Below are 227,259 nucleotides of genomic sequence, written 5' to 3'. Positions count from 1 at the left end.
TGTGTTTTCCCACAAGGATTTAAGAAATGTCCGAGCCAGTCAAACTGCGCGCTCACAGCCAGGCTCACTGCAAGGATTGCAGCCTGGCTCCCCTCTGCCTGCCACTTTCGTTGAATCTGGAAGACATGGAAGCGCTGGACGAAATCGTTAAACGCGGCCGCCCGCTGAAAAAGGGCGAGTTTCTGTTTCGCCAGGGCGACAAATTCGATTCCGTTTATGCAGTGCGTTCAGGCGCGTTGAAGACGTTCAGCCTCAGCGACAGCGGCGAAGAGCAGATCACCGGGTTCCACCTGCCCAGCGAACTGGTCGGGTTGTCCGGCATGGACACCGAGATTCACCCGGTGTCGGCCCAGGCGCTGGAGACGACATCGGTGTGCGAAATCCCCTTCGAACGCCTGGATGAACTGGCCCTGCAGTTGCCGCAGCTGCGTCGCCAATTGATGCGTGTGATGAGCCGCGAGATTCGCGACGACCAGCAGATGATGCTGTTGTTGTCGAAGAAAACCGCCGACGAGCGAATCGCCACGTTTCTGGTCAACCTGTCGGCGCGTTTCCGTGCCCGTGGGTTCTCGGCCAATCAGTTCCGCCTGAGCATGTCGCGCAATGAAATCGGCAACTACCTGGGCCTGGCGGTGGAAACCGTGTCCCGCGTGTTCACGCGCTTCCAGCAAAACGAGCTGATTGCCGCTGAAGGCAAGGAAGTGCATATCCTCGATCCGATCCAGCTGTGCGCGCTGGCCGGCGGCTCCCTGGAAGGTTGATCCAGCCGCTTGCGGCCGCGCCAATCGGCGAGGCCGCAGGTATACTTCGAGTCCGTTTTCCGCTCCCAGGACTCTTCGACGATGACCTTCGATTCGTTCGACATCAAATCCCTGATCCGCCCTGTCATCGACTTCCCCAAGCCTGGGGTTATCTTTCGTGACATCACCCCGCTGTTCCAATCGCCCCGCGCCCTGCGCCTGGTCGCCGACAGCTTTGCCCAGCGTTATGTCGAGGCCGATTTCACCCACATCGGCGCAATGGATGCACGCGGCTTTCTGATCGGCTCGATCATCGCCTACCAACTGAACAAACCGCTGATTCTGTTCCGCAAACAGGGCAAGCTGCCGGCTGACGTGCTGGCCGAGGGTTATCAGACCGAGTACGGCGAAGCGTTTCTTGAAGTGCACGCAGACAGCCTGTGCGAAGGCGACTCGGTGCTGATGTTCGATGACCTGATCGCCACCGGCGGCACCCTGATCGCGGCAGCCAATCTGGTGCGGCGCATGGGCGCGAGGATTTTCGAGGCGGCGGCGATTATCGACCTGCCGGAACTGGGCGGCTCGCAACGCCTGCAAGACATGGGCATTCCGACGTTTTGCCTGACGCAGTTTGCGTTGACCGAGCGTTAAGAGGCGTCTGTCAGGGCCTCATCGCGGGCAAGCCCGGCTCCCACATTTGAATGTGTTCACAAATCAAAATGTGGGAGCGGGCTTGCTCGCGAAGAGGCCCTCAAAAACACTGCAGATCAAAGCCCCATCTGCTTGCTGATGATTTCATTCATCACCTCGCGCGTGCCCCCGCCAATCGACAGAATGCGATTGTCGCGGTACAGCCGCTCCACCAAATTGCCGCGCATGTAACCCTGGCCGCCAAGGATCTGCACCGCGTCATAAGTCACGCGGTCGGCGGTGTCGGTGGCCAGGTTCTTGGCCATGGAAATCTCCTTGATCACACTTTTGCCGGCCGCCATCTTCGCCGCCTGGCGGTAGGTGAATTCCCGCGAAACCTCCACCGCCGTGGCCATTTCCGCCAGCCGGTGCTTGAGCACCTGGAATTTGCCGATGGGTTTGCCGAACGCTTCGCGCTGGGCGGCCCATTTGAGACTCTCCTCCAATGCAAGCTGCGCGGTCATATTGGCCATCAGCGCCAGGGCCAGGCGCTCACTCTGGAAGTTGCCCATGATGCAGGCAAAGCCCATGTTCTCGACGCCGATCAGGTTGCCCACCGGCACACGGCAATCGTCGAAAAACAACTCAGCCGTGTCCGATGCCCACCAGCCCATTTTCTTCAGCGGCTGGCCGACCGTGAAACCGGGCGTGTCTTTCTCGATGAGCAATAAGCTGATGCCGCCAAAGCCCGGCCCGCCGGTGCGCACCGCGACCGTGTAGAAGTCGGCACGCACGCCACTGGTGATAAAGGTTTTGCTGCCGCTCACGCGGTAATGCTCGCCATCGCGGATGGCGCGGGTTTGCAGGTTGGCGACATCGGAGCCGCCACCCGGCTCGGTAACCGCCAGCGCGCTGATCTTCTCGCCGGCCAATACCGGAGGCGCAACGCGCTCGCGCACCTCGGGTCGCGCCCATTTGACGATCGGTGGCAGGCCGATATCCAGCGAACCCAGGCCAGCCACCACACCACCGGAGCCGCAGCGCATCAGCTCTTCGCTGGCGGCGACTTTGGCGAACAGGTCACCTTCGTGACTGCCGCCCAGGCTTTCGGGGTAACCGATGCCAAGGATTCCCGCCGCGCCGGCCTTGAGGTACAGCTCACGGGGAAAGCTTTGCGCTTCCTCCCACTGCTCAATGCCCGGCAACATCTCGCGCTCGACAAAACGGCGCACGCTGTCGCGAACCAATTGGTGGCTGGGGTCGAAGTAGTCCTGATAGGCAAACATCGGCAAGCTCCACGGTGGGGTGGAGCGAAATTACCAAGCGCTTGCTTGGTTTTCAAGGTCCCCCTTACACCACAAAACCACTGTGGGAGCTGGCTTGCCTGCGATGGTGGAGTGTCAGGCGACATCGACGTCTCTGATCCAACGCCATCGCAGGCAAGCCAGCTCCCACATTTGAACAGCGGTGTGGCTTAGAGGGCGATCGGCTTGCGGCCTGCAAACGAATGCGCCAGCGTCCCGCCGTCCACCAATTCCAGCTCGCCGCCCAACGGCACGCCATGGGCGATGCGCGAAGTGATCAAGCCTTTGTTGGTCAGCAGCTGGGCGATGTAATGCGCGGTGGCTTCGCCTTCCACCGTCGGGTTGGTCGCCAGGATCACCTCGGTGAACGTGCCCTGCTCTTCTATGCGCGCCACCAGTTGCGGAATGCCGATGGCTTCCGGCCCCAGGCCATCGAGCGGCGACAAATGGCCCTTGAGCACGAAGTAGCGACCGCGATAACCGGTCTGCTCCACCGCGTACACATCCATCGGCCCTTCCACTACGCACAGCAGCGTGTCGTCGCGACGCAGGTCGGCGCATTGCGGGCAAAGGTCTTCTTCGGTGAGAGTGCGGCATTGACGACAGTGGCCCACACCGGTCATGGCCTGGCTCAAGGCCTGGGCCAACCGGGTGCCACCGCTGCGATCACGCTCCAGCAGTTGCAGCGCCATACGCTGGGCGGTTTTCTGACCGACACCCGGCAAGGTGCGCAAGGCGTCGATCAGTTGGCGAATCAGGGGGCTGAAGCTCATGAGCGAATGGTCCGACAAAACAACGAGACGCGGTTTATACCCGCGCCCCGGATTAGCGTCAAATGGTCAATCCTGCGCGACGCGTACCACCAACTTGCCGAAGTTGCGTCCCTCGAGCAAACCGATAAAGGCTTCGGGCGCCTGCTCCAGGCCCTCCACCACGTCTTCGCGGAACTTGATCTTGCCGTCCCGCACCCACGGCGCCATGGCGCTGAGGAATTCGGGCTGGCGATCGCCATAGTCGTCAAACACGATAAAACCCTGGATGCGCACGCGTTTGGTCAGCAAGGTGCGTTGCAACGCGGGCAACCGGTCCGGCCCGCTTGGGGCTTCATGGGCGTTGTAGCCGGCAATCAGGCCGCACAAGGGAATGCGTGCCTTGGGATTGAGCAGCGGCAATACCGCGTCGAAGACCTTGCCACCGACGTTTTCATAATAGATGTCCACGCCGTCGGAGCACGCCAGGGCCAGCTCTTGGGCAAAGTTGGCGCTCTTGTGATCGATGCAGGCGTCAAAACCCAGCTCGTCCACTACGTAGCGGCACTTGTCAGCGCCACCGGCGATGCCCACCACGCGCAAGCCCTTGAGCTTGGCCACCTGGCCCACCACCGAGCCGACTGCGCCGGACGCCGCCGCCACTACCAGGGTCTCGCCGGCCTGAGGCTGACCAATATCCATCAACCCCATGTACGCCGTCATGCCCGGCATACCCAGCACACCCAGCGCCATCGACGGGCTGGCCAGGCCACCGGGCACCGGCATCAGGTTACGGCCGTCGCTGATGCTGTGGCTCTGCCAGCCCGTGGAACCGACGACCAGGTCGCCAACTTCAAATTTCGGATTACGCGACTGCTCGATACGGCTGACAGCGCCACCGGTCATTACCTCGTCGATTTCCACCGGTGCGGCGTAGGACGGTGCGTCGCTCATGCGGCCGCGCATGTACGGGTCGAGCGACAGGTACAGCGTTTTCAAGAGCACCTGGCCGTCCGCCAGCTCCGGCAGATTCACGCGCTCCAGGCGAAAGTTTTCCGGGGTTGGCGCACCTTGCGGGCGCGAGACCAGCACGATGCGCTGGTTGAGAATGGGTTCTTGAGGCATGAGGGGGCTCCTTTATCGAATGCGTCGGTATAGGGTGCAGACCATGCTTGCCACGCCAGGGTTCGATTGGATCGGCACAAACAAAAATGCCAGGCACTGGGCCTGGCATTTGATTCTAGCCAAGGCTAGACCATCAGAACGGCATCTTCATGCCCGGTGGCAGTTGCATGCCAGCGGTCACGCCGGACATTTTGTCCTGGCTGTTGGCTTCGATCTTGCGCACGGCGTCGTTGACGGCCGCGGCGAACAGCGCTTCAAGCATTTCCAGGTCATCTTCGCTGGTGCCTGGCAATACGCTTGGGTCGATGCTCACGCGCTTGATGTCGTGACGACCGGTCATCACCACGCTAACCATATCGCCACCGGCTTTACCGGTGACTTCGGCGTTGGCCAGTTCTTCCTGCATCTTGGCCATCTTTTCCTGCATCTGCTGTGCCTGCTTCATCAGGCCGGCCATGCCACCTTTCATCATGGGAATCACCTCAAAAGTACGTGGATCAATTAATAGCCCGGTGTCATGACGCTTGGGGCACCGGGGCTTCGACAGGTTCAATAGTATCGTGACGCACGACCGCACCGAACTGTTGCATCATTTGCTGGATGAGCGGATCAGCCTGGATCGAGTTCTCGGCATCGCGCTGACGGTTGATGCGTCGGCGTGTCGCGGCCTGGGCTGGGGTTTCCTGCTCGGGCTTGATCAACTCGATGGTGATGGTCAGCGTGCGCTCATGGTACTGGTTCAATGCATCGTTGAGCCGGCGTTGCTGGGTCGCGTTGAACAGCGCGCTGTGCGCCGGGTCCAGGTGCAACAGCCAGTGGTCGCCATCGATGGCAATCAAGGTGCAGTTGGCGGCGATGCTGCCGGTCATGCCGGAGATCGGCAACTTCGGAAACAATTCCAGCCATTGCAGCGCCAGGCCGGTGGCCGGGGCCGCAGCCGGTTCCGCCTCGGGCTCGGGCTCGGGTGCAGGCTCAGCGGTGTGTTCGCTGGCCAGGTCATCGAGGTAGCTGTAGGCCGAATCCATGTCCGGCTCGATGTAATCTTCGTCCAGCGGAGGTTCGTCATCGAGGTCGATGCCGGGTGTTGCGGCTTCAACCTGGGCGACGGTCGGCTCTGGAACCGGGGCAGACACCCACTCGGGTGCGTCCGGCACCACGCTGTCGGGCGTCGGCGTCGGCATCGGCGTGAGTTCGGGCTGCTCACCGCTGGTTTCCAGCACGGGCTCCACGGCAGGCTGCAGTTCCACGTCGGGCTCGGCGTCTACCGGGTCATTCCACGGCAGGTCGACCACGGCTTCGGGCTCAGGCTCAGGCTCGGTCACCGGCGTCGGCGCGATGGCTGGCGCAGCCGTCACCGGCTCTGGCGCAGCCACTACCGGCTCAGGCGCGGGCGCCACGGGCGCAGGCGCAGCAACTACTGGCGCGACTACGGCCGCGCCAGCCACTGGTTTGGCGGAATCAACTGTGGCCTGGCTGATCCCCACTGGCTTTAGCGGCTGTCTCGGCGCGTCGGCCGCATCCGCCGGTCGGAACGCCAGCATCCGCAGCAAGACCATTTCAAAGCCACCGCGCGGGTCCGGTGCCAGCGGCAGGTCGCGGCGCCCGATCAGGCCCATCTGGTAGTAGAACTGCACATCTTCGGCCGGCAATGCCTGGGCCAGCGCCAATACGCGGTCGCGGTCGCCATGGCCGTTGTCGACACCTTCAGGCAACGCCTGGGCGATCGCAACGCGGTGCAAGACGTTGAGGATTTCCGACAGCACGCCGTTCCAGTCCGGGCCTTGTTCCGACAAGTGGCGCACCGCTTCAAGCAACGCCTTGGCGTCGCCCTCGATCAGCGCGTGCAGCACGTCGAACACCTGGCCATGGTCGAGGGTACCGAGCATGGCGCGCACGTCGGCGGCCATCACCTTGCCTTCGCCAAAGGCGATGGCCTGGTCGGTGAGGCTCATGGCATCGCGCATCGAACCATCGGCCGCGCGGCCAAGCAGCCACAGCGCGTCGTCTTCGAACGGCACGTTCTCGACACCCAGCACGTGAGTCAAATGCTCGACCACGCGCTCAGGGGTCATGTTTTTCAGGGAAAACTGCAGGCACCGCGACAGAATCGTTGCAGGAAGTTTCTGCGGGTCGGTGGTGGCCAGGATGAATTTGACGTACGGCGGCGGCTCTTCCAGGGTTTTCAACAACGCGTTGAAGGAATGGCTGGAAAGCATGTGCACTTCGTCGATCAGGTAGACCTTGAAGCGGCCACGGCTCGGTGCGTACTGCACGTTATCGAGCAACTCGCGGGTGTCTTCGACCTTGGTGCGGCTCGCGGCGTCGATTTCGATCAGGTCGACGAAACGCCCTTCATCGATCTCGCGGCACACCGAACACGTGCCGCAAGGCGTCGAAGTGATACCGGTTTCACAGTTCAGGCATTTGGCGATGATGCGCGCGATGGTGGTCTTGCCCACCCCTCGTGTGCCGGTGAACAGGTAGGCGTGGTGCAGCCGTTGGCTGTCCAAGGCATTGATCAGAGCCTTGAGCACATGGGTCTGGCCGACCATTTCGCGGAACGAGCGCGGACGCCATTTACGTGCAAGAACCTGATAACTCATCGAAAACCGTCGCAACTGGGAAGCGGAAGCCGGTAATGCTAGCGGAGCAAGGGGGAAATTGCATCCGGCACGCTCGTCTAATCTGACTAAGCTCTGCTCAATGGGCCCGCAAAGGCCTGAACCCGGAGAGTGTATGCGCGTAGTCCTGGGCGCCTTATGGATGATTTCCCTTACCAGCCTCGCGGCGCCTGCGCCGTTGCGTTTCTCGGTTTCCGACAGCTGGGCGATGCCGATGGCCCAGGTGGAGGACAGCCAGCCCACCCAAGGCATTTTGTATGACTTGATGTTAAGCCTGGCCACCCAGGTCGGGCGCCCGGCCGAGTTTCACGTGCTGGCGCGGGCACGCATCGCCAATGCCATGGCGCATGGCGACATCGATGTGCGCTGTTATGTCGCCCAGGACTGGGTCGACAGCCTGTCCGGCGACTACACCTGGAGCGTGCCGCTGATGGTGCAGCGCAATGTGCTGGTAGGCCGCCACACGACCCCGCAGCCTGCAGAAGTCGGCACGCTGACGCCTCAGCCGATCGGCACGGTGCTCAACTACCGCTACGCCGTCCTCGACCCGCTGCTTGCCACTGGCCAGCTCACCCGCGACGATTCGCGCAGCGAAGCCTTGGTGCTGCAAAAGCTGGTCGCCGGGCGTTTTGAATACGCCGTGATTAACGAATGGATACTCGAACGCTTCAATTTGAACCTGCCGCCGAACCAGCGGCTGCAAAAGGTCGCGATCATCGACGAGCAAAGCCTGGGTTGCATCGTGCGCAACGACCCGAACGTGCCGGTACAGCGGATCTTGCGTACGCTGCTGCGGATGAAGATGTCGGGGGAAATCGACGACATCATCAACCTGTACACCGGCGAAAGTGAGCGATCACCGCTCACTCCTGACAAGAACTGACAGGGCATCCCTCTAGACTGGGCGCACTTGAACGCCCATTCCCAAGGAGTCTGCAATGCACACCGTCGCCCATTACTTCCTGCTCTATGTCGACAGCCCGGCCACCAGTGCCAACTTTTATAGCCGCCTGCTGGATAAGCCGCCGGTTGAACTGAACCCCACCTTTGCCCTGTTCATCCTCGACAACGGCGTAAAGTTGGGGCTGTGGTCGCGCCACACGGTGGAGCCTGCGGCCAAGATGACCGGCGGCGGCGGTGAGGTGGGCTTTTCCCTGCCAGACCAGGCCGCCGTAGACGCCCTGCACGCTCAGTGGGTGGCGCGCGGCGCAACCATCATCCAGTCACCGACCCGTTTGGATTTCGGCTACACCTTTGTCGCCCAGGACCTCGATGGCCACCGGCTGCGCGCGTTCTGCATGAGCGACTGACCGCCAGCGGCCCTCCAGGCTGATGGCCGCCACGCTGGCCAGCACCATCACGCCGCCCAGCATCACCTGCACGGCAATGTGCTCGCCCAGCAGCGTCGCGGCCATCACCATGGCGACCGGCGGGATCAGGTACATCGACACCGACGCTCGGCTGACCTCGACGTGCTTCAACACATAGGCCCAGGCGAGGTACGCCAGGGCGCTGGGGAAAATGCCGAGGATCAGCACCGCGAGGTTTTCAGCCAGCGGTGCCTGCTCCACGGCATTGGCCAGGCCTGGCAGGTTCACGCACAGCATCAGGGTGCCCGCCCACACCATGTAACACGCCATGGTCAGCGGGCTGTAGCGATGGGCATAGTGTTTCTGGATGGCGAAATACACGCTCCATGACACTGCCGCCAGCACAATCAGCAAACCGCGCGGGTCAATATCGCCCACGCCATGATCGCCCCAGATCACCACCAGCACGCCAAGCAAGCCCAGCAACACACAACCCCAGCGCCAGGCACTGACGCGCTCTTTCAAACACAAACACGCGATCAGCACACTGAACAGTGGCGCCGACTGCGCCAGAACGCTCGACGCCGCCGCCGTCACCCATTGCTGCCCATAATTGAGGCTGGTGTGGTGCAAAAACACGCCGAAGAACCCCAGCACCAGTAACCACGGCAGGTCGCGCAAACGCGGCCGGCCAATGCCTACCGCCAATGCCACACCGGCCATGAACACCGACGCAATCAGAAATCGCAGCAACGCCAATTGGCCGGGGCTGTAGCTGTGCAACCCCATGTGCACGCCAATCGGCGAATAGGCCCAACAGAGGATGACGCCGGAGATGACTAGCGTAAGCTTTGCGGGTGATGGGGTATTCATCGACGATGTCCGGCAACTGAGTAGGATGCCGTCAGTCTTGGCCCCGGCAAGGCGCAGGACAATTAAGCGTTTCTGACTTCTGAAATCACTGGAACTGAGCAATGGAACTGGCCCAACTGAAAATGGTGCGAGCCGTGGCGCAAACCGGCAGCGTGGCCCAGGCCGCCCTGCAATTGCATTGCGTGCCGTCCAACATCACCACGCGGATCAAGCAGTTGGAAAGCGAGTTGGGCACGCCCTTGTTTATCCGTGCCGGGCGCGGGCTGGCAATCAGTGCCGCCGGGGAAATCTTCCTGGACTACTGCGAGCGCATTCTGGCGCTGGTAGACGAATCCAAACGCGCAGTGGATGCCGACGCCATCCCCCGCGGCACCTTGCGCATCGGCGCGGTGGAATCCAGCGCCAGCGGCCGCCTGCCGCCCTTGCTGGCGGAATACCATCGGCGCTACCCGGACGTCTCGCTCGAGCTGGTCACTGGCGCCTGGGCGCAGTTGCTGGACGACCTGCAACACCATCGCCTCGATGTGGCGCTGGTGGCCTGTGGTGGCAAACGCGCCAAGCTTGAACACAGCGTGGTCTACAGCGAACGCCTGGTGCTGATCGCCAGCGCGTCCAGCGCCCCGATCAACAGTGCCCAAGACCTGGCCGGTCGTACGCTGCTGGTATGGCCTGCGGGCTGTCCGTATCGCGCGGCGCTGGAGAACTGGGTCAAACCGCATGCTTTCAAACCGAGCATCGCCAGCTATGCCAGCTGGGGCACGATCATCGGTTGTGTCAGTGCGGGGATTGGCGTGGCATTGGCGCCGGAAGGCATCCTGGCCCGCTATGAGCAGGCCAATCAGTTGGCCTCCTACCGGTTTGAAGAGCTGCAGGCCGTGGACAACCTGCTGTTCTGGCACAAGGACACCCAGCGGCATTTGGCACGGGACGCGTTTGCCGGGCTGCTGCGGGAGACTTTTGGCTGACCCGGGCAGCAAATTTCAGTATTCTTCCGCGAAATTAATTCAAAATGTAAGGGACTACCATGAATTACTTCCGCGTGTTGATAGCGGCGGCTGCATTGAGCCTGTCTGCCCTACCCGTCTTTGCTGCACCTGCGCCCGCGCCCGCCGACGCCAGCGCGCCGGCTGAAACGGCTGAACACTTCCTCGCCTCACTCAAGCAGAAGACCGGCACGGTCACGCTGCCCAGTGGCATTGCCACGCTCAAGCTCAACGATGAGTTCTACTACCTCGACCCCGCCGACACCGAGCGCCTGTTGACCGATGGCTGGGGCAACCCACCCGGCTTCAAAACCCTGGGCATGATCGTGCCAAAAGCAGTCAGCCCCTTGTCGGAACGCGGCTGGGGCGTGATCGTCAGCTACAAGGCTGACGGGCACGTTTCCGACGAGGACGCGGCAAAAATCGACTACGCCGAACTGCTCAAGCAAATGCAGGAAGAAGACGAGGAAGACAACCAGCAACGCCAGAAACAAGGCTACGCGGGCCTGCACCTGCTGGGCTGGGCCGAACCGCCGCACTACGACGACGCCACCCACAAAATGTACTGGGCGCGCGAGCTGAAAGCCGACGACGCCCAGCAAACCACCCTCAACTACAGCATCCGCGTGCTGGGCCGTGAAGGCGTGCTGGAACTCAACGCCGTCGCCGCCATGGCCGACCTGTCCACCATCAAGCAGGAAATGCCCAAGGTTTTGGCCTTTACCAACTTCACCGACGGCAACCTGTACACCGACTTCAACCCCAAGACCGACAAGCTGGCCACTTATGGCCTGGCGGCCCTGGTGGCCGGCGGGATAGCGGCCAAGGCCGGGTTGTTTGCCAAGATCGGCATCTTCCTGCTGGCGGCGAAGAAGTTCCTGGTGGTCGGCGTTGTGGCGCTGTTCGCCGTGATCCGCAAGCTGTTCAACCGCAACAAGGCCTGAACCCCGGGCATAAAAATGCCGCAACGTGCATGACACGTTGCGGCGCAGGGGTTGGCTCAGTGCTACGCAGCAGGCTCTGGCGGCTGCGCGCCCGGGCATGGGTTGACGATCGCAAACTCATCCACAGCCGCCATCCCTGGCTTGTAGCCCGGCACCGTTACATAGCGCAGCACCCGATTACCGGTGAGCTTCACAAATGAGCCCTCGATACCGGTGAACACCTTCTGCTGATGGCTCAACAGGTAATCGAAGATCTTGTCCTTCATAGGGACATTGATTGCGCCACGCGGCGTGATCGGGGCAAGCATGAAGGCATCATCGTGGGTAAACACGTAGAAGGTTTCGGGTTTGCCGCGCCCATCCGTCACTTTTGCGCACATCACCTCATCGACACGCAGCGTCCCGACCGGCAGGTAAGACTTGTCCTGGTAGAGGGGCGCGGTTCAGCTTTTGGGCGCAGTCAGGCGGCTGTATTGATCCTGGCGGATCCAGCCGGTGAACGAGCGGTCCTTGGCATTGGTGAATTCAACCTGAGCCCAGCCGTCCTTGAAAGCCAGTACGCCGACCACATCGTCCTTGACGATATACGGACGCTTGCCCGCGCTTTCGCCAGGGGTTTTGAGCAGGTAAGCCTTGTCGGCAGTGACCGTCACCAGGCCGATCCACTGTTTGCTGGCGGTTTGGGTCAGGTCCAGCCCGGTGGCGATTTCCGGCATCAGCACGCTGAGGCAACCGGGGTGCTGGCGGCCTTGTTCCACGGTCAGCGTCACGCCGTCGGACGAGGCCGTCACGCTGCCAGGGTAGGCGTCGTCGACCCAGGTCGTCAGCGCTTCGGGCGCGCCTTGCAGGTAAAACGTACAGGTGCGGGTTACGCCCTCACCCAACGCTTCCGAATAGAAACCTTCGACTTGATGCTCAGGGGTGACCGCCAGCATCAGCCCTTCGTACTTGCCTGAGTGCAAGGCTGTTTCGTCTGCACATGCAGGCGCGATAGCGCACAACGACAAAACACCCACTGCCAGAAAACGCATCATCTTATTTCTTCCCTTCCAGTGCTTCGTAGGCCTTCTTGATACGGCGGTCATAGTCGCCGTAATCCTCGCCGTTATAGTTTCGCGCCATGGCCACGTAGTCTTTGTCTTTCATGGCTTTGATCAACGCCGGGCTTTTGCTGCAAAAACCGAGGAACGCCTTTAATTGGTTGCCAGCATTGATCTTCAATGCCGCGGCAAATTCGAACACGGTCTTGTAACCACAGGAGGCGTAGTTGAACCCCATGATCTGGAACATACCCCAGGACGCCGACATCAAGGCCGCTTCCTGATCCAGCGCAAAAGCGGTGGCCATGGTTTCCCAGGCCTTGGCCTGGTCCTTGTTGTTGACTTGCCACTGCGGCCCGGCCTTCCTCACGTAGACATACGACAGCAGTGGATGTGCCTGGTCGTAGATGTGCTTGGTGTACTTGCGAAACAGGTGCCCTTCAAAAGCGATCACCGGCAGCTGGGCCGGCCCGAAACCGGAACGCCCGCCGGACTCCACGGTGGCGAAGGCCTTGATGATATTCACCGAAATACCGCTGCCCAACTGTGTGGCGGCGTTCTGGAAGTCGGTTTCGGTGAGCGTCATGCCGCCGTCGCACGTGGGCTGGAGCATCAATTGCCGGTTGCGTCGCTCGGCCTCGATCATCGCACGCATGCGGTCCAGGTACACATTGACCGTGGCCTGCACCGCATCGCCGTTGTTATTGCCGAACGCGTTGAGAAAGCTTGGAATGCGCATCGTCGGAAACGCCTTCACCGGCACTTTCACCGCTTCTTCGATCAGGCTGTTGAACGTACGACCGGTGGGGTCGATCACCCCATCGGGGTGCGCGTATTTAAGTTGGCGAAACTGATACTGGCTGATGCACTGCACCAACTGGCCGTCGCACTTGCCGTTTTCGGCCAGCGGAAAACCCATCTTGGGAATGATCAAATTGAATAAATACTGGATGCACTGAACATCGGCAGGCAAGTTGCGCGCTTTACCGGGCGCGCCCACCGAAGCACTGATAAGACGGGGCAACCCTTGCAGGCTTTTCATCACTGACATCCTTGTAAGTTAAAGAAGTGCTGGCACTTCAATATCAATGCAGCGCTCTTGTTACACCTCGAAACAAGTGGCTGGCGGAAACTAACAAGATGGTTTTGGGTTGTCCAGTGGGCGCTTTGCACGTTGTGAAACAACCGTCACGCACGGCTACTTTTTCCTCTCCAGCGCCTCAAAGGCTTTCTGGATTCGCTTGTCGTAATCGCCATAATCCGCCCCGTTGTATTGGGCAGCCATGCCCGCGAAGTCCTTGTTCTTCATGGCCTTGAACAAGGCCGGGTTCTTGCGGCAAAAGCCGACGAACGCCATCAGTTGCTGGCCGGCGTTGAGTTTCATCGCGCTGACGAAATCGAAGACGCTCTTGTAACCGCAGGCGGCGAAGTTGAAGCCCATGATCTGAAACATGCCGTACGACGCCGACATCAACGCCGCTTCCTGATTTAACTTGAACGCATCGGCCAGGGTCTGCCACGCCACCGCCTGGGTTTTGTTGTTGGCTTTCCATTGCGGGCCGGCTTTTTCCCGGTAGGGGTATGACAGGAGGGGATAGGCCTTGTCGTACTTCTGCTGGGTGTATTTGCGAAAGATGTGACCTTCATACGCGATCACCGGCATCTGGGCGGGGCCGAAGCCGGATCGCCCACCAGATTCCACAGTGGCGAACGCCTTGATGATGTTCACCGAGATACCGCTGCCCAGCGCTGTCGCGGCGCTTTGAAAGTCAGCATCGGTCAGCGTCACACGTCCATCACAGGTGGCTTTTGTAACCCAATGCAGTGTGTCTGGTTGGGCCGGGGCAGGCGCCGGAGGGCGTGGCGGGGTTGGGGCGATAGCGGCCGAGTCGTTGGCCGGGGTCACGGGAGTTGCCTTGCGTGCATCTTCGAGCAGGGCGCTGAACGTTCGGCCTGCCGGGTCAATCACGCCGTCGGGTGTGGCGACCTTGAGACGATTGGATTGATAGTCCTTGATGCGCTGGACCAGCAGCGGGCCGCACTTGCCATCCACCAGCAAAGGCGAAGCGGGTTTGGCGGTGATCAGGTTGAATAGATTCTGAATGGATCGAACATCATCAGAGTCATTGCGGGCCTTGCCGGGGGTGCCGACGGAACCACTGATACGACTGGGTAAACCTTGGAGGCTGTGCATGGCAATCATCCTTTCTGATTGAAGGAGTGCCATCACTTCTTTACTACTCCAGCACCACGGTCATTTTTTGAAAAAAACCCATGATTGACGCTAGCAGACGGTCGAAGGTTGTCCAGCAAAAAGCCGTCATGGCTGCGCACTACAAATGGGCAGATGACTGAAGAAACGTTTTTTGATTTGAAACAGAGGGGGGTTGCGGGAGAGCGTTATGGAGGCAACCCCACCAGCCACACCCCGGCACACAATGTTCCCGCTGTGGCTGCTGCCTTCCGGCTCTGACCAGATGGCATGCAAGCGTGCTCGGGTATCGTTGAAAGCCATATGGGATAAGGGTAACAGGCTTTTGAGGTTGTCTCTAATCTTCCGTGCCAATACCCGGTACGGACAGTCAGAAATCGGGGTGTAGCCAGCACTGTCACACACAGCTGTCACACATCGGTGTCACACATATGGCCTACATAATCCGTCGCGGGGCTTACTACTATCTGAACCTGCGACTGCCCATGCATCTCTTCCCGAGCTGTCACACATTGCGCTTGAGTTTGAATATCAGCACCCGGCAACCGGCAATCTTCCTTGCGTCCTCGCTGGCTCAACGAGTCCATCACTACCTGACAGAACATCCCACAGCCGAGCTTGAGACGCTTCGCTTGCTCTGTTCTCAGTGGCGTGACACTAGCCCTACACCTTCAGTTCCTGAGCGCCCAAGCGTCTCCACAGAGCCTCAAAAGCTTCGCAGAAAAGGTGGGCCGACTCTCGCTGAACTCGCGAAGAAGTACATCAAGGAAGGTAAGGCTGGGGGGACATGGCGAGAGGTCAGCACTCACGAAGTTGAGCGCTCATTACGGGACCTGTTCGAGCTGATGGGAGACATGTCCGTTTCCGCGTTCGACGCGCAGCAAGCTCGCCTACTGAAAGATCGTCTAAGCCTTTGCCCTCAGTATTTCGCCCTCCTCCCTCAGTTCAAGGGCAAGACGTTAGCTGAAGTCATTGAAGCAGGCGGCACGTACAAAACCATCACCGCCGTGACCGTGAATAACCGTCTACGCAAGCTCTCGGCATTCATGAATTGGTGCAAGTCGAATGGTTACGTTACCGAGAACCCTTTGATGGGACTCAAGGTGATGACGGGCTCAGCCAAGGAAGCACGTCTGTCTTTTGAACAACATGACCTGAGCACCCTGCTCAATCTGGAAGCACTCAAGGCGGAAGCCCTCAAACATCCTTGGCGGTACTGGTTGCCGCTCCTCGGAAGGTTCACAGGTGCCAGATTGGAAGAACTCTGTCAGTTGCACGCTGCTGACTTCATCACGCTACAAGGAGTCGATTGCATACGGATCGACGATGGTCATGAATCTCAAAAGCTGAAGAACAGTAGCAGTCGCCGTATCCTACCAATCCATCCCGCACTGATTCAGCTCGGACTACTCGATTACGTGAATAATCAGCGTACTCAAAACTCAGATCGTTTATTCACGGAACTGGAACCTGTGCGTGGAAAACTAGGTCATGCACCGTCGAAATGGTTTTCACGCTACAAAGCCAAGAGAGGCATAACCGACCCGAAGAAAACCTTTCATAGCTTCCGTCACACAATGATCGATGACCTTAGAGACGCCGGGGTGCAAGACTCCCTTATCAAGCGCATCGCTGGGCATGAAGACTCTGCTGTAACCTTCGGTGTATACGGCAGTCGTATTCCTATCAAAGCGATGGCCCAAGCACTGGGACATCTTTCGTTGCCGAGCAACATCACGTCAACTTTGGCTTTGAAAGATAGTCGAAGAAAACGTTGACAAATAAGCCCAACGCATTGACAAATGAGAATCATTCGTGTTATATTGAGTTATAATAGCGGAACGACTACTACCTCTCCATGAATCGCCCCTAGTTTCGTAGACACCTCCAAGCCTTAAAATGAGGCCCATTAGGAGGTGCCATGAGCAACCAGCGTTATCCCGAAGAATTCAAAATCCAGGCGGTCAAGCAAGTGACCGAAAAGCAGCTTCCTGTCTCGGAGGTGGCTGCACGATTGGGTGTGTCTGTGCACAGCCTCTATGCCTGGGTTAAGCGCTACACCAAGCCTCAGGAACAGCGCGTTGAGGAGGATGATCAGAGCGCTGAGGTTCGTCGTCTACGTGCCGAGCTGAAACGGGTGACGGAGGAGCGAGACATCTTAAAAAAGGCCGCCGCGTACTTTGCCAAGGAGTGCGGCTGAAGTACGCCTTTATTAAGCAGCAAGCGGGTCATTACGCGATTCGACGGCTTTGCCTGACGCTCAAGGTTCATCCCAGCGGCTACTACGCGTGGCTATCAGAACCAAAATCTGCGCGAGCCAAGGACGATCAGCGACTGCTTGGATTGATCAAACACTCCTGGCTGGAAAGCGGTGGCGTTTATGGCTATCGAAAGATCCATGATGACCTGCGAGAGGTTGGTGAGAGCTGTGGCCGTCACCGGGTGGCTAGGTTGATGCGCCTTGAAGGTTTACGTTCTCAGACTGGGTATCGACGGAGGCCTGGAAAATACGGCGGTAAGCCAGCCGTTGCCTCACCGAACTTACTGAAGCGCCAATTCGATGTCAGAGAACCCAACAAAGTTTGGGTCACAGACATTACCTACATCCGAACATATGAAGGCTGGCTGTATTTGGCCGTGGTGCTCGATCTGTTTTCACGCCAGATCATTGGTTGGTCAATGAAGTCGCAGATGACCAGCGACGTAGCCATTGATGCACTGCTGATGGCGGTTTGGAGACGTAAGCCGAAGCAAGAGGTGATGATCCACTCGGATCAAGGCAGTCAGTACAGCAGCTCAGACTGGCGAAGCTTCTTGAAAGCTAACAACCTGGTAGCCAGCATGAGTCGTCGAGGTAATTGCCACGACAACGCTGTGGCGGAGAGCTTTTTCCAGTTGCTGAAGCGGGAACGGATCAAGCGTAAAATCTACACTACACGCCAGGATGCTCGAGATGATGTGTTCGATTACATCGAGATGTTTTACAACCCAAAACGACGCCACAGTTTCAACAATCAGCTGTCACCGGTAGAGTTTGAAAAGCGTTACGCAGCGAGCCTTGAGAGTGTCTAGAAAACCCGGGGCGATTCAAATCTCAGCATGACAAATGGAGAAAATTTTAGATTTGTTGAGAAACTACTCATGACGATCATCCCTTCCTCTGGGTGAATGCTCTGTAGCGCGTAGCCTTTAGAGAGCAAATCAAATCAATTCAGCCATCATAAAGCTACTACGACGTCTGGGTAAAGAAGCAGACAATGCCCTCTCATCGTTATCTGGAGAGCGCCCTCTGCACCAAAGCGTAGACGACACATGCTTCTAGCTTAATTCAGGAAAAGCACGACAGGGGATAACGGGATGATGAGCGCAAACTATGGATGGAAGCACTTGGAGCACGAGGGCGTGGCAAGCTATGATCATCGGCGATGTGCACCACGTAGGTGTACATATACGCTGTCACACTTCGAGATTTTTTACTGAGAAAGCCTTGAGAATTCAAGGGCTTGCGTTATGGAGGCAACCCCACCAGCCACACCCCGGCACACAATGTTCCCGCTGTGGCTGCTGCCTTCCGGCTCTGACCAGGTTCACGGGTAATCGTTGCGAGGGGACCGATGGGGTCACCATAACGACGCTCGCCTCTCGGCAAGCCGCGCCATTGTACCGATCTCATCGGAAGTTACAACCGTTGGTTCAGGATTAAAAATTCAAGGGGCTCAAGCACTTGTACCGCTACAGAATCACCGCTTCATCTGCCCTGCCGCCCTCTTCCTGGATGACCAGGTGAATAAAGTGCAGCTTGGCGATCACCGCCGGCGGCAGCACAAAGGGATAAAAATCCGGCTGGCCCATGCTGCGCGACAGTTCGTTGAGCATGCCGGCCAGTTCGATCCAGGCGTTGACGAACGCCAGGAACGCCGTACCGCCTGGATGTTCGGGGTCGTAAAGGGTGCTGAGGGGAAACGGCTGGTAATCCAGGTCCATCTCACGGGCACTCATGCCAAAGCCCAGGGCGGTGTCGACGGCGTCCATCATGTGCAGGTAGTGGGCCCAGGTTTCGGCCCAGTCTTCCCAAGGGTGCATGGTGGCGTAGGCGCTGACGCAAGTCTGCTGCCAGTCGGGGCGCGGGCCGTTCTGGTAATGATGGTCGAGTGCATCGGCGTAGCTGGCGCGTTCGTCGCCGAACAAGGCGCGAAAAGGTTCGAGCCAGTGGGTATCGGCGATCAGGCGGTCCCAGTAGTAATGGCCGACCTCATGGCGAAAGTGGCCAAGCAGCGTGCGGTAAGGCTCGCGCATTTGTACGCGAACTTTCTCACGGTGGGCGTCGTCGGCTTCCTTGATGTCGAGGGTAATCAAACCGTTGGCGTGGCCCGTCATCGGAGCATTGCCTTCCAGGTCGACGCCGACAAAGTCGAAGGCCAGGCCGTTGTCTTCATCGACGCTTTTGGGCACCACTTGCAGGCCGAGGCTGATCAGTTGCGCCACCAAACGGTGCTTGGCAGTTTCGACCTTGCGCCAGCGTTCGGCGTTTTCCGCGATCGACAGGTCGGGAATGGTGCGGTTCAGACTGCACGCCACGCACAGCGGCGCCGTACTGTGCGCCGGGATCAGCCAGTTGCAGGCGGCGGGAGTGTCGAGGTTGGCACAGCGCCGGAAGGCGCCGGCGTCAAGGTTGTCGTCCTGCAGCCAGGTCCCGACAACCGGGCCCGGCTGTAACGACGATACGCGGCTTTGCTGCGGCTGATAACCGAGCAGCGCCTGGCAAGCCAGGCACTGGCTGTTGCGAAAGAACAGCGATTGGCCACAGCGGCACTGCCACACCTTGCTGTTACGAGATGCGCCCGCCGTGAACGGTGCTGCGATGCGTGAACTGAGTTGCTCGAAGTAGCGGAACATGGCGATCTCTCTCTGGGTGACCAAGACTAGATCATTTCCCGTGAGAGATCGTTCCACTGGTGAGGGGGCTGCTGCGCAGGCCGACGCGGGGCAAGCCCGCTCGCCACAATAAGCAGCAGCTCATTCCCCGCTCGCGCCGTCAGACCGTGATGTTGTGCTTGGCCAGGAATGCCACGAACGCTTCTTCGTCCAACACCTTCAAGCCCAGTTCGCTGGCCTTGGCCAATTTCGAGCCGGCGCCCGGTCCGGCCACCACGCAGTGGGTTTTCGCCGAGACGGAGCCGGCGACCTTGGCGCCGAGGCTTTCAAGCTTGTCCTTGGCCACATCGCGGCTCATAAGCTCCAGTGAACCGGTGAGCACCCAGGTGTGCCCTGCTTCGGGCAAGCCTTCGACGACCTTCTTCTCGCTCTGCCAGTGCATGCCGAAGTCCTTGAGCTGCTGCTCGATGGCCAGGGCGTGGTTGGCATTGTCTTGGTTGTCAAAAAACTCGCGCACGGCCTTGGCCTGCTTTTCAGGCAGTGCCTGACGCATGTCCAGCCAATCAGCCTGGATCACGCCTTCAAGAGAACCGAATTTATCCGCCAGTTTCTGCGCAGCTCCCGGCCCAACGCTGGGCACGTGCAATTTGTCGAGCAAGCCGCCCAAGGTGGTGCTGGCGGCGAACTCGGCACTCAGGTCGCCCTGATCCTGCAGTTGCAGGCCGCATTGCTCCGGCGACAACAGCGCGCCAATTACCTCCTGGTTATGGCTGTCTTCAAAAAAGCTGTGAATCTCGTGCGCCACTTCCAGGCCCACGTCGGGCAGGTACGTCAGTACTTCCGGCAAGGCCTTCTGCACACGCTCCAGAGACGCCAGGGAGCGCGCCAGCACCTTGGCGGTCTCCTCGCCCACATCCGGGATGCCCAAGGCGTAGATAAAGCGCGCCAGGGTCGGGGTCTTGCTGTTTTCGATGGCGGTGATCAGCTTCTTGCTGGAAATATCGGCAAAGCCTTCCAGGTCGATGATTTGCTCGTACTTGAGCTTGTAGAGGTCGGCCGGCGAACCGATGAGTTTTTCGTCCACCAACTGCTCGATGGTCTTGTCGCCCAGGCCGTCGATGTCCATGGCACGGCGCGAGACAAAATGGATAATCGCCTGCTTGAGCTGCGCGCCACAGGCCAGGCGCCCGACGCAGCGGTACACCGCGCCTTCGCTGACGGTTTCCTTGCCCTTGCTGCGCTTGACCAGTTGCGTGCGCTCCACGTGGGAGCCACACACCGGGCAGCTTTCGGGGACCTGCACCGCGCGGGCGTTTTCCGGGCGGCGTTCGGTGACCACCGAGACGACTTGCGGGATCACGTCTCCGGCGCGGCGGATGATCACCGTATCGCCGATCATCAGGCCCAGGCGCGCGACTTCATCCATGTTGTGCAAGGTGGCGTTGGACACGGTCACACCCGCGACCTTGACCGGCTTGAGGCGTGCCACGGGCGTGACGGCGCCGGTACGACCGACCTGAAATTCGACGTCGAGCAATTCAGTCAGCTCTTCCATGGCCGGGAATTTATGCGCGATGGCCCAGCGCGGTTCACGCGCGCGAAAACCCAGTTCACGTTGGGCAGCAATGCTGTTGACCTTGAATACCACGCCGTCGATTTCATAACCCAGGCTGTTACGCCGCTCGCCGATATCGCGGTAGTAGTCCAAGCATTCCTGAATCCCCTTGGCCAGCTTCAGTTCGTGACTGATCGGCATGCCCCACTTCTGCAACTGCTTCAAGTTGCCGATGTGGGTGTCGCTGATGTCTGCGGTGACCTGGCCAATGCCATAGCAGCAGAACTCCAGCGGGCGGCTGGCGGTAATCTTCGAGTCCAACTGGCGCAGGCTGCCAGCCGCCGCGTTGCGCGGGTTGGCGAAGGTCTTGCCGCCGACTTCCAGCTGCGAGGCGTTCAGGCGCTCGAAACCGGCCTTGGACATGAACACTTCGCCGCGCACTTCCAGGGTCGCCGGCCAGCCGCTGCCGTGCAGCTTCAGCGGGATATTGCGCACAGTGCGCACGTTGACGCTGATGTCTTCGCCCGTGGTGCCGTCGCCACGGGTGGCGCCGCGTACCAGTTCACCGTCTTGATACAGCAGGCTGACCGCCAGGCCATCCAGTTTGGGCTCACAGCTGTATTCCACCGCCGCGCCGCCACCAAACAGATCGCCCACCGGCAGGTCGAGCCCTTCGGTGACCCGGCGATCAAATTCGAGCATGGTGCTTTCATCAAAGGCGTTACCGAGGCTGAGCATCGGTATTTCGTGCTTCACCTGAGTGAACGCTGACAACGCCGTACTGCCGACCCGCTGCGTCGGTGAATCACGCGTGACCAAATCCGGATGCTCGGCTTCCAGGGCTTTGAGCTCGTGGAACAGCCGGTCGTACTCGGCGTCCGGAATGCTCGGCTCGTCGAGCACGTGGTAACGGTAATTGTGCTGATCCAGCTCAGCGCGCAATTGGAGGATGCGGGTATGGGCGGCGGTCATGGGTGTTCTCTCAGAAAGCAAAAGAGCAGCCGAAGCTGCTCAATATGTTAGTGCGCTTATTCTACTGACAACGCTGAAGACCAATCCTCAGCGTTTCTGTGTCAGGGCGCGACGCTCGAACTCGACGATGCGCTGACGGTAGTGTTCGATGGTCTGGGCGGTCAGGACGCTGCGTTGGTCGTCCTTGAGCTCACCGTTGAGTTCCTGAGACAGCTTGCGGGCCGCGGCCACCATCACGTCGAACGCTTGTTTGGGGTGACGCGGGCCTGGCAGGCCAAGGAAGAAGCTCACCGCCGGGGTGCTGAACAGGTCGATGTCGTCCAGATCGAAGGTGCCCGGCTTGACCGCGTTGGCCATGGAGAACAGCACTTCGCCGTTACCGGCCATGCTTTCGTGACGGTGGAAAATATCCATCTCGCCAAACCGCAAGCCGCTTTCCAGGATGTTCTGCAACAGTGCCGGGCCTTTGAAACCGGCGGCATCGCGGCAGATCACGCTGATTACCAAGACTTCTTCAGCGGCCGGCTGGTCATTGACCGACTGACGTGGCGCGCTTTTGGTCGGGGTCTCGTCGGGGAAATCGTCATCGCGGCTGCTGAAGCTCGGGCCATCATCGACGTCAAGGTTCAGGTCGCCCTGATGCGGCTCGGCAACCGCGGCGCTGCCGCGTTTACCGCGTTTGGAAGACGGTTCGCGGGCTTCACGCACCGGCGCGCTCATCGACGGCAAGTCGTGTTCGTCCAGTTGCGGCTCTTTATGGGTATCCAGCACGCGAGGCGGCCCCAGCAGTTCGGCGCTGCCATCATCGTCAGGCAAGTTGGACAGGTTGCGGTCCAGACGGAACTTCAGCTTGCCCTTGCCACCGCGCATGCGGCGCCAGCCATCAAAAAGAATACCGGCAATGACAATAATGCCGATGACGATCAGCCACTCGCGCAGACCGATTTCCATGTAATCCCGTGCCTCTAATAAAAAATGCTGAAAAATAAGGGGTTTAGCAACATCCAAACCGCTTTAAAACGTGGCGCCAACTCTATGTTCTGACTGACGTTTTGCCCACGCATACGAGGAATTGACAATAAACTAGCACGACCTTCGATAACTTTACACAGTTGGCGCGAAATGTGTCGATTTGCCATGTTTGGGCCACATGAAAGATCGCTTGCGCCAGCCGCCAACTGTGAGCTTCAAGCTGCAAGCTCTAAGCCTCAAACACGTGTAACCAGCAACTCGCCGCTAGGCATCCACCAGCGCCATCGCTTCTTCCACATCCACCGCCACCAAACGCGAACAGCCGGGTTCGTGCATCGTTACACCCATCAATTGATCGGCCATTTCCATGGCGATCTTGTTGTGGGTGATATAGATGAACTGCACGGTCTGGGACATCTCTTTAACCAACCGAGCGTAGCGTCCAACGTTAGCGTCATCCAGCGGGGCGTCAACTTCGTCGAGCATGCAAAACGGCGCCGGGTTCAACTTGAAGATCGCAAATACCAGCGCCAATGCCGTCAGTGCCTTTTCGCCACCGGACAACAAATGGATGGTGCTGTTCTTCTTGCCCGGAGGCCGCGCCATGATCGTCACCCCTGTATCGAGTAGATCTTCGCCCGTCAGTTCCAAGTAAGCGCTGCCACCACCGAAAACTTTCGGGAATAACGCCTGTAAACCGCCATTAATCTGATCAAAGGTATCTTTGAAGCGATTACGGGTTTCCTTGTCGATTTTGCGGATCACATTTTCCAAAGTGTCCAGGGCTTCCACCAGATCGGCGTCCTGGGCATCCAGATAACGTTTGCGCTCGGACTGCTGCTGATACTCGTCGATGGCCGCAAGGTTGATCGCGCCGAGTCGCTGAATACGCGCAGCAATCCGTTCAAGTTCTTCTTCGGCATCTTTCTCGTTGGCCTGGGCGGTCAACGTATTAAGCACGCCGTGCAGGTCGTAGCCGTCTTCCAGCAACTGGTCCTGCAGGGTCTTGCGGCGAACCGTCAGGGCCTGCCATTCCATGCGCTGCTGTTCGAGCTGGCCGCGAATCAACTGCGATTGCTGCTCGGCCTGGGTGCGGCGTTTTTCCGCATCGCGCAGTTCGCGGTCGGCGTCTTCCAGGGCGATTTGCGCAGTCTTGAGTTCTTCGTCGACGGTCATGCGCTTGTCGAGCAATTCTTCGAGCTTGAGCCGCAACTCTTCCAGCGGCGCTTCGCCCTCCTCCAGGTTGAGGCTCAGTTGCTCGCGCTTTTCGGTGAGGCGTTCGGATTGCATCTCCAGGCGCTCAAGGGCCTGACGCGTGGACGCGTGCTGAGCCTGCAACGAACCGAGGCGCACCGCCAATTGGTGAGCGTGATCCTTGTGCTGGCGCGCTTCCTGACGCACGCGGTCAAGGCGTTCGCGCAGGCTGTCGCGCTGGGCCAGCAGCAGTTCGCGCTGCTCCGTGTCCAGCGCCATGCTGTCGAGGGCTTCCTGCAGTTGCAGGCGCGCCTCACCGATTTGTTCGTGCTCGAGGGCGCGTTGCTCGCCCATCTCCGCCACTTCTTCGTCAAGACGGGTGCGGCGCAGGGTCAGTTGCTCGACCTTGGCCTTGCTCGCCGACAGTTGGGCCTTGAGTTCACCTTGCTGGCGCGCTTCGTCCTGCAACAGGCGGCGCAGGTGTTCGCGGCCGGTCTCTTGCTGGCGCTGGGTGGCGCGCAGGGTTTGCAGTTCGGTTTCCAGGCGTTCAAGGGTGGCTTCGCGTTCTTCGCGCTCGGCGCTCAGGTTGACGATTTCCTGGCCACGGGCCAATACGCCGCTTTCCGCTTCGCTGGCACGGCGCACACGCAGGAAGTGGCGGCCCACCCAATAACCATCGCGGCTGATCAGGCTTTCGCCCGCGCCCAGTTGGCCGCGCTGCGCCAGGGCTTGCTCCAGGGAATCCACCGGCTTGACCTGCCCCAGCCAGGGCGACAGGTCAATCGCCGCCTCGACCTTGTCCAGCAGACTGCCCGGCACGCGCGTGCCATCGGCCGCCGGGCTGAGCAAACGCAAATCGCCCTGAGTAAAGCCGGCCAGGTCGAAGCCACCAAAATCGTCGACCAGCACCGCCTGCAGGTCGGCGCCGAGCACGGTCTCTACCGCCAGCTCCCAACCCGCTTCAACTGTTAACCCTTCAGCCAGGCGCGGGCGCTCGCCCAAATGCTGGTCGCGCAGCCACTCGGCAGTGCCGGTGCCGGGGTCCAGCGCGGCTTGCTGCAAGGCCTCCAGCGACGCCAATCGGCCGTTCAGCCGCTGCAAATCGCCCTGGGCCTGCTGCTGCGACTGGGTCGCCTGTTGCAGTTGCTGACGCAATTGCTCCAGGCGCTCCACTTGTTGTTCTTCGCTGGCTTCCAGCTCTTCCAGCGTGATCTCGCTTTCGGCCAGTTGCTCGCTCAGCTCCATGATCGCCGCGTCTTCCGGGTCGGCGGCGAGCAACACGCGCTCTTCCTGAAGACGCCGTTGGCGCTCGGCCAGACGCTCCATGCTGGTTTCCAGCTGCTGGATGCGCGACTGCTGCACCTCAGCCTGGCGGCGCGGCTCGGCGGATTGCAGGTTGAAAGCGTCCCACTGCTCCTGCCAGCCGTGCATGGTGGTTTCGGCTTCTTCCAGGGCGGCGGCGGCTTCTTCGGCGGCGGCGCTGGTGATTTCCTGCTCGGGGGTGAGCATGTCCAGCTCTTCGCCGAGGGTCAGCAGCAAGGTGCGGTCATGGCCCAGGTGCGATTCGGTCTCCAGGCGCGCGCGCTCGGCTTCCTTCAAATCATCTTGCAGTTGGCGCAGACGCTGCTGGCCATGCTGAATGCTCTGCTCGACCCGGGCGATGTCGCCACCCACCGAATAGAAGCGGCCCTGCACCAGATTGAAGCGCTCGGACAGGTCATGGTGACCGTCACGCAGGCGCTCGATGCTGGCGTCGGCATTGCGCTGTTCGGCCACCAGCGCTTCAAAGCTGATTTCCTGGGTGCCGATGATCGCTTCGCGCTGGCCGACCTGATCGTTCAGCGCCTGCCAGCGCAGGGCCGAGAGTTGCGCCTTGAGCTGGCGTTCTTCGCCCTTGTATTCCTGATACTTCTCGGCGGCCTGGGCCTGGCGGTGCAGGCGCTCCAACTGGCGCTCCAGTTCTTCGCGCAGGTCGGTCAGGCGGGCGAGGTTTTCGTGGGTGCGGCGGATACGGTTTTCGGTCTCGCGGCGGCGCTCCTTGTACTTGGAGATGCCGGCTGCTTCTTCAATGAAATTACGCAGGTCTTCGGGCTTGGCTTCGATCAGCTTGGAGATCATGCCCTGCTCGATGATCGAGTAGCTGCGCGGGCCCAAGCCGGTGCCGAGGAAGATGTCGGTGATGTCCCGGCGCCGGCACTTGGTGCCGTTGAGAAAGTAGCTGTTCTGACTGTCGCGCGTCACTTTGCGGCGAATGGAAATTTCCGCGTACGCCGCGTATTCGCCGATCAGGGTGCCGTCGGAGTTGTCGAACACCAGCTCGATGCTGGCCTGGCTCACCGGTTTACGACTGGTGGAGCCATTGAAGATGACGTCGGTCATCGACTCGCCGCGCAGATTTTTTGCCGAACTCTCGCCCATCACCCAGCGAACGGCGTCGATGATGTTCGACTTGCCGCAGCCATTGGGCCCCACCACCGCCGCCATGTTACTGGGGAAGTTCACCGTGGTCGGGTCGACGAAGGATTTGAACCCCGCCAGTTTGATGCACTTGAGCCGCACGTTTAGGCGTCCGCCAACGCAGCGATGACCAATGAACAACTGCGCTGGCCGTAGGCGGACAGCACCAGGCGAATCTGCGCCAGGTCACGCGCCAGCACGGCGGCGAGCAGTTGCTCGAACAGCGCCAGGTACTCGCTCATGGACGCCTTGCGTTGATCCAGCGCCAGGTAATAGGCGCGGTTCATCGCCGGCTGCAGGTTCTCGACGGTTTCCTGCAAATACGGGTTGTTGGCAAAAGGGTACGCGGCGCGCATCACGTTGAAGCTTTCTTCGACGAAGGCGCGGATGTCCTGACGCTCAAAACTGTTCACCAGACGCTGCTGGATCTGCAGGAACGGCGTCATGTCGGCCTGCACCTTCCAGCCCTCGGCCACCGCATTGCCGAGCAGGATGTACAACTCGCCCATCAGCGTGCACAGGCTCTGCACCTTGTGCGCGGTGAGCTCGGTGACGTGGGCGCCACGGCGCGGCAGGATGGCGATCAGGTGGCGGCGCTCGAGGATCAATAAGGCTTCACGCACGGAACCACGGCTGACATTGAGCGCCAGCGTAACTTTCTGTTCCTGGATCCGCTCCCCAGGCTTGAGATCGCCGCGAATGATACGTTCGGCGAGGTGGTGAGCAATTTGCTCGGCGAGACTGTCCGGCGCCTTGAACGTCATGTTTTCCCTTCAGAATCTTCTATCAGTACAAGCGCGGCAGTGTAGCGCATTGGCCCGCTGATGGCGCTACGCCCACGGTGGCGAATTTGGCATGAAATAAGCAGCGATGAAAACCCACAAGCCGCCAAAAACAACGGTTCCAGAAGACTGGACCATAATTGAAAGTGTTGTGACCGTAATTTCTTGACCTCCTGGTCAGAAAATCATTGACCGAAAAGTCAGACATGACTAGATTCGGCGCAAAGCGGTTAACAACAATAATGAGTCTGCGAGGCCTTCCGTGATCCAGTTTTTACTCAACCAGGAACTCCGTAGTGAGCACGCCCTGGACCCCAACCTGACCGTGCTCAACTATTTGCGTGAGCACGTGGGCAAACCCGGTACCAAGGAAGGCTGCGCCAGCGGCGATTGCGGGGCGTGCACCGTCGTGGTCGGCGAGTTGCACCGCGACGAACAAGGCGCCGAGCAGATTCGTTATCGCAGCCTCAACTCATGCCTGACCTTTGTGTCGTCGCTGCACGGCAAACAGCTGATCAGCGTTGAAGACCTCAAGCACCAGGGCCAACTGCACAGCGTGCAAAAAGCCATGGTCGAGTGCCACGGCTCGCAATGTGGCTTTTGCACGCCGGGCTTTGTGATGTCGTTGTTTGCCCTGCAAAAGAACAGCGACGCCCCCGACAGCCAAAAAGCCCACGAAGCGCTGGCCGGCAACCTGTGCCGTTGCACCGGCTACCGCCCGATCCTGGCCGCCGCCGAACAGGCCTGCTGCAACAAACCCGTCGACCAGTTTGACAGCCGCCAGGCCGAGACCATCGCGCGCCTCAAAGCCATTGCGCCAACGCAGACCGGCGAACTCAACAGTGGCGACAAACGTTGCCTGGTGCCGCTGACCGTCGCCGACCTGGCCGATCTCTACGACGCCTACCCGCAAGCCCGGCTGCTGGCCGGCGGCACCGACCTGGCGCTGGAAGTCACGCAGTTTCATCGCACGCTGCCGGTGATGATCTACGTCGGCAATATCGAAGAAATGAAGCGCATCGAGCGCTTCGACGACCGCCTGGAAATCGGCGCCGCCACCGCCCTCTCCGACTGCTACACCGCGCTGCACCACGAATACCCGGACTTCGGCGACCTGCTGCACCGCTTCGCCTCCCTGCAAATCCGCAACCAGGGCACCTTGGGCGGCAACATCGGCAACGCTTCGCCGATTGGTGATTCGCCGCCGCTGCTGATCGCCCTGGGTGCACAGATCGTGCTGTGCAAAGGCAACGTGCGCCGCACCCTGGCGCTGGAAGACTACTTCATCGACTACCGCGTCACCGCGCGTCAGGACAGCGAGTTCATCGAGAAAATCATCGTGCCCAAGGGCCACACACTGTTCCGTGCCTACAAGGTGTCCAAGCGCCTGGACGATGATATTTCCGCGGTGTGCGCCGCTTTCAACCTGAAGATCGAGAACGGCGTGATCAACCAGGCACGCGTCGCCTTCGGAGGCATGGCCGCTACGCCCAAACGCGCGAAAAGCTGCGAAGCCGTGCTGGTGGGCGCCACCTGGAACGCCGCCACGGTGGAAAAAGCCTGCGCCGCCCTGGCCGAGGATTTCACCCCGTTGTCGGACTTTCGCGCCAGCAAGGAATACCGCCTGCTCAGCGCGCAAAACCTGCTGCGCAAATACTTCATCGAACTGCAAACGCCGCACATCGAGACTCGGGTGACCGCTTATGTCTAACCATCACGCCGTCGTTAAAACCCAGGCCGAACTCGCCGAGCTGTTCGCCCAGGACCTGACCTCCGGGGTCGGCCGCAGCGTCAAGCACGACAGCGCCGCCAAGCATGTGTCCGGCGAGGCGCAGTACATCGATGACCGCCTGGAATTTCCCAACCAACTGCACCTGTATGCGCGCATGTCCGACCGCGCCCACGCCCGCATCCTCAGCATCGACACCGCGCCCTGCTACGCCTTTGACGGCGTGCGTATCGCGATCACCCACGAAGACGTGCCGGGCCTGAAAGACATCGGCCCGCTGATGCCCGGCGACCCGTTGCTGGCCATCGACACGGTGCAGTTTGTCGGCCAGGTGGTGCTGGCCGTGGCCGCCCGCGACCTGGAAACCGCACGCAAAGCGGCCATGGCGGCGGTGATCGAATACGAAGACCTGGAGCCGGTGCTGGACGTGGTCGAGGCCTTTCGCAACAAGCATTTCGTGCTCGACAGCCACACTCACCAGCGCGGCGACTCGGCAGGTGCACTGGCCACGGCGAAAAACCGTATCCAGGGCACGCTGCACATCGGCGGCCAGGAACACTTCTACCTGGAAACCCAGATCTCGTCGGTGATGCCCACCGAAGACGGCGGCATGATCGTCTATTGCTCCACGCAAAACCCCACCGAAGTGCAGAAGCTAGTGGCCGAAGTGCTCGACGTGTCGATGAACAAAATCGTCGTCGACATGCGCCGCATGGGCGGCGGTTTCGGCGGCAAGGAAACCCAGGCCGCCAGCCCCGCCTGCCTGTGCGCGGTGGTGGCGCGCCTCACCGGCCAGCCGACCAAAATGCGCCTGCCGCGCGTCGAAGACATGCTGATGACCGGCAAGCGTCACCCGTTTTATATCGAATACGACGTGGGCTTTGACGACACGGGTCGCCTGCACGGGATCAACCTCGAACTGGCGGGTAACTGCGGCTGCTCGCCGGACTTGTCAAACTCGATTGTCGACCGCGCGATGTTCCACGCCGACAATTCGTATTACCTGGGCGACGCCACCGTTAATGGCCATCGTTGCAAGACCAACACGGCCTCCAACACCGCGTATCGCGGCTTCGGCGGGCCACAAGGCATGGTCGCCATCGAGGAAGTGATGGACGCCATCGCTCGGCACCTGGGTTTGGACCCATTGGCGGTGCGCAAGGCCAATTACTACGGCAAGACCGAGCGCAACGTCACCCACTACTACCAGACCGTCGAGCACAACATGCTCGAAGAGATGACCGCCGAGCTTGAAGCCAGCAGCCAATACGCCGAGCGCCGCGAAGCGATCCGCTTGTACAACGCCCACAGCCCGATCCTGAAAAAAGGCCTGGCGCTGACGCCGGTGAAGTTCGGTATTTCGTTTACCGCCAGCTTCCTGAACCAGGCCGGTGCGCTGATCCACATCTACACCGACGGCAGCATCCATTTGAACCACGGCGGCACCGAGATGGGCCAGGGCTTGAACACCAAGGTCGCGCAAGTGGTGGCCGAAGTGTTCCAGGTCGACATCGACCGCGTGCAGATCACCGCCACCAACACCGACAAGGTGCCCAACACCTCGCCCACCGCGGCGTCCAGCGGTGCCGACCTGAACGGCAAGGCTGCGCAGAACGCCGCCGAAACCATCAAGCAGCGCCTGGTGGAGTTTGCCGCACGCAAGTACGACGTGAGTGAAGCGGATGTGGAATTTCACAATGGTCACGTGCGGGTACGCGACCAGATCCTGACCTTTGAGAGCCTGATCCAGCAGGCGTATTTCGCCCAGGTCTCGCTGTCGAGCACCGGTTTCTACAAGACCCCGAAAATCTTCTACGACCGCAGCCAGGCGCGTGGGCGGCCGTTCTATTACTTCGCGTTCGGCGCGGCCTGCTGCGAAGTGATCGTCGACACACTCACCGGCGAATACAAGATGTTGCGCACCGACATCCTGCACGACGTGGGCGCCTCGCTGAACCCGGCCATCGACATCGGCCAGGTGGAAGGCGGCTTTATTCAGGGCATGGGCTGGCTGACCATGGAAGAGCTGGTGTGGAACAACAAAGGCAAGCTGATGACCAACGGCCCGGCCAGCTACAAGATCCCGGCCGTGGCTGACATGCCCCTGGATTTACGCGTGAAGCTGGTGGAAAACCGCAAGAACCCGGAGGACACGGTGTTCCATTCCAAGGCTGTGGGTGAGCCGCCGTTCATGCTCGGGATCGCCTCGTGGTGCGCGATCAAGGATGCCGTGGCGAGTGTGGGTGAGTATCGCCATCAGCCCAAGATCGATGCACCGGCGACGCCGGAGCGGGTGTTGTGGGGGTGTGAGCAGATGCGGCAGTTGCAGGCGGCAAAGGCTGTCGAGGCTGAAACCGAGATGGCTTCGCTCTAAGACCGAGGCGCTGCCATCGCAGGCAAGCCAGCTCCCACATTTGATGGTGTTCACACATCAAAATGTGGGAGGGGGCTTGCCCCCGATAGCGGCCTGACAGACGCCACAAGAGGTGACTATGAACAACTGGATCAGCGCCCTCGCCGACCTGCAGAACCGCGGCGAACCCTGCGTGCTGGTGACCATCATCGAAGAGCTCGGCTCCACGCCGCGCAATGCCGGCTCGAAGATGGTGATCAGCGCCGCGCAGACCTTCGACACCATCGGTGGCGGGCACCTGGAATACAAGGCGATGCAGATCGCCCGCGACATGCTCGTGCGCGGCCAGCAAAACACGCATCTGGAGCGCTTCAGCCTTGGTGCAAGCCTGGGCCAGTGCTGCGGCGGTGCGACTGTGCTGCTGTTCGAACCCATGGGCCAGGTGCAGGCGCACATTGCAGTGTTTGGCGCCGGCCACGTCGGCCGCGCGTTGGTGCCGCTATTGGCGAGCCTGCCGTGCCGGGTGCGCTGGATCGATTCCCGCGACCAGGAGTTTCCGGAAGACATTCCCCAGGGCGTGCGTAAAATCGTCAGCGAGGAGCCGGTCGACGAAATTACCGACCTGCCAGTGGGCAGTTACTGCATCGTCATGACCCACAATCACGCGCTGGACCTGGAACTGACCGCCGCGCTGCTCAAGCGCAATGACTTTGCCTACTTCGGCCTGATCGGCTCGAAAACCAAACGGGTCAAGTTCGAACACCGCCTGCGTGATCGCGGCTTCGACACCGCGCAACTGCAACGCATGCGCTGCCCGATGGGCCTCACCGAGGTGAAGGGCAAACTGCCGGTGGAGATCGCCATCTCCATCGCCGGCGAAATCATCGCCACCTATAACGCCAATTTCGGCCAGCACACCGCGAGCGCCGAACCCATTGCCAAACTGCTGCCGGCCTCGCGCCGCAGCCAAGCACTCTAAATTGAGAACACCATGCCTTTGACTCGCAAAGCCTACCGTGCCGCCATCCTGCACAGCATCGCCGACCCTGCTGAAGTGGGGATCGAAGCGTCCTATGAGTATTTCGAAGACGGCCTGCTGGTGATCGATAACGGCCAGATCAGCGCCCTGGGCCACGCCAGCGATTTGCTGCCGACGCTGCCCGCCGACATCGACGTTACTCATTATCAGGATGCGCTGATCACCCCGGGCCTGATCGACACCCATATTCACCTGCCGCAAACCGGCATGGTCGGCGCCTATGGCGAGCAGTTGCTGGATTGGCTCAACACCTACACCTTCCCGTGCGAAAGCCAGTTCGCCGACAAGGCCCATGCCAAAGAAGTCGCGGATATCTTCATCAAGGAACTGCTGCGCAACGGCACCACCACGGCGCTGGTGTTCGGCAGCGTGCACCCGCAATCAGTCAATTCGTTTTTTGAAGCGGCCGAGAAGCTCGACCTGCGCATGATCGCCGGCAAGGTAATGATGGACCGCAACGCGCCGGACTATCTGACCGACACCGCCGAATCCGGCTACCAGGAAAGCAAGGCGCTGATCGAACGCTGGCATGGCAAGGGCCGTTTGCACTATGCGGTCACGCCACGTTTTGCCCCGACCAGCACCCCGGCGCAACTGACGCTGGCCGGGCAATTGCTGGGCGAATACCCGGACCTGTACATGCAGACGCACATCAGTGAAAACCTGCAGGAAGTGGAATGGGTGAAAGAGCTGTTCCCGGAGCGCAAGGGCTACCTGGACGTGTATGACCACTACAAATTGCTGGGTGAGCGCTCGGTGTTTGCCCACGGCGTGCACCTGTGCGATGACGAGTGCGCGCGCCTCGCCGAAACGGGTTCGGCGGTAGCGTTCTGCCCGACCTCGAACTTCTTCCTCGGCAGTGGCTTGTTCAACTTGCCGATGGCCGAGAAGCACAAGCTGAATGTCGGCCTGGGCACCGACGTGGGCGGCGGTACCAGCTTCTCGCTGCTGCAAACCTTGAACGAAGCCTACAAGGTCATGCAGTTGCAGGGCGCGCGGTTGAGCCCGTTCAAGTCGCTGTACCTGGCCACTTTGGGCGGCGCGCGAGCGCTGCGTTTGGAAGACAAGATCGGCACCTTGCAGCCAGGCACTGACGCGGACTTTTTGGTGCTGGATTACAACGCCACGCCGCTGCTCAGCTATCGCTTGAAGCAGGCGAACAACATTTCCGAGACGTTGTTTGTGTTGATGACGCTGGGGGATGACCGGGCGGTGTTGCAGACGTATGCGGCCGGCAATCTCGTGCATCAACGCTGATCTAAAGCACGCCGAGAAGCAAATGTGGGAGCGGGCTTGCTCGCGAATACGGAGTGTCAGTCACCAGATGCATTGACTGATCTACCGCATTCGCGAGCAAGCCCGCTCCCACATTTCTGGCCCTGTTGAGTCAGGGAAATTACAGCTTTACGGACGAGCGTCCCGGCTTTTTCGTCTGCAGCAAATGCGAAAACACCGCGTGCAAATCATCCGACGCGCTTTCCTCATCGAGGTTGAGCTTGCTGTCGATGTGATCCATGTGGTGCATCATCAGGTTCACCGCCAACGTTGCATCGCGTGCTTCGATCGCATCGATCAGCTGCGTGTGCTCATCGTAAGAACAGTGCGAGCGGTTGCCGCTTTCGTACTGGGCGATGATCAACGAGGTCTGCGACACCAGGCTGCGCTGGAAGCTGATCAGCGGCGCGTTCTTCGCCGCCTCGGCCAGCTTGAGGTGGAATTCGCCGGAGAGGCGGATACCGGCACCGCGGTCGCCGCGGGAGAAGCTGTCGCGCTCGTCGTTGACCATCTGGCGCAGCTCGGCCAGCTGTTCGGCCGTGGCGTGCTGCACTGCCAATTCCGTGATCGCCCGTTCGACCAGACGCCGGGCCAAAAATACCTGGCGCGCTTCTTCTACACTCGGGCTCGCCACCACCGCACCACGATTGGGCCGCAGCAGTACCACGCCTTCATGGGCCAGACGCGAGAGCGCGCGGCGAATGATGGTGCGGCTGACGCCGAAGATTTCGCCCAGTGCCTCTTCACTCAACTTGGTTCCGGGCGCCAGGCGTTGTTCAAGGATGGCCTCGAAGATATGCGCGTAAACGATATCGTCCTGGGTTCCGCTGCGACCGGCCTTGCCGGCTCGCGGTTGTTTCTTGAGAGGTTGCAACTGTTCGTTCATGGGCACTCGGGTTTGGAGAACGGCGGCGAATTAACGGTAATACGGCAAGCGCGGGTTGCTGGCAAGTATCACCTAAAAACAGGGCACATTGTACACAACCCAATGCGCCAACACACTGTACGGCTGTTTGCAGCGTCGGCTGTATCGCAACGAGTAGTTACGTTTGAGTTTAGGCTTGAATCTGCGCCTTCACTGACAAATACCCAGGTAAAAGGAACACCTCTCCATGAACGACGCCACCCAAGCGCCTTTGCGCCCGTTGGCCGACACTTCTGCGTCGGCCATCGTCGCCGGCTTCATTGCCATGATGACCGGCTACACCAGCTCGCTGGTCCTGATGTTTCAGGCCGGCCAGGCCGCCGGGTTGACCACGGCGCAGATTTCTTCGTGGATCTGGGCCATCTCCATCGGCATGGCGGTGTGCAGCATCGGCTTGTCCCTGCGCTATCGCACGCCCATCACCATTGCCTGGTCCACACCCGGCGCGGCGCTGTTGATCACCAGCCTGGGCGGCGTGAGTTACGGCGAGGCCATTGGTGCCTACATCACCTGCGCCGTGCTGGTGACGCTGTGCGGGCTGACCGGCAGTTTCGAAAAACTGGTCAAGCGCATCCCATCGTCGCTGGCGGCGGCCTTGCTGGCGGGAATCCTGTTCAAGATCGGCAGCGAGATTTTCGTCGCCGCGCAGCATCGCACCGGCCTGGTGCTGGGGATGTTTTTCACGTACCTGATCATCAAGCGCCTGTCGCCACGCTATGCGGTGCTCGCCGCGCTGGTGCTTGGCACTGTGCTGTCGGGGCTGATGGGGTTGCTGGATTTCAGTGTTTTTCACCTCGAAGTGGCGATACCGGTGTGGACCACGCCGCATTTCTCGCTGGCGGCGACCATCAGTATCGGCATTCCGCTGTTCGTGGTGGCAATGACCTCGCAGAACATGCCCGGCGTCGCCGTGCTGCGCGCCGATGGCTACACCGTGCCCGCCTCGCCTTTGATCACCGCCACCGGCCTGGCCTCGCTGGTGCTCGCGCCCTTCGGCTCCCACGGCATCAACCTGGCGGCAATCAGCGCGGCCATCTGCACCGGGCCGCATGCCCATGAAGACCGCAACAAGCGCTACACCGCCGCGGTGTGGTGCGGCGTGTTCTACGGGATTGCCGGAGTATTTGGCGCGACCTTGGCGGCATTGTTCGCCGCATTGCCAAAGGAACTGGTGCTGTCGATTGCAGCGCTGGCGTTGTTTGGCTCGATCATCAATGGCTTGAGCATCGCCATGAATGAGCCGAAGGAACGCGAAGCGGCGCTGATCACCTTTATGGTCACCGCGTCAGGCTTGACGTTGTTTTCCATCGGTTCGGCGTTCTGGGGGATTGTGGCGGGGGTGTTGACGCTGCTGATTCTGAACGGGCGCAAGGCATAAAAAAACGGCGACCCGAAGGTCGCCGTTTTTTTCAGTATCACTTAGCCGCGTTGATCGGCTTTTCTGGATACCACACGTCCAGCAACGGGCTGACTTCAGCCTTGGTCAGCTCGGAACGGGTTTTCAGCCAGGCTTCAACAGCAGCACGCTGCTCTTCGGAGACCGAGCCACGCTTCTGCAGGCAAACCAGACCGAAGTCATCGCCGCCGACATAGCCCAGACCGTTGGCTTCCATGGCTTCTTTGATGAATGCTTCGAGGAAAGCGTCGATAGCTTCTTCACTCAGGCCTTCGTTGAAGTCCAGGTTCAGTTCGAAACCCAGCTCTTGAAATTCATCAACGCACAGTTTTTTGCGCAGACGCTGGGAACGGTTAGTCGCCATTGGAACAATCCTCATAAGTAATAACGGGCGGCACTTTAGCAGTTTAAGGCAAGGATTGCCCGACTCTCTGGGACAGGCGGCTATCTGTCTGCAAAAAAACGCGCAATACCAGCTATCGTTCAGCTACAACTGGATCCACCTTGGGGCATAATGCCGACACTTTCGTGACCAATGAGGGATTTTCTTCCATACCCCTCGCCTTTTTCACCCTTCTCAGCAGTAGGGTTTTATTCCTTATGATCAAATCTTTTCGTTCCGTGTTATTAGCCAGCGTTCTTCTTCCACTGGCCTTTTCCGCCGCTGCCGCCCCAGTCAACAACACCCTGCCACCCAACGTTGCGCAGGCCTTGCAGAAAGCCAAGCTGCAAAATACCGCGCTGTCGCTGGTGATGCTGCCCCTCACCGGCCCCGGTACCCCCACCGTGTTCAACGCCGACGTGTCGGTGAACCCGGCCTCCACCATGAAGCTGGTCACCACTTACGCTGCCCTGGAAATGCTCGGCCCCAACCATCAGTGGAAGACCGAGTTCTACACCGACGGCACGCTCAGCGGTGGCGTCTTGCACGGCAACCTCTACCTCAAGGGCGGCGGCGACCCGAAGCTGAACATGGAAAAACTCTGGCTGCTGATGCGCGACCTGCGTGCCAATGGCGTGCAGCAAGTCACCGGTGACCTGGTGCTCGACCGCAGCTTCTTCAACCAGCCGCAATTGCCCGAATTCAATGACGACGGCAATGACGAGAACAAGCCGTTCCTGGTCAAGCCCGACGCCCTGCTGGTCAACCTCAAGGCCCTGCGCTTCGTGACCCGCAATGATTCGGGCCGCGTGATCGTATCGGTCGAGCCGCCGATTGCCAGCATTCGCATCGACAACCAGGTGAAAGTCTCCAACGCCAAGCAATGCACCGGTGACGTGCGCTACAGCCCGGTCACCGCCGCCGACGGCAGTGTCACCGTGACAGTCAGCGGCCAACTGGGCGATGGCTGCAGTTCGCAGACTTACCTGTCGCTGCTCGACCACGCCACCTACACCGCCGGCGCGGTGCGTGCGATCTGGCAGGAATTGGGCGGCACCATCCAGGGCCGCGACATCCAGGCGCCCGTGCCCAAGGACGCCAAAGTACTCGCCCGTGCCTTCTCGCCGGACCTGGCGGAAATCATCCGCGACATCAACAAATACAGTAACAACACCATGGCCCAGCAGCTGTTCCTGAGCCTGGGCGCGCAATTTCGCAACGATGCCGACGGCGACGACGCCAAGGCTGCGCAACGTGTGGTCCGTCAGTGGCTGGCGAAGAAAGGCATCACCGCGCCGCACCTTGTAATGGAGAACGGCTCCGGCCTGTCGCGCGCCGAACGTGTCAGCGCCCGCGAGATGGCGGCCATGCTGCAAGCCGCCTGGAAAAGCCCATACGCGGCGGAATACATCAGCTCGCTGCCGATTGCCGGCACCGACGGCACCATGCGTAAACGCCTGAAGACCACCGCCATGCGCGGCGAAGCCCACGTCAAGACTGGCACCCTGAACACCGTGCGTGCCATCGCCGGGTTCAGCCGTGACAACAATGGCAACACCTGGGTGGTGGTGGCGATCCTCAACGATTCGAAACCGTGGGGCGCCTCATCAGTACTGGACCAGGTGCTGCTGGACCTGTATCGCCAGCCGAAGCTGGCGGCGGCTGCGCCGGTGCTCTAAAGGCAACACAGATCAAATGTGCGAGCGGGCTTGCCTGCGATAGCGGTGTATCAGTGTCAGATTCGCTGACTGACACGCTGCAATCGCAGGCAAGCCAGCCCCCAACATGAATGCGCGCCGTCTGAAAAAATCTGTCAATCAAGCCCTGATTCGCTCAGCCTCCACCCGGTCCCTGCCCGCCTGCTTGGCCCTATACACCGCCGAGTCCGCCCGCAGCAGCAGCCCGTCAATGCCGTCATCGATCCGCCAACTGGCCACACCGAAGCTGGCGGTCACGATGCCCACCGTTTCCATCGGCGCACTGCGCAACGACTGCCACAACTCCATCGCCAGGCTGTACGCCTGCTCGCAATCAGTGTGCGGGCACAGCACCACGAACTCTTCGCCGCCCAGTCGGCAAAACACATCCGTGCGCCGCAGGCGCTGACTGATGCGCTTGCACACCTCCTGCAACACCCCATCGCCTACCGCGTGACCGTACTGGTCGTTGATGCGCTTGAAGTGGTCGATATCCAGCATGATCAACGACAGCGCCCCACAGGTGCGGTTGAGCCTGAGCATCTCGACCTTGAGGCGATCCTGGAAATAACGCCGGTTATGAATGCCCGTCAGCGAATCGGTAATGGACAGTGCGCGCAGCTCTTCTTCCACCCGCTTGAGATCGGAAATATCCGACACGTAGCCATGCCACAGCGTACCGCCGCCCGGCAGTTCTTCAGGCGTGGCTTCGCCGCGAATCCAGCGCAGACCGCGTTGTGGCAACAGCACGCGGTACTCTTCGCGCCAGTGGCTCAGCTGCAACGCCGACAAGCGTATCGACAGGCGGACCCGCTCAACGTCTTGGGGATGAATGCGCTCGAAGACCTTGGCCGCGTCCTGTTGCAACACGCCGGTTTCGATTTCATAGATATCGCGCATGCCATCGCTGGCATAGATAAAACGCCCGTTGCCCTGAGGCTCGAGGGTGAACTGGAAGATCCCGCCGGGCACATGGGCACTGAGTTTTTTCAACAAACGATCGCGCACCGCCAACGCCTCGTAGGCGCGTTTCTGCTCGGTGACATCCAGGTAAATCGCCAGATGCCCGATCCACAAGCCATGGTCATCCAGCAATACGGTGCCGAGCATGTTCACCGTCAAGGGGCTGCCATTTTCGCGTAACAGGGTCCACTCGCGCGCCTGGTGCAGGTGGTCCGGGCTCTCCACCAGCATCGCCTGGCTTGGCGGGATGCGCTTGCCCATGGCCGCGCTCAAACGGGTGGCGCGCGCTTCGAGCTCAGCGGCCAGGTGCAGGCTTTCCAGGGTCATGCGCCCCAGTACCTGGTCGGACGTGTACCCCAGCATTTGCTCGGCCCCGGCATTGAACGTGTTGATCACCCCGCGCAAGTCAGTGGCGATGATCGCGACCTGGGTGGCCGCATTCAGCACGCTGCGCAATTGCCCGTGCGCACCGCGCAATTCCTGTTCACGCAGGCGCAACTGCTCGGTGCGCTGCTCGACCAGTTTCAGCGCGCGCTGGCGTTGGCTGACCACCACATACAACAAGGCACTGAGCAGCAGGCTGAGCAACCCGCCCATGGTCAGGATGGTGCTCATCGAGGAGTGGTTGGCCTGATCGAAGACCTGGCTGCCACGCAACGTGAGGGCATACACATGGTCGCCGAGGGTCAAACGGCGCGCGGCGCTGAGGTCGCTAGCGCCCACCGCATTGCTCGAGGCATACAGCACGCGCTGCTGGGCGTCGGAGGTATCGACGATCTGCATCACCAGGTTGTCGCGGTTCGGCTTGGGCAAACCGTCGGCCACCAGCTGTCGCATGCTGATCACCGCCATCACGAAGCCGCTTGGCTCGGCCTCAGCCGGCTTGCGCACGGGCGCCACCAGCAAAACCCCGGCCGCATAGGCCGGCTCCACGCCCACCAATTGCATCGGCTGGGATACCGCGGGCGTACCGCTTTCTTGCGCACGTTCAAGGACCGAGCGCCGAAGCGGCTGTGCCAACAGGTCGAAGCCGAGCGGCGAGCCCAGCAGGCTTTGGGTTTGGCTATACAACACCGGCACGTATTCATCGCGCTCGGCGGCAGGCGCCAACTCCCCTGACGAATTCAGTTCACGGATGGCAAAGGGCGCGCCGCGCTGGCGCGAGATCTCCTGTTCAAACGGCTTGCGCTGATCGCGAAAAATCCGCGGTGCCCAGGCATACGCGCGGGCGCGCAACAGCAAGGGTTGGGCAAATCCATCGAACTCGGCGCGGGACACATCACTGGAATTGACGAAGAAGCGCTGCAGGCTGGCCAGGCGTTGCTCCTGGTCTTCGAGGCGCTCCTGCAGGCGGGTGTAGCGTTCATTGACCAGCAACTGGAAACGCTGGCGAACCTGTTGCTGATACAGATCGGCGGCGGCCCAGGCAATAATTACCGTCAGCGCGCAACCTGCCAATAACACCACCAATGCCACCAGCCAAGCCGACGCCTGCTCACTGATAAAGCCTAGGATTTTGGGGCGTACGGCATGCATCGGCATAGGCAACACTCACAACGCCAGCGTGCGGGGCTGTCACTTTGGCTAGGGCTTCAGTTATAGCCATGAGGCCACTGTTTGACCAGCGCAAAAAAGCCGCAAACCCGGAATACGCCAGGCTTGCGGCTTTTTGTTCCAACTTGGTGCAGCAATCAGCGCGCAGTGATTTTCCACGCCCGGTGGATCTTCGCGTTACGCGCGAAATCCGGGTCGAGGGTCTTGTCGCTGATTTCCTCGACCGCATAGCGTTCGCTGAGGTTGTCCTCGAGCACGAACTTGCGGAAGTTGTTCGAGAAGTACAACACGCCGCCCGGTGCCAGGCGCGCCATGGCCAGGTCGAGCAACTGCACGTGGTCACGCTGCACGTCGAAGATGCCTTCCATGCGCTTGGAGTTGGAGAAGGTCGGCGGATCAATGAAGATCAAGTCGAACTCATCGCGGCTGGCTTCCAGCCACGCCATCACGTCGCCCTGCTCCAGACGGTTCTTGTCGGAGAAACCGTTGAGCGAGAAGTTGCGACGTGCCCAGTCCAGGTAGGTCTTGGACAAGTCGACGCTGGTAGTGCTGCGCGCGCCGCCCTTGGCCGCGTGCACACTGGCGGTAGCGGTGTAGCAATAAAGGTTGAGGAAGCGCTTGCCGGCCGCTTCCTTCTGGATGCGCATGCGCATCGGGCGGTGGTCGAGAAACAGGCCGGTGTCCAGGTAATCGGTGAGGTTGACCAGCAGCTTCACGCCGCCTTCGCTGACCTCGGTGAACTTGCCCTGGGCGCTCTGGCGCTCGTACTGCTTGGTGCCGCTCTGACGCTCGCGACGCTTGACCACCACGCGGCTCTTGTCGACGTTCAGCGCCTGGGGAATCGCGGCCAGCGCATCGAACATGCGTGCGGAAGCTTTTTCCGGGTCGATGGATTTCGGCGCGGCGTATTCCTGCACGTGCACCCAGTCGTGGTAGAGGTCGATGGCCATGGAGTATTCCGGCATGTCGGCGTCGTACACACGGTAGCAATCCACGCCTTCGCGCTTGGCCCACTTGCCCAGCTGCTTGAGGTTCTTCTGCAGGCGGTTGGCGAACATCTGCCCGCCTTCGCTCAGGCGCGCCTGTTCAACCACCGGGGCCGGGGCTGGCTTGATCGGGTTACCGTTCTTGTTGTACTGGCGCTCTTGCGGCTCGGTCGGGGCCTGATCGTAAGCGGCCTGCTCACGTTCGGCCTGACGCTGCTCCGGGGTGCGGCGCTCGCCGGTGACGAACTGGTCCGGGTTGACTTTGATCAGCAGCAGTTTGCACGGCAAGGCGCCGTTCCAGAACGAATACTGTTTGTGGCTGCGGATGCCCATGCGCTTGCCCAGGTCCGGCGCGCCGGTGAACACCGCCGCTTCCCAACCCATGCAGGCCTGACGCAGACGCTCGCCGAGGTTCTGGTAGAGGTACAAAAGGCTGGCTTCGTCACCCAGACGCTCGCCGTACGGCGGGTTGCAGATGACCAAACCTTTTTGATTCTGGTCCGGACGCGGCTCGAAGGTGCCGACTTCGCCCTGGTACACCTTGATCCAGTGGCTCAGGCCAGCGCGCTCGATGTTATTGCGCGCGGGCTGAATCAAGCGTGGGTCGGCTTCGTAGCCTCGCACCCACAACGGCGGCTTGTTCATGCCGATGGCCGCCCGCTCGGTCGCTTCGGTGTGCAGCTTTTTCCACAGCGCCGGAACGTGGCCGAGCCAGGTGGTGAAGCCCCACAGTTCGCGATTGAGGTTGGGGGCCATGTCGGCGGCGATCATTGCGCCTTCGACCAGGAAAGTACCCACGCCACACATCGGGTCGGTCAGCGCGCCGCCTTCGGCCGCAATGCGCGGCCAGCCGGCGCGAATCAAAATCGCCGCCGCCAGGTTTTCCTTCAACGGTGCCGCGCCCTGCTGCAGGCGGTAACCGCGCTGGTGCAGGCTGTGGCCGGACAAGTCGAGCGACAGGATTGCTTCGCCGCGGTCCAGGCGCAGATGAATACGCAGGTCCGGGTTGATCTTGTCGATGGAGGGGCGTTCGCCGGTCGGGGTGCGCAGCTTGTCGACGATCGCATCCTTGACCTTCAGCGCGCCGAAGTGGGTGTTGTCGATGCCCGAACCGTGGCCGCTGAATTCCACCGCCAGGGTGCCATCCGGAACCATGTGGTCAGCCCATTCGATGTCCAGCACGCCATGGTATAGGTCTTCAGCGTCCTTCATCGGGAAGCGCTTGAGCACCAGCAATACGCGGTTGGCCAGGCGCGACCAGAGGCACAGGCGGTAGGCGGTTTCCATGTCGGCCATGCCGCGCACGGCCGAGGTGTGCTCGCGTGCGTCCTCAAGGCCAAGCCCGACGGCTTCCTCGATCAGCAGGCCTTCGAGGCCCTTGGGGCAAGTGAGGAAGAGTTCAAAACGGTCCGACATGGGGCATTCCAGGCTTTTCAGCAATAAATGAACAGGCGACGCATCGCCGGCTCGGTTTTTAATCAAGCACTTTTCTTGAAGAGTGCTCGCGTGGCACGAATGTGCCGTCCCACCCCGGCTGCCGGGCCTTTGGGCCAGAATTTCCGGGGCAGAGAAATAATTGATCGCAACAAAAAGAAATATTCCGACCCTTCGTCGAATAATAACCGACTGCGGCGGACGGACATTCTCACTAAAGGATTAAACCCATCCTCTATGCAGGGCACATCATAGCTGGCTTTGCCCAACAAAAGGGGCGAAAAGCCATCCCAGCTTATGGCTATAGCATCGTTATCGTTACGTGCTTATGACAAAACGATCATTGAATCCATGTGACCTATTGGTTAGAACTCAACACAGGTTGGCGCCGTAACGACGCCGACACATCGGCTCGCCACGCCGGCAGCGAGCCCACCAACGGCAGAAAAACTCTGCCCGGCCTCAGACGAGGCCGAAGGATATCAAGACAGTCAACAAGTGAGGGAAACACCCTATGAGAAGACTTAAGCGTGATCCGTTGGAAAGAGCATTTTTACGCGGATATCAATATGGCGTTCATGGCAAATCCCGTGAGCTTTGCCCATTTACTCTACCGTCGGTACGCCAAGCCTGGATCAACGGCTGGCGAGAAGGACGCGGCGACAACTGGGACGGTATGACTGGCACTGCGGGAATCCACAGACTCAACGAACTTCACGCCGTCGGCTAACACAGGGCACTTAATCCGACACACCACCTTGAATATGTAACGACTTAACCACGCACGCCCCATCAGGGCGGCGGGCTTCGGCCCAGGGGCTCCTTTAGGGAGCCCTTTTTATTGGGTCGGTGGCGATGCGGACTACACACTCACAGGTGTATTTTTTAGCCTGCCATCGCCAACAAGCCGCGCGCCTACCTTTTTGGCAAGGCCGCTATCGCATCCACCGACTCGCGAATCAGCGACGGTCCTTTATAGATAAAACCTGAGTACAGCTGCACCAGGCTTGCACCGGCGGCGATCTTCTCGGCCGCGTGCTTGCCTTCGGTGATGCCGCCCACGGCGATGATCGGCAAGCGCCCGGCCAACTCAGCCGCCAGCACCTTGACGATGTGAGTGCTCTTGTCGCGCACCGGCGCGCCCGACAGCCCACCCGCTTCATCACCATGCGCCAGCCCTTCGACACCCACACGGCTGAGGGTGGTGTTGGTGGCGATCACCGCATCCATGCCCGAATCCACCAGCGCCTGAGCGACCAGCACGGTTTCTTCATCGCTCATGTCTGGCGCAATCTTGATGGCCAACGGCACACGTTTGCCATGACGTATGGCCAGGTCTTCCTGGCGCTGACGCAAGGCTTCGAGCAGTTGCTTGAGCGAATCACCGAACTGCAGGCTACGCAGACCCGGCGTATTCGGCGAGCTGACGTTGACGGTGACGTAGCTGGCGTGGGCGTAGACCTTGTCCAGGCAAATCAGGTAATCATCGACGGCGCGCTCTACGGGCGTGTCGAAGTTCTTGCCGATATTGATGCCGAGGATGCCCTTGTATTTCGCGGCTTGAACCCGTGAAAGCAGATGATCAACGCCCAGGTTGTTAAAGCCCATGCGATTGATGATCGCCTCGGCTTCCGGCAGGCGAAAGATCCGTGGTTTTGGGTTGCCCGGTTGCGGGCGTGGCGTCACGGTGCCGATTTCGACAAAACCGAAACCCAATTGCGCAAACCCGTCGATGGCCGCGCCGTTCTTGTCGAGGCCGGCAGCCAGCCCGACCGGGTTGGGGAAGTCGAGTCCCATCACCGATACCGGCATTTTTGCCGGTGCCTTGCATACCAGGCCATTGAGCCCCAGACGACCACCGGCACCGATCAGGTCCAGGGACAGATCGTGGGAGGTTTCCGGAGAGAGTTTGAACAACAGCTGGCGGGCCAGGGTATACATGGGCGGGCTAGACTCGGATGGCGGCGAAAGGTGGCGCCGATTATAGCCGGGGTGGCGCGCCAGGTGCGAGGTGCGCCGTCCAATCCTCAATGACGTTGTGCTACCAACGCCTCATACCGCGCCCATATTTTTTCTGCGTAGCGCAAACGCAACGCTTCACGCTCAGGTGCCGCGCCGGCGTTGTAGGAGCCCACGGCTGTCCAGTTGTAACCGAAACGCTGGATAAACCCGGCAAGAATCGAAGCGCCCACCTCGACCGACAAGCAGGGCTCACTCAATAACCGCTCCTCGGTAATGCCCTGCTTGGCCAGGCGAGGCAAGTGCATGCTGTTGATCTGCATCAGGCCAATATCCCGGGAGCCATCGCTGTTGAGCGCGTTCACGGCGTGCGCGCGGTAACCCGATTCCACAGCGGCGATGGCCTGTAAAAGCTCAGGTTCGAGGTCATAGCGGCTAGCCACCTCTTCCCAGCAATTGGCCCAGGCCTGATGGCTGCCCATCAACAGGCTCAACACCAACGCTTTGCCCAATCGATTAATCATGAGTCACCTGCCCACAAGCCGAGCAGATGCGTTGCACACGCCCTGGCCCCGTCTGGAGAATGGCGCGCTGCTCGGCTTTCACGGCACAGGTAAAGCGATACCCCCTGCCGTAAATTGTCTTGATAAAGCCCTTGTCCTTCTTCAGCTGCTTACGCAATGCGTAGATACAGCGCGTCAGCGATTCCTCTGCAACCTCCCCTCGGGGCCAGACCAACTCAAGCAGACGATCCTTGGTCATCAATGCTCCGTCAGAAGCCAACAGCAGCCGCAGTACATGCCACTCCTTGGGCGGCAACTGAATATCCGCGCCTTCGCCGATCAATCGGCCATCGCCCTGCAAGGTCCACCCGGCAAACACCCAGGCAGCCGTCAGCCCATCATTCACGAGGGTCATGCACACCTCTGCACCCGACTACTGACATTGAATTCCTTGTTTCCAGAAACGGCCGATACGCCAACATCACGACTATAAAAACCCGAGCCGCGAACAACGTTAGGAAAAAACCCATGTCATCGAGGCTTTCGGCGGGCGCCACGTAGGACTTTTCGCAGTCACCGACCGCAAAGCGTTTCAGGGCTCTGACCAACGGGTTGTGTCACTCAAGGACATCACGGCGTTCGCGCACAAACGCACGCTGCACACGCTCATATTGGCTCGGGGTCAGCGGCGGCGGGCCGACAGCACCGGCCAACATCCGCGGCTCACTACCGACCGCCCGCGCCTGGATCACAAAGAGCCGTACCTGCGCGCGTCGACCACGGCGGGTCGCCTCGCCCTCACGGTGAAAACCACCCAGCCACAAGCGTCTGCCTTGAGGTACGCGCACCACAGAGCTGACGGCCATTCGCCCCACCGCTCCTGCCGAGCCGGGCTTGAATGTGCTGTCCATCTGACGGCCATCCTCGAGGTTCACCAGCATCTCGATCTGATGCGCTCCGGCGAAGCGCGGGAGCACACTGGCTTCAATGCCATACCGCACGGGCTGCCAATCACCCTTATCGTCGCCGGGCCGTGGCAGGTAAAACGTATGGTTATCCTGGAAAACCGCAGGCACGTTTTCCTGGGTAAGGATTACGGGAAACGCGACGACTTTGGCCTTGCGCCGGCGCTCCAGCACACCGAGCTGTGCCATCAAGCGGTTGTCTTCCAAAGGTTCCAGTACGCGCGTCACGAAAGCCCCGGTCTCGGTTTCCTGAGCCCAGGCTGCGCCCATCCTGACGAATTCACTGCGCTCCACCTCCACTTGCCACAGCGACACCTCAATCGGCCGCTTGGGCTTGTCGAGTTCCGCCACCAGCTCCTCGAGCACCTTCACCTGAGCAGGTTTGCCCTTGATCAACAGGCTGTTTGAATCCGGATAAGCCATCACCACCAGGCTCTTGTCGGCCAGCAAACCGGGGGGGCGTTGCGTGTCCTTCTTTTGCTCGCTGGCCAGCACGGTTTCGATCATCGAGGCCATGCCCGGAACGTTGACCTGGTCGTCGCCCATCGAATACTTGCGATCCGCTACGTGCGTGTTGAACACCTGCACCACGCCGAAGGTTTGCGTGCCGACGCGGACCTCAGTGCGCTGCTTGTCCATCAGTTGAGCCAGGTGCAATACCTGGTCGACATAGTTAGGTGGCCCGGACACATAGAACGTCCGCCCGCCGCTCTCCCTCAGGGGAAAGCGCGACTCATCAAGCCCGGAACGGCGCATGAACCCGCGCAGCCTGTCGACCGAGATATGCCGCAGCGCTACCGCCGAGCTTTTTGCCTCCCCGGCGTCATACAGGTAAAGCACCTGCCCGTCGCTGTACCAGATCACGCCTTGCTGCTCGGCGACGGTTTCCAGCGTGTGCTGCGCCGCCCCAAGGTCGAATTGCCCGGTGATGGTTTTACGCGCCACCTCGCGGCTGACAACGACAGGCAAGCCCAAGGGCACCGACAGCGCGGTAAAAAAGGTATGCAGGCTTTCATCCCGCGCCTGATAGCTATCCCCCAAAGCGCACGCATTTGCCAACAGCAGTGCACCGCACAGCAGCCAGCGGCATAACCTGCGGTAACTGCGCATGGTTGCGGAATGGATAGACACGTGGATGTTCCTCGCCGTCTGGCGCAAAGAGGCGGCCATACTGGAAGGCAGCTGAGTTTCAATCTTGATGGAAAGCTGACGGCGGACTGCGCTTGAAGCCCCGTGGCATGTGCCTTGCTAAGGGCTATGTATCAAAGCCTGCACCAACGTCGGAGCAGGCTTACGGACAATGGCGTCGTTTCCCTGCAATGGCTTGCGCTGCCACCCGCGCAACCCTCAAGGGTTACGACGCTTTTTTTTGAGCAAAGGTGAGTGTTGATGAACGATTCGGTCGGCAACAGCCCGGTGAACCATCCGCTGGCCTGGGTAAACGGCAGTGACGCCCCGGAAAAGAGCAGCCTCGACCTGGGCTTCATGGCGCTGACCGATTGCGCCTCGCTGGTGGTCGCCGCCACCCAGGGTTTCGCCCAACCCTACGGCCTGACGCTGAACCTCAAGCGCCAATCATCCTGGGCCAACCTGCGCGACAAACTGGTCAGCGGCGAACTGGACGCCGCCCATAGCCTCTATGGGTTGATCTATGCCGTGCACCTGGGCATCGGCGGCGTGGCGCCGACCGACATGGCCGTCCTGATGGGGCTCAACCAGAACGGCCAGAGCATCAACCTGTCCCGCGGCCTGCAACAGCAAGGGGTGATCACTCCTGAAGCACTGGACCGCCACGTGCACCAAAGCCGCACAAAACTGACCTTTGCACAGACATTTCCCACAGGCACTCACGCCATGTGGCTGTATTACTGGCTGGCGAGCCAAGGCATTCATCCGTTGCACGACGTCGACAGCGTGGTGGTACCGCCGCCGCAGATGGTCGCGCACCTGCAAGCCGGGCGCATCGATGGGTTTTGCGTGGGCGAGCCCTGGTGTGCCAGCGCGGTGAAGCAAAACCAGGGGTTCACCCTGGCGACCACCCAGGCGATCTGGCCGAATCATCCGGAAAAGGTTCTAGGTTGCACCCAGGCGTTTGTCGATCAATACCCGAACACCGCTCGCGTCCTGGTGATGGCGATTCTCGAGGCCAGCCGCTTTATCGAGCAAAGCCAGGAAAACCGCCGCTCCACCGCACAATTACTCAGTGCTCGCGACTACCTCGATGCGCCGCTCGACTGCATCGAACCACGCCTGCTGGGTGCTTATGACGATGGCCTCGGCAACCAGTGGCAAGACCCGCATGCCCTGCGGTTTTTCGGCGATGGCGAGGTAAACCTGCCCTACCTCTGCGACGGCATGTGGTTCATGACCCAGTTTCGACGCTGGGGCTTGCTGCGCGAAGATCCGGACTACCTGGGCGTGGCCCGCCGCGTGCAGCAATTGGCTTTATACCGTCAGGCCGCTGCCGCCGTTGGCGTCAACGCAAACGCAGCGGACATGCGCAGCAGCCAACTTATCGACGGCAAAATCTGGGACGGCTCCGACCCCGCCGCCTACGCGCGCAGCTTCCGACTGCACGCCATGGCAGACCACCCCAGCCACCAAGCGCAGCGCTGACAGGACGACCTTTATGTTACGCATCCTGTTAATCAACGATACGCCGCGCAAGGTCGGCCGCCTCAAGGCCGCATTGATCGAAGCCGGGTTCGAGGTGATCGATGAGTCCGGCCTGACTATCGACCTGCCCGCGCGCGTCGAAACGGTGCGCCCGGACGTGATCCTGATCGATACCGAGTCACCTGGCCGAGATGTAATGGAGCAGGTGGTACTGGTCAGCCGCGATCAGCCACGGCCGATCGTGATGTTTACCGACGAACACGACCCGAACGTGATGCGCCAGGCGATCAAATCCGGGGTCAGCGCTTATATCGTCGAAGGCATTCAGGCCCAGCGCCTGCAGCCGATCCTGGACGTGGCCATGGCCCGTTTTGAAAGTGACCAGGCCTTGCGCGCCCAGCTCCAGGCGCGCGACCAGCAACTGGCCGAGCGTAAACGCATCGAGCTGGCCAAAGGCATGCTGATGAAAATGAAGCACTGCAACGAAGAAGAGGCCTACACCTTGATGCGCCGCCAAGCCATGAGCCGCCAACAGAAACTGATCCAGGTGGCGGAGCAGATTATCGCCATGAGCGAGTTGCTTGGCTGATCTGGCGCAGCTCTTGCTAAGCATTCACCACAGGTAACCAACGGCGGTTGCCCCTTCTACGACAAAGACGTCGCCCATCCGGTTTGCCCTCGCGAACCCGATGGCGGCGTTTTTTCGTTTTGGCCCCAGCGCCTGGGGCCGATGGGGCGGCTTTTAGCCAGCGGCCCCATCACTCGGCCTTCTTACAAGACCCCAACCGTTGAGGTGCGTGATGAAATCAAGCTTCTGGAAATCCGGGCACACCCCGACCCTGTTTGCCGCGTTCCTGTATTTCGACCTGAGTTTCATGGTCTGGTACCTGCTGGGCCCGCTGGCGGTGCAGATTGCCGCCGACCTGCACTTGACCACCCAACAGCGCGGACTGGTAGTGGCCACGCCGATCCTGGCCGGCGCGGTGCTGCGTTTTCTGATGGGCATGCTGGCCGACAAACTGTCGCCTAAAACCGCCGGGCTGATCGGCCAGGTCATTGTGATTGCCGCACTGTTCGGCGCTTGGCAACTGGGCATCCACAGTTACGGGCAGGCCCTGCTGCTGGGCGTGTTCCTGGGCATGGCGGGCGCGTCGTTTGCGGTCGCCCTGCCGCTGGCCTCTCAGTGGTATCCCGCGGAACACCAGGGCAAGGCCATGGGCATCGCCGGTGCCGGCAACTCCGGCACCGTGTTTGCTGCATTGCTGGCACCGGTACTCGCCGCCGCGTTTGGCTGGAGCAATGTGTTCGGCTTCGCGCTGATTCCATTGGTCATCACGCTGGTCGTCTTCGCCTGGCTTGCGCGCAATGCCCCGGAACGCCCGAAGGCCAAATCCATGGCCGACTACTTTAAAGCCCTGGGCGACCGCGACAGCTGGTGGTTCATGTTCTTTTACAGCGTGACGTTCGCGGCTTTATCGGCCTGGCCAGCGCCCTGCCCGGCTACTTTAACGACCAATACGGCTTGAGCCCGGTGACCGCCGGCTACTACACCGCCGCCTGCGTGTTTGGCGGCAGCCTGATGCGCCCGTTGGGTGGTGCCCTGGCGGACCGATTCGGCGGGATTCGCACCTTGCTTGGCATGTACAGCGTGGCGGCAATCTGCATCGCGGCGGTGGGTTTCAACCTGCCAAGTTCTTACGCTGCGTTGGCACTTTTCGTCTGCACCATGCTCGGCCTCGGCGCAGGTAATGGCGCGGTGTTTCAACTGGTGCCCCAGCGTTTTCGCCGCGAGATCGGCGTGATGACCGGCCTGATCGGCATGGCCGGCGGGATCGGCGGCTTCGCCCTCGCGGCAGGCATGGGCGCGATCAAGCAAAGCACCGGCAGTTATCAAATGGCCCTGTGGCTGTTCGCCAGCCTCGGCGTGCTGGCCTGGTTCGGGCTGCACGGGGTCAAACGTCGCTGGAGAACCACCTGGGGTTCGGCCGCCGTGACCGCCGCGCGCGTCTGATGGGCTTGCAACTGAGTGTCGCGCAAGCCAGCGCCATTGGCCCTCGGGCCGAAAACCAGGACGCCCTGCGCGTCGTCACACCCGTGGCGGAACTGGCGGCGAGTAAAGGTTACCTGTGCGCCATCGCCGATGGCGTCAGCCAATGCGCCGATGGCGGCCTGGCGGCGCGCTCGACCTTGCAGTCGCTGGCGCTGGACTACTACGCCACGCCGCAAACCTGGGGCGTGGCCCAGGCGCTCGAGCGTCTGTTGCTGGCGCAGAATCGCTGGTTGCAGGCCAACGGCGGCGGCCAGCCGCTGCTGACCACCTTGAGTGCGCTGGTGTTTCGCGGCCAACGCTTCACCCTCGCGCATGTCGGCGATTGCCGGGTGTATCGCTGGCTGGACGGCGAGTTGCAGCGCATCAGCGAAGACCATGTGTGGGAACAACCGGGCATGCAGCACGTGCTCAAGCGCGCGCTCGGCCTGGACCAACACCTGGTGCTGGATTTTCTCGACGGTGAACTGCGCGCAGGCGAATGTTTTTTATTGCTCAGCGATGGCGTGTGGGCCGCCTTGGGTGAGCACAGCATCAGTGCGATCCTGCGCGAGCAAACTGACCTCGATGTGGCGGTCAACACGCTGGTCAACGCCGCGCACCTGGCCGCCAGCCAGGACAATGCCAGCGCCTTGCTGGTGCGCATCGACCAGCTCGGTGCCGCCACCCTGGGCGATGCGCTGGTGCAGTTGCAGCAATGGCCGCTGCCCCCTTCGCTCAAACCTGGGCAACGCTTTGAAGGCTGGCAGGTTGAAAGCCTGCTGGCGCAGAGCCGACAGTCGTTGCTGTACCGGGTACGTGATGCCCAGCAGCAAACCTGGCTGCTGAAAACCTTGCCGCTCAACCGCGACGATGACAGCGATGCCGGCCAAGCGTTGCTATCTGAAGAATGGTTTTTGCGCCGGGTTGCCGGGCGCGCGTTTCCTGAAGTTCACGCGGCCAGTGGGCGACAGCATCTGTACTACGTGATGCGCGAATACCCGGGGCAAACCCTTGCTGAACTGTTCCGGCACCAGGGCCCATTGCCACTGGCGCAGTGGCAGTCCATCGCCGAGCGGTTGCTGCGGGCGGTGGGCCTGCTGCACCGGCGACAAATCCTGCACCGCGATATCAAGCCGGAAAACCTGCTGCTGGGTGACGATGGCGAACTGCGCGTGCTGGATTTTGGCCTGGCCTATTGCCCGGGGCTCTCCGAAGACCGCGCTCATTTACTGCCCGGCACGCCAAGTTTTATCGCACCCGAGGCGTTCAGCGGCGAGCCGCCTACGCCGCAACAGGATTTATACAGTGTCGGCGTTACCTTGTATTACCTGCTGACCGGGCATTATCCCTACGGCGAAATCGAAGCTTTCCAACGGCCGCGTTTCGCCCAGCCCGTCAGCGCCAGCCGCTATCGTCCCGACCTGCCTGACTGGTTGCCACTGAGCCTGGAACGCGCCGTGGCGGCTTCACCCGCGCAACGTTATGAAACCGCCGAAGAATGGCTGCTGGTGCTGGAGCAGGCCGACCGCCGTGAACTGAGCGTGCGACCACGGCCCTTGCTGGAGCGCGAACCGCTCAAGGTCTGGCAAAGCCTGGCCGCCATGTCGCTGCTGGTCAATCTGGTGCTGCTGTACTGGCTGTTGCACCACTAGAGGGCAAATTCCCAGGCAGCGCTGACTCAAAGCTCCAATAAACCCGCAAGCTGGCCAACTTGGCACAGCCACTGCATTAGCTTCCCCAACAACACACATACAGCCGTCCCTTCAACGTCGAAGGGGCGAGCTTCCCGAGAGAACGGGACCAGGACAAAGGCGTCCTCGCTAGATCACTAGCGGGGACGCCTTTTTTTGTTTGCGCGTAATTGGTCGAGCCATTGCGGAGAACGACATGAAAAAACTCAAATTGGTGATGATCGGCAACGGCATGGCCGGGGTTCGCACCCTTGAAGAATTGCTCAAGCTGAGCAGCGACCTGTACGACATCACCGTGTTCGGCGCCGAGCCCCACACCAACTACAACCGCATTCTGCTGTCGCCGGTGCTGGCCGGCGAGCAAACGTTCGAAGAGATCGTGCTCAACGATCTCGACTGGTACCTGGATAACCACATCAAGCTGTTGCTCAACCGCAAAGTGGTGCAAATCGACCGTGCCAAACGCCTGGTCATCGCCGAAGACGGCACCGCAGCCGAGTACGATCGCCTGCTGATCGCCACCGGCTCGACGCCATTTATCCTGCCGATCCCAGGCAATACCTTGCAAGGCGTGATCGGCTACCGCGACATCGCCGACACTCAGGCCATGATCGACACCGCCAAAACCCACAAGCACGCTGTGGTGATCGGCGGTGGCTTGCTCGGCCTGGAGGCCGCCAACGGCCTGATGTTGCGCGGCATGCACGTGACCGTGGTGCATATCGGCGAATGGCTGTTGGAGCGGCAGCTGGACAAGACCAGCGGCCAACTGCTGCAAACCGAACTGGAAAGCCGTGGCCTGGTGTTCCGTCTACAAGAACAGACCCAGGCGCTGCACGATGCCGGTAACGGCCGTGTCGGCTCGGTGCAATTCAAGAACGGCGACGTCATCCCCGCTGACCTGGTGGTGATGGCCGCCGGCATCCGCCCCAACACCGAACTCGCAGAAAAATCCGGCATCCCGTGCAACCGCGGGATTCTGGTCAACGACACCTTGCAGACCTACGATCCACGCATTTATGCCATCGGCGAATGCGCCAGCCATCGTGGCATCGCCTATGGCCTGGTTGCGCCACTGTTCGAGCAAGCCAAAGTCTGCGCCAATCACCTGGCGCAGCTGGGCTTTGCCACCTACAAGGGCTCGGTCACCTCAACCAAATTGAAGGTCACCGGTATCGACCTGTTCTCCGCCGGCGACTTTATGGGCGGCGAAGGCACCGAAACCATCACCCTCAGCGACCCGATTGGCGGCGTGTACAAAAAATTGGTGATCAAGGACGACATCCTGGTCGGCGCCTGCCTGTACGGCGATACCGCGGACGGCGGTTGGTATTTCCGTCAGATCCGTGAGAACCATGCGATTGGTGAGATCCGCGATCACTTGATGTTCGGCGAAAACGCTTTAGGCGATGTCGGCCATCAAGGCCAGGACAAGGCCATGAGCATGGCCGACAACGCCGAAGTCTGCGGCTGCAACGGCGTGTGCAAGGGCACCATCGTCAAGGCGATCCAGGCGCACGGGCTGTTCAGCGTTGACGAGGTCAAGAAGCACACCAAGGCCGCCAGCTCCTGTGGCTCCTGCGCCGGGCTGGTGGAACAGATCCTGATCAACACCGTGGGCGGTGCCGCGGACGTCAAACCGAAGAGCGAAAAGGCGATCTGCGGTTGCAGCGACCTCAACCACGGGCAAATTCGCCAGGCCATCCGCGATCAGCACTTGCTGACCATCGCCGGCACCATGAGCTACCTGAACTGGCGCACACCCAACGGCTGCGCCACCTGCCGCCCGGCGCTCAACTATTACCTGATCTCCACTTGGCCAGGCGAAGCCAAGGATGACCCGCAATCGCGCCTGATCAACGAACGCGCCCACGCCAACATTCAGAAAGACGGCACCTACTCCGTAGTCCCGCGGATGTGGGGCGGTGTGACCAATCCGTCAGAGCTGCGGCGTATTGCCGACGTGGCCGACAAGTACAACGTGCCGATGGTCAAGGTCACCGGCGGTCAACGCATCGACCTGCTGGGTATCAAGAAACAGGACCTGCCAGGGGTTTGGAAGGACCTCGACATGCCTTCCGGTCACGCCTATGGCAAATCCATCCGCACCGTGAAGACTTGCGTCGGCAGTGAGTTCTGCCGTTTTGGCACACAGAACTCGACGCAGTTGGGCATAGAGCTGGAGCATGACCTGTTCAATATGTGGTCGCCGCACAAGGTCAAGCTGGCGGTGTCCGGTTGCCCACGCAATTGCTCGGAAGCCGGCATCAAGGACGTGGGCATCATCGGCGTGGATTCCGGCTGGGAGATGTACATCGGCGGCAACGGTGGGATCAAAACCGAAGTCGCGGAGTTCTTCGTCAAGCTGAAAACCGCCGACGAAGTCCGTGAATACAACGGCGCTTTCCTGCAGCTTTACCGCGAAGAAGCCTTCTACCTCGAGCGCACCGTGCACTACCTGCAACGCGTGGGCATGGAGCACATCAAGAAGGCCGTACTGGAAGACCCGGCTCGCCGCCAAGCCCTCAACGAGCGTCTGCAGTTTTCGCTGTCGTTCGAACAAGACCCTTGGAAAGAACGCCTGGAGCAGCCGCTGCTGAAAAAGGAATTCGAGGTCATCCCCGTCAAACAGCTGGAGGTGCCGGTATGAACTGGCTGGATATCTGCGCACTCGATGAAATCAACGCCCTGGGCTCGCGCATCATCAATGGGCCCAAAGGTGATATCGCGATTTTTCGTACCAGTGATGACGAAGTGTTCGCCCTCGATGACCGCTGCCCGCACAAGGGCGGTCCGTTGTCCCAAGGCCTGATCTACGGCAAGCGCGTAGCCTGCCCGCTGCACAACTGGCAAATTGATCTGGCATCCGGCGAAGCCCAGGCACCGGACATCGGCTGCGCACACCATCACCACGCCCGCGTGGAAAATGGCCGGGTCATGCTGGCCCTGCGGGACGCGGGTTGATGAACCGCCAGGTCACCGCGTCCACCTGCTGTTACTGCGGGGTGGGTTGCGGCGTGCTGATCGAGCACGATGGCGCGCAGATCCTCGGTGTGCAAGGCGACCCGAACCACCCGGCGAACTTCGGCAAGTTGTGCAGCAAAGGCTCAAGTCTGCACCTGACCGGCGACCTGGCGGCCCGCGCCTTGTACCCGGAGCTGCGTCTGGGCAAGGGCCTGGCGCGAACACGCGCCGACTGGGAAACCGCACTGGAGCACGCGGCCAACGTGTTCGCCGAGACCATCAGCGAACACGGGCCGGACAGCGTGGCGTTCTACATTTCCGGGCAATTGCTGACCGAGGACTACTACAGCTTCAACAAGCTGGCTCGCGCGCTGGTCGGCACCAACAACATCGACAGCAACTCGCGGCTGTGCATGTCCTCGGCAGTGGTGGGCTACAAGCGCAGCCTGGGCGCCGATGCGCCGCCGTGCAGTTATGAAGACCTGGAGTGCAGCGACTGCGTAATGATCGTCGGCAGCAACATGGCCTACGCCCACCCGGTATTGTTCCGACGCCTTGAGGAAGCCAAAGCGCGGCGCCCGCAGATGAAAGTGCTGGTGATCGACCCACGTCGCACGGACACCTGCGATTTGGCTGACCTGCACCTGGCCATCCTGCCTGGGACGGATGTGGCGTTGTTCCATGGGATTTTGCATCTGTTGCTGTGGGAAGACTGGATCGACCGAGACTTTATCCAGGCGCATACCGATGGACTGGCCGAGCTGAAACGGCTGGTGCATGACTACACGCCGCAAATGGTCACGCAGCTGTGCGGGATCAGCGTCGAGCAGCTGCGCCTGTGCGCCGAATGGGTCGGTACCTCCAGCAGTTTTCTGTCGCTGTGGTGCATGGGGCTCAACCAATCCACCGCCGGCAGCGCCAAAAACAGCGCGCTGATCAACTTGCACTTGGCCACCGGCACGATTGGCCGAGCGGGCTGTGGGCCGTTTTCCCTGACTGGCCAGCCGAATGCGATGGGTGGACGCGAGACCGGCAGTTTGTCGAATTTGCTGCCCGGCCATCGCGAGGCGGCCAACCCGGAACATCGGGCCGAAGTGGCCGCGTATTGGGGTGTTGAACAACTGCCCGCCAGCACCGGGCTGACCGCCATCGAACTGTTTGAACAGGTACAGGCCGGCAAGATCAAGGCCTTGTGGGTCGCCTGCACCAACCCTGCCCAATCCTTGCCCGACCAGAACACCGTGCGCATGGCCTTGGAGACGTGCCCTTTCGTGGTGCTACAGGAGGCTTTTTGTACAACCGAGACGGCCCGTTTCGCTGACTTGCTGCTGCCGGCGGCCAGTTGGGGCGAGAAAGAAGGCACGGTAACCAACTCTGAACGGCGCATTTCCCACGTGCGACGGGCCATCGCCCCACCTGGGGAGGCGCGCCCGGATTGGGCAATCACTGTGGATTTTGCCCAGCGCCTGGAGCGACGTCTTTGTCCCGGAAAACCGAGGCTTTTCGCCTTTGAACACCCCTCGCAGCTCTTTGATGAGTACAAACTGCTGACCCGCAACCGCGACCTTGACCTGTCGGGTATCAGCCATGCCCTGCTCGATCGGATGGGTCCGCAGCAATGGCCGTTTCCCGCGGGCGCGCAATCTGGAACTGCGCGCCTGTACACCGACGGCGTATTCCCGACCGAGAGCGGCCGCGCGCACTTTGTTGCCGACCCCTACCGCGCCGCCAAAGAGCAGCGCGACGCACGCTTCCCGCTGACGCTGATCACCGGCCGCCTGCGTGATCAATGGCACGGCATGAGTCGCACAGGCACTGCAGCCCAGTTGTTTGGTCATGTGAACGAAGCACTGCTGAGCGTGCACCCGGATGAGTTGCGCCGCCATCGCTTCAAGGACGGAGACCTGGTCAACCTCAAAAGCCGTCGCGGCAGCGTGATTATTGCCCTCAACAGTGATGACAGCGTGCGCCCCGGCCAAGCGTTCCTGCCGATGCATTGGGGTGACCGTTTTCTCAAGGGTGGCGTGAATACGCTGACCCAGCCAGCCTTCGACCCTTTGTCGAAACAGCCGGAACTCAAACACAGCGGTGTGCGCCTGGAGGCTGTGCAACTGCCGTGGCAGCTGTTTGCGTTGATCGAAGGCGATGTGCAGCAACACGTCGAGGCACTGCGCCCCCTGTGCGAGGGCTTTGCCTACGTGAGCCTGAGCCTGGCCGGGCGCGAACGGCCGGCACTGGTGGTGCGCGCGGCACATACCGAGGCGCCCGACCTGCAACTGCTGACCCGTATCGACGCACTGCTGGGGCTCAACGACGGCCCAGTGATGGCGTACGACGACCCGCGTCGCTCGATCGGTAAACGCGTAAAAATCGAAAAAGGCCGGATTACCGCGTTGCGCCTGGCCGGTGAAACCCTGGCTCGGCATTGGTTGCAAAGCCTCTGGCTGGAAGGCCGCACTGACGATCAACTGCGCCGCTGGCTGCTGGCACCGCTCAGTGCGCCGCCGGGCAGTGCGGCAGCCAGCGGCAAGATTGTGTGCAACTGCAAGAACGTCAGCGAAAACGCCGTGTGCGCAGGCATCACTCGCGGCCTGGACCTTAACGGGCTCAAACAGGCGCTGGGCTGCGGCACGCAATGCGGCTCGTGCGTACCGGAAATCAAACGTCTTTTGGCCAGCAACCCGAAGCCAATCGCAATCAGTGTGTGAGGGAAAAACATGAGCGCAAAAATCTGGCTGGTGGGTGCGGGGCCCGGTGATCCTGAACTGCTGACCCTGAAGGCGGTGCGGGCCCTCCATGAGGCCGACGTGGTATTGATTGATGACCTGGTCAACCCGGCTGTGCTGGAGCACTGCCTTGAGGCGCGGATTATCAGCGTAGGCAAACGCGGTGGCTGCCGTTCGACGCCACAGGATTTTATCCATCGCCTGATGCTGCGTTATGCCCGGCAAGGCAAATGCGTGGTGCGATTAAAGGGTGGTGACCCGTGCATTTTCGGGCGTGGCGGCGAAGAAGCGATGTGGCTGCGCGAACGTGGTGTGGACGTGGAGTTGGTCAACGGGATCACGGCGGGCCTGGCCGGTGCAACAAACTGCGATATCCCGCTGACATTGCGCGGGGTCAGTCGCGGTGTAACGCTCGTTACGGCACATACCCAGGACAACAGCAGCCTGAACTGGCGTGCACTGGCCGAAAGCGGGACGACGTTGGTGGTGTATATGGGCGTGGCGAAGCTGGAGGAGATCCGTCAGCAGCTGCTGGAGAGCGCCATGGCAGAGGATATGCCGGTGGCGATGATCGAAAACGCATCGCTGCCTCAACAGCGAGAATGCCGTAGCACGTTGGGGCAGATGCACAAGGATGCGCAGGCGTTCGCCTTGAAGAGCCCGGCAATTCTGGTGATCGGCAGTGTCGCTGCGGCTGCACAGGCGGCATGCGTGGCCGTATCCGCCAGCGCCTGAGGCAAATGCCAGGCGAAAAAAAGCCCGGCCTAAGCCGGGCTTTTTTTTACCACTCAGTAATTACTGAGCAGCTTGAGCTTCTACCGAGGCTTCTACGCGACGGTTGATAGCACGGCCAGCTTCAGTTGCGTTGTCAGCAACTGGGCGGGATTTGCCATAACCAACCGAGCTTACACGGTTAGGAGCAATACCGTCTTTGACCAGAACTTGCTTGACCGCGTCAGCACGACGCTGGGACAGCTTCTGGTTGTAAGCGTCAGGACCGACGGAGTCAGTGTGACCTTCAACAACGGTGGTGGTTTGTGGGTACTGTTTCATGAAGTCAGCGAGGTTTTTCACGTCGCCGTAGCTGTTAGGCTTAACAACCGACTTGTCGAAGTCGAACTTCACGTCCAGCTCAACACGAACAACCTGAGCAACTGGAGCTTCTGGCTCTGGAGTTGGCTCTGGAGCTGGTGCTGGGGTAGGAGCTGGAGCTACTGCGCCGGCGTTGCCGCCGAAGTTCACACCCAGGCCAACCAGTGCGGAGTAATCCCACTTGCCGTTGTCCAGGTTGTAGTCAGACTCAACACCGGCACGTGCGAACAGGTTGTTGGTGAAGTAGTACTTCACGCCAGCGCCAGCGATAGCCAGGGTGGACTGATCGCGACCTTTGTGGCCGTCAACTTCAACGTTGGTACGGCTCTGGTGACCGAAACCACCTTCAACGTATGGACGCAGGGAGTCAACACCGGCCTGACCGAAGTGGTACTGAGCAGTCACGCTGCCAGTGTCACCTTTGATCTTCTGGCTACCAGTACCGTCGTTCGAACGGGTGTGGTTGGTAGTGTCGTAGTTCAGGTTGATCGACACGTCGTCGGTCAAGAAGTAACCGATGCTTGCGCCAGGGTTGAAGCCGTCTTCGATGTGCTTAACGCTATCGTTGTACTGCTTCTTGTAGAACAGCTGGCCTTCAACTGCGCCTTGGCCTTGTGCCAGAGCGCCGAAAGAAGTGGCAGCAATAAGAGAACCAATGGCAAAGCCCAAGGTGTTTTTCAGTTTCATCCGTTAAATCCCCATCTGGTGATTGTAAAGCAGTCCCACAAACCGGGGGACAACTCGGCGACAAGTCTAACAGAACTTGCCTACACGTAAGAGATATTTGCCACGCACTAAGTTTCAGTCTCGCCCGCAAATTTCTCACGTAATTTATCAAGAGCACGCTTGTAACGCATTTTTGTAGCACTCAAACCCATGTGCATGATGTCAGCAATTTCCTGAAACTCCAGCTCTGCGACAAATCGTAGCACCAAAATTTCGCGGTCAATTGGGTTCACATGCACCAACCAGCGATCGAGTCCGCCCTTTTCCTCGGGTGCCGGCGCCTTTTCTTCAGACGCTTCCTCAAGGGGGTCGAGACTCAAAGCGTCCATCAACCGACGCTTTCGCCGCTCCTTACGATACTGCGTGATGCACTCGTTATACGTGATGCTGTAGAGCCATGTCTTGAACTTCGATTTGCCCTCGAAGTTCTTCAGGCCATACAGCACCTTGAGCATCACTTCCTGACAGACATCGTCCGCATCTCTATCGTTCCCTAAATACCTTGAACAAACGTTGAACAGAGTGCGTTGATATCTGCGCATCAATTCTTCGTACGCGCGTGTTACGTGAAACAGCTCCGTGTGCGAGCGCGCGACCAACTCCTCATCAGAGAGCTCACGGGGGTCATAGCGCGTAGATAGCGTTTGGGCTTTATTCAAAACAAGTCGTGCCGACAGTCAGGTCAATGTCCGCTACAGCCCGGTCACCCGGGTTTGCGGCGGCGTACATTAGCAGGGTTTGCCGGATTAGCGGCTACTGACCTGCTGCTCCAGGAGAATCCGATTGGACAGCGATACCAGCTCACCGTCATCGGTCAGCACCGTCGTCTTGACTGTGCCGATCTCCTCGATTTGCCCTTCGACCTCGCCCACACGCACCTGTTGCCCAACCTGATACAGCTCACGCACATAGATTCCTGCAAGAATCTGACCGGCAATTTCCCGGCTTCCCAACCCCATGGCCAGCGCAACGGCCAGACCAACGGTAATCAAAACAATCACAATCACATGGTTAAGCAGGTCAGTTTTGACCTCGAGCTGGCTGATCGCGACGGAAATACTGATGATGATCACCAGCCCCTGAGCGATCCGCCCCAGGCCCGCAGCATAGTCCAGCCCCACGCCTTCAGCGGCTCCGCGCACCAGCCCATTGGCCAGTTGCGCCAGTAAAACGCCTACGAGCAGCACCAGCGCGCCACCGAAAACCTTCGGCAAATACAGCGCCAGCATGTCGAGCGTAGCTGAAACTCGCTCAAGTCCAAGGGATTGAGCTGCAGAAACCAGAAAAATAAGTAAAACGAACCAGTAAACGATCTTCCCGATGAGGGTCGAGATCGGCACTTGCAGCCCGGCACGACCCAACAGCTTGGTCAGGCCCGTGCCTGCCATCAAGCGGTCCAGGCCCAGTTTTGCGAGCAATTTGGACAGCAGGGTGTCGAGCAGCTTGGCCACGACAAAGCCCAGCAAGACCAAAACCAGAGCACCAAACAGGTTGGGAATGAAATTCGCTACCTTGGTCCACAATGCAGTCATCGCAGTGACCAGGCTCTGGGTCCAGAGATCAAGTTCCATATTCAATCAGCCTTATCAGCAGTGCGAGCAAGAGGTTTACGACGGGAAACCGGCGACACATGGGCCGAACCATTGTTCAGAGCCATCATCAGCGCTGGCAGCCAACGACCGAGCAGCCCGAACAGATCTCCCGCACCTACCTGACGGTTGGCGGTTTTCAACACGCGACCCAGGCAGGCGTCGTCGTCACGGTTGGACGGCGAAGCATTAAGCATGTCACGCAATGACTGTTCGAACGGATCGTGCATAAAGACCTCTCGCAAGTGATTTAAAAGACGAGGGTTAAATTCCTGGGGTCACATGTACCCCCTACTACGTTCAGGTCATATTCAGGTCAAACCCAGCGCAATCGTCGAAATAGCCACCATTGTCCCAAGGCGACGACCACCATCATCAGGCACGCAATCATGAATCCGTAGGGGCTGGCGGAGAACGGAATCCCGCCCACATTTATACCCAGCAAACCGGTGAGAAAACTCATCGGCAAAAAAATCCCGGTGATGATACCGAAGCGGTACATGGTGCGATTCATCCGCAGGCTCAATCGCCGGTCTTCGGTCTCAAGCACAAGCCCCACGCGCTCTCGAGCCAATTCGAGCTCTTCCAGGTAACGCGTCAGGCTGTTGTGTAATTCGTTCCAGTAGTCAGCATCGTCATCACAAAACCACGGCAATTTGGTTCGCGTCAGCTGGGCAAAAATATCTCGCTGAGGGGCGAGGAAACGTTTGAGCCCCGCCGCGCGCCGACGGATCTGCAGGACGCTGCCATGTTCCGGAGTATACCGTTCGTCGGCATCCAATTTTTCTTCTTCGATATCGACGACTTCAGACAGATCGGTAACCAGATCCTGCACTTTGTTGGTCAGGTACTGCGCCATATAAAGGATGAGTTCCGAAGCGGTTTTCGGCCCTTTGCCCTCCGCCAGTTGCACCAGCAACTCATCGGTCGCGCGCAGCGGACGCAGGCGCAAGGAAATCACGCGATCGGCCGCTGCGAAGATCCGCACCGACACCATGTCTTCCGGCTCGGCGCCCGGGTTCAGGTTGACCCCGCGCAGAAACAGCAGCAATTGGGCTTCGGGCAGCGGCAACAGGCGCGGACGGGTGTTTTCCTCCAGCAGCAAATCGCAGGCAAACTCGCTCAAGCCACTGGATTTACGCAGCCAGGTCTGGGTCTGCGGATGGCTGCGATCCCAATGCAGCCACAAGCTTTCCTGAGGCTGCAGTTGCAAGTCGTCGAGCTCAGTCCGGGCAATCGAACGCGCACCGCCTTTACCGTCCAGCACCAGGGCATGCACCAGCCCCCATTGCGCGTTTTCTTCCTCGAACATCCTCACCCCTATCGGCAACAGCAGTTTATTCAGGCATTTTCAGCGGGCTGGGCGAGACGATCACGCCGTTATTGTCCGCATAAATGTATTCACCGGGGCGGAACGTCACGCCGGCGAAGGTCACCACCACGTTCAGGTCGCCAATGCCGCGCTTGTCGGTCTTCATCGGGTGAGTGGCCAGCGCCTGTACGCCCAAATCGGTTTGGGCAATGACATCGACATCACGGATGCACCCGTAGATCACCAGCCCTTCCCAGCCGTTTTTTGCGGCTTTCTCGGCAATCATATCGCCGAGCAACGCGCGACGCAGGGAGCCACCACCGTCGACCACCAGCACCTTGCCGGCGCCCGGCTGATCGGCCTGTCCCTTGACCAGGGAGTTGTCCTCGAAGCATTTGATGGTGACGATCTCGCCGCCAAAGGAATCCCGGCCACCGAAATTACTGAACATCGGCTCAACCACCTGCACCAGCTCCGGGTAGGCGTCGCACAGATCGGGCGTCACGTAATGGTTCATCGAGAAACTCCTGTCATCAAAGAAGAGGTCGAACATCCCACGGTGTACATCAGAAAAACGTGTCGCAACAGGCAATCTTTAACGGTTCACCGGTTGGCGGCGGCCATGATCGGACTCGCTTCGTCGCAACGCAATAGCGACTGCGCGACTGAATATGACCAGAAGCGTTTAACGCGTCATATCTTAGCCGCAACCACACACGAGTGAAACGCCCTTGGCAGAGCGCTTGATCAAACAGCTGCCAGTACCTGCGGGTACGCCCCGGCCAAGGGTGTCAGTGGATCGTTCAACCACCGCACCACCATTGGCCATACCTCGGCTTGAGCAGCTTTGCTGACCAGCATCTCGACATGCCCGAAATCCCCGCTGAAGCCCTGCTGGCGACCCAGACACAGGTATTGGCGGTGCTCGGAGCCGACTTGCTCGAACAACTTGCGGCACGCCCAATCCGGGTCCTGCTGGTCACCGGCGGCACTCACCGCCAACAACGGCACATCGACTTCGGCGAGGCCTTTCCACCAATCCTGTTTGCCATCGCCAAAGCGACCGAACAGGCCGTTCCAGCGCATGGCTTCGATCATCACGCCCGCAGGCTCATCCTCCGGACCACGCTTGAACCGCGCGCCGGACACCTCGCCAAAGCGTTTCAGGAGCAAACGAGCGGTCCACTCCACCGGTGGAATTTTCAACGGCCAGTGGGTACGGCTGACCTGGCAACCAAACAACGCCACCGAGGCCACCGCTTGCGCCGCCAGGTGCTGCCCGCCGAGGGCCGCAGCCAGTGCGGTACCGCCCAGGGAATGCCCGATCCAGTGCGGGATTTGTGCACTTTGCTCATGCACAAACGCGCCGATGGCCGGCAAATCGTAACGCGCGTAGTCGGCAACGCGATTCTTCGCGTAGTCATGGTTGCGCTTGGACAAGCCATGCCCGCGCATTTCTGCGATCCACACATCAAAGCCCTGGCGCGCCAGATAAGCGCCCAAACCGATGCCTTTGGGCGAGTACCAGAAACGTCGGTTGGAAAAACTACCGTGTAACAAAATGACCGGCGTGCCCCGGTTTTCCGGGACATCGGCCAGGCCCAAACGCGTCACGGCCAGCTCGACGGTGCCGTCAGGGCTGTTGCCGGGTTTGAGGCGATACACATCTTCACTCAGGTCGCCGCGACGTTCAGCACTGATCAGGGCGACGGGAAACAGGTTGCTGCTGCTTTGCATAATGCTCTTGCACAAAAAAGGGCGGCGTCCGGAAGGAGTTCCGCCCTGCACAGATAAGAGTGCCGGTCACCCTTGAGGCGTGACCGGCACTTTTTAAGTCACGACTTAGGCGGACGCTTGCCCTTCCGCCAGGAAGAACCAGGTTTCCAGCACGGAATCGGGGTTCAGCGAGACGCTTTCGATACCCTGTTCCATCAGCCATTTGGCCAGGTCCGGGTGGTCGGAAGGGCCCTGGCCGCAGATGCCGATGTACTTGCCGGCCTTATTACAGGCCTGGATGGCGTTGGCCAGCAGCTTTTTGACCGCAGGGTTACGCTCATCGAACAGGTGGGCAATGATCCCCGAGTCACGGTCCAGGCCCAGGGTCAGCTGAGTCAGGTCGTTGGAACCAATGGAGAAACCGTCGAAGAACTCCAGGAACTCTTCGGCCAAAATGGCGTTGGACGGCAGCTCGCACATCATGATGACGCGCAGGCCGTTTTCACCACGGCTCAGGCCGTTTTCTGCGAGCAGGTCGACCACTTGGCTCGCCTCGCCCAAGGTACGCACGAACGGCACCATGATCTCGACGTTGGTCAGGCCCATCTCATTGCGCACGCGCTTGAGAGCACGGCACTCAAGCTCGAAGCAGTCGCGGAAGGCCTCGCTGATGTAACGCGAGGCGCCACGGAAGCCCAGCATCGGGTTTTCTTCTTCGGGCTCGTAGAGCTTGCCGCCGATCAGGTTGGCGTATTCGTTGGACTTGAAGTCCGACAGGCGCACGATGACCTTTTTCGGGTAGAACGCCGCCGCCAGGGTGCTGATGCCTTCCACCAGTTTCTCGACATAGAAGCCCACCGGGTCGTTGTAGCCGGCGATGCGCTTGTCGACGCTTTCCTTGATGTCCAGCGGCAGGCCGTCGTAGTTCAGCAGGGCCTTGGGGTGCACGCCGATCATGCGGTTGATGATGAATTCCAGGCGGGCCAGGCCCACACCGGCGTTCGGCAACTGCGCGAAATCAAAGGCGCGGTCCGGGTTGCCGACGTTCATCATGATCTTGAACGGCAGGTCCGGCATGGCATCGATGGAGTTTTGCTTGATGTCGAAGCCCAGCTCACCTTCAAAGATGAAACCGGTGTCGCCTTCAGCGCAGGATACGGTCACGCCCTGGCCGTCTTTCAACAGTTGGGTCGCGTTGCCGCAACCCACCACCGCAGGAATGCCCAGCTCACGCGCAATGATCGCCGCGTGGCAAGTACGCCCGCCCCGGTTGGTGACGATGGCGCTGGCGCGTTTCATCACCGGCTCCCAGTCCGGGTCGGTCATGTCGGACACCAGCACGTCGCCCGGCTGGACTTTGTCCATCTCGGACACGTCCTTGATGATCCGCACCTTGCCGGCGCCGATGCGCTGGCCGATGGCACGGCCTTCCACCAGCACGGTGCCGGTTTCTTTCAGCAGGTAGCGTTCCATGACGTTGGCGGAAGTGCGGCTTTTCACGGTTTCAGGACGCGCCTGCACGATGTACAGCTTGCCGTCATCACCGTCCTTGGCCCACTCGATGTCCATCGGGCACTTGTAGTGCTTTTCGATGATCATCGCTTGCTTGGCCAACTCGCTGACCTCAGCGTCGGTCAGGCAGAAACGCGCGCGCTCGGCCTTGTCGACTTCAACGGTTTTTACCGAGCGACCGGCCTTGGCCTCGTCGCCGTAGATCATCTTGATGGCCTTGCTGCCCAGGTTGCGGCGCAGGATCGCCGGGCGACCGGCCTCAAGCGTGTGTTTGTGGACGTAAAATTCGTCCGGGTTGACCGCGCCCTGCACGACGGTTTCGCCCAGGCCGTAGGCGCCGGTAATGAACACCACGTCACGGAAACCGGATTCGGTGTCCAGGGTGAACATCACGCCGGCGGTGCCGGTTTCCGAACGCACCATGCGCTGCACGCCGGCAGACAAAGCCACCAGCTTGTGGTCGAAACCTTGGTGTACGCGGTAGGAAATGGCGCGATCGTTGAACAGCGAGGCGAACACTTCCTTGGCGGCGCGGATGACGTTTTCGACGCCGCGGATATTCAGGAAGGTTTCCTGCTGACCGGCAAAGGAGGCATCCGGCAAGTCTTCGGCGGTGGCCGAAGAGCGCACGGCAACGGCCATGTCCGGGTTGCCGGCCGACAATGTAGCGAAGGCGGTGCGGATTTCTTCGTTGAGCTTCTCGGGGAACTCGGCGTCCATGATCCATTGACGGATCTGGGCACCGGTCTTGGCCAGGGCATTGACGTCATCGACGTCCAGGGCGTCCAGCGCGGCGTGGATCTGGGCGTTGAGGCCGCTCAGCTCGAGGAAGTCGCGGTAAGCCTGGGCCGTGGTGGCGAAACCACCGGGCACCGAGACACCAGCGCCTGCAAGATTACTGATCATCTCGCCGAGGGATGCGTTCTTGCCCCCCACATGCTCTACATCATGGACGCCGAGCTTATCGAGGGAAACTACGTACTCTACCAAGGTGATCTCTCCACTTTCTGTGTTGGAAAAGCTCAGGACGCCAGCGGCTCAGTAGGAGCAAACGCCAGCGCTTGTGGCCTGGACCTGGAAAATAAGTGAGAATGCGGCCCACTGCGGGACGGCAAAATCGCGCCTATCATATCCAAGATTCGCCATCAGCTTAAGGCCCAGGGCTCAAATGAAACGATCTGCTTTCTTTATCTCCGACGGCACCGGCATCACAGCCGAAACATTGGGTCAGAGCCTGCTCGCGCAGTTCGAAAACATTACCTTCGCCAAATTCACGCGGCCCTATATCGACAGCGTGGATAAAGCGCGAGCCATGGTACAACAAATCAATCTGGCGGCTGAAAAAGACGGTTTTCGGCCGATCATTTTCGACACCATCGTCAATCAAGACATCCGTGAGATCCTCGCCACCTCCAATGGTTTCATGATCGACATCTTCTCCACGTTCCTGGCGCCACTGGAACAGGAGTTGAGTGAACACTCCTCCTACTCAGTAGGAAAGTCCCATTCCATTGGCCACAACTCCAACTATATGGAGCGTATCGAGGCGGTAAACTTTGCCCTCGACAACGATGACGGCGCCCGCACTCATTACTATGACAAGGCCGATTTGATCCTGGTGGGCGTGTCCCGCTGCGGCAAAACCCCGACGTGCCTGTACATGGCCATGCAGTTCGGTATCCGCGCCGCCAATTACCCGCTGACCGAAGACGACATGGAGCACCTGACGCTGCCGGCCGCCCTGCGCGCGCACCAGCACAAGCTGTTCGGCCTGACCATTGACCCGGACCGCCTCACGGCGATTCGTAACGAACGCAAGCCCAATAGCCGCTACTCCAGCTACGCACAGTGCGAGTTCGAAGTGCGCGAGGTGGAAAATCTGTTCCGTCGCGAGAATATTGCGCACATCAATTCCACGCATTTTTCGGTGGAAGAGATATCGGCGAAGATTCTGGTGGAGAAGGGTGTAGAGCGCAGGTTCAAATAACTGCGCTGTCTGAACTGACGCCTTCGCTGGCAAGCCCGCTCCCACATTTGACCGAGTTCCTACACTGGAATGCATTCAAATGTGGGAGCTGGCTGGCCTGCGATGAACGATAACGCGGTAAACCTGCCTACAGGTGAAACCTGCCGCCACCCTGCCCCAACGCCGTCGCCAGCGCATCAAACCCAGCCCGCAAAAGTTGATCGTCACCCGACGTATTACAAATACTCGCCCGAATAAACTGCGGCACCGCCGTTTGCCCTACCGCAAAGGCTTCGGCCGTGGCGATCAGGTAATTATTCTGCTTAAGTTCCGCCTCGATTTCCGACGCGCGCCAGGGCTCCGGCACTTCAATCCAAAAATGCGGGCTGTTGAGGTGGGTGCGGTACTCCAGGCCGCTCAGCAGGTCGCGCACCAGGGCTTTGCGGCGGCTGATCTCGTTGATCTGCTGACGTAGCAGGTATTCCGCCGTGCCGTTTTCGATCCACTGGGTCGCCAGTTCCAGGGTTACTGGCGTGGCCATCCAGCACGTCGAGCGCAAGGCCGCCGAAATACGACTGACCAGCGCCGGTGGCGCATGCACGTAGCCCACCCGCAACCCCGCGGACACCGCTTTGCTCAGGCTACTGATCAAAATCGTACGTTCAGGCGCGAAATGGCTGAGGGGCGGCGGCCGATCTTCTACCAATACGCCGTGGGCTTCGTCTTCAAGAATCAGCAGATTGTGCTCGCGACACACTTTGACCAACGCTTCCCGGCGCGCGACCGACAACACCGCCGTGGTCGGGTTCTGGATGGTGGGCGTGCAGTACAACGCCGAAACCCGGTGATTACGACAGACTTCATCCAGTGCGCCCGGCAACACGCCTTCTTCGTCCATCTCCAGGCCGATCAGCCGCACGCCGAGCATGCGCGCGGCCGTGATCAGCCCGGGATAGGTCAGCTGTTCGGTGACCACCGTATCGCCCGCCCGCAGCAATGCCATCATCGCGCACAGCAGGCCATGCTGGCCGCCATTGACGCAGATGACCTGCTCGGGAATCGGGTGAAAATCACGCTGCACCAGCCACTGCGCCCCGGCCTCACGGTAGCGGGGCAAACCGGCATCCGGGGTGTAGGCGCTGATGTCCTGGAGGAACTTGGCGTTGGTCGACAAGGTTTGGAAGCTCTGGGCCAGAAACACCGTCTCCTGACCAGGAATATGCATGTTACGGCTCATGTCGAAGTAATGGCGCGGCTCCTCGCTGACGTTGCGAAAACCTTCATCACGCTGGCGCTCCATCCCACGCTTGCGCACGAAAGTGCCGTCACCCACCCGCGCCACCACCAACCCGAGGCGTTCCAGTTCGCCGTAGGCTCGGCTGATAGTGCCGATGGTTACACCCAGATTGTCGGAAAGCACCCGATGGGGCGGCAGTTTTCGTCCGGGTTCAATCAAGCCTTCGAGGATGCCCCGTTCCATCACATCGGACAGGCGCTTGTACTTCACGCCCTGACCGCTGGACAACCCCTCACGCATAATTGACACCATGTCAATATTTGTTTTGACAGCCATCATTCGCCCTAATAGTGTGCTTTTACGGGTTCAATCACCGAATGAAACAACTTAATACACAGTCAATATAGAGTTCAATTCCGGCTCAGGGAAGCAATAAACGATGCCAATGTCCGCCGTTCTTGAAAACACAACAAAAACAAAAACTCAGAAACAGTGGTTGGCCGGCCTGGTAACCAGCGTGATGTTTCTTATCGTGTGCCTGAGTTGGGGCACTACGTGGCTGGGGATCAAGATCGCCGTCGAGAGCGTGCCACCGCTGACCTCGGCGGGCCTGCGCTTCCTGATCGCCTTCCCGCTGTTCCTGTGTTTCGCTCTGGTGCGCCGCGAGCCCATCCTGTTCCCGCGCGAAAGCCGCTGGTTCTTCGTATTCGTGACACTGTCCTACTTCAGCGTTCCCTATTACCTGCTCAACTACGGCGAGATGCATGTCTCTTCCGGCCTCACCGCGCTGCTGTTCAGCTGCATGCCGGTGTTTATCCTGATTTTCTCCGCGCTGTTTCTGCGCGAGCGCATCTATTTTTCCCAGGTGGTCGGCATCGGCATCGGTTTCGGCAGCCTCTACATGATCATCAAGAGCCAGGGCCTGCACCTGGACCACGCCGAATTCTTCGGGGTGCTGGCGATTCTGACCGCCGCGATCATGCATGCCTTGTGCTACGTCATTACCAAGCAAAAAGGCAGCGCCATCAGCGTCATCACCTACAACACCCTGCCCATCGGCATTGCCGGGTTGATGCTGTTTGTGGCCGGCCTGTGGTTTGAAACACCCACCTTCGAAACCATCACGCTGCGTTCCTGGAGCGCGCTGTTCTACCTGGGGCTGGTGGCGTCGGTGGGCGGGTTTATCGTGTATTTCATGCTGCTCAAGCGCTTGAGTCCGATCATTCTGTCGTTCGTGTTCATCATCTTCCCGGTATTCGCGGTGATCATCGGCGCCTGGTACGAAGGCGTGGAAATTTCCCGTGACCTGATGCTGTACTCCGCCATCCTGCTGGCTGGTTTCGCGATCACCAAGCTGCCTGTCGAAAAACTCCTGGCCAAGAAAAATTGAGCCTCCTGACCCACCCCTATCAGCAACGCGAGAGAAACATGGACGTCCTCCGCCCCAACGCCCTGGAGCAGATCTATGCCCACGCCAGCCGCAGCTACCCAGAGGAATGCTGTGGTTTTGTCTTCGCCGACGGCAGCGTGTACCTGGGCAGCAATATCCAGAACGAATTACACCGCAAGAACCCCCAGATGTACGCGCGCAGCGCGGCCAACGGCTACACCTTCTCGGTGGCCGACACCCTGCTGATGAACAAGGCGTTGCGCAGTGATAACCCGGTAGTGGTGATCTATCACTCGCACCCGGATGTCGGCGCCTACTTCAGTGACGAAGACCAGGACAAGGCACTGTTCCTGGGTGAGCCGATCTACCCCGTGAGCTACCTGGTGGTGGACGTACGCCAGGGCAAGGCCCTGGGCTCAAAGCTGTTTGCCTGGGACGGCAAGCATTTCGCCCCTCAACCCTTCAACGACCTGCACACGGAGTTGTCCATGAACGCTGTCTCTTTCCCCGACATTCTGGTTCGCGTGGCCAAGCTGCCGGAATCGACCCTCGAGGGCACCGGATCGACATTGCGCGAAGTCATTGAAAACCTCTGCAGCAGCCACCCGCAGCTGCGCCCGCACCTGTTTCACGAGAAGAACAATCAGCTCAAGGAACACTTCCTGTTCACGGCCGAGGAAGAACTGATCGACGCCGACGAGCCCTTGCCGGAAAAAGCCAGAATCGAAGTGCTGCTCGCCACCTCCGGCGGCATGGACGTCGAGGCTTTAAGCAACGAAGAAGTGCAGCGCTACGTGCGCCATATCACTCTGCCAGGCGTCGGGCGCGAAGGTCAGTTGAACCTGAAAAAGGCCAAGGTATTGATCATCGGCACCGGCGGCCTCGGCTCGCCCATCAGCCTGTACCTGGCGGCGGCCGGCATTGGCACCCTGGGCCTGGTGGACTTCGATGTGGTGGAAAGCAGCAACCTGCAACGCCAGATCGTTCACGGCAACAGCACACTGGGCATGCCCAAGGTCGAGTCGGCCAAACAGCGCCTGCAGGATCTGAACCGGCACATCCAGATCAACGCGCACAACACTGCCCTCAACGCCGACAACGCCCTGGAACTGGTGGGCGCCTACGATCTGGTGATCGATGGCACCGATAATTTCGACACGCGTTACCTGGTCAACGACGCCTGCGTGCAACTGGGTAAACCTCTGGTCTACGGCGCCATCTACCGCTTCGACGGGCAGATCAGTGTGCTCAACTATAAAGGTGGGCCGTGCTACCGCTGCCTGTTCCCCTCAGCACCGCCTGCCGAGCTGGCACCCAACTGCAGCGCCGGCGGCGTAATCGGCGTATTGCCGGGTGTGGTTGGCATGATTCAAGCCACCGAGGCCATCAAATTGCTGATCGGCATCGGCGAGCCGCTGTCCGGTCGGTTGATGCGCTTCGATGCGCTGGCGATGAAATTCAGTGAAATCCGCTTCAAGCGCCGCGCCGACTGCCCGTGCTGCTCGGCGCTGCGTCGCAGCGAATCGGTGGCGCCGACAGTGTGCGCCGATGCCGTGCCCAGCCAACCGTCCCTGGCCGAAGAACGCTACATCAAGCCGCGAGTACTCAAGCAAGTGCTTGAACACCAGCGCAGTGCCGATGTGCTGCTGGACGTGCGTGACGCCACTGAGCTGGAGGTGTGCAAACTGCCGGGCGTGGTGCATATCCCCCTGGCCGAACTGGATGAGCAACTGCACAGCCTCAGCCGCGACAATACCCATTACCTGATCTGCTACGCCGGCTCCCGCGCCGAGCAAGCCGCCAGCACCTTGCTGGCCGCCGGTTTCGCCAACACCAAAGTCCTGCAGGGCGGCATGAAACACTGGGTTCGCGACGTCGAACCCGACATGCCTTTGTACTGATCCGGGGGCTGAGCGATGTTGCATAACTCCATTCTTGACGTGATCGGCCACACACCGATCGTGCGTCTGGCGCAGTTTTCCGAAGACCTTGGCATCGAGGTCTACGCCAAGCTGGAATCCCTCAACCCAGGTGGCAGCCACAAGGCACGCATCGCCCTGGGCATGATCCTCGACGCCGAGCGCCGCGGCGTGCTGATGCGCGATTCCGGGCAAACCATCATCGAGCCCAGCGGCGGCAACACCGGCATTGGACTGGTGATGGCCGGCAACGTGTTGGGTTACAAAGTGGTGCTGGTGATCCCGGACAACTACAGCCCCGAAAAGCAGAAACTGCTGCGCCTGTACGGTGCCAAGGTGGTGCTGTCGGACAGCCGCCTGGGGAACAACTCCCACGGCGAAAAGTGCATGGAACTGCAGCTCGAAAACCCCAGCTACGTGATGCTCAACCAGCAGCGTAACGGCGCCAATCCGCAAACCCACCGCGACACCACCGCACCGGAAATCCTCCGCGCGTTCGGTGAACGGCGCGTGGATTATTTCGTCAGCGGCATCGGCACCGGCGGCCACCTCACGGGCATCGGCGAAACGCTCAAGGCCGCCTGGCCTGCACTGCGGGTCATGGGCGTGGAACCGGAGGAATGCGACCTGCTGAAAAACCAGCACGCGCCGCACCATATCCAGGGCCTGTCGATTGGCTTGATCCCAAGCATTCTCAACCTGGACGTGATCGACGGCATGCTCAAGGTGTCGCACCAGGCATGCATGGACATGATCAAACGCATCATGCGCACCGACGCCATCAGCCTGGGCTTGTCCTCGGCCGCCAACATGGTCGCCATCGCCCAACTCGCCCCCGAACTGCCGCCCGAAACGGTGGTGTTGACCATGGTCTACGACAATGCTGACAGCTACCTGCCCAGTTTCGAATAACCGGTTTCCCAACCATCCAGAACGCGGGGGTGCCTCCATGGGGGGCTTTATCGACATGCAACAGCTGCACGATGAGTTGCTCACCCACCTCATCAAGACCCTGACGCCTGCGCAGATCAAGCAGCTGGAACCGCACCTGGCGCCGCTGATCCAGAACGCCGCACAGGCGGTGGCCGAAGACCTGATCGCCTATGCCTATCGCGACCCGGCGTCACGCGGGCGCGGCGAGTTGATTCTGGAATCCTATGCCTCGTTCAAGGCCGTGCTGTTTTACCGCCTTGCGCACCTGGTATGGCATTTCCCCGATCAAACCAATGGCGAGTTTTCGCGCATGGCTCTGAAGCTCAGCAACCAGGGCAAAATCCTCTCTGGAGCCGAGATTCATCCCGCTGCGCGCATAGGCCGGCGCTTCGTGCTGGACCACGGTTACGGCACAGTGATCGGCGAAACCTGCGAGATCGGCAACGACTGCTACATCCTCTGTGGGGTGACACTGGGCGCCCGCGGGATCGCCAACAACCCGGATGGCAAACGCCACCCGCGCCTGGGCAACAACGTCGAGGTCGGCGCCGGCGCCCGCGTGTTGGGGTATGTGCTGATCGGCGACAACGTGTTTATCAGCCCTTCGTGTGTCATCACCCAGGACGTGCCAGCCGGTACCAAGGTCAAGGTGGTCAATCAGGTTCAACTGCAGAAAAACGATGAGTCAGACCACAGCAACTACCTCGGAGCTTTCGCCCTGGACGAGCGTTTGCACGTGGTCGGCGAAGTGAATGCCAGCCACAAGGTCACGGTGCTCGACGCCGACTTTCACCCGTTGCAGGGGCTGATGCTGGAGCCCACGGTGAAAGAGCGTCATCACCTGCAGTTTCGCCTGCGCCACCTCGATGTCGGCGAGCAACTGCCACGCTTGCCGCTGAACCTGAAAATCTGCGGGCCGGAATTTGAAATCACCCTGCTCTCCCCGCCTGGCTTGAGTGCGATGGTGCGTCACCTGTTGCAAGCCAGCCCACTGATTGTCGGAGGTTGAACATGTCTGTGCACACCATGGAAACCCTGGCGCTGTTCGACAGCGCGCCCTACCAGAATGCCTTCAGCGCGCGGGTAATTGCGGTCAGCGAACACGGCATTGCCCTGGAGCACACGCTGTTCTACCCCACCGGCGGCGGCCAGCCGGGCGACACCGGGCACCTGACACTGGCCGATGGCACGCGGGTCGAAGTGATCGGCACCGTACGCGACCCGGTGCTGCGTTCGATCATCTGGCATCAAGTCGAAGAGTGCCCGCCGCAGTTGACTGCCGGGGTGCAGGTAGACGCGGGTCTGGACTGGGAGCGCCGCTACCAGCATATGAAGATGCACACCTGCCTGCATTTGCTGTGCTCGATCATTGATGCCCCCGTTACCGGTTGCAGCATCGGCGCAGACAAAGGCCGGCTGGATTTCGACTTGCCGGAAATGACCCTCGATAAAGACAGCATCACCCGCGAACTCAACGCCCTGATCGAGCAGGCCCACGTGGTGAAAACCCTGTCGATGCCCGCCTCGGAGTACTCAACCCTGCTGCAGATCACCCGTACCCAGGCAGTAGCGCCGCCGGTGATCCAGGGTTCGGTGAGGGTAATTGAAATCGCCGGCATCGATATCCAGCCATGCGGTGGCACCCATGTGATCAACACCGAGGAAATCGGCCGGGTGTTCTGCGAGAAAATCGAAAAGAAGAGCAAGCACAACCGCCGGGTGATCCTGCGGTTCGAGGGATAGATCAACCCTGACGCGGCCCGTATGGGGTGCCCCCATACAAGGCCGACGCGGTGCAGCCCTTATTGCTTTTGCTCGCTGATTTTCTTGCTCAAGGTCTCGATCTGCGCTTGAAGCTGCGCAATCACCGCCTTGAACTGTGCTTCCATTTGATCAAGCCCGGCCTGTAGCTGTGCGTTTTCGCTCATGAGTGCTTCAACGCCACGCGCAGCAGTCGCTTCTGGCTCATCGCTCGGGGCCGGCGTTGGGTCATTCGCGGGGGCCGCTGCGTCGGGTGACGGACCAGGCTCAGCAGAATTTTCCGGCTCGGAAGGCACCGCGTTCTGAGGCGTGCCAATCGCGTCAATGCGTTGAGCCAAGCCCTGGATTTGCTCTTGCAGTTGCTGAATCACCGTCTTGAGCTCCCCGAAAAACGCTAACACTTCCTGGCGAAACGCTTGGCTCTCACGGTTCAACGCTTCAAGACTTTTAGGCTGGCCCGGCTCAGTCCCCGATGGATTCGGTGTAACCGGCGAAACCTGTGACGGCGCAGTGTGCTGCTCACCTGCAGAACGGTTCTGCGGCGTAGCCTCAGGCTGATTCGAGGAGGGTTGAGTGGCTTCACGGGGTGTATTGAGTTGCTGAGTCAGGTCGACGACTTGCTGTTGGAGGCTCTGGATCTGTGGCCCAACCTCAGCGGCAAACCCCTGGAACTTGGCACGAAGCGCCATATTTTTTTGCGTCAGTTCTGCCAGTGAGTCCGCTGCCTCCGAACCCTGTGACGGTGGCGGGTTCACAATCGCGCTGTGGCTTGAGAACTGGCCGCGCTGCTCGGGCGTCATCGCAGGACGCAGCGGCGCCGGATCGGGCTGGGTACTGGCTCGTTCGGAAGCGCGGGCGCTGTCCTGGTAGCTGATGGGCGACGGCTTTTGAGGCTGTTCATAGCCAACCGTGTAGGGTGCTGGCCGAGTATTTACGCTAGTCATAGGGACCTTCCCAGATTCAGGTAGTGAAGTCGTGATTGCCGATTTGAAGGCCTGCGTTCGCACGCCGTCTGGTTACCTGATTGGCGTTTCTCTGAAAGAGGGTTCCGGAACCGTAGGGCGGGTAAGTGGCTATTTGTATCTCAGGCAAAAACAGCGGTGCCTTGCGCTTGTGTCAGGGGCGGACGCCCGGCGCACCAACACATAAGCCGCAGTTCGTACAGGAAACTGACAGCAAATTTATGTGCTTGTAACATTCAGAAACGTACAATCCCGCCTGCAACGCCTCGTTGCCCCTGACTCACGAAAACAGCGCCCGCCCTTCTCGGTGGGTCATTCGTGCAGCAGCTAAGCTCACTCCCATCACGCCCCTGAACGCTGCAGGACTGACTGCCTATGAACAGAGTGTTTCGTCACTATTTACCGGCGTCCACGCTGCGCTTGCTACCCAATCGCTGGGATTTGGTCGCCTTGCCTTTGGTGATCGGTTTTTTATTGTTTTTCTCCATTACGGCGCGGGAAACCTGGGCACCAATCGCCACGTTGCAAAGTGAAGTCATCTCTCTGGACCCGGCCAACCTGCCGGAATACGCCATGCGCACCACCCTGCGCATGCTCGCGGCGATGGTCGCCGCACTGGTCTTCACCCTGTTGTACGGCACCCTGGCCGCCAAAAGCCGGCGTGCCGAGAAACTGCTGGTGCCGGTGCTCGACATCCTGCAATCGGTGCCGGTGCTCGGCTATATCTCTTTTACCGTGACGTTTTTCCTGTTGCTGTTTCCCGGGCGTGTGCTGGGCGCCGAGTTCGCGGCGATCTTTGCGATCTTCACCAGCCAGGCCTGGAACATGACCTTCAGCTTCTACCAGTCGCTGCGCATGCTGCCCCACGACCTGGTCGAAGTGTCGACCAACCTGCGGCTTTCCGGCTGGCAGAAGTTCTGGAAGCTCGACGTGCCCTTCGCCATGCCCGGGCTGGTGTGGAACATGATGATGAGCATGTCCGGCGGCTGGTTTTTTGTGGTCGCCTCCGAAGCCATTACCGTCGGCGACAAGACCATCACCCTGCCGGGCGTGGGTTCTTACCTGGCCCTGGCCATTGCCCAGAAAGACCTCCACGCCGTGGGTTACGTGATTCTGGCGATGATCGTGGTCATCCTGATGTATGACCAGTTCCTGTTCCGTCCGCTGGTGGCCTGGGCCGACAAGTTCCGCATGGAGACCACGGCCTCTCAGGGCGCCGCGCCGCAATCCTGGCTGTTGAACCTGATCCAGCGCACGCGCGTGGTTCAGCGCATCCTGCGCCCGATCACCCGTGCCATCAGCCGAATCGGTAACAAGCGTTTCAGCCTTGCGGGCAGTGCGCTCAAGGCGTTGCCGGCAGAAACACCGAAGGCCTCAAAAGTGATCGATTGGGTGTGGGGCACACTCATCGCGCTGCTGGCCGCTTATGCGCTGTATCACATCGTGCAGTACGTCGGCACCGAAGTGACCTTTGCCGAGGTCGGCCATGTGTTCCTGCTGGGCCTGATCACGCTGCTGCGGGTAACCGGGCTGATCCTGATCGCATCACTCATCTGGGTGCCGCTGGGCGTGATGATCGGCCTGCGTCCCCGCCTTGCGGAGAAAATCCAGCCCCTGGCGCAGTTCCTTGCCGCCTTCCCGGCGAACCTGCTGTTCCCGGTATTCGTCATCGTGATTCTGCACTACAAGCTCAACCCGGATATCTGGCTGAGCCCGCTGATCGTGCTGGGCACCCAGTGGTACATCCTGTTTAACGTGATCGCCGGGGCCAGCGCGTTTCCCAATGACTTCAAGGAAGCTGCCGCCAACTTCCGCATCCGCGGCTGGTTGTGGTGGCGAAAGGTGATGCTGCCGGGGATCTTCCCCTATTACGTTACCGGCGCCATTACCGCTTCGGGCGGCGCGTGGAACGCCAGTATCGTTTCCGAGTACGTGTCCTGGGGCCAGGACAACGTGGTCGCCCACGGGCTGGGCGCCTACATTGCACAGACCACCGCCGCCGGCGACTTCCCGAAAATCGCCCTGGGCGTGGTGGTGATGTCGATCTTTGTGGTGGCCTTCAACCGCGCAGTCTGGCGGCCGATGTACGCCCTGGCTGAAAACAAACTTCGCTTGAATTGACGGGATTCGCTGTGATGAATACCAATACCGAACACGCTGCTGATACCCCGCAAATCTACTCGCTGAAAAACGTCAACCGGGTTTTCGGCAAGGGCAAAGACGAGCTGCAAGTGCTCAGCGGCGTGGACTTGAGCCTGCACGAAGGCGAGATCGTCGGCATGCTCGGCCGCTCCGGCTCGGGCAAGTCCACCTTGCTGCGCATCATCGCCGGGCTGATTCAGCCGTCGTCGGGCGAAGTGCGCTACAACGGCGCCCCGCTGAACGGCCCGGCCGAAGGTGTGGCCATGGTGTTCCAGACCTTTGCGCTGTTCCCCTGGCTGACCGTGCTGGAAAACGTGGAAGCCGGCCTGCAAGCCTTGCAAGTCGAGCGCAAGGAAAGCCGCCGCCGTGCCCTGGCCGCCATCGACCTGATCGGCCTGGACGGTTTTGAAAACGCCTACCCGCGCGAGTTGTCCGGCGGCATGCGCCAGCGCGTGGGCTTTGCCCGTGGCCTGGTGGTCAACCCGACGCTGCTGCTGATGGACGAACCGTTCTCGGCCCTCGACGTGCTCACCGCCGAAACCCTGCGCACCGACTTGCTGGACTTGTGGAGCGGCAAGCAACTGCCGATCAAATCGATCCTGATCGTGACCCACAACATCGAAGAAGCGGTGCTGATGTGCGACCGCATCCTGGTGTTGTCGTCCAACCCGGGCCGGGTGGTCGCCGAAATCAAGGTGCCATTTGCGCACCCGCGCAACCGCCTGGACCCGACCTTTCGGCAAATGGTCGACGACATTTATGCCTTGATGACCGACCGACGCAGCGCCGATGCCAAAGGCATCCCCGAGCTGAAAATGGGCAGCCTGCTGCCGGAAGTGTCGACCAACCTGATGGCCGGCCTGATCGAAACCCTGGCCGCCGAGCCTTACAACGGCCACGCAGGTTTGCCCACGGTGGCCGAGCGCCGCCTGCTGGAAGTGGACGATTTATTCCCGGTGGCCGAGATGCTCGAGCATTTGGGTTTCGCCGAACTCAAGGGCGCCGACATCACCCTCACCGACGCCGGCAAACTGTTCGCCGACTACGGCACCCAGGAACGCAAAACCCTGTTCGCCGAGCATTTGATCCGGCATGTGCCATTGGCCGCGCGCATTCATCAGGTATTGCTTGAGCGCAGCGGGCACCGCGCGCCACGGGTGCGCTTCGAGCAGGAACTGGAAGACTCAATGACCGAAGCCTTTGTGCAAAAAACCCTGGAAAGCGTGGTGGCGTGGGGTCGGTATGCGGAGATTTTCTCCTATGACGACCATACCGAGACCTTCAGCCTGGATGATGTGGAAGGTAGTATGTAAGCCGAACACTTTTTATTGAGCAAACAGGGCAAATGTGGGAGCTGGCTTGCCTGCGATGCAGGCAATTCGGTCTTTCAGATACACCGAGGTGATGCTATCGCAGGCAAGCCAGCTCCCACAGTGATTGGGTTTACACAGTGAGTGTTGTGGTGCTGTTCAGACCACAAACAGGTCCACAAACCGATTCACTGGCGTGGCCTCAAGCTTCGCCTGATCCTTGCACAGGGCAAAAATCTCGGCACTGCGCTGCGCGGTAAACCGCGTGGCCAGGTTGGCCTTGAACTTGTCCTCCAGCAATGGAATGCCATCCACCCGACGCCGACGATGGCCAATCGGGTACTCCACCGCCACCTGCTCGGTGCTGGAACCATCCTTGAAAAACACTTGCACCGCGTTGGCGATGGAGCGCTTGTCGGCCTCCAGGTATTCGCGGCTGTAGCGTGGCTCTTCGACGATCACCATCTTCTGGCGCAGCTCATCGATGATCGGGTGGGCCGCGTGAAACGCGTCCTCGTACTGCTCGGCCACCAGATTGCCGAAGGCCAGCGGCACCGCGGTCATGTATTGCAGGCAGTGGTCGCGGTCGGCGGCGTTGGCCAACGGGCCGACCTTGGAGATGATGCGAATCGCCGACTCATGGGTGGTGATCACAATGCGCTCGATTTCATGCAGGCGAGCTTTGACCTGCGGGTGCAAGGTCACTGCGGCTTCGCAGGCGGTTTGCGCATGGAATTCGGCCGGGAAGCTGATCTTGAACAGGACGTTTTCCATCACATAAGTGCCGTAAGGCTGCGACAGGCGGAACGCGCGCTTGTCCTCAGGCTTGAGCGCCAGGTCGTTGTTGGTGTGACTGAACAGCACGTCATAGAACCCCCACTGCGGCGCACTCAACACACCGGGAATGCCCATCTCGCCGCGCAAGGCGATATCGGCCAGGCGCACGCCACGGCTCGACGCATCGCCAGCCGCCCAGGATTTGCGCGAGCCCGCATTGGGTGCATGGCGGTAAGTGCGCAGTGCCTGGCCGTCGACAAATGCATGGGACAACGCTGCAAGCAACTGCTCGCGGTTGGCGCCCATCAGCTTGGCGGAGACCGCCGTGGAGGCGACTTTCACCAGCAGCACGTGATCGAGGCCGACACGGTTGAAGGAGTTTTCCAGGGCGATCACGCCCTGGATTTCGTGGGCCATGATCATCGCTTCCAGCACCGCGCGCACGGTCAGCGGCGCGTCGCCATTGGCCACGCGCTTTTGCGAAAGGTGGTCGGCCACGGCGAGGATGCCGCCGAGGTTATCCGAAGGGTGGCCCCATTCGGCGGCGAGCCAGGTGTCGTTGTAGTCGAGCCAACGCACGATGCAGCCGATGTCCCAGGCGGCTTTGACCGGGTCCAGGCGCAACGAAGTGCCCGGCACGCGCGCCCCGAACGGCACGACGGTGCCCTCGACGAGTGGCCCCAGGTGCTTGGTGCACTCGGGAAAACGCAGGGCCAGCAGGCCACAGCCGAGGGTGTCCATCAGGCAGTTGCGGGCGGTGTCCAATGCGGCCTGGGAGTCGATGCGGTAATCGAGGACATAATCGGCAATGTCCTGCAGGACCTGGTCGTAGTCGGGGCGGTTGTTCTGGTCGACGTTGGCGCTCATGGCAGTTCTCCAAACAGTTAGGGGGTTGTTCCATCCTCAGGGTCAGGGTTGATCATGTGTTGGCAGGTCTGATTGCCCACCTTGGTCGTGCGGATAGCACCATTCCCTGTGGGAGCGGGCTTGCCCGCGATGGCGGTCTGTCAGTGGCACATAAGGTGACTGGTCCACCGCATTCGCGGGCAAGCCCGCTCCCACATGGGTTCGGTGCAACCTATTAAAAGGCGTCGCCGGGCACGCGTACGAAACCTTCCATCAATACCCGCGCGCTGCGGCTCATGATGGCTTTCTTAACCACCCATTCGCCGTTCACCTGGGTCGCCTCCGCGCCCACACGCAAGGTGCCGGACGGATGCCCGAAGCGCACCGCATTACGCTCGACACCACCGGCTGCGAGGTTGACCAAGGTGCCGGAAATCGCCGCCGCCGTGCCAATCGCCACCGCCGCCGTGCCCATCATGGCGTGGTGCAACTTGCCCATCGACAAGGCGCGCACCAGCAAATCCACATCACCGGCCTTGATGGCCTTGCCGCTGGACGCCACGTAGTCCAAAGGCTTGGCCACAAAGGCGACCTTGGGCGTGTGCTGACGCTGGGCGGCTTCGTCAAGATGCTTGATCAGGCCCATGCGCAATGCGCCATAGGCCCGCACGGTCTCAAACATCGCCAGGGCTTTGGGGTCGCTGTTGATCGCGCCTTGCAGCTCGGTGCCGGTGTAGCCGAGGTCTTCAGCGTTGATGAAAATCGTCGGAATGCCCGCATTGATCAGCGTCGCCTTGAAGGTGCCGACACCGGGCACCTCCAAGTCGTCGATGAGGTTGCCGGTGGGGAACATCGAGCCACCGCCGCCCTCCTCTTCCGCCGCCGGGTCCATGAACTCCAGCTGCACTTCGGCGGCCGGGAAGGTCACGCCGTCGAGCTCGAAGTCGCCGGTTTCCTGCACCGCACCGTCGGTGATCGGCACATGGGCGATGATGGTCTTGCCGATATTTGCCTGCCAGACCCGTACCACGGCCACGCCGTTGCGGGGCACGCGGGCGGGGTCGACCAGCCCGGCGCTGATGGCAAACGAACCCACCGCCGCCGACAGGTTGCCGCAGTTGCCGCTCCAATCGACAAAAGGCTTGTCGATGGAGACCTGGCCAAACAAGTAGTCCACGTCATGATCGGCGCGGGTGCTCTTGGCCAGGATCACGGTTTTGCTGGTGCTCGAAGTGGCGCCGCCCATGCCGTCGATTTGCTTGTCGTAGGGATCGGGGCTGCCGATCACCCGCAACAGCAAGGCATCGCGCGCGGCACCCGGCACCTGCGCGGCTTCGGGCAGGTCCTTGAGGCTGAAAAACACGCCCTTGCTGGTGCCGCCACGTATGTAGGTGGCGGGAATCTTGATTTGCGCTGCGTGTGCCATGGTTAACCCCTCAGGCGGTCGCCGCCGATTCCAGGAAGTCCTGGGCAAAACGTTGCAATACGCCGCCCGCCTCGTAGATCGACACTTCTTCGGCGGTGTCCAGGCGGCACGTCACCGGCACCTCGACACGTTCGCCATTTTTGCGGTTGATCACCAGGGTCAGCTGCGCACGCGGGGTGCGTTGGCCGACCACGTCATAGGTTTCGCTGCCGTCGATGTTCAGGGTGTGGCGGTCGGTGCCCGGCAGAAACTCCAGCGGCAACACGCCCATGCCCACCAGGTTGGTGCGGTGGATACGCTCAAAGCCTTCGGCGGCAATCGCCTCCACACCGGCCAGGCGCACGCCCTTGGCCGCCCAGTCGCGGGACGAACCCTGGCCGTAGTCGGCGCCGGCAATGATGATCAGCGGCTGTTTGCGCTCCATGTAGGTTTCAATGGCTTCCCACATCCGCGTGACCTGGCCTTCCGGCTCGATACGCGCCAGCGAACCCTGCTTGACCTTGCCGTTTTCCTGGACCATTTCGTTGAACAGTTTCGGGTTGGCAAAGGTCGCGCGTTGCGCGGTCAAGTGGTCGCCGCGGTGAGTTGCGTAAGAGTTGAAGTCGACTTCCGGCAAGCCCATTTTCGCCAGGTACTCGCCCGCGGCGCTGTCGAGCATGATCGCGTTGGACGGCGACAGGTGGTCGGTGGTGATGTTGTCCGGCAGCACCGCCAGCGGCCGCATGCCCTTGAGTGGGCGTGCACCGGCCAGCGCGCCTTCCCAGTACGGAGGGCGGCGGATGTAGGTGCTTTGCGGGCGCCAGTCGTACAGCGGCGCCACTTTGGGGCCGGTGTCTTCGTGGATCGCGAACATCGGAATGTAGACCGCGCGGAACTGCTCCGGCTTGACCGAGGCTTTAACCACCGCGTCGATTTCTTCATCGCTGGGCCAGATGTCCTGCAGGCGGATTTCCTTGCCGTTGGCGTCGAGACCCAGCACGTCCTTTTCAATGTCGAAACGGATGGTGCCGGCAATCGCGTAAGCCACCACCAGCGGCGGCGAGGCCAGGAACGCTTGCTTGGCGTAGGGGTGAATGCGCCCGTCGAAGTTGCGGTTGCCCGACAACACGGCGGTGGCGTACAGGTCGCGGTCGATGATTTCCTGCTGGATCACCGGGTCGAGTGCGCCGGACATGCCGTTGCAGGTGGTGCAGGCAAACGCCACCACACCAAAACCCAGCTGCTCCAACTCGTGGGTCAAGCCCGCTTCGTCGAGGTACATCGCCACGGTTTTCGAACCGGGCGCCAGCGAGGATTTGACCCACGGCTTGCGCGCCAGCCCAAGCTTGTTGGCGTTACGCGCCAGCAGGCCGGCGGCGATCACGTTGCGCGGGTTACTGGTGTTGGTGCAACTGGTGATAGCGGCGATGATCACCGCACCATCAGGCATTTGCCCCGGCACTTCGTCCCACTGGCCGGAGATGCCCTTGGATGCCAGATCGCTGGTGGCCACGCGCGCGTGCGGGTTGCTCGGGCCGGCCATGTTGCGCACCACGCTGGACAGGTCGAAGGTCAGGCCGCGCTCGTATTGCGCGCCTTTCAAGTCATCCGCCCACAGGCCGGTGTGACGCGCGTACTGCTCGACCAGGGTGACTTGTTCGTCTTCGCGGCCGGTGAGTTTCAGGTAGGCGATGGTCTGCGGGTCGATGTAGAACATCGCCGCGGTGGCGCCGTATTCCGGGGCCATGTTGGAGATGGTCGCGCGGTCGCCCAGGGTCAGCTTGGAGGCGCCTTCGCCGAAGAATTCCAGCCACGCCCCCACCACTTTCTGCTTACGCAGGAATTCGGTCAACGCCAGCACCATGTCGGTGGCAGTGATGCCGGGCAGCAGCTTGCCGGTGAGTTCGACGCCGATGATTTCCGGCAGGCGCATCCACGACGCGCGGCCGAGCATCACGCTCTCGGCTTCGAGACCGCCAACGCCGATGGCGATCACGCCCAGCGCGTCCACATGCGGGGTGTGGCTGTCGGTGCCGACGCAGGTATCCGGGAACGCCACGCCGTCACGCACCTGAATCACCGGAGACATTTTCTCCAGGTTGATCTGGTGCATGATGCCGTTGCCCGGCGGGATCACGTCGACGTTCTTGAAAGCCTTTTTGGTCCACTCGATAAAGTGAAAACGGTCTTCGTTGCGACGGTCTTCGATGGCGCGGTTTTTCTCGAACGCGTCCGGGTCAAAACCACCGGCTTCGACCGCCAGGGAGTGGTCGACGATCAACTGGGTCGGCACCACCGGGTTGACCTGGGCCGGGTCACCGCCTTGCAGGGCGATGGCGTCGCGCAGGCCGGCGAGGTCGACCAGGGCGGTCTGGCCGAGGATGTCGTGGCACACCACACGCGCCGGGAACCAGGGGAAGTCGAGGTCGCGCTTGCGTTCGATCAGTTGGCTCAGGGACGCATTGAGCGTGGCCGGGTCGCAACGGCGCACCAGGTTCTCCGCGAGCACGCGGGAGGTGTACGGCAAAGTGGCGTAGGCGCCGGGGTCGATTGCATCGACTGCCGCACGGGCGTCGTAGAAATCCAGGCGGCTGCCAGGGAGCGGTTTGCGAAATTCAGTGTTCATCGTCAGGACTCGGTCACGGTAGTTGCAAAAGGAAGACCTGCGCAGATCCAGAATTGGAATGTGATCAACATGTGGGAGGGGGCTTGCCCCCGATGGCGGTGGTTCAGTGCCAGCTGTATCAACTGACAGACTGCTATCGGGGGCAAGCCCCCTCCCACATTTGACCTCATACCCATTCCCGGCTCGTCGGTCTCCTCACTCAGCGACGTTCGATTGGCACGAACTTGCGCTGCTCAACGCCGATGTACTCGGCGCTTGGACGGATGATGCGGTTGTTGGCGCGCTGCTCGAACACATGCGCGGCCCAGCCGGTGAGACGTGAGCAGACGAAAATCGGCGTGAACAGCTTGGTCGGGATGCCCATGAAGTGGTACGCCGAGGCATGGTAGAAGTCGGCGTTGGGGAACAGTTTCTTCTGCTCCCACATGGTCTTGTCGATGGCTTCGGAGACCGGGAACAGCACCTTGTCGCCCACTTCGTCAGCGAGCTTTTTCGACCAGCCCTTGATCACTTCATTACGCGGGTCGCTGTCTTTGTAGATCGCGTGGCCAAAGCCCATGATCTTGTCTTTGCGCGCCAGCATGCCGAGGGTGCCTTCGACGGCTTCTTCGGCCGAGCCGAAACGCTCGATCATTTCCATCGCGGCTTCGTTGGCGCCGCCGTGCAGCGGGCCGCGCAGCGAACCGATGGCGGCGGTGACGCAGGAATACAGGTCGGACAGGGTCGAGGCGCACACACGGGCGGTGAAGGTCGAGGCGTTGAACTCGTGCTCGGCGTAAAGGATCAGCGACACGTTCATGACCTTCTCGTGCAACTCGCTCGGCTTCTTGCCATGCAACAGGTGCAGGAAATGGCCGCCGATGCTCGGCTCGTCGGTCACGCAGTCAATCTTTTTGCCATCGTGGCTGAAGCGATACCAGTAGCACATGATCGCCGGGAAAGCGGCAAGCAGGCGGTCGGTGACATCGCGCTGCACGCTGAAGTCTTTTTCGGGCTCGATATTGCCCAGGAACGAGCAGCCGGTGCGCATCACGTCCATCGGGTGGGCGTCGGCGGGGATGCGTTCCAGCACTTCTTTAAGCGCCTGCGGCAAGTCGCGCAGCTTGCCGAGTTTGGCGGTGTAGGCCGCCAGTTCGGCTTTGGTTGGCAATTCGCCGTACAGCAGCAGGTAGGCGACTTCTTCAAATTGCGCATCGGCGGCCAGTTCACGCACGTCGTAGCCGCGATAGGTCAAGCCGGCGCCGGCCTGGCCCACGGTGGACAGTGCGGTCTGCCCGGCCACCTGGCCACGCAGGCCGGCGCCACTCAATACTTTTGCTTCAGCCATGGTTGTTCTCCAATTTTGTAGTTATTCAGGGAGGCGCGTTCTTTACTTTTTCGCGGCGAACAGCGCGTCGAGCTTCTGCTCGAAGGTGTGGTAGTCGATGCGATCGTAGAGCTCCATGCGGGTTTGCATGGTGTCGATCACGTTCTGTTGAGTGCCATCGCGACGGATCGCGGTGTAGACATTCTCGGCGGCCTTGTTCATGGCGCGGAAGGCCGAGAGCGGGTACAGCACGATGGAAACATCGGCAGATTTCAACTGTTCGGTGGTGTACAGCGGCGTCGCGCCGAATTCGGTGATGTTGGCCAGGACCGGTGCCTTCACGCGGGAGGCGAAGAGCTTGTACATCTCCAGCTCAGTGATGGCTTCGGGAAACACCATGTCAGCGCCGGCTTCGATGCAGGCGGCGGCGCGTTCCAGTGCCGACTCCAAACCTTCGACTGCGAGGGCGTCAGTGCGCGCCATGATCACGAAACTGTCATCGGTGCGCGCATCCACGGCGGCCTTGATGCGGTCGACCATTTCCTGCTGGGACACGATTTCTTTGTTCGGGCGATGGCCGCAGCGTTTGGCGCCGACCTGGTCTTCGATATGGATGGCGGCCGCGCCAAACTTGATCATCGACTTGACCGTGCGCGCCACGTTGAAGGCCGAGGAGCCAAAACCGGTGTCCACGTCCACCAGCAGCGGCAGGTCGCACACGTCGGTGATGCGGCGCACGTCGGTCAACACGTCATCCAGGCCCGTGATGCCCAGGTCTGGCACGCCCAGAGAACCCGCCGCCACGCCGCCACCCGACAGGTAAATCGCCTTGAAACCGGCGCGCTTGGCCAGCAGCGCGTGGTTGGCGTTGATCGCGCCAACGACCTGTAACGGATGTTCGCTGGCGACCGCGTCACGGAAACGCTGGCCGGGTGTACTTTTGTTGTTAGAACTCATGACTCACCTCTTCAGGAAGTGCCGTCGGGGAAGTGACGGGCAATGTTGCGTTTGGAGGCGCCGATATGCCGGCGCATCAACAATTCGGCCAGTTCACCGTCGCGATCGGCAATCGCGTCAAGAATGCGGTGGTGCTCGGCAAAAGCCTGGCGTGGACGATTAGGCGTGGCGGAGAACTGGATGCGGTACATGCGCACCAATTGGTACAGCTCGCCGCAGAGCATTTGGGTGAGGGTGCGGTTACCGGCGCCTTGAATTATCCGGTAATGAAAATCGAAGTCGCCCTCTTGCTGGTAGTAGCCCAGGCCGGCCTGGAACGCTTCGTCGCGCTCATGGGTATGAAGCACCTGGCGCAGCTCTTCGATTTCCGCGTCGGTCATGCGCTCGGCGGCCAGGCGGCAGGCCATGCCCTCCAGGGACTCGCGGATTTCATAGAGCTCGATCAGCTCGGCATGGCTCAAGGACACCACTCGCGCGCCAACGTGAGGCACGCGCACCAGCAGGCGCTGGCCTTCCAGGCGGTGGATGGCTTCGCGCAGCGGGCCACGGCTGATGCCGTAGGTGCGGGCCAGTTCCGGCTCGGAAATCTTGCTGCCGGGGGCGATTTCGCCTTTGACGATGGCGGCCTGGATGCGCCGGAAGACGTTCTCGGACATGGTCTGGGAATCGTCCTGCGCCACCACTGGGGTTTCCAGTTGATCCAGCATATTGTCGACACCTTTAAAAGCAATGCCGCAAAAACTAGCCACTCAAGCCAAAATAGTCAAAGAATAAATCAACATTGTCGACAATCGTCTAATAACCCCTTCTGCGCTGAATAGGGGCATGGCCGCCTGCCAGCGCTGGCGCCAAAAAAGCATCATGTTAGAATGCCCGCCGCTTTTGCCTGACATCACTTGATGAAACGGCGCACCCGAGATTGCGCAGCAATGCCAGTCGCCTTGAATTAAACATCGCACTGCAGCGCCTCAGGATCTATGAGACTCAAGCCCTTCCTTTTAATGTTTTGCCTAGCGTGCATACCCAGCCTTGGCGGCGCCGCCGAGAAGACCGTGTATGGCCTGAATGAATACGCGAAACTGGCGGGCATTGACCTGGAAGTGGCGGCCAAACTCGACACCGGCGCCAAGACCGCCTCGTTGAGCGCCCGCGACATCAAGCGCTTCAAACGCAACGGTGAGTCCTGGGTACGTTTCTACCTGGCCATCGACACCGCCCATTCCCACCCCATCGAACGCCCCCTGGCCCGCGTCAGCAAAATCAAACGCCGCGCCGGCGACTACGACCCCGATGAGGACAAGAACTACACCGCCCGCCCAGTCATCGCTCTGGACATTTGCATGGGCACTGCTTTACGCAGCATCGAAGTGAACTTGACTGACCGCAGCGCATTCCAATACCCGCTGCTGATCGGCTCCGAAGCCTTGAAACGCTTTGATGCGCTGGTCGACCCCAGTCTTAAATACGCAGCGGGCAAACCTGCCTGCGCCGCTGACGCTCCTACCGCCGAGTAAACCGAATGCGCTCTTTGACCCTGCACCTGAAAATCCTCATCACCATTTTGGTGGTGCTGGGTATTTCGGTCACCGCCTACCAGATTTTCGTGCTGGGGATTCCCGTCACCGAGGACGCCACCGACGACCTGTGGAACATCGACGCCAAGGTCGAGTTTGTCGCCAGCCCCAAAGACCCGGTGAAGATCTCGATGTTCGTGCCGCCCCTGAGCCGCGACTTCGTCAGCCTCAACGAGAGTTTCATCTCCAATAACTACGGCGTGAGCGTCAACCGCACCGACGGTAACCGCAAGGTCACCTGGTCGGCGCGCCGCGCCAAGGGCAACCAGACGCTGTATTACCGCCTGGTGCTGACCAAGCGTTACAGCGGCGAAAAGGTCAAGGTCAAAGGTCCGACCTTCCGCGACAGCATTGCTGTGGAAGGCCCGGAAAAAATCGCCGCCGAAGCCTTGCTGGCGCCGATCCGCCAGCATTCGGCCGACGTCGAAACCTTTATTACCGAAGCGATCAAGCGCACCAACAACCTCAACGACGACAATGTGAAGCTGCTGCTGGCGGGCGACCCGTCGACGCCGCACAAGGCCAAGATCGTCGAGTTATTGCTGTCCATCGCCCATGTGCCGGTGGAAAAAGTCCACACCATCCGCCTCGTCGCCGACCAGCCGCAAACCCCGGAACTGTGGCTGCGCAGCTTCAATGGCAATGACTGGCTGTATTTCAACCCGGAAACCGGCGAGCAAGGCCTGCCCGCCGACCGCCTGCTGTGGTGGACCGGCGATGAAAACCTGATCACGGTCGATGGCGGCAAGAAAGCCATGGTGACCTTCAGCCTGAATAACAGCGAAATGAACGCGATTCGCCTGGCCAAGCTGACCGACGAGAACACCGACGCCAACTTCCTCGAATACTCGCTGTACGGCCTGCCGCTGCAAACCCAGCAAACCTTCATGATCATGGTGATGATCCCGATTGGCGTGCTGGTGATTCTGATCCTGCGCAACCTGATCGGCCTGCAGACGCTGGGCACCTTCACCCCGGTGCTGATCGCCCTGGCGTTTCGCGAGACGCAACTGGGCTTTGGCATCGTGCTGTTCACCATTATTACCGCGCTGGGCTTGTCGCTCAGGTCGTACCTGGAACACTTGAAGCTGCAGATGCTGCCGAGGCTCTCGGTGGTGCTGACCTTCGTGGTGGTGCTGATTGCGGCCATCAGTTTGTTCAGCCACAAGCTGGGCCTGGAGCGCGGGCTGTCGGTGGCGCTGTTCCCGATGGTGATTCTGACCATGACCATCGAACGCCTGTCGATCACCTGGGAAGAACGCGGCGCCAACCATGCGCTGAAAGTAGCGATTGGTACGCTGTTCGCCGCCTCGCTGGCGCACATCATCATGAGCGTGCCGGAGCTGATCTACTTTGTGTTCACCTTCCCGGCAGTCCTGTTGATCCTGGTGGGTTTCATGCTGGCCATGGGTCGTTATCGCGGCTACCGCCTGACCGAACTGGTGCGTTTCAAGGCCTTCCTCAAGGCTGACTCGTAATGTTCGGCTTCTGGAAAACCTGGAAGGCCCTGGAAGCGCGGGGGATCATGGGCATCAACCGGCGTAACGCCGACTACGTGCTCAAGTACAACAAGCGCAGCCTGTACCCGATTGTGGATGACAAGATCATCACCAAGGAACGGGCCATGGCGGCCGGCATTCACGTGCCGGAAATGTACGGGATCATTTCCACCGAGAAAGAAATCGACAAGCTCGACGAGATCATCGGTGGGCGCAGCGACTTCGTGATCAAGCCGGCCCAGGGTGCCGGCGGCGATGGCATCCTGGTGGTGGCCGACCGTTTTGAAGGGCGCTATCGCACGGTGTCCGGCAAGATCATCAGCCATGAAGAAATCGAACACCAGATTTCCAGCATCCTCACCGGCCTGTATTCCCTGGGCGGCCACCGTGACCGCGCGCTGATTGAATACCGTGTGGTGCCCGACCAGATCTTCAAGAGCATCAGCTACGAAGGCGTGCCGGACATCCGCATTATTGTGCTGATGGGTTACCCGGTAATGGCCATGCTGCGCTTGCCGACGCGCCAATCCGGCGGCAAGGCCAACCTGCACCAGGGCGCGATTGGCGTGGGTGTCGACCTGGCCACGGGTTTGACGCTGCGCGGCACCTGGCTGAACAACATCATCACCAAACACCCCGACACCACCAACGCGGTGGATGGCGTGCAACTGCCCAACTGGGACGGTTTCATGAAGTTGGCGGCCAGCTGTTATGAGCTGTGCGGGCTGGGTTACATCGGCGTGGACATGGTGCTGGACCAGGAGAAAGGCCCGCTGATCCTCGAGCTGAACGCACGGCCGGGGCTGAATATCCAGATTGCCAACGACTGCGGCCTGACGTTGCGCACCCATGCGGTGGAAGCGCGGTTGGAAGAATTGAAAGCTGCGGGCGTGACCGAAACGCCGGAAGAGCGGGTTAAGTTCGTGCAGGAGATGTTCGGGCATATTCCCGCCGTTGAAGGCTGACGCCACTCAACTGTGGGAGCGGGCTTGCTCGCTGCCCCATTTAAACCGCGCTCTAGGACCAAACCCTTCGGGGGACTACAATCGCCTCCCCCAAGCCAACAGCTGATCCACCCCGCATGTCGACCTGCTCTGTACACCCGCTGCCCTACCGGGCCAACCCCGCCGACTACTTCGCGGCGATTCGTCATGCCCCCGGCGCAGTGTTGCTCGACAGCGGCCGCCCGGCTGCCGAACGCGGGCGCTATGACCTGCTCAGCGCCTGGCCAGTGGAAACGCTGACGGTACGGCCCGACGAAAACGGCAGTGATTTCCTGCAACGCTTGCGCGAAAACCTCGCGCAGTTGGGTGAGGCGGGTTTACCTGCTGGCTATGAGTTGCCGTTTGCCGGGGGTTTGATCGGCTACCTGAGCTACGACTTCGGCCGCCACCTGGAACACATGCCGCATTTGGCGGTGGACGACCTGCACCTGCCGGACGCGCGCTTTGGGCTGTATGCCTGGGCGCTGATCAGCGACCACCGGGTGCAGAGCAGTCAGTTGGTCTTCCACCCTTCGCTGATCGACAGCGAACGACAACGCCTGATTGCGCTGTTCAACGCTGAAGTTGTCGACACCCAGGCCAGCTTCAAACTGCACGGCCCCATGGTTGCGGACCTGACCGCCGACGCTTACCGGCAGGCCATCGTGCGCATTCAGGAGTACATCCAGGCCGGCGACTGCTACCAGGTCAACTTTGCCCAGCGCTTTCGCGCGCCGTGCGTCGGCGATCCGTGGGCGGCTTACTGCGCCTTGCGTGAGGCGTGCCCTACCCCGTTTTCCGGGTTCCAGAGCCTGCCGGACGACGGCGCAGTGCTGAGCCTGTCGCCGGAGCGCTTCGTGCACATCAGCGAGCGCCGCGTCGAAACCCGCCCGATCAAAGGCACCCGCCCGCGCGGCCTGACGCCCGAAGAAGACGCGGCCCACGCCGCCGAGCTGCTGGCCAGCCCCAAGGATCGCGCCGAAAACCTGATGATCGTTGACTTGCTGCGCAACGACCTGGGCCGCACCTGCCGCACCGGCTCGGTGAAAGTGCCGGAGTTGTTCAGCCTGGAAAGCTACCCCAACGTGCATCACTTGGTGAGCAGCGTCACTGGCACCTTGGCCGACGACAAGGACGCCCTCGACCTGATCGCCGGCAGCTTCCCCGGTGGTTCCATCACCGGCGCACCGAAGATTCGCGCCATGCAGATCATCGATGAGCTTGAACCCACGCGGCGCGGGTTGTACTGCGGCTCGTTGGTGTACCTGGATGTGCGCGGCGAGATGGACAGCTCCATCGCGATTCGCAGTTTGCTGGTCAAGGATGGGCAGGTGTGCTGCTGGGGCGGTGGCGGGATCGTGGCGGACTCGCAGTGGGAGGCGGAGTATCAGGAGTCGCTGACGAAAGTGCGGGTGTTGTTACAAACGTTGGAAAGCTTGTAGCAGCCCAGCCCTGCCTGAGGCTCAGACGCAGAGCCGAGCTGCCGAAAAAGCCTGCATGAGGGCTTGAGTATTCCTTATGATCGGTTGCTCGCAGAGGCCTGACCTGGCCGTACCGGCCCTGTCGCAGGCAAGCCAGCCACCCCACGTTGAACTGTGTGAACCCGACCAAATGTGGGAGCTGGCTTGCCTGCGAAGGGGCCATCAGCAGCGCTGAAAAACTTACAGGCTCAACGCCCGATTCGACGCTTTAATGAACTCTTTCTTCAAATCCTCAAACGTATGCACCGCCGGAAATTGCGGGAACTCGCGAATCACGTTCTGCGGCGCATGGAACAGAATCCCACGGTCAGCTTCGCCCAGCATCGTGGTGTCGTTGTAGGAATCGCCGGCGGCGATCACGCGGTAGTAGAGGGTCTTGAATGCCAGCACGGATTGGCGCTTCGGGTCCTTTTGACGCAGTTGGTAACTCACCACCCGGTCGTTTTCATCGGTGATCAAGCGGTGGCACAGCAAGGTCGGAAAACCCAGCTGGCGCATCAGCGGTTGGGAGAATTCGTAAAAGGTGTCGGACAGGATCACCACCTGGAAACGCTCGCGCAGCCAGTTGACGAACTCAATGGCGCCGTCCAGCGGCTCAAGGGTGGCGATCACTTCCTGGATGTCGGCAAGCTTGAGCCCATGCTCGTCGAGGATGCGCAGGCGTTGCTTCATCAGCACGTCATAGTCGGGAATGTCGCGGGTAGTGGCGCGCAGGGATTCAATACCGGTTTTTTCGGCGAAGGCAATCCAGATTTCCGGAACCAGCACCCCTTCCAGGTCGAGACAGGCAATTTCCACAAGACACTCCCATTTAGATGTTGTTAGTTGAGCGAGCAAAAGGACTGCCGAACTCTAGCGACTCAAGCTCTGCGCCGCAACGCAGGGCGGATTTTGGTACCATCGCTTCCCTATAGAGCGCTCAGCGCCACTGACCTGTAGGAACCGTCCTGATGAACCAAGCCTTCGACGTCGTTGAACTCGCCACGACTTATGCCAACAAATCCGCCCAGGACATTCTCAAACTGGCGTTCAGCCAGTTCGGTGATGACCTGTGGATTTCCTTCAGCGGCGCCGAGGATGTGGTGCTGGTAGACATGGCTTGGAAGCTGAACAAGAACGTCAAGGTGTTCAGCCTCGACACCGGGCGCCTGCACCCGGAGACCTACCGGTTCATCGAACAGGTGCGCGAGTTCTACAAGATCGACATCGAGTTGATCTCGCCGGACCAGAGCAAACTGGAACCCTTCGTCAAGGAAAAGGGCCTGTTCAGTTTCTACAAGGATGGCCATGGCGAATGCTGCGGTGTGCGCAAGATCGAACCGCTGCGCCGCAAACTGTCCGGCGTGAGCGCCTGGGCCACCGGCCAACGCCGTGACCAGAGCCCCGGCACCCGCAGCCAGGTGGCGGCGTTGGAAATTGACACGGCGTTCTCAACACCCGAGCGCACCCTGTACAAATTCAACCCACTGGCGCAAATGACCAGCGAGGAAGTCTGGGGTTACATCCGCATGCTCGAGCTGCCGTACAACAGCCTGCATGAGCGCGGGTTTATCAGCATCGGCTGCGAGCCGTGCACCCGGCCAGTATTGCCGAACCAGCACGAACGCGAAGGCCGCTGGTGGTGGGAAGAAGCCACGCAGAAGGAATGTGGGCTGCACGCTGGGAATATCATCAGCAAGGCCTGAGGTCTGTCGCAGTAAAAAATGTGGGAGAGGGCTTGCTCGCGATGAGGGTGTGTCAGTCAATGAATTGTTGGCTGATAGATCGCTATCGCGGGCAAGCCCGCTCCCACGTTTGCTTTGTGGTGAATAAAAATTCTGTACACACTTATGTAACTATCGGTGCCATTTATGTGTGCAATTTATATTGCACCGCACCAAAACGTAACACCCATCCCCGCGTGCCGTTTGCCTCTCCAATAGAGCGCCTCCCCACTTAAAAATAAATACCTGTTCAAACGGTCAATTTATATCGCTTTAAATTCAGCTAGTTATTTTAATAATCAGTAAAAACGAAATTAAACACAGTTTTTATAGATCGAAAACTGGCACGTATGTGGCTTAAGGTGAATGACGCTTTGTATACAATAAATACAAAACCTACATACACTTTGCCATCTGCGACGTTCCAGCAGATGCGCCGGAGCCTGCCGGAATGCGTACAAGCCTCTCGAATAACATCGCACTGGATCTGCCCTCCTCCGTCCTGAACCCTGTGGCCGCAAGCCCCGGCCCGCTCGTGCTCAGCCCGCGCTTGCACAACAAAGACCTGGCGCCCACCAAGGTTGAAGGCCGACGTTGGGGCCGCTACAGCATCTTTGCGCTGTGGACCAATGACGTGCACAACATCGCCAACTATTCGTTTGCCATCGGCCTGTATGCCTTGGGCCTTGGCGGCTGGCAGATTCTGATGTCGCTGGGGATCGGCGCAGCGCTGGTGTACTTCTTCATGAACTTGTCGGGGTTTATGGGCCAGAAGACCGGAGTGCCCTTCCCGGTGATCAGCCGCATCAGTTTCGGCATCCACGGTGCACAGATTCCGGCGTTGATTCGCGCGGTCATTGCGATTGCCTGGTTTGGTATCCAGACCTACCTGGCCTCGGTGGTTTTCCGCGTGCTGCTGTCGGCCATTCATCCAGGATTTGCCGACTATGACCACAACTCCATCCTCGGCCTGTCGACCCTCGGTTGGGCGTGTTTCGTGGCGATCTGGTTTGTGCAGCTGGTGATCCTGGCTTACGGCATGGAAATGGTGCGCCGCTACGAGGCGTTCGCCGGGCCGGTGATTCTGGTGACGGTGGCCTCGCTGGCCGGTTGGATGTACTTCCAGGTCGGCGGCAATATTGCCTGGTCGATCCGCGAACCGCTGAGCGGCGGCGAGATGTGGCGCAATATCTTTGCCGGTGGCGCGTTGTGGCTGACGATCTACGGCACGCTGATCCTCAATTTCTGCGACTTCGCCCGTTCCTCGCCCTGCCGCAAGACCATCCTGGTCGGCAACTTCTGGGGCTTGCCGGTAAATATCCTGGTGTTTGCCGCAATCACCGTGCTGCTCTGCGGCGGGCAGTTCCAGCTCAATGGCCGAGTGATCGAAAGCCAGACCGAAATCATCGCGGCCATTCCCAATACCTTCTTCCTGGTGCTCGGCTGCCTGGCCTTCCTGATCGTTACCGTGGCGGTCAACATCATGGCCAACTTCGTCGCCCCCGCGTTTGTGCTCAGCAACCTGGCGCCCAAGTACCTGAACTTTCGGCGCGCCGGGTTGATCAGCGCCACGCTGGCAGTGCTGATCCTGCCGTGGAACCTCTACAACAGCCCGCTGGTGATCGTGTATTTCCTCTCGGGCCTGGGCGCGCTGCTGGGGCCGCTGTACGGGGTGATCATGGTCGATTACTGGCTGATCCGTAAAAGCCAGGTGGACGTACTGCAGCTATATAGCGAAGACCCCAATGGCGTTTATTACTACAGCCGCGGAGTCAATTTACGTGCGGTCGCGGCGTTTATTCCCGCAGCGGTGATCGCAATTCTGCTGGCGCTGTTGCCCGGCTTTGCCAGCGTCGCCCCGTTTTCCTGGCTGTTTGGCGCCGGTATTGCAGGGCTGTTGTACCTCTTGATCGCCAAGCGTCGGCCGCACTACGCCGATGTCAGTGGCGAAAGCATTGCAGTCGATAACGTCAGTCATTAATCAAGGACACTCCATGCGTATCCTCGTGGTCAACGTCAACACCACCGAATCCATCACTGAAACCATTGCCCAGCAGGCGCGGGCCGTCGCCTCGCCAGGCACTGAGATTGTCGGGCTCACGCCTTACTTCGGCGCCGAATCAGTGGAAGGCAATTTCGAAAGCTACCTGGCCGCCATCGCGGTGATGGACCGCGTGATGGCCTACGACCAGCCGTTTGATGCGGTGATCCAGGCCGGCTATGGCGAACATGGCCGTGAAGGGTTGCAGGAGTTGTTAGACGTGCCAGTGGTGGACATCACTGAAGCAGCAGCCAGCACAGCAATGTTCCTGGGACATGCCTATTCTGTAGTCACCACCCTGGATCGCACCGTGCCGTTGATTGAAGACCGCCTGAAACTCGCCGGCCTGTACCAGCGCTGCGCCTCGGTACGCGCCAGTGGCATGGCAGTGCTGGAACTCGAAGAAGACCCGCTGGCGGCGATGGAAGCCATAGTGCGTCAGGCGGAACGGGCCATTCACGACGACAAGGCCGAGGTGATCTGCCTGGGCTGCGGCGGCATGGCCGGGCTGGATGAACAGATTCGCCAGCGCACCGGCGTGCCGGTGGTGGATGGGGTGACGGCCGCTGTGACCATTGCCGAATCGCTGGTGCGGTTGGGGTTGTCGACGTCGAAGATCAGGACCTATGCCACGCCGAGGCCGAAGAAAGTCATTGGCTGGCCGGGTCAGTTCGGCCGGTAGACCGCGTCGCCTGCATCGCGGGCAAGCCCGGCTCCCACAGGGGAATGCGATTAAAAGTGGGAGCCGGGCTTGCCCGCGATGGCCGCGCCTCGGTAGGCCGCCGGGATCAAATGGCGCTGAACCGTCGCCCCAGTTGCTGCTCGGCAAACTGCTCAATGATGAAATCCACAAATACCCGGGTCTTGCCGGGCAGCAGTTTGTGCTCGGCGTAGTACAGGGAGATGTTGCCGTCGTCGACGTACCAGTCGGGCAACACCCGCACCACCGCACCGCTGTCCAGAAACGGCACGGCCATCGGCATGCTCACCAGCGCAATGCCCAGGCCTTGAGCACTGGCGCAGCAGGCGGCTTCGGAGTCGCTCATGGTCATGCGCGGTTTGAGTACCAACGGGCGTTGTTCACGGTCCGGGCCGGTGAGTTGCCAGGTACGCACGCGGCCGGTTTGCGGCGAGCGGATCAGGATGCCCAGGCACCGCGATAAATCTTCGGGCGCGTGCACCGGCAGGCGTTGCGCCAGGTAATCCGGGGAGGCCACCAGCACTCGATGCGCGGGGCTCAGCTTGCGCGCCACCACGCCCTGGGGCAGTTCAAAACCACCGCCAATGGCAGCGTCGAAGCCTTGACCGATCAGGTCGACCTGACGGTTATCGAAATGCCAATCCGGGCTGATATCCGGAAAGCGCCGCATAAACTCCGCCAACAGCGGCACCACATAACGATTGCCGAACACCGTGCCCATGCTGACTTTAAGCGTGCCCACCGGCCGCCCTTCGGCGCTGGCCAGGTTGGCCACGGCGTTCTGGATGGTGGTGAGGCTGCCACTGACCTCTTCGAGGAACAGCTTGCCGGCCTCGGTCAGGGTCAGGCGTCGGGTGCTGCGCTGGAACAGCCGCACACCCAGGCGTGCCTCCAGCTTGGCGACGCTTTTACCCACCGCCGCCGGCGTCAGGCTCAAGTGCCTGGCGGCCTCGGCAAAGCTGCCGCCTTCGGCGCTGCGCACAAAACATTCGATACTGCCAAAGCTTTCCATATCGCCCCATTGCAAACTTTTGGTTTACACAGACTATAGCAATCACGGTCTACCGGGTCGGCGGGACGAGGTCGATACTCACCCCATCAACTACTTGGAGATCGACATGACTGCACACAACCTCACTGGCAAAGTCGCCTTGATTCAAGGCGGTTCCCGCGGCATCGGTGCCGCCATCGTCAAACGCCTGGCCGCGCAGGGCGCAGCCGTCGCCTTTACCTACGTCAGCTCGGCCGCAAAAGCCGAAGCCTTGCAGAACAGCGTGATCAGCGCAGGCGGCCAAGCCCTGGCGATACAGGCCGACAGCGCCGATGCCACAGCGATTCGCGCTGCCGTCAACGCCACCGTCGACGCCTTCGGGCGCCTGGATATCCTGGTCAACAACGCCGGGGTGCTGGCCATCGCGCCACTGGAAGACTTCAAGCTGGAAGACTTCGACCAGACCCTGGCGATCAATGTGCGCAGCGTGTTCATTGCCACGCAGGAAGCGGCCAAACATATGAGCGAAGGCGGCCGCGTGATCAATATCGGCAGCACCAATGCCGAGCGCATGCCGTTCGGCGGCGGCGGGCCGTACGCGATGAGCAAGGCGGCGCTGGTGGGGTTGACTAAGGGCTTGGCACGGGACCTGGGGACGCGTGGCATCACGATTAACAACGTGCAGCCTGGGCCGGTGGACACCGATATGAACCCAGCGAGCGGCGAGTTTGCCGAAACATTGATCGGGTTGATGGCAGTGGGACGTTATGGCCACGTGGAGGAGATTGCCAGTTTCGTGGCGTATCTGGCGGGGCCGGAAGCCGGGTATATCACGGGTGCCAGCTTGACCATCGATGGTGGCTTCAGCGCCTGAGGGTTCTGGAGAACAGCAAAACCCAATGTGGGAGCTGGCTTGTCTGCGATGGCGTCCTCAAGGTCGCTATCGCAGGCAAGTCAGCGCCCACATTTTTTGGCCTGTGTTGAGTCAGCGCATGGAAGGGAGGCCATAGGCGGCCAGGTCAAAGTCTGCGAGTTTGCGAATGATCTGGTCGGCATGCGCGTACTTGCTGTCGGCCATGGCTTCATCCGGCACGGCGATGGCCGTCATGTTGGCAGCTTTTGCGGCCGTCACGCCAAACGGTGAATCTTCGAACACCAGGCAATCTTCTGGCGCTACGCCCAAGCGGCGCGCAGCGGTGAGGAAGATATCCGGTGAGGGTTTGGCGGCGCCGACTTCCGGATCGTCAGCGGTGACGATGGTGCCGAACAGGCCAAACCATTCGCGGTGCAGCGTGGTTTTGTGGCCAAACGAATGACGCGACGAACTGGTGCCCACCGCAATCGGGATGTTATGCGCGTTCAAGTGCCGCACCAGCGCTTCAGCGCCGGGCATGCCCAAGGCCTTGGGGAAACGCTCGCTCATCAGCGGTTCGCGTATTTCCAGAAACTCAGCTGGCGTGATCGGCAAGTCCAACGCTTTCACCACATAGTCGGCCAGGTCCTGAGCACCTCGGCCGATGATGTGCTGCTTGATCCCCCAGTCGTAGGTGCGACCGTAACGTTCGGCGATGATCTGCGTGACTTCGGTGTAGATGCCTTCAGTGTCCAGCAACAACCCGTCCATATCGAAAATCACGGCCTTGATTGGACCGACTGCAATACGCGGTGCATTCATCACAACAGAACCTTGGGGGAAGGACTAAAAGGATTCAGCACAATAACGGTCATGGTTGCCTGCAAGCAACCGTTGCGATGACCAATGCGCCCTTCCTCTCCTGTCTTACTGAACACACCGAAAAAACTGCCGAGCTTATCGACTACCCGCAAGAACAACTCGGTTAAGGACCAACACTGTCATTATGCTGAGGTGTTGCCTGTTCTGTCTGTGACTCACTTTTAAAAGCGAACCCGACATGCTCTATCGCGTAGCCGCCGACAGCCTGGTGCTGTTTCACCTGTGTTTCATCCTGTTCGTACTGTTCGGCGGGCTGTTGGCGCTCAAGTGGCGGCCGGTCATGTGGCTGCACTTGCCCGCTGCCGCCTGGGGCGTGGCCGTGGAAGTGTTCCACCTGCCCTGCCCGCTCACCCGCTGGGAAAACCTGTTTCGCCACCTCGCCGGGCAGGACGGTTATGGCGGCGGGTTTATCGAGCATTACCTCCTCACGCTGATCTACCCGGCCGGGCTGACTCCGAACATTCAACTGGTGCTTGGCGCGTTGGTGTTGCTGATCAATATTACGGTGTATGTGCGCCTGATCAGGCAGGCGTAGGCAGGCAGCCCAGGTCAGCCAGGGTGGCTTCGACCGCTTGATCCAGCGGCGTGTGTGGTTCGCGGCCCAAGGTATCCAGCAAACGCTGGTTATCCATCCGCAGCGGGGTTTGCCACAGGTAGCGCATCTCCAGCATCTCGCGGACCGTGACAACGAAGGGCGCGATCACTCGCATCAACCACCAGGGGAAGCGGCCTGCGCGGGGTTGATGACCGGTCCTGCGCAAGACTGCCCGCTGGATCGCCTGAGTCATCTGCGTGCCATCCACATCCTCATGCCCCGCCATATGAAAGCGCGCGAACGCCTCGAGCGTTTCGCGGCGTTCAATCAGCGCGAGCATGGTGCGCGCCACATCCGGCAAGTACGCCCATTGGTGCGCCACACCCGGCGCGCCCGGGTAGCTGACGGCATGCACCGGCTTGCCGGGTTTGACCAGGCCTTGGGCAAACCAGTTGTTGGCGACACGGGCGCCAAAGAAATCCCCAGCCCGTACGATCAACACGCGGGCGCCCTGGCGGGACGCCTGTTCCAAACGCTGCTCCAATTGCACCCGGATCGCGCCCTTGCGGGTTTGCGGGTGTTGAGGCGAGTCTTCGTGCAGCACGGGAAATGCGTCCGGGCCGAAGTTGTAGACCGTGCCGGGCAACACGATGGTCGCGCCCTCGGCGATGGCCGCCGCAACGGTGTTGTCGATCATCGGCATCACTAATTCAGCCCAGTTGCGATAGCCCGGCGGGTTGACCGCATGCACGATCACTGCACAGCCACGCGCGGCGGCAAGCACGTCTTGACTATTGAGCGCATCGCCCTTGATCCAGGAAAAGGTCGAGTTCTCACGCCGAGCCTTGTCCACATCCCGGGTCAACGCACACACCTCCCAGCCCGCCGTGCGCATCTGCCGCGCCACTTCACCGCCAATCCCGCCCGTTGCACCCAGTACCAGAACTTTGCTCATGACCTGCTCCCATGTTGTCGGTGAGGTCATTTTGTGTGCAGCGTCGCTATAGATAAATTGCCGAAGAGCATCCAGCCGCTATACATTTATGCATGGCTACACATATTGGTTGGGAGCTTTACCGATCGTTCCTTGGTGTACTCAAGGAAGGCTCGTTGTCGGGGGCCGCACGGCAGCTTGGCATCACACAGCCCACAGTCGGCCGGCACATTGCCGCGCTTGAAACGGCGCTGGGCGTGGTGCTTTTTACCCGTTCACCGACGGGGTTGTTGCCAACTGCCGTGGCGCACACCTTGCGCGCCCATGCTGAAACCATGGAGCGCACCGCCGCCGCCCTGGAACGCGCGGCGTCTTCTCAAGGCGATGAAGTGCGCGGGGTGGTGCGGGTCTCGGCCAGTGAAGTGATCGGCGTGGAAGTGCTGCCGCCGATCATCACCGCGCTGCGCCGCCAGCACCCGCACCTGCGGGTTGAACTGATCCTGACCAACCGCCTGATCGACCTGCTGCAACTGGAGGCCGACATCGCTGTGCGCATGGTCCGCCCCAGCCAGGAGCAACTGCTGGCGCGGCGTGTCGGCTTGATTGAAGTCGGCCTGCACGCCCGCGACGATTACCTGCAAGAACGCGGCATGCCTGTGCAAATGCAGGATCTGGCCGGTCATTCAGTGATTGGCTTCGACCAGGAAAACGCGTTTATCCACAGCCTGGCCATCAAGGGCTTTGAACGCAGCGCCTTCGCCATCAGCAGCGACAGTGACCTGGCGCAACTGGCGCTGATCCGCGCCGGCGCCGGCATCGGCGGGTGCCAGGTGCAATTGGCCAAACAGAACCCGCGCCTGCAGCGGGTATTGCCGCAGGCGTTCGCGTTCAAGATGGACACCTGGGTGACCATGCACGAAGACCTGCGCAACAGCCCGCGCTGCCGGGTGACCTTTGATGCGTTAGTGGCGGGTTTGCAGCGTTACGTACAGGCTTGAGACAGCTTGGTTGGTAAAGAATCAGTCTCCCTCATTCCGTTCGTAGACGCCCCCATGTCCGAAGCCTTCGAAGTCCCCAGCCCCCACGAAAAACACATCGAACACACCACCGAACATGCGCACGGGCGCGGTGACAATTTTGCCAGCCGCATCGCCGTGATGACCGCGCTGATGGCCACCCTCGGCGCCATGCTCAGCTACCAGGCCGGCTCCACCGAAAGCGAAGCGGCGATGGACAAGAACAACGCCGCCATCATCAAGACCGAAGCCGCCAACCAGTGGAACTACTACCAGGCCAAATCCAGCCGGCAGAACCTGGCCGAATTGGCCACGCATATTCCCGGCGTGGACGCTGCGCATTACAAGGATGAGATCGAGCGTTACAAGAGCCAAAAGGAAGACGTGCGCAAACAGGCCGAAAAGCTTGAGGCGACCTCCAAGGAATGGGATCAGAAATCCGAAGAGGCACTGCACCAGCATCACCGTTGGGCGCAGGCGATGACGGCGATTCAGATCGCGATTTCGTTGGCGGCGATTACGTTGCTGACACGCAAGGAATGGCTCAAACGCATGTCCTACACCGCTGGCGGTGTGGCCGTAGTACTGGGCGCCTTGGCGTGGCTACACCTCTGACAGACTGAACACAGTCAAAAATGTGGGAGCGGGCTTGCCCGCGATGTCGGTGGGTCAAGCAGCATTAATGTTTGCTGTGCCACCGCTATCGCAGGCAAGCCAGCTCCCACCTTTAATCTCCAGTGTTTTCGGAGTTGGGTTCGGCCATCACATCGCTATATAGTAAAACGCATAACGCCTGATGCTGTTCAACGCGAGGGGAAACCGGTGACTGCACAACCCAAAGAAGCCGTGGGCGCCGCCTACAGTATCGACGCCATGCGCTACGCCCAGGCCATGACCTGGCAAGCCATCGACCAACTCGCCCAACGCATTCGCCCCGGCATGCTCGTATCCCAAGCGCGTGAGCTGGGCAAACAGGTACTCGCCGAGCTCGACATGCAACGCATCTGGCATCCGCTGCTGGTGCGCTTTGGCGCCAATACCCTCAAGGCTTTCAACCAACGCTCGGACGGCGACCCGGTGCTGGGTGAAAACGATATCTTCTTCATCGACATGGGCGCCGTGTGGCAAGGCCACGAAGGTGACGCCGGCGCCACCTTTACCACCGGCGACGACCCTGAAATGATCGCCTGCGCCAGCGCCGCCAAAGTACTGTTCGACCGCGTACAATCGCGCTGGAAAAATGACCAGGTCGTAGGCCTTGAGCTGTACCGCTACGCCGAGGAACACGCCAAGGCCATGGGCTGGCAACTGAACCTGGACATCAAGGGCCACCGCGTCAGCGACTTCCCCCACGCGATCCATCGTGGCGGCGACCTGGGGGATTTCGAGCACTGCCCGAACGCCGGGCTGTGGATCCTGGAAATTCAGATTGCCCACCCGAGCAAGCCCTACGGCGCTTTTTACGAAGACCTACTCGCTTAAGGAATACCCATGGAACACTCCACCCAATTCCCCGTGCTGTTGTTTTCCTACGGCACCTTGCAAGACAAGGCCGTGCAACTCGCCAACTTCGGCCGGGAACTGGTCGGCCAGCACGACGCGATGCTCGGCTATTCGCAAAGCTGGGTCGAAATCACCGACCCCGAAGTGCTGGCCACCAGCGGCAAGACGCACCATCCGATTGTCGCGCCGACCGAAGAACAGGCTGCCAGCGTTGAAGGCATGGTGTTTCAGATCAACGAGCAGGAACTGGCGGCAGCCGATGCCTACGAGGTGTCGGACTACAAGCGTGTGTCAGTGGCATTGGCTTCGGGGCTGACAGCGTGGGTTTACGTGCAAGCCTGAAGATGAAATTGCGGGCAATTGATTTCAATCTGCCAGTGCGCAGATTAAAGTGGCGCCCCCTCGAGAATTGAATCTCGAGGGTCAGTCCATGGAGTTACACAGTGAAGTACGTCAGTAAAGTGGTTGCAGCAGCTGTTCTCGGTTTTACCCTCGCAGGCTGCACCGGCACCGCCATCAAATCCCCGCAGTACGACAGCAGCCAATACACCGTTTTGGGCCACAGTGAAGCCAGCGCTACCGGCATCATGTTGTTCGGCGTCATCCCGATCGGTCAGAACAGCCGCTTCGTGCGCGCCCAGACTGCGGCCATCAAGGCCAAAGGCGGCGACGCGCTGATCAACACCCAAGTGCAGGAAAACTGGTTCTGGGCCTGGGTGCTGAGTGGTTACACCACCAAAATCTCCGGTGATGTGATCAAGCTGAAAACCGCGCAATAAGCCGGAAGTTGCCAGGGCATTGAGCCCGACAAGCGACGTATCATGGGCCAGACCTTCGAGGACGGCCCATGAACCTCAGTATCTTTTACGCACTCGCCGCTGCCGCGCTGTTCGGCGCCAGCACCCCGCTCGCCAAAACCCTCGGCCTGGGCCTCTCGCCCATACTGCTCGCCGGCCTGCTCTACCTCGGCAGCGGCATCGGCCTCGCAGGCGTGCGCCTCATCCGTGATCGTGGCTGGAAACCCACCGGGCTCACCCCGGCTGAATGGCCGTGGCTGATCGGCGCCATCGCGTTCGGCGGCATCCTCGGGCCGGTGGCACTGATGTTCGGCCTGACCCGCACCGCCGGCACGACCGCCTCGCTGATGCTCAACCTTGAATCGGTGTTGACCGCCGTCATCGCCTGGCGGGTGTTCAGAGAAAATGCCGACCGGCGCATTGTGTTCGGGATGATCGCCATTGTGCTGGGCGGCGTGGTGCTGTCCTGGTCCGACGCCGGCGGCGCCAGCCACGATTGGCTCGGGCCGGTGGCCGTGGCAGTGGCCTGTCTGTGCTGGGGCATCGATAACAACCTGACGCGCAAGGTATCTGCGTCGGACGCATTGTTCATCGCCGGCGCCAAAGGGTTGATTGCCGGGGCGGTGAACTGCAGCCTCGCGCTGTACCTCGGAGCGCAGATGCCGGGTGTGGCGCAGCTGGCGCCGATCTTGCTGGTGGGGTTTCTGGGGTACGGCATCAGCCTGGTCCTGTTTGTTTTGGCCTTGCGCGGGTTGGGCAGTGCGCGCACCGGAGCGTACTTCTCGACGGCGCCATTCCTTGGTGCGGCGGTGGCCCTGCTGGCGTTCGGGGAGTCGGTGACGGTGGCGTTCTGGATTGCGTCGGCGCTGATGGCCGTGGGCGTGTGGTTGCACCTGACAGAGCGGCATGCGCATGAACATCTGCATGACGCGACGGAACACGGGCATCGGCACGTGCATGATGAGCACCATCAGCATGAGCATGGGTTTGAGTGGGACCCGACGCAGCCGCATAGTCATGTGCATGTTCACGGTGTGATGCGGCATAGCCATGCGCATTTTCCGGATGTGCATCATCGGCATAGGCATTGAGGCACCGATTTGAGCAACGTCCTACAGCCCATTCGGAAGCAGGTCGCTCCTGTTTTTCAAAGGCCAACCTTATAGTCGCTCGGTCGCTTTGTGAGCGGCCGGGTTTGGCGACTCGACTACAAGACGGAATGCAAACAACGCTATGCCAGGCAACGGCCGTTTTTGGCCGTAGCGGGTGAAAAAGCGTCGTGGTTATTTATCTTTGTCTTAATGGAGTCACTCATGAACCAATACATGGCCCTTACCAGCAACGACAGCGCCACACCGGCCCTTTTTGTCGATACCACTGCACCGCTGGAAGTACTCCTCGACGCGGCGAGCTATCGTCTGCAGGCCGTCACCCAAGTGCTTGAGAATCTTGCACTACGTAGTGAGATAAGTAGTGATGCAGTGGTGCTCAGCGATTTTGCGTTGCTCTGCTCAATTCCGCTGCGCGACGGGTGCGACTTGCTGGATGTCATTGCGCGGCGGATGGACATGCCGCGCGCATGATCCAAGAACGGTACACGCTCAAACTTCAGAATCACAAAACCCCTGGCCTCTTCCGAAACCAAGGGTTTTGTTTGCCTGGCAGTGGTGCCACATCAGCCGCTTCAGCATTCAACGGCTCGCCTATACACTAGTTAACGCTAAGCTTGCGAACACCTGCGGAGCTTGCCCTCGATTCAGACCTGACTCATACAACAAGACCCTATAAAAATGAAAATAGTGTTCATCGCTACGCTGGGAATGTTTTCGCTGATTCAACCATCACTATCCTTCGCGGATAACGCCAATGGGAAAAACCTCTTTTTACAGCGATGTGCCATGTGCCACGGCGCTGATCTCAAGGGAACAGGGCCATTAGCGCATAGGAGCAATCCGCCTACGCCTGATTTGACAACGCCTGCTTTCAAGAAACGACTGAGTGATTATCCGGGCGTTATTGTATCGTCGGTAATACTTCGGCCGAATGGAGACTTGATTCCGAGAACGTTGCGAGAGAATGGTGTGAAGGTGCCGCCACATGCCTGGACGGTTAATGATTTTCGTGATTTGAATCAATATATGAGTGACGCTATTTTTAAAAAATAATTTTTTAAGCAGTAATTAGAAACAGAAACCCAAACATCAATTATTTTGTCATTTTCCAAGCAGGTCTGGATAACCCTCGCAAAATAATCTCTCGCACGGGGCCAGCGTGTGAGGGCCTGTTTCACATAAGCGGCGTTATTCGCAATCAGCTTTCCACGTACCGTCAGGGAGAATCGACTAAAAACGACTCACGACGGGATCTAAAGCTGTAACGTGCAAACTCCAGCACAGTCCGCAAGCAGCAATTAGGAGATATACGCATCCCACTTAACACCGCGCATCACTAAACGACCAGTCACCTTTGACAACAGCGCAAGCAGACGCGCGAGACCAACGGCGGCATCATCGAACCGAAGGTATGAACTGTTGCCCTCCTTGCTAAATAACATTCCTTCATTCTTAATAAAAATCCCTTTCGTGAGATCTAAGTACACATCTGGCTGGCATGCCTCTGGAAGCTCTTTAAGTTTGTGTTCGATGCTTTCCAATGCGGAGCCTCCGTACGTGACAACAACGCTTAAGATTCTAGCGTGCGGCCAATCTAGGTCGCCAAGCTGAACACCCTCTAGCGTAGTGGGCATCAGCGTTTTCACGCTCTCAATATTGAGAGCTACAGCCTCGAGAACAGATGGTGTTATTTCCGTTTTGATTTCGAAGGTCGCTACAGCCCCCTCTTGGAAAATCAAGTCGTGGCCGCTAGCGAACGGAAGTCGAGGCATAGACTTCAACATCAATACAATATCTTGCTGTTTGGAGCGTCGACCATTCGAGTCGATAATCACTCCGCTCACAACGCTGGTCATTTCTGGAAGATGCGCCACAAGAAAATCTTGAATGAGTCGCTCTCGCGCCGATCCTGCTGTGACAGAATGTCCCAGCACCTTGGTCATATCGTATTGAGCATTTAACGCTTTAACAGCCCCTTGACAGTATTTAATTAGCGGTTTCATTAAGGCGCTCTTTTCTTAGAGTTGAATGTAGCAATCTTCTAGGAATCGGGGAGCGGCCGCAAATGGTCAAAGTAGCCACACTTTGTCCAAATCCCTACGGCGGGCCCTCCAACCCGAGTAATCACAAGCGCGTCTTTACGCACCAGAATGAAGCGCCAGTCCCATATTGGTCCCATGGGACTATTTTTTTTGGACGCCAAAAACCACAAACCCCCGACTTTCTCTAGGAAAATCAGGGGCTTGTGTTTACTTAATGTGGCGGTGAAGGAGAGATTCGAAACTACCCGCAAAGTCACTTTCATTATGCAAGTGCCCGGTTTACGCGGGCTGCAGCGATGCTCTCGCTCTAAAAAATCGGCTTTCTCAGTCCCATGGTGGTCCCATGGGTTTTGCACCAAGTTAGTGCATGAGGGTCGAAAGGGGGTAAAAAACGGGGTGTCGCCCGATTTATGTTGAGGCATGGGAAAAAGGTAATATTGGTAATACGCTTGATAAAGCAGAATAAAACCCTTTAATTTCAGTAGCTTGATAGATATTTAGAAAGGTAATAATTTGGTAATTTATAGGTTAGGTCATTACCTTTTCATCAGGTAATTACTGACAGGCTCAATCCCCAACAAAACCGGGGACTTGGACGAATATTACCTTCGCTATTACCAAATATTACCCCTCAAGGTAATGCGTCAAACCCACGTACTACGCGGGCTGCAGCAGATTTAATGCCTTTCCTAACCAAAATTACCTTTTTCCCAGCCCTGGTTCCAAAATCGCCATCTGTTTGGCGATTTATTCAGCTAGGGGCTAGTCTGAGCGTTCACAATAGGAACCCCTTGTATGGCGCATGAATATTCGCTCTCAGATGTGCTTGAAAGGATGTATGAAAATCAGTTGGCACTTGAAGCCGCTTTGATTGAACTCACGCTACGCCTAGAACAACATGGCTCCGTAGAAGTGGGTGAAAACGTGCGTGGTGCCTTAGAGGCAATCGGTGAGAACGCGGGGCATATCAAGCAAGGTTTGGCCAGATTGAGAAGGCAAGGCGCCAGCTAATGAATCGAGACAAATTGTGAAATGCCACATTCTCGGTAAGCACACAAGATTCATGGCTTATGACAGCTTTCGACCTCATCGACGGCAGCCACGGTCGGCGAGAAAAAAGAACTATCTCGTTTTGGAAAATACCCTTACTCCTGTATTTTTCTGTACACAGACCAATGAATCCGGGGCCTCAAGCTCTGCCCCGTCCATGATCGTCAGCTGCACCTCCGTGCAGTCGCCCTGCACTTCTCTTCAAAATTTTGCAATCTGTGAAACTGCCGGCACCCTGAAGAGCCCCCCGGCCCGTCTAGGCTGCCGGTTCGTTTGCACTACATCTGGATTTGCACAAAAAAAGGACGCAAACCCCGTCGGCGGGAGGGGGATAAGTGCTTTTTCTGATCTTATTTTCTTGAAAGAAATGCTTTCGCTTGAGTACGTAGATAGTTGACGGCTGAAAATGGCGGCCACATACAATCATGGGTTGCGTGGGACATGCTGCCCGCATATCCCCCCTTGATTGGTGGCAGTCAGCCACAATTGAACGCCACGAAACCTTGTTTCGGTTCGCTTTCAAATGTCACCATGATGGTGACAGTTGACCCTGCACTTGAAGGACGCGAGATGCAAAACCGAATGATGCCCGTCCCGTTCTACGAGGACACGGTGGTATTGGTCGGCCGGGACAATGAGCCCATGGTCGCAATGCGCACAATCGTCAATAACATGGGGATGGACTGGCCTACTCAATACGTAAAGCTGAACGAAAAATTCAGCTCAACCGTTGGGGAAATACCAACGGTTGGAGAGGACGGTAGAATGAGGGGAATGGTGTGTCTTCCCTTACGTAAGCTACCGGCCTGGCTCTACTCAATAAGCCCCAACAAAGTAAAGCCCGAGCTTCGCTACAAGATCATCCGCTATCAGCAGGAATGCGACGATGCGTTGTGGGCCTATTGGTCCAAGGGCAACGCCATTCTAGATGTCATACCAAACGTTTATCAGCACATCGCTCTATCGCGTCACCGCGTAGCGTTGTTGAAAGAACTGCACCGCTCACGCGATACCGGATTGCGTACCGCGCTGCATGAGCAACTCGCACAAACGTCTCAACTGCTAGGGCTCTCGGTGCCGGATCTCACGACGATCGGAAAGCCCGCCCCGCTTCCGGAGACTTTCCTCAAGCCACTATGGGACGCTCTGGAAATACTCGATGGTCAAGGGGAGCGATACAATCATGCTCCTTGGTCAAGTGGAATGATCTACCTAAAGCTGCCGCATCTGCAGGCGCTATTCAAAAAGCACGGTATACATTTTCTTTTTGACGCAGAAACGCGGCGAGCAATGAAGGCGAGTACGCAGCCTAAGTTTGTCTCAACGGGTCCAAAAGGCAGCTCAATTGAGGGTAAGACAATTCGCTGCTGGATCTTTGAAGGGCCACTCAAACTCGAATCCAACGACAACCCCGTTTCGGGATAAAGGGCTGAGCCCCCTGCGCAGCTTCAGCGCGTTGCACAGAACGGCAGAATGAAGCCGGTTGGCGGGAGGGGGGATAAGTGATTTTCAAGCAAGTTTTTTTAAAAAAGACGCGTTTTTCTATCAAAATATGGTTTTGAGTTTTGTGGCCAAATGCCATAACATTCAAAGAATAGAAAATCTAATAAACGACCATAAAATCATCAAGGAATGAACATGAACCTTAACATTGGGCAAATCACTCTCATTGATCTAATAGGAATGTTGGACCGCAAGGAAGTAATTATCAACCGAAACTATCAAAGGGGCTCTGATATATGGCCAGCCACGGCTCGCAGTTATTTTATCGATACCATATTGCAGGATTTCCCATTTCCTAAAATTTATTTATATCAAGCATTCAGCAGAGAAACCAACAAACCCTATAAGGAGCTTGTTGACGGCCAACAAAGAATCACAACTATACAAGATTTTTTTCACAATAAATTTGCCCTCAGCAACACCTCTAAGAAATTTAAAGGACTGAGATTTCGAGACTTAGATGAAGCAACTCAGAAAATATTCATTAGTTACCAGATTGAGCATTCTACAATACTAGCAGCAACACGAATTGAACTACTTGAAATGTTTCGCAGAATGAATGCATATACAGCCCCATTGAAAGAGGCTGAAAAACGCCATTCAACTTACCAGGGATCATTCAAGTGGTTTATCGCCTCAATCACGGAGGGCTTCTTCTCTCCATTATTAGAAGCTTTTGAGGTCCTCACAGAAAAACAAATCGCCCGCATGGGTGATGCAGAGTTTGTTTCAGACCTGGTAGTGGTGCTTGAATATGGAGTGCAATCTAAAAGAAACACAACAATCGAAAAGCTATATAAAGAATACGATGAAGATTTTCCACAAGAATCGGAATTCGAGGAAATCCTAATAGAGTTTTTTAGTGCACTTGTTGGCCCGCTCGGCGGAATTAGAGGTTCTTTCATTACGAAGTCATACGTAGTTCACTCACTGTTCTGTGCATTCGCAGCAATTAAATATGGGTTTCCAGGAAGCGAAGAATTCGTCACTAATCCAGATCGCAATTACAACATTGATTACCAATCAGCGTTGCCCAAACTACTGGAACTTGCTGAGGCACATGAGAACCAAGAGGACGAGGGCCCTCACAAACGTTATGTTGAGGCTTGCACGTCCAGTACGACGCAGCAGGCTCAGCGAAAAATCAGGGTCCGCGCTTTGGTCAAGGCACTTCTGGGCTGAAATTATGAGTTTTCATCGACTTAACTCTTGGATATCTAATAGAATAAATAAATATAGTGATCGAGCCTCTATTTTACAGAGCCAACTGGGTCAGATACCAAATTGGCAGCATAGATACTTAACTGAAAGTCTCGTTTCTGACATATGGCTTAGCTGGTGTTGGTTTTCTCGAATTTTGATTCATAAATCAATTCGAGGGACCAAAGCTAGAGACAACATTGTAATTCGTGGTCGAAATAGTGATAACAGCTGGCAAAAAATAGGCCATGAATGTTCCAAAGCATCTCAATCTAAAAATCATAACTCTCCACTTCCGGCCGGCTTTATGATGAGGCGAGAGCCGACTTGGGGCGACATCAGTAGTTTAATTAAAATAGTTAACGCTTTAGATCCCGCAAACCGTCCGCAGCTGCTCACGGCCTTGGGGTTACCATTCAACGGCCCACGGCACATTCAGCAGATAAGAAACTGCGCTGCACATAAGACAGTCGAAAATCTTAACGCGCTGCGTAGCGATTTAGCTTTAACATATACAATCACTAGCATGGCTACTCCTTACGACATCGTATGGTCCAACAGAGTTGGCAGTGCAGACCTCGCAATCGACCTATGGCTTCATGACCTTAAAATAATAGCGGATATAGCTACTCAAAAAGCATAAATATTCGATCCTTATAAAGTATGCCCTCAACTCTCCATCAGTGGGTTGAGGGCATGGAGTTAGAATCTTTTTTACCTACTTATAAGCGCAAGCGACTTCTGCACTAACAACTTTCAGAGCATAATAATCCGCAGTTGATGACTTAGAGCAGCGGCGTTATCAGCGCACCTAGTGAAAGCTGCTGAATTGTTTGCTACTGGTGTTGGCCCATGCGTATGAATCACGAGCTGCGAGTTCATATACTGAATTACGTCGAGCAAGTCATTCAGTATGTGAAGCACGTTCAGCTCCTCGGAGCCTATCCAAGTTTTCGGCGCCACCAGCCGCTGACTGATAGCCGAAACGCTGTGGCGAAGCCCCTGAATTCTTTCCTCCATGTCGCCACCTACCGTGGCGTTATGCTTCTGCCCCACCACCAGATTTAGATCCCGCCCGGTCGCCTGGTGCAGATCATCCACCGCCGCCAGGCTCGCAGATCCACCCGACAGCAGCTTGAGAGCGCCCAGCGCCTCGATCTTTTTGATTCCACCCACTAACTCTTTTGAATGGTCGTCCACGGTTCTGATGTGGCTCTGGAACCGCTCAGTGTTGCCCATCGCTTCCACTTCGCGCTCGATCGACTTATCGCGGATCTTGCCGTCAGTCTGGCGCAGCCAATTGCCGTCAGCGTCGACCCGCTGCTGGCATGCTTCGCTGTGCTGCCACACCTGGTCACCCTTCGGGACGCTGGGCATGCTCAGGCCGTGGGGCAGAATCGTTTGGATATAGGGCTTGTGTGGCAAGCCGTAGGCGAAGCACACCACAACCTGGGTGCCTTCCTCAGGGAATGCGTAGATGCCCATTTCTTCCCCACCGGTGGGCAGCGGCAACGGCACGCCGGCCAGGATCGGCAGCTTGGTGTCTGGTTCGCCGTCCGGCCCCAGGACCTCGATGTCGACGGCATAGCGCGGCCGGAAATCGTCACAGATGCCGGCGCCGGCCGGGGCGTCGGCTACGGCCACAACACGGGCAAAGCGTGGCAGGTGGTAACCACCGGTGAGTTCGGGGAATTGTCGTTCTACGCTGCGGCGGATTGCGTCGTCCATCGGATGGCCATCTGGTTGTCGATGAGCGCCACACTGGTGATGCGCTCGTCGTGGTTGATCGTTGCACCTGGTCGCAACCCCGGAAGGGCTGCAATCATCGCGCTTTGGTTGCCTTGGTAGTCGTCGAACAGTTCAACCGGCAGCTGCAGCGGCGAGCGAACGCCAAAGAAGCTGTCAGCCCAACTGCCCACGAACACTTCCCCATCACCCTGCTGCTGCCAGATGAAGTCGGGGATCTTGAAAACTCGGGCCAGGCTGTCCATGGCTTGATAGCCGGCGGCCAGGCTGTAGAAAAAAGGCGCCTTGACGCTCGCATAAGGCTGTTCTGGGACACGGAAGCGCAAACCGGTGTGCTGGCCGATCTCGGCCAGGACCGCGCGTAGGTCGACGTGACGCAGGTTCAGCGGCAGCGGGTTGGCCAGGATCGCGGCCAGCTCACGACAGAACAGCACCTGCTGGGTGCTGCTAGCCGTGGTGGAGCGTTCGACGTAGCCAATGAAGTGTCGCTGCAGTGTGCTGTCGTTGTAGCCGATATCGAGCGTCACCAAGCCCTTGACCGGTGCAGCGGCCTGAACGGTAAATGTCGCCCGGCCAGGACTTTTTGCATCCAGCCGAACTTCGTTTTTGACCAAGGCATACGGTGTGCCGTTGATGGCCAATTCCTTGTGCAGCTTCATTCCTTGGCACCCCCGCCCAGCCAGGTGTCAACTTTTTTCAAAGTTGCTTCAAAGCCGGTCAGTTCCTCTGCCCCATCAGGTGACTGGCCACCGGCGCCGCCAACCGCCCCGCCAGGGCCAGACTGCGCGGTAACCGCGTTGCCCGATCGCCGTCCCTCGACCTTTTCAGGGTTCGACAGTTTTTCAGCCAAGGTGAACTGAATCAGCCAGGCGCGCAGGTTGTCGTCTTCCCGGGCGCTCACGCCCTCGGTGAACGTGACTTGGCGCATGCCGAACGCGGCGGCAGTATCGTTGACGATTCGGTAGGTCTTGAGCTGGCCACCGCCGGCGGTCGCTTCCACCAGGCGCATCAGGTCGCGCAGTTGCACCTGGTCAACGAACGGAATCATCAGGCTGACCGTCAGGGTCTTGGGTTTGAAGCCTTTGTGCCCCTTGTCGGTGTTGCTGGTCTGACCTGACAGGTCGTCGCTCTCAATGCGCAGGTTGCCCGTGACCTTTAGGTTTTTCCCGCGCACCTGTTGCCCGTCCAGTAGCAGAGTCATAGGCCCACCAGCTCGCGAACGAAACTCAAACCCTTCTCAGATCCCACCAGCAGCGCGCCCGCGCACAGTACCCACTCATGCCCCGGGGCATCGCCCGCCAACAGCGCCTGGCGTAGCTCGGTGGCGTTGCCAGGGCCGATCATGCGGGCACACATGCTGCTTTCCGGGTTGCCATCGGCCAACAGCGCTTTCAGGTCGGCCAGTTGCTGATCACGCCCCTTTTGCTGGGCGGCTTTGCGGCTGGCCAGCGCGGCAAGGTCAGCCATGGGCGCACTGTCTGCGGCGTAACCCTCCAGAACGGCAAGCTGGCCGGCCATGGATTGCTTCGCGGCCTTCACTACGGTGCAGCGCTCCAAGGGCAACGCCTGCCAACGCGGCAAGGTGCCGGCGGCGGGAATCTCCCACTTTTCCGTCTCCAGCTTCGACAGGTGACGTGCGCGGCGTTCAGTTCGCACCAGGTCCGGCAACGGCAACAAAGCGTTGAAGCGTGCCAGGCTCGCAGCCAACTGATCGAAGCGCGTCGACAGGAACATTACGCACAGGGCGAACTTGGGGCCGTCCGGCCGGCCGGTGTCGCTCACGTCCACCAATTTGCCGGCGAGCTGCTGCAGCAAGTTCGGCGCGGAAAGGAACCGCTGATAGCCACGGCCCTGGCCAATCCCGCTTTGAAATGGCGTCACGACCAAGCAGGTAGGAATGTCGCCCATTTGCTCAGCGAGTGCGGCACGGCCCGCCGCAATCGCGCCTTGGGCAGCACCACCCACCGGCCCTGGGTTTGTGGAGGTTTTCCCGCTCAGGTCTGCCAGGCGTTTAGCCGTGCCGACCAACTCACTGCCGGCAAGCCCCTGGGCCGCTGAAAGTTGGCCCATCCATTGGGTAGCCTGGGCGGGCCAACGCATGGTCACCGGCGTCCAATCACTCATCATCGTTCAGAACCGCGCTCAGCCATTCAGGTGCAGTGGGCCGGCTCGCCTCAGCCGGATACCGTTTTGCCTTGGGCCACTCCCTCACCGCCTGACGCCAGGTCAGCAGGGCCGTGAACTGCTCAGCCGTAATTAGCGTAATGCCGCCCAGGTCTCGGGCGTCGCGGTATTGGGCAACGAGCGTTTCCGTGTTCTGCAAACTTGTTTCAGCCCAGAGCCGAGCAATCACGAGCGGGTCGGACTCTACAAAAATGTCCTCAGCATATTTTTTAAACTTGCCCCCCTCGTCCAGGTAGGTGCGAACAGCTTGATACAACGAGGCGTTATAGTCCTGGGTAACATGGCATCGGTTACCTGCAACAGTAACCACGAACGATTTGTCAGGTTTTACTGAAACATCACTGAACGTAACCAACACCTCTGCTAATGGCGCTTCCAGCGACTCTTCCACAAGCGCAATTGCCGCATTCACTTTGGATATATTTTCGTTACTCAAGGTGCATACCTCCAAGCGAAACCATAAATAGTCGCCCCGCCGCTAAAAGAAATCACTGTTCCACCAGGTGCGTGGCCACTTTTACCAACAACGCCTTGGCCTGCTAAGTAATAGTGCATGACTGAATAACACCATGATCCACCTGGAGGCAGCTGAAAAGACGTGCCATTGATACCTATCGGCATAAAGTTGGTGGCGTCTGGACGATAGAAGTTTGCTTCTCCCCACTGGATACCCAAGTCGGTGGTATCAACTTGAGCACGCATCCCGCGTCCTTGGGCATCCCAACCGTACTTGATTTTATTTGAGGACTGACCTACGCCGCCGCCCTGCTCAGTGGGCACGAAACCCAGGCGGCGCTGCAAATAGAGAACCTCGCGGGTGACCTGATCCCGGACATATGGGTAATCAGGATTGCCACTTGCAAGTCCTACATGGGAAATGCTGTCACCGATGACCCTCAAAGCCAGCTGTTGATTGGTCTGGTCGATGGTATAGCCATCTGTGATGCCGTAGCCTGCTAGCGTATTAGCCTTAAGCGCACGCGTCTGAACATCTTCATAAGTGCCAAGTCTTACGACAGCGTTGGTTAGTGAATGCCGAAAGTACGGCTGCGTGGCGTATCCGCCTGCAAATCCCGCAAAGGACAATGTATCGGTGTTAACTTTCGCCACCAACAATTGATTAACTGTCTCTTTGTTGTAAACGGCGGCCACATCAGCTTTCAGAGAGGGATCAAAATTGTATTCACTCCACAACCCTCCCAAATCTAAGTTATCGACTGTAACTTTTAATTTATTTCCACTCCACCCCATAGAAAGATCGTTTGAATTCTGACCGATGCCACCACCTTGTTTCACAAATCCAAGCTTAGTTTCAGCCTTAGTATAGGCGTCCGAGATACCATAACCGCTGAGGGACGTGGCCTTATCAGCCTTGCTATTGGGATTGAAGAGATGTTCAGTCCAGATCCGCCCTAGATCGGATTCGTCTACAGTGACCTTCAAACCGGTTGCGGACCAACCAATGTGAACCCGGTTGAATAATTGACCGATACCCCCACCCTGCTTCACAAACCCGTTGGCCACCTCATTTTTTGTGTATCCATCGGTGATGCCATACCCAGCAAGCGTCGTTGGATTACTTCCTGCGTAGACCACGCCTTTAGAGTTGACAGCCATTTTGGTATAGGAACCGGGCGCCACTCCGCTGTCCGCCAGGGTCAGCGCAATTTCCGGGTCCGCGGTGCCGTCAAACGTCGCGCTACCTGTCGCCGCACCACTAAATTTAAACGTGCGTGCCGTGGCCAGTTTCAGGGCTTTGCCGGCTGCAGTGGTGCCGGTCACCAGCGCGTTGATGCTGGCGTTTAGGGTGTTACGCACCAACTGCACCATGTGCGTGGTGGCCAGTATCCAAGGGTCATTCGCGTTTGAATCACTGCTGATGGCGTTCGGGATCTGGTCCAGCCCTACGTCGCCTTTCGTCGTGGATCGAGCGCGCAGACCGGGATAATCACCGTTCCGGGCCGCAAGGTGTTTGATCAGCTCGCTGGTGATCGGCTCCACGGCTCGCAGGTCGTTGATCGCGGCTATCGTAGGTAGTTCTGCAATGGGCACCAGGTAGTGCCGGACACCGGTGCTGTCGGTGTAGTCTTGCTTATCCCAACCAAACACGACCTGGAACGTACCGACCGCATCGCTTAATTCCCGCTGCAGGTGTACGTCAAGCCAGGCCACGTTAGGGATTGACGGGACAGCGACAGCTTGCGCGCCTTTAAGCTCCAACCGAATACCTTCAACATAGGCAATGCCGGGTTTCAGGCTGTACGCATTGCCCACTTTCTGCAGTGCAAGCGCACTGCTGTGGAAGCAAGCACGCCCGTAAACATCGCGATTGCTCAAGCGTTCGCGCTCATCGATGCCGCTCAGTCGCACAGTAAAGTCATGCTGCCAGGTGCTGGCATCGATCTTGATCCCGGTCAGCGCCTGGGCGCCGTCGAACACCACCAAAAAGTTACGCGTTACGTTGTTGCCGATCTGGCGCGGCGGGATGTTTCGGCGCTTTTGCTGTACCGGCAGATACGCCACGGCCAGCAACACGTTTTCACTGGTCTCAAGGCCGATCCAGTTGAAGTCAAAATCTCCGATGTCGCTACCGAGCATCAGGCTATAAACAACCTGGTTCGGATTCACGAAACCCTTCTGGGTCACCTCATAGGTGCCGACGACCTGCGCCGGCACCGGCTTGCCCGCCGTTCGATCAACAGTAGCGTTCGGGTCAAGCCCGGGCACGTTGGCCAGGACAAATCGAGCAACGTTTAGAGATTGTTGTGCGCCGACTTTCTGCGCGATCAGGCTTTCACCTGCAAGGGTAATGCTGGCTCCCATGGGGGGCTCCTACAGGCTGGCGACCAGCGTTTGCTGGTCGTCGTTGAAGTCCACCGCGACGATGCGCAGTGATACGGGGGTGATGGTCACGAAGTCATAGCGCCGGCAGGTGCGGCCGTACTGTTGAATCAGCACGCGCATCAGCTCCGGGTTTTGCGACAGTTGGGAATCGGAAAGGCGCAGCAGCACTACGTCCCAGTCCCGATCGGGCAACCGCTCGTTGATCTCGACGTAGCCAACGCCCAATCGCTGCAGGATGCGTTTGAGCCCGGCCGTGCTGCCGGCGTCGACCGCGTTTATGAAGGCGAACTTCACGCGCAGCCGGTAGAGGCTTTCCGGTTCGTCTTTGAAGCGACTGATATCGCGCTGCCAGGCCAACAGATCCAGCACCGTGATGTGACAGGTGTCCGCGTCCATCTGCAGCAACGGCCATTGCAGCCAGCCTTCGACCTTTTCCCACCAGGACTGCGCGGCGGCTTGCAACTTGGCCAACTGCGGGCCGTCCAGCCAGAAAGGCAAACTGAGCTTGATCATGCCTGCACCACCTGCAGGGTTTTGATCCGGGGAATGGTCAGCTCTGACACGATGTCGGCGTTGTCAAAATGCAGCGACTCAATGCCGGCGAATTGCTGGTGAAGTTCTTCGCCCAGGCGGCTGAACGAGAACCGCGATTGGGGGTAGGTCAGCGTCGGCTGATAGTCGCCGGTGCCGCTCTCCCGAAAGGCCGCGCGGATGAACTGCCCAATTTCCGCCTGCAGTTTTTCGCGTTGCTCGATGGTCAATAATGGCCGAGGCCACCAGGTGAGGCTGAGCGCGTGTTGCGTCTCAGGCATGACCATCACCAGCATGTCATCACCGTGGCCATGGTTGCCCTGGTCACGGATATGCGAGTTGATTTGCTCCAGGTACGTCGACGCCGGTACGTCCGCATCAAACAACACGTAGGCATTTGCGCTGCCGGGGCCCCGTGGCGCGCCATGCAGGAAATACACCCCGTCCGGCCGCACACCTGGGAAGGCGGAAATCATGGCGCGGTACACCGAGTCGGTGTGCCACTGGTTGACCGCCGAGAACTGGTTGCGCGTGCGCAGTCGCAGTTGATCGTCCGGCTCGGGGTCTGCACCTGGTGCAATCAGCCAACCATCCGCGTTCACCACCTGGGCGATGCCGGCAATGGGCACGGGGAGAATTGCGTAGTAACCGGGGGCCAGGTTGTAGCCGCTGCCCACTTCCTGCGCTTCCACCAGGACTTCCAGCTGCAGCACGCCATCCGCAAAGGTCGCAGCCTGGGTGGTGATCAGCTGGTAAATGTGGCCGTTGATAGCGGCCGATTGCACCAGGATGCCGGCGGGCAACTCCAGCACGCCGCCGGCGACGTCCCTAGTAAACAACAGCGTGCCCTGGGCCTTGGTCGCTCCTTTGCGCTCGACGTTGACCGCCCAGGCCAGCATGTCCAACCACTTACCCACGGCGGTTTTAACGAAGAAATTGGGCAGAACCGTGCCGCTGACAAAGTTGATCAGCCACAGCACCGGCTCGGTCACCAGCGCGGTGATCAGTCGCCAGAACGGCGAATAGGCGCTGGTGTTGCTCAGCTTGCTTCCCTGCGCGGCAACCTCCTTTTCCCAGGCCTGGCGCAACCCGTTCTCGGTAACAGGAATGCCGCTGTCTGCCAGTGCCTGCTTAAAATCTACGTCGCTCACAACGTCACCTCGATGTCGCCAAATTTCAGCGTTTTCGCCGTGACCAGGTAATGGCCAGACTCCACTTGTTTGATCAGCGCCGTACCCGGTACCAGGCGCTCGTCGGCCTCCACCAGTAGTTCTAATTGTTGGATGCAGTCGCGCTGACGCAGACGGCTACGCTCAGCCACCAGCGTGACCAGCAAACCGCTCTCGCGGATCATGTGCGCGATGTCCTGGGCGATGCTGGCCCGGTCCTCGATCAGCAGCGGCTGACGCGACGGGTCCAGCACCAGGTCGTTGTCCATGATCAACAGGTCGATGTACTCGCTCATCCGCCCACCGCCATGGCCAACATGCCTTCCAGTTCCAGCGGGGTCATTTGCTTGGCGGTGTGAATGTTGACGTTCTCCACATGATTGCCTTTGTTCTGGGTTTGATTGTTGTTCTGGATGCTGGCCAGGAAGCCGCCCCGGGGTACCGCGTCAGGCCGTTTCGGAGACAGGATTGATACCGAGCCGTTGATGCGTTGCTGGCTTTGCTCGGCCTTCTCCGTGGGAGCGGGAGCGGTAACCAGGGGCGGCGTCTGCAGCGGCTGCGGGACAGTCAGCTGCGGCCCGATCGGCGCCGGCGTTTGCACCGGTGGCACTGCCACCAGCTTTGGCAACGCGCGCGGCAATTCCCGGGCCGTTTGGGGTTGAGCCAACGGTGCCGTCCCTTTCGGCACCGGTGCCAGGACCTGGGTCGGTAGCTGTGCCGGCGGCTGCAACGCTGCAGGTGTAGCGATTGCCGGCGCTACTGCCTTCGGGGCCGGAGCCAATACCAGTGCCGGCGCCTTCGCTGGGGGCTGCAACGCTTCCAGCGTCGGCATCACCGGCGCCGGTGCTTTAGGCGTGGGAGCCAGCACCAGGGGCGGTGCCTGGATCGACTGCTGGGGCGCACTTACCAGTTGAGGCAGTAACGGCGCTTCGACCTGTGGGGCGCTGATGGTTGGAATCTCCGGCGCCGCCGGCATATCCCCGAACGCCGCTTCAATGTTCACGCCAGGGATCTTGTTCAACATCTCGATCAAGCCATTGATAGCGCTTTTATAGACGTTGACGATGGCATCCCACGCAGCGCTGGCCAGGTTCGACCAACCGCCCATCGAGTCGAACCACTCCGACAGCGCAGTCAGCTGGCCGCTAACCCACTGGAACGCCTCGCTGTTGAGTAGTGCGCTGGTCCAGTCGTCCCAATAGATGATCGCCGCTGCCACGGCCGCGACCAGGGCCACAATGCCGATCACGATCCAGACCACCGGGTTGGCCAACAACGCGGTGTTGACCAGCCAGATCGCGCCCTGCCACAGCAGCATCGCGCCTTTGACTAGGCCCATCCAGGCGACCAACAACACCAGGCCGGCCACGAACCCCACCACCATGACGGTGTGGTAGAGGAACATGGCGATGCTGCGATAACCCGACCAGGTGAGTGCGTTCCACACCACAACGGCCCCCAGCCACGCCATTTTCGAAAGCCCCACTGTCAGTGTGAGCAACGACATGGCGGCAGTAATCGCCAGGAACGACAGCGTTACGATTCCAATCAGGCGGGTGATGTTGGGGAACAACTGAGTCCAGCGGGTCAGCGTGCTGGCAATCCCCACTAGGCGCTCCATCAGCGGGGTCAGGATCGGGATCAACGCCTGCCCGAAGGCAATGCGCAACGCCTCGACAGCGGAGCTAAACTGCTGCCACGGGTCCACCATGTTCTTGGCCATCCGCTCGGCGTTCTCCAGGCCGCGCACATTGCCCAGTCGCTCCATGCCGTTTTTCAGGCGGTCGGTGTCGCCCATCAGGCTGCTGATCAACCGTGCCGCTTCGCCACCGAAAGCATCACGCAGCTTTGCGCCGTTGGCCTCAATCGATAGATCCCCAAACTTGCCTTTGAGCTTGTCCAGGATGTCCATCATCGGCAGCAATTTGCCCTGCTGATCCACGAACTTCATGCCCAGCTTTTCAGAAGCGCCGCTGACGTTCTCAAAGAAGGATTTGTAGAGGCCACCGGCCTCGCCGCCGTCCATGGTGCTGCCCAGCGTTCCCAACACTGCCATCTGCTCGGCCAGGCTCACACCGGCAGTGCTGGCCAAGCCACCTGCAGCCTTGAACGCCTCACCGATCTGCTCGCCACTGGTGCGAAACAGTTGCACGGCCGTGGCCGTCTGGCCCGCCAGGGTTTCAACCCATTGGCCTTTGCCCATGGCGTCGGCCTGGCCTTTGAACAAGTTGTACATGGTGCCGACGTAGGTGCCCATGGTGTCGGCGTCGGACTTGGTGGCCTTGGCCAACACGTTGCTGGCATTGGTGAAGGTGGCCAGCTGACTGCCAACCAACCCTTTGATGGCGCCCTCAATGTGATACGCCGAGGCGACAAAGTCCTTGGCGTTCTCGCCGTAGGCCACCGAGAACTCCAGTGACTTACGGTTCAGCGAGTTCAAGGCGTCTTCGGCCACGTTCAGCGATCGGACCTCGCCAAGGGCGCGGTTCATCTCCAAGGCAGGTTCCATGGATTGGGTGATTCCGACATAGGCGCCCGTGATGCCCGCCAGACCAAAACCCATGGTTTTGATGTGCTTTTCGCTCTGTTCAGCCAGGTCGGAAAAACCGGTTTTGACCTTGCCCATTGGCGCCGTAACCTTATCGGTCAGGCTCAAAATGAAGGCCAGGCGGGCGCTTTTGTCAGCCATCAGTGTTTATCCGTTGAGTGCGTAGGCAATGCCATTGGCAATGGCGATTTCCATACGGCGCCAATGCTCGTCCTCCAGCCACTTGGCCGTTCCCATCACCTCGGCGGTGGGTTCGGCACCAGGTAGCCAGCGACCGGCCAGGGCTACCAGTTGGCCCAGGCCGTTTTCGGTCAGTCGTTCGGCGTGGTCGAGGGCTTTTTTACGGTGATTTCAACGTCCGGGCCGTACTCTTCCAGGAGCGCGCCGGCCAGTTGCATGACCAACACCGGGTTGCCCAACAGGGGCTTGAGGGTGGCGCGTTGCTCCTGCTTAACGGTGGTCACCAACAGGTTATTCGCCGGTGAAACCTTGTTGGCCTGGGTCACGGCGTTGAAGTACTTCGTCACGTCCTGGGGGGTCAGGGCGAAGGTGAATTCCTTGTCGCCTACTTCCAGGGTGATATCGCGTGTATCGGTCATGGGTGTTGCTCCGTTCAGAGGTTAGGTGTCAGTTATGGTTGGTGCGGGCAAACCCGCAGGGCGTGGTCTTGCAAGCCCAGGATCATTTGCCGGCTGAGGGCGAGTTGATCTCTGAGGGTGAAATAATCCGATCCAGCGTCTGCTGTGAGTTCGGGGGTGGCTGCATGAGCCACGCCGCCGGCGCCGGCACTGGCGGGCACTGGGGCGCTGCAGGTGGCGTTGAGCCGCAACCGCTTACGGCCAGTGGCAACATCGAGACGCAGAGCATCGTTTTCAGCCCGTTCATGGTTCAGTTCCTGGGTACGTTGAAGGTCGATGGCGTCACGCTCTGCCAGCATCACGCCGCTGATGCGCGCCGCCTCTCGCAGGCCGTTCACTTCAAACAGCGCCGCGTCACGCTCTATCCGTGCGGTGTCCAGCTGGTCCTGCAGCAGGTCAAAGCCGAACCAAGCCACCAGGCACAGCACCAGGATGAAAGTGCCTTCGCGCATCACAGGCCCGCCTTACAAAGCTCGGCCTCGGCCAATCGGCGTTTATGCAAACCTGGGACTAATTCCTTCTTGCCATCGGCGGTGGTGATGAAGGCCCAGACCGGTGTTTTGCCGTCAGGCGCCCAGGCCAGCGCCTGGCAGCCCTCTTTGATACGGCCGGCATTGATCAATCCCACGGCGCGGCTCGCGCACGTGCTGGCAGTGCCGAAGTTGTGGCCATGGCTACTCAGGGCATCGAATGTGTTCTGGCCCACGTCCTGGTTGGTGATGCAGTCGGCCAGCTGCAGTTGCCCCTTACTGATCACCAGTTGCTCCACCTCGCTGCAGCGCGCGTCCGACCAGTAGTCGCCTACAACCACCGGGTAGGGGCTTGTATGGCGGGTGATGCCCTTGCACACGGTGGGTAGGCCACGAGCCAGCTTGTCCGCATAAACGGTGTTCTGGGCGTTGCCTTCCCAAGTGCCCAGGAAAACCACCAGCGCAGAGCTGCAGAGCGTGATAGCGCCGGCGGCGATCTTGCCGCGCAGGCTCATGGCTTCACCTTCCAGTCGCGCAGCATCTGGCGATACTTGGGAACCAACAGCAGGATCTGCAGCACCATGTAAACGGCAGTCAGCATGTATGCGACAGCCGACCAGTCGACGGCCCCTGTCGCCCCAGTAGCGGCTACACCTATCGCAGGTGACGCCTTCGCTAGTGCGATGGCGGTGTCCTGGGCCGCCTGATTCGTGCTCATCGCTGCACTCCTTTTTCGAAAAAAGACTGGCACGGGACACAGCGGGTCTTGCCGCCGAGCGCCTGGCGCGCTGCCGGAATCTCGTTATCACAGTCCTGGCAGTGAGTAAGGCTTGGGCCCGCTGACTCACGACGTGCCTGGGCCAACTGGGCGTCGATAGCCTGGTCCCGCTGACGTTGTTCCAGGGCTTGGGCGCGATCGAACGGGCATACCATCAGCTAATGCCCTCGATCTCGGTGGAATCCAGGTAAGGCACGCCGTTGATGCGGATAAAGTCCGGACTGGTGACCTCAAACGGCACCTTGTGCTTGGTCTTTTCGCCACCCTTCGGATCAATGCTCAGCAGGCTGGAAATCTTCAACTTGCAGCCGAACGCCTCAATGCGCAGCTCGTCGTCGCCAGCCTTGGCGAAAAACACCACATCGAACGCATCGAGCTTACGGAAGCTGCCGGCAGTGCGTGCCGCTTCGACCACCAGGTTAAAGTTGGTCGAGTCCAGCTCAACTTCACCTGCCGCCGCCACGTCGCCGTCGACGTAGCCATCAGGCACGCCCCGGGTTTGCGCGGTCTTGCTGTTGTCGGTGATATCCAGGGTGCAGCTTTCGACGTGTACCTGCAGATCGCCCAGGTTCACGTCAAAGTTCTTGCCGCCAATACGTGACATGGGGGGTTACTCCGAAACGTCGTTGGAAAGATCCAGGGCGATGTTCGCCGTGAGGTCTTTCGGGCAGTTGTGGGGCTTGAGCTTGATGTACGCCTCGACGGCGGTTTTGCTCTTCCAGGTCAGCACGATGTCGCCGTCTTTCGGCGTCTCGATCTCCCCCGGAAACACCTGGCCGGCGAACTTGACCGACTTGGCCATCTGGCGCAGTGGCGCCATCAGCGCGTTGACGTTCACGGCCATGCTGTTGGGGGTGTTGTTCAAGCGACGATCAGCCACACGGCGGATCAGCAGCGGCCGCACCTGGCGCGCCGCCTTGTCCGTCAGGCGCAGATATTCGATTACCTGGTAGTCGCTGCCTGGGGTGTCCAGCATGTTGCCGTCGCCCCAATAAACACCCGGGTAGTCCGGGTAGGTCTGGGAAACAGAAAAGCGAGACTTGTCCAACTCGGCGCGGATCGCGGACGGCAGCGGCACGCCCTCTTTATCGACCGGCACACTGCCCAGACCGGTTACGGCTCCGGTGGCCACACGCATTGGGCTGTCGGCAATACTCACGGCAGCGTTGGCCAAGCGACCGGCCAACACGCCCAGGTCATTGCCGTGCAGCTGCGGCACCACCATCACCCGCGGCGCGGCCACGTTGTTGGTAATTGCCTTTTGCTCGGACACATATTCCGACCAGGACTGCAGCACTGTCGGGCTGGCAGTTGCGGCCATCACGAACAAGCGGCGGCCGTAGACGTTATTAACCAGCACAGCCGCGTCGTGCATGGCCGCCAGGTCGTCGCCCTTGGTCACAGGCTGGGTGATAACGACAGCCTCGACCGAAAAGCCCTGCTGCTGGCAAGTCTCCAAAGAGGCGCGCCAGTCGGTATCGGCCACGATCGGCGCCGCCAGACAGGCCCAGCGATCGCCGCCGTTCAATCGAGCGGCAGTGATCTGGGTTTTCAGGTCGCTGGCAGCAATACCCAGGGCGGCATCGAGGTCGCTTTCGGTATTGAGCGGCACCAGTTTGCCGATGTTTTTTGGAGCGGTTTTCGGACCAGGCCCGATAAACAGAAAATAGCGTTCGATCTCAGTCACGGCGCCTTGGCCCAGATTGAGATTGTTAACGCTGACTTTGCCAAGTGCCATGCTGTGCCTCGTTAGCGGGGTGAATTAAGGATTTGTTCAAACACCTGGTTAACCAGCTCGCGGGTTTCGCCGCTGGTTTCCACGCCGAGGAACTGGCGTTTTGGCAGGGTGATATCCCAGCTTTGCGCGCCCGTTTTCTCGGTTCGTTCGTCGTTCAAAATGCGGATCAAAAGGCCGGCCTTGGCGTAATTCACATGCTCCTGAATCCAAGCTACAGAGGGCCTGGCCAGCGCCCTTTTGCCTTTGTGCCGGACACGAAAGCCCAACCGACGCAGGCGCTTGGCCTGTTTGTCAGTGCATGCAATGCCTGGTGGGACTTTGTTCCAGCGGCGCATCTGCGCAGCGGTACGTCGCTCGCTGACGCCGTTGTGCTGCTGCGAGGCGACCCAGCGGGTCAGGGCGTTTCTCCAGCCCAGTTCGGCTTCGTCCGAACTGACGCGGGTGACCTGCAGCAGCTTGGCCAGGCCGGCTTCCATCTTCTTTTTGCCCTTGGCACTGCCCTTGCGCTCAGCGAACGGGGTGCCGTCAGTGTTCTTCTGCTCCCGAACGCGCTTACGGCTCATCGTCCTAACGCGTGTAGTCACTCTGTTCAGCAATCGCCGGCGGAGCTGCGGCGACGACTCAAGCAACGCCAACTGGGCGTCGACGTCCAGCAAGCCCCTGATATCGAGGTTGAGCGGGTTAGCGGCCATTGCTGCCCACCTCGCCATGCTCGGCAATCCACAGATCGAACGGGACGAAGGCCCAAGTTTTGCCGAATGCCTCGATCTCGCCGGCAGGGTCTTGGGCCAGGTACTGCGGCTCGACAAATTCCAGCGACAGTTCAACGTCGAAGCTGTCCTGGTCGAGCGGCTCGACGGTGAACATCGGCGCGGGCAGTTCGTGGCGGTCGCGGTCGGTGTCGTGGGTTTCCAGCCAACTGCCCACCAAGGCCATCAGCCTGGCGGGATGGCCGGTGAAACGCTCCAGGGAAAACGCGGCGCGATAGCGCATGTCAGCCATGTGCAGGCCGTCGCGGTCAGGCTTCCAGATCAGCTCAAGGCTGACCTGTTCGGTCCAGCTGTCGAACTGCTCAGGCGGCACCAGGTTGCGGGCCATCAGGTAGGCGGTCAGCGCCTGCAGCTGGATCATTGCAATGACGCCGTTATGCGGCCACGGCCCTGCAGGGCGCGCACGGCCTGCTGGCTGAAGGCCAAGAACGTTTCCGCCCGCTCCGGGGCTTCCTTGCCGGTGTTTTCGGCGCTTTCGCGACGGGTCACGGTGGCAAACTGGGGCAGCGAATTGCCCTTGGCTCGGCTGTAGACGGCGCGTTTATAGAGCGTGACTTTGTGGGCATAGGCCCATTCAGCCGGAGTCGCCACACCTGCAACTGCCTGCAGATTCGAAATACCAGCCGCCTGCAGCGCCGCCTTTACGCGGGCCAGGTCGGTATTTACCTCGAACATTGCGCTTTTCAGTGTGTCGGCCAGCAGCTCAACCAGGTACTCAGCCGGCAGGCGTTGTTCCTTCTGGAATTCGGACACAGAGAGGTCTGGCCAGAAGCCGTCGTTCTCGATCGTCAGTTCCACGAAGGTGGTGGTTTTCCCGGAAAAGCTCATTGCTGGCCGCTCAAATAGGGCGGGAAGCCTGTTTTCAGTGGGACGGTCCATAAATGGACGGCTCACTTCCACAGGTTCCCGCTGGGGGGGGGTAGTCGGTTATTCGGTAGCCGGGTTAACGGCCGCTTGTTTTGCCAGGATCTTGCGAACCTTTTTGATGCGAGTGTCGTTCCCGGCCGGCGCGTGCAGCTGAGTGGAGCGTTCCAGATGCTTGAGCGCGGTGTCCCACTGCTCGGCCTCCATGGCGCGCATGCCAATCAACTTGTGGTACTTGCTGGGGATCTGCTCTGTCAGGTTCCACTCGCCGTCAACGCGCGGCAGTAGGTCGGACAGATAAGGCTCCGGGCTGCGCTTGGCGTTGTATTCGGCATAGGCCCACTCGCACACGGCGTCAGCAACAAACGTCTGGATGTCCCGACGTTTGAAGCGCTCTGGCATTTCCTGGCCCTGCTCCATCAGGAAGTCGGCCAGCTCCAGGGCGTCTTCGAACTGGGCGATGTCGAACAGCCAGACCATCACCTGCACCGCAACGCGGTTGGGAAAGTTCAGCCCCGATTCGCAGTAGCGCTGGACGTATTCCTGGTACTTGGGCAGCAGCTCTTCCCGCTTGAGCGACTGTTTGCTGGCCAGGTTCTTGAGATCACTCAGGCGCGCCAAGTCCTGGTCCAATGCCGCTTCCTGCAACAGCAAGTGTTTGCGTGCGTTGGCGGGGCTGCTCAGGGCGTCAGCCGGGGTGTAGGCCAAGCCCGCAGTAGCGGCGAGCGCCGCTACTGCAGTGCTGCCCAAGGCCAGGGTGCGGCGCTTGTGCGCCAGGGCCAGGCTCACTTCACCAGCTCCACGTTTTCAGTGAAGGCGATCTTTTCCAGCTGCTCGATCACGTAGCCTTCGTTGCGGCTGTTGTAGTCCTCGACGCGGGAGCGTTTTGGGTTCTCGATCGTCTGCTTACGCCAGCTGGTGTCCTGGAAGTAAATCGAGAGGTTGTCCCAACTGGTGACCAGCACCGCGTTGACCGGGAAGTTCGGCACGCTGAACGCCGGCAAACCGCCATAGGTCGCAATGACCTGCGCGTCTTCGATGCGCTCTTTTTCGGTCGGCTTGTCGCCTTGCTTGGTGTAAAGCTTGGCCTTGTCAGCCGCCAACAGATCGGTGCCGATAATCGCTACCAGGTCGCCGTCTTCGCGCAGGATCTCGTCGACCATCTGCTTGGTGTCGTGCACCAGGGCATCAAGGTTGGCGTAGTCACCACCGGCGCCCAGCGTGACCTTGCCGGCGGCGGCTCCCTCTTTCAGCACCTGCTGCGGGGCCTGCTCGCGCAGTTGCTGCAGCCAGCCTTTGTTCACGTCCTGCAGCTTGGGAAATTTCTCCAGGTCGGTCTGCGTGGCGGCGTGGGTGCCATGGAAACCGATAACGATTCGGTCCTGCGCGATGCGCTTCTGCACTGCGGCGGAATAACGCTCTTTGAAGTCGGGAAACTTCGCCCAAGCATCGATCTTGGCGTATGGAAGGCCCACGTCCGACTGGGTATCAGCCAGTTCGTATTGGGTGTTGTCCAGCGCCGAAGCGTCCTTGGCTTCTCGATCGGTGGTCTTGGTGTTGGTGCGGCCAGTGACTGGGCCGTTCACACCGATGAAGACCTTTTCACCCTTGATCTCACTCACCGGAACGACGTTGATACGCTCCAGGAAATCAGCCTTGGCGGTGATCGCGTCGTTCAGCTCCTGGGCGATCGTGGGTTCCACACTGAACATGCGGCTCGATCGCTCGACGCCGTACGCTTCGGCCATCGCTTCCTGCAGCTCGGCATATTGTTTGGCGCCACGGGCGCTTAATGGCTGGGCCATATCAGAGCACCCGCTTTTTGGTGGTGGTCACCGGGCCGGCGTTGCGGGGCAACTGGCGACCGGTCGAGGTGTTCTGCAGTGCGGAGAACTGCTTTTGCAGCTTCTCCAACTGAACCAGAACGGCTTTGTTCGACCCACCGCTACGGCGGAACTCACGTTCCTCCTCGGCGGTTGTGACGATATCGTCCACGGCCGCGCTCACGTCGTCGATGGGTGCTTGGTCTGGCTCTGGCGCATCTGCGGCGGCGGGTTCAATCACAGCCTGAATGCCGGCAGCGACGACAAGCAGCTGCTCCAGCAGGGCTTTAAGGGCCGTTGCGGTAGCTTCATCCATTGGGGTTTTGCTCTCAGTTGGGGTGGTGGGTTCGACGGGCTCGGCATCCGTGGCAAAGCGCTTGAATAGGCCAGTGAGCAAACCGATCAGCTTGCCGACCTCGCTCTGCGGTTCGGCTTCAAAGGAGCCCAGTTCGACGGAGGCGGCATAGAAGGAGTTTTGGTGGGTCTGCTTGGAAAAATAGAGTTCCTGGGTGCCTAGGCTGGCGGGCTCATCGGTGACGCCAAGACCTGTCAGGTAGGCTTTTCCGCTGCCGGCGAAGTTCGGGGTGATCTCAATGCTGGAGAACAGCTTTTGGCCCTGATCATTCAGCTGCAGAAGGCGATCATTCGGCTTGAGTTGTGCCTCCAAGGCGATTTGCCCGGGCTCCAGGTCTTCGCCCTCCTCCACCAGACGCAACGCAAAAACGGTGCCGTGGGAACCGCTCCAGCGTTCGTGGTCGCACCAGATCACCGCCGTGTATCTGGACGGCTTGTAGGTTTCAGCGATATCGCGCAGTTCCTGGGGAAGGATCTCGCGACCATCGGCGGTGGTGCCGCTGGTGGCGACACGTTTCCAGTACGAAACAAGGGAACGGGGCATGGGCGTTAACTGCGCTCAATCGGTTGAATGAGCCGCCACGATAGGGAGCCGCCAAGCCTCAAACAAACGGTTCAAATGCGCGTTTCTCCTATATCCGCGATATAGGTGAATCACGGAATTTAACCCCGCGTTTCCAGCGTTTTCGCCGCATAGACTGCGGCCCATGTACTACTCGACCGAAGTTAAAGAAGCCGCCAAACGCCTGTTTCTGCGCCGCTGTAAGGCCAAGGAAATTCAGGCGCAGCTCAACCTGCCCAACATCCGCATCGTCTACTACTGGATACGCCAGGGCGGTTGGGAAGACATGCTGTCGGATGAAGAACCGCTGACGGCCGTGGGCCGGCGAATCACCCTCCTCCTGGACAAAGCCGGCAGCCTGACCAAGGACGAACTCAACGAGCTGGACCGGCTGACCACCGTGCGCGAGCGTCTGTTAAAGCAAGCGGCCAAACCGTTGCCAGCACCGATCGGGGAAACTTCCGGTGAGCCACAGGAAGGCCGCCAGCGGCCGCGTGGCGAACGCTCGGCGCGTGGGGATAGCAGCGGTAAAAAACGCGAGAAGAAAGCCAAGAACGACATTAGCGGGCTGACCGAAGTCGACTTCCTGGATAAGTTCATCAGCAAAATGTACCGCTATCAGCAGGAGCTGTTCGCAGCCAAGCAAAACCCGCTGACGTGCCGAGTCCGCAACATCCTGAAAAGCCGCCAGGTGGGCCTGACGTACTACTTCGCCGGCGAAGCGTTCATGGACGCCGTGCTGACCGGCGACAACCAGGTGTTCCTGTCGGCCAGCCGCTCGCAGTCGGAAATTTTCCGCAGTTACATCATCCAGTTTGCAAAGCAGTGGTTCGACATCGAGCTGACCGGCAACCCGATCACGCTCAGCAACGGCGCCGAGCTGCGTTTCTTGTCGACCAATAGCAGCACCGCCCAGGGCTACCATGGCCACGTCTACGTCGATGAGTATTTTTGGATACGTGACTTCGACAAACTCAGCACCGTGGCCAGTGCCATGGGCACCCACAAGAAGTGGCGCAAAACCTACTTTTCGACGCCCAGCGCAGTCTCGCACCAAGCGTACCCGTTCTGGTCGGGCGAGGAATTCCGCAACAGCAAGCGCGGCAAGAAGGCCGGCGGCACCTGGCCCACCGAGGCGTCATACACCCAGGGCGCATTGTGCCCGGACGGCCAATGGCGCAAAACCATCACCCTGGACGACGCCATAGCCGGCGGCTGCGATCTGTTCGACCTCGAGCAACTGCAGCTGGAGTACGACGAAGACAAATTCCAGCAGCTGTTCTACTGCAAGTTCATCGACAGCAGCCAGAGCGCCTTCGGCCTCAAAGACCTGGAGCGGTGTTACTCCGACCTGTCGTTGTGGGAGGACTACAACCCTGAACTGGATCGACCTTTCGGCAACAGCCCGGTGTGGCTTGGCTACGATCCGAGCCGCACCCGCGACGACGCCACGTGCGTGGTGGTCGCTCCGCCACTGGAACCCGGAGCGAAATTCCGCATCCTGGAAAAACACAGTTGGCGTGGGCAGTCGTTCAAGTACCAGGCCGACCAGGTCAAGAAACTTACCGAGCGTTTCAACGTGCAGCACATCGGCATCGATACAACCGGTATCGGCTACGGTGTGTTTGACCTGGTGCGCGACTTCTACCCGCGTGCGACAGCGATCCATTACAGCCTCGAGACCAAAAACACACTGGTACTCAAAGCCCAGGACACGATCCAGGGGAGCCGCATCGAATGGGACGCCGGTTGGACCGACATCGCACAGGCGTTCCTGACCATCAAGCGCGGCACCACCACCAGCGGCCAGGTCACCTACAGCGCTTCGCGCACTGACGCCACCGGCCACGCCGACATCGCCTGGTCGATCATGCACGCCCTGTTCAATGAACCCCTCAACACCAACAAGCGGCGCCGTAGCCGCTACGTCACGAGCGGAAATAATGCCCAAGCCACGACACAAAAAGCCCCAAGCCAGCCGACAGGTGCAACAGCCACAGCCCATGCGGGCGTTCACCTTCGGGGAGCCCGAACAGGTGCTGTCCGGCAACATCGGCGAATACCTGGGAGTGTTCCTCAGCGACGACGGCGAGATCTACAAGCCGCCGGTGTCCCGGGCGGGCCTGGCCAAGTTGCTACGCGCCAACGCGCACCACGGCGCCATTCCCAAATTCAAGCGCAACTTGCTGTTGCGTGAATTCATCCCCTCAGAGGGCTGCAGCACGCAGACCATGGGCCGGGCCAGCCTGGACTACATGGTGTTTGGCGAAGCGTATTTCTATCGCGATACCAACGCCTTTGGCGAGGTGCTGGAGATGCAACACCTGCCGGCCATCAACATGCGGGTGAAGGTCGACGGCGGATTCAGGATGCTGCAGCCAGACAGCAAATATATGGACTTCGACCAGGACGAAATCGAACACGTCCTGGATTACGACGTGGAACAGAACATCTACGGCGTGCCCGACTACCTGGGCGGTCTGCAGGCGCTGTTACTCAACGAAGCCGCGACCCTTTTCCGCCGGCGCTATTACAGCAACGGCGCACACGCGGGATACATCTTTTACACCAACGATCCGGACTTGACCGAGGAAGACGAAGAAAACCTGCGCGCCCAGATCAGCGCTAGTAAGGGCGTGGGCAACTTTCGTTCGATGTTCGTCAACATCCCTAACGGCAAGGAAAACGCAATTCAGATCATTCCCGTGGGGGACTTCCAGGCCAAGGACGAACTGGAGAAGGTGAAGAACATCACCCGTAACGATGTGATCGCCGCCTGGCGGATGAACCCTGCCCTGGCCGGGATCATCCCGGAAAACAACGGGGGGTTTGGCGATATCGAAAAGATCGATCGCGTCTACACCAGCAACGAGATTAGGCCGATCTGTCAGCTGTTCAGCCAGCTGAATGAGGTACTTCGACGGGACAGGCGTATCAACTGGAAAAAGATCGATGGCACAGGGGAAATCTCTATCTGACGCTTAACAACTAGAGAAATATACTGCACCACGTGCGAAAATAGTGGCAATAAGCTGCACCCTGGGGAGGGGATATGAGAGTTACTTGCAAATGCGGACACAAAGGGCGAATTGCGTCACGTGAGGTTCTGTCAGACGACTTTGCGAAACTTTACTGCCAGTGCCTCGATGCAAAGTGTGGGCACACCTGGGTCGCTAATCTCACTTTTTCTCATACGTTAAGCCCGTCCGCTCAGACGTTCGACAGGCTGCTGATGGATCGCCTTAGAGATATGCCCAGAGCCCAACAGCGGGAGCTGTTTGAAAAGCTTGGATCGCAGGCCGTCGCATGAAGCGCGCCACCGACAATCGAGTGCCGACGGCGCTGGATTCAGCCTTCGTCGGAATGATCCGGGTTGCTTATCAGCGCTTCGGTCAGTCTTCTCAACTTCTCTTTGTCGCGAGGGCTCAACTGACGATACAACCCAATCAGACGTCGCTCAATGTGCGAAAGCTCATACCGCGCAGATGCCGCAATTTCAACGTAAACAACATCCGCGTTTGTGCGATCCAACATGCTTACCACTCCATAAAATCCATTGCTGTAGCAATGATATGGGGGCAAGCCGCTGGTAAGACGGGACCAGAGGGGTCAGCTCATTCCTTTGGCAGCATCGTCAGCCAAGGCCTGAATAAACCGCCGAATCGCTCTTTGATCATCTGCAGGGATACTGCGGTATTGCTGAACAATTCTCTCCTCAATATCATCCAGCGAATCAAGGGCCAGGGTGCTACGCCGTCCGGTGAGGATGTAGGGCACATCGAATTCGAACTGGACCGCCACCTTACTCAGGTAGGACGCCGTAGCATCGCTAGATCCCGCCTCGTAGTTCGCCTGTGTGCGCTTCGCAATCCCAAGTGCTTCCGCGACCTGGTTCTGTGTCATGCCGCTTCGCTTCCGTTCTTCTTGCAGCCGAGAACCGATATCTTCAGAAAGATGCACTTTTTTTCATCCTTACTATTTACAAGTGCACCTAAGTGCATCATTGTGCATCTCACACCACATGAAATTGCACGGATCTGCACTATGCCGAACACCAGCGTTAACGAGCAAGCCCGTCGTAAAGCACGAGAAGCATTAGAAAAACGGGGCCAGTCAGCTAAGGACTTCGCGGCCCAACATCAACTCAACCCCAGCACCGTCTATGCGGTACTGAGCGGGCAAAGCCAATGTCGTCGCGGGGAGGCTCATCGCGCAGCCGTATTACTCGGGATCAAAGACGGCGTGATCGAACAGTAATGGCCAGATCTCTGAAGGAACAACAGAAGATGAAAAGTCAGGTTCTGAAAACACGGCGTGAGGTCGTCAGTGCGATCATTTGCACCTTAGAAGGTGGCCGCGAAAGCGCCGCTGCGCGCATCGGCCTACCACTCAAGAAGTTCGATAACCACGCTTACGAGAACAACAACTGCCGCCCGTTGACGGACCTACAGATCTTTCAACTGGAACAGGTCACAGGCACTCAGCACCTGGCTAACTACGTTGCGGCAATGTACGGCGGCATGTTCGTGCCGGTCATCCACCCCGAAAACCTCGACAACGTTGAGATGTACGCACGGGCAGTGCAGACCTCAGCCAAACAGGGCACGGTCGACCAGGTTATCGCTCAGGCGATCGAGGACGGCGTAATCACCGAAGACGAGGCCGAGCTGATCCTAAACGCGCACGTCTTGCACATAGCCGCGCGCACTGCCGAAATTTATGCCGCCATCGACCTCTACCGCGCTAAGTCAGGGAAAGGCAAATGAACATTCAGACAAATGCTTTGGACTACCAACAGTGCGTGCAGAACGCTGCACTGGCATTCCTTAGACGCCACCAAGCCGAATACTTAGGCGACTTGTCGGCACTGCGCAAACGGGCGGTTACGCATCTGGTGGAGAACCTAGACGTGGCTGAACTGGTCGCAACCAAACTGACCGACCTTGCCCACATCGAGTTGTTGGACCTGGCACACCGCCAACGCACCGCAAACTCGTAACACCCAACCCAACCAATCGCCGGCCCCACATCCGTGGGTTTGGGTGAGCTGCGCCCGAAATTGAGGTTTAACGATGGCAAACGCCGTAATTGTCACCACACAACTGCCCCCAGCCGAAGCCGAAGCGTTGCTGGCCAACCTGCGGGAACAGTATCGCTTGAGCCTCAATGAACACTGGTATGCCGACCAATTCCGCCTTGTTGCGGCCGGTCTGCGCCACGGCGCCATTCTGGCCCACATCCCGGTCATGGCTGCGCAAAAACGCCTCATGGCGGCCCTGTCCCACAGCCTCAAAGCAGTGAAGTAACCCCAATGAAAGAAGACCTTCGTCACGACGTGCTGCAACGCCTTCAGGCCGACTTCGGGCTCAAGCACCGCACGGGCACCGACTACATGCGCGGCGGCACATGTCCGAAGTGCAAAAAGAAAGAACTGTATTCCCGCTTTGATACGCCATGGATAGTGATTTGTGGTCGCCCCGAAAAGTGTGGCCACATCCTGCACGTAAAAGAGCTGTATGACGATCTGTTCGAAGACTGGAGCAAGCGAGCGCCGGCGACAGACCAGCACCCTAACGCAACAGCACGCGCCTACCTTGAGTTTGCCAGGGGCTTTCGGTTTGAGCTGATCCAGGGCTGGTTCACCCAGGAAACGTTCTACTCCGCTGAACACAACGCCGGCAGCGCAACGGTACGCTTCGCCCTGGAAAAAGGCGGTTGGTGGGAACGCCTGATCGATCAGCCGCACCGCTTCGGCAAGATGAAAGCCCGCTTCAAATCCAAGGACAGCTATCGCGGCGTTTGGTGGTGCCCGCCCTGCGTCGACCTTCTTGAAGCCAAGGAAATCTGGATTGTCGAAGGGATCTTCGATGCCATCGCTTTGGTGCACAACGACATAGCGGCTGTCTCGGCCATGTCCTCTAATGCGTTCCCAGGGGATTCGCTTAAAGCGTTGGTCAAAATCCGCGATGGCGGGAAGTTGCCCAAGCTGGTTTGGGCACTTGATAACGAACCCAGCGCCAACGCATACACCCGGCGCTGGGTACGCGAAGCCCGCGCTCTGGGCTTTGTTTGTGAGTCTGCGCAGATCCCGCAACGTGACGGCCGCAAGTCAGATTGGAACGACCTTCATCAACGTTGGGGCTTCATCCAGGACGACACCAAGCGCGCCGAACAGATCGCTGCAGACCTCAAGCAAGCCCGTCACCAGGGTGCCCTGCTGCTGGCCGAGAGCGCAGCGGAAAAGGCCTTGCTGATGTACGACTGGAACAAGCGCGGGGAATTTCACCTGGGCTTCGGTAGCCGCCTGTACTGGTTCAAGTTGGACATGGAGAAATTCAACCGGGCCATGTCCGACATCGAGGACAGCGAGAACCACGACGACCAACTGCTCAACCAGGCGCAACAACGCGAAAAAGCCTTGCAGCAGTCCGGTAGTGTTGTGGAGATTGCCAACTGCTACCCACAAGCCCTGTACTTCCAGCGTAACGAGGTAACGGACGAATCCTGGTACTACCTGCGCGTGGACTTCCCACACGACTCCGAAAGCGTGAAAAACACCTTCACCAGCGGCCAGCTGTCGGCCGCAAGCGAATTCAAAAAGCGGCTGCTCGGCATGGCGGCGGGCGCAATGTTTACCGGCAGTGGACAGCAGCTCGACAAGCTTATGAAGGACCAACTGTTCGGCATCAAAACTGTGTCGACCATCGACTACGTGGGCTACAGCAAGGAATACGCCTGCTACGTCTACGGTGACATCGCGATTAAGGACGGCACCACCTACAAGGTCAACAGCGAAGACTATTTCGAGTTCGGCAAACTGCGCCTAAAAACCCTGCAGAAAGGCGTTCCCATCAAGCTGCAGCGCGAAGCAAAGAGCTTTGATGAAAAGTGGGTGCAGCTGCTGTGGACCTGCTTCGGTGCACAGGGCTTTGTCGCCCTGGTGTTCTTCTTCGGCTCGCTGTTCTGCGAACAGATCCGCGCCCGCTACCAGTCCTTCCCGTTCCTGGAGGCCACCGGTGAGGCTGGCGCCGGTAAAACTACCCTGCTGAATCTGCTCTGGAAGTTACTCGGCCGCGAAGGCTATGAGGGCTTCGACCCTATGAAATCGACCAAGGCCGGACGCTCTCGTCTGATGGGCCAAGTGTCCGGCATGCCGGTTGTTTTCCTTGAAGCCGATCGTCACAGCGATGATCGGGCACACGCTAAAACCTTCGAATGGGATGAGCTAAAAGACTTCTACGGCGGCGGCACCTTGGCCACCAAAGGCGTCAAGACAGCGGGCAACGAAACGTATGAACCTCCATTCCGGGGAACGATCGCAATCAGCCAAAACGCGGCCGTGGTCGCCCACGAAGCGATCATGACGCGCATCGTAAAACTGCACTTTGTACGCCCCATCGTTACACCGGAAAGCCGCGCTGCAGCTGATCAGTTAAACGCTTTGGACGGCGGCACCCTCAGCCACTTTCTATTACGGGCTGTAGGCAAAGAGTCCGCGGTGCTTGAGCTGTTCGCCCAACGTATGCCCGAACACGAAGCGAAGCTGCGTCGCCTGCATACCCAATGTTTTGCCTGCGGCACCGCCTATACCAGCGATCAGGGTAACTGCAGCAGTTGCGGTTATGACTTGCGCGGGTACATCCGTGTCGAGCGAATCAGCAAGAACCACGCGCAGCTGCTCTCGCTGATGGATTGCCTGCGCCTGGTGCTGAAACTGAGTGACGCCCAGGTCGCTGCCACCCAGCGCCAGATCGTGCGGATGGCCATTGAGCGCCAGGCTTCGATCAGTTCCGACCATTCGGCCGTGGCCGAGTTTTGGGAGGTCTACGACTACCTCGAATCCTTGAGCGAAGACCCGGTGGTCGACCACAGCAGCGACCCCACAGTGATCGCTATCAATCTCAACGAATTCTGTGAGCGCGCCGCCGAACACAAACAGAAGTTGGCCGACGTGGCCACGTTGCGCGATCTGCTCAAGGAATCCCGTTCCCGCAAATTTCTGGACAGCAACAAAGCGGTGCACAGCGCTGTTCGTGCTGCCTTCAACACCCGCAACCCGTGTTCACAACCCCGGCCAACAACAGTCAAGTGCTGGACATTCAAAGCGTAAAGGAGAGCAAGACCGATGCAAATCCAAGTATTTATGGGCAGTGCCGGCGACGGCAAAACCAGCAAGCTCCAATCAGTTCAGGACCGACTGGAATTCACGGGAGAAAGTGCGCCGATCATCCAGGCCCAGGCTTATGGGGAGGATGGCTTGCTGGAGATTTTGGAAGTGCGCGCAGCCGGTGGCCAACGCGAAATCCTTGTGGACGACTGCAGCCGGCAACAGATCTTGAGGGTGCTGGAATGGCAATCATGCAGTGAGCATGAACCAAAGTTTGATGGCCTGGTGATCCACCTGGCCCGCAAGGACTGACCTTTAAAAAACAGTGCCGAGGAGTTGCAGCTCCTCGACACCCGACCGCAACAGAGGGCTATACCATGCAAGCACAGAACCTAAGCAGCAGCGCCGCGAAGGCTACCACACCGGCGCGGCACCTGGTGGCCACCGCGATTATCGGCGCGGCCATCATTGGCTACCTGGTGCACAAAACCCCTGCATCACGCATCCGCCTCGAGAGCCTCAGCCAGATGGCCAGCACTCTGGGCGACCTGAGCGAAACAGATGCGACTGTCGTTGCGAAGCTGCTCGCCAACAGCTCATCCCGGGGGGCGGCGCGCCATGCCTAAGCAATCCCCTGCAACTCGCGCACGACGCTTTCCCTGGAACATCGACTACACCAGCGTTTGCGACGTATGCGGTCGGTGGCGCGCCCAGGGCAACCACGAGCAATGCAGCCGGCAACGCCAGCGGCTGAATGCCCATCTGCGCAACCACAAGCCCAAGCCATAAGCCGCGTCCACCAGAAGATGCGCTTCCAGATACTTGGCCCGGGAACGGGCCTTTTTGTTTCCGATCGTCAGACTGTCGCTATACGAGTGCAGCGTTAGGGGTTTACATGAGTGGGGTCGAAGCTCGCGGTAATTCCGTGAGAATCTATTTTCAATACGAAGGCAGTAAATGCCGCGAATCGCTACCAGGAGGAAACACGCCGGCGAACGTCGCCCAGGCTAAACGCCTACTTGCCATCATCGAATACGAAATCCTAGCCGGCACTTTTGACTACGCGCGCCACTTCCCCAATTCAGCCAGGCTGGTGGAAAACACCTTCGGGCATTACCTGGACCTATGGTTGCGGATCAAAGCCAACAACGTAGCCGCATCCAGTTACCGGGGTTACGCCAACAAGGCCGAAGTGCATGTGCGGCCGCGCTGGGGCAAAGTGCAGATAAATGCGATCGATCACCTGGACCTGCAAGAGTGGATCCAGGGCACGCTGTCCCAAACCCTCAAAAATAAGACCATCCGCGACATCATCAGCAACGTGCGTCAGGTGTTCCGACTGTACCGCACGAGGATGAAAGTCGCGCACGATCCCACCGAAGGTTTAATGGTGCGCCTGCCCGATCCCGAGGCACCGGACCCATTTACCCGGGCGGAAATCAAACAGATCCTGGAAACACCGACCACCCGCACGCTTGAGTTGCTGATGGTGCAGTTCATGATTTGGGCCGGGCCCCGGGTATCCGAGACTATCGCCCTGGCGTGGGAAGACGTCGACCTGGAACACGGCACGGTGACCTTCCGTCGATCGAAGGTGCGCGGCGCTTATCGCGTCACGAAAACTCGGCGCTCGATGCGCAAGGTTCGTTTACTGGCGCCGGCCTGGGATGCGCTGCGCAAAGTCGAGGCACTGACACGCAAAAGAAAAGCCGAAACCGTTGAAATCGTCGAGCGGGACAATAAAACCGCACGCCGGCACACGTTGCATTTTGTGTTCTTAAACACCAAAAGCGGTTTGCCACACGCCAACGATTTTGTCGTGCGTGATCGTTTTTTCAAAGCTCATTTGCTCGCCGCCGGGGTCCGCTATCGCGGTCCAGGGCAGTGCCGGCACACTTACGCCAGCCAGCTGCTGACGACGGGCATTGCCTCAATTGACTGGATCGCCGAACAGATGGGGCACACCAACGGCAACATGATTCGCCAGCACTATGGAACATGGATCAACGAGGATGGGCCGGACGTGGTTGGCATGCTACAGCTGGCACTAAAGCTCTCGCCGGTCACAGTTCTACACTGAACGCCGTAATGCCCAACGACTCGGCGAAACGACCCACCGCAGTAAGGCTGGCCCAGGTGCGCAAGGGCTCCCGCCGGGAGCGCACCGGCACCAGGCGCGCGGTGGGGCCGCCGAGACGGATAGAGAGCGTCCACTTAGCATCGTCGCCGGCCACGCGGCCTACTACCGCTTCACGGATCGCGTGCTGACTGACCAGGGCTTTTAGCGTGTCCGACTGGATGGCCTCCCCGATCATGGCCTCAGCTCCCGGTGCCGCGCGGCGGCCGCGTCTTCAACGGCGATATACAGCGCCTCGATGGTGGCCGGGGTCAGCGCGCGCGCTGTCTCTACCCCTTCGACAAAACCTTGGGCGCGCGCCTGGGCCAGCTCCAGGGCGTGTAGATCCTCAGCATGGCCCAGGCGCGAGAAATGGTTTTGCATTTTGGTGCGCAGTCCCGGCGGCAGGCTGATGGCGTCCAGCTGTTGACTGACGCTCATGCCGGCACCGCCGACAGATTGGCCAGGATTTTAGCTAGGTCACGTAACGGGTAATGCTCCTCGCTAGTGTCGCAGCCCGGGCAGTGGTGAAGCGGTTCATTGGCGTTACTCGGCTTTTGAGCGGCCAAACAGAAGCGGCAACGCACAGCCTCATGACTCATGAGCCAGTGGTCATTCCACAGGCCCAGGGCAAAGTCGCCGACAGCGCTAGACGCAGGAAGCTGTGAGGCTAGGAAATGATCAAGGATCACAGTTTAACCTTCGGCAGGTGCCCCAGTGCGCCGCGCAGTTCATACCATGGGTATTGGAATGTGGGCACGATTAAGGTGCAGCTTTGCTTGTGTACAAAGGCCTGGGCTGCATACAGCGCATCTTGTCCGGCATAACAGTCTACGCAGTAAAGTGACTGCCCCATCATGACCCAGCGACTGCGCCAGGCTTCCAGGACCACGTTAATAGGGCCACGTACAGCTATGGGCGCTTCGTCGTATGGTTCGCTCATGACTGTGCGCCGCGGGTGAGTGTGTGCATGGTGATCGCTTTTGTCAGAGTGAGTGAGAGTCAGTGCGTAAAACCAGTCTAGGGGGGGCTGGTGTACCAGTCTAGGGGGTGCTGGTTTCCGAGTGCACAAAAAAAGGCCCCCACACCTGGCGTAAGTGTGGGGGCCTTTTTGACATAAGCGGCGTTATTTGAACTTCGATGACCACCTGCCTGGGGCGCTCGCCTGCAGCCGCGAAAAAATAGGTTGCGCTAGCAGTGTTGTGAGCTGGTTCATTTAGGATTAGCCAGAATATTTTCTTTGGTGTCTTGGTCGATGATATTGCGAAGCGCCTCAAACAGAGGGGCGGCATCTGTGTATTTTTTGCCATAGGCAAGATTAAATTCGTAATCGAAGTCCGGTGGATTCTTGCCCTGGTTGTGCTGAAGCATTGTTTCCAACTTATCTAGCGCCTTAACGGCTACCGCCTCAGGTGATAGAGCATTTTCGTAGTCATCCCAAAGTGCCAATATCTCCGCTTTCAACGATTCATCCAAAGCGCTGGTCAACTGAAGGAGATCGGTTCTCTCTTGCTCGCTCTTGTTGGGAAACGAATCTTTATTGACGGCGGAAATGTCGCCGTTGATAGCCTCTCCCAAGTCATGGATGACACACATCTTGAGCATTTTCAGCCTATCGAGGCTGGTCAGATAGTCCCCAAAGACAATCGCCATGAGGCAAAGACGCCAGCTATGCTCTGCCGTGCTTTCAGCGCGCCCGGAAGAGGTGTGCGCGCTTCTAAGTACATCTTTAAGCTTTTCCGCCTCGCGTAAGAACTCGAGACGCCCTTTGATTTTTTCGATGTCCATAAACCCCTCTGGCTCAGTCGGTGAACAGCATGCTAATCACCATATTTAAGCCAGACTAGAACTCAAAATGGTCGGCGTCCACGCATAAAATATGCGCGCCGACGCAGGTGTGGGCGTCAGAGCGTCTCTACCAAACGTGCTGCAGTTCCGTCCGAGAGGGGTATACGTGTCCAGCGACACATACTTTCCCTGATCGGAATAAGGGAAGAGTCATTGTTACCAGTTCCAAACTCCAGCGCGGGCGGCGCGAACGCTTCCCGCCATCCCGATTTATTCAGCGCGTATTCCTTGCCAATGATCTCTGGCGTCGCGAATCTCCATAGCGAATGACCAAGCAAGTCGCTAATCGGGCTGGCGAACTGCGCGGCACGCGCGGGAGAGCACGCCAGCAAACGATGCGTTAGGTCACATATGAGATGAACGGGCCGCGAGCTTTCCTTAACCAGACGAGCCAAGGCTTGATCAGCGGCTGCATCGAGGCGAGCAGCCAGCAATTGCTCAAGCTTTTCGTGCGCGATGGGATCGATTGCCAGTACACCACTTTCCCAGCGAGAAATGGTTGACTGGGTGACTTTAAACAACTCCGCGGCATGGGATTGTTTAACTCTATGCAACAGACGCCATCGCCTGAGAGCAACGCCAGGCAAGGCTGGCTTTAGCAACATATCAGGCATGTCAGATTCCGAGAGGATGGCGGGTGGGCCAGGCTGAACAACGCAAGGAAACCCCTTCAACTCGCGGGCCTCTTTTCTGCACCAGGATAGTGCGCCAGTCCCATGGTGGTCCCATGGGGCCATTTTTTAGATGTTAAAAACCACAAACCCCCGATTTTCTCTAGGAAAATCAGGGGCTTGCGTTTTCAGAATGTGGCGGTGAAGGAGAGATTCGAACTCTCGATACAATTTCTTGTATACACACTTTCCAGGCGTGCTCCTTAAGCCACTCGGACACTTCACCGTATCTCGTCAAACCAGTTCAGTCTGTCGAGGCGCGCTAATGTAGTCGAAAGCCTTTCTGATGGCAAAGGTTTTTTTCAGAATTTTCATGCGCTTAGACAGTTATGCCGTTACCCACCCAGCGAGGGACGGTGAATCTGCCATTCTCGGGCATCGGCGGTACGCGTTTGGTGGGGCTGCTGCGCCCTGCTCCGGGCCGTCTACCCTTGGGGATGCAGGAAAAGTCTGACTGTGTAGTCAGTCACGGCGCTTTACCGGGGCGGGTGTGGTGGGTAACGTCTGCGCATGCGCTTCTATAAGCAGCCTATCTATAACAAATCCTACAAGGAACCGCGTCATGAGTGAGTTGATTGCCTACCACCTCGAAGACGGTATCGCGACCCTGACCTTGAGCAACGGCAAGGTGAATGCCATTTCTCCGGCCGTCGTCAGTGAGTTTAATGCGGCACTGGATCAGGCCGAGAAGGATCGCGCGGTGGTGATCATCACCGGCACGCCGGGGATTCTGTCGGGTGGTTATGATTTGAAGGTGATGACAGCCGGGCCTAAAGAGGCCATCAGCCTGGTGACGTCGGGCTCGACGTTGGCGCGTCGCCTGCTGTCGCACCCGTTTCCGGTGATTGTGGCGTGCCCTGGGCACGCGGTGGCCAAAGGTGCATTCCTGCTGTTGTCGGCCGATTACCGCATTGGTGTGGAAGGCCCGTTCAGCATTGGCCTGAATGAAGTGGCGATCGGCATGACCATGCATCACGCCGGTATCGAGTTGGCGCGGGATCGTCTGCGCAAGTCGGCGTTTCACCGTTCGGTCATCAATGCCGAAATGTTTGACCCGCAAGGTGCCTTGGCAGCCGGCTTCCTGGATAAAGTGGTTGCGCCAGAAGAGTTGCACGCGGCGGCCCTGGAAGCGGCGCGCCAGTTGAAGAAGATCAACATGAACGCTCATAAGCACACCAAGTTGAAGGTGCGTAAGGCACTGCTGGAAGCCTTGGATGACGCAATCATCCAGGATCAGGGGCATAACCTGATCTGATGCCTTACCCATGTTGTGCCAAAGCCCGACCTTGAGTCGGGCTTTTTCTTACAAAAAATGGGGATACGTCTTAAACCGCTCTAGCTGGGCGCTGCCGGCACACATTGAAACATGTGCTTAAACATCGCCTATCTCCCACGTCTGTAGGGGCAATTGCCGAATACAGTGCACATCCGTACACTGCGCCACCTTTTGTCCCGATGGGCTGTGTCGATGCTTTTTCTGTTACGTATGTTGTTGATGGGCCTGCACTTTATGGTCGCCGGTGTGCTGGGTGTGCTGCTGGGCATCTGTCGGCCGTTCGACCCGGATAACAGCCGTTTGTGCGCTCGCCTGTATGGGTTGCCCGCGATGTGGATGTTGCGACTGAACGTGAGGGCGGACGTCGACTCGCTGCGTAATAAGCCCGGCACGTGCGTGATCATCGCCAACCACCAGTCCAACTACGACCTGTTTGTGCTGGGCACTGTGGTGCCGCATCGCACGGTGTGCATTGCCAAAAAAAGCCTGAAATGGGTGCCGCTGTTCGGCCAGTTGTTCTGGTTGGCGGGCAATGTGCTGATCGACCGGGGCAACGCGCACAAGGCGCGGCGCGCGATGCTCACCACGACGCGCACTTTGCAGCATGAAGACACATCGATCTGGGTGTTCCCGGAAGGTACACGCAACTTGGGCAAGGGGTTGCTGCCGTTCAAGAAAGGCGCGTTTCATATGGCGATTGCGGCGGGTGTGCCCATCGTGCAGGTGTGTGTCAGCAATTACGTCACGCACATGCAGCTTAATCGCTGGGACAGCGGTGATGTACTCATACGCTCGCTGCCGCCGATTCCTACCGTAGGACTGACTTCGGATGACATCCCGGCGTTGATGCAGGCGTGTCAGAAGCAGATGGATGAGTGTATTGCGCAGATGGACCGTGAACTGCAGGCCGCTTGGGCACCTGCGCCTTTGTGATTTTTTGAGGGCGCTTTGCCCCCCGTACAAACAAGCGTGCTCGCCACAAAAAGCGTGCCTGCATGAGCAACAAGGGAACGCCATTCACGCTAAGCTGCCCAACACCTGTCCTCCCAATAAGAAGCGATCAGCACCATGGGTAGAGTTGTTGCGGCGGCCGTTTACAGCGCCGGAAAGAAAGTCACTGATATCACCCTCGATGAAGGCGCAGCCTGGGCCGCCAAGCCCGATCACTTTGTGTGGATCGGCCTTGAAGAGCCCAGCGCCCAGGAGCTGGCCAACCTGCAACGCCAGTTCAACCTGCACGAACTGGCCATCGAAGACGCCCTCGAAAAACACAGCCGCCCCAAGCTTGAAACCTTCGGTGATGCGCTGTTTATCGTCACCTACTCACCGGTGCGCGAGAACGGCAAGCTGGAGTTTATCGAAACCCATATTTTTGCCGGCAACGGCTACATCATCACCGCCCGCAACGGCCACTCGGCGTCCTACGGCTTTGTGCGCCAGCGCTGTGAGGCGCGGCCGTTGTTGCTGGAGCACGGGGAAGATTTCGTACTCTATGCCCTGCTGGATTTCGTCACCGAGAATTACCAGCCGGTGAGCGAAGCGATCCACGCCGAAATTGATGAGCTGGAGCGCAATGTGCTGTGCAGCTCGCTGAGCGAGCGTGATATCCAGAACCTCCACGGCCTGCGCCGCGACGTGCTGCGGCTTAAACGCTATGTGGCGCCGATGGTGGAGATCAGTCAGGAATTGCAAAAGCTGAGCTTCCCGTTTATCGACAAGAACATGCGCCCGTATTTTCGTGACGTGCAGATCCACGTGACGCGGCAGATGGAAGACCTCACCACCTTGCGCGATATCGCCAGCCAGACGATTGAGATTGGTGTGTTGCTCGAAGCCTCGCGTCAGAGCGTGGTGCAGCGCAAGTTCGCCGCGTGGGCGGCGATCCTGGCGTTCCCCACCGCGGTGGCGGGGATTTATGGGATGAACTTCCAGAACATGCCCGAGCTGCAATGGCATTACGGCTACTTTGCGGTGCTGGGGTTTATTGCGGTGGGCTGCACCAGTTTGTGGGCCAGCTTCAAGCGGTCGGGCTGGTTGTAAATCAACGCCAGCCAGCCGGCCCCGCCTCAAGCGTGATTCAGGCCACGTCGGCTTCTGGCTTGTGCGCCACAAAACGCATCATCCATTCCGCCACGGTGGCGCCGTGGTGGTCACGCGCCAGACTGGCCACGCCGTTGGTGTAGATCTTTTCGCCCAACGTTGTCTGAAGAATCTCCAGCAGCTCGCGTGAATAGTCGTGGATGAATTCCGGGTGGCCCTGGAAGCACAACACCTGGTCTTCAATGTGGTAAGCGGCGTACGGGCAGAAATCGCTGGAGGCAATCACGGTAGCATTTTCCGGCAGGCGGGTGACCTGGTCCTGATGGCTGATCAACAAGGTCAGCTCTTCCACCACCGGGCTCATCCACGGCGCCTTGGCGTTAAGCTTGTAGTCGTGGATGCCCATGCCCCAGCCCTTGCTGGCGCGCTCGGTCTTGCCGCCCAACAGCAGCGCGAGCAGCTGGTGGCCGAAGCACACGCCCAGCAACTTGTCGCCGCGCTCATAGCGTTCAAGCAGGTAGGTTTTGAGGGTCTGGATCCACGGGTCGGTGCCAAAGGAATCGGCTTTGCTGCCAGTGATCAGGTAGGCGTCAAACGCCTCGTCATCCGGCGGGTATTCGCCCTGAACCACGTTGTACACAACAAACTCGGCAGCAATCGGCTGCTTGGAGAACAGGCGCTTGAACATCTGCCCGTACCCTTGGTATTGATCGATCAAGCCTGGACGCAGGATATCGGTTTCCAGGATACAGACGCGTAGCGACATAAAAAATACCTGACACGGTGGTGGGAATAATGCACACCCCAGAGCCTGCCTTGAAACACCCCTGCAAAGCAAGTCTCGCCAAGTGCCTCAGTGTGGGGGCGGGCTTGCCTGCGATGGCGTTATATTGGCCGAAATTTGCATTGGCTGACACACCGCTGTCGCGGGCAAGCCCGCTCCCACATGGGTTCTATATCGCTCAGGCTAAGGTGTTTAGGTCAGGCGAATATTTCTCCTTGTGCCGCTTTTTCCAGCAGCAGAGCCGGGGGCGAGAAGCGCTCCCCGTACTGCTCGGCCAGGTAGCGCGCCCGGGCGATAAAGTCGTTCAGGCCGTACTGGTTGATAAACTGCAGCGCACCGCCGCTCCACGCGGCAAAGCCTATGCCGAAGATTGAGCCGACGTTGGCGTCAGCCGTCGACCTCAACACGCCCTCCTCCACACAACGCACGGTTTCGATGGCCTGGATGAACAGCAAACGGTCGCGCACGTCCTGTGGCGAAATTTGGTTGTCGGGCTGTTCAAAGCGCGCTTTCAGCTCCGGCCACAGGTGTTTCTGCGCCCCTTGGGGATAGTCGTAAAAACCACCGCCCGCCGCCTTGCCCGTGCGTTTGTACTCATTCACCAACAGGTCGATCACCTGGGTCGCGGGATGCGTCGGCGGCGCCTTGCCTTCAGCCTGGAGATCTTTCGCGGTTTGCTGCCGGATGTGGCTCATCAAGCTCAGCGACACCTCATCCGACACCGCCAACGGCCCCACCGGCATGCCGGCCTTGCGCGCTTCGGTTTCGATCATCGGCGCGGCCACGCCTTCGCCGAGCATGGCAATGCCTTCGTTGGTGAAGGTGCCGAACACCCGCGAGGTGAAAAAACCACGACTGTCGTTGACCACGATCGGAGTTTTCTTGATTTGCAGGACGAAATCAAAACCACGGGCCAGGGTTTCGTCGCGCGTATGGGCGCCCTTGATGATTTCCACCAGTGGCATCTTGTCCACCGGACTGAAAAAATGCAGACCAATGAACTTGCCTTGATCGGGCACGGCGTTGGCCAGGCCGCTGATGGGCAAGGTCGAGGTGTTGGAGGCGATGACGGCGTCGCTGCCGACCACACGTTGCGCGGCGGCCGAGACCCTGGCCTTGAGCTCACGGTCTTCGAACACCGCTTCGATGATCAGGTCGCAGCCGGCCAGGTCGGCGTCGTCTTGCGTAGGATGGATCCGCGCCAGAATGGTGTCGCGCTGTTCGGCCGTCAGTTGCCCACGGCTGATCTTCTTGTCCAGCAGCGCGGCCGAATGCGCCTTGCCCTTTTCGGCCGCAGCCAGGCTGACGTCCTTGAGCACCACGTCGATGCCCGCACTGGCGCTGACATAGGCGATGCCCGCGCCCATCATCCCCGCGCCCAGTACGCCGACTTTGCGCGTGACGTACGGCGCAAAACCTTGTGGCCGTGAGCTGCCGGCGTTGATGTCATTGAGCTGGAACCAAAAGGTGCCGATCATGTTTTTCGCCACTTGGCCGGTGACGAGCTCGGTGAAGTAGCGCGTTTCGATCAGGTGCGCAGTGTCGAAATCGACTTGGGCGCCCTCCACGGCGGCGCAGAGGATTTTCTCCGGGGCCGGGAAGCAGCCATGGGTTTTGCTGCGCAAAATCGACGGCGCAATCGCCAACATTTGCGCCACCTTCGGGTTCGACGGCGTGCCGCCTGGGATCTGATAAGCCTTGTTGTCCCACGGTTGTCTGGCCTCGGGATTGGCCAGAATCCAGGCGCGGGATTTGGCCAGCAGCTCATCGCGATCCATCGCCAGCGCATTGATCAACCCGGCTTGCAGCGCCTGCTGCGGCCGCACCTTCTTGCCTTCCAGCAAATACGGCAGGGCCTTTTCCAACCCGAGCATGCGCACCATGCGCACTACCCCGCCGCCGCCCGGCAACAAGCCCAAGGTGACTTCAGGCAAGCCGAGCTGTGTCGAGTTGTCATCCAGCGCGACGCGGTAATGGCACGCCAGGCAAATCTCCCAACCGCCGCCCAACGCCGCACCGTTGATGGCGGCCACCACTGGCCTGCCGAGGGTTTCCAGACGGCGCAGTTGGGCCTTCAACACCAACACGCCGTCGTAAAATTCCTTGGCGTGGGCCTTATCGACTTTGATCAATTCATTGAGGTCACCGCCGGCAAAAAAGGTTTTCTTCGCCGAGGTGATCACCACACCGGTGATGCCGTCCTTTTCTGCCTCCAGGCGCGCGACTGCGGCCGCCATGGCCTCGCGGTACACGCCGTTCATGGTGTTGGCACTCTGGCCGGGCATGTCGAGGGTCAGCACCACGATCTGGTCCTGGCCTTTTTCGTAACGAATGGCGTCGGTCATGACAGGTTCCTTGGGCTCAGAGGCGTTCGATGATGGTGGCGATGCCCATGCCACCGCCGACACACAGGGTGGCCAGGCCGTAGCGCTGCTGGCGCACTTCCAGTTCGTCGAGCAGGGTACCGAGGATCGCGCAGCCCGTGGCGCCGAGCGGGTGCCCCATGGCAATGGAGCCGCCGTTGACGTTGACCCGTGCAGCGTCGATGCCCATGTCCTTGATGAACTTGAGGACGACCGAGGCAAACGCTTCGTTGACTTCAAACAGGTCGATGTCTTCCACGCGCAAACCGGCCTTGGCCAGGGCTTTGCGCGTGGCCGGTGCCGGGCCGGTGAGCATGATGGTCGGGTCGGTGCTGGTGACCGCCGTGGCGACGATGCGCGCCCGCGGTTGCAAGCCCAGTTCGCGGCCTTTGGCCTCGGAGCCGATCAACATCAGCGCGGCGCCGTCGACGATGCCGGAACTGTTGCCTGGCGTGTGCACGTGATGGATGCGTTCCACATGGCTGTAGACGCGCAAGGCGGTGGCATCAAAGCCCATCTGGCCCATCATCTCGAAGCTTGGCTTGAGCTTGCCGAGGCCTTCAAGGCTGGAGTCGCCACGAATGAACTCGTCGTGGTCCAGCAGCACGATGCCGTTTTGGTCCTGCACCGCGATCAGCGACTTGTTGAAAGAACCGTCAGCACGCGCCCTGGCCGCTTTCTGCTGGGAATGTAGGGCGAAGGCGTCGACGTCATGGCGAGTGAAGCCTTCCAGGGTCGCGATCAAGTCCGCGCCGATGCCTTGGGGCGTGAAGTGACTGTGCATGTTGGTCTGTGGGTCGAGCACCCAGGCGCCGCCATCACTGCCCATGGGCACGCGCGACATGGATTCGACGCCGCCGACCACCACCGGGTCCTCAAAGCCGGAACGCACTTTCATTGCGCCCAGGTTCACGGCTTCGAGGCCCGAGGCACAGAAACGGTTGATTTGTACGCCGGCGACACTGATGTCCCAGTCCGCCACCAGTGCGGCGGTCTTGGCGATGTCGGCGCCCTGGTCGCCCACCGGGGTGACGCAACCGAGCACGATGTCATCCACCTGGCGTGTGTCGAGGTCGCTGCGCTGCGCCAGCGCGGTGAGCAGACCGGCCACCAGGTTTACCGGTTTGACGCTGTGCAGGGCGCCGTCGGCCTTGCCTTTGCCCCGGGGCGTGCGTATGGCATCAAAGATCAAAGCTTGGGTCATGACATCCTCGAACGCAGTGCGTGTGTGCCCCTACCTTAGGCCCGATTGACACGGTTTCAATGACGGATGCGCTCATTGCTTTTGACCCTCACGCTCGGACGAACGGTAGGGTGCTATGGGAAAGCGCGGGTTAATCGTTTTAGCGGTCTAGCCAAGGCATTGGCGCCAAGATGGCGATATGCCTCATGCCTTTTTAAGTAGAAATGCTGATTAGCTGATATTAAATGGATCTAAGCGACGCAGAACGAGGGCTCTAAGGTTCAATCAGTAAGAAGTTGCTGCCGGGTTTTGCTGGAGCAGCTGTAAGAAAAGCGACACGTCACGTTGCGATACTGAAATTGACCGGCACGCATTTGACGCTCAGGAATAACAACAAAAGGCAGTCAGCCATGTTCAAACATTCGAAAGTACGTCAGGCGGGACTTATTCTGTTCGCCACCACACTGATTCTGATCTTGCCCAATTTAACCAAGGTTATTGGGTGACGACTCGATCCTCACATTCCGTGCACACATTGCATCAGGACTGCAGCTTTTGGCAGCACCTGCCGGGACATTGCGCATAGCGGTCCTGTTGCAGGGGCTGTCTTTTTGCGTGCCGATTTCCGGTATCGTGGGCGCTATCGCCACTTCAAACCGGGCTCACTCTTGAAACTGATCCTCGCCTTTCTCGCCGCGCTGTTGGCCCTTCCCGCTGCGGCCGCCCAGCTGACCATCGACTTGGACCGCGCCAGCAAAACCTGGCAGACCGAAGACCTGCTCAAGCACCCGCAGGCGCAGACGGTGCATATCGTCAATGACGTTTCCTACAAGCGCGACATGACTTATCGCGCGGTGCCGCTGGCGGCTCTGTTACCGGGCCTCTCGCCGGAAAATCATCTGCAAGCCGTCGCCCTCGACGGCTTCGCCGCCGAGCTGACGGCGGCGCCTTTGCTGCAAAAACACGGTGCCCGTGCCTGGCTGGCGGTGGAAGACCCGGCTCATCCGTGGCCCGCGCTGGCCGAAGGCAAGCCAAGTGCCGGGCCGTTCTATCTGGTGTGGACCGACCCGCAAGCCGGGAACATCAGCCCTGAGCAGTGGCCCTTCCAGATGTCCGGGATCAAGCAATTGAAGACAGTGGCCGAGCGCTTTCCAGCCCTGTTGCCTGACCCGAAACTCGCCGCGAATGACCCGATCAACCAGGGCTTTGCGCTGTTCCAGAAAAACTGCCTGGCCTGTCACCGCCTCAACGGCGCCGGCGATGCGCAGGTGGGGCCGGACCTGAATATTCCCTACAACCCTACGGAATATTTCAGCGGGGATTTCCTCAAGCGTTATATCCGCGACCCGCAGAGCCTGCGGCACTGGCCCCAGGCGAAGATGCCAGCGTTCGCAGCCAGTGTGTTACCGGACGGCGAGCTGGATTTGCTGGTGGGGTATTTGAAGCATATGGCGGGGCGTAAGCAGCAGCCTTGAGCCTGGCAAAGACTCTGAAAACACCACCGTTCACTGTGGGAGCTGGCTTGCCTGCGATGGCGGTCGGTCAGTTAACCCATTTACAGCTGACCCGCCGCTTTCGCAGGCAAGCCAGCTCCCACATTTAATCTGCTTCGTTCGGGAGATTATTGCTGCTGCACCGAAATCACCGGCGTCGGCGCCACGAACACTTTGGCGTGCATCTGCTCATGCCCGCCGCCTCGGCGCATGCCGCGTACCGGGCAGGCATCCAGGTAATCCAGGCCTACCGCCAACTTTAAATGCCGCTCGGGCCGCGCCAATTGGTTGGTCACATCAAAGCTGTACCACGCGTCATCCAGCCAGGCTTCGGCCCAGGCGTGGCTGGCCAGGTGCGTGCTGTCTTCGGTGTACAAATACCCCGACACATATCGCGCTGGAATGCCCAGGCTGCGCGCGCAGGCCAGGAATGCATGGGTGTGGTCCTGGCACACGCCTGCGCGCCCCGCGAATGCCGTGGCGGCGCAGGTGTCGACTTCAGTGGCGCCGGGCGTGTAGACCATCGACTGGTTGAGCGCATGCATCAGGTCGATCAACGCAGAGCGGTCGCGGCGTTGACGGCAATGCTGGTCGGCAAAACCGCGCAACGCGTCGTCCGGCTCGGTCAGTCGCGTGCTGCGCAGGAACGGAAACGCCGACTGGCTTTCGTGCTCAGCCTCGCGCAATTCATCGATATCCACTTGGCCACGGGCGCCGATGATGATGGCGTCGTGGGGCTCATCAAGGGTCAGCACATGCAGGATGTTGCCAAACGGGTCGACCTGCGCGCGCACCGGGCGCGGCAGGTCGAGCTGCCAACTGAGCACGTGCTGGCGTTCGCTGTCGTGGGGCGTGAGGCGCAGGTACTGGATGCTGGCGCGCACCTGGTCTTCGTAGTGATAGGTGGTTTCGTGGCTGATGGAAAGTCTCATGCCGCCTCCAGGTAGGAACTGTAGATGGCGTCGCCCAACTGGCGGACCAAGGGGATAAAGTCGGTCAGCCAGGCATGCAGGCCTTCCTCGAGAATTTCGTCGATGGCAGTAAAGCGCAGGCGCGCGTCCATCTCGGCGGCCAGGCGCTGGGCCGGGCGCCCGTTGAGGCCGGGCAGGCTGGCAAGGATCTGGTCAATCTCTTCGCTGCAAGCACGCAGCGAACGTGGGACATCAGCGCGCAACAACAGCAGTTCGGCCACTTGCCGGGCGCCGGGTGCGTCACGGTAGATCTCGGTGTAGGCCTCAAACGACGACAACGCGCGCAGCAAGGCACTCCACTGATAGTAGGCATGGGCCGTGCCGTCGCTGACCGCAGCGGCTTGGTCGCCGGCCATTTCGTAGCGCGCATCCAGCAGGCGCAGGGTGTTGTCGGCACGTTCGATGAAGGTGCCCAGGCGAATAAAACGAAACGCGTCATTACGCATGATGGTGCCGTAGGTGGCGCCACGGAACAGGTGCGACCGCTCCTTGACCCACTCACAGAACCGGCTCATGCCGTAGCGGCTGAGCCCTTGCTGGGCGATATCCCGGATATCCAGCCAGGTGGCGTTGATGTTTTCCCACATGTCGGCGGTGATTCGCCCACGCACCGCATGGGCGCTGGCGCGCGCGGCGCCGAGGCAACTGTAGATGCTCGCCGGGTTAGCCGCGTCCAGCGCGAAGAAGTGCAGCAGGCGTTCGGCATGCAGTTCGCCGTGGCGCTCGTGGTAATCCTCCAGGGTGCCGGTGATCAGCAGCGGCATGGCCAATTCGTGCAGGCCATCACCGCGCCCGTCCTGAGGCATCAGCGACAGCGAATAGCTGACATCAAGCATGCGGGCGAGGTTTTCCGCGCGTTCCAGGTAGCGCGACATCCAGTACAAATCCGAGGCAGTTCTACTCAACATGGCATCAGTCCTCGACCACCCAGGTGTCTTTGGTGCCGCCGCCCTGAGACGAGTTGACCACCAGCGAGCCCTCGCGCAGGGCCACGCGGGTCAAACCGCCGGGCACCACGCGGGTTTCCTTGCCGGACAACACGAACGGCCGCAGGTCGATATGGCGCGGCGCAATGCCGTTTTCGACGAAGGTCGGACACGTGGATAAACACAGCGTCGGCTGCGCGATATAGGCGTGGGGCTTGGCCTTGATGCGCGCGCGGAAGGCTTCGATTTCCGCTTTTGTCGACGCCGGGCCCACCAGCATGCCGTAGCCGCCGGAACCTTGGGTTTCCTTGACGACCAGGTCCGGAAGGTTGGCCAGCACGTGGGACAATTCGTCGGGCTTACGGCATTGAAACGTAGGCACGTTCTTCAGAATCGGCTCTTCATCCAGGTAAAAACGGATCATCTCGGTGACGAAGGGATACACCGACTTGTCATCGGCCACCCCGGTGCCAATCGCATTGGCCAACACCACATTGCCCGAGCGATAGGCCGCGAGCAGGCCGGGCACGCCGAGCATGGAGTCGGGGTTGAAGGCCAGTGGGTCGAGAAATGCGTCATCGAGGCGACGGTAGATCACATCCACGGCCTTGGGGCCGTCAGTGGTGCGCATGAATACGCGGTCATCGCGCACGAACAAGTCGGCGCCTTCCACCAGTTCCACGCCCATTTCCCGCGCCAGGAAGGCGTGCTCGAAGAACGCGCTGTTAAAGCGCCCCGGGGTCAGCACCACCACGCTGGGGTTATCCAGAGGGCTCGAGCTTTTCAGGGTGTCGAGCAACAGGTTGGGGTAATGGTCGATGGGCGCGATGCGCTGGGCGGCGAACAACTCGGGGAACAGGCGCATCATCATCTTGCGGTCTTCGAGCATGTAACTCACGCCGCTCGGTGTGCGCAGGTTGTCTTCCAACACGTAGTAGGTGCCGTCGCCATCGCGTACGAGATCAACACCGGAGATGTGGGAATACAGATCGCGGTGCAGGTCCAGGCCCTGCATGGCCAACTGGTATTGCTCGTTGGCCAACACCTGTTCGGCGGGGATGATCCCGGCCTTGATGATGCGTTGCTCGTGATAGAGGTCGGCGAGAAACAGGTTCAGCGCCTTGACCCGTTGAATGCAGCCGCGCTCGACAATTTGCCACTCACTCGCCGGAATGCTGCGCGGGATGGTGTCGAAAGGAATCAGGCGCTCGGTGCCCTGCTCGTCCCCGTAAAGGGTGAAGGTGATCCCGGCGCGGTGGAACAGCAAATCGGCTTCACGCCGGCGCTGGGCCAGCAGTTCGGCGGGAGTTTCAGCTAACCAGCGGGCGAACTCGCGGTAATGGGGGCGGACCTGCCCTGCCCCGTCGTACATTTCATCGTAATAAGTGCGGATCATGCCGTACTCCTTGTCACCCGGGCGCGAGAACCGTCGCAAGGCCCGTGCCAGCGGCATAAACACTTAAAAATCAGTGAGTTGAATAACCTGCAGGTTTTGCGCGCACCGTCCTGGTGCGCAGAATGCCCGCTGTCCTGTACCACGCTTCATCGCAATGCGGGCTTTGACTATCAACAGCATAGTCAGAGTTGATTTCACTGCCCGGTTGCGCTTGCGGATAATCCCCACATCGGCTGACCAGGATGTTTCCTGAGATGTCAGCGAACCGCTCTTCCCTTTAAGCCACCCTCTTTGGGTGGTTTTTTTTGCGCCGTAGAAAGCCAAGAGCCCGGCTTGCCGGCGATCGCGAGCTTAAAGACGCTATCGCCGGCAAGCCGGGCTCATAAGGGTGGCGATGTTAAGGATGCAGTTGTGGGGAGTGCACAAACAAAATCGGCCGACCCAAAGGTCAGCCGATACGCTGTGTTGCTCATCGAATGCCGCTACATGGGTAACCCACGCACCTCCTGCTTGACGCCCCATCCCTCGATGATCCCGCCCAAAGGCTCGACCACCGCTTCAAAGTCTTGCTCGAAGTCTCCTATGCCGTCGTAGGTTGCGAACATGATTTTGCTCAGTTCCAGGTACCAGGCGCCATCATCGCGCGCGCTGACCTGGGCATTCAGGGATTCCCCACGAAATCGACCCGCAGCCCTGCGCGCCCGTTCCTCATCCGGGAAAATGGCGTAGAACTCAATGGGGTGAAAACGTGAGAAGTCGAAACCGCCTTCTTTCATGCGGCGCAGTACGTTGGTGCTGATGTCTTCTTGATAGGCTGTGCTCATGAAACGTCCTCCTCAAACTGATGGATAGACTTTCCGTGCTTCCCGAAGACCGCGCCCTGCTGGCGCGGGTGCTACGGCATTAACGACACCGCGGGAAAACAAGCATGTAGCTGACAAGACCAGACCTTAGCGATTCATTCGCTGATCTCGGTTGCAGAGTAGCGCGAAGCTATCACCTCCACCAGAGGCGCTTGAAGGGCATACAGGCAATGTTCAGGCGGCGGGAGAAATGTCGAGGATTTGAATGCTGTTCTGGTCTTTAAGAATCTTGACCGTAGGCTCGGGTTTGCGCCCTTCCAAGTCATTCAGGTCAAGTTCGGCGGCCACTGGCACCAGCTTGTTACGAATCATGTGTGCCGCATCTTCGAGGCTGGGCTTCTGGTCGCAGCTGAACTGCTCGACGGACTGAACGCCGTGATCATCAACGAAGGTAATCTGCCACTTTTGCATCGGTGCCTCCTCGATAAAACCCATGTGTGGGCTTACAACTATCTGGACCTTGAGGGCTCGGCAAACGTTCCACTCAAGTCAGGAGGCACCTGATTAATGACACTTATTTTTCAGCGTGTTCTTTCAAGGCTTTCAAGGTGTTGAACGGCGCGTCCACCACAAACTTGTTGGCCAGCCACGATGGCACGCTGCCGCCTGGCTCGGTGTGCACCTGGTAGGTGACTTCGGTCTGGTTGTCGCCTTTTGGTACCAGCTTCCAGTAGCCGTCTACCTGGGCAACGCGCACGTAACCTTTCACTTCTGGCTGATAGGTCGGCACTTCCAGCAATTTGCGGGTCACGGTGCCGTCGGCAGCCTTGGAAGTGGTGATTTCGAGGATCGAATCGCGGTCGGTCACCGGGAACGGTGCCTTGAACTGGGTGTAGGTCCAGCTCTTGTCGCCTTCGGTCTTGAGCAGTTTTTGCGATTTGCATTCGTGGATCCAGGAGCAGGCACCGGCCACGTCTTCCTGCAGGGCCTGGATCTTGGCGACAGGCGCCTTGATCAGCGCCACACCGCGGTAGGCCTTGTATTTGGAGCCGGCAATTTCGCTCAGGGACACCTTGATACCGTCTTCGTCCTTGGCGACCTGCCAATCCTCAGCCTGCGCAGTGGCAGCAAACAACACCGTAAAACCGCACAACACAGCCATTCGTTTCAGCGAACCCATTGTTGTATTCCTTATTGTCGAAGTTCTGAAAGTAAGTTCTGAAAGTAAATTCCGATAGTAAAGCCCATCAAGCCGCCGTCATCTGCTCCCACCAGCCGATCAACCGGATCGCATCGGCCTGGTCGTTGCCACAGACATCCAGATCTGCTTTGAAATCACTGCACACCGCTGGGCGTTCCGGTTGGCCAAACAGCAGGCATAGCTGTTCGACCGACAGGTGCAGGCAGCGTTCGCCCGCGGGTTTGCCGTGCGGCATTCCCGGCAATGGCGAACTGATGGAGGGGGCAATGCAGCATGCGCCACAGCCTTCACGGCATTTCATGACCAACAGGTCCTCGACGACTCAATGTGGATGGCCGGGCTAGAGTACGCCCTTAAACAGCCGTTTTAAAATGGTCTAACAGGGGTTTTTCGCACAAAACAAAATTGACTGACCAGTCTGCGACAGATGGTCGATGAGCGGCGTCACCTTTGCGCGAAATTTATTGCTTGAACTCGAAATCCAGCGCCGCGCCTTCGATATCGCGACGTTCATCGTTACGCAACTGCAGCTTCATCTCGTTGCTGAGCAAGCGGCCGTTGATCTGGAACGCGCTGTTGTCGGTAGGTTTCTCGCCAAACATCGGCGGCAGCAAGGGCACGCTCTTGGGCTTGGGCATGGTGCCAATGGGCTGCAAGTGCCTGACCATGTCCGTAGGCAGTGTCAGGTCCAACTGTGCCGGTGGCAGTTTGGTCTGCGCCACTTCATGGGCTGACTTGGATTTGCTCGCGACGGGAGCGCGCTTTTTCACCGTGGCGGCTTTCTTCTTGGCTGCCGGAGCCTTTTTGGCGGGCGCCGGTTTTTTCGCGGGGGTGGCCTGCTCGGTACTGGCGGCGGGCTTGCTTTCAGACACCACAGGCGTTGCCGCCAGCACGGTGCCGACGTTACACAGGATTAACAGGCCAACCACTACAGCAGCGCGAAAAATAGATGTCATATCGCCAACAGCATTAACGGCAGAGGGCCATATGCTCGCTTGTTGTGCGCGGCATGACAAGTCTGGTGATTAGCCAGCTATCGGTACTGTCCCCATTACACGCCTCAGCCACTGGCCTCAAAGCCCGGCTGCAGTTTCCTGGCACAGCTGGCTGGCGAGCATCCCCAAGGTCATCAGCGCCCGCTCTGCCTCGCGGTTCCACGGCGTGCCGCAGTTGAGGCGAATACAGTGGTTGAACTGTTCCGTATTACTGAAAATCACCCCCGGCGCAATGCTGATGCCCTGCTGCAGTGCGCGCACGTGCAGTTCCTGGGTATTGACCCGCCCCGGCAAACTGACCCACAAGATAAAGCCGCCGTTGGGACGCGTCATCTGAGTGCCTTCCGGGAAATACTGCTGCACCGCCAGCTGAAAAGCACTGAGGTTCTTGCGGTACTCCTGGCGGATATAACGCAGGTGGCGGTCATAACCGCCGTTTTCCAGGTAGGCCGCAACGCCCATCTGGGTCACGCTGCAGGCCGAGTGGGTGCTGAACATCTGCAGCCGCTGGATTTCCTGCTGGTATTTGCCGGCAATCATCCAGCCGATGCGCACGCCGGGAGACAAGGTCTTGGAAAAGCTCGAGCAGTAGATCACCCGGTCGAGGCGGTCATAGGCTTTCAGCGCCTTGGTGCGGCCCAGTTCGAACATCAGTTCGCCGTAGATATCGTCCTCGACGATCTGGATATCGAAATCCGAGGCCAGGCGCAGCAACTGTTTCTGGCGTTCTTCAGGCATGGTCGCGCCCAAGGGATTGCTCAGGCGCGTGGTCAGCACCAGGGCCTTGATCGACCATTGGTTGGCCGCCAGTTGCAAGGCCTCAAGGCTCATGCCGGTGGACGGATCGCTGGGGATCTCGATGACTTTGAGGCCCAGCAGGTCGGCCAATTGCAGCAAACCGTAATAGGTGGGCGATTCGGCGGCGATCAGGTCGCCCGGGCGGGTCAGCACGCGCAACGACATCTGCAACGCATCGACACAACCGTGAGTGATCACCACTTCGGAGGGGTCCACCACTACGCCGGCGTCGCGCATGCGAATCGCCACCTGGCGGCGCAACGGCTCAAAGCCCGGGCTGAACATGTAACTGAATGCGCGCGGGCTCTGGAAGCGGGTGACTTTGGCCAATTGCTGGTGCAGCGCCCGCACAGGCAGGTAATCCACACTCGGCACGGCGGCGCCCAACGGGAACACACCTTCGCGGCGCGACTCGACCAAGACTTGCTGGATGATGCTGCTGCGGGTGACCAAGCCCGGGCGCTCGACCCGCGCGATGTCCGGCGTGGGCGCCGTCAACGCAGGCGTCTGGTGCACGTAATAGCCCGACTGCGGCCGCGCCCGGATCAGCCCCTGGTCTTCCAGGTTGGCATAGGCCTGTAACACCGTGGCGTGGCTGACGTTGAGCTGGGAGCTCATTTTGCGCACCGAGGGCACACGCTCACCGGGTTGATAGACACCACGGCGGATGTCCTCAGCCAGTTGCTGGGCGATACGTTGGTAGAGCAACAGATTGGTCATGACGCAGCACTCGATTTCACGGGTATTTTATTTTTGTGTGAAACATACCGGCACAGTTTAGAAGTGTACGGGGACAGTTGCGAGAATAGTCGAGCTCGGGCGGCAGTGATAGAAAAAACTGTGCGGGTGTTGAACATGAAAAACCCGATCAGCGATCGGGTTTGCTTGGGTGGGAGCTGGCTTGCCTGCGATGGCATCACCTCGGTTAGCCAGATCCACCGAGGTGCCCGCATCGCAGGCAAGCCAGCTCCCACAGAGGACCGCGCAGGGCGTTAGCGGGCTGCGCCCAGTTGGCCCTTTTCATCGGAGAACACAATTTCCACCCGACGGTTCTGCGCGCGACCGCGCTCGGAGGCGTTGGCTTCGACCGGGTACTGGTCGCCATAGCCTTCGACCTGGATACGTTTTTCATCGATCCCCAGGTCCATCAGCACGTCGGCCACCGATTGCGCACGGTCGCGCGACAGCTTCAGGTTTTCCTGCTCGCCCCCGGTGTTGTCGGTGTAACCCTCGATGCGCACCACGCGCTTGGGGTTCAGTTGCAGGAACTGCACGATCTTCAGCACCGTCCGATTGGCCGAGTTTTCCAGCTGCGCATCACCGGTGTCGAACAGCACATCGCCGAGGGTCATCACCAGGCCGCGATCGGTCTGGGTGGTGGTCAGGCTGGCGATTTGCTCTTCGAGCCACTTGCCCTGTTGCTGCACGCTGGCGAGTTTGTTTTCGCGCAGGGCCAGTTGCAGGCGTTGGCGTTCCAACTCGAGCTTGGTGCCGCGCTCGGCGTTAAGGCCCTGTTCGGTGTGTTCGCGGGCGATCGCACTGTACCGCTGGCTCAGGTAAGCGTAATGCACCACGTCGGCACCGCTGCCCCAGTAGCTGGACAAACGATCGGCGCGCGCCAGGGATTCACCGGCGCGAATGACGTCCTTGGGCGCAAAGCGCAGCACATTGGCGTCCTCTTTGACCTTCTGGAAATCAGTGCCGGCCTGTTGCAAGGCCTGCTCGCTGCTCGGTTGGCTGGCGCAACCGCCCAAGGCGGCGCTGCCCAGCAGCACGACACAGCTCAACCCACGGATCATCGGGCTCATTGGGCTTCTCCCAACTGCAATTGCTTGCGCAGGCGGGTGATGCGGGTGTTGAGCACGCTCAGTTGCTCCTGGCTCTTTTGGGTCAGAACCTTGGCTTCTGCAAGGCGCGCGTCCAACTCGGCCTGTTCGGCCCGCATGCGCGCATGCTTGTAGGACTCATCGGCCATGTCGGCCTTGGCCCTGGCGAACTTGTCTTCGGCCAGCTTCAGCTCAGGCGAATCGTCGACGCTGGCCCCCACGGCGCTGGCTTGTTCCAGGGCTTGCTGGGTGAGGCGTATTTGCTCATTCGGCGCAGGATCGGCTGCACATCCCGCCAAAGCGACAACGGCGAGGGCCGCGAAAAGAGGTCGAATAGTCACTGTAAATCCTTACTTTGCTGGGGTGCCGACGGGTTGCTGCAATTGCGCTTTCCAGCGCTCGAGGTTGCGCTGCATTGCTGTTTGCACGACACCGGACGCGGGCAATTCTGTCATCTTTTTGGCCAGCTGTCCGCGCAGCCACGGATCATTGCAGGCCGAGTTGTGGGAAATCGCCAGGTACAAGCCGGGTTGATCGACAGGCACTTCCCGCGCGATCAAGTCGTTGCTCATGCCCAGCGTCTGGGCCATGGCCATGCCCGAATAACGCCCGGCAAGCACGTAGTCCACTTCCCCCAGCAGCAGTTTCTGAAAGGCCGGCGTCAAGGTGGGAAAGCGTTGCAGGTTGAGCTGTTGGCTGGCGAAGGTGTCGAAATCGGCACTCAAGCGTGCGCGTTCCGAGACTGCGCCCTTTTGGCCGTGCAGGTCGGCCGCCGTGGCGTAGACCAGTGCCGAATCCTTGCGGGTCCAGACCAGGTAGTCGATCTGCATCAAGGCCGGGTGGATGTAGTCGAGGGTTTCCAGCTCGCCCAGGTTCAGCGGCGCATCGGCGAGGATGTCCATGCGCCCGCTGCGCACTTCATCCAGGGCCAGGGCGCGTTTGCCGCCATAGAGCAGGTCGATTTTAAGCCCCAGCTCCTTGGCCACTTGTTGCAGCACATCGGCGGTGGCGCCGATCAGGTGCGTCGGGTCTTGTGGGTCACGCCATAACAAGGGCGGCGCGTCCGGGCTGCCGGTGATCACCAGGCGCTCACATTTGCCAGCGGCCAGCGCCAGGCTCGGCAGTAGCGCCAATCCAAGTGTCAGTGCCAGCACTACGGGACGCAGATCCATGGCGGTTCTCCAGATTAAAAGGGGGCGCGCAAAAAAAAGCCCGGTCCAAAGACCGGGCTCTTTATAAGTGAAGCGGCTGGATTAGACCAGCTTCTCCAGCTCAGGTACGGCTTCGAACAAGTCCGCCACCAGGCCGTAATCAGCCACCTGGAAGATCGGCGCTTCTTCGTCCTTGTTGATCGCAACGATCACTTTGGAGTCTTTCATACCGGCCAAGTGCTGGATCGCGCCGGAGATACCGACGGCAATGTACAGCTGTGGCGCAACGATTTTGCCGGTCTGGCCGACCTGCATGTCGTTGGGTACGAAACCTGCGTCGACGGCCGCGCGGGACGCGCCGACCGCAGCGCCCAGCTTGTCGGCCAGGGCGTACAGGTGCTTGAAGTTGTCACCGTTCTGCATGCCACGCCCGCCGGAAACGACGATCTTGGCAGCGGTCAGCTCAGGACGATCCGACTTGGCCAGCTCTTCGCCAACAAAGCTGGACGTACCCGCGTCGTGGGCGGCGGAGACGGCTTCAACGGCCGCCGAACCACCTTCAGCAGCCACCGGGTCGAAACCGGTGGCACGCACGGTGATCACTTTTACCGACGCGTTGGACTGCACGGTAGCAATGGCGTTACCGGCGTAGATCGGGCGCTTGAAGGTATCAGCGCTTTCAACCGAGATGATCTCGGAGATCTGGTCAACGTCCAGCTGCGCGGCAACGCGTGGCAGGATGTTTTTGCCGTTGGAAGTAGCGGCAGCCAGGATGTGGCTGTAGCCAGCGCCCAGCTCTGCAACCAGAGGAGCAACGTTTTCCGGCAGTTGGTGAGCGTAGGCGGCGTTGTCGGCCAGCAGTACTTTGCTCACGCCAGCGATTTTCGCCGCGGCTTCAGCCACGGCGCCAGCGCCCTGACCTGCTACCAGCACGTGAATGTCGCCACCGATTTTCGCAGCGGCAGCCACGGTGTTCAGGGTGGCCGGGGCCAGCACCTTGTTGTCGTGTTCTGCGATTACCAAGATAGTCATGATTAGATTACCTTCGCTTCGTTTTTCAGTTTCTCGACCAGTTCAGCCACCGACTTGACCTTGATGCCCGCGCTGCGTGCAGCCGGCGCTTCAACCTTGACGGTCTTGTTGGTGGAGGCGGTGGAAACGCCCAAAGCTTCTGGAGTCAGCGACTCAAGCGGCTTCTTCTTGGCTTTCATGATGTTTGGCAGGGACGCATAGCGCGGCTCGTTCAAACGCAGGTCGGTGGTGACGATGGCCGGCAGTTTCAGCGAAACAGTCTGCGCGCCGCCGTCGATTTCACGGGTAACCGCTACGCTGTCGCCGCTCACTTCGACTTTGGAGGCGAAGGTGCCCTGGCCGTAACCGGTCAGTGCAGCCAGCATCTGGCCAGTCTGGTTGTTGTCGCTGTCGATGGCCTGTTTGCCGAGGATCACCAGCTGAGGCTGTTCCTTGTCGACAACGGCTTTGAGCAACTTGGCAACGGCCAGGGAGGTCAGCTCTTCAGCCGATTCAACCAGGATGGCGCGGTCGGCGCCCAGTGCCAGGGCGGTACGCAGCTGCTCTTGGGCAGTGGTAGGACCGATGGAAACCACGACGATTTCAGTCGCCACGCCTTTCTCTTTCAGGCGTACGGCTTCTTCCACAGCGATTTCGCAGAAAGGGTTCATCGACATCTTGACGTTAGCGAGGTCGACGCCGGAATTGTCCGCCTTGACGCGAACTTTCACGTTGTAATCGACAACGCGTTTGACAGCTACAAGAACCTTCATGGATTCCTCGTTACTCTCCGGTGAAAAGAAAGTCGCCTAGGCGAACCTGGCGGTTGATGCTCATCGGCACACAAGGGCACCTCCAAAAACGTCGGCGGATGACCTTACTCACGGGAAATGATGACCGTTCGTCAGTGGTGACTGAGAGGTCATTCTTTATCGCGGCGTGTAAACTGCGCGCCATCAATGAAACGCGCGTCACCTGTTTTGCCTTGGCCCTGCTTTTGGACGTGCTCTTGAAACCTGCGGTATGCCTACGGTATGCGCAAAACCGACCGTATATTGACCGGAACGCCTATTCTGGTCAATACGCCAAAATAGCCAGTCATAAGCCGCGTTGCTTTGATTTACCTAGCTTCCAAGCAATTCAAACAAACGTTTGTATTGGACGCTGCCAGTGGTGTAGATATAATGCGCCACCTAGAGAGAAAGGTGGGTCATCCCGTGCTCCGAATGCACTGATGACGGATGCGACACCGAACCTCCACCCATTAAAAAAAAAGCCTGTTGAGCCTTGAGTAGGAGATAGCCTGTGGAACGCGAATACATGGAATTCGACGTGGTCATCGTCGGCGCTGGCCCGGCAGGCCTGTCTGCCGCCTGCCGACTGAAGCAGAAGGCCGCCGAAGCCGGTAAAGAAATCAGCGTCTGCGTGGTCGAGAAAGGCTCCGAAGTCGGCGCGCATATCCTTTCCGGTGCGGTGTTTGAACCCCGCGCCCTGAACGAACTGTTCCCGGACTGGAAAGCACTTGGCGCCCCGCTCAACACTCCCGTGGTGCGCGATGACATCTATGTACTGCGCAGCCCGGAAGCCGCCACCAAGGTTCCCGACTTCTTTGTGCCCAAGACCATGCACAACGAAGGCAACTACATCATCTCCCTGGGCAACCTGTGCCGCTGGCTGGCCCAGCAGGCTGAGAATCTGGGTGTTGAAGTCTACCCAGGCTTCGCTGCCCAAGAAGCTCTTTTCGACGAAAACGGCGTGGTCCGCGGGATCATCACCGGCGACCTCGGCGTCGACCGCGAAGGCCATCCAAAGGAAGGCGTCTATACCCCAGGCATGGAGCTGCGTGGCAAGTACACGCTGTTCGCCGAGGGCTGCCGTGGCCACATCGGCAAGCAACTGATCCAGCGCTTCAACCTGGACAGCGACGCCGACGCCCAGCACTACGGCATCGGCCTCAAAGAAATCTGGGAAATCGACCCCGCCAAGCACCAACCTGGCCTGGTGGTACACACCGCCGGTTGGCCGCTGGACATCATGAGCAACGAGAACACGGGCGGTTCTTTCCTCTATCACCTGGAAAACAACCAGGTGGTCGTGGGTCTGATCGTCGACCTGTCCTACAGCAACACCTTCCTGTCGCCGTTCGATGAGTTCCAGCGCCTCAAGCATCACCCGGTGCTGGCCCAGTACCTGGAAGGCGGCAAGCGCGTCAGCTACGGCGCGCGTGCCTTGGCCAAAGGCGGCATCAACTCGTTGCCGAAGATGGTCTTCAAAGGCGGCGCCCTGATCGGCTGCGACCTGGGCACCATGAACGTGGCCAAGATCAAAGGCAGCCACACCGCGATGAAGTCCGGCATGCTCGCCGCCGACGCGGTGGCCGAACGCCTGTTCGCCGAGTCTGAAGGCGGCGACGAACTGACCAACTACGTCGACAGCTTCAAAGCCAGCTGGCTGTACGAAGAGCTGTTCGCCAGCCGCAACTTCGGCCCGGCGATGCACAAGTTCGGCCCGATCCTCGGCGCCGGCTTCAACTGGTTCGACCAGAACATCCTCGGCGGCAAAATGCCGTTCACCCTGCACGACACCAAGCCGGACTACGCCTGCCTGAAGCTCGCCAAGGACAGCAAGAAGATCGATTACCCAAAACCCGACGGCAAGCTGAGCTTCGACAAGCTGAGCTCGGTGTTCATCTCCGGTACCAACCACGAAGAAGAACAGCCGTGCCACTTGAAGCTCAAGGACCCGAGCATCCCGATCGGCACCAACCTGCCGCTCTACGATGAACCGGCGCAGCGCTACTGCCCGGCCGGCGTGTATGAAGTGATCACCAAGGAAGACGGCGAGAAGCGCTTCCAGATCAACGCCCAGAACTGCGTGCACTGCAAGACCTGTGACATCAAAGACCCTTCGCAGAACATTACGTGGGTGACGCCGGAAGGTGCGGGCGGGCCGACTTACCCGAATATGTAAGTCATTGGCTTGAACAAAAAGGCTCCCAATCGGGAGCCTTTTTTATGCCCGGCCCAGATCAAATGTGGGAGCTGGCTTGCCTGCGATGGCGCAGTATCAGTCAACCAGTCTTTAGCGGGCCCACCGCTATCGCAGGCAAGCCAGCTCCCACATTGACCGCGTTGAATCAACAGAATCTAGGCAGCCCGCTCTTCACCGGGGTTACGCAGGAAATAGCGCTTATATTCGCGACTGAACTGCGACGTACTCTGATACCCCACACTGTGCGCCGCCTGCGCCACGCTCAGGCCGTCCACCAGCAGCAACTGCTGCGCCTTGAGCAAGCGCAGCCGCTTCAAATACTGCACCGGCGACAACAACGTACAGCGCTTGAAATGCTCGTGAAACGTCGACGCGCTCATGTGCGCATAACCGGCCAGCGTCTCGATATTCAGCGGCTCGGCGTAATGGGCATGCAGGTGATTCAACGACGTGGCGATGCGCGAAAACTGCCCTTGCTGCTCCACCAATGCCCGCAACACATCGGCCTGCGGCCCGCGCAACGCGGTGAACAACAATTCGCGCACCCGCGCCGGGCCCATGATCCGGCTTTCCAGCGGATCGTGCAGGCACTGCAACAGCCGCTCGACGCACCCACGCATCGCATCATCGAGCACCACCGAACTCATCGACTCCAGCGTCTGCGCTGCCGGCGGCGGCCCGGCCTGAATGCCCATGGCCATGACCAACTCGCCCAGCACCACCCGATCAATACCCACCGTCACGCCATACAACGGCGCGTTCGGCAGGGCAAAGGTCTCGCATTCAAACGGCACCGGCATCGCCTGGATCAAATAATGCCCGGCGCCATACTCCAGCGTACGCGGGCCCAGGTAGGCGACTTTGCTGCCCTGGGCCACGATCATCAGGCTCGGCTCGTAGATCTGCGGGCCGCGCGCCACGTCGCAGCTGGCGCGCAGGACCTGCACGCCGGGAAGGTTCGTCGGCGAAAATCCGTCGCAGGGCGTAAGCCCTTTTATCAAGGCCACCAACGTGGCGTTGGCGTCGAGATGGCGGGTCAACAACATGGCAAAAAACTTCGCGAAAAAGGGATGAGAGCATCATCGCAGGTCTGAGGGCACATAAATCCAAACAAGGGGCACTCCCGGACGAATAGGCATGAGACTCGGAGCAATCGCCATGGCCGCATCGGGGCGCGGCGCGGAGAATGCGCCGCCTCCCTAGTTATTCCTGTTGCGAGGTTTCCTCATGTATACCGCCATCGGTTATGCCGCCCAGTCGGCGACCACTCCCCTCGCCCCCATGTCCTTCGAACGCCGCAGCCCGCGCGCCGATGACGTGGCCATCGAGATTCTTTACTGCGGCGTGTGCCACTCCGACATCCACCAGGCGCGCAACGAGTGGGGCATTGCCGTTTACCCGCTGATGCCGGGCCACGAGATCGTCGGCAAAGTCACCGCCGTCGGCGCCAGCGTCACCGCGCACAAAGTCGGCGATCTGGTCGGCGTGGGTTGCATGGTTGATTCGTGCCGCCACTGCGACGCCTGCCACGCGGACCTGGAGCAATACTGCCTCGAAGGCCCGACCATGACTTACGCCACCCCGGATCGGGTCGATGGCAGCAACACCATGGGCGGCTACTCCGACAGCATCGTGGTCAGCGAGCACTTTGTGGTGAAAATCCCGGCCAAGCTCGACCTGGCCAGCGCCGCACCGATCCTGTGTGCCGGCATCACCACCTACTCGCCACTCAAGCACTACGGCGTGAAAGCGGGCGACAAAGTCGGCGTGCTGGGCATGGGTGGCCTGGGCCACATGGGCATCAAGTTCGCCAAGGCGATGGGCGCAGAAGTCACGCTGTTCACCCGCTCCGCGAGCAAGGCTGAAGAAGGCCGTCGCCAAGGCGCCGACCACGTGATCGTGTCCACCGACGCCGAGCAAATGAAAGCCGCCGCCGGCAGCTTCGACTTCCTGCTCGACACCATTCCGGTGCAGCACGACCTGAACCCCTACCTCGACGTGCTGCGCTTTGACGGTGTGCACATTCTGGTCGGCCTGATCGAACCGGTCGATCCACCGGTCAACGCCGCCAAGCTGGTGTTGGGCCGTAAGGTGCTGGCCGGTTCGTTGATCGGCGGTATTGCCGAAACCCAGGAAGTCCTGGACTTCTGCGCCGAGCACAACATCACCTGCGACATCGAAATGCTCGACATCCGCCAGATCAATGAGGCTTACACCCGCATGATCGCCGGTGATGTGAAGTACCGCTTTGTCATCGACATGGCGACCTTGAAGGCCTGATCAGGCCTTCGCGCCCAACTCCGCTGACAGCCGCGCTGCGACCTGTTTGATCACAGGGATCAGCTCGGCCATTTTTTCCAGCGGCATGTAGGGCACGGTACTGGCGATGCTGATGCCTGCGACGATTCGCCGGCTGGCATCGCGCACCGGTGCCGCCACACAACGGATCGACGGTTCGTTGTCTTCCAGATCGAACGCATACCCCCCCGCCACGTATTCGCGCATGCGCTGCTCGAACTGCGCCCAGGATTGCTCCGGGTGCTGCGGCCACTGCTGGCTCTTGCCACCGGCCGGAAGGCTGGCTTCATACAGGCGCTGCCACTCGTGCACCGAGTCGTCCAGCAACATCGCCTTGCCCACACCCGTGCGCGCCAGTGGCATGCGATGGCCCACCCGCGAGCGCATTTCCGGACCGTTACGGCCGGGATTCTTGTGCAGGTAAAGCACGTCGTCGTATTCGCGGATCGCCAGGTGGATGGTGTCGCCGGTCAGCACCGACAACTCATCCAGATACGGCACCGCGAGGCTCACCAACGGCAACTCTTCACGGGCCTGGAAGCCCAACTCGATCAGCTTGGGCCCCAACAGGTAACCGACTTGCGGCACCACGCGCAGGTAACGCTCCTCCACCAGGCAACTGGCCAGGCGGTGGGTGGTGCTGCGGGTGGTGCCGATGCGCCGGGCGATCTCTTTCAGATCCCGCGCACCGGCCGCCACTGCCTGCACCACGCCCAGGCCACGCAACAGAGTCTGGGTGCCGGTGGGCGCGGCGTCTTTGACGGGGATGTGGGCGTTTTCCTGCATATCGGGCCTATTGGGAAGTACGAAAACGGCGCCATTATGGCAAAAGCAGCCCTCCTGAACAGAGGAGATCCACTGTAGGAGCTGGCTTGCCTGCGATGAGGCGTGTCAGGCAGTCAATGTGCAGGCTGACACACCGCTATCGCAGGCAAGCCAGCTCCCACATTTGGATCTCCACAGGGCAAGGCTTCAGCGTTGTTTCATGCGGTCGATAATCACCGCCAGCAACAGGATCGAACCGCGAATCACGTACTGGTAAAAGGTGTCGATGTTCTTCAGGTTCATCGCATTCTCGATGATCGCCAGAATCAGCACCCCGGCAATCACATGCCGGATCATGCCGATGCCGCCGCTCAGCGAGACGCCGCCCAGCACACAGGCGGAAATCACCGTCAGCTCAAAGCCCTGCCCGATCATCGGCTGGCCGGAGGTCATGCGCGAGGCCAGAATCACCCCCGCCAACGCGCCGATCAAACCATGCACGGCAAAGATGATGATCTTGGTGCGATCGACATTCACCCCGGCCAGCAACGCCGCTTCCTGGTTACCGCCGATGGCCATGGTGTTGCGCCCGTAGGTGGTGTAGTTGAGCAGCCAGCCGAAGAACACAAAGCACAGCACGGTGATGATGATCGGCACCGGCACGCCCATCAATTGGCCGTTGCCGAACACGAAAAAGCGTTCGTCCATCACGCCGACGGCCTTGCCGTTGGAGAAGATATAGGCCAGGCCGCGCACGATCTGCATGGTCGCCAAGGTGGCGATCAACGCATTGATGCGCAGCTTGGCGATGACAATGCCGTTGATCAGCCCCACCACCAGGCCCATGGCCAACGCCGCCGACACGCCGAGCACCACGCTGTCGGTGTCACGAATCACAATCCCCGCCACGACGCCGGCGCAGGCAATCACCGAACCCACCGACAAGTCGAAGTGCCCCGACGCCAGGCAGAACAACATGGTGCACGCGGCGATGCCCACCGTGGAAATCGCCAGGCCCAGCCCGCGCATGTTCAGCGGCGAGAGGAAGTTGTCGATAAACAACGCGCTGAGCACAAAAATGCTCAACGCAGCGAGCAGCATCACCCAATCATCAAGAAACTTGCGCTGGTTAAAACCCGGCCAGAAGCTCTTTGCAGTTTTTATTTGCGACATCATTCACCTCGAATTCTTCAAGCCCGCGTACGCGGAAGTGCCAATTGCAATAGCTGTGCTTCGTCCGCCTGATCGCGGTTCAACTCGCCGGTCAGTACGCCTTCGCTCATCACCAGGATGCGGTCGGAGATGCCCATGACTTCCATCAAGTCGCTGGACACCACGATCACCGCGATGCCACTGGCAGCCAGGTTGTGGATGATCTGGTAGATCTCCGACTTGGCGCCGATGTCGATGCCGCGCGTCGGCTCATCGAGCAGCAGCACCTTCATCGGCATCGACAGCCAACGGCCGAGAATGGCCTTCTGCTGGTTACCGCCGGACAGGTACATGATTTTCTGTTCGGCGTTCGGCGTTTTGACTTTCATCGCCTGGATTTGATGGTCGGCGTTGCCCTTCTCCCAGCCCTCACGCAAGAGCCAGCCAAACGTGGAATGGGCACCGCGTGCGCTGATGTTGATGTTCTCGGCGACGCTGGACAGCGGGATGATGCCTTCCTTTTTACGGTCTTCCGGGCACAGCAGCACGCCGGCATCGATGGCATCACGCGGCGAGCGCAGGTGCAGGTTTTCACCAAAGAGCTGCAGCTGCCCGGCGGTGGACCGCGTCAATCCGCTCAGCAGCCGAAACAACTCGGTACGCCCCGCGCCAACCAACCCGAACAGGCCGAGAATCTCGCCTTTGTGCACCTCAAGGCTGACCGCTTCGCGCAAGCCCGGGCCCAGCAAGCCCTCGACCTTGAGCGCCACCTCGCCGCGCTCACGCGGGCGGTAGTCGTAGATGTCCTGAATATCCCGGCCGACCATGCACGTCACCAATTGGTCGTGGGTCAGCGTGGCCATGTCGTCAAAGGTGCGCACGAAACGGCCGTCCTTGAACACCGTCACCGCATCGCAGATACGAAACACCTCTTCCATACGGTGCGACACGTAGAGCACCACTTTGCCCTCGTCGCGCAGGCGCGTGATGATCGCCATCAAACGGTCGATCTCCCGCGCAGAGAGGCTGCTGGTGGGTTCGTCGAAGGCAATTACATGGGCGCCACGCGACAACGCCTTGGCGATTTCCACCAGCTGACGCTGGCCCAGCGACAACCGCCCAAGTTTTTCCTGCGGGTCGATCTCATCGGCCAGGCCTTTGAGACACGCCAGCGCCTGCTTGCGCAGCAACCCGCCATTGACCACGCCGAAACGCGACGGCAAATGCCCGAGGAACAGGTTCTCGGCCACGGTCATTTCCGGCACCAGGTGCAGCTCCTGGTGGATCACCGCGACGCCGCTGGCGATGCTGTCGGCGGCAGACTTGAAGTCCATGGTCTGCTCGCCGATCTGCACCGTGCCGCTGCTCGGAATGTAGGCGCCGCCGAGGATTTTCAACAGGGTCGATTTGCCCGCGCCGTTCTCGCCCATCAGCGCGTGCACCGAGTGCGGTCGCGCTTCAAAGCTGATCTGCGCCAAGGCTTTGACCCCGGGAAAATCCTTGCCGATGCCGTTGAAGCGCAAGGCCGCGCCGGTCATTTCCACAGACCGATTTTGCTCAACTCTTCCTTGAAGTTGGCGCGGGTGATCAGGGTCACGTTGTCCAGGGCGGTGAACTTGGCCGGCTCAGTGCCTTTGGTCACCCACTCGAACATCGCCGTGGCGGTTTTGTAGCCGGAAGCGTCCGGGCTCAGCAGCATCGAGCCGTAGAAACCGGTGTCTGATTTCTTGAGCTCTTCGATGGCATCGGTGCCATTGATGCCCACGCCAATCACATTGGCCGCCTTGAACCCGGCGCTTTCGGTGGCGCGCACACCGCCCAGCACGGTGCTGTCGTTCATGCCGCCGATGATCAGGTTTTTCGCGGTGCCCGGCAGTTTCACCAGTGCCGAGTTGGTCGAATCCATACTGCCCGGTACGTCGAGGGTTTTCTGTGCGCTGAACAGGATGTGGTCGGCGGGCAAACCGGCGGCCTTGAGGCCTTCTACCGAACCGTCGGTGCGCTTCTTGCCGGTTTCCAGCTCGTCAAAGGTGTTGATGACGGCGTAGGTTTCCTTCCAGTCCCAGTTGCGGTGCTTGGCTTCGGTGGCCATGGCTTCACCTTGTTTCTGGCCGATCTTGTAGGCGTCCAGGCCGACGTAAGGGACGTCTTCCATGGGCTTGCCTTTGGCGTCGACGAAACGGTCATCCACCGCCAGCACTTTCAAACCGTTGAGCTTGGCCTTGGCCATGATCGCCGGGCCCAGTGACACGTCCGGCGGGCAGATCACAAAGCCTTTGGCACCGTTGGCGGCGAGGGTGTCGATGGCCGACAGGGTTTTCTCGCCATCGGGCACGGCGATCTTGATCACGGTGAAGCCCTGGTCCTTGCCGGCCTTTTCGGCGAAGGCCCATTCGGTCTGGAACCAGGGCTCTTCTGCCTGCTTGACCAAAAAGCCGATCTTTACCTCTTCGGCAGACACGAAGCCGCTGAAGGCTGCGGCGAGCGCCAGGGCACCGAGTGTTTTCTTGAACATGAACCACCTCTTCTTGTTATCGAAAAATTTTAGTCGTGGTACATCACAGAACGCCCGCCATCGATCATCAGGCAGGTTGCGTTGATAAAGGGCGCCTCGTCAGTCGCCAGGAACAGCGCCGTCATCGCCACCTCGACCGGCTGGCCGATGCGCTTGGGGGGGTGCAAATCGAAGGCACGCTGGCGCTCGGCATGCGGGTCGGGAAAACCGTTCCAGTAATCGACGTTGAGCTGGGTTTCGATATAGCCCGGCGCGATGGCATTCACACGGATGCCCTTGGGCGCGTATTCGATGCCAAGCGCGCGCGTCAGGCCGAGCAGGCCGTGCTTGGCGACCGGGTAGGGAAAGCAGCCGGGGATGATGTGGCTGGAATGGGTGGAGGCGATGTTGATGATGTTGCCGATGCCCTGCTCGATCATGTGCGGCAGCACCGTACGGCAGCCGTACCAGGCGCCGTCGAGGTCGATGGCGAAGCAGCGGCGCCAGTCTTCGTCGGTCATTTCCAGTGGGTCGCGGAACACGTTGACGCCGGCGCAGTTGACCAACACATCCACACGGCCAAAGCGCTCGATGGTGAGGTTAACCAGCGACTGCCATTGCTCTTTGCACGTGATGTCGACGGCCTGCGCGACAATGTCGGCACCGCGTTCGCGCCAGTGGGCGGCGACGCTCTGGACTTTTTCAGCCTGGATATCCGCGATCACCAGACGGGCCTGCTGGGCCTGGAAGCAGGCGACAATCGCCTCGCCAATGCCTTGAGCGGCGCCGGTGATGATCACCACTTTGTTTTTCAGCCGCTCGCCGTAGGTGGGTTCCGGCACGGCGGGTAATGACAACGGTTGGGGCTGCATCGCTTCACCTGTTTTATTTTTGGTAGTGAGTGCTGATGCAGGCGACTATAAACCCATCTTTTGAAATATCTCAATATATAAATTTGCATCCCATATAGTGAAACAAAAGCTGAGAAGTGCGGGTGTGGGGTTGCTTGGGAATGCGGTGGGTCAGAGGTGAAGGGTTGGCCGGACGAGCGCCATCGCGGGCAAGCCCGGCTCCCACAATTGGGCTGAGGTGGATGCGGAATTTTGCTCTGTCGCTCATTAGTGTGGGAGCTGGCTTGCCTGCGATAGCGATGGGTCAGGCGGCTTGGTTGGTACAGATACACCGCCTTCGCGGGCAAGCCCGCTCCCACATTTGGATTGCAGTGGGTGCGGAGATTTTGGTCTGTCACCAATAAAGGTGGGAACTGGCTTGCCTGCGATGGCGGTGGGTCGGGCGGCTTGGTTGTTACAGATACACCGCCTTCGCGGGCAAGCCCGGCTCCCACATTTGGATTGCGGGGGTGCGGAGATTTTGGTCTGTCGCCAATAAAGGTGGGAGCTGGCTTGCCTGCGATAGCGGTGGGTCAGGCGGCTTGGTTGATACAGATACACCGCCTTCGCGGGCAAGCCCGCTCCCACATTTGGGCTGCGGCGGGTGCTAGATTTCGGTCTGTCGCAGAGTAAGTGTGGGAGCTGGCTTGCCTGCGATGGCGGTGGGTCAGGCGGCTTGGTTGGTACAGATACACCGCCTTCGCGGGCAAGCCCGCTCCCACATTTGGGCTGCGGCGGGTGCGAGATTTCGGTCTGTCGCAGAGTAAGTGTGGGAGCTGGCTTGCCTGCGATGGCGGTGGGTCAGGCGGCTTGGTTGTTACTGATACACCGCCATCGCAGGCAAGCCCGCTCCCACATTTGATCTTTTGGGGTTACAGCGCGTTGGCTTCAGCCCTGGGCGAAATCGCGCAGTGCGTCGCCTTCCATGCGGTAACGCACCCATTCTTCCTGCGGTTGTGCGCCGATGGACTTGTAGAAGGCGATCGCCGGCTCGTTCCAGTCCAGCACGCTCCATTCGAAACGTCCGCAGCCGTTGTCGCAGGCGATCTTCGCCAGGTGGCGCAGCAATTTCTTGCCCGCCCCGCCGCCGCGCTGTTCGGGGTTGATGTAGAGGTCTTCGAGGTACAGGCAATTGCTGCCCAACCATGTGGAATAGCTGAAAAAGAACACCGCAAAGCCAATCGGCAGGCCGTCCCGCGAGCAGATCAGGCCATGGGCGGTGGCGCCCTCGCTGAACAGGCTGCGCTCGATATCCGCCACACTGGCGATCACTTCATGCCGGGCCTTTTCGTATTCGGCAAGCTCGGTGATGAAGGTCAGGATCTGCGCAGCATCGCTGGGCACGGCAGGGCGAATCTCGATGGTCATGGGCGGGCCTTGGGCAATTTGAAAGCCCACATACTAAGGCGCTTTCATGACTGATTGCAGCGCATTTTCGTGCAGTCAGGGCGCCTTACTCCAGCGGATGCTAAAGCAAGCACCACCAAGCACAGAACAATCGGTCGCAGCGTGCGTGGTAAAAGTTGGCCACAACTCCAACTATTCCAAGGCTTACCCCATGCACGCCACTGCACCCGAAAAAAAGCAAGGCGCGACGCTCTTCGCCCTGTTCTGCCTGGCCAGCTTCCTGTTGTCGCTGTCGTACGGCTCGACGTTTCTGCTGTCACTGCTGATCCATTCACGCGGTGGCAACGAGCATGATGCGGGCAGTGTGATCTCCACGGCGATGCTCAGTACCTTTGTGGCCGTGGTGTTTTCCGGGCACCTGGCCGATGCGGTCGGGGCCGCGCGGGCTATTGCGGGAATGGGCGTATTGCTGGTGGTGGCCTGCCTGGGTTTCGCCCTGACGCCGGGGTTCGGCCAAGGCTTGATGGTGTTCGGGCTGGCCCTTGGTTTGGGCTGGGGCGTGTTCTACACCTTGGGCCCGATCATCGTGAGCCTGCTGGTGGAGCCCCAGCAGCGAGCCAAATACTTTGCCCTGCTGTCGGGCAGCATGTTGAGCGGGATCGGCTCCGGCCCGTTGCTCGGCCGAGCCGCCAGTGCGCTGGACCTGCCGCTGACAACGGCCTTCTATATTGCCGGGCTGGCCAGCTTTGCCGGGGTGCTGATGTTCTGGCGCATGGGCGCCCGCCTCAAACAACACGCGAATGTGCCGGCCTCGAGGATTTCCTGGGCCGCCAGCCGTCGCGTGCTGTCATCCAAGGCCGGGTTCGCAATCCTCATGGTCGGCCTGGGAGGATGTGTGTTTGGCGGGCTTTCGTCATTTCAAACCAGCTATGCGGCCGCGCATGGCCTGGACTACTCGCTGTTCTTCGCCGGGTTCCTGAGCGCTGCGATCACCAGCCGTCTGTTGATCGCAGGCCACGTGGTCAAACGTGATGCCTACCGGGCGGCGTGTGTGTTGTCGGGGATCATGCTCGGGTCGATCGTGCTGTTTGCGGTGGGCGTGAGCGGCAATTTCAGCTACTTGCTGGCCGCCGCCACGCTGGGAGTGGGTTACGGCCTGACGTATTCGGTGATCAACGGGCTGGTGGCCAACGAAGCACCGCCCGGCACCACGTCCCAGGCATTGCTGCTGTTCAGCCTGGCGTACTTTGTCGGCGTGTTCGGGTTTCCCTGGCTGGCGGGCAGGATCATCGTCGATTACGGCCTGCCGACATTGATGGCAATTGTCGTGGGCGTGGCGTCGTTGAATTGGCTGATCACGGTGGCGCGGCTGGTGTGGCGCAAAGCCTCTGCACACAAAATCTTACAGGTGAGCTAAGACCGTTCGTCGCCATCAAGGCACGAACCGCCAACGGGGGCTGACCAATAAAGGGTAAGGACATTAATCATATGGAGACACCCCCATGAAGAATTCCAAGTTTGCCGCCCTCGCCCTCACCGGCCTGCTGTCTGCCGCGTCGCTGAACGCCTTTGCCGCCACTTCCTCGACCGGCAAGACCGACCCGGTCGGCAGCCCGCCAAGCCCCGCCACCCAGGAATCCCAGGATTCGATGGGCACCGGCCTGGACACCAATGGCGGCGCGATCATCGACAACGGCGCTGGCGCTGACCCTCGTACCAAGGGTAACGACACCCAACGCCAGGCACCGGCTGCAGTCGGCAACGGCAAAATGGGCCCCGGCATCAGCAATGAGCCGAAGGTCAATAAAGGCGACGACTCGAACATCCCTGGCGCCCCAAAACAACCTGCGCCTTGAAGCATCCATAACGACACCGACACCCGATCATTCCCAGTGAAGAGGTACGCATGAACGTCGATAGAAACCTTGAAAAAGAAGTCCTCACCCGCCTGCTGCACGCCCACCCGAACGGTCTGGGCAAGGAGGTGCTGGATAACTACCGCGGCGGGAAGGAGGTTGCCAGTGTCTTGGCGTTCCTGCAGGACCGTGGATTTATCAAGGATGGGCATGTGACCACCGACGACGCCGGTGAATACTCGTTGAACCTGCCGATCAAGCTGACCGCGTCAGGCGTTGACGAGGCGCGCAAGCTGGAAGGCGAAAGCACCCAGTAATCCATTTTGTCTGGTCTGGCCCTGACAACAGGGCCAGTTGGAGTATCGCAATGCCTCTTGGAAGCAAAGCTAAATACACCGCCGCACAGAAGCGCAAAGCCGCCCGTATCGAACACAGTTACGAGCACACAGGCGTGCCCAAGGAAGAAGCCGAAGCCCGCGCGTGGGCCACCGTCAACAAGCAGTCCGGCGGCGGCGACAAAGCCGGCGGTTCGGGCCAGCGCAAATCGCCGCAGAAAAAAGCCGAGGCACGCAGTGATTCGGCCAAGCGAGCTGCCGCCAGCCGCGAGGGTCACCCTCGCACCGGCCGCACTTCGCTGGCGACGCAGACCAAGGAAAGCTTGCTGAAAGAAGCTCGGGTCAAGGATATTCCGGGCAGGTCGAGCATGCGCAAGGATGAGCTGATCGAAGCGCTGCGCAAGGCTGGCTGACGCCGGCCTTGCCGACACAACAAACACAATGTGGGAGCCAGCTCCCACATTGTGTTTTGCGTTGCACATCCAGAGTCAGCGGTGAGCCGACACCAGCAGCATCATGGGGCGCTCTTGTTCTTCGGCCAATGCTGGCCGAGCAATGAGGTCCGCTTCGCTTGGCCCCCACTCCTGCACGTGACTGAGCGTGAACCCCGCCTGAATCATCAGAGTGAGCAACGTGCCCAGCGTACGGTGCTGCTTGATCACGCCTTCGGCCAACCAATGGGTCACCCGCGGCCCTTCCAATTGATAGCCATCCACCGGCCAGCTTTTGCGGCCTTGATCATCGACCAGCCAGCCCGGATTGCGCGGTGCCATGAAGATCGGGTGCTCGATGGAAAACACCAGTCGGCCACCGGGCACCAGGGCGTGGTGAATACGCTCGAACAGCCCCTTCAGATCGACGATGTAATGAAAAACCAGCGAGCTGTAGGCCAGATCGAACGAGGCAGCAGGCAGGTCGAGCTGTTCCAGGTCGGCGATGGCATAGGTGATGGTCGCCGCAGAGGTCATCTGTTTGGCCCGCGCCAGCATCTTCTGCGACACGTCCAAGCCCAGCACATGAGCCGCGCCCTGCTCCTGCGCCCAGCGGCTGAACCAGCCATAGCCACAGCCCAGGTCCACCACTTTCAAGCCAGCCATCGGCGGCAACATTGCCTGTAAGGCAGGCCACTCCGGCGCGCCGGCCAAGCCTTCGACCGAGCGGCCCATTTTGCTGTAGCCCTCGAAGAAAGCTGGCGTGTCGTAGATATTCTGGGTCATGGCGTCGCTCCGTGCTGAGTGGCGCCTATTCTGCCAACAACGCATCCACTTCGGCAGCCCCAGGTGAGGTTGCCGGCCCCCAGCGCGTGACCGCCAGCGCTGCGGCCGCATTGGCACGGCGTGCCGCATCAGCCGGTTTCAAGCCCTTGGCCAACCCCGCAAGAAACACACCGGCATGCGCATCGCCGGCGCCGTTACTGTCCACGGCGGTCACCTTGAAGCCGGGCACATGCCTGGCCTCGCCTTGAAGGCTGACCCAGCACCCGTTCGGCCCATCGCGCACCACCAGCAACGCATCGGCAGGCAAGTGCCGTTCGAGTTCGAGCAGTGCCTCGGCCAGGGTACCGGCGCCGGTAAACGCCAGGGCTTCCGGGCCGTTGCTGGTCCAGATGTCGATGCGCGGCAGCAAGGCCACCATCAGCGCCGAGTCCGGCGCCTTGACCAGCGGCCCCGGGTCGAACACCACCGTGATGTCACGCGCCAGCGCCAGCAGCCAATCAAGCAATGCCTGGGCCTTGCCCTCGAGCAACAGGCTGTAGCCGCTGACGTACACGTAATCGTCCGCGCGCGGCACGACGTTCGCCAGGTCCTCGGCGCTCAAATCCCCTTCAGCGCCGATATGCGAAATGAAGGTACGTTCGGTGGTGGCTTCGGTCAGCGACACGCATAAGCCGGTGTCCTTGCCGTCGCTGGTCGCCTGGGCCATCTCTACGCCCTCGGCTTGCATGGCCGCGCGCGCCAGGTCGCCGAAACGGCCGTTGCCATGGCGGCCGAGGTAAACCACCGGCAGACCATTGCGTCGGGCGGCGGCCATCACGTTGAAACCGCCGCCGGCTTCAAAGCTGGCAGACCGCGCCAGCACATCGCCGCCGGTTGCAGGCAAGGTGTCGAGGGCCATGACCAGGTCGACGATGACCTGGCCGGTGTGCAGCAATCTAGACATTGGGGCTCTCTACTAAAGCCGGACGACGGTCAGCTGCGCCGCCCAGTACTGCGTAAATTCCGCCGGCCACCAGGAAGGTGACGATCCAGCCCAGCCCGTTGTGACCCAGCCATGAGTCGGACAGCGGCCCGGCGAACCAGATGTTTTCGGCCGTGGTGCCGATGGTGGTGAAGCTGAAGCCCAGCACGATGGCCACGGCCCAGGCGCCGAACGCACGCCATTCCACGCCGCCGCGATACCAATAGGCACTGCTTGGGCTCACGTCCAGCAAGTCTTTGGGGCTGTAGTAGTGGCGATGAATCAAGTCGACCACGAAGATCCCGACCCACGCCGTAATCGGCACCGCCAGCAGCGAGATGAACGTGATGAACGGGCCGTAGAAACTGTCGGCAATCAGCATGAAGTAGATCGAACCGGCGAAGATCGCGACGATGTCGACGATCACCGCGTGCACGCGCTTGACCTTCAAGCCAAGGGTCAAGGTGGTCAGGCCCGCCGAGTACACCGACAGGTTATTGGACAGCAGCAGGCCGCCAAACGCGGTGATCAGGTACGGCACGGCCATCCAGGTGGGCAGCATGTCGCGGATCGCGATGATCGGGTCAGTGGCCGAGGCCAAGTCGTTGTTGCCCACCGACAGCAAGCCGCCGAGGGTGATCAGCAACACCAGCGGAATCCCCGCACCAAACGCGGCGGAGGCCACCAGGCGCACGGCCTTGACGCTGCGGTGCTGGTAGCGCGACATGTCGGCACCGGCGTTGGCCCAGCCGATACCGGTGCCGGCCGCCATGGTGCCGACGCCGATGATCATCGCGCTCAGCGGCGCCGGCGTAGCGTTGAACACCGCGCTCCAGTCGATGGTGGCGCAGAGGAAGCCGCCCACCAGGATGTTCAAGGCGCCAAATACGTAGGTCGCCCACTTCTGGATCACCAGCAAGGTCGCGTGGCCCAGACCGGAGACGGACAGGGTCAGCAGCACGAAGATGGCGATGAAGATCAGTGTCAGCACGGGCGCGCTTTTGGCTTCGACCGGCGAGTGGAACAGGATCGAACACAACGACAGCAACACGAATGCTGCCGTGGTGGTGTTGACGGTTTCCCAGCCCAGTCGCGACATCAGCGACACAAGGGTCGGGCCGATATTGCCGCGCACGCCGAAGATCGCGCGGGACAGCGTCAGGCTCGGTGCACGCCCGCGGCGGCCGGCAATCGAGATGATGCCCACCACGGCGAACGAGCCGGCGGCGCCGAGGATTGCGACGATGATCGCCTGCCAGATCGCCAGGCCACGGAACGCCACGAGGGTTGCGCCCAGCGGCAAACCGAGAATGCTGATGTTGGCCGCGAACCACACCCAGAACAGTTGCAGCGGATGACCGTTGCACTCGCCTTCAGGGACCGGTTCGATACCGCGTGTTTCCAATTGCCCGGCACTTTGGCCGGAAGAAGTGCTGCTCATGAGGGGTGCTCCTGGTGCCTGTATTGTTGTGGTTGTGGCAGATACTCAAGGTGAATCGACTCTCGGTCTTCCTGACTCTGCGAGTTCAATGCCTGCGGCGCTTAGCGAATTTGCAGCAGCCCCTGCACCAGCGGCTGCAAGTCCAGGCCATTGACCCGCTTGACCTGTTCAATCATCGCTGGCGGCCAGCACTGCATGCCCAGGCACGCGCCCAACATCGCGCCGAGCATCGCGGCGATGGTGTCGGTGTCGCCGCCAAGGCTGGCAGCCAGGCACACGGCTTCAAAAGCATTCATCGCGCCCACCGCCACTTGCTGCGCCAGGGCAAACGACACCACCACCGATTCCTGGGAGGCGACAGAGGTGCCAATCAGTTCGTAAAGCAGGTCGGCAAACAGGGCCTTGTCGCCGCTGCCGACGCTCAAGGTGCGCGCCCAGCTGATGCGCGTGGAAATACGCCCACCGGCAATCCAGTGACCATGGTTTTCCGCCTGCTGGGCGATCTGCGTGCCGATGTTGAGCGCTTCGCCCAGGTCCACGCCGTTGATACCGGCTGAGACCACCGCCGCAACAGCGGCCGCGCTGGAGATGCCCAACGTGGTGTTGTGGGTGACCTGGCAGGCCTGGATCACCGCCTGGATGAACCGTGCCGGGTCGCTGACATCGGCGGCGATTCCCACCGGCGTGATCCGCATGGCGGCGCCGTTGGTGGTGCCATAGCGCCCGGACTCTTCCGGGGTGTGGCCGGCGAGGATCATGTCGATGGCGCGCTTGGTCGATGGCCCGAGCAAATCCTGGGAGCCCTTGGCGCGCATCGCCGCTTCCCAGTCGATCAAGCGCTGGGCGAGCACGGTCGGTTCGATCTTGCCGTGGCCCTCAACCAGCAACTCGCCGACCAGGATCGCCTGCTCAGTGTCATCGGTGATCGAACCGGCCGGCATGTTTGGCGCAATGGGTTGGTCGGCGTCGGCGTCTTCCAAACCCGTGATGGCACCGAAGCGCTGTTGCACCTGCTCGCGGCTCAAGGACTGGGTGGGCATGCCCAATGCGTCGCCCAACGCCAGGCCGTAGAAGGCGCCGAGGGCGCGGTTTTGCGGGGTCATTTTGATGCTCCAAACTGCAGGTGCAGGCGAAAGTGCAGAGGGTCGAGCAAACTTTCGACGTACTCCATGAAGCGCTCGCGGCGGTCGTAGGTGGTGCGCGAAGCCTTGAGAAACACCGTACCCGCAGGGCGGCCAAGCAGCTCGGCGTCTTCGTCGCTGAGGGGCTCGGCGCCGATCCATTGGTCACCTTCGGCGCCGACGTAGCCGTAGGCAGCCAGGGTGATGGTCAGGGAATTGTCGATCAGGCCGACGCGGGGCAGGCCTTCCAGGCCACCGGAGGCGGGCATCAGCGAGCGCTCCAGCGACACCGCCGTGCCATCGGTGGTACGCCGGCGACGGTCGAGGGCGATGAATTGGTCGCTGCCGAAACGGCTGAGCAGGTCGGGCCGGGTCACGGCTTCCAGGCGCAGCACATCGGTGGTGACCAGCGCCCCCGTATCCGCCAGGGCCTGGGCCCAGCCGCTGTGTTGGTCGAGCACCATGCCGTCGAACGTGACGATGGAGCCGACGCCGCTCTGGGTCGCAATGTAGTTGCGGCGTTTGAGCTCGGCCAGGGCTTCGCGCAACGTGCCACGGCTGACCGCAAACTCTTCGGCCAACTGGTGCTCGCCTGGCAGCAGGAAACCGTCGGCCATCACCCCCGCCTCGATACGGCGGATAAGCTCGTCGACGACGCGTTTTTTCTTATCAAATCGGACATGTCTAATCATGTACAAATTGATAACCGATAGCGCCCGATGACAGCAAGCGAATTATTTCAGGAAGGTGAAAAAGCCGGCTTCAGGGCTCCAGGCCAATGCGGAAAAACTCCCCTGCGCTCCATACGCCAAGCCAGTTCTGACCGTTGATCGGACGGCTGACCGCCAACTCGACCAGTTGGTAGAAAACATTGCGATGCACGAGGGCTTCGAGGTTGGTGCGCACACGCAAATAGGGCGCGGGCTCCTGGGTGATGGGGTCGATTTCGACGCGCAGCGGGTGTTCGAGGCTGGCCTCGACGTGCTCGTCGACGTTGGTGGTGAAGTGCAGCACCTGGCTTTCGCCCTGCCCTTGCACCTCAAGGGTTATCGCCACGAACGGTGCGTCATCGACAGTGATGCCGACCTTCTCTACCGGCGTCACCAGAAAATAATCATCACCGTCGCGGCGAATGATGTTGGAGAACAACTTGACCATCGGCTTGCGCCCGATCGGCGTGCCCTGGTAGAACCAGGTGCCATCGCGGGCGATGCGCATGTCGATGTTGCCGCAGAAATCCGGATTCCACAGGTGCACCGGTGCCGGCCCCTTGCCCTTGGGCAATTGAGCCAACAGGTCATTGGCCTTGGCGGAATCGGACATGCAGTTCTCCTTGAGTTTTTTACTGATCTCCCATGCCCAGCAGGCCGCGGGCGTACTGCGCCAGGGGGCGGGCAATCAGATCTTCTGGCTTGTTGTCGTGGAACGTCAGTAAACCGCCACGACTGCGAATACGTGCAGTATCAATCAAATACTGGGTGCTGGTCTCGATCAACATGATCTGGATGACGCCGCTGTCCAGCCCGACGCGGTCCAGCGCCTGTTGGTCCGTCCATTCATCGGCATTGCCGATGCGGTCATCGGCTGCAGCGAAGCGGCAATACAACAGGTAATGCGCACCCGCCCCACGGGCTTCGGCCATCGCCTGCTCCAGGCCTTCGGGCTTGCGCGCGCGGCGCACCATCGGGAAGTATTCGACAAAGCCGTTGAAGGCTTCTTCGGCCACCACGTTAGGTCGCGGATAAGCGCTGCCCGGCGGCACAAACGCACCTTGGGCGATAAAGACAAAAGAGTCCGGCTGTATGCGAATCGACGCAGTGCGGCGGGTATCACTGTGGTCCAGCAAGCCGGCGTCGCTCATCTGATAGCGGGTGCCTTCGGCCATATCGCTGACGGTCATGCAACCACTCAGCGTCAACGACGCCAGCAACAAAACCAGACTACGCATCCTAATCCTCCAGAAGCCGGTGACGGAAAACCGGCGAATGGGCGTGAGATGCAGAATCCGCGCCATCCGGCAGCGCCGCAAATGAAATGTGGGAGGAGCGTGCGTGGGCTAGCCGCCGATGATCTTCATGATGGTGGCACCGCCGGAGAAGGCCACTTCCTGTTTGTCGCCCAGGGCCTTCATCAGCAGGCCTTGCAAGGCGGGGAGCGCCTGATGGCGCGGCAGGTCGAGCAGGTCGCCGACGTAATGACGGTTGCTCGACGACAGGCAGCCATGCAGCCAGCCGGTAGACGACAAACGCAGACGCGAACACGTCCGGCAAAACGGCACGCTTTCATTGGCGATGACACCAAAGAAGCCCTGGCCCGGCACCTCGTAGCGCACTGCGGTGGCGTCTACTGGCGCGTTGGCTTGCAGGTATTCGTGGTGTTCACCGATCAGGCTGAGCAGTTGCTGCAGGCTGACGAATTGCTGCAGGAAGGCGTTGGAATCCTTGGCCAGATGGCCCATGCGCATCAGTTCGATAAATCGCAACTCGTAGCCACGCTCAAGGCAGTAGTCGAGCAGCGGCATGACCTGGTCCAGGTTCTGCCCGCGCAACGGCACCATGTTCACTTTGATCTTGATCCCCGCGGCGCGGGCCTGGTCCATGCCATCAAGCACGGTGGCCAAGTCGCCGCCGCGGGCGATGCTACGGAAGGCGTCGGCGTCCAGGGTGTCGAGTGAAACGTTGATGCGGCGAATGCCGGCATCCACCAGCAGCGGCAGTTTGCGCGCCAGCAATTGGCCGTTGGTGGTCAGGCTGATATCACTGAGGCCCATTCCGCCGACCGCGCTCATGAAGGCTTCCAGCTTGGGGCTGACCAGCGGTTCGCCGCCCGTGATGCGCAGGCGGTCGATGCCCGCCGCTTCGATCAGGTACGCCACCCCACGGGCCATAGCCTCGGCCGAGAGTTCGTCCTGGGCAGCCACCAGCCGCTTGCCGTTAGGCACGCAGTAGGTACACGCGTAGTTGCAGGCTGAGGTCAGGCTGATTCGCAAGTTGCGAAATCGCCTGCCTTGACGATCAACGATCATGGATCACTCCGGCAGAGGATGATTCGGGCGCGCTAAAAGCTGACCTATAAATCAACTTTTAGCAAGGTCCTTGCCTGAGTATATTCCTGGGGTACTGCAACTGGCAGTAAATCATTGCGCCATCACTGTCGGGAATAGCTCAAGCAGCGGGGGTTTCACCGCTCTTGGGCTCAGCGCCCGGCAGTTCAGCGCTGTGCTTGCGTTTGTTGCCCATGCGCACGCCTATGTCCATCAGGAACTGGAAGAAACCTTCCTGATCTTCCAGCACGTTGCTCCAGAACGGCGAGTGGTACAGCGCCACCGCGCCGTGCACCAACGCCCAGGCGGCGCAGTAGTGGAAATAAGGCGGCACATCTTCAAGCTTGCCTTCGCTGATGCGACCTTTGATCAGCAGGGTCAGGCGCTCAAAGTTCGAGGCGCGAATCTTGTGCAGCTCCTCGACCATTTCCGGAACCTGATTGCCCTTGACCACTTTCTCTTCCAGGCGATCGAACAGGCGGTAGCGCTGCGGATCACGCATGCGGAACTCGAAATAGGCGCGGGACAAGGCTTCCTTGTCTTTGTCGACATCGGCTGAGTGCAGCAGCTCGTTCAAGTCGCGCTCGTAGTCGAGCATCAGGCGCAGGTAAATCTCGGCCTTTGACTTGAAGTGCTTGTAGATCGTGCCTTTGCCGATACCCACGGCATCCGCAATCATCTCGACGGTGACGCTGTCTTCACCTTGTTCGAGGAACAGCTTGAGTGCAGTGTCGAGAATTTCCTGCTCACGGCGGCGAAACTCACGGACCTTACGGGGTTCTTTTTGCATGAGGGAGAAGTCTGCAGAGGTCAAAGTGGGAGGGTTGCGCAGGGCCATTGATACGTGGCGATACGATTTACCCAGTGCGAGGGATTATCCCGACTGAACAGTCGTTGGGCAACGCCTATGTGAACCCGTTATGCACTTAACTTTCAGCACGCCAACGTTTTCGCCGTTATCAGTCAGAAACAATACGCAGTAAAGACACCCGTGCACCTGCGCAATGAGAACTCAAGCGAAGCGCGCGTATTCCAAATCTGTTTAAAAAACGATCAGATGCGACTGGACTGAATGGGATCCTGATCAATACTTGAACTGTCGGCGTGGCATCTCCCCCAAGTGACGCGTCGACCTGGGTACCGACGGACTGTGTACCCTTGTTTACTCCTAATGGTCTTAGCCCGGATTCACCCCCCAGAACCCGGGTTTTTTTTGCCTGCAATTTGGCCCTATCAGCCGCCGACGTGGGCCAGTGGGAACAGGCGCTTGAAGTTTTCGGTGGTCTGCTCGGCGAAGCGTTCGTACGACTCACCCCGCAGCATTGCCAGGTAATCCGCCACATCGCGCACGTATTCCGGCAGGTTCGGCTTGCCGCGATGGGGGATGGGTGCCAGGTAGGGCGAATCGGTTTCCACCAGCAGGCGGTCGGCCGGCACCTGGCGCGCCACATCACGCAGGGCATCGGCGTTGCGGAAGGTGACGATGCCCGACAGGGAAATGTAGAAGCCCAGGTCCAGTGCGGCCTTGGCCATGTCCCAGTCTTCGGTAAAGCAATGCAGCACGCCGGCCTGGGGCAACGCGGCCTCGCGCAGCAGCGTCAGGGTGTCTGCGCGGGCGCCACGGGTGTGAACGATCACCGGTTTGCCGGTTTGCTGGGCGGCCTGCAGGTGCAGGCGGAACGACGCCTGCTGCAACTCAGCGGCCTCGGGCTCGTAGTGGTAATCCAGGCCGGTTTCGCCAATCGCCACCACGCGAGGGTGATTGAGTTCGCCCAGCAGCCAATCGAGGGCGGGGGCTTCGCCGGGCTTGAGGTCCAGCGGGTGAATGCCCACCGAACAATCGACATCGGCATAACGATCAGCCAGCGCTTTGACGTCGGCGGCATTTTCAGCGCTGACACCAATGCACAGGAAGTGCCCTACTCCACGCTGGCGCGCAGCTTCAAGGGCAGCATCGAGGGAGCCACCATGTTGGGCAAGGTCGAGGCGATCAAGGTGGCAATGGGAATCTACGAGCATAGGAATGTACAACTTGAGTCACGGAAAGTGTCTGGCCGACGATACACCGTCGGCCGCGGAAATTAACGCCGGCCGAGCAAGCCGACCCACTGCACCAGCAATGCTTCGAGTAACAGCACGCGGTTGAGGTTGGCTTTGCCGAGCACCTTCTGGCGCTGGGCCAGAATCCAGTCCTGGATATTCAGCACCTTGTCCTGCGCGCTTTTCTGCGCCAGGTACTGCACCACTTTGCGCATGTCCGGCAGGCCCAGGCCGGTTTCATCCTGGGTCAACTGGTAGCGCAGGATGAGGCTCGACCAGTCACAGAACCAGTCGAACAGCAGCAATAACGGAATATCCTTCCACGCGCTTTCGGCCAGTTGCGTCGCGGACAGCTCCTGCTTGAGCAGCTTTTTCACGCCATCGACCACCAGCGCACGTTGTTCACGCACGCCCTGGGCGTGCAGCTTCACGGCCGCCAAGGGGGAACCTGCGGCCAGGGTCAGCAACTCGACGCGTTCGTCTTCGCCGCACTCGGGCAGCGCCTGCGCCAGCCACTGCAGGCTCATCGCTTCGCTCGGCAACGGACAGGCCTGCTGCACGCAACGACTGCGAATGGTCGGCAACAGGCGGCTGGACTGGTGACTCACCAGCAACAGCACCGTATCGCCCGACGGCTCTTCCAGGCTTTTTAGCAAGGCGTTGGCGGCGTTGATGTTCATCGCCTCCACCGGCTCGATCAGCACCACTTTGCGCCCGCCCATCTGCGCGGTCTGCACCACGAAGCTGACGAGGTCACGCACCTGGTCGACCTTGATCGCCTTGTCGGCTTCCTCGGGCTCCAGCAGGTAGTTGTCGGGGTGGCTGCCGGCCTTGAGCAGCAGGCAGGATTTGCACTCACCGCAAGCCTCCAGATTGACCGGACGCTGGCATAACAGGCTGGCCATCAAGCGCTCGGCCAACGCACGCTTGCCGATACCCGCTGGCCCATGCAGCAAATACGCATGCGCATGCTGGGCACGCCCGGCCAGTTGCTGCCAGAGGCTGTCCTGCCACGGATAGGCTTCAGCCACGGGCGCGCTCCAGCAGCGTCGGCACCAGGGCGTCGATGGCGTGCTGTACCTGCGCCAGCGGCTGGGCGGCGTCCAGCAGGTGGTAGCGCGCGGGCTCCGCCTTGGCGCGTTGCAGGAACGCACTGCGCACCGCATCGAAAAACACCTGGCCTTCCAGTTCGAAGCGGTCCAGACGCCCCCGGGCACTGGCACGGGCCATCCCCACTTCCACCGGCAGGTCGAACAGCAAGGTCAGGTCTGGACGCAAATCGCCCTGGACGAAAGTTTCCAACGTGGCGATACGCGCCAGGCACAAGCCGCGCCCGCCGCCCTGGTAGGCGTAGGTCGAATCGGTGAAACGGTCGCAAATCACCACCGCGCCACGCGCAAGGGCTGGGCGAATCACCTCGGCCAGGTGCTGAGCGCGTGCAGCAAACACCAGCAGCAGCTCGGTGTCCGCGTTCATCGGTTCTTCACCCGGGGCCAGCAATACTTCACGGATGCGCTCGGCGAGCGGCGTGCCGCCGGGTTCGCGGGTCAATACCACCTCGATGCCCTCCGCGCGCAGGCGTTCGGCCAGGTAATCGCGGTTGGTGCTTTTGCCGGCGCCTTCCGGGCCTTCCAGGGTAATAAACAAGCCAGTCACAGGCAGTCCTTAGTCAGAGTCATTGCGGGCTTTGCGGCGCGGCGGTATCCGGCGCAGCCTCGACGGGCTTTTCAACCGGCGCTTCGGTCGGTGCTTCGGTCGGTGCTTCGGCAGGAGGCGCCGCGTCTTCCGCCGGTTTCACCGCCGGCGCAGGGCTGGAACGGTAATCGGCACGGCGCTTGAGCTGAAACTCGCGCACGGCGGCATTATGCGCATCCAGGTCATCGGAGAAAATATGACTGCCATCGCCACGGGCGACGAAATACAGGCTGCTGCCCGGCACCGGGTTCAACGCCGCATGAATCGCCTCGCGGCCGACCATCGCGATCGGCGTCGGCGGCAGGCCGGCGATCATGTAGGTGTTGTAAGGGTTGGCTTCTTTGAGATGCGCGCGGGTCAACTTGCCGTTGTAGCGCTCGCCCAGGCCGTAGATCACTGTCGGGTCGGTCTGCAGCAACATGCCGATCTTCATGCGCCGCACGAACACGCCGGCGATTTGCCCGCGCTCTTCCGGCACACCGGTCTCTTTCTCGACCAGGGAGGCCATGATCAGCGCTTGGTAAGGGTCGGTGTAGGGCGCATCGGCGGCGCGTTTGCTCCACTCCTGGGCAAGTACATCATCCAGACGGTTGTAGGCTTTTTTGAGGAATTCGACGTCGGTCATGCCGCGCACGAAGCGGTAAGTGTCAGGAAAGAACCGCCCTTCAGGGAACACGCCGGGGTGACCAAGCTTGTCCATCACTTCACTGTCACTGAGGCCCGACAGGGTTTGCACGATCTTTTCATGCTTGGCGAGGGCCGACCGCACCTGACGGAAGTTCCAGCCTTCGACCAGCGTCAGGCTGTATTGCACCACTTCGCCGCGCTGCCACAGGCCAATCAAGCCTTCGGCGGTAAGGCCTGGGGTCATGCGGTATTCGCCGCTGTGCAGCGGCTGGCCGTCGAGGTTGAAGCGCCAGTACAGACGCAACCAGAAAGCACCATCCAGCACGCCTTCGGCTTCAAGGCGATTGAAGGTGCCCGTCGGGGTCGACCCGGCAGGCACATCAAGCAATTGTTCCTGGGTCAGATTCAGGGGCTGCTTCAAGGCAGAATCGAGCTTCCAGGCCGAGAAACCCAGCAGCAAGCCTGCCGAGACCAGGCCGATCTGCAGCAGTAAAACCAGTTTTCGTATCAACTCAAATATCCAATAGCGCGCGAACAATGCCCTGCAGTTTACGGGTGAGCGGCCCAACCGACCAGCTCATCGCAGCGCAACTGCGCACCGGCCAAATGCCATAAACGCTGTTGCACACGAAGACTTCATCGGCCTGCTGTAACTGCTCAACGCTGATGTCGGCCACGGCCAGCGGGATACCCAGTGCATGTGCCTGGGCCAGAATCTCGGCGCGCATGACCCCGGCAACGCCACAACGATTCAGATCAGCGGTCAGTAACACGCCATTGCGAACCAGGAACAGGTTGCTGAACACGCCCTCGATAACGCGACCAGACATATCCAGCATTAAACCTTCGGCATGCTCGGCATCCTGCCACTCGGCGCGGGCGATCACTTGTTCCAGGCGATTAAGGTGCTTGAGACCGGCGAGCAAAGGCTGCTCGGCCAAACGGGTGGCGCACGCAAACAGGCGGATGCCGTCGGTTGCGTGAGCGTGGGGATAGGTCGCGGGCGGATTGCCCTGCAAGATACTGCGCACCGGGGCGCCGGGGTTGATGCCATAACCGCGCTGGCTGTCGCCGCGGGTGAGGATCAACTTAAGCACTGCGTCGCCAAGAGCGGCGGCGTAAGCCAAGACTTCGTTGCGGATCAGTGCGTGATCCGTGATCAACGCAAGGCGCCGGCAGCCCTCCTCGAGGCGTTGCAGGTGGCGGTCGAGCAGCACGGGCTGCCCGGCCTTGACGGCGATGGTTTCAAACAGCCCATCACCGTACGCCAGGCCGCGATCTTTCAGGGGCACGCTGTCCGCTGGCTGACCGTCGACCCAGCTGTGCATCACTCGGCGAACCGGCGGAACACCAGGGAGCCGTTGGTGCCACCAAACCCGAAGGAGTTGGAGATCACCACGTCGATTGGCATCGGCTGGGCTTCGTGGGGGACGAAGTTCAGGTCGCAACCTTCGTCCGGCTCATCAAGGTTGATGGTCGGCGGAGCGACCTGATCCTTGATGGCCATCACGCTGAAGATCGCCTCGACCGCGCCTGCTGCACCCAACAGGTGGCCGGTCATGGACTTGGTGGAGCTGACCGCCAGCTTGTAGGCGTGCTCGCCAAACACCGACTTGATGGCCTCGGCTTCCGCCAGGTCGCCGGTCGGGGTCGAGGTGCCGTGAGCGTTGATGTACTGCACCTGGTCGGGATTCACCTTCGCGTCGCGCAACGCATTGGTGATGCAGCGCGCAGCGCCGGCACCGTCGGACGGTGGCGACGTCATGTGATAGGCATCGCCGCTCATGCCAAAGCCGATCAGCTCGGCGTAGATGGTGGCGCCACGCGCCTTGGCGTGCTCCAACTCTTCGAGCACCAGGGCACCGGCGCCGTCAGACAGTACAAAACCGTCACGGCCCTTGTCCCACGGACGGCTGGCACGGGTCGGTTCGTCATTGCGCGTCGACAGCGCACGGGACGCGCCGAAGCCGCCCATGCCCAGGCCGCAGGCGGCCATTTCAGCGCCACCGGCGATCATCACGTCCGCCTCGTCATAGGCGATGTTGCGCGCCGCCATGCCGATGCAGTGAGTGCCCGTGGTGCACGCCGTAGCAATGGCGTAGTTAGGCCCCTGCGCACCCAAGTGGATGGACAGGAAGCCGGAAATCATATTGATGATCGAGCCCGGTACGAAGAACGGTGAAATTCGACGGGGGCCGGAATCGTGCAGCGTGCGGCTGGTTTCTTCGATATTGGTCAAACCGCCAATACCCGAACCCATGGCCACGCCGATGCGGTCACGGTTGGCGTCGGTGACTTCCAGGCCGGCATTACGCACCGCCTGAAAACCGGCTGCCAGGCCGTACTGAATGAACAGGTCGAGTTTGCGGGACTCTTTGATCGAGAGGTATTCCTCGACATTAAAGCCCTTTACCGAGCCGCCAAAACGGGTGGAATAGGCAGAAAGGTCCGTGTGCTCGATCAGACCGATACCACTGTGGCCAGCCAGAATGCCCTGCCAACTGCTTGGCACATCCGTACCCAGTGGCGACAACATACCCATACCGGTGACTACGACGCGTCTACGCGACACAGCACTCTCCTTTTTTCTTGATGGCGACACTTCGCTTCAGCACGCATTTTATCAGCGCTGAAGTTTCATCAGAGCTAAAGAAAAAACCGCACGCCGTTACAGCAGTGCGGTTTTTCCCTAACAGCAAGCGACGACTACAAACTATTACGCCTGGTGGGCAGTAACGTAGTCGATAGCAGCTTGAACAGTAGTGATTTTTTCAGCTTCTTCGTCCGGGATTTCGGTCTCGAATTCCTCTTCCAGAGCCATCACCAGCTCAACGGTGTCAAGGGAATCGGCACCCAGGTCTTCTACGAAGGAAGCGCTGTTGGTCACTTCTTCTTCTTTAACGCCCAGTTGCTCGGCGACGATTTTCTTGACGCGTTCTTCGATGGTGCTCATACCTTGTTTAACTCCTAATGGACAAATTCAGGCAGCTGGCCAGTGGGTAAGTGTATAGAAAGCCATTTCAGCTTTTCAACTGAAAGCTTCACCCTGTACCCGGTCGGCCACCAGCCTATAAATTAAGTTGCAGCTTTATAACGGATTTTAGACAGCTCGTATGACATTTTTTTGAAGCGATCCGTCACAATTTAACTCATGTACATCCCGCCGTTCACCGGGATTGTAGCCCCAGTCACGTATGCCGCACCGTCGGATGCCAGGAAAGTGACCACATTTGCGATCTCTTGAGCCTGGCCCAGACGGCCCAGCGGAATCTGCGTCAGCAACGCTTCACGCTGTGCTTCCGGCAGTTCGCGGGTCATATCGGTGTCGATGAACCCAGGGGCCACCGAGTTGACCGTAATCGACCGCGAACCGACTTCACGCGCCAATGCACGGCTGAAACCTTCCAGACCGGCTTTGGCCGCCGCGTAGTTTACTTGGCCTGCGTTGCCCATGGCACCCACTACGGAGCCAATATTGATAATTCGGCCCCAACGCGCCTTGGTCATGCCACGCAAAACGCCCTTGGACAGGCGAAACAGACTGTTCAAGTTGGTATCGACCACGTCGTACCACTCGTCGTCTTTCATGCGCATCATCAGGTTGTCGCGGGTGATACCGGCGTTGTTCACCAGAATAGCCGGTGCGCCAAATTGTGCAGTGATTTGAGCCAGCACAGCGGCAACCGACTCATCGTTGGTCACGTTCAGCTCAAGGCCAGTGCCTTGAACGCCGTTTTCCTTCAAGGTGGCGGCGATACGCTCGGCACCCGAGGCGGATGTCGCGGTGCCGATGACTACGGCGCCCTGACGGCCCAGTTCCAGGGCGATCGCCTGGCCAATGCCACGGCTCGCGCCGGTAACCAGTGCAACTTTACCTTGCAGACTCATGCAGGCTTCTCCTAAGTTCGGGGATCAGGGATTCAGGCCAGTGCCGCGCGGGCGGCAGCGAAGGCATCCGGGGTATTGAGGTTGGCAGTCGAGACGCCGTCGGCGCAGCGCTTGTTCAGGCCAGCCAGGACCTTGCCCGGGCCACACTCGACAAGCTCGGTGGCCCCCTTGGCCGCCAGGGTCTGGACCGACTCAACCCAGCGCACAGGCTTGTAGAGTTGCTCCAGCAGGTCGCGCTTGAGGGTCTCGAGGTCGGCGGCAACGGCCGCGCTGACGTTCTGCACCAGCGGAATCTGCGGCGCCTGCCAGTTGATGGCGGCGATGGACTCGGCAAACCGCTCGGCAGCCGGGCGCATCAGCTCACAGTGGGACGGCACGCTGACCGGCAATGGCAAGGCGCGCTTGGCACCACGAGCCTTGCAACCTTCGATGGCACGCTCAACGGCAGCCTTGGCACCGGCGATCACCACCTGGCCAGGCGAGTTGAAGTTCACCGCGCTGACCACTTCGCCTTGGGCCGCTTCGGCGCAGGCGTCGATCACCACGGCGTCGTCCAGACCCAGGATAGCGGCCATGCCGCCCTGCCCGGCCGGAACGGCTTCTTGCATCAGTTGGCCGCGACGCTCTACCAACTTGACCGCTTCGCCCAGAGTCAGGCTGCCCGCAGCCACCAGGGCGCTGTATTCGCCCAGGCTGTGACCGGCCACGTAAGCCGGGCGCGCGCCACCTTCAGCCAGCCACAGGCGCCACAGCGCGATCGACGCGGTGAGGATGGCCGGCTGGGTTTTATCGGTTTGATTGAGTTGCTCTTCCGGCCCTTGCTGGGTCAGCGCCCACAGGTCGTAACCCAGGGCGTCGGAAGCTTCCTTGAAGGTGTCCAGGATCAACGGATGTTGCGCGCCCAGCTCGGCCAACATGCCGAGGGACTGCGAACCCTGCCCTGGAAAGACGAATGCGAGGGATGTAGACATGTAACAAGCCCCTAATGATCTGGTCGTCAAAAATGAACGCTCCCGATTTTGAGATGAATCCACGGGTGGGAGCGCACGAAACTGACAGATTGGATGGTCAATTGAACTGGCCGGTCACATTTAAGCATTCCCGGGCCAATTCGCCTAAGGCAACAAGTCCTCAAGACGGCCGTGCAAGCGTTGCGGCAGGTTTTCCTGGATCTCGATCAGCGCCCGCGCAATCGCACTTTGAAAACCTTGCACCCCTGCCGAGCCATGGCTTTTCACCACAATGCCCTGCAACCCCAGAAAGCTCGCACCGTTGTGCCGCGCCGGCGCCAGGTCGGCCTGCAAGCGGCGCATCAACGGCAGCGCCAGGGCGCCAACCATGCGTGAGGCGAGATTCTGCTTGAACAAGGCCTCGATACGCGTAGCGATCATGGTTGCAAGGCCTTCGCTGGACTTGAGCAGGATATTGCCGACAAACCCATCGCATACCACCACGTCGGCTTCGCCACGGTACACACCGTCACCTTCGACAAACCCGACGTAGTTCACCCCTCGCGCATTTTGCAGCAAGGCGGCGGCGAGCTTGACCTGCTGATTGCCCTTGATGTCTTCGGTGCCGATATTCAGCAACGCCACCCGCGGCCGGGTCACGCCCAACGCCTCAGCGGCCACCGAGCCCATCACCGCGAACTGGAACAGGTGCTCGGCACTGCAATCGACGTTCGCACCCAGGTCCAGCAGTTGGCAGTAGCCTTTTTGTGTGGGGATGGCCGCAACCATCGCCGGGCGATCGATCCCGGGCAGTGTCTTGAGCACATGCCGCGACAACGCCATCAAGGCTCCTGTATTGCCAGCACTGACACAGGCTTGCACCTTGGCATCACGCAACAGCTCAAGCGCCACCCGCATCGAAGAGTCGGGCTTGCCACGCAGGGCTGCCGCCGGCTTGTCATCCATGCTGATGGTTTCACTGGCTGGCGTAATCGTCAGGCGCGCGCGATCCACCGCCGGATGGCTGGCAATCAATTCTTCAAGAAGGGAGGGTTGACCGACGAGGGTCAGGTGCAGCGAGGGCGTAGCGGACAGGCTGGCAATGCAGGCCTGAACAATGCTGCGGGGACCGAAGTCCCCGCCCATTGCGTCAATCGCGATGACTTGAGCAGACAAGTGATTACTCGTCAGCGCCCTTGTCGATCACTTTACGGCCACGGTATACGCCTTCTGGCGATACGTGGTGACGCAGGTGAATTTCACCGGTGGTTTTTTCTACAGACAGAGTGCTTGCCGTCAGGGCATCGTGCGAACGACGCATGTCACGGGCAGAGCGGGATTTTTTGTTCTGCTGAACAGCCATAATTGATTAACTCCTAAACGTTTGGGTCACGCTTTAACTGCGCCAATACACTGAACGGGTTGGACCGCGTTACCTCGTCCTCGCTCGGCTCGGCCTCGTCATCGAGACCCTCCGGCTGCTGGCATTCTTCCGGATGATGAGCAGGCACAATGGGCAAGGCGAGCAAAAGCTCCTCCTCGATCAGTGCATGCAGATCCAAAGGATCTTCGCCCAGTTCCAGCACGTCATAACCTTTCGGCAACGACTGGGTATTCGCACCCTCCTTCACCACAGCGTAACTGCATTCGCTGTGAATCGGCAGGGTGACCAGCTCAAGACAACGCTGGCAAACCATTTTGACTTCGGTGTCGATAAAACTGTGGATTACCACAGACTTACGTTCATCTCGTTCAAAAACAAATTTGGCCTGCACCGTACCGACAGTGTCGGAAAGCGGGTCGCAGAGTCTCTCCAAATCGGCCAGCAGCAATTCACCTTGAAGGGAAGTGCCACGATCTGCCAATTTGCGCGGGTCAACGTGAGGTGGAATCGGGTCATTCAACATAGGCGCAGCATTATAGGGATGCACCCGGCCATGTCAAAGGAAATTCAGCCCTGTGCGTCAGCCGGTCACCCCGCTAGAATCCCCGGCTGCTCTGAGGAGACGCCTATGCTGCCTTTATTACTTGCATCCAGCTCGGTTTATCGCCGGGAATTGCTGAGCCGCCTGCACCTGCCGTTCATCTGCAGCTCGCCGGATATCGACGAAAGCCACCGTGAAAATGAATCCGCCATTGAGCTGGTCAAGCGCCTGGCCGAACAGAAAGCTCGCGCCCTCGCCGGCAGCCATCCGGGGCATTTGATCATTGGCTCCGATCAGGTCGCTGCTCTGGAAGGCAGGATCATCGGCAAGCCCCACACCTTCGAGAACGCGCGCGCGCAACTGCTGGCAGCGAGCGGCAAGCGTGTCAGCTTCCTTACCGGGCTGGCGCTGCTGAACAGCGAGACCGGGCACTGCCAGGTCGACTGCGTACCGTTTACGGTGCACATGCGCGAACTGAGCGCTGAACGCATCGAGCGTTATCTTCGGATCGAGCAACCTTATGACTGCGCCGGCAGCTTCAAGGCCGAGGGACTGGGCGTGAGCTTGTTCCAGAGCACCGAAGGGCCGGATGCGACCAGCCTGATCGGCCTGCCACTGATTCGCCTGGTGGACATGCTGCTGGCCGAAGGCGTACAGATCCCCTAAGCCCACCACAAAACCAATGTGGGAGCTGGCTTGCCTGCGATGCACACACCTCGGAACATCAGTCGAACCGAGGTGACGCTATCGCAGGCAAGCCAGCTCCCACAGTTTGAACCCTGTCGCTTTCGAGGTATCAGCGCAGCGTCGGGCCCTGGAAGCCCATGTACATCGCCAGCTTCTCGGCCACGCTGGCACCCAGCTTCTTGGAGAAGCGATCAAACGGCGATTCCTGAACAGTGAAATCCACCAATTCCTTCTCGCCAATCACATCCCGCGCCACCGAACTGGCACTGCCCAGCCCATCGATCAAGCCCAGCGGCAATGCCTGCTCGCCCGACCACACCAGCCCGGAGAACAGCTCCGGATGGTCTTTGTCCTTCAGACGATCGCCACGCCCCTGCTTCACGCTGGCAATGAACTGACGGTGAGTGGTATCGAGCACGCCCTGCCAGAACTGGGTTTCATCGGCTTTTTGCGGCTGGAACGGGTCGAGGAACGCTTTGTGCTCACCCGAGGTGTAAGTGCGACGCTCAACCCCCAGCTTCTCCATGGTGCCGACGAAGCCATAACCGGCCGCCGTCACACCAATGGAGCCGACCAGGCTGGCCTTGTCGGCGTAGATCTGGTCAGCGGCGCTGGCGATGTAATAGGCGCCCGAGGCGCCCAGGTCGGAAATCACCGCATACACCTTGATATCCGGATGCAGGCCGCGCAGACGGCGAATCTCGTCATACACGTAACCCGACTGCACCGGACTGCCACCTGGGCTGTTGATGCGCAGGATCACGCCCTTGACCTTCGGGTCTTCAAACGCCGCGCGCAGGCTGCTGACAATATTGTCGGCGCTGGCGGACTCTTTGTCGGCGATCACGCCACGCACTTCGATCAAGGCGGTGTAGTTACTGCCACGGGTAGCGCTTTTTTCCATGTCCATCAGTGGACTGAACAGCACCAGCATCGCGAGCAGCCAGATAAAGGTCAGCAGCTTGAAGAAAATCCCCCAACGCCGCGCACGACGCTGTTCCTGAACACTGGCCAGGAGGGTCTTCTCCAGCAGCTTCCAGCTTTTATCATCGCTGCTATCCGCCTTTTCCGGCGCCTTCCACTCGTCACTCATGCCATTAACCCCAGCAAAGACTTATTGGGCCCGGCTGAGCCAGGCCTGCAGTTCGGAAAAATGATCAATCGTCAGCCTCGGCTCGTACTGCTGCAAGGCCTCGGCAGCCTGAGCGCCGTAGCTGACCGCCACACTGTCCATGCCAGCATTGCGCGCCATCATCAGGTCGAAGGAGGCATCGCCTACCATCAACGCCTGACGCGGCGACACACCACAATGGGCAAGGATCTGCTCAAGCATCAGAGGATGAGGCTTGCTGGCGGTTTCATCCGCCGCCCGGGTGATGTCGAAATAATCTTCGAAGTTGTGCGCCTTAAGGACCCGGTCCAACCCGCGACGGGCTTTGCCGGTGGCGACTGCCAAGTGATAACCCTGGGCACGAAAGGCCTCCAGCGATTGCACCACACCGTCGAACAGCGGCGAAGGCGTGGCCTCCAGCGCGATGTAGTGTTCGGCGTAATGGTCGCGAAAGGTCACCAGCTCAGCGTCACTGATCTTGGGGTACAGGGTACGGATGGCTTCAGGCAAGCCCAGGCCGATGATGCCTTTGACCGCGAGATCGGTGCACAACGCAAAGCCCGAGCGGGTTGAAGCTGCGTGCATTGATTCCACGATCCGCCCGATGGAATCGCACAGGGTGCCGTCCCAGTCAAAGATCAGCAGTTTGTAATCAAGGTGCGACACTCAAACGCTCCACGGTCTTGGCCCACATCTCGTCGACCGGCGCCTGCAGCTTGAGCTCACCGCCATCAGGCAGCGGAACCGTCAGCATGTAGGCGTGAAGGAACAGGCGCTTGCCGCCCAGGTCGCGGATTTCCTTGGAAAAATCCTCATCACCGTACTTGGTGTCACCGGCGATGCAGTGGCCTGCGTGCAGGGTATGCACGCGAATCTGGTGAGTACGCCCGGTCACTGGCTTGGCCTCGACCATGGTGGCGAAGTCACCGAAACGGCGCAGCACCTTGAACAGGGTCAGGGCTTCTTTGCCCTCCTCGTCCACTTCGACCATACGCTCGCCGGAGCGCAGGTTGCTCTTCTGCAGCGGCGCACGAACGCTTTTGATCGAGCTCGCCCAGTTGCCACGCACCAGCGCCATGTAGCGCTTGTCGACACCATCGCCACGCAGGGCGGTGTGCAGGTGGCGCAACATGCTGCGCTTTTTGGCGATCATCAGTAGACCGGAGGTGTCGCGGTCCAGGCGGTGGACCAACTCCAGCTCCTTGGCATCCGGGCGCAACTGACGAAACGCTTCGATCACGCCGAAATTCAGGCCGCTGCCGCCGTGCACCGCAATGCCGCACGGTTTGTTGATCACGATCAGCTTGCTGTCTTCGAAAACAATTGAAGCCTCAAGGCGCTGCAGCAGGCCTTGGGCCAGCGGCACGGGTTCGTCACGCTCAGGCACGCGAACCGGCGGCACACGGACGATATCGCCCGCCTGCAGCTTGTACTCGGGCTTGATGCGGCCTTTGTTCACGCGCACTTCGCCTTTACGCAAGATGCGGTAAATCAAGGTCTTGGGCACGCCTTTGAGCCTGGCCAGGAGAAAATTGTCGATGCGTTGGCCGGCATATTCCGGCGAGACCTCGAGCAGCTGGACGCTGGGGGTCTGGGGGGCGGTAGTCGTCATGGCGGCGATGATAACAATTTTTTATGGAATTGAAGCACTTAATCATTGCTGCTATAGTCGCGAACGCCGCCAAAAGCGGCCTGGACAGAGGACTTGCGGCAAACTGCCGGCCCTGACCATCGCAATTCATCAGGACGCGAGGCCGTCCTACGGGGCTTTTGCCACCTTGGAAGGCTCGAGATTGTAACAAGCGCAGGTGACATGAGGCCTGAAGCGAGTGCAGAAAGCAGAGTGAATACTCGCGTTCTGCGCCGATATTTACGGCCAGTTCACAAAGTGCAGTCAGTCTTGAGCCAGACCATGGCGAAAGCTTCGGAAACAACGCCTGTTAAGAGCTGAGTGAGAGCGCAGTCGCCCACACCTAGTCTTGTTTAGCCATGAGCGTGGACTCCCCATTGGAGAACACGGTAAATGCCAACCCGCTGCGGATTCTGCGCGCGGCAGCACCCGAATTATCAGGGATACGTGTAGGGTGGAGATGCACAACCGTCGGACCGTGTAGCACTAGGCTTATATTTAGACGCTTCATCTCGTCCACAGTCGCCGGTTGATTCCTCCTCCTGACCTTAGCTTTTGTTGAAGTGGTGCCTTTGTCACCACCGCTAACAAGCAGGACGCGTCCGTCGCGATACCGGCCCAATTGGCTCGTTATTGCTGGACACTGGAGTGGCCAACCACTCTTGACGCACCTGACACCGACCGTGAGAAGTCGTGTGTGCCGAACGCCGTTTCCGGCAGCCCGGAAACCGACGGTACAACATGAAAAGAATGCTGATTAACGCAACTCAACCCGAAGAGTTGCGTGTTGCACTGGTAGATGGCCAACGCCTCTACGACCTGGACATCGAATCCGGTGCACGCGAGCAAAAGAAGGCCAACATCTATAAAGGCCGTATTACTCGCATCGAACCAAGCCTTGAGGCTGCCTTTGTCGATTTCGGCTCCGAGCGCCACGGCTTCCTGCCCCTCAAAGAAATCTCCCGCGAATACTTCAAGAAAGCCCCAGAAGGCCGCGTGAACATCAAGGACGTCCTGAGCGAAGGCCAGGAAGTCATCGTTCAGGTCGAAAAAGAAGAACGTGGCAACAAGGGCGCCGCCCTGACCACTTTCATCAGCCTGGCCGGCCGTTATCTGGTGCTGATGCCGAACAACCCGCGTGCCGGCGGTATTTCCCGTCGCATCGAAGGCGAAGAGCGCAACGAACTGCGTGAAGCGCTGAACGGCTTGATTGCACCAGCCGACATGGGCCTGATCGTGCGCACTGCCGGCCTTGGCCGCAGCAGCGAAGAAATGCAGTGGGACCTCGACTACCTGCTGCAACTGTGGACCGCTATTAAAGAAGCGTCCCTGGATCGTTCCGCGCCGTTCCTGATCTACCAGGAAAGCAACGTGATCATCCGCGCCATCCGCGATTACCTGCGCCAGGACATCGGCGAAGTGCTGATCGACAGCGTTGAAGCCCAGGACGAAGCCCTGACCTTCATCCGCCAGGTAATGCCGCAGTACGCCAGCAAGATCAAGCTGTACGAAGACAGCGTTCCGCTGTTCAACCGTTTCCAGATCGAAAGCCAGATCGAGACCGCCTTCCAGCGCGTCGTCGAACTGCCTTCCGGTGGCTCCATTGTGATCGACCCGACCGAAGCCCTGGTGTCCATCGACATCAACTCGGCGCGTGCGACCAAAGGCAGCGACATCGAAGAAACCGCCCTGCAGACCAACCTGGAAGCGGCTGAAGAAATCGCTCGCCAGCTGCGCCTGCGTGACATCGGCGGCCTGATCGTGATCGACTTCATCGACATGACCCCGGCCAAGAACCAGCGCGCCGTGGAAGAAAAAGTCCGCGAATGCCTGGAAGCTGACCGTGCACGTGTACAGGTCGGCCGCATCTCGCGCTTCGGCCTGCTGGAAATGTCCCGTCAGCGCCTGCGTCCATCCCTGGGCGAAAGCAGCGGCATCGTCTGCCCGCGTTGCAACGGCACCGGCATCATCCGTGACGTTGAATCGCTGTCCCTGGCGATCCTGCGCCTGATCGAAGAAGAAGCCCTGAAAGACCGCACCGCCGAAGTCCGCGCGCAAGTGCCGATCCCGGTTGCAGCTTTCCTGCTCAACGAAAAACGCAACTCGATCACCAAGATCGAACTGCGCACCCGTGCCCGCATCGTCATCCTGCCGAACGATCACCTCGAAACGCCGCACTTCGAAGTGCAGCGCTTGCGTGATGACAGCCCGGAAGCGCACAGCGGCCAGTCCAGCTACGAAATCGCTGCTGCCGCGGCTGAAGTGGAAGAAGTCCAGCCAGCTGCCGCAACCCGCACCCTGGTTCGCCAGGAAGCTGCCGTGAAGACCGCGCCGGCGCGTGCCAACGCACCGGTGCCTGCCGAGGTAGCCGCCCCGGTTGCCGCGCCAGCCGCCCTGCCTGAGCCAAGCCTGTTCAAAGGCCTGGTCAAATCGCTGGTCAGCCTGTTCGCCACCAAGGAAGAGCCTGTTGCTCCGGTAGTGGTTGAAAAACCTGCCACCGAGCGCCCGGCCCGTAACGAAGAACGTCGCAACGGTCGCCAGCAAAGCCGTAACCGCAACGGCCGCCGTGATGAAGAGCGCAAGCCGCGCGAGGAACGTGCACCGCGTGAAGAACGTGCACCGCGTGAAGAACGCGCGCCACGTGAAGAGCGTGCACCTCGCGAAGCCCGCGAAGAAACCCCGACCGTAGCCCGTGAAGAACGTGCACCGCGTGAAGAGCGCGCACCACGTACCCCACGCGCCCCTCGTGAAGACCGCAAGCCACGTGGCGAGCGTGAAGAACGTGTGCGTGAACTGCGCGAGCCACTGGACGCAGCGCCAGCCGTGGCTGCCGAAGCGGCCAGCGAAGAACGCCCGGCTCGCCAGCCGCGTGAAGAACGCGCCCCACGTGAAGAGCGCCAGCCGCGCCCACCGCGTGAAGAGCGTCAACCACGCGCCGAGCAAGCCGCTGCCGCCAGCGAAGAAGAAGTGCTGACGGGCGAAGAGCAGCTGCAGGAAGACGGCCAGGACAACGCCGAAGGCGATCGTCCACGTCGCCGCTCCCGTGGCCAGCGTCGTCGCAGCAACCGTCGCGAGCGTCAACGTGACGCCAACGGCAATGTCATCGAAGGCTCGGAAGAGTCCGGCGAAAACGCAGAAGCCGCCACCGCCGAACCGACTGGCGCCGAACTGGCTGCCGGCCTGGCTGTGACAGCCGCCGTGGCCACCTCGGTGATCAGCGCACCTGCTGAAGCCCAGGCTCACGAGCAAGCTGAACGCGCCACTGCCGCCGTCGAAGACACCTCTGCTGTAGAAGCGCCAGTCGCCGAAACGCCAGCGGTTGAAGCGCCAGTGGTTGAGGCCCCGGCAGTTGAAACGCCGGTAGTTGAAGCTCCAGTCGTCGAAGCAACCACCCCGATCGAAGCCCCAGTGGTGCCGGAAGTGGAAGTTGCACCGGTTCGCGAAGCCCAACCGGCAGTGGAAGTCACCGCTGTCGAGCCTGCACCGGTGGTTGAGCCTCAGCCAGTGGTTGAAGCGCCGGCTGTCGAAGAAGAGGCTGCCCCGGCAGTGCGTGAAGTTCGCGAAGAACAGACCGCCTTCCAGTGGACTGCCGAGCCAGCCGCTCCGGTTGAAGCGCCGACCCCTGCCCCTGTGGCAGAAGAAGCGCCAGCACCGGTTGCCGAAGTGGTTGAAGCCGCTCCAGTGGTGGTTGCCGAGCCTGCGCCAGTGGTTGAAGCACCAGTGGTTGCCGAAGTCGCCGCCCCGGTGGTTGAAGCCGCCCCTGCCAGCGCCCTGACTGAAAATGGCCGCGCGCCGAACGACCCACGTGAAGTGCGTCGCCGTCGCAGGGAAGCTGAGGCCGCCGCCGCGGCAGCTGCTGCCGCACCGGCTGCTGCTGAAGTGGTCGAGGCGCCAGCCCCGGCTGCCGCTGAGCACGCCCCAAAGGCTTTGGAAGCAGAACACGAGCCTAAACCTCTCGTCTGATTCCATCAGCCACTAAAAAGCCCCGCCTGAGTGATCAGGCGGGGCTTTTTTATGGGCGATTGATTTGAGACCTGCGCAGTTCCAACACGGGAGCGGGCTTGCTTGTGAATACGGTGGTTCAGCCACCAAATTCATTGACTGGCACCCAGCATTCGCGGGCAAGCCCGCTCCCACATTCAGTCGGCGTTGAAATTCAGCCTCTGTGGCAGATCCACATCCCAAAGCACCCCCGGATCATTCACGTGAACCTGCGCTACCTTCGCCTGAGCGAACAGAGGCTTGGCGCCACGATCCCCGGTCAACGCCATCAGGCCTGGCCCGAACGCACGACCAAACGCCACAGGATGGCCGCACGCTCCCGCATGCACCGGCACGCTGATACCCTCCTCCTGCAGCGCATCCAGCACCTGTTCAATGCTCGATGCTTGAATAAACGGCATGTCGCCCAATACCACCAACCAGCCGTCTGCCGCGCCACTGGCCGCAACCACCGCCGCAAGGCTGTCGCCCATGCCGGCAGAATGCAGCAACAGGACTTCACAGCCGTAAGCCTGTGCCAGGCGAATCACCTCCAGCCGGTCCGGCGAAGTCACCACCCAGCGCTTTACAACACGCTCAGGCAAATTCACGAGCACCTGCTCGATCACCGGCCGCGTCACACCATCTAGGCCCACGCAATCGGCCAGCAACTTGTCTTTATCAGCCCCCGCCTCAGCCCGGAAACGACTGCCCTGCCCTGCCGCCAGCACAATCGCGGCAACGGTCATTGAGCTGCTACCGGCAACGGCTTTTTCTGCAGTGGTGCCACGCCGTTCTTGATCGCAACGATTTCGGCCATCAACGACAACGCAATTTCCGACGGTGTATGACTGCCGATGTGCAAACCGATCGGCCCATGCAAGCGGGCAATGGCCTCCGCCGACAGGCCCAGCGCCGCCAGGTTCTCTCGGCGCTTCTGGCTGTTGACCCGTGAACCAAGGGCACCAATGTAGAACGCCGTGGAATTGAGCGCCGTCAGCAGCGCCATGTCATCCAGGCGTGGATCGTGGGTCAGACAGACGATGGCAGTGCGTTCATCGGTCTGGATATTGAGCACCGCTTCATCCGGCATGCCCGGTACAAAGCGGCCGTGCTGCTCTTCCCAGCCATAGACGAACTCTTCACGCGGGTCGCAGATCAGCACTTCGAAATCCAGCAACCGCGCCATCTCGGCCACGTAGCGTGACAACTGGCCCGCACCGATCAGCAACAAACGCCAACGGGGGCCATAGATCGCGCGCAGGCGTTCGCCATCGAAGGTCACGACATCGGTCTTGCTCGCACCGCTCAAGCTCACCTCGCCAGTGGCCAGGTCCAACTCGCGCGCAACGATTTCATGCGCCTCACACCGCGCCAGCAATTGGGCGACCCAAGCCCAGTTGTCCACGCGCTCTTCGGTCAGGCGCAATGTACCGCCGCAGGGCAAGCCAAAACGCGCAGCTTCATCCCGGGTAACGCCATAGGTCACCAGTTGCACCGGCGGCCCGTCGTCCGGCAAGCGACCGTCCTGCAAGCGCGCGATCAAGTCATCCTCGATGCAGCCACCGGACACCGACCCAATCACGACACCGTCGCCCCGCAAGGCCAACATCGCCCCAGGCGGGCGCGGCGCACTGCCCCAGGTCTGGACCACGCTGTAGAGCACCACTCGGTGCCCTGCGCGGCGCCAATCGAGCACGCTGCGCAAGACATTCAGATCCACACTGTCCATCAAAACTCCTGCAAGCGATTGCAGCGCAAACATGCGGCTGGCTAATGGGTTTTAGAGCGGACACCCCGGCGTGAGTTTCATCAGCATCGTCCGGTCAGGGCCAACGGACGTAGGCAGATACAAGCCTCATCGCGATTTGATGAAGTGGTGACTGACTGTAAATCAAAAGCACCGAAAAGTGACCCCGCAGAAACGCAAACGCCCCTATCAAGTCGGGGCGTTTGCAGAGCGTCTGGCGCGATTCACGCCTTCGGCATGTTACTTGACCGCAGGAGCTGGGCCTTCAGCCACGCCCAGGTCATCTTCCGGACGGGTGTCGGAGATGCCAGTGCCGCCGGACGCCAGCTCGCTGTGCAGCTTGTCGGTGTCCAGTTCCTTGACCCACTTGGCCACAACGATGGTGGCAACGGCGTTGCCGACCAGGTTGGTCAGTGCGCGGGCTTCGGACATGAAGCGGTCGATACCCAGGATCAGCGCCAGGCCGGCAACCGGCAGATGGCCAACAGCCGACAGGGTGGCCGCCAGCACGATGAAGCCCGAACCGGTCACGCCTGCAGCGCCTTTGGAGGACAGCAGCAGCACCAGCAGCAAGGTGATCTGGTGGGTGATGTCCATGTGGGTGTCGGTCGCCTGAGCGATGAACACGGCCGCCATGGTCAGGTAGATCGAGGTACCGTCGAGGTTGAAGGAGTAGCCGGTCGGGATCACCAGGCCTACTACGGATTTCTTCGCGCCCAGACGCTCCATCTTGATCAGCATGCGTGGCAGTGCCGATTCGGAGGAGGAAGTCCCCAGTACGATCAACAGCTCTTCACGGATATAGCGAACCAGCTTCAACACGCTGAAACCGTGTGCGCGGCAGATGGCGCCCAGCACCACGACCACGAACAGGATGCAGGTGATGTAGAAGCAGATCATCAGCTGACCCAGCTGTACCAGCGAGCCTACACCGTAGGCGCCGATGGTGAACGCCATGGCGCCCAGGGCACCCAGTGGCGCGAGCTTCATGATCATGTTGATGATGTTGAACATCACGTGCGCGAAGCGATCGATGAAGTCCAGCACCGGCTTGCCGTAGGCACCCAGGCGGTGCAGGGCGAAACCGAAGATCACCGAGAACATCAGCACTTGCAGGATATCGCCGTTGGCGAAAGCGCCGACGATGGTGTTCGGGATCACGTTAAGGATGAAGCCAACCACGCTCTGGTCTGCACCGGCAGTCACGTAGGCCGCGACTTTGGAGGCGTCCAGGGTAGCCACGTCGATGTGCATGCCGGCGCCCGGTTGCACGACGTTAACCACGACCAGACCGATCAACAGGGCGATGGTGGAAACAACTTCGAAGTACAGCAGCGCGTAGCCACCGGTTTTGCCCACCGATTTCATGCTTTGCATACCAGCGATGCCGCTGACAACGGTGCAGAAGATGATCGGGGCGATGACCATTTTGATCAGCTTGATGAAGCCGTCACCCAGTGGCTTGAGCGCCACGCCGGTCTGCGGGTAGAAGTGACCGAGCAAAATACCGATAACGATTGCAACGATCACCTGGAAATACAGGGATTTGTACAGTGGCTGACGAGTCGTCATTGCAAAGTTCCTCAATCGCACCGTGTGGCAAATATCCGCCATTGCCCACGACACTTGAATTGCGAACCCTCCTGCACTGGAGGGATTTGTTGTTTGCGAGGTCTGCTGAAACAGGCCTGCGCTGTTTTCTGTATCGCAAACGCCGTGCCACTTCGCTTAAAAAATGCTGAAGGCCTTTAGACATCAGGGCTGGGGGCAAGACGACGGCCCTGTACACCCTGGAAGATGTGGCGGAATTCCGCCAGGCCACCCGGTCTCGTCCTACAATTTGGCGGATATCCGCCTTGTCGCCCCTCTCGGTGATGGCTAACATCCGCCACTCCATGGACGAGGCCCTCACATGCGTGAACGTACCATCGCCAGCCACTACGCCCGGGCCGCCCTCGGCGGTGCGCGCCGGGTCGGCTACGACTGCTCGGGCCTGCTGCTGCAGGTGGGCATCCCCCCCGAGCTGTTGACCGAACCCCGCGCCCGCATCGCCCCCGAGCAATTTACCCGGCTGTTGCAGAGGTTGTGGCTGGCGCTGGACGATGAATACCTGGGGTTTGCCGAAGGCCCGAGCAAGCGCGGCACTTTCGCCATGATGTGCCACGCGCTGATTCACTGCCGCACCCTGGAGAAGGCTCTGGAACGCGGCTTATTATTTTATAGCCTATTCCCACAGGGTCCGCGCTGGCAGCTGACGAGAGAAGGCGATATGGCCCGGCTGAGCCTGGACGATTCGCAGCTGTGGGACCCGGATCACTTCCTCAGTGAATGCCTGCTGGTGATCTGGCATCGCCTGAGCAGTTGGTTGATCGGCCAGCGTATCCGCCTGCAACAGGCAACGTTCAGCTACCCGATGCCGGCCCATGCCGGCGAATACGACCTGTTCTTTCCCTGCCCTCAGGTATTCGGCGCGCCACACAGCAGCCTGGTGTTTCCCAGCCGCTACCTGAGCTTGCCGCTGCTGCAGGACGAACGCACCCTCAAGCATTTTCTCGAGCGCTCCCCCGCCGACCTGCTGTCGCGGCCGGATGAAGGCGACAGCCTGAGCAGCCAGCTGCGCCGCCTGTTGAGCCGTGACCGCACGCCCTGGCCGGACCTGGAAGCGATCGCGCAGCACTTGCACATCAGTCCTCAAACCCTGCGCAGGCATTTACGTGAGGAAGGCACCAGTTTTCAGGCGCTCAAGGATGAATTGCGACGGGACATTGCCATCTATCACTTGGGACGAGCGGATTTGTCGTTGCAGGAGATTGCCGAGCAGCTGGGGTTTTCCGAGCCGTCGGCGTTTCATCGGGCGTTCAAGAAGTGGACGGGCTTGACGCCGGGGGCGTATCGGGCGCAGGAGAGTTAGCGGTGTGGTGCCATTGCCGGCCCCTTCGCGAGCAAGCCCGCTCCCACATTTAACCGCGTTTATCCTGTAGGAATGCGGTCGAATGTGGGAGCGGGCTTGCTCGCGAAGGGGCCAGTGGAGTCAACAGAGATCACAAGGCCGGAAAGTGAATCTTGAACGCCGCGCCGCCCAAGGGTGAGTCGCCCAAGGTCAGCCGCGCGCTGTAGCTTTCAATAATGTCCTTGACCACCGCCAGACCAATGCCCTGCCCCGGATGCTGACGGTCCAGCCGTTCACCCCTTTGCAGAATCCGCGCACGCTGATCAGGCGGCACACCAGGCCCGTCATCTTCAATGCACAGCTCGGTGCCTTCGAGGTTTTCCGTGAGGCTAATGCGCACTTCGCTCAGGCACAGGCGATAGGCGTTTTCCAGCAAGTTGCCGAGCATTTCGAGCAACGCGCCTTTCTCGATCGGCACATCGCATTCGGCCGGCAACTCAAGGGTCACCGTCACGCGTTTATCGCGATAGACCTTGTCCAGCGTGTCACACAGGCTTTGCAATACCGGCTCAAGGCGCACCTGGTGGCGCACCAGCCCGCTTTTACGCAAGCTGGCACGCTGCAACTGGTAGCCGATCTGCTGGCTCATCCGTTCGATCTGCGACTGCAATACCCAGGCCTGGCCGCGATCTTCCGGGCGCTGGGCCATGTCTTCACTCACACCCTGCAACACGGCCAGCGGCGTTTTCAGGCTATGGGCCAAGTCGTCGAGGGAATCGCGGTAGCGCGCCCGTTGTTCACGCTCGCTGTGCAGCAAACGGTTGAGAGAGCCCGTCAAACGCAGCAATTCACGTGGATGCTCTTCGGAAAGGCTTTCGCGGGTGCCGCCTTCGATCTGGTCAAGTTCCTGGCTAAGGCGCCGCAGGGCTTGCAGGCCCCACGTCAGGCCCAGCCACAGCAACGTCAGCAACACCAGCAAGGCCGCGCCGAACCCCAGATAGAGGTTTTCCCGCAGGCCTTCAAGGGTCAGCTGGTATTCGCGCACTGGCTGCAGGGCCACGATACTGAACGCCGCGCTCTTGCCGCCCAGCAGCTTGACCTCGACGTCATACACGAAAAACTCCTGACCATTGGCCTCGCGTATGCGCGCGAACTCATTACCGCGCCCGTCGTAGCGCGGCTTGTAGTTGATGTTTTCTTCCTGGGTAGCGCGTGAGCGCCATACCAGATGGCCTTCACGGTCGTAGATATAGCCAAGCAGACGGCTATCGGTGAGGTTGAAACGCTCGTCCGGCAACTGCGCAGGCATCAGCAGGCGATTGTTTTCGACGCGCGCAGCGGAAATCAGGGTGGTGACGTCCGACGCCAGGCGCTGCTCGATGGAATCCTGCAGCGCCAGGCTGAACGCCCCTTGCATGGCGGGCAATAAACCCAGCATGAACAACACGGCCAGGGTGGTGGCCGCCAGCATCAAGCGCACACGTAACGAGCGTATCAACGGCAGCGCTCATTAAACAGGTAACCCAGGCCCCGCACGGTGTCGATCGGCTTGAACCCCGCCGGCCCTTCCAGCTTGCGGCGCAGGCGGCCGACGAGCACTTCGATCACGTTCGGATCGCGCTCGTCGTCATCGGGATAAAGCTGCTCCATCAGGCGGTCCTTGGCGACGACTTGCTGATGGTGGCGCATCAAGTATTCGAGAATCCGATACTCATAGGCGGTCAGCGCCAGCGGCTGCTCATCCAGGGACGCTTGCTTGCGATTGAGGTCCAGCAGCAAGGGCCCGGCAACAATGGTCGACTGGGTGAAACCGCTGGAGCGGCGCAGCAAGGCGTTCATCCGCGCCTCCAGCTCTTCGAACTGGAACGGCTTGACCACGTAGTCGTCAGCGCCGGCCGCCAAGCCTTCGACCTTGTCCTGCCAGTTGCCGCGGGCGGTGAGGATCAGGATCGGGAAGGTCTTGGCCTGGCTGCGCAGTTGGCGGATCAGGTCCAGGCCGCCCATGCCGGGCAGGCCCAGGTCGATGATGGCCAGGTCATGGTTGAATTGCCCGGTCTGGTACAGGGCTTCCTCGGCATTGGCCACGGCCTCGACCACGTGCCCGCTGTCGGTCAGGCGGGTGAACAGGTGATGACGCAACAGCGCCTCATCTTCCACGACCAGCAATTTCATAAGGCTCTCCAAGGCAATTCAACTGTCCGACAGGGGGATATCATAGCGGCCCTGCAAGTCTTGCGGGCGCAGTTTAATGCCATTGTATTGGCCCGTCAGGTGTTCGTAACCGGTGCGGTAGGCAGGTTGCGGGGCGCTCAGGCCCAGGGACTGGCCCCACGGCGCGGCCTGGGTGCCCGCGTCTTCGAAGCTGACACGATGGATCAGGTTGCTGGACTTCTTGGTTTTCTCGCCACCAAAGGCCGCAAATGCACCGTCCGACGCCTGGACGCCGGCAGTGGCACTGAGCATGGTTAACGCCAACATCAGCTTTTTGATCGCAGTCATGGTGCTTACCTCTACGCGTTTTGGCTGTTGAGCCCAGACTACGCAGGCGCCCCTGAACTCCCCCTGAACGGGCTCTGAACCGGGCCTGAACCGTGACGGGCTATCCACTGGCGCGCCAACTGACGCAAAATACCGCGCATGACGCCTCTACCCGCTTGCTGCACCCCACTTGATGCCCATTGGCCGCTGCCCGCTCCGTTGCCGGGCACGGTGTTTCTGAGCACCCGTTTCGATCCAGCCTTATTAGCCGCAGGTGATTTCCAGCGCTGCGCGGTGCCGCCTCCGGCCAGCATCCAGCGCTCAGTGGCCAAGCGCCAGGCGGAGTTTCTCGCCGGCCGCCTGTGCGCCCGCGCGGCGCTGCAACAACTCGATCACCTCGATTGCGTGCCGCCCATCGGCGAAGACCGTGCGCCGGTGTGGCCTGAACACATCAGCGGCTCAATCACCCACAGCACCGGGCACGCTGCAGCGATTGTCGGGCACAAGGCGCAATGGCGTGGGCTGGGGATGGACCTGGAGAATGTGCTGGCCCTGGACCGGGCCGAACGCCTGGCCGGGGAGATTCTGACGGCTGAAGAAATGCAGCGCATGACAAGCGTGCCGCGCGAGCAGGTCGCCTTGTTGGTGACGCTGACGTTTTCGGCCAAGGAAAGCCTGTTCAAGGCGCTCTACCCGATCGTGCAGAAGCGCTTTTACTTCGAACATGCCGAGGTGGTGGCGTGGTCCGAGACCGGGCAGGTGCGACTAAGGCTGCTGACCGACCTGTCTGCCGAGTGGTGCCATGGCACGGAGTTGGAGGCGCAGTTTGCGGTGGAAGGTGAGCAATTGTTGAGTCTAGTAGCCGTCAGGGCCTGATCTGACGCTATCGCAGGCAAGCCAGCTCCCACATTGGAATGCATTTCAACTGTGGGAGCTGGCTCGCCTGCGATAGCGATCTCAAGCCTTCTCCTGATCCCTGGGCCAACTCAGGCTGAAACACGCCCCACCCAGGTTGTTGCTCTTGCTGATCAACGCCCGCCCGCCGTGCCAATAGATGATCCGCCGCACAATCGACAAACCCAGGCCGTGCCCGCCGGAGGCGCGGGTGCGGCTGTCGTCCAGGCGCAGAAACGGCGTGAAGATACGCTCCCAGGCGCTTTCCGGCACACCGGGGCCGTCGTCTTCCACATCGATGCGGCAACGCACCTGCCCGACCTGGTAGCTGATCAACACCTGGCCCTGGGCGTGGCGCATCGCATTGCTCACCAGGTTTTGCACAGCGCGGTGCAAGTAGCGCGGCTCGGCATCGACCCAGGCGTCGTCCCAATGCGCCGACGACAAGCAAATACCACGGGCTACGTTGACCTGAGGGCGCAGTGGCGACAATTCGCCGATCACCTGATCGAGCAACGCGCTGAGGTCGACCCGCTGGAAATTCAGCTCCGGCGCGCCCTGCTCCAGGCGGGCGTAGGTGAGCATTTCGTCAACCAGGCCATCCAGGTCCTGAATGTCGCTGTCCATGCCGTCCATGTATTTGCGCCGCGCCTCGGGGCTGGCGGCGTCGCCGATCATCTCCAGGCCAAAGCGCAGGCGTGCCACCGGAGTGCGCAATTCGTGGGACACCGCCCGCACCAGCTCACGCTGAATCGCCAGTAACTGCTGCAAGTGCTCGGCCATGCCATTAAAGGCCGCCGCCAGTCGCCCCACCGAGTCGGCGCCGCGTGCCGGCACGCGGACCTCCAGATTGCCTTTGGCGATGCGTGTGGCCGCCGCTTCCAGCCCCTTGAGACGCCGCTCAAGCTGACGCACCAATAAATACACGATCAAGCCGATCAGGGTCAGGCTGATCAAGGCGATCAGGATCAGCCACTGCGGCGGGTAAGGGTTCATTTGGTACAGCGGGCCGATTTCCAGTACCCATGGCGTCCCGACCATGCCGGCAAACACGCGGATCGAATCGCCGCCCTTGCCCAAGGCCATCACCGTATCGCCTTCCGAGACCCGTCGGCGCTGGTCGTCGTCCATGTCAGCCTGGTCCAGGGTCATCAGGTGCATGTCAAAACCAAAGCCCTTGGCTTCTTTTATGTCAGCGAGTTTTTGCGGCTGCTCGGCGACCGGAAAGCGCACCAGTTCGTCAGCCAGCAGGTAAATCGTCGCGCGGGCCAGTTGTTCGCTGATCTGTTGCACTTCGCCGGTGAGTACCAGTTGTTCTTGCTCGCTGACCAGGCGCAACACTCGCGCCGCATGCGGCCCGGTCTGCTCGACCAGCACCTGGCCGCGTTGCAGGCGGTTGCGTTGGCTCAGGTCCAGTTGCGCGTCGGTGAGTGTGCGCAGTTCCAGGGGAATGCCCAGCAAACGCTCCCACACCGCCAGGGCGCGCTGGCGTTCGATGGCGCTCATGGGCAGCAGGTTGTCGCCCATCAACGCGAAGGTGCCGTGGGCCAGGCGTTCACGGTATTGACCGCTGCGCACTTCATTGAGCAGGTGCAGGGCCAGTACGCCCAGCAGCGCGACCAGGATCAGCGCCGCGCACATGCCGCCGTAGATGCGCAGGAAGATTGAGTTCACAGCGGCATATCGGCAGCGGCTTCGGGGACGAACAGGTAGCCTTTGCTGCGGATCGTCTTGATCAGGCGCGGGTGGATCGGGTCGTCGCCGATTTTGGGGCGAATGCGTGAGATGCGTACATCGATGGAGCGGTCCTGGCCGTCGTAGCCGATGCCGCGCAGGGCGATAAAGATTTCTTCGCGCGACAGGATGCGTCCGGCATTCGCCACCAGCAGCCATAGCAGGTCGAATTCGGCACTGGTCAACTCAATGCCACCTTCGTGCAGCCAGGCTTCGCGCAGGGCGTTGTCCACCACCAAGGGGCCAAATTGCAGGCGACGCTGGTTTTCCACGGCGATCGGCAAGACCGGCTCACTGCGCCGCAGCAGGGCCTGGATGCGCGCCAGCAACAGGCGCGGGCGCACGGGTTTGCACACGTAATCATCGGCGCCCATGTCCAGGCCCTGCACCTGGTCCATGTCATCGGTGCGTGCAGTGAGCATCAGGATCACACCGTCATAGCGCTCGCGCACACTGCGGCAGATGCTCAGGCCATCTTCGCCGGGCAGCATCAGGTCGAGGATCACCAGGTCGGGCTGTTCGGCAATGATGCGTGCCGCCGCCAGGGCGCCGTCGCTTTCCACCGCCACCCGCAGGCCGTTGCTCTGCAAATAATCACGGGTCAACTCGGCCAATCGCTCGTCGTCCTCGACGATCAATATCTGCCAGGCTTCTTGCTCCATGCGCTACCTCGGTTCTAATTATTGTCATCTACGGGGCACACACTGCTGCCTCTATTGAAGGCCGATTGTAGCCATGCGCCAGCCCTCTGGCACAAGCCGGGAAATCCATTCGGTGATCGCATTTTTTTGTGGTAGGGTTCGCGCCCTCAAAATTCCAATCGGCTGTTTTTACCTTGGAATATTCGGTGACAAACGGCGCGATCCAGTAGTACTGCGGCCTACACGGGCGTTCTACGATTCATACACATTTTACCCACAGCGTTATCCACAGGTAGTGCGTTGCTAAGCCCCCCAAAACGCATTATCTTGTACCTCGGCGCTAAAAAAACCCTACATGTAGGGTTTTAAGCGAAAAACCAAACACAGATCAGACAAGAAACTCAAGCGCTTTCTTGCTCCCGTTTGGTTGGAACCAACGCATTTTTTAAAAGCCCAAACCGCGCACGCGGATGGCAGCCGTTTTCCAGCCTCCAGGGCAGAAAGCGGTACGGGTGTTGCAGTGCTTGAAGCGAGCAACTGTCACCCACCAGGAATACGGCGAAGGGCGCCTCACGGCCCGAACCGAAGACTTCGGCATGGAAGCGGCGCGATGAGCTCCCTTCCTCCTGTCCCGAAGTTGTTATGCCAGGCCCAGGCCTGCTGTAAGTGCTTCAGGACGGAACGGTGGGCACCGTGATGGTGCCCAAATAAATATAGAATGTGGAGACAACCCCCCATGCAAACCGACACAACTCGCGAGAACCCGCAGGGCTCCGTGCCGCAGGCCGCTGATTCGAACCTGGATCTGTCCGCCACTGCACCTGGCCAACTGCGAGTGATCAAGCGTAACGGCACTGTCGTTCCTTACACCGATGACAAAATCACCGTCGCTATCACCAAAGCGTTTCTTGCAGTTGAAGGCGGCACCGCTGCTGCCTCGTCGCGCATCCATGACACCGTTGCCCGCCTGACCGAACAAGTCACCGCGACCTTCAAGCGTCGCATGCCCTCGGGCGGCACCATCCACATCGAAGAAATCCAGGACCAGGTCGAACTGGCCCTGATGCGTGCCGGCGAGCAGAAAGTTGCCCGCGACTACGTGATCTACCGTGACTCGCGCGCCAAAGAGCGCGCTGTACGCACCCCGGCTGAAGAAGCTGCCGTACAAGCTCACCCGTCGATCCGCATCACCCTGGCTGACGGCACCTTTGCACCGCTGGACCTGGGCCGCCTGAACACCATCATCACCGAGGCCTGCGAAGGCCTGGAAGAAGTCGACGGTGACCTGATCCAGCGCGAAACCCTGAAGAACCTGTACGACGGCGTGGCCCTGACCGACGTCAACACCGCCCTGGTGATGACCGCCCGTACCCTGGTTGAACGTGAGCCGAACTACTCGTTCGTGACCGCGCGCCTGCTGATGGACACCCTGCGTGCCGAAGGCCTGGGCTTCCTGAAAGTCGCCGACAGCGCCACCCACCACGAGATGGCTGACCTGTACGCCAAGGCCCTGCCTGCCTACATCGCCAAGGGTATCGAGTTCGAATTGCTCAACCCGATCCTGGCCACCTTCGACCTGGAAAAACTCGGCAAGGCAATCAACCACGAGCGCGATCAGCAGTTCACCTACCTGGGCCTGCAGACCCTGTACGACCGTTACTTCATCCACAAGGACGGTATCCGTTTCGAACTGCCGCAAGTGTTCTTCATGCGCGTGGCCATGGGCCTGGCGATCGAAGAGAAGCACAAAGAAGACCGTGCCATCGAGTTCTACAACCTGTTGTCGTCCTTCGACTACATGTCGTCGACCCCGACCCTGTTCAACGCCGGTACCCTGCGTCCACAGCTGTCGAGCTGCTACCTGACCACCGTGCCGGATGACCTGTCGGGCATCTACCACGCGATCCACGACAACGCCATGTTGTCCAAATTCGCCGGCGGCCTGGGCAACGACTGGACCCCTGTGCGTGCACTGGGTTCGTACATCAAGGGCACCAACGGCAAGTCCCAGGGCGTTGTACCGTTCCTCAAAGTAGTGAACGACACCGCTGTAGCCGTGAACCAGGGTGGCAAGCGCAAAGGCGCTGTGTGTGCCTACCTGGAAACCTGGCACATGGACATTGAAGAGTTCATCGAGCTGCGTAAGAACACCGGTGATGACCGTCGTCGTACCCACGACATGAACACCGCCAACTGGATTCCTGACCTGTTCATGAAGCGTGTCTTCGACGACGGCCCGTGGACCCTGTTCTCGCCATCGGAAGTACCAGACCTGCACGACCTGACCGGCAAGGCCTTCGAAGAGCGTTACGAGTACTACGAAGCCCTGTCCCAGTACCCAGGCAAGATCAAGCTGTTCAAGACCATCCAGGCCAAAGACCTGTGGCGCAAAATGCTGTCCATGCTGTTTGAAACCGGCCACCCATGGCTGACCTTCAAAGACCCGTGCAACCTGCGCAGCCCGCAGCAGCACGTGGGCGTGGTCCACAGCTCGAACCTGTGCACCGAGATCACCTTGAACACCAACAAGGACGAGATCGCCGTTTGCAACCTGGGCTCGATCAACCTGCCGAACCACATCGTCAACGGCAAGCTGGACACCGCCAAGCTGGAACGCACCGTGAACACCGCCGTTCGCATGCTCGATAACGTGATCGACATCAACTACTACTCGGTACCACAGGCGCAGAACTCCAACTTCAAGCACCGTCCGGTCGGCCTGGGCATCATGGGCTTCCAGGACGCGCTGTACCTGCAGCACATTCCTTACGGTTCGGACGCTGCGGTCGAGTTCGCCGACAAGTCGATGGAAGCGGTCAGCTATTACGCCATCCAGGCTTCCTGCGACCTGGCCGACGAGCGCGGTGCCTACGAGACGTTCCAGGGTTCGCTGTGGTCCAAAGGCATCCTGCCGCTGGATTCGCAACAGATCCTGATCGAGCAACGTGGCCAGAAGTACATCGACGTTGACCTGGAAGAGTCCCTGGACTGGGCGCCGGTACGTGCCCGTGTGCAGAAAGGCATTCGTAACTCCAACATCATGGCCATCGCACCGACCGCGACCATCGCCAACATCACTGGCGTATCGCAGTCGATCGAACCGACCTACCAGAACCTGTATGTGAAATCGAACCTGTCGGGCGAATTCACCGTGATCAACCCGTACCTGGTTCGCGACCTGAAAGCCCGCGGCCTGTGGGACTCGGTCATGATCAACGACCTGAAGTACTACGACGGTTCGGTGCAGCAGATCGAGCGCATCCCGCAAGAACTCAAAGAGCTCTACGCGACTGCGTTCGAAGTGGACACCAAGTGGATCGTTGACGCCGCCAGCCGCCGTCAGAAGTGGATCGACCAGGCCCAATCGCTGAACCTGTACATCGCTGGCGCATCGGGCAAGAAGCTCGACGTGACCTACCGCATGGCTTGGTACCGTGGCCTGAAAACCACTTACTACCTCCGTGCCCTGGCCGCGACCAGCACCGAGAAGTCGACCATCAACACCGGCAAGCTGAACGCTGTTTCCAGCGGCGGCAACCACGGTGATGATTCGGTTCTCGCAGCACCAGCCGGTCCAGCGCCAGTGCCAAAGGCCTGCGCGATTGATGAGCCGGATTGCGAAGCTTGCCAATAAGCTGAGCTGATCCCGGGCTTGATTGCCCGGGGTTGAAAAAAACCGATAGACCCTGCTGCAGTGGGTTTATCGGTTTTTTTGTTTTTACGCTAAACGAATTCGTAGGCGTTGCCTTCCTGGGGAGCGCCGCCCCGCCCTCCCCACAACTCCACGCGCCCGCCAATCACCGCCATTGAATGGCCGCCATAGTCGACAACGCCCAGTGTGCCGCTTGCCAGCTCCGAACTCGAAGAGGCTTTGTAGAGGCCCTTCAACCCAAGCCGGTCCAGCGCCTCTTGCCCCATCTCACCGTTGTTCAAGCTTTGCATCGCATGCGCAAAACTCTGTTTTGAAGCCTCGGGATTGTCATCAAAACCATTCCCTTCCATCTGTGCACGCTTGGCACTCACCGCGTACATGAAGTTGGCGTCGGTCATCATCGAGGGGTTATCCCCCTTGAACTGCGCGTAACTGGCGGCGTACCTCAGTTCAGCCTTGGATAAATCCAGTTCGAACCCATCGCGCATCTTGACGTGATAGCCACCAGCGGTCTCATGCACCTCAGCGAAAACATCAGTGGGCTTCTGCCCAAACTTCATCATCGCCCCCTTTATCGCGGCAACCGTGACGCAATTACCATCAGGCCCCTGGCTGAATCCACTCCAGATATTGTCCGGCTTCTTGCCCGGGTTACTTGCGTCCGGCGTGTAGTTGAAATGCTTGGAGCCTTCGGTAATCGGCAGATTACTCATGGGCTCACTGCCGCCAAAATCGCTTGGATTAACCCGGCGGCCATCACCCCCACCGCCACCGCGATCTGGCGACGGTGTGGGACGCGGTGTTGGAGACGGAGTCGCGTCATCTGCAAACAGCTCCGGAAACAGCCTCTTCAACAGCGCAAGAAAATCTGTGACGGCATCGCGCTTCAGCTGCTCAAGGATTGCTTTGAATTTTTCCTCTCCCAGCGCGTTTCGCTTGTCATTGAGCTTGTCGCGCAGGTCCTGGACCGTCTGGTTTTTGGAGGTTTTCTCGGCGTCATTCAACTGCCTGAGAAGCTGCGTGACCGCCTCTTTATCGGCATCGAACGCATCCCGGCTACCCTCTGATCGGCTGACGCCATTCAGGTACTGCCCTGCCCACCCAACGCCATAACGCACACCTCCAGCCCCTTGGCCGGACATCGACGAACTTCCCATACCGAGCCACCTTGTGATCGAACACGTTGAGGCTTGATGAGTGGGAAGAACCGTGTGGCCGGTTCCAACACGGGCCTGTCGGCTGTAATCAGGCGAGAGGTGGGAATATTCCCCGATGCCAAATGGCAGGCAAAAAAAAGCCCCTCGATCGAGGGGCTTTTGGTGCGCGTGCGCGTCAGGCCAACAGCATCAGGTCATCTGAATGATGGTCTGCATGATGGTGCTCTGAGTGGAGATGGTCTTGGCGTTCGCCTGATAGTTGCTCTGGGCCTTGATCAGGTCCACCAGCTCGTTGGTCAGGTTGACGTTGGAGTTCTCCAAAGATTTGGACACGATCGAACCCAGGGTACCGGCTTGCGGGGTGTCATAACCCGGCTGGCCCGATGCATAGGTTTCTTTCCAAGTGGTGCCGCCCGCCGGCTGCAGGCCTTGTTCGTTGTTGAAGCTGGCCAGGGAAAGCTGGCCGATGGACTTGCTCTGCTGGTTGCTGAAGGTGGCGAACAATACGCCGTTACCGTCAATGTTCAGGCCGGTGATCTGGCCGGTGGCGTAGCCATCGGTGACCGGTGGGTTACGGTAGGTGGCCGAGTTGTACTGGGTGATGTTGCTCATGTTGATAGCAATCCCACCAGGGTTGGCGTTCGCACCGTTTTGGGTCCACACGCCGTCGGTCACTGTGCCTGGCACCCAGCCGGTCAGCTGCAAGGTGGTGCTGGAAGTGGTGCCCGTGACAATCCCGGTGAGCTTGCCGGAACCGTCGAAGCTCAACGTCGAGGCGACCGGCGGCGTCGAGCCTGTGCCGGTAGGCGCCGAACCGTCAGGGTTACGGCCATCGATCAGGGTGTAGGATTTCCAGGTGTTGGAATCTGTTTTCACCAGGTATTGCACCATTGGGTGGGCGTTGCCCTGGGTGTCATACAAGGTGGTGTTGTATTGGGTGCTGAAGGTGGTGGAGTCCGTTGGATCAAACGGCTTGGTCGTCTGATCGATCACCGGCGAAGACGAGTTCAGGTTACTGGTGGAATCGACTTTGGTGGACGCCTTGGGCGGCAGGTTCGACAGGTTCAGTTGCAGGTCGGTCAGCGCGCCCTTGATGATGTTGCCGTCGGCGTCCGCCGCGTAACCTTGCAGGCGCGAGGTGCCGGTGTTGTTGGTGATGTAGCCATCCTTATCCGAACGGAAGGCACCGCTGCGGGTGTATTCCAGCGAGCCGTCACTGCCCTTCTGAACGAAGAAGCCGCCGCCCTGGATCGCCATGTCCAGCAAACCACCGGTGTTGTTGACGTCACCCTGGGTGAACTGCTGGGAAACGGCTGCCAGGTTCACACCACTGCCAACACTGTTCTGGCCGGTGCCCAGCTTGGACGCGGCGTAGATGTCCGAGAACTCGGCACGGGACGACTTGAAGCCCGTGGTCGCGACGTTGGCGATGTTGTTGCCGGTCACGTCCAGTTGTTTGTTGGCCGCATAGAGGCCGCTAAGGCCGATGTTAAAAGACATGTTTCTCTCCTTCTGCCGTATTTAGCCGGCTCTATGTACCGATAGTCTGAATTTGCGACAGCTTGACGCTGCCCATGCCGCCGGCAAGGTTGAGCAGCATTTCGCCGCCGGTCTGGCTCAACGTCACGCTGGTCACTGTTGCCGGCAGCGAGGTCAACAAGGCAACCGAGTCGCCCGTATCATTTTTGGTGCTGGCCGCGAAGGTATAAGTCCCGGCGGGTGCGACCTCGCCGTTATCGTCCTTGCCATCCCAGATAAAGCTGGAATCACCGGCGCTTTGGGCGCCCATGTCGAGGGTGCGGACCACGTTGCCGTCCTTGTCGGTGATCTTCACGGAGACGTTGCCCGTCGCCGCGGTCACCGCCACCGAGCCGGTCATGCTCTTGCTGGTATCAACCATGGCCTTGTCGGTCTGGGTGATGATCGAACGCCCGACCATCGACGACGCCTGCAGCGCTTGCGAGGAGCTGAAGTTGCTGGAGATCGCATTCACCGAGTCGTTCAGGGTGTTGATGCCTTCCAGGCTGCTGAACTGAGCCAGCTGGGCCACAAAGGCGCCGTTGTCCTGTGGCGACAGCGGGTCCTGGTTTTTCAGCTGGGTTACCAGCAGCTGCAGGAATGCATCTTTACCCAGCGCCTGGTTACCGGTGGCCGCCGTGGCCACCGAAGCGAGGCCGCTGTTGTCCGTCGAGGTCTTGACCTTGGAGTTGAAAAGGTCCTGAACCGGCGTGTTGGTTGTCGTAGAAGTGCTATCAACAATTGCCATTATTTGGCGCCCCTTATCACTGACCCAGGGTCAGGACCTTCTGCATCATGGTTTTGGCGGTGTTCATCATTTCCGCGTTGGTTTGGAACGAGCGGCTGGCGGAAATCATGTCGGCCATTTCCTCGACCACGTTGACGTTGGGGTAGTACACGTAACCCTTTTCGTTCGCGGCGGGATGGTTGGGTTCGTAGCGGGCTTCCAGATTGCTCTGGTCTTCGACCACGCCAAGCACCTGCACGCCCTGGCCTGCGGCGTCCTGGTTCTGGAACAGCGAGTCGCCGCTACCGCTCTGGCCACTTTGGCCGTCCTGAAACATGGTGGCGAACACCGGGTGACGGGCACGGTAGGTCTGGTCAATGCTCGAAGACACGGTCTCGGCGTTGGCGATGTTACTGGCGACGGTGTTCAGGCGCGTGGTCTGCGCGCTCATGCCACTGCCGGCAATATTGAAAACACTGGCTAAGGACATGGCTTACTCTCCACGCAGGGCTGACATCAGCCCTTTGAATTTGCTGTTGAGCAGGGTGAAGCTGGCCTGGAAGTTCACCGAGTTTTCGGCGTAGGCCGATTGCTCCAGCTGAGCGTCGACGGTGTTCTGGTCGATCGATGGCTGCATCGGCGTGCGATACAGCAACGACTCGTCACCATTGCTCAAGCCTTGCGCTTCAATATGACGGCTGTTGGTCATGTTCAAGGCGAAGGTGCCGTTCTTGGTCTTGTCCTGCTGTGCGGCGAGCACGGCAGAGAAGTCCAGGTCCCGAGCCTTGTAGTTCGGGGTGTCGGCGTTGGCAATGTTGTTGGCCAGGACTTCGGCACGCTGCGCGCGGAAGCCCAGGGCTTGTTCGTGGATACCGAGCGCTTTATCGAAGCTGATGCTCATGGCGGAAACCTTTAGGCTGACCTGCTTTTCGTAACAGGGTTATAGCAAGGCGCATGCCAATTCCATCGAGGCCCGTAATTCAAGGGTTTGCGGAGAGTTTGCCGGTGGCAATGCCAGAAAAGCGGCAACGACCTTCCGCGTGGCGCCAGTAAAGCGGCAATACCGGTTGCCGCTTTTATGCAAACTGCAGGCAGTGACACGGCTGCTTGGACGACAGGTTCAGCAGGCAGCCCTTCAATGCAATGGCCTGAACACTGAATATTGCGTCGCCTGGGCTTGAACCCTGCCGAATCGCGCGCATAAAAAACGGGAGGCCTTTGGGGGCCTCCCGTTTTTTAATGCTCATGTGCCGATCACTTGGCCTGGTAAATGATACCGGGACTGCACTGCACCATCTGGTAATGATCCGGCAACCCGTTCAGCGCCTCGGACGCACCGAGGAACAGGTACCCACCACGCTTGAGCGTGCCGTGGATGCGCAACAGGATGTCTTTCTTCACTTCGGCCGAGAAATAGATCAGCACGTTGCGGCAGAACACCATGTCGAACTTGCCCAGGCTGGCGTAGCTGTCGAGCAGGTTGAACGAACGAAACTCCACCCGGCTCTTGATCGGTGCCTTGACTGCCCAGCGCCCCGCCCCTTTGGGGTCGAAGTAACGCTGCAGGCGCTCTTGAGACAAACCACGGCCCAAGGCCAGGCTGTCGTACTCGCCAGTCTTGCAATTGGTGAGCATGGTGCCGGACAAGTCAGTGGCGACAATCTGCGCCCCGGCCTTCAACTGGCCCATGTTCGTGCGCTCGAATTCGTCGATGGACATCGAGATCGAGTACGGTTCCTGCCCCGAGGAGCAAGCGGCCGACCAGATACGCAAGCGCTGGCCCGGGCTGGCCTTGATGGCCTCCGGCAGCACTTTGTTCTTGAGCACTTCGAAGGGGTAGGTATCCCGAAACCACAGGGTTTCGTTGGTGGTCATGGCATCCACCACCATTTCCTTGAGCCCGCTGCGCGGCTGGCCCTGAATGCGCTGGACCAACTCGCCCAGCGACTTGATGCCCTGCTGCTCCATCAGTTTGTTGAGGCGGCTGGATACCAGGTACTGCTTGTTTTCACCGAGCAATATGCCACAGGCTTTTTCCAGGAAGACCCGGAACTGTTCGAAATCCAAATTACCCGTAGACAATGATACCGCCTCTTAAATCGTGTGACTGCCAGGGGAACTCCCCTTAGCCGTGATCTGCTGCCTTGATCCGGTCGACTACCCGGGATGCCAGGTCATCAGGGCGGAATTTGGCCAGAAAGTCATCGGCACCGACCTTCTTGACCATCGCCTGATTGAATACGCCCGACAACGAAGTATGCAGGATGATATGCAATTTTTGCATGCGTGGATCGTTGCGTATTTCGGCCGTGAGCGTGTAGCCATCCATTTCCGGCATCTCGATGTCGGAGATCATCATCAAAAATTCTTCTTCCGGCTTCTTGCCTTCGTCCACCAGCTTGCGCAGGTAATCCAGGGCCTGGCGACCGTCGTTGAGGGCCACCACTTCCACGCCGACGGTCTGCAGGCAACGGCTCACTTGCTTGCGCGCGACCGAGGAGTCGTCCACGGTCAGCACGCGCAGCGAGATTGCCTTGTGCGCCGTTTCGGCGTCGACGACGCCTACCGAAATCGACTCGGAGGTCGGTGCCACTTCCGCGAGGATCTTCTCCACGTCGATGATTTCCACCAACTGGTTATCGACCCGTGTCACCGCCGTCAGGTAGTGATCGCGCCCCGTGCCCTTGGGCGGCGGGTGGATTTCCTCCCAGTTCATGTTGACGATGCGTTCCACCGAGCGCACCAGAAAACCCTGGGTCTTGGTGTTGTATTCGGTAATGATCACGAACGGATTCTGACGGTCCTGCAGCCCCGCAGAGCCGGTGGCCAAGGCCAGGTCAAGAATGGGAATGGTCGCACCACGAATGTTGGCCACGCCACACACCACCGGACTGGACTTGGGCATGATCGTCAGTTTGGGACACTGCAGCACTTCCCGCACTTTAAACACGTTGATGCCGTACAGCTGCTTGCCGTCCAGGCGAAAAAGCAACAACTCCAGGCGATTCTGCCCTACCAGCTGTGTGCGCTGGTTTACTGAATCCATTACTCCTGCCATGCCCAGACTCCTACGCAAAAACCTTAGGGGTACGACGCGTACCCAACACTAAACGGCACGAGCTTTGCTATTTATTGATTTATGAACCTTAAAACGACAGTTTCCCGACGCATCCCACGCTACCGCAGAGTTGTCTGCGTCTGGCTGGCGTTGCTTGCCTTGGGCACGGGCACCATGGCCCGTGCAGATAATGTCACCCTGCCTGATCTCCTTATCGGCGTCACTCAAGGCTTTCTTGAATTCACTGTAGAAGATTATCTGGCGACCACGCAGACGCCGGGACGTTATGAAATTCAGGTGAACCAGTTGGACCCGCGCCTGCGCATGCCCATGTGCGACAAGGAATTGACAGCCACCCTGGAAAGCCCCGCCCAGCCCATCGGCCGCGTGACGGTCAAAGTACGCTGCGACGGCGCCTCGCCCTGGACTGTGTTCGTCCCGGCGCAGGTCAAACTGTTTCGTGATGTAGTGGTTGTCACACGCCCGCTCAAACGGACGGGCATCATCGGGTTTGAAGACGTTGCCTTGCGTGAGCGGGATATCAGCTCGATCAGCCAGGGTTATCTCACCTCTGTGGACCAGGCCGTCGGGCAAAAACTTACCCGACCAATGGTCGCCGACCAGGTGATTACGCTGGTGCATCTGGAACAGGCTGAAGTGATTCGCAAGGGCGACCAAGTGGTGATTTCCGCCAGCAGCGGCGGGCTGACGGTAAAGATGCCCGGCGAGGCGCTGTCCAATGGCGGCATGAGCGAACAGATCCGGGTCAAGAACCTCAATTCCAATCGCGTGATCAAGGCACAGGTGATGGCGCCAGGCCAAGTCGAGGTCGCTTTATAGATCACTGGTATCAAACGCCAGCTTTTCCTACACTGTGCTCTGGATGTCGACCTGTACAGGTTTATTGTCAATCGAGCCTAAAGTTTGTCCGGGTATGGCCGAAAACATGGCAAGCGTCCAAATACCCAGAGGTTTTTTTATCATGGTCATCGATTTCAGTCGTTTGAATAACACCCCGGCATTGCCCGGCAATACGCGCACCAGCGGTGCCAAGGACAGCGTAGAAGCCAAGGCCCAGCCAGCGCCCGCCAAGACCGAACAGGCCAGCGCCAGCCAAAGCGGGGAATCGGTTCACCTGAGCAATGAGGCTCAACAGTTGCAAAAGGTCACTGACTCGCTGCGCGACCAGCCGGTTGTCAATAAAGCCCGTGTGGCCGAGTTGAAACAGGCCGTTGCCGATGGCAGCTATAAAGTCGACAGCAGCCGTGTAGCCAGCAAGCTGCTTAACTTCGAAGCCGAGCGCTAGGCAAAGGCCTGCGCAGGGCTTTTGGACGCTTAAAACCCAAGGCCAGCCATGCACCACGACGAACATTTGCTTCAACTGATCATTGATGATCTGGCGCCGACGCAACATTTGCTCGAGCTGCTAAAGGAAGAGTCCCTGGCCCTGTACGGCCGGGACATGCGCTTGCTGGAAGAAATTCTGGCGCGCAAGCAGTCGCTGATTGTGCTGCTTGAGCAGCACGGCAAAAAGCGCAGCGAAATTCTTCTCAGCCTGGGCCTCCCGGCTGATCACGACGGCCTCGCACAATTGGCCAGCCACTCTTCGGTTGGCGATCAGTTGCTGGCGCAGAGCACCGCACTTAATCAATTACTTGCCCAGTGCCAGGAGGCCAACCTGCTCAACGGTCAGTCGATCCAGCTGCAGCAAGCGACGACGGCCAACCAGTTGCGCATCCTTCACGGCGGAGAACCCCCGGCGCTGTATAACGCCCAGGGTTCCACCTCGCGTCTGGTCAAGCCAAGCACCCGCAGCCAAGCCTGACAGTGGTTTACAGCGCGCCCTATCCAAGGCGCGCTACATGCTGGCAAAATGCCGGTTCTTGCGTGTAGTCGTATTTTGTCTGGAGATGGAAGAACCGTGTTCAAC

The 227,259-nt window shown here is 59.9% G+C and carries 219 protein-coding genes, 1 tRNA gene, 1 other RNA gene and 1 pseudogene (1 of these 222 running past the window's edge); 82 read left to right on the top strand and 140 right to left on the bottom strand.

The window, feature by feature from the left end:
* The first annotated feature begins 26 nt into the window (after positions 1–26).
* A complete protein-coding gene (gene fnr / locus ACM530_RS18520) occupies positions 27–761 on the top strand; it encodes a fumarate/nitrate reduction transcriptional regulator Fnr (RefSeq protein ID WP_106576340.1) in 735 nt (244 codons plus the stop codon).
* Between the two features lie 81 nt (positions 762–842).
* Positions 843–1,391, top strand: coding sequence for an adenine phosphoribosyltransferase (locus tag ACM530_RS18515; protein ID WP_145159059.1), 549 nt, complete (start codon positions 843–845; stop codon positions 1,389–1,391).
* Between the two features lie 116 nt (positions 1,392–1,507).
* Here the strand turns inward: ACM530_RS18515 and ACM530_RS18510 are convergent, their stop codons facing one another.
* The 5 genes from ACM530_RS18510 to dnaX all read right to left on the bottom strand — a co-directional run bounded on the left by ACM530_RS18510 (position 1,508) and on the right by dnaX (position 7,151).
* Positions 1,508–2,656: an acyl-CoA dehydrogenase family protein gene (locus tag ACM530_RS18510; protein WP_416362858.1), complete on the bottom strand. Its 1,149-nt coding sequence runs from the start codon at positions 2,654–2,656 to the stop codon at positions 1,508–1,510.
* A gap of 188 nt (positions 2,657–2,844) precedes the next feature.
* Complete coding sequence (gene recR, locus ACM530_RS18505) at positions 2,845–3,447, bottom strand: recombination mediator RecR (RefSeq protein ID WP_106576337.1); 603 nt, start codon at positions 3,445–3,447, stop codon at positions 2,845–2,847.
* A gap of 66 nt (positions 3,448–3,513) precedes the next feature.
* Positions 3,514–4,548, bottom strand: coding sequence for an NADP-dependent oxidoreductase (locus ACM530_RS18500; protein WP_416362857.1), 1,035 nt, complete (start codon positions 4,546–4,548; stop codon positions 3,514–3,516).
* A gap of 133 nt (positions 4,549–4,681) precedes the next feature.
* Positions 4,682–5,020, bottom strand: a complete 339-nt coding sequence (locus ACM530_RS18495) for a YbaB/EbfC family nucleoid-associated protein (protein WP_083357362.1) — start codon at positions 5,018–5,020, stop codon at positions 4,682–4,684.
* 43 nt (positions 5,021–5,063) lie between these two features.
* The gene (dnaX, locus tag ACM530_RS18490; RefSeq protein WP_416362856.1) at positions 5,064–7,151 is read right to left on the bottom strand and encodes a DNA polymerase III subunit gamma/tau; all 2,088 of its coding nucleotides are present in this window, start codon (positions 7,149–7,151) and stop codon (positions 5,064–5,066) included.
* 133 nt (positions 7,152–7,284) lie between these two features.
* On the opposite strand from dnaX, the gene ACM530_RS18485 reads away from it, so the two are divergent.
* Together ACM530_RS18485 and ACM530_RS18480 are read left to right on the top strand one after the other, a co-directional pair.
* Positions 7,285–8,052: a substrate-binding periplasmic protein gene (locus ACM530_RS18485; protein ID WP_416362855.1), complete on the top strand. Its 768-nt coding sequence runs from the start codon at positions 7,285–7,287 to the stop codon at positions 8,050–8,052.
* A 55-nt stretch (positions 8,053–8,107) separates the two neighbouring features.
* Entirely contained in the window at positions 8,108–8,479 is a 372-nt protein-coding gene (locus tag ACM530_RS18480; RefSeq protein WP_416362854.1) for a VOC family protein, read from the top strand.
* On the opposite strand, the gene ACM530_RS18475 is transcribed toward ACM530_RS18480, so the two are convergent.
* The gene (locus ACM530_RS18475) at positions 8,393–9,352 is read right to left on the bottom strand and encodes a DMT family transporter (RefSeq protein WP_416362853.1); all 960 of its coding nucleotides are present in this window, start codon (positions 9,350–9,352) and stop codon (positions 8,393–8,395) included. The two genes, ACM530_RS18480 and ACM530_RS18475, sit on opposite strands and share 87 nt — an antisense overlap.
* A gap of 101 nt (positions 9,353–9,453) precedes the next feature.
* On the opposite strand from ACM530_RS18475, the gene ACM530_RS18470 reads away from it, so the two are divergent.
* A complete protein-coding gene (locus ACM530_RS18470) occupies positions 9,454–10,317 on the top strand; it encodes a LysR family transcriptional regulator (RefSeq protein WP_145159074.1) in 864 nt (287 codons plus the stop codon).
* A gap of 59 nt (positions 10,318–10,376) precedes the next feature.
* Positions 10,377–11,279 carry a DUF2167 domain-containing protein gene (locus ACM530_RS18465; RefSeq protein WP_416362852.1) on the top strand — a complete coding sequence of 301 codons (903 nt, stop codon included), beginning with the start codon at positions 10,377–10,379 and terminating at the stop codon, positions 11,277–11,279.
* Between the two features lie 62 nt (positions 11,280–11,341).
* Here the strand turns inward: ACM530_RS18465 and ACM530_RS18460 are convergent, their stop codons facing one another.
* From ACM530_RS18460 to ACM530_RS18445, 4 genes are all read right to left on the bottom strand, one after another.
* A complete protein-coding gene (locus ACM530_RS18460; RefSeq protein WP_416362851.1) occupies positions 11,342–11,659 on the bottom strand; it encodes a hypothetical protein in 318 nt (105 codons plus the stop codon).
* Between the two features lie 63 nt (positions 11,660–11,722).
* The gene (locus tag ACM530_RS18455; protein WP_145159080.1) at positions 11,723–12,313 is read right to left on the bottom strand and encodes a hypothetical protein; all 591 of its coding nucleotides are present in this window, start codon (positions 12,311–12,313) and stop codon (positions 11,723–11,725) included.
* 1 nt (position 12,314) lies between these two features.
* On the bottom strand, positions 12,315–13,361 hold the full coding sequence (locus ACM530_RS18450; RefSeq protein ID WP_416362850.1) for an N-acetylmuramidase family protein: 1,047 nt from the start codon (positions 13,359–13,361) through the stop codon (positions 12,315–12,317).
* Positions 13,362–13,517: 156 nt separating this feature from the next.
* Entirely contained in the window at positions 13,518–14,513 is a 996-nt protein-coding gene (locus tag ACM530_RS18445; protein WP_416362849.1) for an N-acetylmuramidase family protein, read from the bottom strand.
* 449 nt (positions 14,514–14,962) lie between these two features.
* Here ACM530_RS18445 and ACM530_RS18440 point away from each other — a divergent pair, with 449 nt between their 5' ends.
* Complete coding sequence (locus ACM530_RS18440; RefSeq protein WP_416362848.1) at positions 14,963–16,309, top strand: site-specific integrase; 1,347 nt, start codon at positions 14,963–14,965, stop codon at positions 16,307–16,309.
* 143 nt (positions 16,310–16,452) lie between these two features.
* Positions 16,453–17,603, top strand: a protein-coding gene (locus ACM530_RS18435; protein ID WP_104502081.1) for an IS3 family transposase whose coding sequence is annotated in 2 segments (ribosomal slippage) — positions 16,453–16,687 and positions 16,687–17,603 — 1,152 coding nt in all. Because the reading frame shifts where the segments join, the coding sequence is not laid out codon by codon here.
* 448 nt (positions 17,604–18,051) lie between these two features.
* On the opposite strand, the gene ffs is transcribed toward ACM530_RS18435, so the two are convergent.
* The 6 genes from ffs to ACM530_RS18405 all read right to left on the bottom strand — a co-directional run bounded on the left by ffs (position 18,052) and on the right by ACM530_RS18405 (position 27,320).
* An RNA gene (ffs, locus tag ACM530_RS18430) (signal recognition particle sRNA small type) lies at positions 18,052–18,148 on the bottom strand.
* Positions 18,149–18,263: 115 nt separating this feature from the next.
* Entirely contained in the window at positions 18,264–19,427 is a 1,164-nt protein-coding gene (locus ACM530_RS18425; protein WP_416362847.1) for a zinc-binding metallopeptidase family protein, read from the bottom strand.
* 139 nt (positions 19,428–19,566) lie between these two features.
* Entirely contained in the window at positions 19,567–21,933 is a 2,367-nt protein-coding gene (gene ligA, locus ACM530_RS18420; protein ID WP_416362846.1) for an NAD-dependent DNA ligase LigA, read from the bottom strand.
* A gap of 87 nt (positions 21,934–22,020) precedes the next feature.
* Positions 22,021–22,884, bottom strand: coding sequence for a cell division protein ZipA (gene zipA / locus ACM530_RS18415; protein WP_034119293.1), 864 nt, complete (start codon positions 22,882–22,884; stop codon positions 22,021–22,023).
* Between the two features lie 285 nt (positions 22,885–23,169).
* Entirely contained in the window at positions 23,170–26,658 is a 3,489-nt protein-coding gene (gene smc, locus ACM530_RS18410) for a chromosome segregation protein SMC (RefSeq protein ID WP_416362845.1), read from the bottom strand.
* Positions 26,659–26,660: 2 nt separating this feature from the next.
* Complete coding sequence (locus tag ACM530_RS18405) at positions 26,661–27,320, bottom strand: GntR family transcriptional regulator (RefSeq protein WP_145159092.1); 660 nt, start codon at positions 27,318–27,320, stop codon at positions 26,661–26,663.
* Positions 27,321–27,600: 280 nt separating this feature from the next.
* Here ACM530_RS18405 and xdhA point away from each other — a divergent pair, with 280 nt between their 5' ends.
* The 4 genes from xdhA to guaD all read left to right on the top strand — a co-directional run bounded on the left by xdhA (position 27,601) and on the right by guaD (position 33,716).
* Positions 27,601–29,049: a xanthine dehydrogenase small subunit gene (gene xdhA, locus ACM530_RS18400; protein WP_145159094.1), complete on the top strand. Its 1,449-nt coding sequence runs from the start codon at positions 27,601–27,603 to the stop codon at positions 29,047–29,049.
* Entirely contained in the window at positions 29,042–31,441 is a 2,400-nt protein-coding gene (gene xdhB / locus ACM530_RS18395; protein ID WP_145159096.1) for a xanthine dehydrogenase molybdopterin binding subunit, read from the top strand. Before xdhA ends, xdhB begins: the two co-directional genes overlap by 8 nt.
* A 118-nt stretch (positions 31,442–31,559) precedes the next feature.
* Positions 31,560–32,399: a xanthine dehydrogenase accessory protein XdhC gene (xdhC, locus tag ACM530_RS18390; RefSeq protein WP_416362844.1), complete on the top strand. Its 840-nt coding sequence runs from the start codon at positions 31,560–31,562 to the stop codon at positions 32,397–32,399.
* Positions 32,400–32,411: 12 nt separating this feature from the next.
* Entirely contained in the window at positions 32,412–33,716 is a 1,305-nt protein-coding gene (guaD, locus tag ACM530_RS18385) for a guanine deaminase (protein ID WP_416362843.1), read from the top strand.
* Positions 33,717–33,855: 139 nt separating this feature from the next.
* Here guaD and ACM530_RS18380 read toward each other — a convergent pair whose 3' ends face one another.
* On the bottom strand, positions 33,856–34,620 hold the full coding sequence (locus ACM530_RS18380; protein ID WP_017134778.1) for a GntR family transcriptional regulator: 765 nt from the start codon (positions 34,618–34,620) through the stop codon (positions 33,856–33,858).
* Positions 34,621–34,846: 226 nt separating this feature from the next.
* Between ACM530_RS18380 and ACM530_RS18375 the strand changes: the two genes are divergently transcribed.
* Positions 34,847–36,037 (top strand): benzoate/H(+) symporter BenE family transporter, encoded by a 1,191-nt coding sequence (locus ACM530_RS18375; RefSeq protein WP_416362842.1) that lies wholly within the window; start codon positions 34,847–34,849, stop codon positions 36,035–36,037.
* Between the two features lie 37 nt (positions 36,038–36,074).
* On the opposite strand, the gene ACM530_RS18370 is transcribed toward ACM530_RS18375, so the two are convergent.
* Positions 36,075–36,419 carry a YggL family protein gene (locus tag ACM530_RS18370; protein WP_016979277.1) on the bottom strand — a complete coding sequence of 115 codons (345 nt, stop codon included), beginning with the start codon at positions 36,417–36,419 and terminating at the stop codon, positions 36,075–36,077.
* A gap of 236 nt (positions 36,420–36,655) precedes the next feature.
* Here ACM530_RS18370 and dacB point away from each other — a divergent pair, with 236 nt between their 5' ends.
* A complete protein-coding gene (gene dacB / locus ACM530_RS18365; protein WP_404484227.1) occupies positions 36,656–38,116 on the top strand; it encodes a D-alanyl-D-alanine carboxypeptidase/D-alanyl-D-alanine-endopeptidase in 1,461 nt (486 codons plus the stop codon).
* Positions 38,117–38,254: 138 nt separating this feature from the next.
* On the opposite strand, the gene ACM530_RS18360 is transcribed toward dacB, so the two are convergent.
* Positions 38,255–40,639: a diguanylate cyclase gene (locus tag ACM530_RS18360; RefSeq protein WP_416362841.1), complete on the bottom strand. Its 2,385-nt coding sequence runs from the start codon at positions 40,637–40,639 to the stop codon at positions 38,255–38,257.
* A gap of 149 nt (positions 40,640–40,788) precedes the next feature.
* Entirely contained in the window at positions 40,789–43,053 is a 2,265-nt protein-coding gene (gene rlmKL, locus ACM530_RS18355; RefSeq protein ID WP_145159108.1) for a bifunctional 23S rRNA (guanine(2069)-N(7))-methyltransferase RlmK/23S rRNA (guanine(2445)-N(2))-methyltransferase RlmL, read from the bottom strand.
* Positions 43,054–43,585: 532 nt separating this feature from the next.
* On the opposite strand from rlmKL, the gene rmf reads away from it, so the two are divergent.
* Complete coding sequence (rmf, locus tag ACM530_RS18350; protein WP_002553055.1) at positions 43,586–43,801, top strand: ribosome modulation factor; 216 nt, start codon at positions 43,586–43,588, stop codon at positions 43,799–43,801.
* Between the two features lie 185 nt (positions 43,802–43,986).
* Here rmf and ACM530_RS18345 read toward each other — a convergent pair whose 3' ends face one another.
* The 4 genes from ACM530_RS18345 to sctC form a co-directional block, all read right to left on the bottom strand.
* Positions 43,987–45,012: a quinone-dependent dihydroorotate dehydrogenase gene (locus tag ACM530_RS18345; RefSeq protein ID WP_262208385.1), complete on the bottom strand. Its 1,026-nt coding sequence runs from the start codon at positions 45,010–45,012 to the stop codon at positions 43,987–43,989.
* A gap of 86 nt (positions 45,013–45,098) precedes the next feature.
* Positions 45,099–45,554, bottom strand: a complete 456-nt coding sequence (locus ACM530_RS18340; RefSeq protein WP_145159113.1) for a transglycosylase SLT domain-containing protein — start codon at positions 45,552–45,554, stop codon at positions 45,099–45,101.
* Entirely contained in the window at positions 45,547–45,948 is a 402-nt protein-coding gene (locus ACM530_RS18335) for a winged helix-turn-helix domain-containing protein (RefSeq protein WP_106576312.1), read from the bottom strand. The genes ACM530_RS18340 and ACM530_RS18335 overlap by 8 nt, the downstream gene beginning before the upstream one ends.
* Before the next feature lie 202 nt (positions 45,949–46,150).
* Complete coding sequence (gene sctC / locus ACM530_RS18330) at positions 46,151–47,608, bottom strand: type III secretion system outer membrane ring subunit SctC (protein WP_416365104.1); 1,458 nt, start codon at positions 47,606–47,608, stop codon at positions 46,151–46,153.
* A gap of 279 nt (positions 47,609–47,887) precedes the next feature.
* Between sctC and ACM530_RS18325 the strand changes: the two genes are divergently transcribed.
* The 8 genes and pseudogenes from ACM530_RS18325 to cobA all read left to right on the top strand — a co-directional run bounded on the left by ACM530_RS18325 (position 47,888) and on the right by cobA (position 59,259).
* Positions 47,888–49,114, top strand: a complete 1,227-nt coding sequence (locus tag ACM530_RS18325) for a CmpA/NrtA family ABC transporter substrate-binding protein (RefSeq protein WP_416362840.1) — start codon at positions 47,888–47,890, stop codon at positions 49,112–49,114.
* 13 nt (positions 49,115–49,127) lie between these two features.
* Positions 49,128–49,703 (top strand): ANTAR domain-containing response regulator, encoded by a 576-nt coding sequence (locus ACM530_RS18320; RefSeq protein WP_083357333.1) that lies wholly within the window; start codon positions 49,128–49,130, stop codon positions 49,701–49,703.
* 211 nt (positions 49,704–49,914) lie between these two features.
* Positions 49,915–51,125 (top strand): annotated as a pseudogene (locus tag ACM530_RS18315) (nitrate/nitrite transporter).
* On the top strand, positions 51,125–52,795 hold the full coding sequence (locus tag ACM530_RS18310; RefSeq protein WP_416362839.1) for a protein kinase domain-containing protein: 1,671 nt from the start codon (positions 51,125–51,127) through the stop codon (positions 52,793–52,795). Before ACM530_RS18315 ends, ACM530_RS18310 begins: the two are co-directional and overlap by 1 nt.
* A 235-nt stretch (positions 52,796–53,030) precedes the next feature.
* Positions 53,031–55,484, top strand: a complete 2,454-nt coding sequence (gene nirB, locus ACM530_RS18305; protein ID WP_416362838.1) for a nitrite reductase large subunit NirB — start codon at positions 53,031–53,033, stop codon at positions 55,482–55,484.
* Positions 55,481–55,798 (top strand): nitrite reductase small subunit NirD, encoded by a 318-nt coding sequence (gene nirD, locus ACM530_RS18300; protein WP_145159126.1) that lies wholly within the window; start codon positions 55,481–55,483, stop codon positions 55,796–55,798. Before nirB ends, nirD begins: the two co-directional genes overlap by 4 nt.
* The gene (locus ACM530_RS18295; protein ID WP_416362837.1) at positions 55,798–58,506 is read left to right on the top strand and encodes a molybdopterin-dependent oxidoreductase; all 2,709 of its coding nucleotides are present in this window, start codon (positions 55,798–55,800) and stop codon (positions 58,504–58,506) included. The genes nirD and ACM530_RS18295 overlap by 1 nt, the downstream gene beginning before the upstream one ends.
* Positions 58,507–58,515: 9 nt before the next feature.
* Entirely contained in the window at positions 58,516–59,259 is a 744-nt protein-coding gene (gene cobA, locus ACM530_RS18290) for a uroporphyrinogen-III C-methyltransferase (protein ID WP_369301367.1), read from the top strand.
* Positions 59,260–59,319: 60 nt separating this feature from the next.
* Here the strand turns inward: cobA and ACM530_RS18285 are convergent, their stop codons facing one another.
* The 8 genes from ACM530_RS18285 to ppsA all read right to left on the bottom strand — a co-directional run bounded on the left by ACM530_RS18285 (position 59,320) and on the right by ppsA (position 67,461).
* Positions 59,320–60,303 carry an OmpA family protein gene (locus tag ACM530_RS18285; protein ID WP_106576304.1) on the bottom strand — a complete coding sequence of 328 codons (984 nt, stop codon included), beginning with the start codon at positions 60,301–60,303 and terminating at the stop codon, positions 59,320–59,322.
* Positions 60,304–60,410: 107 nt separating this feature from the next.
* A complete protein-coding gene (gene sigX, locus ACM530_RS18280) occupies positions 60,411–61,001 on the bottom strand; it encodes an RNA polymerase sigma factor SigX (RefSeq protein WP_003193286.1) in 591 nt (196 codons plus the stop codon).
* 87 nt (positions 61,002–61,088) lie between these two features.
* Entirely contained in the window at positions 61,089–61,913 is an 825-nt protein-coding gene (locus tag ACM530_RS18275; protein WP_003193288.1) for a mechanosensitive ion channel family protein, read from the bottom strand.
* Positions 61,914–61,915: 2 nt separating this feature from the next.
* Positions 61,916–62,161, bottom strand: coding sequence for a hypothetical protein (locus tag ACM530_RS18270; RefSeq protein ID WP_005790375.1), 246 nt, complete (start codon positions 62,159–62,161; stop codon positions 61,916–61,918).
* Positions 62,162–62,247: 86 nt separating this feature from the next.
* Complete coding sequence (locus ACM530_RS18265; RefSeq protein WP_145159135.1) at positions 62,248–63,243, bottom strand: zinc transporter ZntB; 996 nt, start codon at positions 63,241–63,243, stop codon at positions 62,248–62,250.
* 25 nt (positions 63,244–63,268) lie between these two features.
* Complete coding sequence (gene rraA / locus ACM530_RS18260) at positions 63,269–63,760, bottom strand: ribonuclease E activity regulator RraA (protein WP_416362836.1); 492 nt, start codon at positions 63,758–63,760, stop codon at positions 63,269–63,271.
* A gap of 230 nt (positions 63,761–63,990) precedes the next feature.
* Positions 63,991–64,980, bottom strand: coding sequence for an alpha/beta fold hydrolase (locus tag ACM530_RS18255; RefSeq protein WP_416362835.1), 990 nt, complete (start codon positions 64,978–64,980; stop codon positions 63,991–63,993).
* A gap of 105 nt (positions 64,981–65,085) precedes the next feature.
* Complete coding sequence (gene ppsA / locus ACM530_RS18250) at positions 65,086–67,461, bottom strand: phosphoenolpyruvate synthase (RefSeq protein WP_106576300.1); 2,376 nt, start codon at positions 67,459–67,461, stop codon at positions 65,086–65,088.
* A gap of 178 nt (positions 67,462–67,639) precedes the next feature.
* Here ppsA and ACM530_RS18245 point away from each other — a divergent pair, with 178 nt between their 5' ends.
* The gene (locus ACM530_RS18245; RefSeq protein WP_058412273.1) at positions 67,640–68,458 is read left to right on the top strand and encodes a pyruvate, water dikinase regulatory protein; all 819 of its coding nucleotides are present in this window, start codon (positions 67,640–67,642) and stop codon (positions 68,456–68,458) included.
* Between the two features lie 127 nt (positions 68,459–68,585).
* Here the strand turns inward: ACM530_RS18245 and ACM530_RS18240 are convergent, their stop codons facing one another.
* Entirely contained in the window at positions 68,586–70,010 is a 1,425-nt protein-coding gene (locus ACM530_RS18240) for a PLP-dependent aminotransferase family protein (protein WP_416362834.1), read from the bottom strand.
* 160 nt (positions 70,011–70,170) lie between these two features.
* Between ACM530_RS18240 and ACM530_RS18235 the strand changes: the two genes are divergently transcribed.
* The 5 genes from ACM530_RS18235 to ACM530_RS18215 are packed head-to-tail and all read left to right on the top strand — an operon-like array spanning position 70,171 to position 75,659.
* Positions 70,171–71,064, top strand: coding sequence for a DMT family transporter (locus ACM530_RS18235; protein ID WP_164487959.1), 894 nt, complete (start codon positions 70,171–70,173; stop codon positions 71,062–71,064).
* Positions 71,065–71,102: 38 nt separating this feature from the next.
* Positions 71,103–72,965, top strand: coding sequence for a molybdopterin-synthase adenylyltransferase MoeB (gene moeB / locus ACM530_RS18230; protein WP_416362833.1), 1,863 nt, complete (start codon positions 71,103–71,105; stop codon positions 72,963–72,965).
* 15 nt (positions 72,966–72,980) lie between these two features.
* Positions 72,981–73,895 (top strand): PLP-dependent cysteine synthase family protein, encoded by a 915-nt coding sequence (locus ACM530_RS18225; RefSeq protein WP_145159143.1) that lies wholly within the window; start codon positions 72,981–72,983, stop codon positions 73,893–73,895.
* A 37-nt stretch (positions 73,896–73,932) separates the two neighbouring features.
* Positions 73,933–74,925 carry a serine O-acetyltransferase gene (locus ACM530_RS18220; RefSeq protein WP_416362832.1) on the top strand — a complete coding sequence of 331 codons (993 nt, stop codon included), beginning with the start codon at positions 73,933–73,935 and terminating at the stop codon, positions 74,923–74,925.
* Positions 74,926–74,927: 2 nt separating this feature from the next.
* Positions 74,928–75,659, top strand: coding sequence for an alanyl-tRNA editing protein (locus tag ACM530_RS18215; protein WP_416362831.1), 732 nt, complete (start codon positions 74,928–74,930; stop codon positions 75,657–75,659).
* Positions 75,660–75,718: 59 nt separating this feature from the next.
* Here ACM530_RS18215 and ACM530_RS18210 read toward each other — a convergent pair whose 3' ends face one another.
* Positions 75,719–76,621, bottom strand: a complete 903-nt coding sequence (locus ACM530_RS18210; RefSeq protein WP_416362830.1) for a hypothetical protein — start codon at positions 76,619–76,621, stop codon at positions 75,719–75,721.
* A gap of 393 nt (positions 76,622–77,014) precedes the next feature.
* Here ACM530_RS18210 and ACM530_RS18205 point away from each other — a divergent pair, with 393 nt between their 5' ends.
* Positions 77,015–78,760 carry an ABC transporter permease gene (locus ACM530_RS18205; protein WP_145159149.1) on the top strand — a complete coding sequence of 582 codons (1,746 nt, stop codon included), beginning with the start codon at positions 77,015–77,017 and terminating at the stop codon, positions 78,758–78,760.
* Between the two features lie 14 nt (positions 78,761–78,774).
* Positions 78,775–80,094: an AAA-associated domain-containing protein gene (locus ACM530_RS18200; RefSeq protein WP_145159151.1), complete on the top strand. Its 1,320-nt coding sequence runs from the start codon at positions 78,775–78,777 to the stop codon at positions 80,092–80,094.
* 156 nt (positions 80,095–80,250) lie between these two features.
* On the opposite strand, the gene prpD is transcribed toward ACM530_RS18200, so the two are convergent.
* The 6 genes from prpD to ACM530_RS18170 form a co-directional block, all read right to left on the bottom strand.
* A complete protein-coding gene (gene prpD / locus ACM530_RS18195) occupies positions 80,251–81,735 on the bottom strand; it encodes a 2-methylcitrate dehydratase (protein ID WP_416362829.1) in 1,485 nt (494 codons plus the stop codon).
* Positions 81,736–81,949: 214 nt separating this feature from the next.
* Positions 81,950–83,140, bottom strand: a complete 1,191-nt coding sequence (gene prpF, locus ACM530_RS18190) for a 2-methylaconitate cis-trans isomerase PrpF (RefSeq protein WP_416362828.1) — start codon at positions 83,138–83,140, stop codon at positions 81,950–81,952.
* A gap of 10 nt (positions 83,141–83,150) precedes the next feature.
* Positions 83,151–85,745, bottom strand: coding sequence for a Fe/S-dependent 2-methylisocitrate dehydratase AcnD (gene acnD / locus ACM530_RS18185; protein WP_416362827.1), 2,595 nt, complete (start codon positions 85,743–85,745; stop codon positions 83,151–83,153).
* A 199-nt stretch (positions 85,746–85,944) separates the two neighbouring features.
* Positions 85,945–87,072, bottom strand: coding sequence for a 2-methylcitrate synthase (gene prpC, locus ACM530_RS18180; protein ID WP_369301381.1), 1,128 nt, complete (start codon positions 87,070–87,072; stop codon positions 85,945–85,947).
* Between the two features lie 42 nt (positions 87,073–87,114).
* On the bottom strand, positions 87,115–88,008 hold the full coding sequence (gene prpB / locus ACM530_RS18175; RefSeq protein WP_416362826.1) for a methylisocitrate lyase: 894 nt from the start codon (positions 88,006–88,008) through the stop codon (positions 87,115–87,117).
* An 11-nt stretch (positions 88,009–88,019) separates the two neighbouring features.
* Positions 88,020–88,715, bottom strand: coding sequence for a GntR family transcriptional regulator (locus tag ACM530_RS18170; RefSeq protein ID WP_119742083.1), 696 nt, complete (start codon positions 88,713–88,715; stop codon positions 88,020–88,022).
* 270 nt (positions 88,716–88,985) lie between these two features.
* On the opposite strand from ACM530_RS18170, the gene ACM530_RS18165 reads away from it, so the two are divergent.
* From ACM530_RS18165 to pabB, 4 genes are all read left to right on the top strand, one after another.
* Positions 88,986–89,522: an ATP-dependent zinc protease gene (locus ACM530_RS18165; RefSeq protein WP_119742081.1), complete on the top strand. Its 537-nt coding sequence runs from the start codon at positions 88,986–88,988 to the stop codon at positions 89,520–89,522.
* A 5-nt stretch (positions 89,523–89,527) separates the two neighbouring features.
* Complete coding sequence (locus tag ACM530_RS18160; protein ID WP_106576285.1) at positions 89,528–91,060, top strand: inactive transglutaminase family protein; 1,533 nt, start codon at positions 89,528–89,530, stop codon at positions 91,058–91,060.
* Positions 91,060–92,046, top strand: coding sequence for an alpha-L-glutamate ligase-like protein (locus ACM530_RS18155; RefSeq protein ID WP_106576284.1), 987 nt, complete (start codon positions 91,060–91,062; stop codon positions 92,044–92,046). Before ACM530_RS18160 ends, ACM530_RS18155 begins: the two co-directional genes overlap by 1 nt.
* 116 nt (positions 92,047–92,162) lie before the next feature.
* A complete protein-coding gene (gene pabB / locus ACM530_RS18150) occupies positions 92,163–93,506 on the top strand; it encodes an aminodeoxychorismate synthase component I (RefSeq protein WP_416362825.1) in 1,344 nt (447 codons plus the stop codon).
* 219 nt (positions 93,507–93,725) lie between these two features.
* Here the strand turns inward: pabB and thrH are convergent, their stop codons facing one another.
* Positions 93,726–94,343: a bifunctional phosphoserine phosphatase/homoserine phosphotransferase ThrH gene (thrH, locus tag ACM530_RS18145; protein WP_145159167.1), complete on the bottom strand. Its 618-nt coding sequence runs from the start codon at positions 94,341–94,343 to the stop codon at positions 93,726–93,728.
* Positions 94,344–94,495: 152 nt separating this feature from the next.
* On the opposite strand from thrH, the gene ACM530_RS18140 reads away from it, so the two are divergent.
* The 3 genes from ACM530_RS18140 to ACM530_RS18130 all read left to right on the top strand — a co-directional run bounded on the left by ACM530_RS18140 (position 94,496) and on the right by ACM530_RS18130 (position 97,971).
* Positions 94,496–95,230, top strand: a complete 735-nt coding sequence (locus ACM530_RS18140; RefSeq protein ID WP_106576281.1) for a phosphoadenylyl-sulfate reductase — start codon at positions 94,496–94,498, stop codon at positions 95,228–95,230.
* Positions 95,231–95,699: 469 nt separating this feature from the next.
* Complete coding sequence (locus tag ACM530_RS18135; protein ID WP_416362824.1) at positions 95,700–97,229, top strand: NCS1 family nucleobase:cation symporter-1; 1,530 nt, start codon at positions 95,700–95,702, stop codon at positions 97,227–97,229.
* A 13-nt stretch (positions 97,230–97,242) separates the two neighbouring features.
* Positions 97,243–97,971, top strand: a complete 729-nt coding sequence (locus ACM530_RS18130) for an aspartate/glutamate racemase family protein (protein WP_416362823.1) — start codon at positions 97,243–97,245, stop codon at positions 97,969–97,971.
* A 106-nt stretch (positions 97,972–98,077) separates the two neighbouring features.
* Here ACM530_RS18130 and ACM530_RS18125 read toward each other — a convergent pair whose 3' ends face one another.
* Positions 98,078–99,001 carry a LysR family transcriptional regulator gene (locus tag ACM530_RS18125; RefSeq protein ID WP_145159173.1) on the bottom strand — a complete coding sequence of 308 codons (924 nt, stop codon included), beginning with the start codon at positions 98,999–99,001 and terminating at the stop codon, positions 98,078–98,080.
* 106 nt (positions 99,002–99,107) lie between these two features.
* On the opposite strand from ACM530_RS18125, the gene ACM530_RS18120 reads away from it, so the two are divergent.
* Positions 99,108–99,854, top strand: coding sequence for a 3-oxoacyl-ACP reductase family protein (locus ACM530_RS18120; protein ID WP_416362822.1), 747 nt, complete (start codon positions 99,108–99,110; stop codon positions 99,852–99,854).
* Between the two features lie 111 nt (positions 99,855–99,965).
* On the opposite strand, the gene ACM530_RS18115 is transcribed toward ACM530_RS18120, so the two are convergent.
* Positions 99,966–100,655 (bottom strand): HAD-IA family hydrolase, encoded by a 690-nt coding sequence (locus ACM530_RS18115; protein ID WP_369301394.1) that lies wholly within the window; start codon positions 100,653–100,655, stop codon positions 99,966–99,968.
* A 238-nt stretch (positions 100,656–100,893) separates the two neighbouring features.
* On the opposite strand from ACM530_RS18115, the gene ACM530_RS18110 reads away from it, so the two are divergent.
* Positions 100,894–101,250, top strand: coding sequence for a DUF2784 domain-containing protein (locus ACM530_RS18110; RefSeq protein WP_416362821.1), 357 nt, complete (start codon positions 100,894–100,896; stop codon positions 101,248–101,250).
* Here the strand turns inward: ACM530_RS18110 and ACM530_RS18105 are convergent.
* On the bottom strand, positions 101,237–102,205 hold the full coding sequence (locus ACM530_RS18105) for an NAD-dependent epimerase/dehydratase family protein (protein WP_416362820.1): 969 nt from the start codon (positions 102,203–102,205) through the stop codon (positions 101,237–101,239). The two genes, ACM530_RS18110 and ACM530_RS18105, sit on opposite strands and share 14 nt — an antisense overlap.
* A gap of 92 nt (positions 102,206–102,297) precedes the next feature.
* On the opposite strand from ACM530_RS18105, the gene ACM530_RS18100 reads away from it, so the two are divergent.
* The 8 genes from ACM530_RS18100 to ACM530_RS18065 all read left to right on the top strand — a co-directional run bounded on the left by ACM530_RS18100 (position 102,298) and on the right by ACM530_RS18065 (position 107,665).
* Positions 102,298–103,182, top strand: a complete 885-nt coding sequence (locus ACM530_RS18100; RefSeq protein ID WP_416362819.1) for a LysR family transcriptional regulator — start codon at positions 102,298–102,300, stop codon at positions 103,180–103,182.
* A gap of 54 nt (positions 103,183–103,236) precedes the next feature.
* Complete coding sequence (locus ACM530_RS18095; RefSeq protein ID WP_145159185.1) at positions 103,237–103,815, top strand: DUF4337 domain-containing protein; 579 nt, start codon at positions 103,237–103,239, stop codon at positions 103,813–103,815.
* A gap of 207 nt (positions 103,816–104,022) precedes the next feature.
* Positions 104,023–104,682: a M24 family metallopeptidase gene (locus ACM530_RS18090; RefSeq protein ID WP_416362818.1), complete on the top strand. Its 660-nt coding sequence runs from the start codon at positions 104,023–104,025 to the stop codon at positions 104,680–104,682.
* Between the two features lie 9 nt (positions 104,683–104,691).
* Positions 104,692–105,045, top strand: coding sequence for a gamma-glutamylcyclotransferase family protein (locus tag ACM530_RS18085; RefSeq protein ID WP_106576264.1), 354 nt, complete (start codon positions 104,692–104,694; stop codon positions 105,043–105,045).
* A gap of 101 nt (positions 105,046–105,146) precedes the next feature.
* Positions 105,147–105,482, top strand: a complete 336-nt coding sequence (locus tag ACM530_RS18080; RefSeq protein ID WP_106576263.1) for a hypothetical protein — start codon at positions 105,147–105,149, stop codon at positions 105,480–105,482.
* 68 nt (positions 105,483–105,550) lie between these two features.
* Positions 105,551–106,591, top strand: a complete 1,041-nt coding sequence (locus ACM530_RS18075; RefSeq protein ID WP_416362817.1) for an EamA family transporter — start codon at positions 105,551–105,553, stop codon at positions 106,589–106,591.
* A gap of 222 nt (positions 106,592–106,813) precedes the next feature.
* The gene (locus ACM530_RS18070; protein ID WP_106576259.1) at positions 106,814–107,083 is read left to right on the top strand and encodes a short-chain dehydrogenase; all 270 of its coding nucleotides are present in this window, start codon (positions 106,814–106,816) and stop codon (positions 107,081–107,083) included.
* 207 nt (positions 107,084–107,290) lie between these two features.
* Positions 107,291–107,665 carry a c-type cytochrome gene (locus ACM530_RS18065; protein ID WP_416362816.1) on the top strand — a complete coding sequence of 125 codons (375 nt, stop codon included), beginning with the start codon at positions 107,291–107,293 and terminating at the stop codon, positions 107,663–107,665.
* Positions 107,666–107,910: 245 nt separating this feature from the next.
* Here ACM530_RS18065 and ACM530_RS18060 read toward each other — a convergent pair whose 3' ends face one another.
* Entirely contained in the window at positions 107,911–108,615 is a 705-nt protein-coding gene (locus ACM530_RS18060) for a DUF6602 domain-containing protein (RefSeq protein WP_416362815.1), read from the bottom strand.
* 834 nt (positions 108,616–109,449) lie between these two features.
* On the opposite strand from ACM530_RS18060, the gene ACM530_RS18055 reads away from it, so the two are divergent.
* The 3 genes from ACM530_RS18055 to ACM530_RS18045 all read left to right on the top strand — a co-directional run bounded on the left by ACM530_RS18055 (position 109,450) and on the right by ACM530_RS18045 (position 112,389).
* Positions 109,450–109,665, top strand: coding sequence for a hypothetical protein (locus ACM530_RS18055; protein ID WP_416362814.1), 216 nt, complete (start codon positions 109,450–109,452; stop codon positions 109,663–109,665).
* A gap of 480 nt (positions 109,666–110,145) precedes the next feature.
* On the top strand, positions 110,146–111,129 hold the full coding sequence (locus ACM530_RS18050; RefSeq protein ID WP_416362813.1) for a phage antirepressor N-terminal domain-containing protein: 984 nt from the start codon (positions 110,146–110,148) through the stop codon (positions 111,127–111,129).
* A 213-nt stretch (positions 111,130–111,342) separates the two neighbouring features.
* Positions 111,343–112,389: a DUF262 domain-containing protein gene (locus ACM530_RS18045; protein ID WP_416362812.1), complete on the top strand. Its 1,047-nt coding sequence runs from the start codon at positions 111,343–111,345 to the stop codon at positions 112,387–112,389.
* 774 nt (positions 112,390–113,163) lie between these two features.
* Here the strand turns inward: ACM530_RS18045 and ACM530_RS18040 are convergent.
* The 24 genes from ACM530_RS18040 to ACM530_RS17925 all read right to left on the bottom strand — a co-directional run bounded on the left by ACM530_RS18040 (position 113,164) and on the right by ACM530_RS17925 (position 131,408).
* The gene (locus tag ACM530_RS18040; protein WP_416362811.1) at positions 113,164–114,135 is read right to left on the bottom strand and encodes a hypothetical protein; all 972 of its coding nucleotides are present in this window, start codon (positions 114,133–114,135) and stop codon (positions 113,164–113,166) included.
* On the bottom strand, positions 114,108–114,812 hold the full coding sequence (locus ACM530_RS18035; RefSeq protein WP_416362810.1) for a hypothetical protein: 705 nt from the start codon (positions 114,810–114,812) through the stop codon (positions 114,108–114,110). The genes ACM530_RS18040 and ACM530_RS18035 overlap by 28 nt, the downstream gene beginning before the upstream one ends.
* Positions 114,809–115,354: a DNA-binding protein gene (locus ACM530_RS18030; RefSeq protein WP_416362809.1), complete on the bottom strand. Its 546-nt coding sequence runs from the start codon at positions 115,352–115,354 to the stop codon at positions 114,809–114,811. Before ACM530_RS18030 ends, ACM530_RS18035 begins: the two co-directional genes overlap by 4 nt.
* Positions 115,351–116,277, bottom strand: coding sequence for a hypothetical protein (locus ACM530_RS18025; protein ID WP_416362808.1), 927 nt, complete (start codon positions 116,275–116,277; stop codon positions 115,351–115,353). Before ACM530_RS18025 ends, ACM530_RS18030 begins: the two co-directional genes overlap by 4 nt.
* The gene (locus tag ACM530_RS18020) at positions 116,270–116,773 is read right to left on the bottom strand and encodes a hypothetical protein (protein WP_416362807.1); all 504 of its coding nucleotides are present in this window, start codon (positions 116,771–116,773) and stop codon (positions 116,270–116,272) included. Before ACM530_RS18020 ends, ACM530_RS18025 begins: the two co-directional genes overlap by 8 nt.
* A complete protein-coding gene (locus ACM530_RS18015) occupies positions 116,770–119,160 on the bottom strand; it encodes a phage tail protein (protein WP_416362806.1) in 2,391 nt (796 codons plus the stop codon). The genes ACM530_RS18020 and ACM530_RS18015 overlap by 4 nt, the downstream gene beginning before the upstream one ends.
* Before the next feature lie 9 nt (positions 119,161–119,169).
* On the bottom strand, positions 119,170–119,694 hold the full coding sequence (locus tag ACM530_RS18010; protein WP_416362805.1) for a phage tail protein: 525 nt from the start codon (positions 119,692–119,694) through the stop codon (positions 119,170–119,172).
* On the bottom strand, positions 119,691–120,863 hold the full coding sequence (locus tag ACM530_RS18005) for a baseplate J/gp47 family protein (RefSeq protein WP_416362804.1): 1,173 nt from the start codon (positions 120,861–120,863) through the stop codon (positions 119,691–119,693). Before ACM530_RS18005 ends, ACM530_RS18010 begins: the two co-directional genes overlap by 4 nt.
* Positions 120,860–121,177 (bottom strand): DUF2590 family protein, encoded by a 318-nt coding sequence (locus tag ACM530_RS18000; RefSeq protein WP_053253851.1) that lies wholly within the window; start codon positions 121,175–121,177, stop codon positions 120,860–120,862. Before ACM530_RS18000 ends, ACM530_RS18005 begins: the two co-directional genes overlap by 4 nt.
* Positions 121,174–123,570, bottom strand: a complete 2,397-nt coding sequence (locus ACM530_RS17995; protein WP_416362803.1) for a phage tail tape measure protein — start codon at positions 123,568–123,570, stop codon at positions 121,174–121,176. The genes ACM530_RS18000 and ACM530_RS17995 overlap by 4 nt, the downstream gene beginning before the upstream one ends.
* A 6-nt stretch (positions 123,571–123,576) precedes the next feature.
* Positions 123,577–123,720: a DUF6890 family protein gene (locus tag ACM530_RS17990; protein WP_370881244.1), complete on the bottom strand. Its 144-nt coding sequence runs from the start codon at positions 123,718–123,720 to the stop codon at positions 123,577–123,579.
* Positions 123,721–123,740: 20 nt separating this feature from the next.
* Positions 123,741–124,028: a putative phage tail assembly chaperone gene (locus ACM530_RS17985; protein WP_262208457.1), complete on the bottom strand. Its 288-nt coding sequence runs from the start codon at positions 124,026–124,028 to the stop codon at positions 123,741–123,743.
* Positions 124,029–124,060: 32 nt separating this feature from the next.
* Entirely contained in the window at positions 124,061–124,519 is a 459-nt protein-coding gene (locus ACM530_RS17980; protein WP_416362802.1) for a lysis system i-spanin subunit Rz, read from the bottom strand.
* Positions 124,519–125,052, bottom strand: a complete 534-nt coding sequence (locus tag ACM530_RS17975; RefSeq protein ID WP_416362801.1) for a lysozyme — start codon at positions 125,050–125,052, stop codon at positions 124,519–124,521. Before ACM530_RS17975 ends, ACM530_RS17980 begins: the two co-directional genes overlap by 1 nt.
* A complete protein-coding gene (locus ACM530_RS17970) occupies positions 125,049–125,255 on the bottom strand; it encodes a hypothetical protein (RefSeq protein ID WP_063033543.1) in 207 nt (68 codons plus the stop codon). The genes ACM530_RS17975 and ACM530_RS17970 overlap by 4 nt, the downstream gene beginning before the upstream one ends.
* Positions 125,252–125,470 carry a TraR/DksA C4-type zinc finger protein gene (locus ACM530_RS17965; RefSeq protein ID WP_198791412.1) on the bottom strand — a complete coding sequence of 73 codons (219 nt, stop codon included), beginning with the start codon at positions 125,468–125,470 and terminating at the stop codon, positions 125,252–125,254. Before ACM530_RS17965 ends, ACM530_RS17970 begins: the two co-directional genes overlap by 4 nt.
* Positions 125,470–125,919: a phage protein gene (locus ACM530_RS17960; RefSeq protein WP_053253844.1), complete on the bottom strand. Its 450-nt coding sequence runs from the start codon at positions 125,917–125,919 to the stop codon at positions 125,470–125,472. Before ACM530_RS17960 ends, ACM530_RS17965 begins: the two co-directional genes overlap by 1 nt.
* Positions 125,920–125,925: 6 nt before the next feature.
* Positions 125,926–127,053, bottom strand: a complete 1,128-nt coding sequence (locus ACM530_RS17955; RefSeq protein WP_416362800.1) for a DUF2586 domain-containing protein — start codon at positions 127,051–127,053, stop codon at positions 125,926–125,928.
* A gap of 11 nt (positions 127,054–127,064) precedes the next feature.
* Positions 127,065–127,745 carry a virion morphogenesis protein gene (locus tag ACM530_RS17950; RefSeq protein ID WP_416362799.1) on the bottom strand — a complete coding sequence of 227 codons (681 nt, stop codon included), beginning with the start codon at positions 127,743–127,745 and terminating at the stop codon, positions 127,065–127,067.
* Entirely contained in the window at positions 127,735–128,184 is a 450-nt protein-coding gene (locus ACM530_RS17945; RefSeq protein WP_262208467.1) for a phage tail protein, read from the bottom strand. Before ACM530_RS17945 ends, ACM530_RS17950 begins: the two co-directional genes overlap by 11 nt.
* On the bottom strand, positions 128,181–128,651 hold the full coding sequence (locus ACM530_RS17940; protein WP_262208575.1) for a head completion/stabilization protein: 471 nt from the start codon (positions 128,649–128,651) through the stop codon (positions 128,181–128,183). Before ACM530_RS17940 ends, ACM530_RS17945 begins: the two co-directional genes overlap by 4 nt.
* 99 nt (positions 128,652–128,750) lie before the next feature.
* A complete protein-coding gene (gene gpM, locus ACM530_RS17935) occupies positions 128,751–129,476 on the bottom strand; it encodes a phage terminase small subunit (protein WP_416362798.1) in 726 nt (241 codons plus the stop codon).
* Positions 129,473–130,492 (bottom strand): phage major capsid protein, P2 family, encoded by a 1,020-nt coding sequence (locus tag ACM530_RS17930; RefSeq protein ID WP_416362797.1) that lies wholly within the window; start codon positions 130,490–130,492, stop codon positions 129,473–129,475. The genes gpM and ACM530_RS17930 overlap by 4 nt, the downstream gene beginning before the upstream one ends.
* Position 130,493: 1 nt before the next feature.
* The gene (locus ACM530_RS17925; protein ID WP_416362796.1) at positions 130,494–131,408 is read right to left on the bottom strand and encodes a GPO family capsid scaffolding protein; all 915 of its coding nucleotides are present in this window, start codon (positions 131,406–131,408) and stop codon (positions 130,494–130,496) included.
* Between the two features lie 163 nt (positions 131,409–131,571).
* Here ACM530_RS17925 and ACM530_RS17920 point away from each other — a divergent pair, with 163 nt between their 5' ends.
* From ACM530_RS17920 to ACM530_RS17910, 3 genes are all read left to right on the top strand, one after another.
* Positions 131,572–133,623, top strand: a complete 2,052-nt coding sequence (locus ACM530_RS17920) for a terminase large subunit domain-containing protein (RefSeq protein ID WP_416362795.1) — start codon at positions 131,572–131,574, stop codon at positions 133,621–133,623.
* Positions 133,535–134,404 (top strand): phage portal protein, encoded by an 870-nt coding sequence (locus ACM530_RS17915; RefSeq protein WP_416365103.1) that lies wholly within the window; start codon positions 133,535–133,537, stop codon positions 134,402–134,404. Before ACM530_RS17920 ends, ACM530_RS17915 begins: the two co-directional genes overlap by 89 nt.
* Before the next feature lie 74 nt (positions 134,405–134,478).
* On the top strand, positions 134,479–134,736 hold the full coding sequence (locus ACM530_RS17910; RefSeq protein ID WP_169985585.1) for an ogr/Delta-like zinc finger family protein: 258 nt from the start codon (positions 134,479–134,481) through the stop codon (positions 134,734–134,736).
* A 38-nt stretch (positions 134,737–134,774) separates the two neighbouring features.
* Here ACM530_RS17910 and ACM530_RS17905 read toward each other — a convergent pair whose 3' ends face one another.
* On the bottom strand, positions 134,775–134,960 hold the full coding sequence (locus ACM530_RS17905; RefSeq protein ID WP_262208474.1) for a hypothetical protein: 186 nt from the start codon (positions 134,958–134,960) through the stop codon (positions 134,775–134,777).
* Between the two features lie 75 nt (positions 134,961–135,035).
* On the bottom strand, positions 135,036–135,329 hold the full coding sequence (locus tag ACM530_RS17900; protein ID WP_416365102.1) for a helix-turn-helix domain-containing protein: 294 nt from the start codon (positions 135,327–135,329) through the stop codon (positions 135,036–135,038).
* A 141-nt stretch (positions 135,330–135,470) separates the two neighbouring features.
* Between ACM530_RS17900 and ACM530_RS17895 the strand changes: the two genes are divergently transcribed.
* The 9 genes from ACM530_RS17895 to ACM530_RS17855 all read left to right on the top strand — a co-directional run bounded on the left by ACM530_RS17895 (position 135,471) and on the right by ACM530_RS17855 (position 141,613).
* Positions 135,471–135,683, top strand: coding sequence for a DNA-binding protein (locus ACM530_RS17895; RefSeq protein ID WP_416362794.1), 213 nt, complete (start codon positions 135,471–135,473; stop codon positions 135,681–135,683).
* 29 nt (positions 135,684–135,712) lie between these two features.
* Positions 135,713–136,192 carry a YmfL family putative regulatory protein gene (locus tag ACM530_RS17890; protein ID WP_416362793.1) on the top strand — a complete coding sequence of 160 codons (480 nt, stop codon included), beginning with the start codon at positions 135,713–135,715 and terminating at the stop codon, positions 136,190–136,192.
* Positions 136,189–136,425: a hypothetical protein gene (locus ACM530_RS17885; protein WP_416362792.1), complete on the top strand. Its 237-nt coding sequence runs from the start codon at positions 136,189–136,191 to the stop codon at positions 136,423–136,425. The genes ACM530_RS17890 and ACM530_RS17885 overlap by 4 nt, the downstream gene beginning before the upstream one ends.
* 73 nt (positions 136,426–136,498) lie before the next feature.
* On the top strand, positions 136,499–136,732 hold the full coding sequence (locus ACM530_RS17880) for a hypothetical protein (protein WP_122456916.1): 234 nt from the start codon (positions 136,499–136,501) through the stop codon (positions 136,730–136,732).
* A 5-nt stretch (positions 136,733–136,737) separates the two neighbouring features.
* Positions 136,738–139,536: a toprim domain-containing protein gene (locus ACM530_RS17875; RefSeq protein WP_416362791.1), complete on the top strand. Its 2,799-nt coding sequence runs from the start codon at positions 136,738–136,740 to the stop codon at positions 139,534–139,536.
* 15 nt (positions 139,537–139,551) lie between these two features.
* Positions 139,552–139,845: a hypothetical protein gene (locus ACM530_RS17870; protein WP_106576218.1), complete on the top strand. Its 294-nt coding sequence runs from the start codon at positions 139,552–139,554 to the stop codon at positions 139,843–139,845.
* Positions 139,846–139,910: 65 nt separating this feature from the next.
* Positions 139,911–140,159: a hypothetical protein gene (locus ACM530_RS17865; RefSeq protein WP_416362790.1), complete on the top strand. Its 249-nt coding sequence runs from the start codon at positions 139,911–139,913 to the stop codon at positions 140,157–140,159.
* Entirely contained in the window at positions 140,152–140,322 is a 171-nt protein-coding gene (locus ACM530_RS17860; RefSeq protein ID WP_262208484.1) for a hypothetical protein, read from the top strand. The genes ACM530_RS17865 and ACM530_RS17860 overlap by 8 nt, the downstream gene beginning before the upstream one ends.
* A 106-nt stretch (positions 140,323–140,428) precedes the next feature.
* On the top strand, positions 140,429–141,613 hold the full coding sequence (locus ACM530_RS17855; protein ID WP_416362789.1) for an Arm DNA-binding domain-containing protein: 1,185 nt from the start codon (positions 140,429–140,431) through the stop codon (positions 141,611–141,613).
* On the opposite strand, the gene ACM530_RS17850 is transcribed toward ACM530_RS17855, so the two are convergent.
* The 6 genes from ACM530_RS17850 to ACM530_RS17825 all read right to left on the bottom strand — a co-directional run bounded on the left by ACM530_RS17850 (position 141,597) and on the right by ACM530_RS17825 (position 144,394).
* The gene (locus ACM530_RS17850) at positions 141,597–141,848 is read right to left on the bottom strand and encodes a hypothetical protein (protein ID WP_262208487.1); all 252 of its coding nucleotides are present in this window, start codon (positions 141,846–141,848) and stop codon (positions 141,597–141,599) included. The two genes, ACM530_RS17855 and ACM530_RS17850, sit on opposite strands and share 17 nt — an antisense overlap.
* Positions 141,845–142,090, bottom strand: a complete 246-nt coding sequence (locus ACM530_RS17845) for a hypothetical protein (protein ID WP_416362788.1) — start codon at positions 142,088–142,090, stop codon at positions 141,845–141,847. The genes ACM530_RS17850 and ACM530_RS17845 overlap by 4 nt, the downstream gene beginning before the upstream one ends.
* Before the next feature lie 247 nt (positions 142,091–142,337).
* Positions 142,338–142,592, bottom strand: a complete 255-nt coding sequence (locus tag ACM530_RS17840) for a hypothetical protein (protein ID WP_416362787.1) — start codon at positions 142,590–142,592, stop codon at positions 142,338–142,340.
* 269 nt (positions 142,593–142,861) lie between these two features.
* Positions 142,862–143,437, bottom strand: coding sequence for an HD domain-containing protein (locus tag ACM530_RS17835; RefSeq protein WP_106576208.1), 576 nt, complete (start codon positions 143,435–143,437; stop codon positions 142,862–142,864).
* 116 nt (positions 143,438–143,553) lie between these two features.
* Positions 143,554–144,111 (bottom strand): helix-turn-helix domain-containing protein, encoded by a 558-nt coding sequence (locus tag ACM530_RS17830; protein WP_106576207.1) that lies wholly within the window; start codon positions 144,109–144,111, stop codon positions 143,554–143,556.
* 193 nt (positions 144,112–144,304) lie between these two features.
* Positions 144,305–144,394: transfer RNA gene (locus tag ACM530_RS17825), tRNA-Ser, on the bottom strand.
* Positions 144,395–144,730: 336 nt separating this feature from the next.
* Here ACM530_RS17825 and ACM530_RS17820 point away from each other — a divergent pair.
* From ACM530_RS17820 to ACM530_RS17810, 3 genes are all read left to right on the top strand, one after another.
* Positions 144,731–145,423, top strand: a complete 693-nt coding sequence (locus ACM530_RS17820; RefSeq protein ID WP_145159212.1) for a crotonase/enoyl-CoA hydratase family protein — start codon at positions 144,731–144,733, stop codon at positions 145,421–145,423.
* A 213-nt stretch (positions 145,424–145,636) separates the two neighbouring features.
* Positions 145,637–146,377 carry a 1-acylglycerol-3-phosphate O-acyltransferase gene (locus ACM530_RS17815; RefSeq protein WP_416362786.1) on the top strand — a complete coding sequence of 247 codons (741 nt, stop codon included), beginning with the start codon at positions 145,637–145,639 and terminating at the stop codon, positions 146,375–146,377.
* A 135-nt stretch (positions 146,378–146,512) separates the two neighbouring features.
* Positions 146,513–147,484 carry a magnesium and cobalt transport protein CorA gene (locus tag ACM530_RS17810; RefSeq protein ID WP_058420797.1) on the top strand — a complete coding sequence of 324 codons (972 nt, stop codon included), beginning with the start codon at positions 146,513–146,515 and terminating at the stop codon, positions 147,482–147,484.
* Positions 147,485–147,521: 37 nt separating this feature from the next.
* Here the strand turns inward: ACM530_RS17810 and ACM530_RS17805 are convergent, their stop codons facing one another.
* The 3 genes from ACM530_RS17805 to ACM530_RS17795 form a co-directional block, all read right to left on the bottom strand.
* Complete coding sequence (locus ACM530_RS17805) at positions 147,522–148,250, bottom strand: amidotransferase (protein ID WP_145159216.1); 729 nt, start codon at positions 148,248–148,250, stop codon at positions 147,522–147,524.
* Between the two features lie 215 nt (positions 148,251–148,465).
* Positions 148,466–150,613, bottom strand: a complete 2,148-nt coding sequence (locus tag ACM530_RS17800) for a 3-hydroxyacyl-CoA dehydrogenase NAD-binding domain-containing protein (protein ID WP_416362785.1) — start codon at positions 150,611–150,613, stop codon at positions 148,466–148,468.
* Between the two features lie 16 nt (positions 150,614–150,629).
* Positions 150,630–151,835 carry an acetyl-CoA C-acetyltransferase gene (locus ACM530_RS17795; RefSeq protein WP_416362784.1) on the bottom strand — a complete coding sequence of 402 codons (1,206 nt, stop codon included), beginning with the start codon at positions 151,833–151,835 and terminating at the stop codon, positions 150,630–150,632.
* A 647-nt stretch (positions 151,836–152,482) separates the two neighbouring features.
* Here ACM530_RS17795 and ACM530_RS17790 point away from each other — a divergent pair.
* Positions 152,483–153,289, top strand: a complete 807-nt coding sequence (locus tag ACM530_RS17790; RefSeq protein WP_416365101.1) for a c-type cytochrome — start codon at positions 152,483–152,485, stop codon at positions 153,287–153,289.
* A gap of 146 nt (positions 153,290–153,435) precedes the next feature.
* On the opposite strand, the gene ACM530_RS17785 is transcribed toward ACM530_RS17790, so the two are convergent.
* The 14 genes from ACM530_RS17785 to ACM530_RS17720 form a co-directional block, all read right to left on the bottom strand.
* Positions 153,436–154,239, bottom strand: a complete 804-nt coding sequence (locus ACM530_RS17785) for a transglutaminase family protein (RefSeq protein WP_145159228.1) — start codon at positions 154,237–154,239, stop codon at positions 153,436–153,438.
* Complete coding sequence (locus ACM530_RS17780) at positions 154,236–155,186, bottom strand: alpha-E domain-containing protein (RefSeq protein WP_106576198.1); 951 nt, start codon at positions 155,184–155,186, stop codon at positions 154,236–154,238. Before ACM530_RS17780 ends, ACM530_RS17785 begins: the two co-directional genes overlap by 4 nt.
* 4 nt (positions 155,187–155,190) lie before the next feature.
* Complete coding sequence (locus ACM530_RS17775) at positions 155,191–156,600, bottom strand: circularly permuted type 2 ATP-grasp protein (RefSeq protein ID WP_145159230.1); 1,410 nt, start codon at positions 156,598–156,600, stop codon at positions 155,191–155,193.
* Between the two features lie 482 nt (positions 156,601–157,082).
* The gene (locus ACM530_RS17770) at positions 157,083–157,424 is read right to left on the bottom strand and encodes a ribonuclease E inhibitor RraB (protein ID WP_003193463.1); all 342 of its coding nucleotides are present in this window, start codon (positions 157,422–157,424) and stop codon (positions 157,083–157,085) included.
* Between the two features lie 213 nt (positions 157,425–157,637).
* Complete coding sequence (locus ACM530_RS17765; RefSeq protein ID WP_106576196.1) at positions 157,638–157,874, bottom strand: hypothetical protein; 237 nt, start codon at positions 157,872–157,874, stop codon at positions 157,638–157,640.
* A gap of 103 nt (positions 157,875–157,977) precedes the next feature.
* Positions 157,978–158,583: an START domain-containing protein gene (locus ACM530_RS17760; RefSeq protein WP_064453725.1), complete on the bottom strand. Its 606-nt coding sequence runs from the start codon at positions 158,581–158,583 to the stop codon at positions 157,978–157,980.
* Positions 158,584–158,650: 67 nt separating this feature from the next.
* A complete protein-coding gene (locus ACM530_RS17755; protein WP_083357231.1) occupies positions 158,651–158,905 on the bottom strand; it encodes a YkgJ family cysteine cluster protein in 255 nt (84 codons plus the stop codon).
* A gap of 160 nt (positions 158,906–159,065) precedes the next feature.
* Entirely contained in the window at positions 159,066–159,560 is a 495-nt protein-coding gene (locus ACM530_RS17750; RefSeq protein ID WP_416362783.1) for a translation initiation factor 2, read from the bottom strand.
* A 117-nt stretch (positions 159,561–159,677) separates the two neighbouring features.
* Positions 159,678–161,117 (bottom strand): PLP-dependent aminotransferase family protein, encoded by a 1,440-nt coding sequence (locus ACM530_RS17745; RefSeq protein WP_106576193.1) that lies wholly within the window; start codon positions 161,115–161,117, stop codon positions 159,678–159,680.
* A gap of 272 nt (positions 161,118–161,389) precedes the next feature.
* Entirely contained in the window at positions 161,390–162,205 is an 816-nt protein-coding gene (locus ACM530_RS17740; protein WP_145159233.1) for an OmpA family protein, read from the bottom strand.
* Complete coding sequence (locus tag ACM530_RS17735) at positions 162,202–162,564, bottom strand: DUF4398 domain-containing protein (protein ID WP_242196081.1); 363 nt, start codon at positions 162,562–162,564, stop codon at positions 162,202–162,204. Before ACM530_RS17735 ends, ACM530_RS17740 begins: the two co-directional genes overlap by 4 nt.
* Before the next feature lie 9 nt (positions 162,565–162,573).
* Entirely contained in the window at positions 162,574–163,395 is an 822-nt protein-coding gene (locus ACM530_RS17730) for a substrate-binding periplasmic protein (protein WP_242196084.1), read from the bottom strand.
* An 81-nt stretch (positions 163,396–163,476) separates the two neighbouring features.
* Positions 163,477–164,406: an electron transfer flavoprotein subunit alpha/FixB family protein gene (locus ACM530_RS17725; RefSeq protein WP_053257535.1), complete on the bottom strand. Its 930-nt coding sequence runs from the start codon at positions 164,404–164,406 to the stop codon at positions 163,477–163,479.
* Positions 164,407–164,408: 2 nt separating this feature from the next.
* Positions 164,409–165,158 carry an electron transfer flavoprotein subunit beta/FixA family protein gene (locus ACM530_RS17720; protein ID WP_057009251.1) on the bottom strand — a complete coding sequence of 250 codons (750 nt, stop codon included), beginning with the start codon at positions 165,156–165,158 and terminating at the stop codon, positions 164,409–164,411.
* Between the two features lie 532 nt (positions 165,159–165,690).
* Here ACM530_RS17720 and ACM530_RS17715 point away from each other — a divergent pair.
* Positions 165,691–167,355, top strand: a complete 1,665-nt coding sequence (locus ACM530_RS17715; RefSeq protein WP_106576188.1) for an electron transfer flavoprotein-ubiquinone oxidoreductase — start codon at positions 165,691–165,693, stop codon at positions 167,353–167,355.
* 176 nt (positions 167,356–167,531) lie between these two features.
* On the opposite strand, the gene ACM530_RS17710 is transcribed toward ACM530_RS17715, so the two are convergent.
* Positions 167,532–168,422, bottom strand: a complete 891-nt coding sequence (locus tag ACM530_RS17710) for an AraC family transcriptional regulator (protein WP_242196086.1) — start codon at positions 168,420–168,422, stop codon at positions 167,532–167,534.
* A 181-nt stretch (positions 168,423–168,603) separates the two neighbouring features.
* Between ACM530_RS17710 and ACM530_RS17705 the strand changes: the two genes are divergently transcribed.
* Complete coding sequence (locus tag ACM530_RS17705) at positions 168,604–169,656, top strand: NAD(P)-dependent alcohol dehydrogenase (RefSeq protein WP_017138342.1); 1,053 nt, start codon at positions 168,604–168,606, stop codon at positions 169,654–169,656.
* Here the strand turns inward: ACM530_RS17705 and ACM530_RS17700 are convergent, their stop codons facing one another.
* The 6 genes from ACM530_RS17700 to ACM530_RS17675 form a co-directional block, all read right to left on the bottom strand.
* Positions 169,657–170,460 carry an IclR family transcriptional regulator gene (locus ACM530_RS17700; protein ID WP_416362782.1) on the bottom strand — a complete coding sequence of 268 codons (804 nt, stop codon included), beginning with the start codon at positions 170,458–170,460 and terminating at the stop codon, positions 169,657–169,659.
* A 186-nt stretch (positions 170,461–170,646) separates the two neighbouring features.
* Positions 170,647–171,612 (bottom strand): L-arabinose ABC transporter permease AraH, encoded by a 966-nt coding sequence (gene araH / locus ACM530_RS17695; RefSeq protein WP_106576704.1) that lies wholly within the window; start codon positions 171,610–171,612, stop codon positions 170,647–170,649.
* Between the two features lie 17 nt (positions 171,613–171,629).
* Positions 171,630–173,129: an L-arabinose ABC transporter ATP-binding protein AraG gene (gene araG / locus ACM530_RS17690; RefSeq protein WP_416362781.1), complete on the bottom strand. Its 1,500-nt coding sequence runs from the start codon at positions 173,127–173,129 to the stop codon at positions 171,630–171,632.
* Positions 173,126–174,106, bottom strand: coding sequence for a substrate-binding domain-containing protein (locus tag ACM530_RS17685; protein WP_106576180.1), 981 nt, complete (start codon positions 174,104–174,106; stop codon positions 173,126–173,128). Before ACM530_RS17685 ends, araG begins: the two co-directional genes overlap by 4 nt.
* Before the next feature lie 29 nt (positions 174,107–174,135).
* Positions 174,136–174,957 carry an SDR family oxidoreductase gene (locus ACM530_RS17680; RefSeq protein WP_416362780.1) on the bottom strand — a complete coding sequence of 274 codons (822 nt, stop codon included), beginning with the start codon at positions 174,955–174,957 and terminating at the stop codon, positions 174,136–174,138.
* A 906-nt stretch (positions 174,958–175,863) separates the two neighbouring features.
* Complete coding sequence (locus ACM530_RS17675; protein ID WP_119742815.1) at positions 175,864–176,343, bottom strand: GNAT family N-acetyltransferase; 480 nt, start codon at positions 176,341–176,343, stop codon at positions 175,864–175,866.
* A 190-nt stretch (positions 176,344–176,533) separates the two neighbouring features.
* Between ACM530_RS17675 and ACM530_RS17670 the strand changes: the two genes are divergently transcribed.
* The 4 genes from ACM530_RS17670 to ACM530_RS17655 all read left to right on the top strand — a co-directional run bounded on the left by ACM530_RS17670 (position 176,534) and on the right by ACM530_RS17655 (position 178,926).
* Complete coding sequence (locus ACM530_RS17670) at positions 176,534–177,739, top strand: MFS transporter (RefSeq protein ID WP_416362779.1); 1,206 nt, start codon at positions 176,534–176,536, stop codon at positions 177,737–177,739.
* Positions 177,740–177,824: 85 nt separating this feature from the next.
* A complete protein-coding gene (locus ACM530_RS17665; RefSeq protein ID WP_145159255.1) occupies positions 177,825–178,178 on the top strand; it encodes a hypothetical protein in 354 nt (117 codons plus the stop codon).
* 50 nt (positions 178,179–178,228) lie between these two features.
* The gene (locus ACM530_RS17660) at positions 178,229–178,495 is read left to right on the top strand and encodes a hypothetical protein (protein ID WP_106576174.1); all 267 of its coding nucleotides are present in this window, start codon (positions 178,229–178,231) and stop codon (positions 178,493–178,495) included.
* Positions 178,496–178,545: 50 nt separating this feature from the next.
* Positions 178,546–178,926: a termination factor Rho gene (locus tag ACM530_RS17655; RefSeq protein ID WP_416362778.1), complete on the top strand. Its 381-nt coding sequence runs from the start codon at positions 178,546–178,548 to the stop codon at positions 178,924–178,926.
* A 75-nt stretch (positions 178,927–179,001) separates the two neighbouring features.
* Here the strand turns inward: ACM530_RS17655 and ACM530_RS17650 are convergent, their stop codons facing one another.
* The 21 genes from ACM530_RS17650 to ACM530_RS17550 all read right to left on the bottom strand — a co-directional run bounded on the left by ACM530_RS17650 (position 179,002) and on the right by ACM530_RS17550 (position 197,403).
* Positions 179,002–179,730, bottom strand: coding sequence for a class I SAM-dependent methyltransferase (locus tag ACM530_RS17650; RefSeq protein WP_416362777.1), 729 nt, complete (start codon positions 179,728–179,730; stop codon positions 179,002–179,004).
* 25 nt (positions 179,731–179,755) lie between these two features.
* Positions 179,756–180,673: a PfkB family carbohydrate kinase gene (locus tag ACM530_RS17645; RefSeq protein WP_242196099.1), complete on the bottom strand. Its 918-nt coding sequence runs from the start codon at positions 180,671–180,673 to the stop codon at positions 179,756–179,758.
* Positions 180,666–182,132: a purine-cytosine permease family protein gene (locus ACM530_RS17640; protein WP_176997913.1), complete on the bottom strand. Its 1,467-nt coding sequence runs from the start codon at positions 182,130–182,132 to the stop codon at positions 180,666–180,668. The genes ACM530_RS17645 and ACM530_RS17640 overlap by 8 nt, the downstream gene beginning before the upstream one ends.
* A gap of 101 nt (positions 182,133–182,233) precedes the next feature.
* Entirely contained in the window at positions 182,234–183,235 is a 1,002-nt protein-coding gene (locus tag ACM530_RS17635; RefSeq protein ID WP_416362776.1) for an ADP-ribosylglycohydrolase family protein, read from the bottom strand.
* Positions 183,232–183,945, bottom strand: coding sequence for a GntR family transcriptional regulator (locus ACM530_RS17630; RefSeq protein WP_145159269.1), 714 nt, complete (start codon positions 183,943–183,945; stop codon positions 183,232–183,234). The genes ACM530_RS17635 and ACM530_RS17630 overlap by 4 nt, the downstream gene beginning before the upstream one ends.
* A 70-nt stretch (positions 183,946–184,015) precedes the next feature.
* Entirely contained in the window at positions 184,016–184,576 is a 561-nt protein-coding gene (locus ACM530_RS17625) for a DUF1285 domain-containing protein (RefSeq protein WP_262208516.1), read from the bottom strand.
* Positions 184,577–184,595: 19 nt separating this feature from the next.
* Positions 184,596–185,201 (bottom strand): DUF4823 domain-containing protein, encoded by a 606-nt coding sequence (locus ACM530_RS17620; RefSeq protein ID WP_106576165.1) that lies wholly within the window; start codon positions 185,199–185,201, stop codon positions 184,596–184,598.
* A gap of 108 nt (positions 185,202–185,309) precedes the next feature.
* Positions 185,310–186,278 carry a GTP 3',8-cyclase MoaA gene (locus tag ACM530_RS17615; protein ID WP_145159273.1) on the bottom strand — a complete coding sequence of 323 codons (969 nt, stop codon included), beginning with the start codon at positions 186,276–186,278 and terminating at the stop codon, positions 185,310–185,312.
* Between the two features lie 139 nt (positions 186,279–186,417).
* Positions 186,418–187,086 (bottom strand): TetR/AcrR family transcriptional regulator, encoded by a 669-nt coding sequence (locus ACM530_RS17610; protein WP_106576163.1) that lies wholly within the window; start codon positions 187,084–187,086, stop codon positions 186,418–186,420.
* A gap of 443 nt (positions 187,087–187,529) precedes the next feature.
* Positions 187,530–188,315, bottom strand: a complete 786-nt coding sequence (locus tag ACM530_RS17605) for a TatD family hydrolase (protein ID WP_145159275.1) — start codon at positions 188,313–188,315, stop codon at positions 187,530–187,532.
* Between the two features lie 62 nt (positions 188,316–188,377).
* Positions 188,378–189,367 carry a DNA polymerase III subunit delta' gene (locus ACM530_RS17600; protein WP_106576160.1) on the bottom strand — a complete coding sequence of 330 codons (990 nt, stop codon included), beginning with the start codon at positions 189,365–189,367 and terminating at the stop codon, positions 188,378–188,380.
* Positions 189,360–189,992, bottom strand: a complete 633-nt coding sequence (gene tmk / locus ACM530_RS17595; RefSeq protein ID WP_262208518.1) for a dTMP kinase — start codon at positions 189,990–189,992, stop codon at positions 189,360–189,362. The genes ACM530_RS17600 and tmk overlap by 8 nt, the downstream gene beginning before the upstream one ends.
* A 19-nt stretch (positions 189,993–190,011) precedes the next feature.
* Positions 190,012–191,169 carry an endolytic transglycosylase MltG gene (mltG, locus tag ACM530_RS17590; RefSeq protein ID WP_416362775.1) on the bottom strand — a complete coding sequence of 386 codons (1,158 nt, stop codon included), beginning with the start codon at positions 191,167–191,169 and terminating at the stop codon, positions 190,012–190,014.
* Position 191,170: 1 nt separating this feature from the next.
* Positions 191,171–191,986, bottom strand: coding sequence for an aminodeoxychorismate lyase (gene pabC, locus ACM530_RS17585; RefSeq protein WP_416362774.1), 816 nt, complete (start codon positions 191,984–191,986; stop codon positions 191,171–191,173).
* Positions 191,986–193,230 carry a beta-ketoacyl-ACP synthase II gene (gene fabF, locus ACM530_RS17580; RefSeq protein WP_145159285.1) on the bottom strand — a complete coding sequence of 415 codons (1,245 nt, stop codon included), beginning with the start codon at positions 193,228–193,230 and terminating at the stop codon, positions 191,986–191,988. Before fabF ends, pabC begins: the two co-directional genes overlap by 1 nt.
* Positions 193,231–193,374: 144 nt before the next feature.
* On the bottom strand, positions 193,375–193,611 hold the full coding sequence (gene acpP, locus ACM530_RS17575) for an acyl carrier protein (RefSeq protein ID WP_016973676.1): 237 nt from the start codon (positions 193,609–193,611) through the stop codon (positions 193,375–193,377).
* A 191-nt stretch (positions 193,612–193,802) separates the two neighbouring features.
* The gene (gene fabG, locus ACM530_RS17570) at positions 193,803–194,546 is read right to left on the bottom strand and encodes a 3-oxoacyl-ACP reductase FabG (RefSeq protein WP_106576155.1); all 744 of its coding nucleotides are present in this window, start codon (positions 194,544–194,546) and stop codon (positions 193,803–193,805) included.
* Positions 194,547–194,578: 32 nt separating this feature from the next.
* The gene (gene fabD / locus ACM530_RS17565; protein ID WP_416362773.1) at positions 194,579–195,517 is read right to left on the bottom strand and encodes an ACP S-malonyltransferase; all 939 of its coding nucleotides are present in this window, start codon (positions 195,515–195,517) and stop codon (positions 194,579–194,581) included.
* Positions 195,518–195,661: 144 nt separating this feature from the next.
* The gene (gene plsX / locus ACM530_RS17560; protein ID WP_416362772.1) at positions 195,662–196,672 is read right to left on the bottom strand and encodes a phosphate acyltransferase PlsX; all 1,011 of its coding nucleotides are present in this window, start codon (positions 196,670–196,672) and stop codon (positions 195,662–195,664) included.
* A gap of 4 nt (positions 196,673–196,676) precedes the next feature.
* A complete protein-coding gene (rpmF, locus tag ACM530_RS17555) occupies positions 196,677–196,859 on the bottom strand; it encodes a 50S ribosomal protein L32 (RefSeq protein WP_008152339.1) in 183 nt (60 codons plus the stop codon).
* Positions 196,860–196,872: 13 nt separating this feature from the next.
* Positions 196,873–197,403, bottom strand: coding sequence for a YceD family protein (locus ACM530_RS17550; protein ID WP_032886799.1), 531 nt, complete (start codon positions 197,401–197,403; stop codon positions 196,873–196,875).
* A 105-nt stretch (positions 197,404–197,508) separates the two neighbouring features.
* On the opposite strand from ACM530_RS17550, the gene ACM530_RS17545 reads away from it, so the two are divergent.
* Entirely contained in the window at positions 197,509–198,087 is a 579-nt protein-coding gene (locus ACM530_RS17545) for a Maf family protein (RefSeq protein ID WP_242196141.1), read from the top strand.
* Positions 198,088–198,217: 130 nt separating this feature from the next.
* Here ACM530_RS17545 and ACM530_RS17540 read toward each other — a convergent pair whose 3' ends face one another.
* From ACM530_RS17540 to rluC, 3 genes are read right to left on the bottom strand one after another with little or no spacing between them, the layout of a single operon-like run.
* Entirely contained in the window at positions 198,218–199,201 is a 984-nt protein-coding gene (locus ACM530_RS17540) for a S49 family peptidase (RefSeq protein WP_145159295.1), read from the bottom strand.
* A 21-nt stretch (positions 199,202–199,222) separates the two neighbouring features.
* On the bottom strand, positions 199,223–199,885 hold the full coding sequence (locus ACM530_RS17535) for an HAD-IA family hydrolase (RefSeq protein ID WP_262208523.1): 663 nt from the start codon (positions 199,883–199,885) through the stop codon (positions 199,223–199,225).
* Positions 199,872–200,831 (bottom strand): 23S rRNA pseudouridine(955/2504/2580) synthase RluC, encoded by a 960-nt coding sequence (gene rluC, locus ACM530_RS17530; protein ID WP_058427510.1) that lies wholly within the window; start codon positions 200,829–200,831, stop codon positions 199,872–199,874. The genes ACM530_RS17535 and rluC overlap by 14 nt, the downstream gene beginning before the upstream one ends.
* Positions 200,832–201,590: 759 nt before the next feature.
* On the opposite strand from rluC, the gene rne reads away from it, so the two are divergent.
* A complete protein-coding gene (gene rne / locus ACM530_RS17525) occupies positions 201,591–204,812 on the top strand; it encodes a ribonuclease E (RefSeq protein ID WP_416362771.1) in 3,222 nt (1,073 codons plus the stop codon).
* Positions 204,813–204,988: 176 nt separating this feature from the next.
* Here rne and ACM530_RS17520 read toward each other — a convergent pair whose 3' ends face one another.
* From ACM530_RS17520 to ACM530_RS17510, 3 genes are all read right to left on the bottom strand, one after another.
* The gene (locus ACM530_RS17520; protein ID WP_416362770.1) at positions 204,989–205,579 is read right to left on the bottom strand and encodes a nucleotidyltransferase family protein; all 591 of its coding nucleotides are present in this window, start codon (positions 205,577–205,579) and stop codon (positions 204,989–204,991) included.
* Positions 205,576–206,562 carry an XdhC family protein gene (locus tag ACM530_RS17515; RefSeq protein ID WP_416362769.1) on the bottom strand — a complete coding sequence of 329 codons (987 nt, stop codon included), beginning with the start codon at positions 206,560–206,562 and terminating at the stop codon, positions 205,576–205,578. The genes ACM530_RS17520 and ACM530_RS17515 overlap by 4 nt, the downstream gene beginning before the upstream one ends.
* Positions 206,563–206,820: 258 nt before the next feature.
* Positions 206,821–208,152, bottom strand: coding sequence for a dicarboxylate/amino acid:cation symporter (locus ACM530_RS17510; RefSeq protein WP_145159305.1), 1,332 nt, complete (start codon positions 208,150–208,152; stop codon positions 206,821–206,823).
* Positions 208,153–208,492: 340 nt separating this feature from the next.
* On the opposite strand from ACM530_RS17510, the gene ACM530_RS17505 reads away from it, so the two are divergent.
* Positions 208,493–209,491 (top strand): AraC family transcriptional regulator, encoded by a 999-nt coding sequence (locus tag ACM530_RS17505; RefSeq protein WP_416362768.1) that lies wholly within the window; start codon positions 208,493–208,495, stop codon positions 209,489–209,491.
* Positions 209,492–209,621: 130 nt separating this feature from the next.
* Here ACM530_RS17505 and ACM530_RS17500 read toward each other — a convergent pair whose 3' ends face one another.
* The 3 genes from ACM530_RS17500 to ACM530_RS17490 are packed head-to-tail and all read right to left on the bottom strand — an operon-like array spanning position 209,622 to position 211,969.
* The gene (locus tag ACM530_RS17500) at positions 209,622–210,968 is read right to left on the bottom strand and encodes an ATP-binding protein (protein WP_416362767.1); all 1,347 of its coding nucleotides are present in this window, start codon (positions 210,966–210,968) and stop codon (positions 209,622–209,624) included.
* Positions 210,965–211,642, bottom strand: coding sequence for a response regulator (locus ACM530_RS17495; protein ID WP_017138377.1), 678 nt, complete (start codon positions 211,640–211,642; stop codon positions 210,965–210,967). The genes ACM530_RS17500 and ACM530_RS17495 overlap by 4 nt, the downstream gene beginning before the upstream one ends.
* Positions 211,643–211,660: 18 nt before the next feature.
* Positions 211,661–211,969 (bottom strand): hypothetical protein, encoded by a 309-nt coding sequence (locus ACM530_RS17490; RefSeq protein ID WP_145159311.1) that lies wholly within the window; start codon positions 211,967–211,969, stop codon positions 211,661–211,663.
* Positions 211,970–212,107: 138 nt separating this feature from the next.
* On the opposite strand from ACM530_RS17490, the gene ACM530_RS17485 reads away from it, so the two are divergent.
* Positions 212,108–212,824, top strand: coding sequence for a 4'-phosphopantetheinyl transferase family protein (locus ACM530_RS17485; protein ID WP_416362766.1), 717 nt, complete (start codon positions 212,108–212,110; stop codon positions 212,822–212,824).
* 81 nt (positions 212,825–212,905) lie between these two features.
* Here the strand turns inward: ACM530_RS17485 and ACM530_RS17480 are convergent, their stop codons facing one another.
* Both ACM530_RS17480 and ACM530_RS17475 read right to left on the bottom strand, forming a co-directional pair.
* The gene (locus ACM530_RS17480) at positions 212,906–214,516 is read right to left on the bottom strand and encodes an ATP-binding protein (RefSeq protein ID WP_416362765.1); all 1,611 of its coding nucleotides are present in this window, start codon (positions 214,514–214,516) and stop codon (positions 212,906–212,908) included.
* Positions 214,513–215,238, bottom strand: a complete 726-nt coding sequence (locus tag ACM530_RS17475) for a response regulator (protein WP_416362764.1) — start codon at positions 215,236–215,238, stop codon at positions 214,513–214,515. Before ACM530_RS17475 ends, ACM530_RS17480 begins: the two co-directional genes overlap by 4 nt.
* Positions 215,239–215,953: 715 nt before the next feature.
* On the opposite strand from ACM530_RS17475, the gene ACM530_RS17470 reads away from it, so the two are divergent.
* Positions 215,954–218,851 (top strand): ribonucleoside-diphosphate reductase subunit alpha, encoded by a 2,898-nt coding sequence (locus ACM530_RS17470; protein ID WP_145159319.1) that lies wholly within the window; start codon positions 215,954–215,956, stop codon positions 218,849–218,851.
* Positions 218,852–218,940: 89 nt separating this feature from the next.
* Here ACM530_RS17470 and ACM530_RS17465 read toward each other — a convergent pair whose 3' ends face one another.
* From ACM530_RS17465 to ACM530_RS17435, 7 genes are all read right to left on the bottom strand, one after another.
* Positions 218,941–220,026, bottom strand: a complete 1,086-nt coding sequence (locus tag ACM530_RS17465) for a hypothetical protein (RefSeq protein WP_416362763.1) — start codon at positions 220,024–220,026, stop codon at positions 218,941–218,943.
* A 189-nt stretch (positions 220,027–220,215) separates the two neighbouring features.
* On the bottom strand, positions 220,216–221,526 hold the full coding sequence (gene flgE, locus ACM530_RS17460) for a flagellar hook protein FlgE (RefSeq protein WP_145159354.1): 1,311 nt from the start codon (positions 221,524–221,526) through the stop codon (positions 220,216–220,218).
* 31 nt (positions 221,527–221,557) lie between these two features.
* Positions 221,558–222,292: a flagellar hook assembly protein FlgD gene (gene flgD, locus ACM530_RS17455; protein WP_242196168.1), complete on the bottom strand. Its 735-nt coding sequence runs from the start codon at positions 222,290–222,292 to the stop codon at positions 221,558–221,560.
* Positions 222,293–222,308: 16 nt separating this feature from the next.
* A complete protein-coding gene (flgC, locus tag ACM530_RS17450; RefSeq protein WP_106576134.1) occupies positions 222,309–222,761 on the bottom strand; it encodes a flagellar basal body rod protein FlgC in 453 nt (150 codons plus the stop codon).
* A 3-nt stretch (positions 222,762–222,764) separates the two neighbouring features.
* The gene (flgB, locus tag ACM530_RS17445) at positions 222,765–223,172 is read right to left on the bottom strand and encodes a flagellar basal body rod protein FlgB (protein WP_010208346.1); all 408 of its coding nucleotides are present in this window, start codon (positions 223,170–223,172) and stop codon (positions 222,765–222,767) included.
* A gap of 353 nt (positions 223,173–223,525) precedes the next feature.
* Positions 223,526–224,353: a protein-glutamate O-methyltransferase CheR gene (gene cheR, locus ACM530_RS17440; RefSeq protein ID WP_119741973.1), complete on the bottom strand. Its 828-nt coding sequence runs from the start codon at positions 224,351–224,353 to the stop codon at positions 223,526–223,528.
* 43 nt (positions 224,354–224,396) lie between these two features.
* Positions 224,397–225,329 (bottom strand): chemotaxis protein CheV, encoded by a 933-nt coding sequence (locus ACM530_RS17435; protein WP_106576132.1) that lies wholly within the window; start codon positions 225,327–225,329, stop codon positions 224,397–224,399.
* Between the two features lie 81 nt (positions 225,330–225,410).
* Here ACM530_RS17435 and flgA point away from each other — a divergent pair, with 81 nt between their 5' ends.
* From flgA to ACM530_RS17415, 4 genes are all read left to right on the top strand, one after another.
* On the top strand, positions 225,411–226,169 hold the full coding sequence (gene flgA, locus ACM530_RS17430; RefSeq protein WP_145159356.1) for a flagellar basal body P-ring formation chaperone FlgA: 759 nt from the start codon (positions 225,411–225,413) through the stop codon (positions 226,167–226,169).
* A 142-nt stretch (positions 226,170–226,311) separates the two neighbouring features.
* The gene (gene flgM, locus ACM530_RS17425; protein WP_145159357.1) at positions 226,312–226,635 is read left to right on the top strand and encodes a flagellar biosynthesis anti-sigma factor FlgM; all 324 of its coding nucleotides are present in this window, start codon (positions 226,312–226,314) and stop codon (positions 226,633–226,635) included.
* Between the two features lie 48 nt (positions 226,636–226,683).
* Positions 226,684–227,154, top strand: a complete 471-nt coding sequence (locus tag ACM530_RS17420) for a flagella synthesis protein FlgN (RefSeq protein WP_145159358.1) — start codon at positions 226,684–226,686, stop codon at positions 227,152–227,154.
* A 96-nt stretch (positions 227,155–227,250) separates the two neighbouring features.
* Positions 227,251–227,259, top strand: partial view of a flagellar brake protein gene (locus tag ACM530_RS17415; RefSeq protein ID WP_416362762.1) — the beginning only. Its footprint extends 741 nt past the window's final position; 9 of the gene's 750 nt are visible here — the first part of the coding sequence; the start codon lies at positions 227,251–227,253; its stop codon lies off the right edge, out of view.

Origin of the sequence: Pseudomonas sp. NFX183, assembly GCF_047943075.1 — a bacterium.
Taxonomy (GTDB): domain Bacteria; phylum Pseudomonadota; class Gammaproteobacteria; order Pseudomonadales; family Pseudomonadaceae; genus Aquipseudomonas.
The sequence above is the reverse complement of the archived record's forward strand: the minus strand, read 5'-3'. Positions and strand labels throughout refer to the sequence as shown.

Excerpts from the sequence above, each read along its gene's own strand:
- ACM530_RS17710 (WP_242196086.1), bottom strand. The coding sequence starts at position 168,422 with ATGTTGTTGACCCGCCATCTCGACGCCAACGCCACGTTGGTGGCCTTG.
- ACM530_RS18450 (WP_416362850.1), bottom strand. The coding sequence starts at position 13,361 with ATGAAAAGCCTGCAAGGGTTGCCCCGTCTTATCAGTGCTTCGGTGGGC.
- ACM530_RS17470 (WP_145159319.1), top strand. The coding sequence starts at position 215,954 with ATGCAAACCGACACAACTCGCGAGAACCCGCAGGGCTCCGTGCCGCAG.
- ACM530_RS18445 (WP_416362849.1), bottom strand. The coding sequence starts at position 14,513 with ATGCACAGCCTCCAAGGTTTACCCAGTCGTATCAGTGGTTCCGTCGGC.
- ACM530_RS17675 (WP_119742815.1), bottom strand. The coding sequence starts at position 176,343 with ATGACCATCGAGATTCGCCCTGCCGTGCCCAGCGATGCTGCGCAGATC.
- ACM530_RS18310 (WP_416362839.1), top strand. The coding sequence starts at position 51,125 with ATGGGCTTGCAACTGAGTGTCGCGCAAGCCAGCGCCATTGGCCCTCGG.
- ACM530_RS17895 (WP_416362794.1), top strand. The coding sequence starts at position 135,471 with ATGCCGAACACCAGCGTTAACGAGCAAGCCCGTCGTAAAGCACGAGAA.
- ACM530_RS17630 (WP_145159269.1), bottom strand. The coding sequence starts at position 183,945 with ATGATTAGACATGTCCGATTTGATAAGAAAAAACGCGTCGTCGACGAG.
- prpB (WP_416362826.1), bottom strand. The coding sequence starts at position 88,008 with ATGAGTTCTAACAACAAAAGTACACCCGGCCAGCGTTTCCGTGACGCG.
- ACM530_RS18360 (WP_416362841.1), bottom strand. The coding sequence starts at position 40,639 with ATGCCGATGCATGCCGTACGCCCCAAAATCCTAGGCTTTATCAGTGAG.
- nirB (WP_416362838.1), top strand. The coding sequence starts at position 53,031 with ATGAAAAAACTCAAATTGGTGATGATCGGCAACGGCATGGCCGGGGTT.
- flgB (WP_010208346.1), bottom strand. The coding sequence starts at position 223,172 with ATGAGCATCAGCTTCGATAAAGCGCTCGGTATCCACGAACAAGCCCTG.
- ACM530_RS18100 (WP_416362819.1), top strand. The coding sequence starts at position 102,298 with ATGGCTACACATATTGGTTGGGAGCTTTACCGATCGTTCCTTGGTGTA.
- ACM530_RS17795 (WP_416362784.1), bottom strand. The coding sequence starts at position 151,835 with ATGACCCAAGCTTTGATCTTTGATGCCATACGCACGCCCCGGGGCAAA.
- ACM530_RS17945 (WP_262208467.1), bottom strand. The coding sequence starts at position 128,184 with ATGATCCAGCTGCAGGCGCTGACCGCCTACCTGATGGCCCGCAACCTG.
- ACM530_RS18265 (WP_145159135.1), bottom strand. The coding sequence starts at position 63,243 with ATGTTCGAGGAAGAAAACGCGCAATGGGGGCTGGTGCATGCCCTGGTG.
- ACM530_RS18110 (WP_416362821.1), top strand. The coding sequence starts at position 100,894 with ATGCTCTATCGCGTAGCCGCCGACAGCCTGGTGCTGTTTCACCTGTGT.
- ACM530_RS18205 (WP_145159149.1), top strand. The coding sequence starts at position 77,015 with ATGAACAGAGTGTTTCGTCACTATTTACCGGCGTCCACGCTGCGCTTG.
- ACM530_RS17985 (WP_262208457.1), bottom strand. The coding sequence starts at position 124,028 with ATGACCGATACACGCGATATCACCCTGGAAGTAGGCGACAAGGAATTC.
- ACM530_RS17875 (WP_416362791.1), top strand. The coding sequence starts at position 136,738 with ATGAAAGAAGACCTTCGTCACGACGTGCTGCAACGCCTTCAGGCCGAC.
- ACM530_RS18475 (WP_416362853.1), bottom strand. The coding sequence starts at position 9,352 with ATGAATACCCCATCACCCGCAAAGCTTACGCTAGTCATCTCCGGCGTC.
- ACM530_RS17775 (WP_145159230.1), bottom strand. The coding sequence starts at position 156,600 with ATGATCCGCACTTATTACGATGAAATGTACGACGGGGCAGGGCAGGTC.
- xdhB (WP_145159096.1), top strand. The coding sequence starts at position 29,042 with ATGTCTAACCATCACGCCGTCGTTAAAACCCAGGCCGAACTCGCCGAG.
- ACM530_RS17800 (WP_416362785.1), bottom strand. The coding sequence starts at position 150,613 with ATGACCGACGCCATTCGTTACGAAAAAGGCCAGGACCAGATCGTGGTG.
- ACM530_RS17660 (WP_106576174.1), top strand. The coding sequence starts at position 178,229 with ATGAACGTCGATAGAAACCTTGAAAAAGAAGTCCTCACCCGCCTGCTG.
- ACM530_RS17645 (WP_242196099.1), bottom strand. The coding sequence starts at position 180,673 with ATGTCTAGATTGCTGCACACCGGCCAGGTCATCGTCGACCTGGTCATG.
- flgM (WP_145159357.1), top strand. The coding sequence starts at position 226,312 with ATGGTCATCGATTTCAGTCGTTTGAATAACACCCCGGCATTGCCCGGC.
- ACM530_RS18270 (WP_005790375.1), bottom strand. The coding sequence starts at position 62,161 with ATGCACGATCCGTTCGAACAGTCATTGCGTGACATGCTTAATGCTTCG.
- ACM530_RS17465 (WP_416362763.1), bottom strand. The coding sequence starts at position 220,026 with ATGGGAAGTTCGTCGATGTCCGGCCAAGGGGCTGGAGGTGTGCGTTAT.
- ACM530_RS17885 (WP_416362792.1), top strand. The coding sequence starts at position 136,189 with ATGAACATTCAGACAAATGCTTTGGACTACCAACAGTGCGTGCAGAAC.
- ACM530_RS17830 (WP_106576207.1), bottom strand. The coding sequence starts at position 144,111 with ATGCCTGATATGTTGCTAAAGCCAGCCTTGCCTGGCGTTGCTCTCAGG.
- ACM530_RS18165 (WP_119742081.1), top strand. The coding sequence starts at position 88,986 with ATGAGACTCAAGCCCTTCCTTTTAATGTTTTGCCTAGCGTGCATACCC.
- ACM530_RS17740 (WP_145159233.1), bottom strand. The coding sequence starts at position 162,205 with ATGAGCCCGATGATCCGTGGGTTGAGCTGTGTCGTGCTGCTGGGCAGC.
- araG (WP_416362781.1), bottom strand. The coding sequence starts at position 173,129 with ATGACCGGCGCGGCCTTGCGCTTCAACGGCATCGGCAAGGATTTTCCC.
- ACM530_RS18035 (WP_416362810.1), bottom strand. The coding sequence starts at position 114,812 with ATGAAGCTGCACAAGGAATTGGCCATCAACGGCACACCGTATGCCTTG.
- cobA (WP_369301367.1), top strand. The coding sequence starts at position 58,516 with ATGAGCGCAAAAATCTGGCTGGTGGGTGCGGGGCCCGGTGATCCTGAA.
- ACM530_RS17890 (WP_416362793.1), top strand. The coding sequence starts at position 135,713 with ATGAAAAGTCAGGTTCTGAAAACACGGCGTGAGGTCGTCAGTGCGATC.
- ACM530_RS18225 (WP_145159143.1), top strand. The coding sequence starts at position 72,981 with ATGTTGCATAACTCCATTCTTGACGTGATCGGCCACACACCGATCGTG.
- fabG (WP_106576155.1), bottom strand. The coding sequence starts at position 194,546 with ATGAGTCTGCAAGGTAAAGTTGCACTGGTTACCGGCGCGAGCCGTGGC.
- ACM530_RS18370 (WP_016979277.1), bottom strand. The coding sequence starts at position 36,419 with ATGGCGACTAACCGTTCCCAGCGTCTGCGCAAAAAACTGTGCGTTGAT.
- ACM530_RS18320 (WP_083357333.1), top strand. The coding sequence starts at position 49,128 with ATGTTACGCATCCTGTTAATCAACGATACGCCGCGCAAGGTCGGCCGC.
- ACM530_RS17805 (WP_145159216.1), bottom strand. The coding sequence starts at position 148,250 with ATGTCGCTACGCGTCTGTATCCTGGAAACCGATATCCTGCGTCCAGGC.
- ACM530_RS17510 (WP_145159305.1), bottom strand. The coding sequence starts at position 208,152 with ATGACGACTCGTCAGCCACTGTACAAATCCCTGTATTTCCAGGTGATC.
- ACM530_RS17760 (WP_064453725.1), bottom strand. The coding sequence starts at position 158,583 with ATGGGTTCGCTGAAACGAATGGCTGTGTTGTGCGGTTTTACGGTGTTG.
- ACM530_RS18500 (WP_416362857.1), bottom strand. The coding sequence starts at position 4,548 with ATGCCTCAAGAACCCATTCTCAACCAGCGCATCGTGCTGGTCTCGCGC.
- ACM530_RS18105 (WP_416362820.1), bottom strand. The coding sequence starts at position 102,205 with ATGAGCAAAGTTCTGGTACTGGGTGCAACGGGCGGGATTGGCGGTGAA.
- ACM530_RS18485 (WP_416362855.1), top strand. The coding sequence starts at position 7,285 with ATGCGCGTAGTCCTGGGCGCCTTATGGATGATTTCCCTTACCAGCCTC.
- ACM530_RS18210 (WP_416362830.1), bottom strand. The coding sequence starts at position 76,621 with ATGACTAGCGTAAATACTCGGCCAGCACCCTACACGGTTGGCTATGAA.
- ACM530_RS18285 (WP_106576304.1), bottom strand. The coding sequence starts at position 60,303 with ATGAAACTGAAAAACACCTTGGGCTTTGCCATTGGTTCTCTTATTGCT.
- ACM530_RS18000 (WP_053253851.1), bottom strand. The coding sequence starts at position 121,177 with ATGAGCGAGTACATCGACCTGTTGATCATGGACAACGACCTGGTGCTG.
- ACM530_RS18465 (WP_416362852.1), top strand. The coding sequence starts at position 10,377 with ATGAATTACTTCCGCGTGTTGATAGCGGCGGCTGCATTGAGCCTGTCT.
- ACM530_RS17545 (WP_242196141.1), top strand. The coding sequence starts at position 197,509 with ATGCTGCCTTTATTACTTGCATCCAGCTCGGTTTATCGCCGGGAATTG.
- ACM530_RS17730 (WP_242196084.1), bottom strand. The coding sequence starts at position 163,395 with ATGGATCTGCGTCCCGTAGTGCTGGCACTGACACTTGGATTGGCGCTA.
- ACM530_RS18095 (WP_145159185.1), top strand. The coding sequence starts at position 103,237 with ATGTCCGAAGCCTTCGAAGTCCCCAGCCCCCACGAAAAACACATCGAA.
- ACM530_RS18130 (WP_416362823.1), top strand. The coding sequence starts at position 97,243 with ATGCGTATCCTCGTGGTCAACGTCAACACCACCGAATCCATCACTGAA.
- pabC (WP_416362774.1), bottom strand. The coding sequence starts at position 191,986 with ATGCACAGCTGGGTCGACGGTCAGCCAGCGGACAGCGTGCCCCTGAAA.
- ACM530_RS17835 (WP_106576208.1), bottom strand. The coding sequence starts at position 143,437 with ATGGACATCGAAAAAATCAAAGGGCGTCTCGAGTTCTTACGCGAGGCG.
- ACM530_RS17810 (WP_058420797.1), top strand. The coding sequence starts at position 146,513 with ATGGGTAGAGTTGTTGCGGCGGCCGTTTACAGCGCCGGAAAGAAAGTC.
- ACM530_RS18510 (WP_416362858.1), bottom strand. The coding sequence starts at position 2,656 with ATGTTTGCCTATCAGGACTACTTCGACCCCAGCCACCAATTGGTTCGC.
- ACM530_RS17435 (WP_106576132.1), bottom strand. The coding sequence starts at position 225,329 with ATGGCAGGAGTAATGGATTCAGTAAACCAGCGCACACAGCTGGTAGGG.
- xdhC (WP_416362844.1), top strand. The coding sequence starts at position 31,560 with ATGAACAACTGGATCAGCGCCCTCGCCGACCTGCAGAACCGCGGCGAA.
- ACM530_RS18345 (WP_262208385.1), bottom strand. The coding sequence starts at position 45,012 with ATGTATACCCTGGCCCGCCAGCTGTTGTTCAAACTCTCTCCGGAAACC.
- ACM530_RS18065 (WP_416362816.1), top strand. The coding sequence starts at position 107,291 with ATGAAAATAGTGTTCATCGCTACGCTGGGAATGTTTTCGCTGATTCAA.
- ACM530_RS17950 (WP_416362799.1), bottom strand. The coding sequence starts at position 127,745 with ATGGCCGCTAACCCGCTCAACCTCGATATCAGGGGCTTGCTGGACGTC.
- ACM530_RS17940 (WP_262208575.1), bottom strand. The coding sequence starts at position 128,651 with ATGAGCTTTTCCGGGAAAACCACCACCTTCGTGGAACTGACGATCGAG.
- ACM530_RS17910 (WP_169985585.1), top strand. The coding sequence starts at position 134,479 with ATGAGAGTTACTTGCAAATGCGGACACAAAGGGCGAATTGCGTCACGT.
- ACM530_RS17635 (WP_416362776.1), bottom strand. The coding sequence starts at position 183,235 with ATGACCCCGCAAAACCGCGCCCTCGGCGCCTTCTACGGCCTGGCGTTG.
- nirD (WP_145159126.1), top strand. The coding sequence starts at position 55,481 with ATGAACTGGCTGGATATCTGCGCACTCGATGAAATCAACGCCCTGGGC.
- zipA (WP_034119293.1), bottom strand. The coding sequence starts at position 22,884 with ATGGAAATCGGTCTGCGCGAGTGGCTGATCGTCATCGGCATTATTGTC.
- rraA (WP_416362836.1), bottom strand. The coding sequence starts at position 63,760 with ATGAACCATTACGTGACGCCCGATCTGTGCGACGCCTACCCGGAGCTG.
- ACM530_RS18030 (WP_416362809.1), bottom strand. The coding sequence starts at position 115,354 with ATGACTCTGCTACTGGACGGGCAACAGGTGCGCGGGAAAAACCTAAAG.
- ACM530_RS18060 (WP_416362815.1), bottom strand. The coding sequence starts at position 108,615 with ATGAAACCGCTAATTAAATACTGTCAAGGGGCTGTTAAAGCGTTAAAT.
- ACM530_RS18120 (WP_416362822.1), top strand. The coding sequence starts at position 99,108 with ATGACTGCACACAACCTCACTGGCAAAGTCGCCTTGATTCAAGGCGGT.
- ACM530_RS18085 (WP_106576264.1), top strand. The coding sequence starts at position 104,692 with ATGGAACACTCCACCCAATTCCCCGTGCTGTTGTTTTCCTACGGCACC.
- ACM530_RS17855 (WP_416362789.1), top strand. The coding sequence starts at position 140,429 with ATGAGTGGGGTCGAAGCTCGCGGTAATTCCGTGAGAATCTATTTTCAA.
- dnaX (WP_416362856.1), bottom strand. The coding sequence starts at position 7,151 with ATGAGTTATCAGGTTCTTGCACGTAAATGGCGTCCGCGCTCGTTCCGC.
- ACM530_RS18255 (WP_416362835.1), bottom strand. The coding sequence starts at position 64,980 with ATGCAAAGCAGCAGCAACCTGTTTCCCGTCGCCCTGATCAGTGCTGAA.
- ACM530_RS17980 (WP_416362802.1), bottom strand. The coding sequence starts at position 124,519 with ATGCGCGAAGGCACTTTCATCCTGGTGCTGTGCCTGGTGGCTTGGTTC.
- recR (WP_106576337.1), bottom strand. The coding sequence starts at position 3,447 with ATGAGCTTCAGCCCCCTGATTCGCCAACTGATCGACGCCTTGCGCACC.
- ACM530_RS18495 (WP_083357362.1), bottom strand. The coding sequence starts at position 5,020 with ATGATGAAAGGTGGCATGGCCGGCCTGATGAAGCAGGCACAGCAGATG.
- rpmF (WP_008152339.1), bottom strand. The coding sequence starts at position 196,859 with ATGGCTGTTCAGCAGAACAAAAAATCCCGCTCTGCCCGTGACATGCGT.
- ACM530_RS17625 (WP_262208516.1), bottom strand. The coding sequence starts at position 184,576 with ATGTCCGATTCCGCCAAGGCCAATGACCTGTTGGCTCAATTGCCCAAG.
- ACM530_RS17930 (WP_416362797.1), bottom strand. The coding sequence starts at position 130,492 with ATGGCCCAGCCATTAAGCGCCCGTGGCGCCAAACAATATGCCGAGCTG.
- ACM530_RS17475 (WP_416362764.1), bottom strand. The coding sequence starts at position 215,238 with ATGGAGCAAGAAGCCTGGCAGATATTGATCGTCGAGGACGACGAGCGA.
- ACM530_RS17845 (WP_416362788.1), bottom strand. The coding sequence starts at position 142,090 with ATGAGCGTCAGTCAACAGCTGGACGCCATCAGCCTGCCGCCGGGACTG.
- ACM530_RS17965 (WP_198791412.1), bottom strand. The coding sequence starts at position 125,470 with ATGGTATGCCCGTTCGATCGCGCCCAAGCCCTGGAACAACGTCAGCGG.
- ACM530_RS18055 (WP_416362814.1), top strand. The coding sequence starts at position 109,450 with ATGGCGCATGAATATTCGCTCTCAGATGTGCTTGAAAGGATGTATGAA.
- ACM530_RS18075 (WP_416362817.1), top strand. The coding sequence starts at position 105,551 with ATGAACCTCAGTATCTTTTACGCACTCGCCGCTGCCGCGCTGTTCGGC.
- ACM530_RS18170 (WP_119742083.1), bottom strand. The coding sequence starts at position 88,715 with ATGCTGGATCAACTGGAAACCCCAGTGGTGGCGCAGGACGATTCCCAG.
- rne (WP_416362771.1), top strand. The coding sequence starts at position 201,591 with ATGAAAAGAATGCTGATTAACGCAACTCAACCCGAAGAGTTGCGTGTT.
- ACM530_RS17785 (WP_145159228.1), bottom strand. The coding sequence starts at position 154,239 with ATGAGACTTTCCATCAGCCACGAAACCACCTATCACTACGAAGACCAG.
- ACM530_RS17670 (WP_416362779.1), top strand. The coding sequence starts at position 176,534 with ATGCACGCCACTGCACCCGAAAAAAAGCAAGGCGCGACGCTCTTCGCC.
- ACM530_RS18045 (WP_416362812.1), top strand. The coding sequence starts at position 111,343 with ATGAACCTTAACATTGGGCAAATCACTCTCATTGATCTAATAGGAATG.
- ACM530_RS17420 (WP_145159358.1), top strand. The coding sequence starts at position 226,684 with ATGCACCACGACGAACATTTGCTTCAACTGATCATTGATGATCTGGCG.
- ACM530_RS18455 (WP_145159080.1), bottom strand. The coding sequence starts at position 12,313 with ATGATGCGTTTTCTGGCAGTGGGTGTTTTGTCGTTGTGCGCTATCGCG.
- ACM530_RS18470 (WP_145159074.1), top strand. The coding sequence starts at position 9,454 with ATGGAACTGGCCCAACTGAAAATGGTGCGAGCCGTGGCGCAAACCGGC.
- flgC (WP_106576134.1), bottom strand. The coding sequence starts at position 222,761 with ATGTCCTTAGCCAGTGTTTTCAATATTGCCGGCAGTGGCATGAGCGCG.
- ACM530_RS18375 (WP_416362842.1), top strand. The coding sequence starts at position 34,847 with ATGAACGACGCCACCCAAGCGCCTTTGCGCCCGTTGGCCGACACTTCT.
- ACM530_RS18135 (WP_416362824.1), top strand. The coding sequence starts at position 95,700 with ATGCGTACAAGCCTCTCGAATAACATCGCACTGGATCTGCCCTCCTCC.
- ACM530_RS17880 (WP_122456916.1), top strand. The coding sequence starts at position 136,499 with ATGGCAAACGCCGTAATTGTCACCACACAACTGCCCCCAGCCGAAGCC.
- ACM530_RS17540 (WP_145159295.1), bottom strand. The coding sequence starts at position 199,201 with ATGAGTGACGAGTGGAAGGCGCCGGAAAAGGCGGATAGCAGCGATGAT.
- ACM530_RS17620 (WP_106576165.1), bottom strand. The coding sequence starts at position 185,201 with ATGCGTAGTCTGGTTTTGTTGCTGGCGTCGTTGACGCTGAGTGGTTGC.
- ACM530_RS18460 (WP_416362851.1), bottom strand. The coding sequence starts at position 11,659 with ATGTGCGCAAAAGTGACGGATGGGCGCGGCAAACCCGAAACCTTCTAC.
- ACM530_RS17955 (WP_416362800.1), bottom strand. The coding sequence starts at position 127,053 with ATGGCACTTGGCAAAGTCAGCGTTAACAATCTCAATCTGGGCCAAGGC.
- acpP (WP_016973676.1), bottom strand. The coding sequence starts at position 193,611 with ATGAGCACCATCGAAGAACGCGTCAAGAAAATCGTCGCCGAGCAACTG.
- ACM530_RS17720 (WP_057009251.1), bottom strand. The coding sequence starts at position 165,158 with ATGAAGGTTCTTGTAGCTGTCAAACGCGTTGTCGATTACAACGTGAAA.
- ACM530_RS18295 (WP_416362837.1), top strand. The coding sequence starts at position 55,798 with ATGAACCGCCAGGTCACCGCGTCCACCTGCTGTTACTGCGGGGTGGGT.
- ACM530_RS18050 (WP_416362813.1), top strand. The coding sequence starts at position 110,146 with ATGCTGCCCGCATATCCCCCCTTGATTGGTGGCAGTCAGCCACAATTG.
- ACM530_RS17725 (WP_053257535.1), bottom strand. The coding sequence starts at position 164,406 with ATGACTATCTTGGTAATCGCAGAACACGACAACAAGGTGCTGGCCCCG.
- ACM530_RS18240 (WP_416362834.1), bottom strand. The coding sequence starts at position 70,010 with ATGGCTGTCAAAACAAATATTGACATGGTGTCAATTATGCGTGAGGGG.
- prpC (WP_369301381.1), bottom strand. The coding sequence starts at position 87,072 with ATGGCTGAAGCAAAAGTATTGAGTGGCGCCGGCCTGCGTGGCCAGGTG.
- ACM530_RS17755 (WP_083357231.1), bottom strand. The coding sequence starts at position 158,905 with ATGAAATGCCGTGAAGGCTGTGGCGCATGCTGCATTGCCCCCTCCATC.
- ACM530_RS18010 (WP_416362805.1), bottom strand. The coding sequence starts at position 119,694 with ATGATCAAGCTCAGTTTGCCTTTCTGGCTGGACGGCCCGCAGTTGGCC.
- ACM530_RS18480 (WP_416362854.1), top strand. The coding sequence starts at position 8,108 with ATGCACACCGTCGCCCATTACTTCCTGCTCTATGTCGACAGCCCGGCC.
- ACM530_RS18275 (WP_003193288.1), bottom strand. The coding sequence starts at position 61,913 with ATGGAACTTGATCTCTGGACCCAGAGCCTGGTCACTGCGATGACTGCA.
- ACM530_RS17970 (WP_063033543.1), bottom strand. The coding sequence starts at position 125,255 with ATGAGCACGAATCAGGCGGCCCAGGACACCGCCATCGCACTAGCGAAG.
- ACM530_RS18215 (WP_416362831.1), top strand. The coding sequence starts at position 74,928 with ATGTCTGTGCACACCATGGAAACCCTGGCGCTGTTCGACAGCGCGCCC.
- ACM530_RS17765 (WP_106576196.1), bottom strand. The coding sequence starts at position 157,874 with ATGCAAAAGTGGCAGATTACCTTCGTTGATGATCACGGCGTTCAGTCC.
- ACM530_RS17520 (WP_416362770.1), bottom strand. The coding sequence starts at position 205,579 with ATGACCGTTGCCGCGATTGTGCTGGCGGCAGGGCAGGGCAGTCGTTTC.
- ACM530_RS17870 (WP_106576218.1), top strand. The coding sequence starts at position 139,552 with ATGCAAATCCAAGTATTTATGGGCAGTGCCGGCGACGGCAAAACCAGC.
- flgE (WP_145159354.1), bottom strand. The coding sequence starts at position 221,526 with ATGTCTTTTAACATCGGCCTTAGCGGCCTCTATGCGGCCAACAAACAA.
- flgD (WP_242196168.1), bottom strand. The coding sequence starts at position 222,292 with ATGGCAATTGTTGATAGCACTTCTACGACAACCAACACGCCGGTTCAG.
- ACM530_RS18405 (WP_145159092.1), bottom strand. The coding sequence starts at position 27,320 with ATGACGTTCAAGGCGCCGGACAGTCTCGCCGAGCAAATTGCTCACCAC.
- fnr (WP_106576340.1), top strand. The coding sequence starts at position 27 with ATGTCCGAGCCAGTCAAACTGCGCGCTCACAGCCAGGCTCACTGCAAG.
- moeB (WP_416362833.1), top strand. The coding sequence starts at position 71,103 with ATGGACGTCCTCCGCCCCAACGCCCTGGAGCAGATCTATGCCCACGCC.
- ACM530_RS17705 (WP_017138342.1), top strand. The coding sequence starts at position 168,604 with ATGTATACCGCCATCGGTTATGCCGCCCAGTCGGCGACCACTCCCCTC.
- ACM530_RS18115 (WP_369301394.1), bottom strand. The coding sequence starts at position 100,655 with ATGAATGCACCGCGTATTGCAGTCGGTCCAATCAAGGCCGTGATTTTC.
- ACM530_RS17820 (WP_145159212.1), top strand. The coding sequence starts at position 144,731 with ATGAGTGAGTTGATTGCCTACCACCTCGAAGACGGTATCGCGACCCTG.
- ACM530_RS18220 (WP_416362832.1), top strand. The coding sequence starts at position 73,933 with ATGGGGGGCTTTATCGACATGCAACAGCTGCACGATGAGTTGCTCACC.
- ACM530_RS17900 (WP_416365102.1), bottom strand. The coding sequence starts at position 135,329 with ATGACACAGAACCAGGTCGCGGAAGCACTTGGGATTGCGAAGCGCACA.
- ACM530_RS17655 (WP_416362778.1), top strand. The coding sequence starts at position 178,546 with ATGCCTCTTGGAAGCAAAGCTAAATACACCGCCGCACAGAAGCGCAAA.
- ACM530_RS17490 (WP_145159311.1), bottom strand. The coding sequence starts at position 211,969 with ATGACTGCGATCAAAAAGCTGATGTTGGCGTTAACCATGCTCAGTGCC.
- acnD (WP_416362827.1), bottom strand. The coding sequence starts at position 85,745 with ATGAACACTGAATTTCGCAAACCGCTCCCTGGCAGCCGCCTGGATTTC.
- ligA (WP_416362846.1), bottom strand. The coding sequence starts at position 21,933 with ATGACCGCCGCCCATACCCGCATCCTCCAATTGCGCGCTGAGCTGGAT.
- ACM530_RS17920 (WP_416362795.1), top strand. The coding sequence starts at position 131,572 with ATGTACTACTCGACCGAAGTTAAAGAAGCCGCCAAACGCCTGTTTCTG.
- ACM530_RS18015 (WP_416362806.1), bottom strand. The coding sequence starts at position 119,160 with ATGGGAGCCAGCATTACCCTTGCAGGTGAAAGCCTGATCGCGCAGAAA.
- ACM530_RS17865 (WP_416362790.1), top strand. The coding sequence starts at position 139,911 with ATGCAAGCACAGAACCTAAGCAGCAGCGCCGCGAAGGCTACCACACCG.
- ACM530_RS18335 (WP_106576312.1), bottom strand. The coding sequence starts at position 45,948 with ATGACCCTCGTGAATGATGGGCTGACGGCTGCCTGGGTGTTTGCCGGG.
- ACM530_RS17995 (WP_416362803.1), bottom strand. The coding sequence starts at position 123,570 with ATGGCTGACAAAAGCGCCCGCCTGGCCTTCATTTTGAGCCTGACCGAT.
- ACM530_RS18515 (WP_145159059.1), top strand. The coding sequence starts at position 843 with ATGACCTTCGATTCGTTCGACATCAAATCCCTGATCCGCCCTGTCATC.
- ACM530_RS18140 (WP_106576281.1), top strand. The coding sequence starts at position 94,496 with ATGAACCAAGCCTTCGACGTCGTTGAACTCGCCACGACTTATGCCAAC.
- ACM530_RS17685 (WP_106576180.1), bottom strand. The coding sequence starts at position 174,106 with ATGTTCAAGAAAACACTCGGTGCCCTGGCGCTCGCCGCAGCCTTCAGC.
- ACM530_RS17515 (WP_416362769.1), bottom strand. The coding sequence starts at position 206,562 with ATGGACAGTGTGGATCTGAATGTCTTGCGCAGCGTGCTCGATTGGCGC.
- ACM530_RS17505 (WP_416362768.1), top strand. The coding sequence starts at position 208,493 with ATGCGTGAACGTACCATCGCCAGCCACTACGCCCGGGCCGCCCTCGGC.
- fabD (WP_416362773.1), bottom strand. The coding sequence starts at position 195,517 with ATGTCTACATCCCTCGCATTCGTCTTTCCAGGGCAGGGTTCGCAGTCC.
- rlmKL (WP_145159108.1), bottom strand. The coding sequence starts at position 43,053 with ATGTCGGACCGTTTTGAACTCTTCCTCACTTGCCCCAAGGGCCTCGAA.
- ACM530_RS17850 (WP_262208487.1), bottom strand. The coding sequence starts at position 141,848 with ATGATCGGGGAGGCCATCCAGTCGGACACGCTAAAAGCCCTGGTCAGT.
- ACM530_RS18340 (WP_145159113.1), bottom strand. The coding sequence starts at position 45,554 with ATGATTAATCGATTGGGCAAAGCGTTGGTGTTGAGCCTGTTGATGGGC.
- ACM530_RS18325 (WP_416362840.1), top strand. The coding sequence starts at position 47,888 with ATGAACGATTCGGTCGGCAACAGCCCGGTGAACCATCCGCTGGCCTGG.
- ACM530_RS17615 (WP_145159273.1), bottom strand. The coding sequence starts at position 186,278 with ATGATCGTTGATCGTCAAGGCAGGCGATTTCGCAACTTGCGAATCAGC.
- ACM530_RS17780 (WP_106576198.1), bottom strand. The coding sequence starts at position 155,186 with ATGTTGAGTAGAACTGCCTCGGATTTGTACTGGATGTCGCGCTACCTG.
- ACM530_RS17925 (WP_416362796.1), bottom strand. The coding sequence starts at position 131,408 with ATGCCCCGTTCCCTTGTTTCGTACTGGAAACGTGTCGCCACCAGCGGC.
- ACM530_RS17605 (WP_145159275.1), bottom strand. The coding sequence starts at position 188,315 with ATGCTCGTAGATTCCCATTGCCACCTTGATCGCCTCGACCTTGCCCAA.
- ACM530_RS17960 (WP_053253844.1), bottom strand. The coding sequence starts at position 125,919 with ATGTCACGTATTGGCGGCAAGAACTTTGACGTGAACCTGGGCGATCTG.
- dacB (WP_404484227.1), top strand. The coding sequence starts at position 36,656 with ATGATCAAATCTTTTCGTTCCGTGTTATTAGCCAGCGTTCTTCTTCCA.
- ACM530_RS17700 (WP_416362782.1), bottom strand. The coding sequence starts at position 170,460 with ATGCAGGAAAACGCCCACATCCCCGTCAAAGACGCCGCGCCCACCGGC.
- ACM530_RS17495 (WP_017138377.1), bottom strand. The coding sequence starts at position 211,642 with ATGAAATTGCTGGTCGTGGAAGATGAGGCGCTGTTGCGTCATCACCTG.
- ACM530_RS18160 (WP_106576285.1), top strand. The coding sequence starts at position 89,528 with ATGCGCTCTTTGACCCTGCACCTGAAAATCCTCATCACCATTTTGGTG.
- ACM530_RS18380 (WP_017134778.1), bottom strand. The coding sequence starts at position 34,620 with ATGAACGAACAGTTGCAACCTCTCAAGAAACAACCGCGAGCCGGCAAG.
- ACM530_RS17815 (WP_416362786.1), top strand. The coding sequence starts at position 145,637 with ATGCTTTTTCTGTTACGTATGTTGTTGATGGGCCTGCACTTTATGGTC.
- rluC (WP_058427510.1), bottom strand. The coding sequence starts at position 200,831 with ATGACGACTACCGCCCCCCAGACCCCCAGCGTCCAGCTGCTCGAGGTC.
- ACM530_RS17975 (WP_416362801.1), bottom strand. The coding sequence starts at position 125,052 with ATGAGCCTGCGCGGCAAGATCGCCGCCGGCGCTATCACGCTCTGCAGC.
- ACM530_RS17905 (WP_262208474.1), bottom strand. The coding sequence starts at position 134,960 with ATGTTGGATCGCACAAACGCGGATGTTGTTTACGTTGAAATTGCGGCA.
- ACM530_RS18155 (WP_106576284.1), top strand. The coding sequence starts at position 91,060 with ATGTTCGGCTTCTGGAAAACCTGGAAGGCCCTGGAAGCGCGGGGGATC.
- ACM530_RS17680 (WP_416362780.1), bottom strand. The coding sequence starts at position 174,957 with ATGCAGCCCCAACCGTTGTCATTACCCGCCGTGCCGGAACCCACCTAC.
- ACM530_RS18070 (WP_106576259.1), top strand. The coding sequence starts at position 106,814 with ATGAACCAATACATGGCCCTTACCAGCAACGACAGCGCCACACCGGCC.
- pabB (WP_416362825.1), top strand. The coding sequence starts at position 92,163 with ATGTCGACCTGCTCTGTACACCCGCTGCCCTACCGGGCCAACCCCGCC.
- ACM530_RS18025 (WP_416362808.1), bottom strand. The coding sequence starts at position 116,277 with ATGAGTGATTGGACGCCGGTGACCATGCGTTGGCCCGCCCAGGCTACC.
- araH (WP_106576704.1), bottom strand. The coding sequence starts at position 171,612 with ATGTCGCAAATAAAAACTGCAAAGAGCTTCTGGCCGGGTTTTAACCAG.
- ACM530_RS17550 (WP_032886799.1), bottom strand. The coding sequence starts at position 197,403 with ATGTTGAATGACCCGATTCCACCTCACGTTGACCCGCGCAAATTGGCA.
- ACM530_RS17650 (WP_416362777.1), bottom strand. The coding sequence starts at position 179,730 with ATGACCCAGAATATCTACGACACGCCAGCTTTCTTCGAGGGCTACAGC.
- ACM530_RS18245 (WP_058412273.1), top strand. The coding sequence starts at position 67,640 with ATGAAACGATCTGCTTTCTTTATCTCCGACGGCACCGGCATCACAGCC.
- ACM530_RS18040 (WP_416362811.1), bottom strand. The coding sequence starts at position 114,135 with ATGGACGACGCAATCCGCCGCAGCGTAGAACGACAATTCCCCGAACTC.
- ACM530_RS18440 (WP_416362848.1), top strand. The coding sequence starts at position 14,963 with ATGGCCTACATAATCCGTCGCGGGGCTTACTACTATCTGAACCTGCGA.
- rmf (WP_002553055.1), top strand. The coding sequence starts at position 43,586 with ATGAGAAGACTTAAGCGTGATCCGTTGGAAAGAGCATTTTTACGCGGA.
- ACM530_RS18200 (WP_145159151.1), top strand. The coding sequence starts at position 78,775 with ATGAATACCAATACCGAACACGCTGCTGATACCCCGCAAATCTACTCG.
- ACM530_RS17745 (WP_106576193.1), bottom strand. The coding sequence starts at position 161,117 with ATGACCAATCTGTTGCTCTACCAACGTATCGCCCAGCAACTGGCTGAG.
- ACM530_RS17485 (WP_416362766.1), top strand. The coding sequence starts at position 212,108 with ATGACGCCTCTACCCGCTTGCTGCACCCCACTTGATGCCCATTGGCCG.
- prpF (WP_416362828.1), bottom strand. The coding sequence starts at position 83,140 with ATGGCACACGCAGCGCAAATCAAGATTCCCGCCACCTACATACGTGGC.
- ACM530_RS18425 (WP_416362847.1), bottom strand. The coding sequence starts at position 19,427 with ATGTTCCGCTACTTCGAGCAACTCAGTTCACGCATCGCAGCACCGTTC.
- guaD (WP_416362843.1), top strand. The coding sequence starts at position 32,412 with ATGCCTTTGACTCGCAAAGCCTACCGTGCCGCCATCCTGCACAGCATC.
- ACM530_RS17640 (WP_176997913.1), bottom strand. The coding sequence starts at position 182,132 with ATGAGCAGCACTTCTTCCGGCCAAAGTGCCGGGCAATTGGAAACACGC.
- ACM530_RS17750 (WP_416362783.1), bottom strand. The coding sequence starts at position 159,560 with ATGACATCTATTTTTCGCGCTGCTGTAGTGGTTGGCCTGTTAATCCTG.
- ACM530_RS18125 (WP_145159173.1), bottom strand. The coding sequence starts at position 99,001 with ATGGAAAGCTTTGGCAGTATCGAATGTTTTGTGCGCAGCGCCGAAGGC.
- ACM530_RS17770 (WP_003193463.1), bottom strand. The coding sequence starts at position 157,424 with ATGAGCACAGCCTATCAAGAAGACATCAGCACCAACGTACTGCGCCGC.
- ACM530_RS17665 (WP_145159255.1), top strand. The coding sequence starts at position 177,825 with ATGAAGAATTCCAAGTTTGCCGCCCTCGCCCTCACCGGCCTGCTGTCT.
- ACM530_RS17860 (WP_262208484.1), top strand. The coding sequence starts at position 140,152 with ATGCCTAAGCAATCCCCTGCAACTCGCGCACGACGCTTTCCCTGGAAC.
- flgA (WP_145159356.1), top strand. The coding sequence starts at position 225,411 with ATGAACCTTAAAACGACAGTTTCCCGACGCATCCCACGCTACCGCAGA.
- ACM530_RS17840 (WP_416362787.1), bottom strand. The coding sequence starts at position 142,592 with ATGAGCGAACCATACGACGAAGCGCCCATAGCTGTACGTGGCCCTATT.
- ACM530_RS17610 (WP_106576163.1), bottom strand. The coding sequence starts at position 187,086 with ATGCAAAAAGAACCCCGTAAGGTCCGTGAGTTTCGCCGCCGTGAGCAG.
- sctC (WP_416365104.1), bottom strand. The coding sequence starts at position 47,608 with ATGCGCAGTTACCGCAGGTTATGCCGCTGGCTGCTGTGCGGTGCACTG.
- prpD (WP_416362829.1), bottom strand. The coding sequence starts at position 81,735 with ATGAGCGCCAACGTCGACCAGAACAACCGCCCCGACTACGACCAGGTC.